A 230,686-nucleotide genomic window follows, 5' to 3' on the forward strand; every position below is an offset into this window, starting at 1 on the left:
GTACCGTTCCAAGGAGGCTCGTCATGAAATTCGTCGTGCAGTTTGGCATCGTCCAGATCGGGAAGGGTGAGCGGGCATGATTGAGGTTGCATTGTTGGTGACGCTGAAAGCCAAGGCCGGCAAGGAAAAGGAAGTCGCGGAATTTCTTCGCAGCGCCCGCTCGATCGTTGAGCAGGAGGAAGGAACGCGCGCCTGGTTCGCACTGCAATTCGACGAGTCGACCTTTGGAGTCTTCGACGTCTTCCCTGATGACGAAGCCCGCCAGACCCACCTCCAAGGGGGTGTCGGGCAAGCTCTCGCGGCTCAAGGAGCAGAGCTGTTCAGCGTAGAACCAAACATTCAGAACGTCGACGTACTCGCCTACAAGCTGCCCGGTGAAGGCGCGTAGCCTACCGTTCCGGCTCGTGCCATGCCGCAAGACCCAACCGGGCACCTGAAGCCATGAGACCTTCTTCCTGCCAGGCATCTGCCAGCAAGGTTCTGCCATTTGCGGTGACCAGAATCTTGCTGCCGAGGTAGGCCACGTCGGTCAATATCTGGTCCCAATGCCGGTACTGAACGTCGTGCCCTTCTCCGCTGTACATCCGCACCGTGGTTTTGGGTTCCCGACCTTCCGACTGCAGCGACCTTTTCCACCGATCGATATGCTGCCCGGGGACGAGGGTGTCTTCGCTGCCCCAATACATGAATGCACGTCCCGTGACACGGGCAAGGTCCGGCAGGGGCGTTCTTGCGTACAGATCGAACGCTTGCCGTAAGCCTTCCGGTTCGGCATCCCTGCCGCGGGCAAACATTGCGTGCGTGGCCTCTTCAACGGCTGAATCAACAAAGCCTGGGACTCGATGGACCGGACTCTCCGGAGGGAACGTCCACCATGCAACCGGATCTGCCGCCACCTGCCTGGGGTCAAAGTCCAACTGTGCACCAGGGATGGGTTCCGAATACGCGCATGCCAGATGCATTGAGCGCACGCATGCGGGGCGGGCGGCCGCGACCTGCGCCGCGTAGGGTCCCCCGCCGGAGATAGCTACAAGCGATGCCTCCCGGATGCCAAGATGATCCAGGAGCGACCAGACGTCCTCGGCGTGTTCCGTGACGCCGGCGTCCGGATCGAAGCTGGTCCGGCCAAGTCCGTTGCGCTCTACCGAAACAACGCGTACGCCAAGAGACAGCCTTAAGGGACGCGCGAATTCCAGGAGCCTGAAGGCTCGAACCGAAGTCCCAGCGCCGCCAAAGAAGACCACGGGAACCCCTGAACGCGGACCTTCATCGATGAACCGGACCCTTCGCCCTGATCCCGCTTCATGGCTGTGAACCGTCGGGCCCAACGCCTCGAATCCGATTTGCGGGAGCTCGATGTCACTACCGTTTTTTCCTGGACTCCTCATAAATGCTCCCTTCAATAGCCGGATTGCGGACGGGCGCACGGGACCACTCAGGAGACCGTGCGCCGCGTCACATTTTCGCAAGTTTTGCTGAGTTTGAATTAAACCATTGCCATAATCGCAAGTCACCCCTAATGTCATTGGCATGGCAACATCCACCCCAGAAAATGCTCAACTGGCCGAGCGGGCCCGTCTTTCCATCCAAAATTCGGGCCTGGTCCAGCGCGAAGTGGCACGCCACATCGGTCTTGATGAAACGAAGCTTTCCAAGTCCCTGGCAGGGACCCGCCGGTTCCGTCCCACGGAGCTGACGGACCTGGCGGACGTGACAGGCGTGACAGTGAACTGGCTCATGTCCGGGTCGGACCAGACTCGAGGGGTCTCCGTACCTCCGCCCGCGATGATCCTGCCTACCCGGCACGCCGAGAACAGCGATCAAGCCCAGAAGCGGCGGGCAATCATCGAGTCAGCATGGTGGCTCCTGGCACGGCGTGGCTATTCGTCTGTCCGCATTGCCGATATTGCTGCCGTTTGCGGCGTGAGCACTGCCAGTGTGCACTACTACTTCTCCACAAAGAGGGAGATCTTCGCAGAGGTCCTCCGCTACTCGGTGAAGCTCGCCTTTGACCGCCAGATCGCAGAACTGCATGCCATCACGGAACCAGTGAGCCGACTCAAGCGGCTCATCGAGCTTCAGCTGCCCGCAGGAGACCGTGGTCGGGCCGAATTCTCCATCTGGCTGCAGACCTGGTCCTACGTCGCGGTGGACGAGTCCGGAAAGGAAAACCACGCCCAGGGTTACCGCCGCTGGATACAGACCGTGGAGGACGCCATTGCTTTTGGCCAGGAGGAAGGTGTTTTTGTCGAGGTGCCATCGGCTGACCTCGCGATCGAACTCACCGGCCTCGTGGATGGCCTGGGTATCAAAGTGCTGACCGGGATGCTGACTTCCGATCAGATGTTCCGCCATATCGAAAACTTCATCGACCGCACCATCGTCAAAGCAAAAGGGAGTAATAAATGAACCGCAAGGTCGTCGTGACCTGCGCTCTCACCGGCGCAGGGGACACCACCGGCAGGAGCGAACACGTTCCAGTCACACCCGAGGAAATCGCGCAGGACGCCATCGCAGCCGCCCGCGCCGGTGCCTCAGTAGTCCACATCCACGTCCGGGACATCGAAACGAAACAAGGCTCACGCGATGTTGCCCTGTACCGTGAGGTCGTCCGCCTCGTCCGGGACAGCGACGTCGATCCCGTCATCAATCTGACCGCCGGGATGGGCGGAGACCTGTTTCTGGATCCCGGTGAACCGACCAAGCAATTGCCGGGAACAGACCTGGTGAGCGGCCTGGAACGCCTGGCCCACGTCGAGGAACTGCGCCCGGAAATCTGCACCATCGACTGCGGATCCCTGAACTTCGGAGAGGGCAGCCAGCTTTACATCAGCACCCCTGACATGCTGCGGGAAGGTGCGGCACGCATCAAGGAACTCGGAGTGAAACCCGAGATGGAAATCTTCGATACGGGCAACCTCTGGTTCGCCAACATCATGGTCGAAGAAGGCCTCATTGCCCCGCCACCGCTGTACCAGCTCTGCATGGGCATCCCTTACGGCGCGCCTGTGAACGCTGGTCTTCTCCAAGCCATGGTGCACATGCTGCCACCCGGTGCGCAGTGGACCTCCTTTGCCATCGGTCGGGACCAACTGCCCTGGGTTGCCCAATCCGTGCTCCTCGGAGGGCACGTGCGGGTGGGGTTGGAGGACAACCTCTACCTCAGCAAGGGCGTCAAAGCAACGAACGCCCAATTGACCGAACGCGCCATCGCGATCGTCCATGACCTCGGCGCGTCCGTGGCCACACCAGATGAAGCGCGCGAAATACTCCAGCTCGAGAAGAAGGCTTGATCCATGTCAACCATTGATTTCACCCCCTTGAACATGAACGACGTCGATACCGTCGCCTGCGTCGGAATCGGCACCATCGGCGGCGGATGGGCAGCGTACTTCCTGGCCCAGGGCTACCGGGTCAAAGCATGGGACCCCTCCCCGGACGCCGAATCCAAACTGCGCCGCCTCATTGACGCCGCATGGCCTGCGCTGACCAAGCTGGGACTGGCGCCGCACGCTTCAAAGGACAACTTCACCGTTCACTCCGACCTCGCTGAGGCTGTCGACGGAGTCGGCTTCGTGCAGGAGAGTGCCCCCGAGGTCCTTGACCTGAAGCGCTCCCTGCTGGCAAGGATTGATTCCGTAACGGCGCAGGATGTCGTCATCGCCTCCTCCACGTCGGGGTACGGCATGACGGAAATGGCCACCGAAGCCGCAAACCCGGCCCGGCTCGTCGTCGGGCATCCTTTCAACCCGCCCTACCTCATCCCCCTCGTAGAGGTTGTCGGGGGCGAAAACAGCTCCGCAGAAGCAGTGAAATGGGCAGCGGCCTGGTACGAGCACATTGGTAAGTCGGTCATCAGCATGGACCGGGAGGTACCCGGTTTCATCGCCAACCGTCTCCAGGAAGCGCTGTGGAGGGAAGCGCTTCACATGGTCGATAACGGCGAGGCCACAGTCGAGCAAATAGATTTGGCGATTACCGACGGCCCAGGCCTTCGGTGGCCTATCCAGGGTCCCATGCTTACCTTCCATCTGGCCGGCGGTGAGGGTGGCATGGCCCACATGCTCGATCACTTCGGTCCGTCGCTGAAATCCCCGTGGACGCGGTTGGATGCGCCGGAATTGACGCCCCAGCTGAGGGACGCAGTCATCGCGGGTTGCGACGAGGAGCTGGCAGGGAGGTCATTCCTGGAGCTGGTAGCCGAACGCGACGAAGCAATCATTGCCATCCGCAATGCGGTCGCCGCCGTGAAAGCGGCGCAGAAATGACAGACCTCGCCGCGGCGAAGCTACCAACCTACCGATGCACCGTGGTCCCTGAATGGATCGACTACAACGGCCACATGTCCGAGGCCTTCTACGTCCTGGTCTTTGGTTTCGCCACGGACCAGGTCATGGATGAGCTGGGAATGGACCAGCTCTACCGGCAGGAAACACAATGCTCGCTCTACACGGTTGAAGCCCACATCCGATATCTGTTGGAAACCGGGCTCGGCGCCGAACTGACTGTAACAACAGTGATCGCCGGCGCGGGTCCCAAGAAGCTTCACTTGGCCCACGAAATGCACGCCGGAGGCCAACTCATCGCTACAGAAGAGATCCTGGCCCTGCACGTCAACACCCGCACGCAACGCACAGAACACTTCCCTCCAGCAGTTAGCGACAACATCACCAGTTTCCGGCTCACGAGCGGACAGCAGACGCCGGAGTGGGTCGGACGGAAGTTGACTGCATAGACGTATAGATCCTCAGAAAGAAGGATTAGTGAAACCACGATCATCACCATCCGGGCTGACTGGGGGAACAGCCGCCCACATGAGCCGGCGCCTCCTGCTTGGTACCGGCATGGCACTGGGGCTCGGCGGTCTAATGACCGCCTGTCGCAGCGGCCAACCCAGCGTCCTCGCCAGCGTGTCGGGGCCGCCCCGCGCAGGAGGCCGGCTGCGGGTGGGACTGTCAGGGGGCGGCGCGGCAGACAGCCTGGACGCGCATTCCCCGGTCAGCACCACTGACATTGCCCGGGTATTGAACCTGTACGAAGGCCTTCTCTACCGGGACGAAAACTACGAGCTCCGCCCATTGCTGGCCACCAGTGCCACCGCCTCGGAAGATGCCAAAGTCTGGACGGTCGGTCTTCGCAACGACGTCCGGTTCCATGACGGGCGGCCCATGACCAGCCGGGACGTAGCTGCAACATTCAAGCGCATCACCGATCCCAAGAAACCAAAAACCGGCGCATCGTCGCTGACTGTTCTGGACGAAGTTGTGGTCGTTGACGACTTCACGGTCGAGTTCCGGCTGAACACCCCCACCGCGACCTTCGACGACTCCCTGGGCCAGTACTCACTGGGCATCGTTCCCGCAGACTACGACCCGACCCACCCCATCGGTACCGGACCGTTCAAGTACAAATCCTTCTCTCCGGGCCGCAGCAGCCTCTTTGTTCGCAACGAAAAGTACTGGCAAAACAACGAGCCGTACCTCGACGAACTGGAAATCCTCAACTTCAACGACAACGACGCGCTGCTCAACGCGTTGCTCTCCACCCAAGTAGATGCCATCGGACAGATCCCGCTGGCGCTGCTGGAAGTCATCGACGCCGACCCCCGCATCAGCATTTTGAACTCGGAAACGGGAATGTGGCTGCCGTTCAGCATGCGGGTAGACAAAGCTCCTTTCAATGACAATCGCGTCCGGCAAGCCTTCCGCCTGGCAGTGGACAGGGAACAGATGGTCGAACAGGTTCTCAGCGGCAACGGGCGGGTGGGCAACGACCTGTACTCCCCCTTCGACCCCGGCTACCCCAAACACCTACCCCAACGAACACAGGACATCGGCAAGGCAAAGGCGCTTCTTGCCGAAGCAGGATACCCGAACGGGCTCACCGTTGAGCTCGTCACCGCTCCCATCCAAGCCGGCGCCGTCGAAGCAGCGCAGGTATTCGCCCAACAAGCCGCCGCAGCAGGCATCACGGTCAATCTGCGCCGGGTCGATACGACGACGTTCTTCGGCGACGGCTACCTGACCTGGGACTTCGCCCAGTCCTTCTGGTACACCCGCAACTTCCTCCCCCAGGTCAACAACAGTTCCCTGCCCACCTCGCCTTTCAACGAAACCCACTGGAACCACGCCGAGTTCGCCCGGCTCGTGGCCGAAGCCAACGCAACCGTCAACGCCGACAAACGCAACAGCCTGATCTCGCAAGCCCAGGAGATCGAATACAACGAAGGTGGATACATCATCTGGGGCCACCCGAATCAAGCCGATGCCTATCAGAGATACGTGGCCGGGCTCGTGCCCAGCCGTACGGGACTGGCACTTTCAGGCTTTCAATTCCGCCGCGTTTGGTTGGGAGAAGTCCAATGACCCAGGTAGTCCTCCGACGGCTGGCGACCAGCCTGTTGATCCTGTTCGCCGTGTCGCTCCTCGTATTCATCGCAACACTCCTCCTGCCGGGCGATCCAGCCCAAGCAATCCTGGGTCAGCAAGCAACACCTGAGCGCCTGGCCGCGCTTCGGGAGCAAATGCACCTGAACGATCCCGTGTGGCAGCGCTACCTCTCATGGCTCGGAGGCCTCAGTGTTGGAGACTTCGGAATTTCGGCCGCTTCCGGGGGCCCTGTCACGGCACTCCTGGCCGAACGCATCGGTGCGTCCTTGGTGCTCTTGGGAGCCGCTGCCCTGATCAGCATTCCTGCGGGCCTGCTGTTGGGAACCTACAGCGCACTGCGTAAAGGCCGTACCGGTGACCACGTCACCACCGGAATCAGCCTGGTGCTGGCCGCCCTTCCCGAGTTCGTCATCGGCGTCGGCCTCATTACGCTGCTCTCAACCACGGTCTTCCCCATCCTGCCGTCGGTGACCATGGCCCCACCGGGGGAAGCCGTGTGGAATTACCCGGCCCAACTGGTCCTGCCAACCCTGACCTTGGTGCTCGTCGTCACGCCCTACATTACGCGGATGGTGAGAGCCACCATGCTGGAAGTGCTGGATTCGGGCTACGTGGAAATGGCGCGGCTCAAAGGACTACCCGAACGTCAGGTCATACTGCGCCACGCTCTGCCTCACGCACTCTCTCCCGTCGCCCAGGTTATTGCCATCCAACTTGCTTGGATGGCTGGCGGAGTGGTTGTCATTGAGTTCCTCTTCCGCTATCCCGGCATCGGCCAGGCTCTGGTGGACGCCGTCGCCAACCGCGATGTCCAGGTAGTGCAAACACTTTCGATCCTGATCGCAGCGGTATACATCCTGGTCAATCTCCTTGCCGACGTGGTCGGCATCGTGACCAATCCCAAACTACGCACGGGAGGAGCCCGATGAGCGTCCTCACTTCAGCCCCGCCAGTCACGCAAAACGCAGTTGCGCCGCAGGGTTTGCTGCGCCGACTTTTCCGCCAGCGCCAAGCGAAAGTCGGCTTGGCCCTGACAGGAATCATCGTCTGTATCGCCCTGTTCGGACCGATGATCCTTCCCTGGGTAACCGGATACACCAGCACGGAATTTGTGGGCCGGCCGTTCAAACCGGACGGGCTGTTCGGCACCGACAACCTTGGACGCGACGTGCTCACCCGATTCCTCGACGGCGGGCTGCGCCTGCTGCTCTTTGCCAGCCTCGCTACATTGCTGGGCATGGTGATCGGCGGCATGCTCGGGATGTTGGCGGCCTACCGTGGCGGATGGGTGGACAGCCTCATCATGCGTACGAACGACATATTCCTGGCTCTGCCTCAACTGGTCTTCGCACTCTTGGCCATCACGGTTCTGGGGCCGCAGAACTGGGTCCTTGTGACCGTTATCGGGGTAACCCACGCACCGCGCATCGCCCGGGTAGCCCGTGCAGCGACGGCGGCCGTCGTCACCGAAGACTACATCCGGGCCTCGGAAATGTACGCCGTTCCCAAATGGAAAATCGTAGTGCAGGATGTCCTGCCCAACATTACCGGCCCCCTCATGGTGGAACTGGGACTTCGCCTCACCTACTCAATCGGCGCCCTGGCATCCCTGTCCTTTCTGGGCCTGGGCATGCAACCTCCAACTGCCGACTGGGGGCTGATGATCAACGAGAACCGCATTGCCCTGGCTGTACAACCTTGGGGAGTCATACTGCCTGTCCTGGCCATCGCAGTCCTCACCGTCGGCACTAATCTCATCACCGATTCATTGGCCCGCGCCTCGGCCAACCTCAATGAGGGAGAAAGCAAATGAGCACAACCGTTGCGGAGCCGGCAACTGCCACCAAACCCGTGCTGAGCGCAAGCGATCTTCGCGTAGCCACCACCTCAGGACACCAGATTCTCCACGGCGTATCCTTCAGCCTCCTGCCGGGGAAAATCCTGGCTCTGGTGGGTGAATCCGGCTCGGGTAAAACTACTGCCGGGTTGGCATGTTTGGGGCATCTCCGCCGTGGCCTCAAACATGTAGGCGGCGGCGTGCATCTTGCCGGTGCACACGACAGCATCCTCGACCTGCCGGAACCGGAACGACGGAAGCTCCGAGGCGGCACCATATCGTACGTGCCGCAGGATCCCGCGCTGTCACTGAACCCAGCCATGACGATCGGCCGCCAGATCATGGAGGTCCTGAACGCACACCACTACGGGGCCACGGAAGAAGACCGAAGGAAGCGAACCGCTGAGGTTCTCGCCGAAGTCGGCTTGCAAAACACCCAGTCATACCAGCGTCGGTATCCGCACCAGCTATCCGGTGGGCAGCAGCAACGCGTGGGCATCGCCATGGCCTTTGCCTGCAGGCCAGCAGTCATCGTCCTCGACGAGCCCACCACGGGACTGGACGTCACCACGCAGGCCCTGGTGCTCAAGACCATAGCCGAGCTGGCTGAGCGCCACGGCGTGGCCGGCCTCTACATCACCCACGACCTGGCCGTTGTGGCAAAAATCGCCGACGAAGTCGTTGTCATGCTCTCCGGGGAGGTGGTGGAAAAAGGCCCTACAGCCCAGGTGCTCTATCGACCCCAACACGAATACACGCGTAAGCTGCTGAGCGCCGTCCCGGATCTCGCCGGCAAACGAAGGGTAGGCCACGTCTCAGTCATCACCAGGGAACTCCCTGCCGATATCGCAGCTTCCGCCCCGGTGGCGACCAGCAAGGAGCCTCCGGCAGTGCCTTCGCCCGATTCCGACATCCTCTTGGAGGTCAGCGGGCTGAAATTATCCTATGGAGGGATCCCCATCCTCGACGGCATCGACCTCAAGCTCGCCCGCGGTGAGTCGATGATGCTCCTCGGGGAGTCAGGTTCGGGCAAGACCACTCTTTCACGCTGCGTTGCAGGACTCAACGAGGACTACAACGGTACGGTCCAGTTCAATGGACACGACCTCGCCCCCGGCACGCGTTCCCGGACAGCACAGCAACGCCAGCAGGTCCAGTACGTGTTTCAGAGCCCGTTCTCGTCACTGAACCCCCGCCGAACAGTCCGGGAATCTGTCGAAGTCCCGCTTCAAATGTCTGGCTACATGAACCGGAAACAGCGACTGATGCGTGTGCGCGAAGCACTCGACCAGGTCCGTCTGGGCGAGGCCTACCTGGACCGCCGGCCAGGAGACCTTAGCGGAGGCCAACGACAGCGAGTGGCCATCGCCCGGGCGCTCGTCAACGCACCCTCGCTTCTGGTTTGCGACGAAATTACTTCGGCGCTTGACGTCTCCGTCCAGGCATCCATCATCGACTTGCTACGCAACCTCCAAGCCGAAACGGACATGTCCATGCTGTTCGTTACACACAACATCTGCCTCGCCCGACACATTTCACAACGCATGGCCGTCCTGCAACAGGGGCAAATCGTCGATTACGGCAGTACCGATGAAGTCCTGCAAAACCCCCGCCACGAATACACGAAGGAACTGTTGGCCCACGTACCTACGCTGTAGACCCCTGATCTTCCACTATCAGACCGGGTTCAAGGCTCAAAAGAGCCTGTGAGACGGAGCCGTGCGTTTCGTCCCTGGGGTAGCTCAGGTTTCTACCCCACGGACACGGCCGGACCCCGCACACCAAGCAACTGCTACCAAAGGACGGCTCTCTGTGAGCACACAAATCGGCTGGTCCGGGGATACACCAGAACATGACGAACGTACGCCGGAAGCCAACGTTGATGTCCTCCGGCGATGGCTCGCCATCAACCGAGGCAAGGAGTTCGACGACTACGCCAGCCTTCAACGCTGGTCAGCCAGCGACATCAAAGGGTTCTGGGCAGCTGTGTGGGCCTTCTTCGACATCGACGCCTATTCCCGATACGAGTGCGTCCTCATCGAAGAGACGATGCCAGGCACCCAATGGTTCCCGGGCGCAACGCTGAACTACGTTGACCAGGTATTCCGGCACAGGCAGGGGGATCAAACCGCCGTCATCGAAGAGGGGGAGCCGGGCGGGACCAGCCAGCGTACCCTGACGTGGGATCAGCTGAAAAATCAGGTCGCCGCCGTCGCCGATACCTTGCGCCGAAGCGGCGTAGGACCTGGAGATTGCGTTGTCGCGTATTTGCCCAACGTCAGCGAGACCGTCATTTCGTTTTTGGCGGCCGCCAGCGTCGGCGCAATCTGGGGCCTGTGCGGACAGGATTACCCGGCACCGGCAGCCCTCAACCGCCTCGGCCAGCTCAAGCCCAAGGTGCTCATTGCAGCAGACGGATATCGATACGGCGGCAAGTCCCACGACCGACGGGAAGCGATCGCGCACCTTCAAGCCAACATCAGTTCCTTGGAGACCACCATCCTGGTCTCCCGCCTGGGGCTGCCGCCGGACCACCTCGAACCGGCCATCCCGTGGGCGCAGGCCAGTGCCGGGAATGCTGCACTGCAGACCACTCCCCTGCCATTCGAGCATCCCCTGTGGGTGGTCTTCTCCTCCGGCACCACCGGCCGCCCAAAGGGCATCGTTCACTCACACGGCGGTGTCCTGCTTGAACACCTTAAATCCATGTCGTTCCACCTCGACCTATGCCCTGGGGATGTGTACTTCTGGTACACCTCACCGAGTTGGATGATGTGGAACTTCCAGGTTGCTGGCCTGCTGGTCGGCGCAACGATCATCTGCTACGACGGAAGCCCGACCTACCCGGATGCAGGAGCGCTGTGGCGGATAGCGGAAAACAACAAGGTCACTTTCCTGGGAACCAGCCCCGGTTACCTGCAGGCCTGCGAAAAGGAAGGGCTGTCCCCTGCCCACGCCTACACCCTCAGCGCGCTGAAAACCTTAGGGGTAACGGGCTCCATCCTGCCCGCTGCATCGAACGCCTGGGTCGCCGGCCATGTCGGATCCAACATCCGTGTCGCGTCCATGTCGGGAGGAACCGACGTCGTCACTGCGTTCGCAACGTCCGTTCCTACCGTCCCGGTCCACCCAGGAGAAATCTCCGCCGTCGCCCTTGGAGCAGCCCTCGAATCCATAGACAAGAACGGCACAAGCCTCATTGGCACCGCAGGTCAGCTGGTCCTGACCAAGCCCATGCCATCGATGCCACTCTTCTTTTGGGATGACCCTCACGGACACAGGTACCGCCGTGCCTACTTCGAGGGCAACCCAGGCACATGGCAGCACGGTGACGCGGCCACAATCAGCGCCCATGGAACCGTCACTATCCACGGACGCTCTGACGCCACGCTGAACCGCAATGGCGTCCGGATGGGCAGCTCGGACATTTACCAGGCAGTCGAGAAGCTACCGCAGATACGAGAGTCGCTAGTCATAGGAGTCGAATACCCCGATGGAAGATACTGGATGCCGCTGTTCGTAGCTCTCAGCGACAATAGCGCCCTGAACGACGATCTCATCGGCTCAATCAAAGACATAATCCGCCAAGAAGCATCACCGCGACACGTCCCTGACGAAATTATCGTTGCGCCGGCAATCCCCCATACCCGCACGGGCAAGAAGATGGAAATTCCCGTCAAGAACATATTTCAGGGTGCCGACTTCGAGAAGATACTTGACCCACAAACCATTGACGATGTGAGCGTTCTCCAGTGGTATGTGAACCTCGCCAACCGGCTTGGCGTCCGGCGGTAACAGCTTCGCGAAGCTACAGCATCCGTGATCCATTCTCGAATGGATCACCCCGTCTCTGATGTTAGCTGACGAGCCTCCGCACGTTGTCCATGATGGTTTCGCGGCGGCGCTTAGGGCTGGGGAGTTTTGACCGTGCCATCTCCGGAGTGAGGGTGTGCCAGGTCATGGCCAGGGCGCGCACGCTGGCCAACACCTCGAGGGGTGTGAGGTCGGCCCGCAGGTGACCGGCATCCTGGGCGCTTTGGATAGCTGAGAGTTTTGCTTTGTGCGAGGCCACCAAAGCCTCGAGGTCGGCCGCCTCGCCCCGCTCAAGGATGTACCAGTTGGTGAGCCTGAGGACGTTGGGGTCCTTCTCGTAGAGGTCGAAAGCCCTGGCCGCATAGCCGGGCAGGTCCAACGCATCGAACTCAGTCTCCTCCACCACCGCGACCACGCGCTGGGAAAAGACCTCGTCGAACAGCTGCTCCTTGCTGCCGAAATACCGGTACAGCATGGCTTTATTGGCCGTTGCTTCCTCGGCAATGCGATCCACCCGCGCCCCTGCTATTCCGTAGCGGGCAAACTCCTCCTCTGCCGCCTTCAGGATCCGCTGCCTGGTTGCTTCCGCATCTCTTGCCACGCCTCCAGCATAGCAAGTAACTGGTTAGTTGACAGCGACGCCCATCGCGCGCATTGTTAAAACGAACCAGTTAGTTACTTAGTGAGGAAGCACCATGTCCACAACCCATGCAAAGGCGACCACCACCGGCCGGGCACCCACGCAGCCGTCCACATCAATAACCTTGGCCGTCATCATGGGCTGCCAATTGATGATGGTGCTGGATACCTCCATCGTCACCACAGCCCTGCCGCACCTTGAACGCGAGCTCGGCTTCACCAGCACCACCCTGTCGTGGGTCCAGAACAGCTACGCACTGGCTTTCGGAGGGCTCCTCCTGTTGGGCGCCCGCATCGGCGACCTCCTGGGCAGGCGGCGGGTCTTCATGGCCGGCGTCGCGGTCTTCACCGCAGCATCCCTGCTGGCCGGGCTCGCGTTCGGCCCCGAGATCATGATCACTGCCCGCGTACTGCAGGGTGCGGCGTCAGCCTTCGCCATCCCCGCGACGCTGGCGTTGCTTGTACAGACCTTTCCCAAGCCTGAGGAACGGTCCCATGCGATCAGCATCTACAGTGCCGTGATCGGGGCCGGGGGCAGCGTGGGAATCATCGTCGGAGGCATTTTCACGGACTTGTTGTCGTGGCGTTGGGGCCTGCTGATCAACGTACCGATCGGTGTTGCCGTGCTGCTGCTCGGCCCACGGTTCCTGCCGGAAACCGCCAGGGTCCGGGGCAGCGTGGATGTTGCGGGCGCGTTGACAGTCACGGTCGGGATGTCTGCCCTCGTCCATGGATTGGTGAATGCCGGCGCCGCCGGCTGGGGCAACCCGGCCACCATCGTTTCCCTCGCCGCAGCACTGGTCTTGCTCCTGGCGTTCGTCCTCATCGAGCGCCGGGCCGGGCAACCCATCACTCCCCTGCGCCTTTTCCGGGACACCACCCGCTCCGGCGCCTACATCATCCGCATACTGATCGTCGGCGCCATGTTTTCGACGTTCTATTTCCTCAGCCAATACCTCCAGAATGTCCTTGGCTTCAGTGCTTTCGAGGCGGGAATCGCCTACATCCCACTGACGTTCCTCTTCTTCCTCATGGTGTACGTGATCAAACCCCTTAGTTCATTGCTGGGCAAACCTGCGCTGCTGTTGGCTGCACTGGTCATTGCCGGCCTGGGGATGGTGTGGCTCAGCACCATAGGACCGGGCACCGCGTATTTCCCGGGTGTCCTGCTTCCGTTGATCGTCCTGGGAGTCGGCCAGGGGATCGCGATCATCCTGCTGACCGAGTTCGGCATGTCCGCAGTGGAACCTGCCGATAACGGAGCCGCCTCCGGATTGGTCAACACGGCACACCAACTGGGCGGCTCCATTGGTTTGGCACTCTTGACGGTGGTATTCGCGAGCACCCGCTCCGGCTCCGCGGGGCTGGCGGAGGCCCACGCCTATGGGGCAGTCTTCACCGCAGCAACGTGGTTCTACGTCGTTGCCCTCCCTGCGCTGTGCTCATCTATATGGCTCAACGCAGGGCAGCGCGCAGGGCGCCGGCCGTCCCACAGTAAGCTGCGTACTGCTGGCCCGAGCTGGTTATCGTGGGTCCGCCACTGGAATTTCCGTGAGCGACCCGTCGTGGTCGAGCCGCAGCACCCGGTCCAGATCGAGGCGACCCAGGAACGCGTCGTCGTGACTGACCAAAATGACGGCCCCTCGGTAGGCGTTCAACGCTTCCACGAGCTGGTCCACGCTCTGGAGGTCGAGGTTGTTGGTCGGCTCGTCAAGAATCAGTACCTGCGGCGGCGGGGCGGCAAACAGAAGCCTGGCAAGCGAAACCCTGAACCGTTCGCCACCGGACAGAGTATGAACGGGTCGGTAGACGCTGTCGCCCCTCAAGAGGAACTGCGCCAACTGGGTGCGGATTTCACCTGCCGGGACTTCCGGCGCGGCCGCCTGGACGTTTTCCAATGTGGTCGCAGAGTCATCAAGCCCGTCGAGCCGCTGCCGCAGATAGCCGGCCCGCTCGGTGAGGAGCCGCCCACCTGCCGCACCGCATACGACGTCGTCACTTGCCTCGTCGCCGCCGGTCAACGAACCGCCGACAACCCGCTCGAGGAGCGTGGTCTTACCTACGCCGTTGGCACCAACAATGGCTACCCGTTCCGGACCTTCCACCACGAAAGCGCGATTCGTTCCCCGCAATTCGGCGATCCGCCGACTGCGGGGAACGTCCGGATCCGGAAGATTCACACTAATTCGCTCCTCCTCCCTGATTCTGGAGGACGCCGCGTCGAGGGCAGCCTGGGCAGCATTCACCTTGTCGTCCGATCCCGAGCGCAGCTTCCCCGCTGACACCTGCGCGTCGGAGGCCCGTTGATTCATGAGGATCTTGGAGCCCGTCTTGTTGTCATAGCTGCTTTGGCCTGTGCGGGCCCGTTTGGCCAGCTTCGCTTCAGCTTCCTGGCGTTGGCGCTTCTCTACCTTCACGGTCTGCTTCGCAGCTTGGGCGGCTTGAACCGCCGCAGCTTGCTGCTCATCCACGTGCGACCGCCACGCACTATAGGGGCCTCCGAACATGGACAGTTTCCCGCCATGGAGTTCCGCCGTGTTGTCCATCAACTCCAGCAGGGCGAGGTCGTGGCTGACCACCACCAGTGTTCCTGGCCAAGTGGACAGGAGGCCTGACAGTTTGGCCCGCGCATCCCTGTCCAGGTTGTTCGTCGGCTCGTCCAGGAGGGTGATCGCCGTCCTCTGGAGCCGCAGCCCTGTGATGGCAACCAGCATGGCTTCGCCTCCGGAGATTTCGCCAACGTTTCGTTCCAGGTCCGCGGCTGAAAGACCGATGTGGCGCAGGGACTCGTCCGCACGGGTTTCGATGTCCCAGTCATCGCCCACAATCTCGAAATTCTCCACGGAGGCGTCTCCGGATTCGATGGCCCGCAGGGCCCTCACCTTGTGGCCGATACCGAGCAAGTCCGCCACGGTGGAGTCCGTGATGAGGGTCAGTGTTTGCGGAAGGTAGCCGACGTCGCCATTGGTGGTGATTCGACCACTCGTCGGGGTGAGAATCCCGGCAATAAGGCGCAGCAGTGTTGATTTTCCGGCGCCATTGGATCCCACCAGCCCTGTGCGGCCGGTTCCGAACGTTCCGGAAATCCCGGCAAGGGCAGGGGTGCCGTCAGGCCACCTAAGAGTGACGTCGGCAAGGGTAATGGAAGGGCTTTTTGTTACAGGCATGATGTTTTAAGGACTCCAGTGATTTCAGCGAATGCGCTGCAACCACCGGCCCGGGGGACATCAGGGGTATGTCAGCGCTTGGTTTGCGTCGCGAAACCTTGAATGCCCGTCAAAACATCGGCCTAACACTGGGGAATAGAGAACATCAGTTTTGCAAAAGCACCCAGCAAAGGCAACTTCGCGGGGAATGAGTCAGTCGAGTAGCGCCACTCCGAACTCAGCGACGACCGCCCGCAATTCCTTGAGGTAGCGCTGCGCTTGGTCCGTGAGTGGAATCGCGGCGTGGCCGATCCACCCGATCTCAATGCGTTCGTCAACGTCGAGCGGGATGGCGACGATCTCAGGGTCGAGCTCCCCGCTGATAATGCCCGTGGAAATCGTGTAGCCGTGGAGCCCGATCATGAGGTTGAAGATCGTGGCACGGTCAGAGACCCGGATCTCCTGCTTACTGGACAAGGTAGAGAGAATTTCCTCGGCGAAGTAGAAAGAGTTGTTCGCTCCTTGATCGAAGGTAAGCCGCGGCAAACCGGCGAGATCGTCGAGAGTCGCGCGCTCTTTTGAGGCAATCGGGTTCTTCCGTGAAACGAAAATGTGCGGATCGGCGAGGAAAAGAGGAGCGAACGCGAGCCCGGATTCCCGGAGCAGCTTGTCGATGACCTTCCGGTTGAAATCGTTCCGGTAGAGGATGCCTATCTCGCTGCGGAGCGTCCGGACGTCCTCGATGATGTCCCACGTGCGGGACTCACGCAGCGAGAACTCGTATTCGGCCACCTCAGTGGCCTTGACCATCCGAACGAAAGCGTCCACCGCGAACGAGTAGTGCTGTGTTGAAACCCCGAGCAGACGTCGCGTCGGTGGCCTGCCAAGGTAGCGCTGCTCAAGGAGAGCGAACTGCTCGACGACCTGCCTCGCATAACCGAGGAACTCGGCCCCGTCGGCGGTGAGGGTGACCCCGCGGGTGGAGCGAACCAGGAGCGCGCGTCCCACCCGTGCCTCAAGGTCTTTCATGGCTGCGGACATGGTCGGTTGCGCTACGTAGAGGAGATCAGCAGCCGCGGAGATCGACCCTTCAGCTGCGACTTCTATGAAGTAGCGGAGCTGCTGCAGTGTCAGTCCGCTTGAAAGCTGTGCCATAGGAAAAGTCTATATGAATGCATAGTAACGCCTAGTTACCCGATAGCCACGGGATGGTTGCACCATGGATACATCACCTTCTGAAGGCCGTCTCCGGCCATCAACAACGGATTGGCACCATGGCAGACGATTTTACCTTCAGCATTACCACCACCCCCTTCGATGAGGACTACTCGCCGTCGGAAGGCTCCCGGATCACGACGAACTTCGCCAACCTGGCACGCGGCGAGCACCGCCAGGAGAACCTCCGCAACGCCTTGACCATGATTCGGCGCCGCTTCAACGATCTCGCAGACTGGGACAACCCGGACCGGGACCGTTACACGCTCGAGCTCGAGATTGTCTCCGTACAGATAGAGTTCACTGCTGAAGGCACGGACCGGCAGTTCCCGCTGTTCGAGGTTCTCGACATCCAGATCGTCGACCAGCTGAACGGGGTCCGCCACCAAGGCATCGTCGGCAACAACTTCTCCTCCTACGTCCGTGACTTCGACTTCAGCGTCGTACTGCCGGCGGCAGCAGCGGAGTCTGGCAAGCCCACCGTTCCCGAAGACTTCGGCGATCTACACGGCAAGCTGTTCCAGCAATTCCTCGAGTCCCCCGAATGCCAGGAACGCTTCCCGCAGCCGCCAGTGGTGTGCATCAGCGTCTCCACGACCAAGACGTACCGACGAACAGATAACCGTCATCCGGTCCTCGGTGTCGAGTACCAGCAGGACGAGTTCTCGCTGACAGACGCGTATTTCGCAAAGATGGGGATGCAGGTCCGCTACTTCATGCCACGCGGCAGTGTCGCGCCGCTCGCCTTCTATTTCCGGGGCGACCTGCTCAACGACTACTCCAACCTGCAGCTCATCGGCACGATCAGCACCATGGAGACGTTCCAGAAGATCTACCGCCCGGAGATCTACAACGCGAACTCCGCCGCCGCCGCCATCTACCAGCCGAGCCTGGGAGAGCAGGACTACTCGCGGACCCGGATCGACTATGACCGCGTCGAGCGCAGTCAACTCGCGGTCACGCAGGCCAAGTACACGGAGGAGCACTTCATCGCCCCCCATAAGGACCTGCTGGACCGGTGGACCGCCAACTACCCCGCTCTCGTCAACTGACCCACGGAGAATCGTCAATCATGAACGCACTTTTGCCCACCACCCTTGTCGGAAGCCTGCCGAAACCATCGTGGCTCGCACAGCCGGAGACTCTTTGGTCCCCGTGGAAGCTGGAGGGAGATGCGCTGATCGAGGGCAAGCAGGATGCGCTGCGCATCGCCATCCATGAGCAGAGCCGGCGCGGCATCGACATCGTCAGCGACGGCGAGCAAACCCGCCAGCACTTCGTCACGACCTTCATCGAGCATCTCAGCGGGGTCGACTTTGAACAGCGCAAGACCGTACGCATCCGCGACCGCTACGACGCGAGCGTGCCGACCGTCGTCGGAGCCGTACGCCGCGAGCGGCCGGTATTCGTCGACGACGCGAAGTTCCTCCGCGCAACCACCGACAAGCCGATTAAGTGGACTCTTCCCGGTCCGATGACGATGGTGGACACGCTCTACGATGACCACTACAAGAGCCGCGAGAAGCTGGCCTGGGAGTTCGCCGCGATTTTGAACGAGGAGGCGAAGGCACTGGAGGCGGCCGGCGTCGACATCATCCAGTTCGACGAGCCCGCGTTCAATGTCTTCCTCGACGAGGTCAAGGACTGGGGCGTGGCGGCGCTCGAGCGAGCGGCAGAAGGACTGCGTGCGGAGACCGCCGTGCACATCTGCTACGGCTACGGAATCAAGGCGAACAATGACTGGAAGGCGACGCTCGGCTCACAGTGGCGGCAGTACGAGGAAACGTTCCCGCTGCTGCAGAGCTCCAGCATCGACATCATCTCGCTCGAGTCCCAGAACTCCCACGTGCCTATGGACCTCATCGAACTCCTCCGCGGCAAGAAAGTCATGCTCGGGGCAATCGACGTCGCAAGCGAGACCGTCGAGACCCCGGAAGAGGTCGCCGACACCCTCCGCAAGGCCCTGCAGTTCGTCGATGCGGACAAGCTCATCCCCAGCACCAACTGCGGCATGGCACCTTTCCCCCGCGATGTCTCTCTGGCCAAGTTGAGTGCTCTCAGCGCAGGGACGAACATCGTTCGCGAGGAACTCGCCCGCTCCGCCCCCAGGGTGTCATAACGATGTTTCACGCCTACCCCACAGGCACGTGGCTCGAGGCTCCGAAGCAAAACTTTCCGTCTTCCCTTTCGGCCGACGAATTCAAAGCACTGTTCCGTGGCCACCCGGGAGGAGTCGCCGTCATCACGGCGGATGCCGGCGAAGGACCAGTGGCACTGACCGTCTCGTCCGTGGTGTCAGTGAGTGCGGAACCTCCGTTGCTGATCTTCTCGGTCTCGGCACTCTCCTCTGCGTCCAAAGTGCTTGCCCGCGCCGAAACCGTCGTCGTGCACCTGCTGGACGCGCACGACGTCGACTTGGCGAAGTTTGGAGCGACCCCCGGCGCCGACCGCTTTGACCAGACGCACCGCTGGTCGAACCTTGAAACCGGCGAAGCGGTGTATGACGACGTCCGCGCCTGGGTGCGCTGCGCCGTCATCGATCGCATGGAGGTGGGGACCTCCACGATCATTGCGGTTCACGCCCTGGAGTCCCGCGTGATGCGTGACGTGCAAGCGGGCGAGCCGGGCGACGCCTTGGTCTACCACAACCGTTCATGGCACCGCCTGGGAGAGCACTCCAGGCTCGAAGGCTGAGCGCCGCACGGCTAACGGCCCACGACGGCGGGAGGATAACTCCCGCCGTCGTGGTCGTTAAAGGACCGCGCCATGCCGCCAGACCCAAGTGGTCGCCTGAAGCGACTAGGCGTTCGCGACAAAGCCTCTGCCTACGAAACCAACCTCGGCATACCCTGACACACTGGGTTTAGTGCCTCATTTGCTTCAGTATTTGATCGGTTCCATACGGCCCGAACGCAGGGAAAGCACGGCGGCTTCGGCAATGGCCTGGGCTTTCAAACCGTCCTCCAGCGAAGGAATGGAAGCCACGCCGCCTTCCAGCGAGGACACGAAAGCGGCCAGGGCTGCGGCATATGTTGGCTGCACGCGCTCGAACCAGCCCGGGTGCAGCCCGTCGTCCACCACGGACGTGCCCGTGTACCGTGATACCGCTCCGTTCCGGTGCCGGCGGGCTTCCACCATCCCCTTGGATCCCATGATCTCGATGCGTTCGTCGTAGCCGTAGCCGGTGCGGCGCGCGGAATCGATCTGGACCAACGCCCCGCCGGGGAGCCGCAACGTGACCGCGGAGGTGTCGACGTCGTCGTACGCAGCGATGCCCGGTTGCGCGAGGGCCGAACCGGTGGCGAAAACCTCTACCGGGTCCAGGCCGGAGAGCCAGCGTGCGAGGTCGAAGAAGTGGACTGTCTGGTCGCGCATTTGGCCGCCGGACACGGCGAGGTAGGACAACGGCGGCATGGAGGGGCCGCGGGAGGTGAGTTGGATGAGCTCCACTGCACCGATCTCCCCCGAGTCCACCACGCGCTTGAGTTCGGCGTAGTCGCGGTCGAAGCGGCGGTTGAAGTCCACCATCACCGGGACACCGGCTTCCTGCGCGAAGGCGGCGGTCTCGCGGGCGCGATCCAGGTCAAGGTCGATCGGCTTCTCGCATAAGGCAGCAATTCCGACGGCGGTGGCCCGGCGGAGGTGCCCGGCATGCGTATCGGTGGAGGAGGCGATGAAGACGGCGTCGATCACCTGCGGGTCGAAGACCTCCTCCAGCGATGCGGCGACCGAGGCCCCGTGCGCGGCGGAGAGGGTCTGTGCCCGCTGATGGTCGAGGTCGTACACCAGGCGGAAGTCGATCCCGGGGTGGGCGGCGAGGTTGGCTGCGTGGACGGAACCGATGAAACCGGCTCCGAGAAGGGCAAAACGGAGCATGTCAGAGTGCTGCTTTCTCAAGGTCAAATTTCTTCAGGGCATTGGCGGGGATTTTCCAGGCGTTGTCATCGTGGTGCGAGGCGGCGACGGCTTCGACGAACTGGACGCCGATCAGGCCGTCAACTCCCGTGGGGAAGGACAGTTCCCGCTCCGGGAGTGGCGTGCCGTCGCGGCGGGCGCGCAGCACCTCGGCCAGGTCCGAGTAGAAGTTGGCGAAGGCTTCGACGAAGCCCTCCGGGTGGCCCAGGCCAACGCGGGTGAGCCGGGACGCGTCCTCGTGCAGGGTGCTGAGCCCTTGCGTGAGGATGGTGGTGGCGCCGGTGAGGTCCTGGACCTTGAGGTGGTGCGGGTCCTCATGCTGCCATTCCAGGCTGCCTTTCTCGCCGTAAACGCGGATGCGAAGCCCGTGGTTATGGCCGGTGGCCGCCATGCTGGCCCACAGCCGCGCCGGAACTGAGCCGGTCAGTTCGAGTTCAACGGTGGCGTTATCGAAAACGCGCCGCCCAGGAACGAACGTCTGCAGGCGCCCGGTCAGGCGTTCGGCTTCGAGTCCGGTGATGTAGCGCAGCAGGTGGAAGGCATGGGTGCCGAGGTCGCCCACGACGCTCGGGAACCCTGCAATGTCAGGGTTGGTACGCCAGCTGGCCTGCTTGTGGCCTTCGTTTTCGAGGGGCGTTGCTGCCCAGCCGGAAGCATGTTCGACGTCGACAAAACGGATGGCGCCCAGCTCACCGTCGCGGACCATCCGCGCAGCTTGCCGCACCATGGCGTAGGCCGAATAGCAATGCGGGACCGCAAGGATGGCGTTGTTCTCCGCAGCAACCCGGACCAGCTCGGCCGCAGTTGCGGAGTCCCGGGTCAGGGGCTTTTCGCACACCACGGAAATGCCCTTTCGGAGGAACGTCCGGGCGATCTCGAAGTGGCTGTCATTGGGCGTGGCCACCACCACCACGTCCACACCGTCCTCCCGGATGGCTTCGGCCTCAACCATGGCGTGGATGTCGCGGTAGTTGCGGTCCGGCTCAACGCCGAGTTCGACGGCGGTGGCGCGGGAACTGCTCTCATCCCGCCCGAAGATTCCGGCCCGGAGATCGTAGTGGCCATCCAGCCGCATGGCGTAGCGGTGGGTCTTGCCGATGTCGGCCCCCGGGCCGCCACCAACCATTCCGGCGACCAATTGCCGCGAATTAGGTGCACTCATTTGAGGAATCCTCTTTGACTCTTTGGAATTTACTTGGACCGGTCCATAATGGAGGTGTCGGGCACGACCCGTCAAGCCCCTAAGCTTGATGGAAGCTGCGAGAGGAGAGACTGCATGCCGGCCACCAAGCCCACCATCCGCGATGTCGCCAGCGCCGCGGGGGTCTCCAAATCCTTGGTCTCACTGGTCCTGCAGGGGTCGGCCAACGTCAGTGAGGGCCGCCGTCGTGCCGTCCTGGACGCCATGGAGCAACTGGGTTACCGGCCCAACAGACTGGCCCAACGCCTCTCCGGCCCACGGAGCGGAACCATCGGCGTGATGCTCAACGACATCCGCAACCCCTGGTTCGTGGAACTGTTGGAAGGGCTTACGGCCTCGCTGCACGCAGCGGGAGTTTCCCCCGTCCTCGCCGACTCCTACACCGACACCCGCGTTGGCCGCAGTTCCGTTGAGACCCTCCTGGAGCAAAGGATTGACGGCCTGGTGGTGGTCGGCACCACTACGGAATCCGCCGCGATCGAGAAGGCAGCGCAGACTATCCCTGTGGTGCTTGCCGGGACCCGCGAACCGGTGCTGCCGGGCGTCGACATCGTGGTCAATGACGACGACGCCGGTGCTCGCCAGGCGACTGAACACCTACTGGCGCTCGGGCACCGCAGGATCGCACACCTACAGGGGCCTGCCGAAGTAGGCCGAATCCGGCGGGAATCGTTCGAGCGGACCATGCGCGACGCCGGGCTCGAGCCGGTGGTTCTCGCCGGCGGGCTGAGCGAGGAAAGCGCGTACGCCGCGGCCAGCCGGTTATTGTCCGGCCCCCGGCGACCAAGCGCGATCTTCGCCTACAACGACATCGCCTGCATCGGGGCCCTTTCCGCGGCCGACGACCTTGGCCTGTCCGTACCCGAAGACCTGTCCTTGGTGGGCTATGACAACACGTACCTGGCCAAAATCCGTCACCTCTCCCTGACCTCCGTCGACAACGGCAACCTGGCAGTCGGCGTCGAGGCCGGAAAGTTCATCCTGCAGCGCCTTGCTACTCCGGAACTACCCGCCCGGGTCCACCAAGTACCCTCGCAGCTTCAGGTACGCGGGTCAACAGGAGACGCACCCGGTTAGCCACTGACGAATCGTGTTTCCTCCCTGATCTGTCGCTGGTTGAACTTGGCAAGTCGGGGTGGGTAGACGGCTCGTGCCCCTTATCGGTCCACTGCCTCGCTGAGGTACATGGGGTGGGCTATCTGCTCGGTCAGGCTGATGCCGAGGTCCCTGGCAGACTGAATCACCACGCAGGCATCACTACATGGCCGCGCGCCTTTTCATAGAATGCACGAGCTTCGACCCCTTCAGCTGCGATCCAAAGGCCGTCCCCGCCGACAGTTACCGCATCGACGAAGCCGGTCCGAACGACTTGGCCGTCTTTGAGGACATGTACTTCGTGGCCGGACAATTCCTCCCAGGCCACGGTCCCCCACTCGCAGGAATTGGGGGCTTCCGGGACGCCGTCCTCCTGGCTGGCTGGACTGATCCTAGCGCCCACCAGCGTCCGCTTTCGCCTCAGTGACGTTCAGTGCCGTCTCCTGGATTCCGTCGATGATGACCTGCAGGCCGTCCCGGAATAGGGTGGGCTCGATCACGATAGGGGGAAGCAACCGGATGACGTTTTCATGAACGCCGTTCGTCAAGGCCAGCACTCCATTTGAGTGGCAATACGCTGAGACCGCCTTGGCACGCTGGGACGCAGGCTCCAGCGTGTCCTCGTCGCCGAATTCGATCCCGATCATCGCCCCACGGACGCGCACATCGATGACGCCCTGACCTGCACCCACGAGCGGGAGCAGCATGTCGACGGCGATTCGGCCCAGTTCCGTTGCTTTGTCGAGAACTCCTTCGGCGTCGAGTTGCTCGAAGACAGCGAGCGCTGCCTCGCACGAGAGCGGGTTGCCGGCATAGGTTCCGCCAAGGCCTGCCGGATGCACGGCGTTCATGACGTCCGCCCGTCCAGTCACGGAACTGAGGGGCATACCGTTGGCGAGGGCCTTCGCCGCGACCAGGAGATCGGGAACCACGTCTTCGTGCTCGATGGCCCAGATGCGTCCGGTGCGGCCCATGCCGCTCTGGACCTCGTCGGCAATCAGGAGCATGCCGTGCTCGTCGGCAATCTCCCGCAGACCGGCAAGAAAGCCCTCCTGCGGTATCAGGCAGCCGGCTTCGCCGAGGATCGGTTCGATGATCATGGCCGCGAAGGTGGCCGGGTCGTTTTCCCACAAAGCTGCCCGCACACGGTCCAGTGAACGTTCGAGGGTATCGGCTGCACCGCGGGGCGACGTCGGTACCGGCACATGGACGACGTCTTTCGAGAAAGGCCCGAATCCGGTCTTGTAGGGGTGTGCTTTGGAGGTCAAGGACATCGTCATGTGGGTTCGGCCGTGGTAGGCGCCGTCAAAGGCAAGAATCTTGGACCTTCCAGTGAAGTAGCGTGCGATCTTCACGGCGTTCTCGTTCGCTTCGGCTCCGGTGGAGAACAGGGCGGTACGCTTTTCCGCACTGCCAGGAGCGTGTTGGTTCAGCCAGCGACAAACTTCCACGTAGCTCTGGTACTCGGTGGTCATGAAGCAGGTGTGCGTGAAGCGATCCAGTTGGGCCTGCAAACGTTCCCGCACGCGTCCATTCGAGGCCCCGAGCGCGGTAGGTCCCAAACCTGAGGCAAGGTCGATGATGCGGTTCCCGTCGACATCAAGCAGGATGCCGCCGTCGGCCCGGTCGATGAAAACCGGCAGTTGCGCGCCGAAACCGTTGGATACCTGGGCACGTCGCTCAACCATCATTGCCTGCGAGCGCGGGCCGGGAATCTGTGTAGCCAGATGCCTTGACTGCGGCAATGCCGGGAGCGGCGGCAGCGTCCGGCCCGCATCCGGCACGACGACGAGCTGGTTAGTGGTGCTCATGAACGACGGTCCTCCATGTATTCGGCAATGAAGCCTGTGTTGAATGTGCCGCTCCTGAACGTCTCTGTGTTCAGGACTTCGCGGTGAAAGGCAGCGGTGGTCACCACGCCCTCGATCGTGAACTCATCCAAGGCCCGCAGCGTCCGCGCAATCGCTTCATCCCGGTCCTGCCCCCAGCAGATGAGCTTGCCGATCATGGAATCGTAGAAGGGAGGGATGGTCGATCCGCTCTCGATGTGCGTATCCAGCCGGACGCCGAATCCTCCAGGTGCCCGGAGCTCGCGGATGGTTCCGGGGCTGGGCGCGAAATTGCGCCCAGCGTCTTCTGCGTTGATGCGGCATTCGATGGCATGGCCCCGTATCCGGACGTCCTCTTGTTTGACGCCGATTTTTCCGCCACCGGCAATTTGCAGCTGCAGCTTGATCAGGTCCATCCCGGTCACCATTTCGGTCACAGGATGCTCAACCTGGATGCGGGTATTCATTTCGATGAAGTAGTACTCGCCAGTGGCGTTGTCGAAGACGAACTCCACTGTTCCGGCGTTCGTATAGCCAACTTCTTCGCAGAGTGCCACGGCCGCCTTCGCTAGTCCCTGCCTTGTTTCGTGGTCGATGACAGGGGAAGGCGCTTCCTCGACGAGTTTCTGGTTGCGTCGTTGGGCCGTGCAGTCCCGTTCACCCAGGTGCAGGGTTGTTGTGCCGTCCGAGACCACCTGGATCTCGATGTGGCGGATGTCGGTGAGGTAGCGCTCGATGTACACGGAGGGGTCGCCGAAGGCCACCTCGGCTTCGGCCATGATCTCTGCGAGATCAGCGGCAAGCGTTTCGGCTTCCTGCACAACGCGAAGCCCGCGGCCCCCGCCGCCGGCCGCCGCCTTGATGAGGAGCGGGAAGCCGACTTCTTCTGCCACGCGGAACGCCTCATCATGATCGGCAATCGCTCCGTCGGAACCGGGGACGGTGGGCACCCCGGCACGCCTGGCGATCTTCTTCGCCTCGATCTTGTCGCCCATGCGGCGGATGACTTCTGCCGACGGTCCCACGAATCCGACACCCTCGGCCTCGCACAGCGCCACGAAGTCGGCGTTCTCCGACAGGAACCCGTACCCCGGATGGATCGCGTCCGCACCGCTCCCCTGTGCCGCGGCAATGACGGCGTGGGCGTGACGGTAGCTGAGCTTGGCCGGGGCTGGACCAATGCAGAGAGCCTGGTCGGCAAGCCTGACAGGAAGGGAGTCGCGGTCGGCTTCCGAATGCGCAATGATGCTGCGGATTCCAAGTTCCCTGCACGCGCGGATGACCCGCAAGGCAATTTCTCCGCGGTTGGCGATCAGCACACTGGAGAGCGTCATGCTGTTTTCCGGATCACGATCAGGGGCTGGCCGTATTCGACCATCGATTCGTTCTCCACCAGCACCCGCGCCACGGTCCCCTCAACGCCTGCTTCGATGTTGTTCATGAGCTTCATGACCTCGACAATGCCCAGGACGGTGTTGGGAACCACGCTGTCACCAACCGCGACGAAGGCCGGAGCCCCCGGCTGGGGGGAAGCATAGAAAGTGCCAAGCATCGGCGCCGAAATCAGTACCTCATCGTCGGCGAGACGGCCGGCGTCGTTCGCTGCTGTCGGCTCCCCCACAACAGGTGCCGGAGCAGGCGCCGCATCCTTGGATGGGGTTGACGGCGCTGCGGCCGCGGGAGCGGGTGCTGCTGGGGCGCCAGAGTGACCATTGACTGTGCCAGGTGCACCGCCAGCGACGCCGGCCGGTTCGTGGTTGCGCGATACGTACAGTTCGACGTCGCCGAACTTGAGCGACAGTTCCCGGACGTCTTCGGCGAGGTTAACCCAGTCGACAATCGCTTTGAGTTCTTTCATGTCTGGCAGGCTGTTGGCCATGTTAGTTGTCTCCTTTTTCCAGGGTGATCAGCAGATCGCCGCTTTTGAGTGCCTGTCGGCCGGTCCGGGTGCTGTTGTAAAGGGTCGTGATGAGGTCAAGCGTTGGCGTCGGATGACCCGCGGTGGCGCTACCCTCTGACACGACCTTCTTCATCTCGTCCACCTGTGTTCCGGCGAACTGTGCCCGGAGCAGCCACAAGTCCATGTCCTCCTCCGGGTACCTCTCCCGGAGGGACGGAAGCATGGGTGCCAGCGGTTCGGGTTGTTCGGCGATGTTGGAGGATCCGTTGGCAAGGATCTTCTCCAGCGCGGCAGGTTCGAGGGGCGCCAGAGGCTTGCCGTAGTAGCCCAAGGCATATTTCTTGACCTCGTTGGGGACCACCCGGTAGCGCTCCCCGTTCATGACGTTCATGACCGCCTGTGTTCCCACGTGTTGGGCGAAGGGGGTGATCATGATCGGATAGGCCAGTTCGGCCCGCACCCGGGCTACTTCTTGCATGAGTTCATCGAAGCGATCGGAGAGGCCGGCTGCCTCGAGCTGTGACTGGAAGTTGGACAGCATCCCGCCCGGTGTTTGATGCATGTAGTGCATGCCGGTGTATTCGTGCGGAACGCCGACGGGTTTGCCTTCGTCTTCGGCGATGAAGGTGAGTTTCCGGCTGATCGCGGCGACGCGTTCGTCGTCGACGTTCACTGTGTAGCCAAGCGCCCGCAGATCCCTCACGGTGCCTTGGGTGGAGGGCTGACCGTTGCCCGAGGCGAGCGGTGCGATGGAGGTGTGGACGGAGTCGGCTCCGAGTTCCACTGCTTCCAGGCAGACCAGGGGGGCCAGGCCCGTCAGGCTGTGGGTATGCACTTCCAGCGGCCTGTCCCCTATGACAGCCCGCAACGCCGGAACCAGGGTGCGCACCCGGTCCGGAGTCAGGAGTCCGCCGGCGTCCTTGAGCATGATCCGGTCCACGCCGGCTTTTTCGATCAGTTCCTGTGCCTTGGCGACAAACAGCTCGTCCGTGTGCACCGGTGATTCACAGAAGGACACCGCGCCGAAGGTCTCCGCGCCCAGCTGTTTGGCCCGGAGCAGGGCGGCGGAGATGTTGTCGACGTCGTTGAGCCCGTCGAAGGCGCCGATCTCCCTGAACCCGTTGGCTACGAGACGATCAACCCACGCCTCAATGACGTCGTCGGGCAGGAAATCGAAGCTCGCCAGGTTCTTGGAGCGGATCAGTGCCCTGAAGGTGGTGTTGGGCGCGTGCCGGTGCATCAGCCGAACCCGCTCCCATGGGTCTTCCTTCAAGTACCGGACGGCTACATCGAATTGGATGGGCGCCATCAGGTCCACGTGCTCGAAGCCGGCGGCATCGAATTCCTCGATCATGTCGATCATGTGGGACGTGCGCATGCGCGTCGCCCACAGGCTTTGGTGGCCGTCGCGCAGGGTGGTGTCGATGATTTTCACTTCACGGCGACTGTGTGGGGGTCGTCCGCCGCGGCTCATGACTTCCGCGATGTTGACGGAGGAGTTCTCCGGCATGTGCCTCAGCTCCTTTGCTGGTTGGTGTTCGTCAGATTCGGTGTCAATGCGCGGCCAGATGCGGAACAATCGCCGTCGGCGTGAAACTCTTCGGCGGTAGGTCCGCCATGGTCAGCAGTCCAGGTGCAGCGCCCGGAATCGATGGGATCACGTTCGCGGCCACAGCCACGGTGGAGGCATAGCTGTCGACGCGGGTGCTCGAGAACTGCAGGGTTTGGAATCCGCTCTCGATCCTCCAGTTGTCACCCTCGGGGAAGCCGTCCGCGGTCTCGAAGATCCCGAAGTCGATGGCCGCATCAATCACCACCTGGCCACCGACGAGTCCCCTTGCGGAGTGCCGGAGCACCGCGATCGTTCCCTCTTCAAGCGTGAGGTGAGGCGTTGCGCGCGGATGTTCGGTAAAGAGGACAGGTTCGGGCTCATCGACGACGATCTCCTCGAGGCCCCAGCCCAGGCCCTCCCCCAGCGCGGCGACTGATTCGCGGAACCCTACGTGGCCGATCACCCCGCCGGCCTCCCGCTGGGCAGCGAACTGCGCGGCCGTGAGTCCGAAACCGAATTTCGACAGGATGCCTCCATACCCGGACATCTCAGCCGTCCTGCGTATCGTCACGCCGGTCACGTCCGTGGTGAGGCTGCTGAGCAGCATGGGAAGGGTGTCCAGGAGGATTCCGGGGTTGCAACCGGTGCCCAGGACGGTGCGGCCAGCGGCCCGGGCCCGCGCGTCGATGCGCCGGGCAACGGGACCGTGGTCGAAGAAGCCGAAACCCAGTTGTTCGCAGATGGTGACCACGTCCAGGCCGCGGTCCAGGAGTGCGTTGATGATCGGCTCGACTTCTGAGACGAATGACGTGGTGGCCACGAAGGCGACGTCAGCGTCCGGCGCTTCTGCCAGGGCAGGCACAATGCGGGCTGCCGGGTCGGCACCGTGGACGACGGCGGCGAGGTCGCCTGCGCCTGCTGCAGGGTCTACGGCGCCGACCACCCGGCAGTGCGATACAGCGACCAGCCGCGTTCCCACCGCACGGCCTATGGCACCCAGACCTATCAGCAGCACGCGCGGTTGGTCAGTGGAGTTCATGATTGTCCTTCGGGGTGGGCGGGGTGTTTGAGGTGGCGTGGCATCAGCGGTCAGCCGACGCCGTCGAGCATGTCGGTCTCGGTCCTGCCGATCCGCTCCATGACGTCGGGGTGCTTCTTCCGGACGTAGGCAAGCCAGCCGATCTCCACCACCATGGTGGCCACGAAGAAGTACGGAATGAGGTTCAGGGGGAACGCCGGGACGGGCCATACATTGGCAAAGAAGATGTAGATCATGGCCAGGACCGCCACGGTGCCGCAGACGGTCACCACAGTGCTTGGCAATCCCTCGCGCCGGACGTAGAGTATGCAGGCAAACGAGACCAGGGCGTAGGCCACCATGTATCCGTAGACGCCGTAGGTATCGAGCCACACAACAATCTCCATCGGATGTGCCCCTGCCAGGAGCAGGGCAACATCGACGACGATGACGCTGATGCCGGCGAGGATGAGCACCCGGTGCGGCGTCAGGTGCTTCTCATGGGTACGTCCGAACCGTTCGGGCACCACGCCTTCCTTGCCCATGACATACACAATGCGGCCCAACACATTCAGCGGAGCGACAACGACGGCAAAGAACGACGCCGCGACACCGAACACCAGCAGAGGGGCATACCAGCCGGGCATGCCAATCTTCTCTGCGATGGCCGGCAGCGGATTACCCACCGTGCCGAGTTCTTCGCCCAGGACAGCGATCTGGGTGTAGGCGCCGAAAATGTACAGGGCGCCTACCGCGACGGCACTCCACATGATGGCCCGGGGAATGGCGGTGTAGGGGTTGCGTGCCTCACGTCCGAGCGCGTCGGCTGAGCTGAACCCCGCGAAGCCCAGCACGCCGATGACCATGCCGGCGGCGATCCCCTGGGGTGGTGCGCCATTCAGGCCGAACTGCCCTGGATCCCACGCGGCAGGTCCCAAGGCGATGAGGGAGGTGACCAGAAGCACCATGATGATCGCTACGGAGAGCAGTTCCAGGACGAGGGAAACCCTGGCTGAGAGCCGGATGCCTTGGATGGTGAAAAAGGTACCAACCCCGCCAATGACGACGGTGAGCGCAATGACTGCCAGGATCCCTTCGACTGGCACCCCGAGGAGGCCCAGCAAATCGACGGTGTTGGAGACAGCACCCCCAAGGGATCCTGCGGTCACGCCCCAGCAGCCGATGATCAGGGCGGCTCCGGCGATGTAGGCGCCGGTGGGGCCGAGGCCCTTGGCGACGTAGGTGTACAGCGAGCCGGCAGAGGCGTTCCTCTTCGCGAACGTGGCAACACACCAACCGACGCAAAGCACGACGACCATGGCGAGGAACAAAGACAACATGGTGCCGTTGCCGGCGCTGACGAAGATGACTGCCGCCGTGAAAGCGAGGACGGCGCTCGGTGCGATGTTAGCGATGGCCTGGGCTGCGAGTTCGCTGCCCGACATGACGCCTTGGCGTAGCCCGGCATCGCCGGCGGGCGCCTGTTTGACTGTGGACATAGGTGCTCCTTTGAGCGGGTGTTCTTGTTGGGGTTTCCCGGTGTGGGGTCCGGGTCAGGGGATCAGCAGCGTCCGCAGCACGCCGCCAGATTCGAGGTCGTCCAGCGCTTCTGCCGCTTCCGCCAAAGGACGACGGCCCGAAATGAGCGGGTCCAGCTTGAGTCGACCCTCCATGTACTGGTCCACCAGGGCGGGAATGTCGATCGAGGGGCGGACCGAGCCGTAGTTCGAGCCGAGGATCCGCTGGTCAGCTTCGGCCAGTACCAGCGGTTCGAAGGAAGCCTTGGCGCCGGTTGGTGGCAGGCCAACGATCACAGCGGCCCCGCCCAGGGCCAGCATCGCAATAGCCTGCTCGGTGGTCACTGTTCGGCCGATCGCGTCGAAGGCGTAGTCGACGCCGTCGGGAATCAACGCACGGAGCTGTTCGACAGCGTCGCCGCTGGAGGCGTCGATGCGGTCCGTGGCGCCGAACTCCAGGGCCGCCGCAGTTTTTTCGGGCATGACGTCGATCGCGATAATCCGCTCCGCTCCCGCTATTTTGGCCCCCTGGACTACGTTGAGTCCCACCCCACCGCAGCCGATCACGGCAACTGTCGAGCCGGGTTCCACGGCCGCGGTGTTCGTGACGGCGCCAACGCCCGTGGCCACTGCACAGCCGACCACTGAAACCACGTCAAGCGGGGCGTCCTTGCGGACTTTGATGGCACCGGACGCCGGCACCACTACCTCCTCCGCAAAGGAGGAAACGCCCAAGTAGTGGAAGAGGGTTTCTTCGCTGCCGTCGTCGGTGGTTTTGCTCATGCGGGGGGTGCCGTCGAAGAGCACACCCTTGGGCGCCACGAGGGTGGCAACCTTGTGGCAGCGCGCCTCGCGCCCCTGCGTGCAATTGCGGCACTCGCCGCACGGTGGCACCCAGCTGAGGACCACATGGTCTCCCACGGCGAGGGACGTGACGCCCTCGCCAAGTTCGACGACGACTCCGGAACCTTCGTGGCCCATCACCATCGGAACGGCGGCGTCCCAGTCACCCTGGCGGACATGCAAATCGGAATGGCAGACGCCGGCGGCAGCGATTTTGACGCGCACTTCACCTGCTTTGGGGGCGGCAAGATCGACGTCGGTCACGGCAACTCGGGTATCGGAATCGCGGAAGACTACTGCCTTCATGGTTCCTTCTCCTTCACTTTTGGGCATGCGAAATCAGCGCCTCGCATATAGGGGGTGTGGGGGGTGGCAGCGTGGCGGTACTGCCTGGGGATCCGGTTTGCCGGATGGGGTACTGCTTTACTCAGCGACGAAGAAGAGACGCTTGTTCGCGAACTCGCCGATGCCGAGGGGGCCCATTTCGCGCCCGAAACCGGATCGCTTCACGCCGCCGAACGGGATGTCCGCTCCTTCCGCGGCAATGATGTTTACGTGGGCCATGCCGACCTCAAGCTGTGAGGCCACCCGTGCAGCGCGTGCTGTGTCGGTGGAGAACACGGAGCCGCCAAGTCCCAGCGGGCAGTCATTGGCCAACTCCAGGGCTTCTTCGTCGCTGTGCACGCGGTACACGATCGCCACTGGCCCGAAGATCTCCTCACGGTACGATTCGGAGTCGCGGGGTACGTCGACCAGCACCGCGGGCGAGTAGTAAGCGCCGGGCCCATCGGACAGCACGCCGCCTGCCAGGAGCCGGCCGCCGTCGGAGACTGCCTTTCGGACCTGGGCGTCAACTGTTTCCGCCGCGGCGCGGGTGGAGAGCGGGGTGTACTCCTCCGCCTGGAGGTTCAATTGGTCACCGGGTTTGAGGCCCTCAGCCAGGGAAACCAGTTCGGCAACGAACTCGTCGTAAATGTCGTCCATGACGATCAGGCGCTTGTTGGAGTTGCACACCTGCCCGCCGTTGTAGATCCGGTTCTCCCAGGCGGCCTGGGCAATGCCGGCGACGTCGTCGGAGTCGAGCACCACCATTGCGTCGATGCCGCCCAGTTCCAGGACGCACTTCTTGAGTGCTGCGCCTGCCTGGGCGCCGATGATGGCGCCGGCAGCTTCGGAGCCTGTCAGTGAGATTCCCTGTACCCGCGGATCGGCGATGATCGTGGCGATCTGTTCATGCGAGGTGAACAACGCTTGGTAGCCCCCGGCCGGAACCCCGGCCTCCTCCAGGATCTCCTGCATGGCGAGGTTCGAACGTGGACAGATATCGGCGTGCTTGAGCAGGATCGTGTTCCCCAGCACCAGATTCGGGGCTGCGAAGCGGGCCACCTGGTAGTAAGGGAAGTTCCACGGCATGATCCCGAGCAGGACACCCAACGGCAGCTGCTCGATCACGGCCTTGCCCGGCACGGAGCTTGGAATCCCGTAGCTGGTGATCATGCCTGGCCCGTGGACGCCGTAGTAGTCGAAGATCGAGGCCGTGAAATCGACTTCTTCGAGGGCAGCTTCAATGGACTTGCCCATCTCCGTAGAGATGATTTCCGCGAGCCCGTCACGACGTTCCGTGAGGAGCCCCGCGGCGCGGCGCACGACGGCGGCGCGATGCTGCACGCTGTGGTCCTTCCATTTGCGGTAGGCAGCGTCGGCAGCAACCAGGTACTGCTGGACCTGATCGTCGGTAGCTGATTCGAAGGTTGCCGTGATCTCACCCGTTGCCGGGTTCTGGACTCGGTACTTGGCCATGATGGTTCCTGTCTGTTGTCTGTAGATGAGCGCGCCGCGCCCTTTATCGGGTGGCCAGGCGTGCCCGACGTCGGCTGCCGTTGAACAGGTCGCTGACCCGGTCAAAGAGCCAAACTGCGCGCAGGACGAAGGGATTTATTGCCGGGGACGGCGCATAACCTGTCTTCTCTTCCCAGACCGATTCGAGGTCTGCCGACCGCTTTCCGTCGACGATGTCATCGGCGATGAGCGACCCCAGGTACGGGGCCTGCGCCAGCCCGTGGCCGTTGCATGAGGCCGAGTAGTAGACGTTGTCTCCCACCCGCCCCGCCACAGTGGTCCATGAGGCGGAGAACGAGATCCATCCTCCCCAAGTGCGTGCGATCGGCACATCGGACAGCGACGGGAAACGCCTGTAGAAGCTTTCCGCCAGTTCCCTCATCATTCCCGGGTCCGGGTTCCTCGGCTGGAGTGGATAGTTCGCCCCTGATTCCAGGCGCCGGACGCCGAACACGATGGTGTTCCGTGCAGTGAGCCGGTAGTTCTCCATGATCTGATGCTGGGTGACTACGCCTGAGCGGGAAGTCCATCCCAGTGCGGCGATCCGTTCCGGAGCGATGGGTTCGGTTTCGACCTCGATGATCCAGGCCGGAGTGGATAGGTTCTTGGGGATGATGTCCCACTCGCCGGAGTATGCGTTCGTAGACAGCACTACCTTGTTGGCGATGAGCTCCCCACCGGGGGTGGTCAACTTGACCTTGCCGCCCCGCCGCTGCACGTCGATAACCCTGGACTTCTCGAACACCCGTGCCGATGAGTCGAGCAGGGCCTGCCTCACGCCGCGGCTCAGCTTGCCGGGGTTAAGCATTCCGCCGCGGCGTTCGCGCATGCCGCCAACGAAAGCCCCGGGGATGCCAATCTCCTTCGCAGTGCCCACCTGGCCATCGACTCCGACCTTCCTGAGGATCGCCGCGAGGGTCTTCACCCGGAACATCTGGACCGGGGAAACAGCAGCCCACACCATGCCGTTGGCCTCATAGTCGCAATCGATCTTGTAGTCCTGGATGAGTCCTTCCACATGGCCCGCCGCGTTGTCGGCAAACCTCACCATGCCAGGCAGCTTCTTCGGGGAAAGGACACTCAGCATCCGCAGGTCACCGCCGGGAGCCGAGGCGATCTGCCCACCATTGCGGGAGCTGGCACCATAGCCGCAGAACTCGGATTCCAGGAGCACCACGTCCACTCCCCGCGCGGCCAGCCTCAGGGCCGTCGCCATGCCGCCCATGCCGCCGCCGACGACGGCGACATCACACTCGAGACTTCCCTGCAGTGAGGGAGCAAGGTCCGTTGGCGGCTCGATCCATCCCGTGAACGTCGTGTACTCCACGTTCTTGAATTGGGAATTCATGACGGCACTTCCTGTTTGTTCGCGGCGGCAGCAGCATCCACCCGCGCATTATGGTCGTAGAGCGCCTTGTAGCCCTTGAAGTAGATGAAGCCCTGGGTTCCCCACGTCGCGAGCGCTGCGGTGTAGAAGTAAGAGCGGTAGGCGTCATCGAAGGGCCAGGGGAAGAAGTCGTAAGTAATGGCGATGACCATCGCCACCAGCGTGATGAGCGTGACCGCCACGGACCAGCTCCGCGCTCCGGCGCGCCAGACCCGGCCCGCGAAGTAGAACAGGAAGACCGACGCGATCAGGTTCATGACGAGGAAGAACGTCGCAGGACCGACGTCGTACTTGCCGCCCTGATGGAGCGTGACCAGATAGGCCCCGCCGGTGGCCGCGAGGGCGAAGGCGCCGATCTCATGCCAGAGGGCGGGCCTGTAGCGATGCGAGACCATCATCAGGCCGAGGATGAGGACCAGGGTGAACCCGAACGAGCGGGAGAACGCGTCGAGGAAGTACGCGATCGTGTACATGGGGTTGGTCGGGTCACCGCTGAGCATCGACCAGAGCAGGAAGTTGGTCGCCGAGGTGCCGACCACCAGGCTTTCGATGCCGAGGAAATAGTTGTGGTGGTTCCGGATGAACTTCCATCCATAAACGAAGCCGACGAAAATCAACCACACGTCTGCGACGATGAAGAGCGTTTCGGCCACGGTGCTACTCCTTTCCGATGCGCTGGGCGACCCGCTCAGCGGCCTGCTGGCCGGTGAGAACGGCTCCGTTCATGCAGCCGGACGACTCTCCGGCCGTCTCGGTGCCCGCCCACTCGACCCGCCCGTGCGGCTCGGTGAGCGCGGTGGCGTAACTCGTCAAGGCGAAGGGCGGGAGTGCCGGGTTCGGACCGCCGGCTCCGAACTCCTCCTCGAGCCAGCAGTGGTCGACGTAGTCGATCGGATTCCCCGCTTGGGGGCCGTACAGATCAACCATCTGCTGGATGACCCGCCGGCGCCGGTTCTCCGGATCGAACCCGTCGAACATCACGGGATCGCAGAATCCGAGCAGGATGCCGGGGCCGTCCTCGGGACCCACATCGAAGGTGGCGAACACCGCACCCGTGTCGGAGACCCCCTCGCCGGACATGCCGTCGTTCCTCCAGAACGGAGTCTCGTAGGCGACGTACGCCTTGCTCAGGCCGCCCAGTTTCCACACTTTGGACAGGCTCGTCGTCTTCTCGGGCAGCGCCGGGGAGAAGTCGATGCCTTTGCGATGCATGGTCGCTGCGCTGACGATGACGTACTTGGCCGTCACGTCCCCCGCATCGGTATGGACCGTAACACCGTCCCCGTCCTGCTCGATGCGGCGCGCTGGGGTGTTGAGCCGGACCCGGTCGCCGAGCTTCGCCGCCACCCGCTTCGCGATCTCCTGTGTCGTCTCGGTGATGCGGTCCTGCTGCATGCCGTTCTCGACGTCGAGCATGTGGTCGAAGCCGCCCGCGCCGCGGATGTACGCCAGCACAGCGAGCATCGAGATGTCGTCGGGGCTGGCCCCCCACTGCACCCTGCTGACCACGTTCATCAGGCTGCGGGTCACCGCGCCGGCTCGCTGCTGGCCGAGCCAGTAGCCGAAGGAGATGGAGTCGAGCTCGACGGCGCTCTGAGACTCCCAGGCGGCCTCGGCGTCGATCGACCTCACGAGCTTCTCGAGAGCCATCTGCACGCGAGCCATGTTCAGCATGGCGAGCGGCGAGACCGGTGGGATGGTGCCCTGGTAGCTGCGACGGCGGCCGTCCATCCACAGAGAGTTGCGACCCACGGCGAACTGCGGCGTGATCGTACAGCCGTAGCGCTGGGCGAGATCGCGGATCGCCGTGTGCCTCGGCGAGACCCAGGTTCCCCCGAAGTCCACGGGAACACCTGCGACCTCACCGGTCAGCACACGGCCCCCGACACGGTCCCGTCCTTCCAGGACCATGACCGAGAGGCCCAGGCTGACCAGCCGCTCCGCCGCGCTCAGGCCGGAGAAGCCAGCCCCGACGACCACGACGTCGACGGTTTCCCTGCGGGTGCGTGTTTCAACTGATCTGGACATGGCTTCCTCCTGTACCAACACGTTCGGCGTGCTGGAAGATGTATTGGGTGATGGGGTCCACCAACGCTTGGGGCATGTGGTGCCCCATGCCGGGGATGACCACGTGCTGTGCCTTGCGGATGGCGCTGACAGTGGCTTCACCCCCGGTGTGGGCCACCATGAGGTCGCGGTCACCGTTGATGACCAGGGTTGGAGCTGTGATCCTGGCGAGCTCGGCGGTCCTGTCGCCGGCGAGCTGGATTGCCTGGATCTGACGCGCCGAGCCGGCTGCGAGGTCCCCGGCACTGCGGTCCCAGCCCCGGGCCGCGATGGCAGCTTCGGCGGCATCATCGATCGGGTATTCCTTGCCGGCGATGTGACGGGTGATCCGTAAATGGGCGCGCACGGCCTCGGTACGGTTCCGGGCATCGGGACCCATCAGGAGCCGGATGGTCGACCTCGCCGGCTGGCCTACATTTCGTGCGCCGGTGGTGGAATAGATCGATGTCAGGGACAAGACACGGCCCGGTTCGGTCGCGGCGATGGTCTGGGCGATCATTCCGCCGAGCGAACGGCCGACTACATGCGCCCGCTCGATTCCCAGGTGGTCAAGAACACCCACCGCGTCCCGGGCCATGTCAGCCAGCGTGTAACCGTCGCGGCGCGGGCGCGCCAGGACCTGGCGCCACAGCGCAGGAGCCGGCGTCGTCATGAAAGTGGACCTGCCGACGTCGCGGTTGTCCACGGAGACCACCCGGAAACCGTGGGCGACCAGGGCATCAACCACCGGTTCGGTCCAGAAGGTGAGATCCTCGCCAAGTCCGGCGATGAGGAGGATCACGGGGTCGGCTTTGCTGCCGGCGTCGCGGAAGCAGATAGTCACCCCGGAACGGAGTGTGGCGAACTGGTCGATGTCCGCTGCCGGGGAGTCAGACATGAGCGGCCTGTTCCTTGCCAGCGGGGCGTACGGCGGCCCTGGTTCCGAACTGGAGGTTCCCGTCCGCGACGGGACCGCGGAGCGCCTTGGCATCTTCCGGGTAGGACATCATGGTCCGCCAGGGCTTCTCCGATCCCTGCCTTGGAAGCACTCCCTCTCCGCGCTTGGCGTATCCGGACTGAAGATCCATAACCGGCCTGGTGGTCATTCCCGGGGCCGCGACGGGCACCACGGTGTCGTATCCGTGCTGGTCCATGTGCTTCACCAGGTCGATGAAGTACCGGCACAGCAGGCTGACCTTGAGCGTCCATGAGGACGTCGTGTAGCCGATGGCCATGGCCCAGTTCGGGATGCCGCTGAGGAGGGTCCCTCGGTACGCGATGGTTTCCGCGACGTCTATCCGGCGCCCGTCTACCTCGATCGGCATGCCGCTGAAGAGCTGCAGGCTCAGTCCGGTGGCCGTCACAATGATGTCGGCGGCAAGTTCCTCGCCCGATTCCAGGACGACACCGCGCTTGCTGAAGCGCGCAACGCTCCCCGTGACGACGGACGCATCGCCGGACTTGATGGCGTCGAAGAAGTCGCCGTCAGGCGCCGCGCACAGGCGCTGGTCCCATGGTGCGTACGGCGGATTGAAGTGCTTGTCGACGTCGAAGCCCTTCCCGAGCCGCTTGATGTTTTCGCGTCGCACCATGGCGCGTCCGGCTTTGGGGAACCGGCGCAGGCCTTCGACAACGAAGTGCTCGGTCCAGATGTTCTTGAACCTCGTGGCTGCGTATCCCAGGCGCTCGCCAAGGAGCTTCGTCAGGGCCAACGCCACACGGTCCACCCGCGGCAACGGCATGATGTAGGTCGGGGTCCTTTGCAGCATGGTGACATGGCCTGCTGCCCCAGGCCCCTTTGCCATTGCCGGCACCATGGTCACGGCAGTGGCACCGCTGCCGATGATCACAACCTTCTTACCGCTGTAGTCCAGGTTCTCCGGCCAGTGCTGCGGATGCACCAGGACGCCCTCGAAGTCCGCGCTCCCGGCGAACGATGGTGAGTAGCCTTCGTCGTATTTGTAGTACCCGGTGGCGGCGAATACCCATCCGGCCTTGACGGTCTTCGTGATGGGGGCGCCGGTGTCATGATCCGTGGTTTCGACCGTGAGGCTCCACCTTGACTCGGCGGAGGACCATTTGGCCCGCTGCACACGGTGGCCAGTCCTGATCAGGCCCGCAAGTGCGTTTTCTTCGACTGTTTCACGGAGGTAGTCCAGGATCAACGGAGCGTCGGCGATCGCATTCTCGTGGCGCCACGGCTTGAACTCGTAGCCGAAGGTATGCAAATCGGAATCCGAGCGGATGCCCGGGTACCGGAAGAGATCCCACGTACCGCCGATGTTGTCCCGCCCTTCGAGCACGGTCAGGGATTTCCCGGGCAGTTCGCGCCTGAAGTACGTCGCCGCGCCGATCCCGGAGATTCCTGCTCCAATCACGACGATGTCGAATTCCTCGACCCCGCCTGATGCTCCACTGGTCATCGTTGGCTCCTTGCTGTTTTAAAAGCTGTTGATCCAGTGTCGCCAGTCACACCGTGCGGCCTCTACGACAATGCGCACCGGCTTTAACCGGCCGGGGTGCACCGTGCACATGATGGGTTCCGTCCGGCTGAATCCGCAGTGACTCACCCGCCGCCGCAAGGCAAACTGTCAACATGGAAGAACTTTGGCCACCGCCCAGCCCGGCGGCCGCTGACATGATCCGCTCCATCTGCGAACGGCTCCTGAACGTGGCGGACACCTTCGCGGGTGCGATCTCGGAACCGGCCGTCATCGCACTCAACGCCCCCGCCCTCCTGGCAGATGCGTCTTTGTTGGCCGAAGACCGCGAACTCAACCGCTCCGATCTTGTCCAATGGCTGACGTCGAACATCCAACATCCGGGTATGCGCGTGGATCCATATGTGGGGCCGAGGGCCGCCGCCTACATCGGCGACCTCGTGTCCCGCGGTATCGCCCCGGATTTCGCATCCGGATGGCGGGCTGCGCTCGCCGTGGGGTGGCGGGGATGGCTCGTGGAGTGCGTCGCGCACTGCTCCGACCCTGATGTCCTTGTGGAAGTACTGGATAAGTCAGCGCATTCGATGATGCAGTACGCCCTCGACTCCGTCTCTGTCCTGCGCGAGGCTACCCTGGCTGCCTCGATGGGCAATGCCAATGCCGAGGCTGTTGCCATGATTCAACTGATAGCCGGCGGGGCACCCCTGACGCAGGACCTTGCAGAGGAACGCCTGAGCTACCGCATGGCACGCCAGCACGTCGCCCTGGTGCTCTGGACCGACGATCCGCGCAGCGGAAGCTCACTGGACAAGGCAGTTGCGGCCCTGCGGGCGTCTGCATCGGGACGGGCCCTGCTGGTGGCAAGGGCCAGTGCCGCATCACGATGGATCTGGCTCTCCGGACCCGAGCAGCCTGACCTCCACCATCTGGAAAAGATCGTGGTGACTGCCAACCAAGTAAGGGGCGCCGTGGGCAGGCCCGCCCATGGACTGGACGGGTTCCGGTCCAGCCACCAGGACGCACTGGCGGCCCAGGCCATGCTGACCCGGCTGGGATCGGACCGGCAATTCACGGTCTATGCCGACGTCGAACTTGTCGACAGCCTCACCAAGGACCGTCCCAGCGCGCAGCGCTTTGTAGCCAGGACGCTCGGCCCCTTGGCGGAAGCGGACGTGACATTGCAGCAGGCGCTGCTGACGTACGTGCAATGTGGCTTTAACACCACTCGGGCAGCGTCCCGGCTATACCTGCACAGGAATACCGTGGAGCGTCGCGTGTCCAGGGCCAACGAACTCTCCGTGGTCAAGGTCGAGGACAACCCTGCCCACGTCGCCGCCGCCTTGTTGGTGCTGGATCTCGTTCCGGGGATCGTGGTGCCATAGTCGGCTCGCCGCCGAGGTAGCTGAGATTGGGACTAAAGTCCGGGCCGTGCGTCCCTGGCAAAGAACCATGCTTTGGCACCTTCGACCAACACCATGTACACGGCGGTCATGGCCAGCAAGGCAAGGAAGAACGGCATCGGAAGCGGGTCGAAGCCCAGAACGCCCTGCAGGGGCGACAGCGGCAGGATGATGCCGAGGGTAACTACACCCAGTGTCGCCGCTGCCAGTCCCCGGGAAGGCCGGCCGCGCAGGAACGGTACCCGGCGGGTCCGGATGGTCTAAGCAGCAGACTGGAGCCGAGCAAGATCATTGTCGGCGTGGACGGGTCGGCGGCGTCCAAGGACGCCCTTCGCGAGGGTCAGCGCCTGGCGCTTGCTTTGAATGCACCCCTTGAAGCCTGGGGCTGCTGGGAGCTGCCCTTGGGCTACGAAGGTTATCTGGCGTTGGGGATCGACGGCTTCGCCCACGACGCCGAAGAGAATGTCCGGTTGTCGCTGGAGGACGTCTTTGGTCCTGAATTGCCGCGGAATGTCAGCACGCGCCTGGTTCAAGGTTCCGCGCGTGCCGCCCTTGTTGAGGGCAGCAAACACGCGGCCCTCGTGGTCGTGGGGCGCCGGGGCCACGGCGGCTTCGGCGGTCTTCTTTTGGGGTCGGTCAGTTCGGCGGTAGTAGCGCACGCCCACTGTCCAGTGGTTGTTGTCCACACGCCGCAAACGCCTCGCGGGCATGAAACAAACGCCTGAAACAGGAGCGGACCTCACGAGGGTCGAGTACCCGCCATTCCACCTGCGCTGGCTGCCTACCAGGCCCCACCGGGCAGGCCCGGCGGAGAACGCGTCGAAAGGGTCGACGGTGGCGGACAGCAGAGCTGACCCGCGGCCGGCGCGGGCCGAGGACTTGGCACGACGGCGAGTGGCCGCCGTCGTGTGCACAACCCCGCCGGGGCACAGTTGGGGAAACCAGGGCGAGCTGATTGACGACGAGCACTCATCCCGAGATTGGACTTCCATCCAGTTTTGCAACATCGATCCGCCGCCGGCTCCTAGGATGAGTGGGTGGACCTTTCGCAGCTAGGCGCGCCGATCGGGCCGATGATTCGCGTCCCTGGCGGGTTCGCTAACCGTTTGTACCGGCTCGACACCGACCAGGGGTCCTTTTCCGTGAAAGAGCTGAACCTCGACGGTCGCCGCTGGACCTCTCCCGCTGAGGACGTCTTCAGGTTTGAGCGCGCAGCCTTCACTGCCGGCATTCCGATGCCGGAACCGATCTCGGCCAGTCACCACACGCTCGTGCACCGCTGGGTCGAAGGTGAGCAATTGCCCGAGGCGCCGGTGTCGCCGGCGTACGCGTTTGAGATCGGAGAGATCCTCGCGCGCATCCACGCGCTCGACGTCGACTGGACCCATGTGTCGATCGCGGACCGGATGACGCGGGATTGGTCCGAGCTTGCTGCACGGGCGATCGCGACCAGACAGCCGTGGGCCGATGAACTCGCCGCGGGCGTCGAGACGTTCCTCGCGATTGCCGATTTCGTCAACACCTGCGAGCGGCCAGGCCCTGTCGTGCTGACTCACAGGGACATACATCCGTGGAACCTGCTCGTCCGAGAGGCCCGACCGGTGGTGCTCGACTGGGAGCTCTCGGGAAGGCTCGACCTGTCCGGTGAGCTCGGCTCAACCGCCCTCTCCCTCGCAAAAGGACCAGACTTCGACGACATCAAGCCCACCATTTTCCGCTCCGTTCTCGACGGGTACGTGGCCGGCGGCGGAGCGCTGCCCCCTCCAGGACCAAGTTGGTTTGTTTTCATGGTCGGCGCCTGGCTGGGGCACATGAGGTGGAACCTCCCCCGGTGTCTCGCTGGTGTGGAGGCGAACACCGGCCCCGATCTCGCACTGTCGCACGAGTCCGTGCGCAATGGGCTACGCGGCCTGCCCGAACTGTTCGGGCGACTTCCCGAGCTTGAGGCGCAGCTCCTCGGAAAGTGATGTGCAGTCCGATTCCGCTCGCCCCATCGAGCACCTTTAGAAGAAGAGCCCGAATATAGACCAGATGTAAATCAGCAGCGATACGTAGCCCGCAGCGAAGGCTGTTTGATAGGGCCAGCGCGTCCGAGTCAGGGACTCAGCTCTAACGGACCGCCGCCCGCTGGTACTGGCTCTAACAGGTCTGACGGCGGGCAGTTTCAACGGGAAGAGGAATAACGCTGTCACAAGAAGTGCTGCCGCCAAGAAGCCGAACGCCCAGAGCCCCTGAAAGGCTGTCAGGAATGGCAGCATGGCTGCAGCCACGAGGGCCACACCATTACCGCCCAGCTGCAACCGCACGAAGAATCGATCCATCGCGAAACTCGGTCTGAGCGGGTATCTGAACCGCCCGGCAACTGCCAGAGACAAGGCAACCACGACCAGCGCCAGTATGATGAAGGATCTTGCCACGAGGACTACTTTCCGTCAGAGGCTCAAGTGAAGCAATGCCTCGGGGCGCTGGATGCCTTCCGGTGTTGGGTTGAGCCCCAGTACTTCAAGATTCCGGGTCAGCGAGTGTCGCATCGATTACTCACGGAGCCCACCTGCCGGACCTGCTGCTTCAAAAGAAGGATGGGTACTAGGTTGGCCAGCATCAATAAGAGTATGCCAATGATGCCCGGCGCGGTGGGCTTGCTGATGGACATCACCACGTAGGTCGCTGCCCCGATCAGGACAATTCCAAAAACCGCCCATCTCCATACCTCGCCGCTAAAAACTGCGCCTTCCCGTCTGCGACTTCCTATGCGCCAGGCCCGAATAAGCGTGACGACCGTGACGGTCGCCATGCCAACAACCAAGAACGACACAGGTCCTGCGTCTGGCTGCACGGCTGCGTGACAATTAGGGCCATGCCGCCCAAGGCCGCCAAGGCCATCAGAACTGCTGCTGCCCCAGTCTTTGTGGCTGCCATATTCATATGTTCGGCCCTCCCTGCAGAGATCAGACACATCGGAAGTTGCGCGTACCAGTTCGACGGTTTTGGTCGTTCCGGACGGTAAGCCTAAGTGATGATCCTGCAGCGGAAGCCAAATCACTACTCTTCGCCGTCTTGTCGATACTGCTCTTGTTCGCGCTCAAGAGGTAGTCCAGCTGCAATGCGGCGGCGGTCTTCCCTGCTCGAGGCATTCACCTTCCTGAGCCCAAGTGCCCCCTTAAAGATGAAGATGCCCGCAGCTAACATCACCAAACGGATTAATCCGATGGACCAGTACGTACCAGAGTCGTCAACCTCTGGCCCGAAGATCAGGAACAGAACCAGAGCCAAGAGCATCAAACCGTTGGCGATGGTGTAAGGGCCAAACGTGGCGAACACCGCATTCCAGGTAGTTGCGCTTGAACGGTTTTTCAAGGGAGCTCCTTCCCTGTCGCTGGACTCAGGATGCAGGATAGCCAAGTTTCTCCGCGACCTCGAGGACGGCTTTGGGTGTTCGGATTAGGAAGGTCCACGGCATGTTTTCCTCGGCAAGGAAGTTCACCTGCGCGGGCGTCAAGACGTTCAGCCGGCCTAGGGACACCTCACGTATCGCGGATCGCTCTGCCCGCCACGGCCCGGCAAGTCGCCCTCGTCAGTGAAACCTCATGCGGAATTCGATATGCGAGTCATCCAGGACCCGTACTACCCAGGGCCCGAGGATCCTTGTCATTTTCCCCGGTCGTTCCAGACCGCCCTTGAATACGCAGATCATCCAAACCACCTAAATGGATTGAAACTGAACCAGGTCTGCGTCCATGCCGTCCCCAATTTTTCGGTGCCCCCATTCGGCACATTGGCCGCTCAACTCCGAGCTAAGGAAGATCGCTTTCGCCGCACGGCCCGGCATGGACCCCGGATGTGTACAGGTACTTACCGTTTTGTACCTGCCGGGCCGCCGGCCCTGAATAGGCGCACAGTAGCCTGTCGCTGGTGGTGAGACGATGGCCGGTGTTGCGTATGGTCTCGACCCAGTGCCTGCTGTTGGCCGGGATGGTGAGTTTCCGTCGGGGGCGTCGCACGTGGGCCTGGACGGCAGGGCTTGGCTCTGGTGCCGCATCCGTTTTGGCGTTAGTGTGATTAACATGAAATCTGGGTCACCTTCGCGGGGCTATGTGATGACGAAGCGGGCCGAGTCCGCGGCCGCCACCAAAGCCAAGGTCCTCGATGCTGCGGCAGCGGAATTCGTGCACGGCACGCCCGTTGCGGGCATCACGCTCGACGCCGTCGCCGCCCGCGCGGGGGTCAGCGTGCAAACTGTGCTTCGCCACTTCGGCGACAAGGACAGGCTCTTCACCGCAACAGCCGAGCGCCAAGCGGCAAGAGTCGCCGCGGAGCGGGATGCAGCTGTGCCGGGAGACCTCGCGGGCGCCGCAGTCAACCTCGCAGAGCACTATGAACGGGACGGAAACCTCGCCCTGCGGCTCCTCGCTGAAGAGACGTCCTCGCCGTTCATGGCAGCAGTGACGGCCAACGGCCGCGCCTATCACCGGTCCTGGTGCGCCCAAGTGTTCGGGCCATTCCTTGCCGGGCTCGACGGCGATGAACGCACCCGCCGTTTAGCCCAGTTCGTCGCCGTGTGCGACGTCTACGTCTGGAAGCTGCTCCGGCAAGATGCCGGGCTGGGCCGGGAGGCGTATATCCAAGCAGTTCTCGAACTCCTCGAACCCCTCACCCGGAGGACATGATGTCCCGAATCCTTGCCTACACCTCCCCTGCCATCGGACACCTCTTCCCGATGACTCCGCTGCTTCTCGAGCTCACCCGGCGCGGACACCAGGTGCATGTTCGTACCCTCGCGGACCAAGTGGAGCTTCTACGCGGCCTCGGACTGGCAGCGGAGCCCATCGACGAACGTATCGCCGCGATACAGCACCGCGACTTCGGCGCCAAGAACACCCTGGAAGCACTTTCGGCGTCCGTTGAGGTGTTCGTTGAACGGGCCGGGCTGGACAGCGACGACCTCGCCGCCGCAATCAGCTCTGTGCGGCCAGACGCCGTGATCGTCGATTTCAACTCGTGGGGCGCACGCGCGGCCGCCCAAGCCTGGGGCGGCCCATGGGCCGCCTTCTGTCCCTACACCCCGCCGATCAGTTCCCGAGGCGCACCTCCATTCGGTCCCGGGCTCGCGCCCCTGACGGGTCCCCTCGGCCGACTCCGCGACAGCCTCCTGCGTCCCCTCATCATGGGCCAGCTCGAAAAACGATACCTTCCGGGCATCAACGCGATACTCACCACCAACGGGGTACCGGCCGTCACGACTACCGACGGGTTCTTCCGGTCCGCTCCCCTGACCCTTGTGGCGACCTCCGAGCCGTTCGAGTACCCGCACCCCGGCTGGGCACCGGACCTCCGCATGATCGGCGCCCTTCCTTGGGAACCGCCTCAGGAGGTCCCGGCATGGGTCGAGGAACCGGGGGACCCGTTCGTTCTGGTCACCACGTCCTCTGAGTACCAGGCCGATGAGGCGCTGGCGCGGGCCGCCGTCCAGGGCCTGGCCGGGGAGCCCTACCGGGTTGTCATCACGATGCCGGCCGGTGTCGCGGACCTGGGCCGGTTGCCGGCCAATGTGCGGGTGGAGCGGTTCGTCCAACACGGGCCCATCCTTGCCCGCGCAGCCGTGGCCGTGACCCACGGAGGGATGGGAGCGACGCAAAAAGCGCTCAGCGCCGGTGTGCCCTGCGTCGTTGTACCCTTCGGACGGGACCAACTCGAGGTAGCCGCCCGGGTGAAACACGCAAACGCAGGGGTACGTGTGCCCAAGCGGAAGCTAAGCCCCGAACGCTTACGGGAGGCCGTGCGACGGGCAGCAACAATGGCGGACGGGGCATGCCGGATCGCTTCTGGTTACCGCCGCGCTGGCGGAACCGCGGCCGCGGCCGAAGCAATCGAGGCACTCCCGGACCAGAAACCGCAGCCCGAAGCAGCTTAGGCCGCTGACGCTCACGTGGTGGCTGGTGCGCCCCGAAGCCATCCGACGCGATGCTACACCGGGAATTTATGGGGTTGTTGTGGGTGGTGTGGAGGGAACGGCGCTTGGTGAGGCGCCGTTCGTGGGGGCCCCGCTCTGGCGGTTTCGGCCCTGCCCGCCGTTGAAATTCTGGAACTGGCCGCGGCCTTGACGGCCCTGGTTCGCGTCCATGGCCTTGGTGACGCCGACACCGGCGAAGAAGCCTACGGCCACCAGGAGGACTGCGAGGAGGATTTGCGTCACCCGTCCCATCTTGAACCGTTTTTTGGGCACGAACGGGTCCGGGGCCTGAGCGTCGGGCGCCTCGGCAGGTTCTGGTTCGGTCTCTTGCAGGAGCCCGCTTGTTTGTGTTTCGTAGTATCCCTCACCGTGGGGCGCGAGGGGTTCGGGCTGGTTTGGGTCGGATGTGGGTGTTTGGTGGGACATTTGAGGGACTCCTGAGTGGCTGTTTCTGCGTGTTTACGTGCTTGGCGTGGACGGCGGCTTGGTCATTCGTACCGCAGGGCATCGATCGGCCGGAGCTTTGCGGCTTTGTTGGCCGGATAAATTCCGAAAACAAGGCCGATGGCTGCGGAAACCAGGAATGACAGCCACACGGTCCACCACTGGACCTCAGGCTGGGTTCCGAATAAGGGGAAGGCGCTGCCGATATAGCCGGCGGCAATGCCCAGTACCCCGCCGATCAGTGAAATGATGAGCGACTCGATCAGGAACTGGCTCACGATGCCGCCTCGTGAGGCTCCGATGGCCTTCCGGATGCCGATTTCGCGGGTACGTTCGGTGACGGTGACGAGCATGATATTCATGACGCCGATCCCGCCGACCAGAAGTGAAATACCGGCTACGGCGCCCAGGAGGATGGTGAGCGTAGCAGTGGTCGAGGTGGCCGTTGTGAGGATTTGAGCTTGGTTCCGCACTTGGTAGTCGCGGTTGGTTGCGGTGACGTTGTGTCTGGCGTCGAGGATCATCTGGACCTCGTTCTGGGCTTGGTTCATCACCTCCGCTGACTGTGCCTGGACGCTGATGGAGGCCAGCGAGGGCGAATATCCGGTGAATTTGTCCTGGGCGGCGCCGTAGGGGATCACAACGATGTCGTCAGGATCATTCAGGCCCGAGGACCCTTTCTGTGCCAAGACCCCGGAGACCACGAAGTTCTGGCCGTTCAGGGCGATTGTCTGCCCAACGGCAGAAGCTACGGAGCTGCCCACGAGGTCCTGTGCCACGGTGTTGCCGATCACGGCCACCGCTGTGCCGTTGTTGGCGTCACCGTCGGTGAAGTAGGAGCCCGTCGCCAGTGTGTCGTTCGAAATTGCAAAGTACGACGGCGTGGTGCCCACGAACGTCGCGACAGCGTGGCTCGCGTCCTGATATGTACCCGTGACGTTCTGTGCCGTGACTACCGGCGCGGTTGCGGCGATGTCGGGGGCCATGACCGGATCAGTCAGCGCGGCCATGTCCTGAAGGGTCAGATTAGTGCCGCGCGACCGCGGGCCGCTGACTGTCTGTCCCCCGCTGGCGGCCCTGCCACCAGCCGATGTTTGCCGGCTCACGGTGAGCACATTGGTTCCCAGTTTGCCGATCTGGGCTTTGATGGCATTCGAGGTCCCGGCGCCAACGGCGAGCAGGATGATGACCGACGCGATGCCGATCAGGATACCCAGCGTGGTCAGTACAGAGCGCATCTTATTGGCCATGACTCCCGACAGGGCAAAGCGTACGGATTCGGCGACCATCATGCCGTTACCGCCGTCGCCTCCGGGCGTCCGTGGACGCTGCGCAACCTGTAGTCCTCAATGATGTGGCCGTCTTGAAACCGCACCACACGGTTGGCGCGTGCGGCTACATCGGCCTCATGTGTGATCATCACGACGGTCCTGCCGCTGGCATGCAAGGACTCGAACAGGTCAAGGATCTCGTGTGAGGACCTGGTATCCAATGCACCTGTTGGTTCATCAGCCAGCAACAGCACCGGGTTGGTCACGAGCGCCCGGGCGATGGCCACACGCTGCTGCTGGCCTCCGGAGAGCTGTGAAGGCTTGTGGTCGGCCCTTTCAGCAAGACCCACCGACTTGAGTACGTCCAGCGCCCGCTCACGGCGTTCCTTGCGGTGGACTTTTGCGTAGGCCAGGGGCAAGGAGACGTTGTCCACGGCGCGTGTGCGGGGAATTAGATTGAAGTTCTGAAAGACGAAGCCGATTTTCCGGTTGCGGATCTGCGCCAGTTGGTATTCGTCCAGCGTTCCGGTGTCGATGCCGTCCAAGTGGTAGGTGCCTCTTGTAGGACCGTCGAGGCAGCCGATGATGTTCATCATGGTGGACTTCCCGGATCCCGACGCGCCGATGATTGCCACGAAGTCGCCGCGGTCAATGGAAATGCTGACCGAATCCAGTGCCCGTACTTCTGCTTCGCCTTTGCCGTAGATCTTGCTCACGGCCTCCAGTTCGATAACCGCGTCCTTCACGGCTACCCGCCGCTTCCGCGGGCGCCACCGGAGCCACCAGCGCCTCCGAACCCGCCGAAGCCGCCTGTCCCGGAGCGTCCTGTGGTTCCGGTGGTGTCCAAGGTGGACGAAATTGCCGGCAGTTCGATTTGGTCACCCGCGCTGAGGCCGGTGAGTACCTGGGTTCGCCCGTTGTCCGTGATCCCCGTAGTTATGGTCACCGGCGTCGAAGCGCCGTCCTTGATGACGTTGACGGTTTGCTTCGTTCCGGTGCTGGCGATTGCCAGGGACGGCACCGACAGGGCGTTCTTTGCGGTCCCGGTGGTCACGGAGATGTTGGCGCTTTGCCCCAGGCGCAGGCCCGCGGGCGGATTGCTGATCGAGATGGTCACCGGGTAGCTGACAACGTTGTTGGTGGTGGTAGCGTTCTGGGCGATCGCGGTGATGGTCCCCGTAACAGGTGCCGCTGAGGGGTCCGTTTTCAGTGCCGGGAACGTGAAGGTCGCAGAGTCTCCGGCCTTCATGGCGGCAATGTCAGCCTCGGCGAAGTTTGCGATGACCTGCAAATGTGCCGTGTCGCTGATCGTGATGAGCCCGGTGGACGAGGTGCTCGCTGAGGAGGTGCTCGTGGTGTCCTTGGAACCCCCGGTCGCCGTTGTGGATGCTCCTGACGAGCCGGAGCCGCCCGAACTGCCGCCGGCAGTGCCACCCACTACAGCGTTAACGGCGGTGACAGTACCTGACACCGGGGCCGCAAGGGAGCAGGACGCCAGGTTCTTGGTTGCGGTGTCGACAGCGACCTGCGCCGCGGTGGTGTTCGACGTCGCACCTCCGCTGCTCTGCGCGGAGTTCAGCGACGTAGCCGCCGAGGCCAGCTGCTCTTTGTCCTTCAGCGCTGAGCTGGCTTGCTGGTTGACTGCCTGCGTCAAGGATTGGTCGTCCTTTGCAAGCTGGGCTTGAGCCGCGGCGAGGGCCGTCTGGGCCTGCTGACTGGCGGGTTGGGCGCTGGCACTGCTTTGAGCAGAAACGACCGTGGCCTTGTCGTTGTTCACTGCGGTCTTCGCCGCGGCCACGGCACTGTCCTGCTGGATGGCATCCAAGTTGGCCGTTTGCTGGGCATTGGCCAGGTTTTGCTTTGCCGTAGCTACCTGGTTGTCGGCTGAGGCCTGCTGCTGATTGGCCTGCGCGACGGCGGAATCCAGCTGGGCCTGGGCCACGTCAAGGGCGTTTTGGGCATTGGTGGGGTCAATCGTGACCAACACCTGCCCTGCATTCACTTGCTGGCCCGTCACTGCGGAGACCGTGGCGATTGGTCCGGAGCAGTTCTGTGCGTTGATGACCGTGGTGCTGGCCGGGGCAACGTTGCCGGTGGCGGTGGAAACAGCAGTGAGGTCCGCGGCGCTGACGGCGACGGTACGGGGCGCGGTGTCAGACACCGTTCGCGGCGTTCCGTTCATCACGAAGACAGCGGCGGCCACAACGCCGACCACGGCCACCCCGATCCCGGTGTTGAGGAGTTGAGGCTTTGAGAGCATGCCCGAACCGTACGGTTACAGGCTGAGAGCATTCCGGGTGCAAGCTGTGGTTTGACTATGTGACGTTCAAACTCTTCACACTGGATCATCTCAAAGACCTTGAGAACCTGAATACCAGCAGAGATTCACCGGCACGGCAGAACTATTGCCCAAGGGCTCTTTGATGCCGCCAGGCAGCCGCTGTACGCGGCTACTCGCTCCCATGGCAGACCCAAAAAGGGCGCCCACATCCACACTTTTGGAGGACGTACCCAGCCTTCCGTTACCGATGGTCAGATAACAGTCAAATCAAAGCACCTGCATAGGTTTACCGTTTAGCGTTGCCGACTGTGGACGAACACAGACCCCAGTCTCCAGACGAACAGGCATGCACGACCGGGCCCGTCCGATCGCCGGCGTTTCACCGCCGACGCGCACTCGTAACAGGAGCCTGTGCCGTCGTGCTGGCCATAGCGTTGCCGGTCAGTGTTCACGCAGCGTCGCGGGCCCGTCCCCCATCCTCGGTCCTTTCGAACAGCACGCTGAAAACAGGTTCGGGGCTACAGCCACCTCCACCTGCGGCTCTTTCACTACCGACAGCCAGTTCCCCAGCAACAGGGGTGACCGGACCCGCCGTCGTCGTAGACCCTGCCCTGGACAGCAAAATCAACGGCGTTATCGACGCTTACCCCGAGTATCAAATCGGAGTCGCGCTCCTGAATGTGTCCGCCGGGGCCGAGAGTGGAAAAGTCCACCAGTACGGTGTCGAGGAACCCTTTGAAGCTGCCAGCACCGCCAAAGTCTTGGCCGCGGAAGCCTATTACCACCTTGTTGAGACCGGCGCGGCATCACTGGACGAACCGTTGGGAGCCTACCCCGCATCGTTTCAACTGCAGGCAATGATCCAGCAGAGTGACAATGACTCGTGGTCCCTGATCATGGACGCGATCGGCTACCAGGAGCTGAGCGACTACGCCAGTTCATTGGGCGTGCAGTACGACCCAGAAACGAACACCCTGACCCCCGCGGACATGGCCCACATCCTCGGCCGGCTCTACTCCGGCAGCCTGCTCAGTGCTGTGGACACAACGCAGTTACTGGCCACCATGCAGAATACGAACGACGAAACGCTCATCCCGGCCGCCGTTCCCGCAGGCGTCAAGGTCTACCACAAGTACGGTGAGCTTGACGGGGAACTTCACGACGCCGCGATACTGGACAAAGCCGGTACAGCCTACGCCCTGGTTGTCTACACCAAGGGCGATGACCTGGGCAGCACGCCGGAACGCACCACCATCATTCACCAAGTGACAAAGGTCGTGGCGGACGCTCTCTTCAAGTAGGAGTGCCAGAGTCGAACCAACGCCACTGGCCCGCGCGCCTCTTCATCCGCCGTACTAGGCCTTAGTGCAGCGGATGAAGGTCCCGTCTCGGCGTGCTCCCTTAGAAAAGGTTTCATGTGGTGGAGACAACAGGGCCGGGCTTCTGAAGTACACCCTAACCTGACGTCATCGTCGCCTTTCGTGCGAGAACTTGGGCGTGAGGATGGGAGCTATTACTCATTTCTTCGCGTCATGTTCCGCCCGCAGCCCAGTAAGCCCCCTTTGGGTGCAGATTCATGGGCTGTAGTGGCTGGTTTTGGGCTTTTCTGGCCCGTTTTGTTCTTTCTAGCTGTCAGATTGGGATCTGGGAACACTGAGGGCCACGCCACTGTCAGGGAATCCGAATTTCTCTTCACTCTGACGCCAGCACGAGGGGCTCCGGTAGCTTGCGATTGCTGACTTGTGGCGCCACCGGCGCGCCAGCGGCCTCATCATCACGGGCTCCGGCCAGAACGATCGGCGCGCTGGCCCGACAGGACGTCTAGCATCGCCTTCGTTTGTGGGGCCATGATGACGGGAACGAACAAAACGATAAATTCGCAGGAAACGTAAGCGAGTCATCTTGGCAACGAGTACTGCGATCAAGGAATCCTTCCTCGCACCCGAGGCGCCCGGAACAGGGAAGCTCTACAACTTCATGGAAGCCCATGCCGAGAAGAACGGTACTCAACCGGCTCCTCATCCGGCAGCGCAACGGATGACACGATAGGAACCATTTTCACTGCCCTTCTCGACAGCTGGTCTTGATGCCGTTCGGGCCATGGCTGACCGGTAAGGTCAGAAAGGAACGGCCGTGTCTCCTGAAGATATTCTGGACATTCTAAACAAGCTCCTGCAGGCCGTGCTGCCAAAGCACGAGGGACCGACGGCCGTCGTGCCCGCTGACCTAGGAGATGCCGGGCTGATCAAGCGCGACGGCGTGGGAAGCAAAAACCGCACTTCTCACCTGACCGGTAGTGGTGGCTTTGTGCTGAGCTGCCGACGGGCTGCTCTGCGAAGGTGTTTTTGCTTGTCTTTGGTGCGTGCCAGGAGTACAACGGCGCTTAAGGCGTTCGGTAGGCCGGACGGTCCGGTTTTGTTCGTGGCTTCCTGTTGGCTGGGGCACGGGAGTCGGATAGTGAAGCGCTCGAGAATTCGTAGCGCGGGTTCCTGGTGGACGGATTCATGCTGCTGGGCGGAGGTGGCGACCATGACTTCCATACCGGCGCATAGTGTTAGAACACGACGGCCAGCCACATGGGCCGTTGAGGCCGTGGTCCTTCTGTTGTTGATTCTGGCGGCCGTTAACAGCGCGCCTTCGGATCTCTTCGCGCGTCCAGCGCCTATACCAGCGGTGGGACCTGTCGTGGGGCAACCGCCGGACGCGGTCACCCGGTTGTTGGACGGCCCCCGTGAGCTGTGGCGCTTCCGGCCACGCAGCGCCATGGGCTGGCGATAACACGCTCATAAGCCATACGGAGGCAGCGATGATCCAGGCCCTTTTATGCAAATTGAACATCCGGCACGAATGGCACGTCGAACACACTGATGACGGGTCCACGTACCGACGTTGCCGTCGTTGCGGCAGGGACGACGACGAGCGCGGCAAAGGCATCCACGGCGACTTCGGTGCGTGGGCAGGACCCGGCGGCGGAGGGTGAGGTTGCTTCCATGTCCGGTCGCCACTGCTTGCCGGCGGTGTCCTCGGGTCAGGCGATGGCCGTCATGACGTACCATCCGGCACCGACGCGCGCCCGCGGATGGTAGCCACCGGAGTCCGTCCCGGGATACAGCCACAGCGTACCGGCGCTGTCACGGGCAAGAAGGTCAGGCCGGTCATCACCGTCAACGTCGCCTGGCGTGAGCATGGCTGTCATGCCGTTCCAGTCGATGCCGACCAGTTGCCGGTCCAGCCAGGCCCCTTCCGGGGTTCGTTGGTAGAGCCATAGGTTACCTGTACGGTCCCGGGCGAGGAGGTCGTTTCCAGGCTGGGAAGTGTTTCCCGGGCCCAGGATTGCGGTCATCTCGTTCCATTCGGTTCCGATCCTGGTGCGGGGCAGCCAGTCGGAGGCGCCGTTGCCGGAGTAGAGCCACAGATCACCGGCACCGTCGCGGGCCAGGACATCCGGGTGGTGGTCACCGTTGAAATCACCGGGGGTAGCGATCAGGCTCATGACGTTCCAGCCGGACCCCACTTGCTTGCGCGGCAGCCAGTCGGAGGACCCGTTGCCGGGGTAGAGCCATAACGCCCCGTTCGCGTCTCTGGCCAGCACATCGGTGGCGCCGTCGGAGTTGTAACCCTTGGGGACCTGCTCGATTATCGGGGTGTCGAGCACCGTCACTGTGGTGCCGTTAATGTAGGTCCCGTAGCCTTACTGCAGTCAGGCTCCAGGGTAAAGGGTGTACGGGGCCTCACCGGGGTACTTGGTGGCCAGGATCTTGTTTGAGGGCAGCGTCTGGACAAGCGCGAAACTTCCGACGATGTAGAGCCGCTTACCATCGGCGCTGACCTGGACGACGGGCTTGGACCGCCCCGAGTATCCATTCGGCCGGGGCGTGAAGGTGTTGTTGACCAGGTCAAGTTTGGCGACGAAATAGGCCCCGGCTTGGTATCGGCCGTTGACGTACCGGGGTGGATACTGATCGATCGCGTAACCAGTTCTCCCATCGGGACTGAAGACCGGCGTCGACGGCACACTCATGTACACACCCACTTTGGCCCGACAAAGCGACTCTTCGGTGCCTTGAGGGGAGGAAGATCCGATGGCTGAAACCGACGAAACAGAAATCTCCCGAAGTCATGTCGTACCTCATCCCCTGGCCCATGAAGATGTGTAGGCCAGTCCAGACCTACCGGACAGAACCGAAAGAAGAGACCCAATGACCCCAGTTCAAAGCCGGCGGAGCGCCCACCTGCCACGGCGCTGAGCCCGCTCCCCCGTCCAAACCGAACAGGCCGCACCCGGCGGCCTGGCACCATCCGGGACGATGAGGCAGAGGCACTTGTCAACATTTGTCCACACTTAAAAGCAAAAACCCCTCTGACGAGGGGTTATGCCGTGCCCGAGTTGGGACTCGAACGCGATTCCCACCCTTGCCATTGCTGGGAACCCGTGGAAACATGCGGAATCCGGGCCAGTCCGGCAGGTGTACGGGGCAGTCCGGGGCGGAAGGTGTGGACACTGTCCACACCTCTCTTTTTGCCATGCACCCAGTGTCACGAGGGACGTCCGGGCCGACGCCGCGGCGAACCGCGAATCCTAGGAATTGAGTCCCGGCAGCAACGTATCTCCGGGTAGGGCAAGATGCCTTCATCGTTTCGCCTCCTTTCACACTTCCATGGTTAGCCCGAACCCCGACCACATGACTTGGCTCCGGTGTGTCTTGAGTGTTCGCGCAGGTAAGACATACTCCACAGATGGTCCTAGACTGCCTTTCGGAGCTGTAAGCACATGGTCTGTCCTAGTCAACAAACGAGGAATCAGCGGAAATCACCGCATCCCAAATTGCTTGAGCCGAGCGAACATACCGGAGTCCGAACGGCCGTGGACACTGACCTCCGGGAAACGTTGTGTCTGCGCCGGCCGCGCCGCCATCGTCGGTCTCGCTGGCGAAGCTTGGCGCCCACGGAATGAATTCTCCGACCCCACTAAACGCCGCTACCCCGCGGACGTTCGCTCGGCTCCCAAGGACAATTGAAGCAGGGGAACACCACGTGCGGGTGGCAGCTCCACTCAGCCACCACCCGCTCGGTACTACTTGTCCCTGCAGTGCTTACACAACGGGTAGTTGTTAGTTCCCGAGCGCTTGTTGTGTGCCGGAATCTGCTTCCCGCTCGGGCAATCACTGTGCTTGTGATAGACATCCGGATCACTTGGGTTAATCGAGTAGTACGGGCTGACTAGCATGAGACCTCCTGATGCTGGACCCGCGACTTGCGGGCTGCCATCAGGCTAAGTTGCACCTACGACAATATCTTCTGACAGCCGAAGCCACCGCCGTAAGGAGAGCAGATGTGCTGACAACGACCCACCCCTGACGGTTAACAACACCCTCAGGCCTCGCTGCTGCAAACGGAGTTAACGGCTGAGGGCCCCGCAGCACCTGGCCGGGGGACCCCCAGTAATCCATAACAGGGAACCTGTCCCTGTCTTCATCTACAGTTTAGTCCTATGGCCGCAACGCACCAAACACCGATCGAACTGATCCTTCGGCAAAGGATCAGTCCGGAGCGACTTGCACCCTACATTCGAGAAACACCAACTCTGCATGAAGCTATCCGGCTGTACCGCTGGAACATTGACCTCTCGGGCGCCGTCTACGAAGCGCTGCACGTTTTCGAAGTCGTCTTGCGCAACGCATTGGACCACCAGCTCTGCAGGTGGAACGCATCCCAGCCGAACCCCGAAACCAGTCGACTGCATTCATCAGACTGGCTCATCGACCCAAGTGCCCTGCTGCTCCGCATTGCCGGCCGCGACATCCCCGATGCCAAGCGCCGCGCACTGAAATCAACCAAGCGCAGACCAGAAGGCCACCGAGAACCCCTACACGAAGACATCCTCGCAGCGATGTCCCTCGGAACCTGGCGCTTCATCCTGCCAGGACGCCGTGACGCCGGCAAGCAACGGCTCTGGGACGAAGCTCTCTGCAAAGCATTTCCCCATCTACGCCGGACTCCCCGAGAGCTCGAACGCGCCGTCGAAGGCGTCTATCACCTGTGGAATCGGATAGCCCACCTCGAACCCGTCATCAACAGCAACGTCCCAGCCCAACTGGTCAACATGCGAACCGTCATCGGCGCCATCGACCCACAACTGCTCTCTTGGTTCACCAGCACCGAACGCATCAGCACCGCACTCACCACAAGGCCCTCCGCAGCACCACGCGGACAAGAAAGGGGCCCTTCGGGCCCTTGAACAACATGCCTGCCGCTACCATCTGGGAAGGGTTGTATGTAGTTCACCTTGTCCAGCAGCTCCGCGGACTGCGCGATGAAATCGTCATGAAATACCGGAGTTTGTCAGCACTTCAGAACGTGCAGGAATTTACGCAGCACCTCTCCCGCGTTCAAGAGGAAATGAATGGGCAGGAAATGCGAGTTATCTTTAGTGATTTCTACGGTCCTGAGCTGCCCGGCCCAACCCCTCACATCCTGCCAGGGGCGGCGGTGAATCTCCTGCAGGTGAGCTAAACCGAAACTCCCCGCACAGGATCCAGTTCAAGTTCACGAGAGCGCAACAGGGAGAAACTCGCGCTCGATTTGCTGAGGGCTTCGGAGATCCCGCTAGTTTTCCGCACCTCGGTGCCCGGATAACAGTACGGGTCAACGATTTTAATTATTCGGCGGTATGAGTCTCTTCCGACCGGAACTGCTCAGCGCGTTCGCTGACTTTAAGAAGCGCCAGGGGGAAATCCAGCCACCCAGCGACGTACTCACGCACTACTTTCAGGCCGGTAACATCGGGCATTGCACCGTCAAGGTCCCAACTCGCCAGAATCTCAGTCATGGCTTCCCGGCGCTTTGCCACGGGGTCCACGTAGGGCAAATCCATCGCCTCGAATGACATCTCAGTCTCCTTCTACTTTCTCAGGAATTTCAGTTGCGGTGTAAATCGACCGCAACTGGGCGGAGACCCTAACTCCTATTGCATAAGGGACCCTCGTGCGCCTTCCACAAGTCACCACGTGGTTCTCCGCATTCGATGGTGAATACCCTGCTGACAAGTGCGTGGCTGGAGAGCCATGTTGCGCGTAACCGTCGAAACCTCCGTCCTTCGCAAAGGACAGCTCCGAGTCGGTTGGGAGGATACGCCGCTACAGTCATGTCTAATTTTGTCGTACTGGTCATCGTAGCGGAGCACACCGTCGGATGGCGATCCATGCTCATGCTGTTCGGAACTACACCCTTAGCGGTGTTTCGCCCGCCCGAGGGCGCGGTCGACTCCATAGACGCCAAGTTCGACGATGCGATCGAGAATGTCGAGCTCTGCAAAGATGCGCTTCCAATCGAGCTCCTGTGCCTGCCCCGGAACCACGAGATGCGATGTCGTGTGAGTCGCCAGCTGCCCCGGGGCCCCAAAGTACTACGCCGCGAAAAGCGGAGTTTGTCGTTGCAGCCGCTTGCATGGCCAGGCCAGCAAACAGTGACGGGTCCTCTCATGACGCGGTACTTGAGCAAACTGACGGAACACACAGGGAAGCACAAGCTCGGGAGTCAAATGTCCCGCTTCCGGGACGAGGCAATATCAGGCGCCATCCCGGGTACGGTTTTTCGTACCATGAGGTTATGGCTATGAATCTTCGTATTCCCTGGGACCTTGACCAGCGTTTGGATGAGCTGGCTGCCGAGGAACACACATCCAAGTCTGCGCTTTTGTTGCAAGGTGCCGAGCTGGTCCTTGAGCGGCATGCGCGTCGTCGTGACATCAGCGAGGGCCTCGACTTCGTCAAGAGCCATGACGCTAACCTGCTGAGCCGCCTTGGGGACGTGTGACCGCCAAGCAAAACCCGCACGAGCTCGCCGACTTCGAAACGTTCATTAGAACTACGTGCAGAGGCGTTGTCATCGCTCTCAATGACGCAGTGTATGCAGCGGAACTGCACCAGTACGCTTCCAAGGGCCTCAACCCTGCGGCGATGCTTATCGAAGAAGTGGACTTTTCAGCCATAGGCCGGGCCCTCGGCGCGGTCGCCAACAAAGTCCGGACTCTGGCCGATCGACTCTGGCCGATCTGCAGCAGCTCCGGCATTGGCTCGCCGAAGACAAAGATGGAGTATACGTCCTTGACGTTGCCATCTCTCAAGGAATCATCATTGAATGGATGCCCGCTTCACTAAGTGCTGAAAGTACCAAACGGGTCGCGAACTGACCTGACGAGGATCTGGCGCCGTGAGCACCCCTCCGAGCCACCGTTCACCTTTCCAGGCAACCGGGGACATTCAACAGATGGCCAAAGGCCGGAAGTGTGGTTCCTTGGGATCGGGTCCTCTCCCACCTGTCGGATTGAGCTGATGCGCCGTCCGGCCTTGATGGGCCGCGATATGTAACAAACCCCGAGTTGAGCTCTTGCAACAGGAACATCGCGGCCGTTGCTTGAACGAGCTGATCGCCGCGGCCGCTGCCCGCGCTTCCATCCGGCGCACTGTGTTGACGCGATGGTGGTTGGGATACACGACGAGCAGGTGCGCAACACCCCGTTCTCCGTAATCATTGCAGCCACCGTGAACGGGGACGGGGCATGCCGGGAACGGACACGCAAGCCCGGGCCTTGCAGACGGCAACTCAAATTTCCTTGACAGGGACATTCTTCGGCCCTAAGTTTATTGCAACCGATCTCAGCAACCGATCTCAATGCTGATTTCGTAAATGCAACCGATCTCAACGGCGAGACTCGACGGTCATCCGGCTACTTCTGCCTTCGGTGGCTCACATCAAGTAGTCGTCCTTTGAGCCCGGTTCACTCTCGCATCAGCAATCCAGTCCAGGAGAAGATTCATGATCAAAAAGCGATGGGGCTTGGCGCTCGTCACAGCTGTCGTAGCCGGCCTCGCCCTCAGCGGCTGCTCCCCCTCGGCTTCGGAACCTCAGGGCCCGGTGACGCTCAATTACTGGGACTTCCTCGATCCCAGCCAAAACAACCCGCGTTCCAAGGCCCTGAAGGAGAACGTCGCCAAATTCGAGGCGGCCAATCCAGACATCAAGGTCAATCTTTCCGTTGTTTCACTTGGCGATATGTTGAACAGGCTGCCGCAAGCTGCAGCAGCTGGCCAGGCTCCTGACGTCTTCAAGATGTACACGCCAGTCGTTCCACAGATGGCATCGGCCGGCGTCTACTCCCCGCTGCCTGAGGCAGCCTCCAAGGTCACTGACTGGCTCCGGCCAACCGACACTCTCGTCGGCCCTGATGGCAAACAGGTCGCCGTGCCCTACGAATACCGGACCTGTGCCCTCTACTACAACCAGAAGATCCTTTCCCAGATCGGCGCGACGGTTCCTACCACCTACGATCAAGTCGTCGACGTCGCACGCAAAGCTGCCGCGGCAGGATTCACCGGCTTCGGCACCGGGTTCTCGGACACCGACAACTCAGCGATCATAAGTACCTTCTTTAACTGCTTCATGTCGCAGGTCGATCAGGAAATCTGGAACAAGGACGGGCAGGCAGACTTCGCGACATCCAAGGGCGAGGAGTTCGGTAACTTCCTTGCAAAGCTCAGGGACGCCAAAGCCCTGGGTAGCAACGTTGTCTCGGACACGTACGGCACCGTAGCTGACGGGATGGCAAGCGGCACGGTCGCGATGGCAATCATGGGCACGGAACGAGCAGTTTCGTATGCCTCTCAGAACCCCGACCTTAAGTGGACCGCCTTGCCAAAGGCAAGCACCGGTAACACCACCGGCACCACCATTGGGTGGACCCTCGGGATAGGCAATGGCAGCAAACACACTGAGGCCGCCTGGAAGTTCATCGAATACATGACCGGCCCGGAAGCCGGCGCTTTGATGGCAACCGGAGGCGAGGTACCCACGCGGGCCGCTACCTACCAGCAGCCCTTCTTCTCCTCCCCCGAGGCAAAAACCGTCAACGACATTGCAGCCTACGTCAAGAGCAATAGTGAACCGCGCACTTACTCCAACACGTGGACAGCGCTTGCCACTGGGCTCTCCCAAGCCGGGCAAAAACTAACCTTGAACGGTTCATCAGGCAGCGACTTTATCCGTTCCGCCCAGGACGCAGCCAACAAGAAGTAGCCGTTGGGGAGCCTGGGAGATCAGGCTCCCCCCGGAAGGAACAGATAATGTCAACAAAAAGCCCCGCACGCGTCTCACGCCAGACCATCGCTTCCCCGCAAGGCACGGTAGCTGTTCGTCGGGCCCGCAAAGACCGAATGGTCTGGCTCTACGTCATCCCCGTGAGCGCCGTCTTTCTCTTCGTGTTTGTAGGACCGCTCATCTATACAGCCTGGACGGCTCTCCATGAGACTTCCTACTACCAGATAGGGAAGTTCTCAGGTCTAAATTCCTTTGAACGTCTGTTCTCGGACTCCGATCTGCCCAGCCGCATTTGGACCACCTTGGTCTTCTCCCTCGGCGCCTTGGTCATCGCCTTGCCAGAGGGACTTCTCTCCGCGATCGTGTTGAACAACCTCCACCGATTCAAACGCTCCGTCCGCAGCCTCTTCCTCCTGCCCTGGCTGATGTCACAGGCCACAGCAGGAACGATCTGGCTGTGGTTCCTCAATCCCAACTACGGTCCGGCCTCTGCGATCACCAAGTCCCTGGGCTTCGGTCCCACCGATGTCTTCTCCTCACCAACCAGCGCCCTTGTTGCTGTGACCCTGATGACGGCGTGGTGGTCCTACCCGCAAGCCATGCTCCTCTTCCTGGGTGCCCTGCAGACGATTCCCGAGGAGCTGCGTGAAAGCCTCAAGGTCGACGGCGGAGGGATCTGGCATGGATTCATGAACATCACACTCCCCTACCTGCGCAACACCATCGTCTCCGTAGTAGTCGTCCTCCTGATGCTTTATGTCCAGATGGTCACGATCATCCTGGTCACCACACGAGGAGGCCCGATCGGTTCCACGGAAACGCTGTCCATGCGTGTCTATAACCAGATGTTCGACAAGTTCGATCTCTCCGGAGCCTCGGCGACAGCGATCCTGCTTTTTGCCGTCAACATCGTCCTGACTCTTGTCGCCATCCGCTTCCGACGGAAGGAAAGCCTGTGAGCATCACAACCCCGCGCCGCCAGCGTCGTGTCGGCAATGTCATTCGGGCGGTTCCGGCCTGGGCTTACATCTTCCTTTCCGCGGCGGTCGTGCTCCCGCCCGTCGCGTGGATCGTGTCTACTTCGCTGAAAACCGCCTCGGACACCCTCGAGTTCCCGCCACGATGGATACCAGACCCGGTCTCTTCCGAGGGGTTTGTTGGCCTGCTGACCTCGACCAACATCCGCTTCTTCGCGAACTCCCTCATCTATGCCGGCGGCTCCATCGTCCTTGCCTTGGCCATTTGCATCCCGGCCGCCTACGTCGCCACCCGGTACCGGAGCAGGCGGATGGAAGCACTGATGACCGGAATACTGGTGCTCTCCATGGTCCCCGCGATCGTGGTCTTCATCGCGCTGTACTCCATGTTCGTCAAGACCGCTCTCATCAACACCTACCCGATGCTGATCGTCGTCTACACGGCCATCATTTGCGGACAGACAATCCTGTTCCTGCGCAACTTCATCGAGAACATCCCCGTAGAGATCGAAGAAGCAGCCGCCATCGATGGATGCTCCCGGATCCAGATCCTGTGGCGGATCATCCTCCCCCTCATCCGGCCCGGAATCGCTGCGGTAGCGATCTTCATCTTCGTGTTCGTTTGGAACGACTTCCTTGTAGGTACCGTTCTCGCAACTACCGAAGACATGAAGACCGTCCAGAACGGCATCGTCCGTTACATCACCACCGGCTTCGGCAGTTTCTGGGGGCTCTTCGCGGCCTTCATCGTCGTCGCTTTCGTCCCGGTTCTATCGATCTTCCTTGCGTTCCAGCGCTGGTTTGTCGCCGGCATGACATCCGGCGGGGTGAAGGGGTAGGTCAAGCAGCCGTTCAGACGCACCGTCGGCCAACCCAGTACGCAAGCCCCGTGACCGTTTCCAACGGTCACGGGGCTGCAGCGTTGCTGCTGATGTCTTGTGACGGTATTCAAAGGGATGGGCTGGGTTCCGATTAACCCCTGCAGGTCCCTTGGCTAACAAGGGACTCCGGCCCCCGAGGTCCCTTCCGCGTTCTGCAAAGGAACGAGGAACCTGGCATCTGCTGGCGGGCGTCTTTTTCCAGCTGTGAACGCAGAAAGGGTGGGCAGAAGACAATCTGCCCACCCACGCGCCTTCGAGGCGACCCTGCGTGCCGAGTGTGTAACTCCGAAGCCCGGGACTTACGAGTCCGAGGCCGGGCGCCACTCTGGCGGCTGAATGAGCTCCACGCGATTTCCGTCAGGATCGAGGAGGTAAACCAGCCACCCGCCTGCGATGGGACCTGAGGTCGGGGCAACGGGTTCAGACACCGCACTGTAACCGAGCGCCGTCATCCTGGTGTATACCTCTCGCACGTCAATATCTGTAAAGGCAAGGTGCGCTGTGCCCGGTTGCGCCTTGGATGGATCGACGGCCGGCAGTAACGGCTCGGCATGGGCGAGCTCCAGCCGAAAGGAACCGTCACTGGTAGCGAGCAGCATGGCTCGGACCTCAACGCCGGGACGGCCGTAGAGTTCGCTGACGTAGGGTCCCGACGTCCATGCATCCAAGCGTGTTAGTCCGAGCCCATCCACATAGAATCGCTCGCTTCGTTCCATGTCCGTAACGTGAAGGGCAGTGTGGTGGTGTCGCATCAAGTGTCTCCTTGGTAAATCCAGGACGCGTCCCTGATTGCTGAACTGACTGTCAGCATGAGCGCAGCCCTAAACGGTTGATGTTGAGTGAGGTGAGGGATCGGTGGCCCAGACCGGCCCACAAGGAGCCCTGTGGGGTAGTTCAGGTTCCGATTCCCAGGTGCGCGCCGCCGGCCACGTCGAGAGACACTCCCGTGATGTAGCGGTTGTCGGGGTCAGAAAGGAACAGGATGGCCCGGGCAACTTCATCGGGTTCGGCGAACCGGCGCATGGGCAGTTGTGCTGCCCTCTTCGCCCGGTTGGCTGCCGCATCCGGGCCGGAGTCTCGGGCAAACTGCGCCCACATGGGCGTGTTCACCGGCCCCGGTGCGATCGCGTTCACGGAGATGCCGTTGGGTCCGAGCAGTTCGGCAAACGACCACATGATGTGGAGGACGGCGAGCTTGCTTGCGTTGTAGGGCAGATAGTTGAGTCGTGATTCTTTGGCCGCCACTGATGACAGGACCACGATTGCGCCGGCTGTGCCGGTCTCAAGCATGGATTTTGCGGTCTCCCTGACCATGGTGAAGGTCGAGGTTGCGTTGATCCTGAGGATGGAGTCGAACTCTTCGGTGGTTGTTTCCATGATGTCCGGGGTGGGGCCGAGCACTCCGGCCGCGTGCACGAGAACATCGACCCGGCCGTGCTTGGCTTGAATGTCCTGTATTACCTTGGCGCATTGTTGCTCCGAAGTGATGTCGAGGGTATGAAATGACTCCAAGGACTGGTCTTCCTTGGGGGCACGGTCGGCTCCGATGACGACGGCTCCGGCGGCAATGAGTGCCGTGACGGCGGCGTCGCCGATTCCTCCGCTTGATCCGGTGACCAGAACCACCTGCTCTTGGAGGCTCATCGGTTCTCTCCCGTGTGGGCATGGCTTGGCTGCATGGCGTGCGGTACGTGCTTCATGTTCGTTTCCTTCCTTGGTACTGCTCGGTCCAGACGGTCGTCGTTTGTCAGGGGTTTCGGTGGGGATCACGGGCTGGCACCTCCGGGGTGCCCGAAGCCGCCGCTGTCCGGACTCCATCGGCGATTTCCGTGGCGCGGAGTGCCTGCGCGAAAGTAACGGCAGGCTTGTGGCCCGCGCAGAACCTCAGAGCCGCTTCTGCCTGACGGAGGAAGAGATCGGAGGGCTCAAAGTCTTGGACGTGTTGTCCGCCGTCACGGTCCCACCTGCGAAGAGAGTCGTTTGACAGCACCATCCGGCCCTTCGCGGCCAGAACATCGATGGTGAGGCTCCAATCCCCTTGGTTAAGCCCTTGGGGTTCATTCCAGGGAGACCAGTAGCTCTGCAAAGTGAACACCGCGCCGGAGGGGAATTCGAGGGTGGCAAGAACGTGTTCCGGTACTGGAGACCCGTACAAGCTGCTGTTGGCGCTGGTGGCCGAGACGTGTGGTTCACCTTCGAACCACGAAGAGACCAGTTCGATGGCATGAATGCCATTCACCACCGCTACTCCGCCCTCTTTCGGATCAGCACGCCATGAGTCGATGGTCCGCTTATGGGCGACCGAACGCACGTTTACAGCGATGACGTCGTTGTTGTGCACCCACTGGGAAAGAAATTCGACGGCGGGATGTTGGTGGAGCGTGTACCCCACCATGAGTCGGTCATGCACTCCCAAAGCAACGGCCATGATGGCAGCACCTTCGGTATCTGCCGCCACCGGCTTTTCGGTCAGCACCCGAAGCCCTCTGTTCAACAGATCGGCGCAAATGGGCGGTTGCAATGTGGTGGGCAGCGCGACGACGACCAGGTCCAGTTGATCAGCAGGAAGCTCCTGGACGTCGGGGACCACCTGGGCTGCCAGTTCCTGGGCCAAGGGGATCGCCCGTTCGTCTTGATACACGAGGTGGGTGACGGTGGCGCCGGCCTTGGCGAATGCTCTGGCGTGTCGGGATCCTGCCCATCCGGCGGCTCCGACCACTGCCACGCGCAGGGGCCGTTCCGACGTCGTCATGACGCGTGCCCTGCGAAGATCAGGGCGAGGATGTGGGGGGTGTTGGTGGTCATGGGTCTCTCCTTTGAGTTAATTCGACAAGTCGATGAGATTGGGTGCGGAAATCCGCGGCATCGTACTCTGGTGTCGTTTAGCTGGCGTTAGGGACAATGTGTCTTCAGTGCTTGCCGCGGGGCCGGCCTGTGATCTTCAAGCACGCGCGCCGTGTTGACCATGATGGCCCCCGTCACGAGCACCATGAGCCAGGCTCCGAGCATGGCGAACGAGGGCAGCCAGCCGTCCCCTGGGTGGTGCAGGAGCGCGAACAGGAATGGTCCGGTGCTTGCCAGGGCGTAGCCGGTGCCCTGGGCAAACGCGGATAAGCTGCCTGAGCCGGACTGCGTTCGGGTTCGCTTATTGATCATGGCGAACGCAAAGGAATAGGCACCTTGGCCGAGCCCGGCAATGACGACCCAGAGCGCTGCCGAAGCTGGTGGAGCGAAGATGATGCCCCCGTAACCGATGGCGAACGCGGCGACAAACAGGACCGCCACTGGCAGCGGGCGGGACATTCTTTGAACCACCAAGGGCACGACCAGAGCGAACGGCAACGCAAGGATTGAATAGACCGCCAGCATCGACCCGGCAGTTTCCTGTCTCATTCCTCTATCGACGAGGACAGCCGGGAGCCACGTCAGCGCAGCGAAGGTATTGCTGGAAAACCCGGCGAAGATCAAAGCCATGCCCCAACCGATGGATGATTTCCAAGGCCTAACAGCATTCGCTCGGGACGGCGGCCCTTCCTTGGCTGGAGAAGTCGTGGAGCGGGCACCCGCTCGTTTCCAGTTGAGGAGGGTCAGCCATGGGATCGCCGCGACCGCGCTGAGGGCAGCCCAAATACCGATGGAGAACCGCCAGCCATAAAGAGTGCCCAGGGGAACGGCCAATTGGGCGGCAACTGCCGTGCTGACGCCCAGGAGGGTGACATGGCACGCCGCGACGACCCCGAGCCTGTCGGGGAAATATTTCAACAAGAGAGGCGGAGCGACGACATTGACCAGGCCTATCCCGAGCATGGCGATAGTGGTGAATGCCAAAAATGCCATGATGTTCGGCGCCTCTGCACGGCCGAGCTGACCCAATGTTGTTAGCAGGAGCGCTACCAGCAGGAGGTGTTCGAGCTGGATGAGCCGCAAAAGTGGCAACGCGAGGAAACCCATCACCGCGAAGCTGGCGGTCGGCAGCATCCCAAGCATTCCTGTGGTCAGGGCGTCAAGGGGAAGGTCCACGCCTATGTGACCCAGGAGCGGGGACGCCGCCGAGACCGCCTCTCGCGCGCTGAAGGCAACCAAAAGGATGCCTGCAAGCGCGGTAAGACGCCCGCGAAGCGGCCGCTTCCCCGCTCCCGCTTCTACCGGATTCTTGCGCGGGCGAAAGAGAGCGATGCCGGCACCTCCTGCGTCCGTCGGGATTCAGCTTGCGTTGACTGCGTGGCTGGCCCATTCGCGCCCGGTTTGCTCCTTTGTGGGCAGACCAGCCGCCGCGAGGATCTGGTCTAGCAGGCGCTGGGTGCGGACAGCTTCGCGGCCTGACGTAAGTGGCTGGGCCCTGTCGGCGACCCGGTCCAGGAAATGGTGGACGGCGGCTGAGAATCCGAGGGTGTCCGTCGCAGTAGCCCAGCCGTAGGCTTCGGCGCTCAATTCCCGTGAGGTGGTGACGCCGTTGATGGTGGTGGAAACCGTCTCGGGTGCCCTGACTTCGACAGTCTTCCCGTTACCGTAGGCGTCCAGTTTCTCATTCCATGCTCCGGCTGTGCGGGCTGCCATCAGGACGCCGGTGTTCCCGGTGCTGAAGCGGATGGTGGCTGCAAGTCCGTCCTCCTCCCAAGGGTCATCGCCTGCGGCGTGCGCGGCCACATGCTCGGGTTCACCTCCGCAGTACCAGCGGAGGAGATCGACCATGTGGATGGCGTTTTCGAACGTTGCACGGTATTCCGATCCGGGCCGGTTCTTCTGGGCGACGCAGAAGGTTGCGCCGTTATCGCCGAAAGCGTCCCGTCCGGCCGTGTAGACCGGCGCGTAACGGCGGTTGAAGTCAACCATCAGAATTCGTCCCCGCTCGTCGGCGAGGTCGGCCAGGCGTTCTGCCTCGTCGGTAGCTGGGGCCAGCGGCTTCTCGCAGAAGACGTCCACATCACGGCTGAGACAGAGCTGGACGGCGTGGGCGTGCTCGGAACGCGGGGTCAGCACGAAGACGGCATCCAGTTCCTGCGCGGCCAGCATTTCCTCAACGGTCTTGTACGCAGCGTTGAATCCCCAGCGCCGGACCAGGCTGCTTGGATCTTCCCGTCGGGATACCAAGGCTGCCAACTCGACGTCGTCCCGCTGCACGAGGGTGGGCAGTTGCGCAATGGTGGCGATGTTGCCGGCGCCGATAACTCCGACGCGGAGGCGGTTGGTGTTCATCGGGCGTTCCTTACTTCGGCCAAATCAGTGAGCATTGAGCGCAGGACGGTGGCGGATTCGCGGAAGCCGTCCTCGGGTGCGGGGAGGTCTTGGGGGTGCCAACGGTATTCGAGTTCGATGCTCAGCACATCGTCGTAGTCATGCTGCTGCAGGGCAGCGAGGATGCCTGACCAGGGAACGACGCCGTTTCCGACGACTCGGGATCGGACCGCACGTTCGGAAGCGTTGACCCGGGCTGTCTCGGTGGCGCGGAAAGCTGCGTTGGGATCGGTGAAGATGAGGTCTTTGACGTGGACGTGACCGATCAGGTCGCCTTGGATGGCGAAGGCTTGTTCGTAGTTCTCGTCGTGTGTGAAGGTCAGGTTCGCCTGGTCATAGAGGACACGGACGGCCGGGTGGGCAATTTCGCGGACCAGGGCGGCGGTGTCGGCAGCGGTCTGGGTCATGGTGCCGAAGTGGTTTTCCACGCACAGGGCAACACCCGCCTGGGCTGCTTCGGGCGCGAGGTTCTCCAAGGCTTTACGAAGTTTCGCCCAACGCTCTGCGTGGTCGGTATCCCCGGGGTGCCACGAGCCGGCGTAGACACGGACCCGGTCAGCACCGAGAAGGTGTGCGGTGTCGATTGCGCCACGGAATTCATCAACGGCTTTGTGCCATTCGGCATCGTCCAGTGAGTTGATGGCCGTGGTGTAGGGGGTGAGACCCACGATGGGGATTCCTGCGTTTTCTGCCGCTTTCAGGGCCTCCATCGCCGCACGGCGGTCGCCTAAAGGCAATCCCGATTTGTAGTCATTCTGGTAGATGACTTCGGCCGCATCGAGCCCTGCGGCCCGGAATAGTTCAAGTGCTTGGGGAACCGTGTGGTCCGGGGTGCCTAATGTGTGACCGGCAAGCCGCATTTGTTTATGTCCTATCTGGTGTATTTGGAGGTGCTGTCCAGTCCGCAGGACCGACCAGCCGGGGAGGAGCTGCGACGCGGGATCGATCCACGATTTCCATCAGCAAACCCCAAGGGGTGATGAAGTAGGTCCAGCGGTTGCCGGCTACTCGTGGGCTGTCGCCAGCGACTTCCTTGCGCTCACCCAGGACGCGTACTCCAGGCGTTTCCTTCAGTACGGCGATGGCGTCGTCGACGTCGTCCACGACGAAGCACAAATGGTGGCCGCCGGCATCGCAATGCCTCGGCGGCGTTTCGCGCCGCTCAGCGCTGCTCCATTCGAAAAGTTCGATGTTGAGGTTCGGGGGCAGACGGAGCATGGCAAGTGTGAGCTTCGCATCCGCCGGGACGTCGAAGTTCGTTGGCATGAATTCTTCGTCTGGTCCCCGTTCAGAGCGGTACAGCTCGTCGGCGCCGAGGACGTCGACGAAGAAGCGGACGCCCTCATCAAGGTTTGGTACCGTCAAGCCGACGTGGTCTGTGTGTTGGAGCCCGGGCAAACGCCGAAGCGCCGAGTCCTGTCCCCCGCTCACTTGCGCGGTCCTGAGGTGGAGCCGCGGACCAAGAGCTCAGGTTCGAGAACGAGATGGTCCACAGAACCGGCAACGTTCTGCTTTTCTGCCAGTTCGATGGCCAGGTGGCCCATGTCGGCGATCGGCTGCCGAATCGTGGTCAGCGGAGGATTGAACCGGGCCCCCAACGCGAGTCCATCGAACCCAATGACGGAGACGTCGTCTGGCACGCGCACACCGCGCTGACCAAGCGCCGACATCACTGCAAAAGCCACCATGTCGTTGGCTGCGATGATGGCAGTTGGAGGATTATCCATTTCCAGGAAATGCTCGGCGGCACGCGTACCCGCATCCAGGTCCGAACCGCTGTCCAGGACCAGGGGTGTGTCCCCATGCTTGGCCGTAAGTTCGAGGTAGGCGTCCATCCGGTCCTGGGCGGTGTGTGTACCTGCGATGCCGGATACGTAGCCGATGGACGTGTGCCCCAGGCCGTGCAAGTGTTCCAGGGCGACCTGGATTCCTTGCCTGCTGTCGACCGTGACCGTAGGGACGGAATCGTCGCCCTCGACTCTGTCGATCACGACGACCTTGTGTCCGAAGTCGAAGCGTTTAAGGGCTTCGGTGTCTACCTTCGTTGAGGGTGCCACGATCCCGAAGGGCGCGTACATGGCCTGCATGGCTGTGAAATATCCGTCCGTCTTGGCCGGGTCCCCGTTGGTGACGCAGAGCATCAGCTGGTAGCCGCGCTCGTCAGCTGCCTGGGTCATCGCTTTGGCAAGTTCGGCAAAGAACGGATTCGTGATGTCCGGGACGATCAGGGGAATGATGTTGCTGGTTTTTCGACGAAGCGCCTGGGCCAGTGGACTCATGGTGTAGCCGAGCCCCTCTGCGACCCGGAGGATGTGCTCGCGCGTTTCACTCTTGACCGCCTCGGGGCGTGAAAACGCCCGAGAGACCGTTGACCGGTGGACCCCCGCAGCTTTCGCGACGACGTCGATACTCAAGTCAGGCATGATCTTTTCCTCCGTGCTGGTCGTCATAGGCCCTCCAGATGGGGCGCATGACCTCTTCGAGCTGGGCCAGTGTAGTCAGGCCCCGGAATCCATCATCCAGCGTCCGGGCGACGTTCCGAACGAAGGGGTCGTAGAGCGGGTCGCTATCGACGTTGAGCTTGTCGACTTCCGTGGTTCCATCCAGTGCCGTGAAAGTTGCCGTGCCGTCCGAGTCGACCGTGGCGAATCCTGAGTCACCCACCGAGGTGAAGCTGCAGTAGCGCTTGAGCGGCGACCCGGGGAAGGCGTAACCCACCTCAACGATGGCTTCACGCCCTTCCGGTGTCGTGATGATGAGGCTTGCATGGTCCTCAACCGCTTGGTGGTGAAGGACCGATGAGAGCCGGGACTCCACATGGGCTGCTGACTCACCGGTGCCCCGAAGGAACAGGTCGACAAAATGAGGAGCCAGGTTGGCCAGGCAACCCCCACCCGCTTTCACCGGGTCAAGCATCCACGGATTGGCGTTTTCCAGATACCGGGACGGTGGGCCGGCAATGAACGAAGCCCTCTGGTACGTGGGCCGGCCTGCTTTGGCAAGCCATTGATCCGTGGGGCCGCCACGCTGGACCAGGGGTACCGTTGCGGGCACGCCGGCTGCCTCGGCTGCCTGCCGCACGGTGGAGAGCTCCTCGAGTGAAACGCCCACGGGCTTTTCGACGACGAACGGGATACCCCGCTCGATCAGGGCAAGACACTTTTCGGCCATTCCCTCATGGGGACCAAAAACATAGGCAAGTCCGACATCGGGAAGATCAACCAGCTTCCGCCAATCGGCGTCGACCGGCGCGCCCCAGATTTCGGCCAGCCGCTGTACCTGCACGCGGGATACGTCGTCGTCACCGACGCCGACCACGTCATGCTCTTCAGCCATGGCCTGCGCGCAGAGCGGAACGTGCCAATGGGAAGCGCCCAGAATGATTGTTCGTACGTGCGTCAACCGCAATACCCCCTTGTATGAGATCGGTTGCTGAGATCGGTTGCAATAACACTATGGATGGTGGGAGAGTTTGTCAACGACACCGTAAACACCAACCAGGTCGGACGCTTCGGGAAACCCCGCAGTGCCGGCCGGACAGAGGTCAAACATGAACAAGAAACTTCGCACCTTGCAAACCATCGACGAGTCCGGGGCCGTCCTCATCGTTCGCCTGGAGAGCGCAGAGCTTGCCGAGCGTGTTGCTGAAGCAGCCATCGAAGGAGGGTTTCGGGCACTTGAGATTACTCTTTCCATTCCCGGCGCCGTGGACGTCATCCGCCGGCTCGCCGCCAAGCACGCGCCAGACCGCGTCGCCGTTGGCGCTGGAACCGTGCTGGATGAACACTCCGCATACGAGTGCATCCGCGCCGGCGCCCAGTTCCTCGTCAGTCCCCAGCTCAACCCCGCGATGATCCGCACCGCCAACAGATACCAAGTACCAACCATCAGCGGCGCCTATACGCCAACCGAGCTCGTCGAGTCCGCCGAAGCTGGCGCCGACATCCTCAAGCTCTTTCCAACCGAAGCCGGCGGCGTAGCCTACGCAAAGTCCGTACTGGCTCCGCTTGCACACCTGCCGATCCTGCCCGCCGGTGGCGTAACCCTGGAGAACGTCGGCGAATGGTTCGCCGCCGGCGTGGCCGGCGTCGGCGTTGGCAGCTACGTGACCAAGGCATGGCAGCCCGACGGCGACTTCAACCGCGTCAGCGAGGCAGCCCGGGCGTTTCTCTCAGCCGTAGCAGAGGCGCGCAAGTAATGCCCCCGCGCGTCTTCATCGTCATCGGACCGGCAGGGTCAGGGAAAACAACCGTTGCGCAGCGAACAGCCCAAGAGCATGCTGCTGCATACCTGGACAAGGACAGGGTCAGCGGCCGCTTCATCGAATTCACACTGGCGGCCACCGGGCACGATCCCACCGACCGGGAGTCCAACGACTATTACCGCGAGAACCTGCTGCCCCTTGAGTACGAAACCCTCATGGACGTGGCGGGGATGAATCTGCGCCTGGGCCGGTCAGTGGTCCTTGACGCCCCGTTTGGAGCCTATTTCGGGGTACCGGACTACTTGACCCGCGCGGCAGAAGAATTCCAGTGGCCCTCGCCCGAGATCACCGTAATACGGGTCCGGGTCCCCCAAGATGTTCTGCGCACCCGCCTCATTCGCCGCGGTCTGGAACGGGACCAGTGGAAGCTGGCGCACTGGGAGGAGTACTGGTCCGCCTACGGCAGCCTGGAATGCGCCTGGTCCGGAGTGGCTTATCAGGACTTCAACAACGAGGCCCCTTCCCCACTCCTTGAGAGCTGACCTCAGGCCCGGCGCAAGCCGTCCACGAATGGTCCGCGGGGCCGCCTTGGCACCCCTCAAAGCCCGTATATTCGCCCTACGTCACGGCCAATCGTGAAAATCTGAGCGAGACCAGCCTACTGACGTTGACAAGGATCACATTTCATCCGTATTGTTGCTTGCAACCGATCTCAGCAACCGATCTCATTATGAATTTGGGAGGCTGGATAAGCTCCTTTCCGACTTCACGTCAGGCGGCGCCCTCAGCGTTGGTCCGACTGCAGGTCCTGGCAGTCGGTTTCCCCGCTCGCCGGCTCGTAAAGCCCGGGCGTGACCCGCACACTGAAGTGTCCGGGACTCATATACCCCTCCGCAACAAACCTGGAATTATGGAGAGTTCAATGAAGACCTCAAAAGAAGCCGACGGCGGTCTGGCCGCTTCGGAGCTTCCCGAAGCGACGGAACCCCCTCGCCGCACCCTCAACATGGTGGCGGGCACGATAGGCCATTTCGTTGAGTGGTACGACTGGTACATCTATGGGCTGCTTGCGGCCGTGTTCTCGTCGCAGATTTTCCCCAGCGATTCCCCCTTCGCATCCCTCATTGCGGCCTTGCTTACCTATGCGGTCGGCTTTGTGGTGCGCCCACTCAGTGGAATCATCATCTCTCCCCTGGCCGACCGCTTTGGTCGACGTGTCATTCTGACGCTGTCCATCTCCGGAATGGCTTTGGGTTCGCTGATCATCGGCCTCACGCCTTCGTTTGCAACCATCGGCTACGCAGCCCCCGTTCTGTTCCTGGTTGCACGTATTCTTCAGGGCATTTCGGCCGGCAGCGAGGGGCAAAGCGCCATCGCGTTCATGGTGGAACACGCTCCCTCAAAGCGGCGTGGCCTGTTCGGCTCGTTCACCAACATGGCGAGCGGCCTGGCGACCCTCGCGGCAACCGGCGCGGCAGCCATGGTTACCTCATCCTTCGCCCCGGCTGACCTCGCCGCTTGGGGATGGCGCATCCCCTTCGTTGTGGGAGGCGTCCTCGGAGTCGTCGGTCTTATCCTGCGTGCCCGGGCCGAAGAAACCCCCGAGTTTGAGGCAGGAGCCCTCGTGGATCAGAAGTCCGCAGCTGCACGCCTGATGGACCTGCTTCGCGAACACCCGAAGGCGCTGCTTCAGGCCGCCGCCCTCTCTGCCCCGGCAGTGGCCTACTACACCTGGGCGACGTTCCTGCCCACGTACGCGAAACTGACCAGCGGCCGCGACCTGGCCTCGACCCTGGCCGGAAGCGTTATCGGCCTGGCCCTGCTGGTTGTCATCGTGCCTGTCTGCGGTGCGCTCTCCGATCGGATCGGCCGCCGCAAGATCTTCCCGATCATCGGCGCCATCGGCATGATCGTGCTGTTCTACCCCTTGCTCCTGCTCCTGAACCAGCCCGGCTTCGGCGTGTATGTTCTGGTCTCGGCGTCAGGATGGGTCGTCCTTGGTATCTGGCAGTCGGTCTATCCCACCATTCAAGCTGAACTGTTCCCGGCCTCCGTCCGCGTTTCGGGCATCGGCTTCGCGCACCAGATTGTCATTGCCGTCTTCGGCGGTACCGCACCGCTGATCGCCGCAGCGTTCGTCGGCGCCGGGCAGCCGATGCTCGTCGCGGTGTACATGATCGTCGTCGTCGCCCTCTGCCTCCTGGTCTACTTCACCCTGCCGGAGACCGGCAACCGCGGTGACCGTGCCACCGTGGCACTGGCTGATCCGGAGGTACTCGAAGGCGAACACCTTGTCTCAAGTACCCCGCAAGCCACCACCGATGCGAAGCGTTTCCACTAGGCACGCTTTCCCCGGACGCCAGACGGCCCGATCAGTCAGCAACCGGCCGCCGACCCCGCGTCCTGGTCGGACCGCCTCGGCATCTGGGAACAAGTCCCTTAACGGAGTCAAGACTCACAGTGCGCGGTGAACGAAAGACTTTTCCAATATTGGTGCAGAACCGAGAGGATCTCCAATTGAACCAAATGATTATTAATACGTTTTCCTACCTATGGTCAGCCACAGCAATTGACGCGATCGCGGAGTTGGTCGAGAACGGCCACAAAACCTTCGAAGTTCCAGTCAGCTCTCCACATTGCTGGCCGGATGAAATCTCCGGCCCCGAACGCACCGCAATCCACGCCCGCCTCAATGAATACGGCGCCGATATCAGGTCCTTGAACGCCGGCGGCTATGACATCAACCTGGCCAGTCCCGGCGCCAGCATGCGCCGTAAGAGCATCGAGCACATCGCATCAGTGATCGACTTGGCCGAAGCCTGGGGTGTCTCCGAGGTCGTGATCTCCCCCGGCACACGACGCCCGATGATCTCGCCTTCTCTCGACAAAGTCCACAGGTGGATGTACGAGAGCATGGAGAGTCTGATTCCGCTGGCTAAACAGGCCGGGACACGGTTGCTCTTCGAAAACACCCCCTACTGCTTCACCCCAACGATCCAGGACCTGGCAGGTGTCGTCAAAACGATCAACGACGACTCAGTCAAGATCGTGTACGACGTCGCGAACGCAGCCTACATCGGCGAGGATCCCGTCGAAGCCCTGCTCTCCCACCGCGAATCCATTGGGTTGGTACACATTTCAGACACAGGCACTGACACCTGGGGCCATGACCCCATCGGCACCGGAGTAATCGACTGGAACGGGCTCGGAAAAGCGGTCAAGGAAACGTGCGGGGTGAACAATGTTGTCCTCGAGATCATCCGCGAACAGAACCCCGTCCAGGAATTCAAGAAAGCCATGCACGACCTCAAAGACAAGGGCTGGGACCTGGAAAACTAAGCCCGACAACCAGAAACCCGGCACGGCGGCCGAAGTCCTGCAGGAAAAAGACATAATATTCCACATTGCGAAACGAGCTACACCAATGCAAATGGCATTCACCGACCCATATGGGCCTTTGCACAAGAAATCTTCCGCATGTGAACCACTGATAAAGGAGTATGTACAATGAGAGCTTTGGTTAGCGGCGGAAGCAGCGGCATCGGAGCAGCGACCTGCCTCAGAATCGCAGAGGCGGCTCTGGCTCGCGGCGTGCACCCGATGATCGCAGTGGCAGGGCACGATTCGAACGGCAACCAGGAACAAGTCGTTCGTGCAATCCAGTCGATGGGCGGTACCGCCATCGCGTTGACGGGCACCATCGGTGACCCGGAGGTGCCAGCTAAACTCGTCGACGCTGCCGTGGCCGAATTTGGCGGGTTGGACGCCCTCGTCGCCAACGCGGGGATCGCAAACCCCGGCGCCATCTGCGACGTGAGCCTCGAAGACTGGGACGAGATGTTCTCCGTCAACCTTCGCGGCGCGTGGCTCCTGGCCAAAGCAAGCCACCCGCACCTTAGCCAGAGCCGCGGCTCAGCCTGCTTCACCTCCTCCATGTCCGGTCAGGTACCTCACGCAGGATCAGGTGCCTACAGCCCCAGCAAAGCCGCGGTGACAATGCTGGCCCAAACACTCGCTTTGGAATGGGCACCCGAAGGGATCCGCGTCAACGTGGTCTCCCCCGGTATGACCCACACACCGATGACCGAAAAAATGTACGCCGATCCCCACATCAAAAAGGCAAGGGAAGACATCATCCCCTTGGCACGAATTGGCGAGCCCATCGACATTGCGAACGTAATCGAGTTCCTCATCAGCCCCCTGGCGGGCTACGTGACCGGCCAGGACATCTGCGTTGATGGCGGCTTCTCCAAATCGATCCTCAGCCACATTCCCGGACGACCCAGCTCCAAGTCCTGAACCCCTGCCGTAACGGCGCGCCGTCAGGGCAGCACTTCTGCCACCCTGACGGCGCGTGCCCGGCAACGCCAAGACCAGGCAAAACGATTCGACGTCATCGTGCACCATGTTCGCGACGACAAACCGGCCCGCCCAAGCACCGCCAGGCAGATATCGACCATCGACAGCTTTCGCCCGTCGTCACCGCGCAACACGGACATGAGAAGGCGTGCCCAATGCACAAAGAGGAGGCCCCGTGTACATGGCAAAGAACATCCTGGATGGCACAGAATGGACCGCCACGGACTTCGCCCAGCTACCCCCGGATGAACAGAAAGAAACCCGGCAGGAACTAGCTTGTCTTTCCTGTGGCGGCCCGGCCATATTTCGAGCGGGACCGAAACGTCGACCATCATTCGCCGCCCGACACCAGGACGGCTGCCACTTGGTAGCGCCGGCATGGAGTGCCTTCAAATACTTGGTGGGTCTGGAATGCGCGACGGCCCTGCCGGCCATAACCTACAAACGGTGACCTCCAGCCAGAACATGCGACTGGGTAACTATTGACGCCAAACCTGCGACAGAACCCCCGTCGTCGAGCTTGCCGGCCACTTCCTTCGTCACTGGCAGTCAGGATAGCATTTAAGACCGTGAGAGCGGATGTACCGGGAATCCGGGTTTCGCTGTTCTGACGCCAGCGCTCATCTTGCAGATCATCTATTCAAGGGTGATGGCGGAGCCGAAATGGAATTCGCAACTCGTCTCACCAGAGCGGACCGTCGCAGGTTACCGCGGACAACGGCATCCGAGGCCTGTTGAACGATTTAGCGGCGCCGTTCTCCAGCGCGCCAACCATGAAGCAGCGCAGACGCAGAAAGACTGGTCCGGTCCCCTGGTTATCCATCACAAGATGCGCCGCCACGTCGCCGGCGAAATGCTTCCGCACCACTTCGTTGGAACTTTTCCGTGCAGGGCGCTGTCCGTTTCGACCGCAACAATGGCCTAGTTTCCGCCATTCTGGACTCGTCGCTCAGACAGCCGTCATTTGAATTGCGGTTCAGTGTCCGTAGCTTCCCCGCAAGTTGCTCGCAGAGATGTCCGATGACGGGGGAAAGGATAGTCAACCCATCCCTGACTCCCTTCGTCGATCCGGGCAGGTTGACGATGAATGTCTCCCCTGCGGCTCCGGCATGGCCGTGGCTCAGCATAGCCATACGTGTCTCCATTGTTCCCGCCCGCCGAGTACCTTCCATGGTTCCCGGAATTTCGCGAGACAGGAGTGTGAGGGTCATTTCGTGGGTGCGGTCATCGGGGCTAAGTCCTGTTCCGCCGCTGGTGGTGATGGCAGGGTCGTGGCTAAGGAGCACACTGCGGGCAACACCGACCGGTTCACCGTCGGGGGCGATCACAGAGGGGAACGTCTCAAATGCCTGTTTGGTCATCCATGCAGCGATGGGTCCCGTCTCATCTGCGTAGATTCCTTGTTCTGCCCGTGTCGAGGCGATGACGACGCCGACTGTCCGTTGCGCGCTCGGCTCATAGGCGTTCACGTGTCGGGTCCGCTCGTGGCCAGAACTGACCAGCTGATTTTGCAGCTGCCGGCTAGCACTGCATAATTATTCGCTTCCCCAATCGTATAGGGGATGCTCAGGGCAGAAATAGATGCTGCAGTTAGAACCTCGGCTGTCCTGAATACGGCAACCATAGCCTCGTCGCCTTCAGCCAGTTCAGTTACTTCGCTGGGGTGTGAACGAGAGCTTTAGCATGGGCCATCGCATGGACCAGGTGGGATCCGGAGCCACCTTCCATCCGGACTGTGGTGCCGCCTGTGTCGACCGACCCCGGCGAACTTCGTGTTTTCCGCTGGTGAGTCCACGGCTTCAGCCAGACGAACCCGGTGAACAGGACGCGGGCCGGGAGTTCCAAGGATTCCTGACAACGCAGGCCGTAGGAAGACTTCGAAGAAGACAAAACAGCTGACGGGATTTCCAGGAAAGCGGAGGAAGGGAATCCCGTCGACTCTGCCAAGGCCTTGTGGATCGCCTGGCTGCATGGCAACGGACAGGAATTCGACCGGTTGACCGCCATCGCTTGGCGGACGACCTCGTAGGCGCCTTGCTCACTCCTCCGGTGGTGACTGTGAGATCGGGGGCGCTGTCCTTTTGTCGGGTGTAGTCGTCGCGCTATGTCAAGAGGTTGGCAGCGGAGTCTTGAGAGACGTCCCCCACTGCTGGATCCGGAAAGGAGTTTGGCTTTGCCTTCTTTACGGGTATTACAGCGTCGGCACATTCGGGGAGCATGGCCCCGATCATGATGGGAGCAGCAAAACCGGGTTCTAATGCTGCGGGCACGGCGCCTGCTGGCAGGGACGCAGTTACGCGGAGCTCCGCGCCGCCGACTGGAATGTCTGTTGAGCGGACGGCGAAGCCGTCCATTTGAGAGTTCTCAAAAGGGGCAGCGGAATGGGCACGTAGATGTTGACGGCGAGTGACCTGCCCAGCGCCTCGAGCAACGAGACTTGGTGAAAGACTCTCGGGGAAGTGAGGCCTGTCAACAGTTCTTCCCCGGCTTCACGATGGGTAGCAAACAGCTCTGGTCACGGAAATCCTCTTGGGGGAACGGGGTGGGGGCTTGAGGCCATAATCCTTCTTGCCGCTGGCAGAATTGTCGAAATCGTGCCTATAGGTGGGCTCAGTGTCTTCCAAGGTCGGGAAACTGCTCGCGGTTCACCATTGCAACGCACGGTTTCGTGTTTTTGCGATGTGCTTGCGCATTGCTTCCGCTGCTTCAGCGATGTCTCTTCGCTGAAAGGCCACCAAAATTTCCTCGTGCTCAGCGAGGACAACGGAGGAGTCGCTTAGTCCGTGGCTCAAGTTGTGTCTGACGCGGTGGGTGTGGGTGATCGTCAAGTCGGCCATCTCCAGTAGGTATAGATTTCCGCAGTTCCTGAGAATGGTTTCGTGGAAATTCCAGTCGGCTTCGAAATATTTGCGATATCTGGTCGGTTGTTCCGCCTGGTTCACGCTGGCGAAATGCTCCGCGGCTGTGCGGTGGTTGTCGTGTGCTTTCGCCAGCGCCGGAACTAGTGTTTGCAGGTGGGCAGATGCGCGGTTAATGGCTGCGATTTCCACGACTTCTCTTGCGTCGAAAAGTTCTTCCATCTGACGTGGACTCAGGGGCGGTGCCACGGTGTAGCCCCTTAACGCCATGCGTCGCAGCAGGCCCGTATGCTCGAGTTGTGCTAGTGCCTCACGAATGGGGGTCGGTGATACACCTAGTTCGCGGGAAAGTGCGTCAATGTGCAGAGGGGATCCTAGCTCCAGTTCTCCCCGAAGTAGGAGGTCGACGACGTAGTCGGAAACCTCGTCGCGCAAGACGCGGCGCGATATCGCTTTAACCCTGGTTGCCATCGTGATCAATGGGCCCTGTCGCTGGGAAGCCAGCGCGGGATCAGGGTTGTCGCGAAGATGGCTAGCATTAGGACACTGCTGGAGACCAGTAGTACGGTCAAGTTCGTCAGCGCGAGGAGAACTCCACCGATAGCCGATCCTGCGGCGATCCCGACGTTGAACGAGGCGTTATTGACTGGCGCTCCCGCGGAAGGCAGGGCTCCCGCTCCCCGAAGCCCAAGGACTTGGACCAGAAGTGGAAGCGCGCCGAACGTCAGCCCCCATATCAGGACAAAGACTGCTGTCCATACCGCTGACTCCCGGGAGAGGAGAACACCAACTATAGACAACGCTACGAGTCCGACCGCGAATCGGAAGGCTGCGGAGGGACTGCGATCAGAAAGACGGAGAACAGTCAACAGACCCATCACTCCGGCAAAACCATATCCAAGCAAGACGATGCTGACGTTTTCTTCCGTCACGCCCCTCTCCCGCAACAGCGGCTCGACATAGGTATAGCTCGTGAATTGAGCCGTCATCGTAATGATCGTCGTGACCCCGACCTTCAGCCAGGCCGGTTGCCGCATCGCCTGCATCCGGGCCAGTCCGCGGCAGTACGGGCCAGTCCGGGGCGAAGAGTGTGGACAATGTCCACACTCTTTTTTCCATGTGGGGTCGCCGGGGCGACGTCCTCGGGCCCGGCAGAAAATAAGGCTACGTCGGCGGCGGCGGGTTCATGCTGGTAGTCGGATTTGCGGACCGGCAGCGAGCGAGACACTTCCATCAGATTCCCTCCTTTCACGCATTCATGGCGGTTCGATCAGGAGGCGGCATGACTTCACAGAACTCTGAGGGGACTGCCGCCACAGATGCCGGGAGGCCGTACTTCCGCAGTTTGGGGGTCACACCTCGCCGCCAGCACAGACTTTGAGCGATCGGGTCGTTTGTGGACGGCGGTCAGGTCACGTCGGCGAGTTCGAAGGAGCAAAACTCCTGCCCTACAAGGTCGGCAAGGTCGCGGAGGGACAGCGCTAGCGGCGACAAGACCGCTGGCCATAATTCTCGTGACTGGTTGCGCGTAGCAGACCGCGACTTCATGGCTCAGGTAGCCGAGCACTTGCCCATTCCAGCGCACACAGACCGCATTCGAGCCATAGGGGTTTGTCCGGCCCCCGCCACCAAGTTCAACCTGAAGACTTTCAACTTCACCATCGCTCCTTTGAGCGGTGAGGTCCCCACCGGTACGCGAGGCAGACCGTATGCCTTCACCGTCTGCGTGCTCGCCCACAACTTCGACATTCGGCCACTCAGAGCGACCAGGCGACATACAATATGAGTCTCCCTTAGGGGCGTAGCGGGATTCCGCTGTGAGGCCAGCGTGGCGCTTCCGGATGAGGCGGAGTGGCATTAACGGAACCTTCAACTCCGCGCGGACATCCAGGGTCGGGAGGGGATATCAGAGCAGCCAGACCAGAGCCGATGTTGAAGGCAGGCTAAGGAACGTCCACCTCGAGTTGTCAGGGCCGATTACAAGGTCGGCCATTTTGGCTCATTATCAGCCCGCCCCTTCCTGGCAACTGGCGTTCTTAGCAACGGGAAACGGTCGTGGGTCCTTGAAAGGACGCGCGGCTGGAAACGAGGCACCTACCACCGCTTAGCTTTCTCATGCCCCACCCCTGCCAGGTATGAAGCGCCGCTAACAACGTCATGTCAGCTGACATGGTTACTTTTTTACCCCGGATATACCCTTCTCCGGAGACTCCACGCCTCATGACTTCTGGCTGATGAGCCTGCGGGAACAGGTCTGAAAAATTCTCTCCTGCTTTGCGATGTACTCCGAGTCCTCGCTGTTTAAGTCGAGTGAAACACAAACACCACATCTCCCAATTGCCTCCACACTGTCACGATTCACATAATGAGCGGCTTTAATAGCTGCGAGACATCTTTCCGACTGCAACAGCCATTTCTCTGTTGGCAAACTTGCATGGATCATGTGGGCAGCACTTTCCAGCCCCAACGACGAACAGAGTTCAGTAACGGCCGCGAGGACAGCAGGAGCGGAAGTGCGTGGCATCAAAGCCAACATGCCGTCATTCCCCAACGAACCGTCGCTGGTAGCAGGAACAACGACCCCGCCGCGATCGGCCACTATTGCGCGGGCCCCATCTTCGAAGTCATCAACTGGGCGTTGCAGTTGTGTTCTATATTTAAATAGCGGGGCTATTAAGGAAGAATTTGTAAATGAATCAAAATGTAAGCTTTTTGCAAATTCTTCCATTTTGTCGCTCACGCCATACCCGATGTAACCCTTTGAGCTTTTCACTGCGCGATTGTAGGCAATAAAATCCATGCTGAGAGCCGCTTGATCAGCGTTATTAGCCAAGTGATTCTCGATCACCCGTACTGGGTAAATGACTCTGTCTAACTGCAATCCAGCAGTCAGCCGTTTCCAGGGAGGGGTGCCTAAGGTAGCTAAACGCTGGCGACTAGAGTGACCGCGCCTCCAAATACGTGCGACAGACTCTGCTGCCTCTACTCTTCCGGGTGTCCATCGGTCTAGACGACTTGAGGCGGCCAACACCCAAGCGGTTTCAGCCTGCGTAAAGGAACTGAGTCCGTTTCCTATCGTTGCCAGGCCAAGTTCCTGATGCTTCAGGTCCAGGCAACGGGCTAGACCTTCCGCCACAGATTCTAGATCCTGCGCACGCGTAACGTATACGAACTGACGATGCGATGCGACCGGTGCAGTACGTCCCACTGTTTCGACTGCGTGAGCAATTGCATTGGACGCGGCATAAACAGAACCGTATCGCGCCAGCAGTACTGAGAAATCTATTCCAGCGACACCCTCAAGTTGACCATTTATGGAAATCAAAGCGCCACGTCCCATAGCGATCTTGCGTAGCTAAGTGTTTCTGCCCAGGCTTGCGCAAGAGACATATTCGTATCCTGCATGCGCTTAAGATCTCTCCAGACCGGCAACCACTCGCGCGGGTAGGCCATCTCGGCGGACGGCGGTCCGGGAAGCATTGAGGTTGCCAGGTAGGAGACATCCCGCGAAGGGGGCAAAGCGCCGGCTTCGAGCATAAGTGCCATATCAAAAAGGTCACGACATCTGCTGCTGACTGTGCCGTTAATTCTATGCTTGAAAACTGCGTCGACTTTAGCCGCAGTGAGCGACGCTAGGGTTTCAATGCATAACTCCTGCTGGCCTATAGTGATAGGCTCTACGACAACAGCGCTATTGTCATCGAGTACCAGTTGGCATGCGACACGATCTAAGGCCTGACCCGACGCATCGCGGCAGAGAAGGCTCAACTCTGTGCCGACGACCTTTCCGTCGAAGAGGGTAATATCTTCAGGAATGACCGCGGAATCGAAGTGACTAAGCAGATATTCTCTGGCCGACGTTAGTGCTAGAAGGTTGTCGAAACCGAGATCTAGATCTCCGGGAACGCGGAACTTACTTTTCCTGTGTAACATAAGTGCAACGCTCCCCGAAATACGCGGAAAGGCTCCACCTTTAGAAAGGTGCAGGGCAACATTAAGTAGACTTTCCACTCGTAGAGTGTCACGCACGGTTAAAGTCTTGGTGAGGTCATTCAGCAGCATATTCACCTTATCCGGTTCTTCAAACCGATCGCTTGTGCGGCAATCGAGCGTAGTCCTGGAATGACAAGCGAAAGCATCAGGGATGCGCCAGCAGCACTGGCGATAGCTGTCCAGAGTCCCTCTATCGTGCGATCCTCGATTCCCGCCCAGATGGCGAAGGCGCTGGAGAATGGAAAGCCCAGTATTGCCAGGACTCCCAGAGCTGCGTTTCGCGACGCAGCACTTTGCGCCTCAAGCTCGGTGATAGCCTCCCTGACGTCCTCGCGTAGTTCTGTCAGACGGTCTGGGATCCCCTTGACGGAGCGCAAGCTTAAGAATAGATCGTTCGTGTAACCACGCTCGGTTATTCTGTCACCCCAGTTCATTAGTCTGTATGCGGCAAGCGGGGACGACATGCCCGCCACGGATTGAGATGAATGATGTCCACCCTTCCTAGCTTGGAAGAGTGCGTCACCAATTCTGTTAATAAGCACGTCCTGTGCTTCTGCCAGCAGGAAAGCGTCTAACTCAATCGTGTGGAACCGGAGCTTCCTCTGCCTAAGCGCATCTGCCTGGGCAAGCCCGGCTGGAGGCAAACGATCCGCGACATAAGAGACGCCTTCGCTGGCGACAAACCCTGACCACTCATCGGTTACACGGATAGAGCGTGAGCGAACCTGGTCATGTGAGTCGCGACTGACGGTTATGGTGCCCGGCATGTGAGCTGTGGCCAAGTACCAGAGCCACTGGTCCTTGGCGCTCCACTCCGGCTCGAGGTTTGAAGCGATGGTAGGCAAGCCTGCATCATCAGGGCAGACAAGGCTCATAAGACGCGCGCGTCGCACTCCGGATCCAAGCGACGCGGTTCCTAGCTGGCTCTCCAGTGCCGATCTAATTGATGCCCCATGTTTGGGGTCAAGATTTGAGAGCTCAACGAGAGTGCGTAAACACTGCTCTGCAGTACCGTTTACCCGTCCATGAACAACAAGAAGGGCGTTATGCGGAGTCCGATCGTGGATCCAAAACAGTTCGCGACCGGTGAATACAAAGTCAACGTCGTGGCCGCGTTCGCTGCGAAAATTGAAGGTCTCCTCGTTGGACTGGTGCCACCGGCGTTCATCTTTCGTATCGCCATAGAGAAGAAACGGAACATGGCTTCCTGGAACGTACCGGGCCCGTCCACTCGTGTCCGAAACAATTTCATGAGGAGTACCCGGTAGATTGACGAGCTTTAGCGGCCCCTTCGTCCACTTCGGTTTTTGAGCGAGATCTACAGGTACGACGAGGACAAACTCGGCTGCAAGAAGACTCAATCCTACAGTCCTCGCAAAAGCAGTGACTTGAACCGCGCGAGGTCTTCAAGCATCGTTTTGTCAGAAGGACGCTTCACCGGAATCTGGGTCTCCTCGCCAGGACGGTCATCTCGAAAAACCCTAGTGATCGGATTGACTACCGGACCTTGCAGCACCAGCGTAACGGTGGAGGCTTCAACTGGGCGGGCACGATGAATTTTTCCATGATGCTGAAAGTAGACTGCGTCCGCTGCTAATAGTGTTGTCTCGACTACAGCCAGCTTCGCCTCTCCAACGGGCAGGAGGCCGAACGATGCGCCTCCGTCTGGGGACAAGTAGCCGAACTCCAATTTGCTTATATCGCCGTTGGATTGAACTTGCAGTGTCTGTGCCTCGATACTTCCCTTGAGGACAGCTGAGACAAAGTTCCAGCGGTGATTATGAATTTCTGCTTCACTGAAAGGAATTCCCGAGTGCCACGAGTGAAGGACTAGCTTGGAACCTGTGGCGGAGTGTACGGCGAGGACATATTTGTTGAAAGAGTTCGGATGCTCTTGATCGAACTGGCTTAGCTCCCGCGTGTCCTCGACTCCCGCCATCCACTCTTGAATCCCTTGGCCAGCAACGAGTTCCTTGAACTGAGCTAGGGATGATTCAACACATCCTCCTTCAAAAAGTTGCTCACCTATACGCCCGACCGCATCAGTTATTGGCTCCACAATCCTCCTGCTTTTAGGTGCATCATATGGTCTTGCGGACGCTTGGCCTGGATATTCCGGTCGTGTCGAGATAGTTGAAGTTGCCTTTGGTAATGCACTGGAGCGGCCGACCGGGGCCCCTGCTGGCCGCTTGACGGAGCAGGGCTGGGATGACCTCGCGGAGAAACCTAACTGCGGTTGAACATGGGCGACAACGGAAATGTGTGTCGGCAACGACAACGACCCTTTGACGCGGCCCGACGCGCCGGGTTCCCCGTCTCGACGCCACCCCTATTTTGATGCCCCTCGGGCCCAACACTCTGGCAATGCGCGGCCGGCCTCCGGAAGCTCAGTCAACAGTCCCCGTCGTCGGCGATATCGGTTTGTACTTCAACAGAACCCAGTAGCCCAAGCCCAAAGGTAGATCAACTACCGGCCGTTTAGCGGCTTGTCAGCAATGGCGAGCGACTGCAGGCCACCACCTCACGGTGGACACCTGAGGCCAGAACGACGGATTTTCCCATTGATCTGCACGTGAGCGTGCTCGCGTGCAGCAATCACCGCCGCAAAGATTTAGGCATGGAGATCTTTTATCTGCCCCACGTTGGGTTGCAATGTGCCGCAAAGGACGCCTAGGTACTCACCACCGACGCGCCCGAATAGATACCGCACGGAACAATGCGGCCCCGGCGCCCCTGTATCTAGGCAAACTTGTTCATTGCCTTGGGAGTGTCATGTGTAGCGCCCTACAAACGGGCTGAACGTCTTCCTCCAATGACGGCATGGACCATGCGGACTTGGACGATGCCGTTCAGGCCGCCTTCGAGTGTTCCAACTAGCTGGAGCCGATTGCTCAAATGCTAGCGCTGAACCAAAAGGTCCATGTGCTAGGAACTGATGACGAGGCCCAGGAGCCGGGTTTAGAACACTCGACTTCAGCCAGTACAACCTGGAGCCGGATGTCAAACCTGCGCCCGCGCCGCAGAAGATGCCCGCTCCTAACGTAGATCGGGCCTTGTTGGTTGTTAGTGCTGACGTACTCGATCAGTGTCAGCCACAGTCAGTAGGCTTGTAGACACTGAGCTAAAGGGGAACTATGTCGATCAAAGACCTAATGGAGTCCAACGTCAACTCTATGATGGTGAACAGCTGGAACGTTCGTGACGGGCGCGACGTGCCGGACACTGAAGCCCTTGGTCTGGGCACGAACGTCGGCGTCCAACTACAGGCAACCTACCTCTATGCCGATCTCGCCAAGTCATCGGACTTCGGCCAGCTACTTGACCCGGTCGATGCTGCGAAGATCATCAAGTCATTCCTGTTTTGCGCCAGCGCCCTCATCAAGGAACATGGCGGACACATCAAGAGCTTTGACGGCGACCGGGTGATGGCCATATATCACGGTACTGAAAAGGAAAATCGAGCGGCCAGGACAGCGCTCAAGTTGAATTGGGTAGTTCAAGAAATCATCGACGACAAGGCGGGGCGCTGGGTCGATTGGCCCGAGGGTGCTATGACGGTCAAACACGCCACAGGCATTGCGACCGGCGAGGCATTGCTAATTCGCGGCGGGGTTCGCAATGACAACGACATCGCTTCCATCGGCTCAGCCCCCAACCTGGCGGCCAAGTTGAGCGACCTTCGTACCGACGACGGCAGGACGTTTGCCTGCTACAGGACATGGTTGGGAATCACTGGTGACATGGCCAGAAACTTCTACGACAGGGACCGATGGTCGGAGCTGAAGCACATCACCGTCGGCAATAAGCTCCAGATCTATAAGGCGACCAATGAGCGCATGATCCCATAAACCGGAGCTCATGGTTCGAACGTATGTTCTAAGTTCGTTTCCCGATCAAGGGGGAAGCCAGAAGACATCGAGCGCATAGCGGCGCACGGCTGCTGAGGAACGCGGCCCGCTTGATGAACCAACGCCTGGTCGCGACTTCCCGAAGTATGGCCAGCCGCTGGCCCCGTCCCATGCCCCCGTCCACGGCATAGGCAGCATGTTGTTGTTGTGAGGTGGTCCGGCGCTCCACATCTTCACTATCTCGGACGAAGACCGCTTGACTAATGCGTGCGCAATGTTCTCGCCATAGGACATGCCCTCGTACCGCCTCGATAGAGCAAGTTCGGAACAGCTCACATTAGGGGCCACATGGCCATACTGGCCGTTTTCAACCATGTGGAGGGCGTCCGATTTGGCGGAGCGGCGGAGAGCATCATTCAGAACCAAGCGAGTACGACTGCGAAGTAAATGGGAGCATTGACATCCCTAGGCAGCTCTTCCATCTGCCGTTGCATGTCGCCCAAACGTCGGGTTCTACGGAGTGGCCGGCTTCTGAATGAAGAGTCCTGTTGGGAAGCGTTTAGGCCGGGGCCCCGTGCCAACCGGTAAGATTGCCCGGTTGGAATAATCAAACTTGGGGGAAGTATGACCGTCCTGTCGGACAAGATCGCCACGAACGCGAAGACGCTGTGGACTGTGGCGTGGAATGAGCGCACCGGTCAGGTTGTGCCAAGCACGGATGAGATCGCTCACTCAAACGGCGCAGTGAAGGTAGAGGCAACCTACCTTTATGCCGATTTGGCAGATTCAACGGAGATGCAGAAGCTCTATGGCTCTGACTTCGCCGCGCGCGTTCACCGGATGTATCTGGGCGGTGCCTGCGAGGTTATCCGAGCGCAGGGCGGTGAGATCAGAAGCTTCGACGGAGACCGGGTGATGGGCATCTTCATGGGCAAGCGCATGCGCAATGATGCGACGAGCGCTGCATTGAAGATCAATTGGGTGGTCTGCGAAGTCATCAACAAGCTCACTATCAACCGAAAGCGTTCAAATGGTGATTGGTGGAAAGTCTCACACGGTGTCGGTATTGACAGCGGCGAGGCCCTCATCGTTCGAGCAGGCGTCAGAAATAGGCCCGGTGGATCTAACCACAATGACCTTATTTCTATCGGTGCGGCCCCTGCTATCGCCGCCAAGCTCAGCGGCCTTCGAAACGTCGGCGGCGCTACCATCGTGACGGACAACGTCTACCGCTACCTTCAGGACTCAACAAAGTTGAGCACAAAAGATAAGACCAACATGTTCAAGGGGCCGCAGACAAGGGACGTCGACCCCTACAAGGTCACGACCTACACGAGCTCCTGGTGGACACGCCCATGACCTGGTTGAAGAAACGAACGCCTAATCCCCCAGCTAAAGAAGATGACAAGGCAGCACTTGAAACTGCATGGAAGATCCACGCAGCCCTGGTGGATTGGACAGGCAAGGTAGATACCAAAGCAGCCTTCGCCTTTGCCTTGGAGTCAGCCGGCATCGGCTTAGTCATCAACCTTTCTGCAAAGGATCGCATTTTCGGCACGCTGACCGGGCCGTGGCAGAACTTCTCCTACTACCTCGGAGGCATTGCCCTCGTACTCGCTGCAGCTTGTGCCATGTGGGTAGTTATCCCGCGGCTTCGAATGTGGCATGTCGGCAAAGAGTGGCCGGATAATTTCATCTACTTCGGTCACGTGAAGTTTTGGGAACCTCCTGCCCTTGTGCAGAAGATAAAGGAGACGGACCTACTACCGGTGCTCTCTAAGCAACTCGTAGGCATGAGCAAGATCGCCTGGCGGAAACACTTGCTTGTCAAGCTATCGATGATCTTCGCTTCAATTGGTGGCATTGCCTACGTCGGGTGTGCCATGTTGGTACGGATAGGAGCAATGCCGTGAGCGAAGAGACGACAGAGAAAGCAACGAAGCCCTGGCAATGGCCGAAATGGGCAAGGTTTGAAAAGTTCTCGCGAGATGGAGCCACCAGAACAGCGTCCTGGCGCTGGCGCTGTTCCTCGCGTGCAACTTTGCAGTCACAGCCCGTTATCTGAAGCAACCCGCATGGCTTAGCTCAATTGCTGCCGTCGTCAGCGTTGTCTTCTTCCTGAGGCTCAAGGGTTTATTGTGCAGGAATAAAAGAGGCTGGAGGCCGAACGGTCAGCCACCCCACCGATTAAGCCGCGAAGGCGGCCATCGCAAAATACTCTTTGGGCCGATTTTCTCTGTCTGGGTGACCATCATGACGGTTTGTGAAGTACTCGCCTACACCTGGTTGGGTAGCGGAAAACCCTTTGCGGCTCCTTTACGCATAGAGGAGCCCTCCCCTACTTCGAATGAGCTGTACCAATCAAAAAAGTCAACCGTTGTTCAGGGCGGAACACATTCTGCAGCCGGACTTGTTACTCTTCGTGACTTCGTAGGTTGGCGCCCCCTCATTGCTGCAGCTGATGCACCGGCATTCCCATGCCTCACGGGGTCCGGGGAAATCAGTTGATGGCATCCACCCGGCTGCGATCATTACCGCTCGGGCGCTCTCCGGTGTGATTCGTTGCCGACCAGAGCAGGTCCGGTACCCCTTGAATTCGCCGATGTTATGGAAGCTGGGAGTGCTTTCGATACCGCAGTCGATGCAGCGGCAGCGCCACTGCTGATGCGATCCCGTGTACGGTTCCAGGGGTTCCCAACCGGCAGCGCGCATGCCTTGAGTTGCCACTACCGCGTTGTTCGCCATCCTGGATGCAGTGATCCGCTGAACCCGAAGCGCCTGGGTCTCCTCATCGCAGGCACACGACGGCCGACCTGCACCCCTGGCCCGGTTCAACGTCAGATTCAGCTCGCCACCACATTTGATGCGCTTGGCCCTCCACACGTTGTCGGACCCGGGATACTGTTCAAGCGCCTCGTACCCAAGGGCCAGAAGCCGCGCAGCTGCTTCGTCATTCGTGAAGCGTCTAAGTATGTAGGATGCTCCTTCAATAGGGGTGTGAAAGCCACTTTAGAGCGCCAATCAAGTCGGATTCATGTTCGTGTCGTCCCAGCTGCGACGTTGAAGTGACTAGGCCTCCAAGATTTCAAACAACCCCGAGAATAAACGTTCCAAACGCCGTTGGAGGCGAGCACGGCGGCTCATTCGCTGTTGACGATGAGGCCTGGTGACTGCCCCGGTTCGAACAGCGGCCTTGTCCGGCATACTGTCAGCAGTCGACCACCTGGCTCTCATGGCAGACCTCCAGAGTGATGATGGGGTGAACATGCGTCCATCTCGCCCTGCACCCCGGTCCGTGCTGCACTTCTGGGAGGTGCCGTCAGGATGTGACTGCCTAGCTTTCCATATACCGTCCCAAGCAACAGCGATGCTTGTCTTTCTCATACCCGGTCTTCGCTGGCCTGGCCATCCGCGCAACTGCAACCAAGGTTCATACGTGTGGAAACGGTCAGGAAACTGCACTCGGCGCTCTCACGCCGCTCCCAACCTGACGAAATTTCCGACACGGTCGCAATCCCCCACGTTGCTTGGCGCCCCCTGTCCCCGCGTCCACGCCGCGCTGTGAAATGGTACACAGACCACCACCCACAGGCACTACACATAAGGGCATCAACGATGTTCGAGTTTGAGTCCGTCTGGTTTCCCTTCAAGACACATCAGCCGATTTGGTGCGTCCGAAAGCACGACGCTAACGGACGCCCAGCTCGCCGAGACCCATCGTTACGCCAATATTCCGATAGAGGTGGACGTAAGGCTAGGCCACTGAGACAGGGTCGAAGTCACGGCTGGACTTCGGGAGCCGCCAATTGCGACTTTCAAGTGCCTTCAACGTCAACCTATGAATCGCCGAACGACCCAAGAGTCGTTTGACATCCTGTTGACTCGCCTCCGCGGCGACCATACCGAGAGCCAAAGCTCTCTGAATGTGCGGGTCAGATTCTGTGTTGGAGCGCTTGGCCAAAATCGCCCGAGCTGAGGGGGGGTCACTAGCACTCAGTCGCTGTGCGGCGAGGCTCACTTTCTGGAGACTTTGGCTCTGCGCCAACCAAACGTGAAGTATCTTGGTCATGCTCGGTGGCAGATTGTCTGATGAGAATGCCATTGCGTACTGTGGTGCCACCCAATCCACTGAGGACCACTCCGAGTCCTCAAATTTTACGAACCACTTTTCTAGGGCTGATTTTGCCCTACGGTTCTCTCGTATTGCTACGGCAAAGTAGCGGCCCAGGGTGTCTGCAATGTGAGGCAACTGGTGCGCAATGTTCCGCCACTCCAGATACCGATCGGTCATGTTGTGTGAGCGTAGCGCCTTAAGAATCATTGCACCCTCACCCCTGCCAATTCCTTTGGGGTTCTTTAGGAGCCGCTGTTCTGCTTGCTCGAGGGGTTTGAGGTCCAGTCGGGGTTCATCCTCAAAATCGGCCTCGACCGAGTAGTCCGGCAAAAGGAGGTTCTTTAGCTCCAGTTGATCGGGAGATTCGGTTTTGAGAAGGGCATGCGACTTCTTCCCATCAGTCAAGTGCGTTTTGGCAGTGTTGATCTCTAGGCCCGCTCGGCGCATCGCTGCCTGTATGTCGATAATGAGCCTGTAGACGTCCTGGAGCTTCTCCGACTCGAGGCTGATGTCGTCCATCCAGCGCCGGACTGAGGACACTCGACCCTCAGATAGCGCAGCCATAATCGCGTCGTCCACATGGCTGACTGCTAGATTCGCAAGATAGGAGGACGCATAGCAGCGCTGCGGCAGCCCCCTCCGCTCAGAAAGCTGTCTGTGAGCATCTAGAATCTGCTCGACAGCATCTGTTGCCGCCGTGCGCCCCACCTTTGATCGAATGTCGCCCATCAAAGTGTCGATATCAGTTGAAGCAAAGAATGATGTGATGTCAGTCTGCAGCGCCCAACGGGCTTTTCTAACCACGCTTACAGATTCATCGTAAAGTAGCCGCTCCTCGGTCGTATTGGAGGGCTCGCCATTCCTCAGCCTCCAGCCATACACCCAATCCGGTAGATCGCCATGCAAACGTTTGGCAAGTTGGGATGCGGCAGCCGTATAAACAAGTTTGCTTGCTGGGTCTATAACCACTCCGGGACGGACTCCTGTAAAGGATTTAGGGACAGTAAGCAAGTGGAAAGCCGGTGTGACCTTAAATGAGAAACGTCCCGATGATAATTTGTCAAATCCTAAATCAGTAGCTACATCGATTTCACTCATTAATGCTGGATCATGCTCAGGCCATCCCCACGGATCCCTGTACCAGTCACCGTACGCTTCAAGCACGAGGAGGCGTGCAGCTCCTTGAAGATCAAAGATTCCAGAGACAGTCTTTCCCTTCCCTTTCACGACTTTCCCTTCCCACTTCTCTGAGTTGGCTCCGTATCGGGAAGTACGGGTCCTCCAAGCCCATTAACCGGAATGGCACTTGACATCATTGGTTTCTCGGAGCCCCGTCCAAACATGAAACAGAGACCATGGGATTCTTTTGCCATCAAACTCACTCCAGCTCTCTTGAAGGACCGAGGTTACCGTACACCAGGTGGTTGGCGCACTGCTGCATTTGTAAAGGAGTCGAGTGCCCAAACGCCCCGGCGATGGTCAACATAACTGGATTCGAGACATAGGGCCTGAGTGGCGCTCTCGATTTTTCGTAAGCTCCACATTCCGCAACTCTGCTGACGAACATAGCGAACTCAACAGGCTGAGCACCCGATCGCTGGTCTGCTGCTCGGTGTACTACCGCACGGCACCATACCGAACGCGCGAGGCAGCCGACACTATTATGTCCGCCGAGCGTACCGTGTGGTCCAGAGCGCTTCTGACAACAATTTAGCGAGCTTCAAGAAGCGGTGAGCAATGCACGTTCTGACCCGAGTTGCACAGGCTTCACGAGCATTACGTCGAGCGACGATGCCGGAGAATCGTTCCCCCGTTCGCGTCGATTTGGAGAAAGGCCGCTCGCCGTGTGCGACCATGGAAGTCCGTTGCCGGATCCAAGCTGGCCCGAACGTCAGTAAGTGCGCAATGTCAAGTCGCGACGATTTCTCCCAATCAATGCGCATGCCCTCGCGGCGTTGGACACGAGGCCGCTAAGTTCAAGAACCGAGTCGCTCTCGACAGAGAAAATACTCAAAACGCAGTTTCGACGGCGCCTGTGGGCAGCGTCATCCTCAGGATTAGGAACATGACAGCCTTTCCCACGGCCAGGGTTCACTCGCCAGCGGCATTCCGGGACACAGCGTAGGAGACGCCTTGGCGCCCGTTGGTAGGCATCGCGGCCAGCAACGCGCTGCTCCATCTGACGAGCTGAACCAGACAGCCGCTCACAAGCGGAGCCCGGTTGCTGATCTTGTATCCATCGCACTACGAGTATCGACCAAGAGCACAATCAGGGATCCTGCCCCCCCGTCTGCGCCCTGTTAGTGATGGCGACTCATTGCAGCCACCTGATACGAGCTAACGTAATTGGGGTCCTTCCGCACATACAGTGGCCCTTGAAATTGACGAAAGGAGACAAAGCATGAGATACCGAACGAAAAGACCAAAGTCAGTGAGGATATCGTTGCTTTCATCGCTAGCTACCTCTGCCCAGGAGGTTTTGGGACGTGATGTCGCACTGGAATCGCTGAAAATAGATATCCAGTCGAACGAATACACAAAGTAATCGAAAAGCTCGCGTACTCGATCGTGGGGCTGCGTGCCGAAATCGCTGAGCTATGCGGCGAGGCAGGAACTAGGTAAGTGCAGGTCCTGTCTTTACTGCGATTCAACCCACTTGTGCCCTGACGAGTCGTCGTACCAATGAGAAGAGCAACTTTGAACCAGTGGTGGGAAGTCGGATTTACTGTGCCGTCCGGCCCATCCCCCATCGCCAGGCCCTATCATCCGATCGCGGAAAGGTTCGCGCCTGTGGCAGAACTTTGAATGTCGCCGCGCATTAGCCGGACCGCTTTTCTGTCGGACCGCGGCTGGGGGTCTACGCCCCTTCTGAAGTGGACTGCCAGCACGACGAGCCTCGAAAGGACCGTAGCGTTGGCCTTCTCCACAGATGATGAACTGTCGTGTGCGGAGACGGCGAGGTGACACCGAGGGCAGATGCTCCGTGGGAGTATCGGAAACTCCCGGTGCAGCCGTAACGCCGGAACAGGGGACGCTGTTGACTTGCGAAATTCCGAGCGGGCTGTATGACACGTCAGCGACACGTTCGTGTTCCGTTGAAGGATCAATACACGCTGCTGCAAGAATGTCTCTCATTGATTCGATTGACTGCCGGCTGAATGCCGGGTGTGGGGGTAATGGTGGGGTTTTACGTTCGGAAGAGCCTGAAGGCAGGTCCGTTCAGGTTTAATCTGAGCAAGTCCGGGCTCGGCGTTAGCGCCGGTGTTCCAGGTTTTCGGGTTGGCTCCGGTCCTCGTGGCAACTACGTACGCATGGGTGCCGGTGGTGTTTACTATCAGGCCTCGGTCGGTGGTACGAAGCAGCCCGGGCAATCTTCCGGTCACTCCTTTCTTCCAGTTTCGGCATCGTCGGATGTGGTCTTTGAGGACCAGCGGGGTGCCAGCGTCCAAGAGCTTGCCCCTACATCCTCGGATGACCTCGTACAGCAGCTGAACGAGGCCGGTAAACGTAAACCACTGACTCGCTGGGTCGTCATCGCGGTCGTGTTCCTGGGCTTGATCACGATGCCTTTTGGCTTACTTGTGTGGCTGCTCGGTATTCCTGCCATCTGGTGGGTTGTTCAGCGGGACCGCGCCAAACGGTCGGTCGTGATCTTCTATGACGTCAATGACGGGCATGCCCGCCAATTTCAGGCGCTCGTTGACGCTGGAAGTATCTTGGGTCAATCCCAGAAGATCTGGCGCATCAATGAGGCCGGGGCGTTGCAATCCGGGCACCAACAAAAGGTCAACGCAGGCGCATCATCTTTGGTTGGACGGTCCATCGCTGGCTTCGACCTCAACGGGCCACGGGAACTGGTGACGAACATTGCCGTACCCGGCGTAACTGCCGATAAGACGTCAATGTATTTCCTCCCGGACCGGATCCTTCTCTCGCATAACGGCGCATTTGCGGACGTCACTTATGACTCGCTGCGGATTCGTCGGCGCTCGACAAACTTCATCGAATCCCCCGGCGCGACTCCTTCGGACGCGGTCCAGGTTGGATCTACGTGGCAGTACGTCAACAAGAAGGGCGGTCCGGACCGTCGGTTCAAGAGCAATCCGGTGTTGCCCATCATGAAGTACACGGAGCTGGAGCTCGAAAACGCAAACGGCTTCAGGTGGGCCCTGCAAATATCCAGCGCCGAGGCAGCATCCCGATTCGTCAGCGAATTGGAATCAGCTGCAGACAACGAAGTCTCCATCCCAGGCCATGCCCTCGCCGCTCCGCCGGCGCCTCTGCCCGATATCACGCCTCCACCCGCGGTACACGCACTCACCCCAGCACCTCAGGTTCAACCCAAGCCCGCTAATCACCCTGCACCGGCCGTGGCGGTTCAGCGCAAGGCACGGTGGTATGGGCCGGAAGAGTCCTTGGATCTCGGCAATGGCGTCCGCATCCCTGGCATGATCTACGCCGGTCAGGAACTCACGTCCCCGCGAGGAGGCACGGAGCCGTCCTTGATCAACCCCATGCTACGGGTCGACTCCCGCAACCCGGACTGGGCAGGCCAATGCCTGAACTACTGGCCCTCCTATGCCGACATCACGCCCGCCGGGCGAGCCGCATACCTCTCATGGTTGGCCCAAGGTCGCCGTCTTCCAAACACACCGATCGGTTACGTTTTTCTCTTCATGTACGGGCTTGAACGCCGCGTCCTCGTGGACATCGCCAAGCAACCAGAGCTGGAATCGGAACTGAGCGGCATCAGGGCGGAGATGTTGGCGCTGCTCGATGTATACGAGGACTCAAGTGGGTCCTTCCGATCCTACGCATCCCGCTTCGTCGACGTCATCGACTTCATGATGCTGCAGGCCGAAGACGACTCCCCCAAGGTCCCGGCCCTGACAGAATCAAGGTGGGACGTACCCTTAGCTCTCCGAGCCCACCTTGGTTCCTTCGCCGCTGACGGCAAGGCCATCCCCGCAGACTGGGCGATGGCATGGGGATGGTTCCACCCTGAAGTCGCCGTTCGCACACCGGCAACCCGCTGCACCGAAGAATTCACACAGCTATTCCGCCTCCGCTACCAGCAACGATTCGGCGAAGGATTCACCGTCCGGCCCGGCGCATCGAAAGTGCAGCTCAACTACACGACAGCCAATTCCCAAATCGGCGGCGCCACCATGACCATGGGAGAAGTCACCGACGTCTTCCACCAGCGTGCACCACAAAAGAAGCTCGCCGCCTTGTTCGATGACGTCACCGCAGAACTGGACCCCTACAGCCGCTGGCTCGGCCGCAACCCCGACAAAGCAGGAACCCTTACAGCAGCAGCACTCCTGCCGAAGGACCTACTCGTCGACGCGGAAGGTCCGGTAGGTGCCTTCCGAACCTGGGTGACACAACGATTCGCAGAACACCGACGGCTGGAACTGACCGGTCAGGACCTATTCGAACACTGGTCCCCCAACAACGGGCAGAAACTCTCCAAGCCCGAAGCGGTCAACCTGGCGACACTTCTCGACGGCTTCGCCATCGGACTCGAACCCGACATACGTTTCGGCGGCACTCCCATTACTCCCGAACTACCTGTCGTCCTCTTTCATACGGAGCCCGGGAGCCCTCACTCGCCGACGCCTTCGTACAGCACTGCCCTGACCATGACGCACCTCGCCGCCGCAGTAATTGCGGCCGACGGCGACATCTCACCCGCCGAACTGGACCACCTGACTGCCCACATCGAATCCTCCTTGCAACTGACTTCGGCCGAACGCACTCGGCTCCACGCACATCTTCAGTGGCTCGGGGCATCAGAGGTGAAGCTCACCGGCCTGACAAAACGGCTCAGCACACTCACCACAACGCAGAAAGCAGCCTTGGGAGACATGCTGGTGACCGTCGCAGCCGCTGATGGACAGATCGCGCCGAGCGAAGTGAGTACCCTCCAGAAGATCTACAAGCTTCTCGACTTGGACACCGCCGTCGTCACCAGCCGCCTCCACGCAGCCATGTCCGCGCCGACTCCAGCTGCAGCGGGACCTGTCACAGTGCGACAGGCAGGAAATCCCGACCTAGGAGTTCCCATCCCCGCGCCCCTACCGCCGGCAACGCAGGATGCGCCGGCGGCCAGCAGTTACCTCCTCGACTCATCAACGATCCAAGCAAAGATGGCCGAGACAGCGGAAGTCTCTGCGCTTCTTGGTGACATCTTCAGCGAGGACGACCCAACCTCTCACGAACCAAAGGCCCATCTACCCGCCGTGCCCAGGCCATACGTCTCGGCGCCGAGCAACCAGCCCAGCTCAACAATCGGGGACCTGGATGCATCCCACTCCAACCTCGTCCGCGCACTATCCGGAGTCACGCAACTCTCCTGGGCTGACTTCGAAGTCCTCTCTGCACGGCATGGCTTACTACCGCAGGGCGCCATGGATGCCGTCAACGAAGCCGCGTTGGACGCCGCCGACGAGCCGCTGCTTGAAGGCGACGAAACCCTCACCATCAACCCGACCGCACTGCAGGAGCTCCTGGCATGAACGTTTCGCCTCAAACCCCTATCCGACCACGCGAACGTGATGCGCTCCTGCAATCTCTGCGCGCCGGCGTCGTTCCCAGAATGGGCCAACAACACGTACAGGTTGGCCGGGTCAACGAAGTCAAAGCACTCCTGTCCGATATCAGCAGGATCAACGACGGCGGCTCGGGCAGCCGTTTCATCATCGGAGATTACGGCTCAGGCAAGACGTTCTTCCTACACGTCGTGCGATCCATCGCGCTTCAGCAGAAGCTCGTCACCGTCCACGCTGACCTCTCCCCCGACCGGCGCCTTCACGCAACCGGCGGGCAAGCCCGCAGTCTCTACGCCGAACTCATGCGAAACATGGCCACACGAGCCAAACCCGACGGCGGCGCCATGTCCAGCGTCGTGGAGCGATTCGTTTCACAGGCCCTGACGGAATCCCGGGACACCGGCGCACCTGTCGAGAGCATCATCCGCAGAAGCCTGTCTGAACTCTCCGAACTCACCGGCGGCTACGACTTCGCCGAAGTCATCGCCAAATACTGGCAAGGACACGACACCGGCAACGAACAACTCAAGTCAGATGCTGTTCGGTGGCTACGAGGAGAATTCGCCACCCGTACCGACGCAAGAGCAGCCCTCGGCGTCCGAACAATCATCGATGACTCCAACTTCTACGACCAACTCAAGCTTCTCGCACGCTTTGTACGGCTGGCTGGCTTCGGGGGGATCCTCGTCTGCCTCGACGAGATGGTCAACCTTTACAAGCTGGCCAACACACAAGCTCGAAACTCCAACTACGAACAAATCCTCCGGATACTCAACGACTCCACCCAAGGCAGCGCAGCGAACCTTGGTTTCATGTTCGGAGGAACACCAGACTTCCTGCTCGATCCCCGCCGCGGCCTCTACTCTTACTCCGCGTTGCAATCACGCCTGGAAGAAAACAGCTACGCCATCGACGGACTCGTGGACTACTCCGGACCAGTCCTGCGCCTGGCCAGCCTGACGCCGGAAGACTTTTACGTCCTGCTGACCAAGCTGCGGCACGTCCAGGCCGCCGGAGACGAATCGGCCTACCTGATCAGCAACGACGGCATCACCCAGTACATGAACCACTGCTCTCAGCGAATCGGGGACGCGTACTTCCGAACCCCCCGAAACACCATCAAAGGCTTCCTCGACCTGCTCGCAGTGCTAGAACAAAACCCAGACCGCGCTTGGGAGGACCTCGTGACGGGCATCAACATCGAACGGGAGTCCAACCCGGACCTAGCTCCGTTGGCCCCCACCACGGACCCTTCGTCCACGCCCACCCGAACCCGCGGTTTACTCACTGACCAGGACCCCGCTGTAGACCGCCACACAACGAACGACACCGATGACGACCTTTCAGTCTTCAAGCTCTAGGGCGTCAGAAACCCACACAGCGTTTAATCGGCTCCACCGTAGCGTTCAGTCGTGGATTTGGGAACAGAAATGGGAGCATCTGCGCCCTGCCCAGGCCCAAGCCATCGACCCCATCCTCCGCGGTAATACCGACGTCATCATCAGTGCAGCTACCGCCTCAGGCAAAACAGAAGCGGCCTGGCTACCAATCCTGTCGTCCCTAGCCGCGGCTCGGGACAACGAAGTGCTGCCCACTGGGGTGAAGGCACTCTACATTTCCCCCTTGAAGGCTCTGATCAACGATCAATACAGCCGGCTCGAATCCTTGGCCCAAAAAGTGGACATGCCGATTCACCGCCGACACGGAGACGTAGGCGACGGCGCCCGCCGTGCCCTCAAAGAATCACCCGACGGGCTCCTGCTCATTACCCCGGAATCCTTGGAAGCGATGTTTGTCATCCAAGGGACTCGCCTCCCGGCCATGCTCAGCGGGCTGCAGTACATTGTGATCGACGAACTGCACTCCTTCATCGGCACTGAACGCGGAGCACAGCTCCAATCTCTGCTGCACCGGATCGAACTGGCCATCCGCCGACGAGTCCCCCGCATCGGGCTCTCCGCCACACTCTCCGACGCCTCCATCGCCGCGCGCTTCCTCCGACCGGTCAACGAAGAAAACGTCCACGTGATCGGAGGCCACGACGATGACGCCGCTGAGCTCCGCATGCAGCTGCGCGGGTACATCACCAGCGGCGGCGGTGTGTACGACGGCGATCATCCCACGGAGGTCGAACCCGACAAGCTGGCGATCGCTGACCACCTTTTCCGAAACCTGCGCGGACAGGACAACCTGGTCTTCGCCAATTCGCGTGCCAGCGTCGAAACCTACGCCGACCTCCTCAAAAGTATCAGCGACCGTGCGCGCGTCGTGAACGAGTTCTTCCCCCACCACGGCAACCTATCCAAGGACTTCCGCGAAAACGTTGAGTCCCGGCTCCGGTCTCCCGGGACACCAACAACGGCCGTCTGCACCTCCACACTCGAGATGGGCATCGATATAGGTTCCGCCGACGCCGTGGCCCAAGTCGGCGCACCGGGTAGTGTTTCCGCGCTGCGCCAACGTTTGGGAAGGTCAGGCCGGCGGGGCAAACCGGCAACTCTTCGCATCTACGTCTCGGAACCGCCAGTCGATCATCGGACGCCTCCCGTCGACCAGCTCCGTGCCGAGCTGTTCGAAACCGTCGCCACCGTCGAGCTGCTGCTCGAGAAGTGGTACGAGCCACCCAATACAGATGGTCTTCATCTCTCGACGCTGATTCAACAGATCCTTTCAGTGATCGCCCAACATGGAGGCGCGACGGCGGCCGAGCTCTACAGTGCCCTCTGCAAAGAGGGCCCCTTCAGCCATGTTGGTCAATCCATGTTCATCCAGTTGCTGCGCAGCTTGGGGAACGAAGACATCATCTTGCAGTCATCTGATGGCACCCTCCTGGCTGGAACCAAGGGGGAACAGCTCATCAACCACTACAGCTTCTACAGTGCCTTCCACACGGCCGAAGAGTATCGCCTCGTCTCCTCAGGCCGCACACTAGGATCAATCCCTGTTGACCAACCGCTTGTGGAAGGCGGCCTACTAATCTTCGCCGGGCGTCGATGGCGCATCCTTGACGTCGACACCGCTGGAAAAGTCATCAACCTGACCAAGGCCGGAGGCGGCCGACCCCCGTCCTTCTCAGGTACCGGCATCCTGCTAGCCGACGGCATACGTCAACGGATGAAACAGCTCTACGAAAACCGGGACGTACCCATTTACCTCGACGAAGCAGCGCGAGCGCTCTTCCAAGAAGGCCGAGCTGCCTACGACAGGCTTGGCCTCCGAGTGAGCCCTCTCATCACATGGGGCGATGACACCATTCTGTTCCCTTGGGCCGGTGACCGGACAATGAACACACTCCATGTCCTTTTCAGCAGCAGAAACTACGAGTCAACCCTCGACGGTGTAGGAATGACGCTCCATAAGACAACACGCGCGCAAGCAGCTACCGACCTCAACTATCTGGCTGCCCTCCCCTCACCCGATCCCTCTGACCTAGCGAGCAACGTCATGGTCAAAGAGCGCGACAAGCATGATCTTTACCTTGATGACCAATTACTCACGCACTCCTACGCGGCCGCAGCGCTCGACGTCGAGACAGCATGGCCACTCATCAAACGATTGGCAGCGGCAACCTCCCAATTTGCGGAAGACCTGACAAACTACCAACCCAAATCAATCGTCACGACAGACACCGAGCCCGTGCTTGAACTAGCTGACGCCGGACCTTATGCCGTCATCGACGTCGAAACAACCGGATTCTCGCCGCAACGAGACCGCATCGTCGAAATTGCTATCGTGCAAGTCAACGAACAAGGCACCATTCAGGACACGTGGTCAACCCTCGTCGACCCCGAGCGAGCAACCGGCCCTAGTCACGTCCACGGAATCACTGATCACGACGTCCGCAATGCCCCACGGTTCACTGACGTCCTCCCTCTCATTCAGCAACAGCTGGCCGGACGTACTGTGGTCGCACACAACGCGGCCTTCGACCTCGGATTCCTCAGGACGGAGTTCCAGCGAGCGGGAGTGATAGTCCCAAACTGGCCTCATATCTGCACCATGCAACTGACGAAGAGCTACTACCCCGGTGAGAGCGCCTCCCTGGCCGACACCTGCAAACGGCTCGGTGTCGAAACCGGTAAAGCGCACACAGCAGCCGCCGACGCCCTCGCAGCGGCTCAAGTACTTTCCTCGTACATTGCCAGAGACATAAACGTCTCGGCTCGGCCTACCCCACCAATGTCATCTACCGCTAAAATCCCTTAGCAATGCCGATAACGGCGCATATGTTCGAATTCTCCGCGCTCCGATCCCGGCTGCCGGTTTCGCCCGAGGGCAGAGCAGGCGGGTTCGCTAACAACCCAGTGGGCACTTTCGTGCAAGCGACCGCATCGAGGTGACCAAATGGCTGCGCGGCAGCTCCAATGGGTCGCGGCGTCTCGACGCTGGCACAACAGGCGTCTCACGCGCTCGATCCCCAAGGCCGGCGCGATCCAGTCATGGTGAAGGGTATGGCAAGCGTCCATGGATGTCTGGGGCCTCAGCAGAATGGGCCCCGTCAACAACGGTCAAGGACGCAAGAGGAGACAGGACAATGAACGCGCTCACCATCAAGGACCCTGCCGATCTGCTCAGTTTCATCGGCCACACCCTGGGCTTCTGGCCACAAGAAAGCCTTGTCTGCATCACCCTGAACAAAGACAAAGTCGGTGCCACCCTGCGCATCGACCTCCCCAAGCAACCCGGTTTGGAGATCCACTTCGCGCAAACCGTCGCCGCCTACTTGACGTCCGACGAACGAGCCAACGGCATCGTCTTCGCTCTCTACACCACCGACACTCCGGAACCAGGAGAAGCGAGACCGCACCGGGCCACCATCGCAGCCCTCACCGGCGTCCTCGCCGACGAAGGCATCACCATCCGCGACGGCATCTACGTCACCAACACCACCTACTCCCCCTACGACACACACCCCGGCGAGAACATCGCCATCCCCCTCACCACCACCGAATACTCCCAGATCAACGCCGAATTCATCTACCGCGGCAGCACCATCGAACCCACCAACCACGTCACCCTCCCGGCGGCGACCGACCAGCGGAAGCACGCGACCGCCGTCGAACACCACATGGAAAGCATCCTCAGCGGACATCCAGCGGCAGCCACCAAGGACGGCCACAAGCTTTGGACCACCATGCTCGAGACCAAGGACTACCCCAGCGACCAGTCCGTTTTGAGGCTCATCGCGTACTTCCAGTTCCCGCACATCCGCGACCGGCTCATGGCAGACATCCCTGGCATCAACGAACCACCCGAACACATCCTCTTCGCCCAAACCACCCAAGCACCCAACTGGTCACGCATCGAATGGGCCAAACAACTCCTCACCCACGCCTACACCCTCACCGCCCCCGAACACGCAGCACCCATCCTCACCACCATCGGCTACATCAACTGGTGGGAAGGCAGAGGATCAAAAGCCCACCAATACCTCCAACTCGCCCTCGACACCGACCCCGGCTACCGCTTCGCACGCCTCACCGACCACATGCTCGGAGCCGGCATCATCGCAGGCTGGAACACCAACAAAAACACCGCCTACCGAAACCAGCTCGACATGCCATGAGCTCCTCTAGCCCCTACAAACCAGGAAACCGCCCATAAATCCAACTGCGACCTGCCCTAAAGTAGCTGTTCTTCGAGGCAGCCCATACGTTGATCCGACCAAGATAAGCGTGGGAGCGGAGTGACCTCCGTTTGTGCGAATCGCTACGCCAAGGTAGACCGGGATTGTCGTGGGGTCTGCTGGACCGGCTCATACCGATCCATATCGGTCGCGGACCTGTTAGAAGCTTTGCTCTGCGCTCGGGAAAGTACCCTTACGGACGTCTTCGCCGAAAAGTCGGGCCGCGTTGAGGAGCTCGTTCCGAAGGTCGGCGTATTGCTTCACGAACTTGGCTACATGCTGGCCTTGTCCGCCCCTCAAACCGGCCATGTCTTGCCATACGAGGACTTGCCCGGTTGTGCTAGGTCCGGCCCCTATACCGATAGTCGGAACCTTCACAGCAGCGTCGACGGCGGCGGCCGTCTCCGCAGGCACCATTTCCATGAGGACGCAGAAGGCACCCCCTTCCTCCAACGCCTTTGCGTCCTCGATCAGGCGGGTGGCGTCTTCGCCCCGGCCCTGAACCCGGTACCCGCTTAGGACATGTTCACTTTGAGGAGTGAACCCGATGTGCGCCATGACGGGAATTCCGGCGTTCACCACAGCGTGCACGTGGTCGGCGTAGTAGGCGCCGCCCTCTATTTTTACTGCGTGCGCCAGGCCTTCCTTGAGGACCCTGACACTCGACTGAACTGCCATTGCAGGCGACGCTTCGTAGCTTCCAAAAGGCAGGTCCACTACCACCAGAGGCCGACGAACGGATTTTACGACTGCCCTTGACAGGGGGAGGAGTTCATCCAGAGTGACTGGCAGGCTGTTGTCGTGTCCGTATACGTTATTCGCTGCCGAGTCCCCTACCAACAACACATCAATCCCGGCCTCATCGAAGATCTGGGCGGCGTACTGTTCATAGGCTGTTAGCATGGCGAACCGTTCGCCCCGCTGCTTGGCGGAAGCAAGATCAGCTATTCGGATGCGTTCGCGCTCTGACAAGGACATTGTGGTTTATCTCTTTTCATAGGTGGATTAGGGGGTTCTATGGTCTCCGCACATCTCGGAGCTGCAGTTGCTCGTAGGCGTGCGCCACTTGGAACAGGGTTGCCTCATGGCCAACTCTTGCCGACAGGGAGACTCCTACGGGCATTCCAGCGCTGTCAAAGCCTGCTGGGACACTGAGGGTGGGTCCCAGGTGTAGTGCCCAAGGGTGTACCAGTGCACCCACTGCTGCCTGCTGTTCCGGTGATGAATCGCGGCGCGGGGCTGTGACAGGGGTCGTAGGTGTAAGGATCACATCGAAGTTAACGAACCTGGCGTTCATTCTTGCCTGGAAAGCCGCACGGTCTTCTAGAGCGCTGCTGTATTCGGCTGACGTAATCTCGGCCCCTTGCCGCAGCCGTCGAAGGACATCCGGAGTGAAGTCGTCGGGAGAACTCTGCAGGCGGTCGGTGTAGATCTTTGCCGCTTCATAAGGTGCTATTTTCGACCAAATGGGGGCAGCAGCCTCCCAGTCTTCAATGCCGACGTCCCGAATGACCGCGCCGAGGAGGCCCAGTTGCTTCGCGAACGCTTCCACCGCTGACTGTATGTCGCTGTCGATGTGCGTGGATCCGAACTGTTGGACTACTCCTACAACCATCCCGGTCAGTGGCTCTCCTATTCGGGCTGTCGCCTGCCCGGCAACGCTCCTTTCTGCTTTGCCGTCTGTAAGGATGTCTGTGAGTGTTGCGACGTGGAAAGCGGTGCGTCCCATTGGGCCTACGACATCTTGTGAAGGTGAAAGTGGGACCACTCCCTGGGTGCTGATGCGCCCGAAACTGGGCCGGAGACCAAGTACCCCGTTGAGAGACGCGGGGATCCGGACCGAACCTCCTGTATCAGTGCCCAAAGCTAGTTGGCAGTAGTCGGCCGCCAGGGCAGCTGCTGATCCACCGCTTGAACCGCCGGATATGCGAGCGGTATCCCAGGCGTTCAGGCAATCTCCATAGGCCGCGTTGCTGTTGGTTGCACCTAGTGCGACTTCAGACATATTGGTTTTTGCTGCGATGACGATGCCGGAAGCCCGCAGTCTCCGCACAACTTCGGCGTCCTGTTGCGGTACGCGATTGCTCCAGAAACTCGCCCCTGCTGTTGTTCTGAGGCCGGCCGTATCGATGTTGTCCTTGATCATGATCAGATGTCCGTGCAGCGGGCCGCGGTTTATGCCCGCGGCCGCTTCGGCGTCGGCCTGAGCGGCATCCTGGTCGACGCGGCTGTTCCAGGATATTACCGCCCTCAAAGGGTCTTCGTGGCCATTGGAACGCTGCCTGCATTGCTTGAGTTGGTAGGCTGCAGAGTTAGCGGGCACAGGGTACGTTTGGACTGGAGCGATCATCGTTTTCCTTCGGGGATGAGGCGGATCAAGTATTTCGGGGCTTATCCGAGAAAGTCGATGAGGACCGATGCCAGTTCCGCTGGTTTTTCCTCTGGGATCCAGTGTCCGCAGTCGTTAAGGACGCTTCCGGTGACGTCGGAAGCCATCATCCGCAATGAGTCCTCCACAAGGTATCCGCGCCCCATGCCGGTTCCTCCCCCAACTGCCAGACAGGGAATGGTCAGCTTTTGCTGATTGGCATTATCTTCGACGTCCTGATGGATGGCACGGTAGTAAGCGAAGCCGGCTCGCAGTGCGCCGGGCTTGGTATAGCTGCGGAGAAATTCCTGAATCGTTTCCTCTCGAAGGACCGCCGGATGGCTGCCATAGTTCTCATAGAACCACCGGCAAAAGATTTCCTCCTTGCCGAAAACGAGTGCTTCCGGGAGGTCTGGCGTTTGCAGGAAGGTGTGGTGCCATCGTCGCCCGCCCTGGCCCAAGTCAGGCTGCCCATCGCCGGGAATGGTGACATCCAGTACGGCAAGGTGAGAGACGCCGGATTCATAGTGGGACGCCAGTGCGTACGCGACTGTCCCTCCCCAGTCATGTCCGACGACTGCATACTCGCCGATGCCCAGGTGAACGTTCATGAGTTCGTGGAGGTCTCCCGCGACTGTCTTTTTGTCGTAGCCGGAGTGAGGTCGGCTACTGTCCCCGAGACCGCGCAAGTCCGGGGCAATGCATTGGAATCCACGCTCAACCAGCAGCGGGATGACTTTGTGCCAGGAATACCAGGTCTCCGGAAAGCCATGCAGGAGCAATAAGGGGCGGCCGGTACCCGCCACGGCGTAGTGGAGGGTGACGTCCTTCAACCGGACGAATTCATGGCTAATAATGGGCGTCAGCAATACCAAGTTCTCCTCCAAAGTAGCTTTCTCGGCACGCTCTGCGCTGGCCGGAGAGGTGAAACGAAAATATGAGACGGGGCCGGCAGGAGCTTCTTCTGGCCGGTCCGGCCCCGTCTTCAGGTACAGGCGAAATAGTGCTCCCTGTTAAGCGGATGCCTTGGTGGTCGAGGCGAGAGCAGCGGTGACCGCTGTTGTCACTTCGGCTGTGGAGTTGGTGCCCCCCAGGTCGGGAGTGCGGGGCCCCGACTCAAGGACACGCGCCACAGCGCTGCGAATTGCACCAGCTGCGTGTTGGCAGCGTTCATCGTCATGGCGCTCAGCCAACCAGTCGAGAAGCATGGCCCCTGAGAGGATGGTCGCGATCGGGTTGGCCGTGCCGAGGCCGGCGATGTCCGGGGCGCTTCCGTGGGAGGGCTGGAAAACGCCGTGTTCAAGGCTCACGTCGCCGGACGGCGCAACACCGAGGCCTCCGACGACGCCAGCTGCAATTTCGGACGTGATGTCGCCGAAGACGTTTTCGGTTACGACGACATCGAAGCGTTCCGGGTTTGTGACCAGCATCATAGAGCCGGCGTCGATGTAGAGCCGGTCGGTGCCAACGTCCGGGTAGCGAGCTGCAACTTCGTTAAAGATTTTGCGCATGAATGCGTTGGACCGCAAGACGTTTGACTTGTCGAGAAGCGTCACGTGTCCCGGAGTTCCATTGATGCGGCGACGGGTGATTGCCTGTTCGAAAGCGATGGTAAACAAACGTTCGGATGTTTCGCGGGTGATGGTCAGCCGGTCGCTGACTGCCTCATCGCTGTCCTGGATTTCGTCGTGCCGTCCGGCGAAAAGTCCTTCAGTTGTCTCCCGGATGACCAGCATGTCGACGGATTCGGCTTTGACCTTCGTGGGCACGCCTGGGAAGAGGCGGGCGGGTCGGAGGCTTGCGAAGAGTCCGTAGCGCTCACGGATATCGATCTGGGGCGTGATTTCTGTGCCGTCGGCACGACGGACATCGGGAAGCCCAGCCGCTCCGAGAAGGACAGCGTCCGCCAAACCAACGGCCTCCATTGCCTGTTCCGAAATTGATTCGCCGGTGCGGCGGTAGTACTCGGCCCCAGCTTGGTACGAGGCGTAGTTGAGATTGAGGCCGAAGCTCTCTGCCGCGGCATTCAGAACGAGCAGAGTCGCCTCAACGACCTCTGGACCAATGCCGTCACCGGGCAGGAGTGCAATTTCATACTGGTTCTTCACAGTTTTCTCGATTCTAGGGATACGCGCCAGGCCGGAGGACTGCCTTGTCCAGGGTTACCCTTCCAGCCTTGCGGCGCGGATGCGGCGGAATTCTTGGGGACCCTGCACTAAAATTAGCATACCACGTGGCATACCAGAAGTAATAAGCAGCAGCGTCTTTAAGATGCACCATGCACGAAGAAACTCTTCCTGCATTCCACCTAGTATGCAAGGATGTGTCGGTCGCCACAGTCTGGATGCGACCTCTTCTTCCGCCTCGGCGGATCGTCCCTAATCAGTAGAAAGAGGGCTTTTATGACAATCAATGCAGCAAGAACCGGCAATGGGGCCGGGACATCTATCGGGGCGCGGTTGGACACCCTGCCGGTGGGCAGGATGCACGTGAAGATCATCGTTGCCGTCGGTCTTGGTCTTTTTTTCGAGATGTATGAGATCTTTCTTTCCAGCACCATGAGTGTTGCCTTGAAGACGGAGTGGGGGCTCCAGGGCCTGGAGCTGCAGTTGCTGCTAGCCTCCTCTTTTGTTGGCATGTTTTTGGGTGCGGCGCTTCTTAGCGGCATGGCAGATAAGCTTGGCCGCCGCCGGGCATTCATGTTGAACCTGATTTGGTTTTCGGTCTGGTCGCTGATTGCAGCCTTCGCCCAGGAACCCTGGTTCTTGGTTATGGCCAGGTTTTTCGCAGGAGTCGGATTGGGCGCGGAATACCCTGTTGCCGACGCCTACCTCTCGGACATCCTGCCCAAGAAAAACCGTGGCAAACTAGCTTCCTACGCCTACACCTGCTCCTACCTCGCCGTCCCTGCCTTGGGCTTCCTCTCCCTGTGGATTGCAGGACGCACCATTTTCGAAGTCGACGGTTGGCGTTGCCTGCTCGCGCTTGGTGCCATCGGAGCCGTACTCGTCATGTTCCTACGCAGAGGAATTCCGGAATCACCCCGCTGGCTCGCCGAACAAGGCCGCCACGATGAGGCCGAACAAGCACTCGCCATGTTCACCAGCGGAACGTCCTCCACGAACCCTGCACAGCAGGCCTCGGAGGAAGTCGCCTCTGTCAAAAACCCAACGGAGCCGGACATGGAAGTGACCGATCCCCCGGCTCCCCACAGCCGGCGGCGTCTTTTCCAGCGCCCCTACTCCAAGCGCTTGACGATGCTCACGATCTTCCATCTCTTCCAGACCTTCGGATACTACGGCTTCGGCACCATGGCGGCCCTGGTCCTGGTCTCCCGCGGATATGACGTCACCACTTCGCTGCTGTTTGTGGCTTTGAGTTTCATCGGCTATCCGGTCGGATCCCTAATCTCCACCCCGCTACTGGCTCGTTTTGAACGAAAATACCTGCTGGCCGGCTCGATCATCGCCCTCGCGGCTTTCGGACTAGGCTTCGCCAACGCCTCAGACCCCACGCTTATCGTGGTCTTCGGATTCCTCACCACGGTAACCGGGCAGATTTACTCAAACACCTTCCACATCTACCAAGCCGAAATCTTCCCGACCTCCCTACGCGTCACCGCAGTGGGCTGGACGTACTCCCTTTCTAGACTCTCCAGCGCCGCCATGCCGTTTATGCTCATCCCTGTCCTGAACCAGCACGGTGCAGGAGCAATGTTCACCATCATCATGGTCGCCCTGGCCATCGTTACCGCGAGCATCCTCACTATGGGACCACGCACCTCCAACCGCAGCCTCGAAGACATCAACCCCCGTTAAACCGCCACCCCTCCATCCCGGCCGGCACCTCGGCAGAGCAATGTCACGGTGCCGGCCGGGACCGTCCACTGCCCGCCCGAACGGCAGCTCTTCAGCGGCGGAAACCCCCAACGAAAAGGAGACAAATGAATCCCAACCATCTGAAGGCAATCGATCATGTCGCCATCGCAGTGAAAGATGCCGACCAAGCACTCGGCTATTACGTCGACAGACTCGGACTGAAGGTCGTGGGAGATGAAATCGCTGACGACCCCGGAGTGCGGCTCGTCTATCTCTCCGTCGGAGCCGACCGCATTCAGCTGGTGCAGCCGCTTCGTCCTGGCCCGGTGGCTGACTGGATACATGAACGCGGTGAAGGTCTGCACCACATCTGTTTTGAAGTCGAGGACATCGAGTCCGTGCTTTTCGACATGCCGCAAGAAGTTCACCGGTCCATATTTCGCGGGGGTCGGAAGCGTAGGGCGTGTTTCTTGGGCGATACCCCGGAGGGCGTGAACTTGGAGCTTACCGAGTCCCAACCAAAACCCTGACGGGCAAAGGCTAGGTCAGTAGCCTTCCCAGACGCAGACTTGCGGCGGCCGCCATGCCGCAGCTCAAGGCTGAACACTTCCCCTTTGCATGGTGCCACGTCTTTTCATGCTCGGTTTGCCGGTCAAGCAATCTCTAAATACGTCATCCCCGCCCCACAGCAATTCCGACTACGAGCACGAATGAGGTAAGTATGACAACCAATGTCGCACAAAGAAACGCAAGTCCCAGCCTTCAATGGATCACTAACGCGCTAAGCAACTTCTCTGAGCAGTTTGTGCCTGCCCCGTGGGTAATTGTTGTGGCTCTCACGCTTCCGGCCGTCCCGGCCTCCCTTCTAATAGATACCGGAGAAGAGGTGCTTCCAAAGGTCCAAACCGTGCTGCAGGGATGGGGAGACGGGTTCTGGAACCTCTTGCCGTTCTCCATGCAAATGATCTCTATGCTCGTCAATGGTTACGCGGTCGCCTCCTAATTCCCCAGTTCGCCGTTGGCTTCTATGGCTGCCGACCGGAAAATCCCGCCCAGACTTACCAATGCGATGGTCGCACAGACGAGCCAACTCGTCCTTTGGTTGCAGTGGGGTCTGGGAATCATCGCGGCGGGCATGTTGGAGCGATACATGGGCGTCCGCGGGACCAAGGCAGACTGCCGCCTACTCATGGAGGCCGCGTACCTTGGTATGTGCGCTACAGTCAGGTCAGGTCTAGGTTCCTCCACCGGGCTCCTGCTGGCAGCACCTGGGCAATTAGCATAAGACCTCTTCGGGTCATCCACATGATGCAGGCGATCTGCACTCCGTTCGACCTCATTCTGACTGCCGTCACGATCGTGGCCTGGACCGCGACGGCGGTATGCTTGCATCCGGACCAGCGGAACACGGTACGTACATCGGAAGAACTCAAGACCAAACTGCCGAGAGATCGACAAGGGAAACGCCGCAGCGCGGGATTACTGCGGCGAGTACGCCGTCGACCTTTGCGCAAAGAGTTGAGATCTCGCGACTCATCAACTGGTCCATCGGACTTGCAGGAATGGTCTATACCGTCCTCCACTTTTCGCAAGTCGACGGTAGCTTTCTCAACGGTCTAACCTTAAGTTACTTCAGATTCCCGTTCCTGGGTGTCCTAATGCATGGCACTCCGCGGTCCCTGCTGACAGCAGCGCAGACAGGCGGAACTTTCGTGTGGGGAGTAGTTGTCCAGTTCCCGTTCTATGCCGGAATCATTGGAATACTTCTCTCGGGTGGCTCAGTGAGAAGATCTCAGAAGGGTTGCAGGCAATTTCAAATGAAGCCACACTCCCTCTTTTTATTTACTGGTACTCCTCAATTCTGAACTTCTTCGTCCCGTCCGGAGGTGCCTTGTTTGGAATTGAGGCGCCGTACCTCGCCGAAGCCGCCAAAGAGCCTCGATTTCTTACTGGATCTAGCAGCGATTGCCTACATGTGGGGTGACATCTCAACAAAAACGCTCCAACCCTTCTGGGTGCTGCCCCTGCTTGCCATATGCGGTATGTCGTACCGCCAGATCATGGGTTTCCTCATCGTGTTTGGGTTAACTTCGCTCGTGATTACATCGGTCGCCTTACTGGCCGCACCGGCCTTTTTTCAGGGATGAGCTGAGTAGCCGTTGTCGTATTTCCATCGCGGTTGCCTGATCGATGTTCGCGCGCAGGCAGGTTGAGCAGCAAGACTTGGAACGAGGCCGTCTTTGGCGATAGGAAGGCCGGTGTGGAGGTTCTAGCCTACTGACTTCGGGGAACTGCAACGCACACCCCATTGTGGCGATTCCCCGGAGTCAATGGCAGAGTGATGCGTTGGCCGGAGGAATATCGCTAGCATGGCGGCGATGTCAGCCGGTGTCGGCACGGTACTACTCCGGCCAGGACTGGCTTGGTAAGCCGGAACGGAGCCACATAGACAGCTGGACACCGCTGCCCCGCGACGCAAGGAACGCATCGGACAATAAGCCAGTTTGAAGGCATTTTCAAAGAGCCGGGGAGGGCCTGGGCAACTATGGAGTGCCGGCAAAGCGCGTCTGTGTGACAACGCGCCCCATCAACTTAGAACGGTTGCGGGCGCTGCTTATTGCATCACATCTCCGCTGTTAGGGCCGAGAGTCTGGCCGGTATAAAGGTTGCCTCCAGGTTCGCTGGCAAGCAAGAGTGCGGAAGGTGCAACTTCAGCAGGCTTGCCGAACCTTCCGATGGGGAGTTCGGATATCTTTTTTGCTCGCCATTCCGGGTCCAAGTCCGAGCTTAACTGCGTGTCTATTGGGCCAGGAGCGATAGCGTTGACGAGTACGCCCCGTCCCGAGACTTCCAATGCAAGGGATTTGGTGAAGGCGATGACGCCGGCCTTTGCTGCAGCGTAGTGCGTCATCATAGGGGCACCCTTAATGCCCAGTTGTGAGGCAATATTGATGATCCTCCCCCATCCCTGCGCTGCCATGGGGCCAACAACTTCACGGCTGACAAGAAAGACGCCGGTGAGGTCCACGTCGATCGTTCGGCGCCATTCCTCTAGGGTCATCTCTTCTGCGTAGCACTGTGAAAGGATCCCGGCACTATTAACCAGGATCTCGATATCACCGCCCAGAATCTCCCTGGCTTCCGCTATGGCCCGGCGAACACTCGCTTCGTCAGTCACGTCAATGCCGACGTGCTTATGAGAGCCATCAGGCGCTGCCGCGCGGTCAGCTACAACGACGGATGCTCCTGACTGGGCGAATAGGTCTGCGATTTCACGACCAATTCCTCCGCTTCCGCCGACGACAAGGGCACGTCTGTTATCAATTTGCACGAGAACCTTCTTTCAGATACGAACCAGGTATTTTGCGGGGTCCGAATAAAGCCTGCCTATTCGTACACCGCGCCTGAAACAAAACAAGCCTCACCGCGTGGTATCCGAGGTAAGTTACCAGCCCTCTTAATGACGAGAGCAGGCGCCACCATGATATGGATCCACTTACACTCTTGTTGACATGCAAGGTGGTATGCCACCATGGTAGTACGTGAGCCGGATCACCACCACCCCCAGCCGCCAGGCTACCCCCAGTAACAATAAGGAGCAGATATGTCTGATTCCCAGCCCTTGTCGGTACAGACCGGCGCCAGGCGCCAGCAAGACCACGTCCCACCTGTGCCCCCGCCTTCATCGTCCGGGCGCACACTGGCCAAGATCACCCTGGTGTGCTTCCTTGCTTGGGTGTTCTCCGTCTATGACTTCACTCTGTTCGGCACCCTACTGCCGGTTCTGTCGGAAGAGTTTGGGTGGACACTGACAGAATCCACAACGATCGTCACTTGGGTCACCCTGGGGACGCTTGTCGTTTCGCTTGCTGTTGGGCCTCTTCTTGACCGCTTTGGTCGTAAGCCGGCTCTGATCATCACCGTCATGGGCGCCGCCCTTTGTTCCGGAGCGACAGGCTTGGTTGTCGGTCCGCTCTCCCTTATCCTCGTTCGTGCTTTCTCAGGCCTTGGCTATTCGGAAGAAGTTGTCAACTCTGTCTACCTCAATGAGATGTATGGCAAGTCGAAGCGCCGGGGATTCCTCTACGGTCTCGTCCAGAGCGGCTGGCCCGTTGGTGCCATGCTGGCAGCAGGCCTGACAGCGTGGCTACTGCCTATCGTCGGGTGGCGCTGGTGCTTTGTCCTGGCTATGGTCCCATCCGTTATTGTTGCTCTGGCCGCCACACGGCTCCCCGAATCGCCTGTTTTCCGTGCACTGAAGCGGGTCCGGCACCTTCGTCACGAAGGCCACAACGAGCAAGCCGACGCCCTTGAAGCTGCCTACGAACTGCCGATCGGCTCACATAAACCGCATATCCGTGAACTGTTCGTCCCCGGCCTGCGTAGGCACACTATCTGCATGCTCCTGATTTGGCTGTTCTTTTGGATGCCAGTGCAGGTCTTCGCAGTTCTCGGCACGACAGTCCTCACTGCAGCCAAAGGCGTCTCCTTCGACAACGCCCTGCTGATTCTCCTGATTGCCAACGCGGCAGGTTTTGCCGGATACATCTTCCACGGCTGGCTGGGTGACCACTTCAACCGACGCAGGACCGTGATCTTGGGCTGGTCCATCGCAACCATACTGACCGTCATTCTGCTGCTGGGACCTTCAAGCCCCGAGTTCGTCATCGCGTTGTACGCACTGGTCCTCTTCTTCTTCATCGGTCCGGTTTCCGCACTCATGTTCTACATGGGTGAAGCAACCCCCGCTCACGTACGCGGCATGAGCATGAATCTGGCCCACATTATGGGCCCCATAGGTGCAATGCTCGGTTCTGCCTTGCTCACCCTTGCACTATCGTTGGGCTACTCCATGACCGCCGCGGCACTCTTCGCCGGTTCTCTGTTCCTTGGCCTGTCAGTCCTGCTCCTGTTCGGTACCAAGCGCGTCGTGCAGCACCACAACTAATCACACAAAGATCCTCAACCCTTAAGGAAAATCGATGATCGAAAACCAGTCTCAATCAGCAGTCCGAAGCCGCCGCGATGACGGTCTAGATGGAAAGGTCGCGGTGATCACTGGTGCCGCGAGTGGCATCGGTCGCGCGTTGGCTTCCGCGTACGCCCGGGCCGGGACCAAAGTCGTGCTGGGCTACTTTGCACGTGATCCCCATGATGTGCGCAAAGTGTTAGCGGAGGTCGAAGCTGAAGGTGGAGAAGCAATTGCAGTCGACGTTGACGTCAGGGATAGCGACTCTGTCGACGCCCTGATTCACGCAGCAGTTACGCGTTTCGGACGACTGGACATTGCTGTAGCAGGTGCTGCGAACATTCACCGGTCCGCGATCGGCGACATGACCGATGACATGTGGAACGGCCTACTTGAAATCGACCTCACGGGCGTCATGCGGACGTTCCGCGCCGCTTCTCAGGCCATGGACGGGCCGGGATCATTAGTTGCTGTCTCGTCCTTCCTGGGGCCAATCTTCGGTTGGAAGGAGAACAGCCACTACGGAGCCGCCAAAGCCGGAGTGATCGGCATGGTGAAGTCCCTCGCGGTTGAACTTGCGCCCCGCGGCATCCGTGTTAACGCCATGATTCCCGGCCTGATTCGTACGCCTCAGACCCTCGATGAGGTGAATTCCCTCGGCGCCCAAGGCCTCGACCAGGCTGCCAGCATCATTCCCTGGGGCCGTGTCGGGGATCCCGACGAAGTGGCACGTGGTATCCGGTTCCTAACGAGTGACGACGCATCATTCATTACCGGACAGCAACTCGTCGTTGACGGTGGCATGACAGTGCGCTGGCCGATGTAACGGCGCCAACAGGCGGAAAACTTCGGACGCACGTCGCGAAAACACTACAAGCGCATTAGAACCTTCAATCGGGGCCTTTTCAACGAAACCCCCGGGCCATACATTGGCAAGTCACAGAATCAGGAACTGCATTGACAAAGGACATGTACCCAGAAACTTCACCCCAACAGATCAAGGCCTTGACCTTTGACGTGTTTGGGACAGTCGTTGATTACCGCCGTTCGATAACAACTCTGGGTGCTGATATCACCCAACGGACCGGGGTCCAGGTGGACTGGGCTACGTTCGCCGATGAATGGCGGGACGCTTACCGTCCCGGCATGGATGCCGCCATGGAAGCGAACGACGCGTGGGTCAATGTTGATGACATCTACCGGCAGGCGCTGTACACGCTTACTCCCAAATTTGGCCTCAACGAACTTCCGGCAGATGCCTATGAAGAGCTGGCTGGAGTCTGGACGAAGCTGATCCCGTGGGGCGACAGTGTTCCCGGCCTAACCCGCCTCCGGAGCCGATTTATCATCGGAACGATGTCAAACGGAAATGTGAGGATGCTCACCGACATGGCCCGTCACGCAGGCCTGCCATGGGATGTCATCTTGTCCGCCGAACTGTGCGGCGCTTATAAGCCCGACCCCCGCCCCTACCAGATGGCGCTCGAGCTGCTTCGCCTTAAGCCGGAAGAGTTGCTCATGGTCGCGGCACATGCCGACGAACTGCGTGCCGTGCGAGGGCTAGGGATCAAAACAGCCTTCATCCTGCGGCCGCTCGAGCACGGTCCCGGAGTGGAGCTGGACGTGGAGGGCATGGAATCGTTTGACTATGTAGCCAATGACCTGACCGACCTCGCCACCCAGCTCGGTACATGAGCACACACCAATTGAACTGCAGAATACAATCACTCCCGCTCCGGTGGATCGCAGCAGGATTTCCACTGATAAGCCTGTATTAGCGCCCATAGAAAGGGTTTCGTCTCATGAGTAAGACGCAGACATCACATTACGACTACGAGCCGATCGTGCATCGTGCACCGCTTCAGATGCCTGATGACGCACAGATTGCCGTAGTCCCGTACATCAACATCGAGCACTTTCCTTATGACGTGGCCGGCACGGCACTCGTGCCCGGAACCACCGGATTTAGCCCGGACCCGCTTAATTACGGCTGGCGCGACTACGGCAACCGCGTTGGGCTATGGCGAATCGCTGCAGCCTTGGAGGAGGTGGGCGCTCCCGCATCGATCTGCCTCAACGCCGATATTGTGGACGAATACCCGCAGATCATTGAAGAAGGGCTAAAACGGGGCTGGTGCTGGATTGGCCACAGCATTAATAACACCAAGGATGGCTTCCTCTCGGGTCTAAGTGAAGACAGTGAGCGGAAGCTCATATCCCTTACACTTGAGCGGATTCGCCAGGCCACGGGTACACCTGTCAGGGGTTGGCTGGGGCCCTTCCTCACGGAAACTTTCAACACACCAAATGTCCTCGCAGAGCTGGGCGTGGAGTATCTGTGTGACTTCACATCCGACGACCTTCCCTTCCGGTTTAACACGCGCACAGGCTCGCTGATCTCTGTTCCATACACACTGGAAATCAATGACATCCCAGCTGTCCTGAACATCGGGCTGTCCGCGGAGGAATTCGGCGACATGATCATCGATCAATTTGATGTCCTCTACGAAGAAGGCACAAGAGCCCCCCGGGTCATGCCAATCGCACTTCATCCCTTTGTTGCCGGACAGGCTTTCCGTTCCAAGCACCTGAGGAGAGCGTTGTCGCACATTGCCAGTCACGAGAATGTCTGGTTCGCCAGCAGCGACCAGGTTAACGACTGGTTCCGCAGCTCGTACCTAAAGAGTGAATAACGCCAGGCGGGGAGTGCGTTCCCAGCACGACCGGGCAAAGAGGGCAGCGTTGGCCGGCGAAGACCGGTCGGCCAACGGAAGTGATGACTGGAAAAAGGATGGTGAACTCGGGTGATCTGGACGCAAGAGTCAGTTGCCGCGGTGGCTGACTTCCATGGCCTTTCGCGGGATGGACGCCTACAGGTGTGGCTGGAGCAACTTGAACGCGACCGTATGCGCAGCGTCCAGCTTCGTGATGCGCCTCTACCTCTCGAGACCGCCGCCGACACTCTTGGCGAGCTCCCAGGCGGATCAGAGCAGAAGTCAAGTGGAATGGGAAACGATATTTCCACCACCGACGACAAGCCGCGTGCGATGGAAGCAGTCGAATCGGCGCTCGAACGGGCCGCTGCCCACAGCGACCTGAACGCATTCACAGCCCTTCTTCCCGATCGAGCACATCGAGATGCAGCTGTGGCCGACCGCCGGCGAGGCGCTGGAGAGAACCTTGCCCTCGCCGGCGAGACGTTTGCCGTCAAAGACATTATCGCTGTTGCAGGACACGCCATGACGGCGGGTACAAAGGCTTTCCGGAAGCCACCTAGCTCGTCTGACGCACCGGCTGTGGCGAGACTGATTGAGCAGGGCGCCACAGTCATAGGGATGGCAAATCTGCAACTACTGGCCTTTGGAGCATCAGGAGCAGGCAGCCTGAACGGGCCTGTCGTCAATCCCTTGGCCAGAGACCAGATAGTAGGCGGCTCCAGCGGGGGCTCTGCCGCTGCAGTTGCTGCCGGAATTGTGGACTTCTCCCTAGGAACGGATACCGGGGGGTCGATCCGGATCCCCTCGTCACTGTGCGGGGTTGTGGGCCTAAAACCTACGTTCGGAAGGATCTCCACGGTTGGGGTTCATCCTGTCTCACCAACATTGGATCACGTGGGGCCCATCGGCCGTACTGTAGATCAAGTGGCGCGCATCTTCCGGGTCCTAACCGGGGAAACCTCCCCTGCCCTGCCCTGGAGGGCGACGGATTTGCAGGGGACAAGAATTGGTGTTCCGCGATCCTGGTTGACGCCGCTCCTGGACCAACAAATCGCTTCAGCCTGGGAGTCTTTCGAGGGCTTGGTCAAGCAGTTAGGCGGAAGAGTCGTAGACGTTAAAATGCCATCCCTGGAGTTTGCGGCTCTTAGCCAGGGGGCAACCATTGCTCCCGATGCATTCGTCTCCAACCACGACTTGCTGCGCGAAAGCGCGGCAGCGCTTCCCGACGATGTGCGGTTGCGGCTCGAAATGGGTATGTTCCGATCGGCGACGGACTACGTCCGAGCGCAACAAATCCGGCGATGGATTGCCAAAGACATGCATGTAGCGCTGGAAACTTGCGACGTGCTTGCATGGCCGACGATCCCCGTCGCAGCTCCTCGGGTCGGGTCAACCACGGCAACTCTTGGCACCGCCACGGTCGATGTGGCATCCGCGCTTACGGCTCTCACCTGTCCATATAACCTTTCCGGGTTCCCTGTCATCACAATCCCTTGGGGCAGAGACGTCGCGGGGGCGGGCATCGGAATGCAAATCGGCGCCAAGCCAATGAATGAATCGACAATGTTCGTCGTTGCCCGGACTATGGAAACGAGCTCTGAGGGACTTCAGTAAAGGACAGGTCCGACACTGGGACCAATTTGGTATTCCAGCTGGAATACCAAGGTCTTATTCGGTAGAGAACATTGAGGAATTCCAGTTGGCATCCTAAGCTTGTAACACCCCAATCCATTCTCTGCGCGTGTGAGCGGCCCCTAGAGTCGTTCACACCCACAGGGTGCTCATAGGAGGAACGTTGGCAGGACCAGATAGTGCACTTGGGGCCCTCCCGGTCGCCACGACAGCAGAGGATCAAGAACTGCCATCCGAGTCGAACGCAGAGCGCGCCTATCGGGTCATCAAAAACGCTGTCATTCGCGGGCAGCTCCGGCCCGGATCTACAGTGTCAGAAGCTCAGTTGGCCCGTAAGCTGGGAATGAGCCGCACGCCGGTTCACCAAGCGGTGGCACGTCTTGAGGTGGACGGCTGGGTAATCATTACTCCCCGCAGCGGTGTGGTCATCGCCGCGATAGACCCCAAAGACATCGAGAAGGTGTACGAGACATTACTAGCACTCGAAGGCGCCGCCGTGGTCCGCCTGGCCAGTCGCGAGCGAGGCCGGGACAGCATTGACGAGGAGCTCTTAGAGGCATGTGCGGTCTGTGAGAGTGCATTGGAAAATGGCGATCTGCACATGTGGGCTGATAGCGACAACGCACTTCATTCGAGTTTTCTCATCTCCTGTGGGAACCACCACCTTTGGAGAGCCGCCGCGACGGTGATGGAGCAATCGCACAGAGCGAGACTGCTGACTGTCGAGCTGCGGCCCTGGCCAGCCCGCTCTAACGAGGATCATAGGAAGATTGTTGACGCGATTATTAGCCGTAAGCCCGAAGCGGCCTACCGGGCCTTGGAGGAGCACAGGCGACGTGGCATGGACACCTTGATCCCCATCATTCGCGCGATTAGCTGGGGATCGTCCGAGCTGACGGTCTAGATCAAACGCAGCTCGCCAAACCCGCCCATCCGTTAGATGAACGACGCCGCGCCTCAGATCCAGGCTTCATCCCACGTTCCCTATGAGGCAAGCGCGGCCGCGGCGTTGTCCAGGTGCTCATGGAACGTAATGCGTGCAAAGCCGGCACCGCCATTTGTACTAGCAATAACCATGTCCAGATCTCTGGCGATGCCCATGCTCCTCAATGCCTTTCCTCGGCCCGCGTACATGATGCACACCCGAACGCAGCCCTCCGAAGACTCCTAAGAGTGCAGGAGCGCCGTGTTTCCCGGAGGCTGGAGAGTATCCGGTGCAAGTTCAGATCCGCAAACTGAGCGTCCAAGCCGACAGAGGCGGCCGTGTTGTATGAATTTATGCATTGATGCGGAGATTTGACGACGTGTTACCGACCCGGCAACGGGCGATTCCTGGGCTTCGGGCTTTCCGTAGATGTCGACGATTCCTCCTTTATCTAGGTGTCGGACAACAGCCTCCCACGCCATCCGGCAGATAATAGGGCCTCGCCCCGATTGACGGAGGAATCACGACGGTGCCAATGATATCCGGCAGCACCCCAGTCAATTCCGCTTGACCAGATGGCGTCAAAGCTCCAGTTCGCCGCAGGTGATTGCAGTTCTTAGTGCCGAGAAAGTTTGCTCATAGAGGCTCTTCTTTCACAACCCTCTAGTGGGTGGTCAGCCCGGCCACAGCTTTAGGTGCTTAGCAGTTTGTCGGTCGTTGGAGCCATTCACCAAACCTGTGTCCGTGGTGCGCGCCGCTGTCAGGGCTGGCGGTCAAGGACCCGCTCTCGCGCCTAAGCGCGCGATCTGACGACTACCTGATCGATATCTATTTGGCTAAATGAGCCACTGCTAAAATTTCGGCGACATAACCTTCGGCGCCACGCGGGGCCTAACGGCTGTTGCAGTGAGTCGCGGGGTATGAATCGGTGGATCGGACTCATAGGCGATTTCCAGTATTACCAAACGAGAGCTCCGAACGACCGCCGTTTAGTGGGGCGGGTCATCGAAGGAACCGTCTCTGAGGTCCTGAACAACCACCGAGCTCTCCGCCAACTGAATCCTCCGCTACTGATATGCACGACTCCTGCCAGTCAGCCAATAAGGCCGGAAGTTAGGCTTTGAACATTCCGCCAGACGACAAGCCCCTGGCCCGAGTACTGAAGCTCAGAACAGATGGATGGAGTGAAATTCACCCAGACATAGCTTAATAGTTGCACGGGCAAGCTTTATCCCGAGGTCACATCGACGCGTGAGTCCGGACGATGCACCGCTGCTGAACGAGTCCTGAGATTTGGATTCCGACTGCACGGTAGCAACCATCCGATGGGCTATAGCTGTCCAACCTGGGCCAATGACAATTGAATCACGAACACTTGGCTACTTCGAGGAAACCCCCTTTAAATTATAGGTCAGAATACGGCTCGAGAATCGACGTAACAACACTTCAGATTTGAGACGTTCACAACAATTGTTAAGGAGTGAAGGCAAATTCTACAGGTCTCTTGTTTCGTTAGATAACGCCCAAGATCAACGGAGTTGTGCAAAAAACGTAGTTCCCATACGTTCAGCTAATCGTCAAATCTGCAGTCGCAGGTCCACCAGAGCCTTCTTGGTCTTACAGGCTCGGAAATGGATGTACCTCATCAGGACTCGCTTGGGCCAACCATACGTGGGCTCAGGTTGGTGTCTCATTTTCTGAAGTGGAGATTACACATGAAAGCAGCACAACCCCTTGTACGCCCCAGTCTCGAGCGAATATGAGCCTATTTGCACCTATTACTCTCGGACGTCAGACCTTCCGGAACAGATTATGGCTTTCTCCTATGTGCCAGTACTCCGCCGAAGACGGCGTGCCCGGGCAGTGGCACTTGGTCCACGTCGGCGCAAGGGCATCGGGCGGGTTCGGACTGATCTTTGCAGAGGCCACAGCAATCTGCCCTCAAGCGCGGATTTCCTTGGCAGACACCGGCCTTTGGAATGACCGTCAGGAGCAGGCTTGGCAGGGCATCGTCGATTTCGTTCATGAGCGCGGCGCCCGGATCGGTATCCAACTGTCCCATGCTGGCCGGAAGGCATCCCTGCGCACGCCGTGGGACGCCGAGGCGGGCGCCTTGCCGATCGAGGATGGCGGCTGGACGCCGGTCTCGGCCTCGCGAACGGCCTTCCCGGGATCACCCGAACCAACGGAAGCCACCGAAGCGGAGCTTCAAGGGATCGTCGCGGATTTCGCTGCCAGTGCCGTACGCGCCCGGGGTGCCGGGTTCGACGTCGTCGAAATCCAGGCAGGGCACGGCTTTCTCCTGCATTCCTTCCTCTCGCCGCTTTCCAACGATCGCACCGACCAGTACGGCGGCTCGCTCCGGAACAGGGCTCGGCTTCTGCTGCAGGTAGTGGACGCGATCCGTGAGGTTCTGGGTAACACAGGTCCGTCTTTGTTTGTCCGTCTTTCGGCAACGGATTGGCTGGACAACGGGCTCACCATCCACGACACCGCGGAGGTCAGTGGCTGGCTCAGGGAGCACGGAGTCGATCTGGTGGACGTCTCCAGCGGCGGTCTCCTCCCCGCCGATATTCCGTTGGGCCCGGGCTATCAAGTGCCGCTCGCCCAGCACATCGGCGCAAAAGCTGACGTTCCGGTTGCCGCCGTCGGACTTATCACCTCACCGCAGGAAGCGGAAGGGATCGTAGCCTCCGGAACTGCCGACGCGGTGTTCGTCGGGCGGGCGGGGTTGGCGGACCCCAACTTTGGTTTGCGTGCCGCGAATGAACTTGGGCACGAGCCGGCGGAACAGTTGTGGCAGAAGCAGTACGTTCGCGCGATGTGGAAGTAGGGGATTCTCATGGGCAAGTTTGCACTCGGCATCGAGCTCGACGGCGACGGCGCGCATCCCGCCGCCTGGCGCTACGCCAACCACCCACCGGGGGAGCTCCTGACACCAAAGCGGTACGCCGCAGTGGCCGCGAAAGCGGAGGCTGCGGGTTTCACCTTCGCCACTTTCCAGGACGCCGGCCCCGGGGAAACCCCGAACGTGACCGGCCGCCTGGACACTGTGGAAGTCGCCGCGTTCGTGGCGGCAGCGACGGACAGGCTGGGTTTGGTCCCGGCCGTCAACACCATCCACGCCGAACCGTTCCACCTGGCCAATCAGCTCAGCAGCCTCGATTGGGCGTCGAGGGGTCGTTCGGGTTGGCTGGCGGAGGTGCGGGAGACCCCGGCGATTGCGGCCAGTTACGGTGCCAGGTCTGTCGCCGACCCCGACGCGGTCCAGCGCGAAGGCGCCGAAGTAGTGGCTGCGACGCGACGGCTTTGGGACACGTGGGAGGACGGAGTGTTCATCGCCGACGCCGCCAACAACCGCTTCCTGGACCTGGACAAATTCCATTACGCCGACTTCAGAGGTGAATTCTTTTCCATCAAGGGCCCGTCCATCACGCCCCGTCCACCGCAGGGCCAGCCGGTGGTGTTCGGCCGCCCGGGCGGGTTGTCGGCGGAACTTCCTGACGCCGTCGTCATCAGTGCCGCTACCGTCACGGGCGTCGCTGCTGCCGCGGAAGAACAACGACGGCGGGGCGTCCTTCGCGTTGTCGCGGACCTGGATATAGTGCTCGACGCCGGTGACTCGCCCGCGCAGGAACGCCTCCAAGCGTTGGACTCTGCCTCGCCCTGGACGGCATCGCCGGACGTGTTGCGGTTTGTGGGGAACGCGGCAGGGCTGCGAGCGCTGCTTACTGAACTTTCCGGCGTCGTGGATGCTGTGAGGCTGCTGCCGGCGGTGCTGGACACCGACCTTGAGGTTCTTGCCTCCGCGGTGATCCCGGGCCTCATCGCCGAAGGGGTGTTCATCCCGCCAACGTCCGGGAGCACGCTCCGCGAATCCCTGGGCCTGCCCAAGCCCGTGAACTCAATCGCCACCAGCAAGGAGCCAGCATGAGCAGCATCGATTACGCACGCCCCGACGCCCGCATCCACCTGGCACTCTTCCAGCCCTTCAGCCCCAACTACGACTGGAGCAAGACAGATCGCTTGGAAGACTACTACGACTTCGACAAGTACGCCGAGCTTGTCCAGAGCGCTGAGCGCGGCCTCTTCTCCACAGTGTTCCTCGGCGAAAGCCTGCGGCTGCGCGAGCACCTCGGGAAACTGAACGATATCGCCATCACCGGCAGGCCTGACGCTTTGGTGTTGTTCTCCTACCTGGCCGCGAAGACCAAGCACATTGGCCTCGTGGCAACATTGAACACCACCTATTCGGATCCCGTGGACCTGGCGCGGCGACTTGCTTCGGTTGATGTGCTGACCGCCGGCAGGGCCGGGTGGAACATCGTGACCACGGACAACGCCTGGACCGGCGAGAACTTCCGGCGCGGCGGATTCCTGCACAACTCCGAGCGTTACACGCATGCCGAGGATTATGTGGCAGCCGTCCAGGACCTGTGGGACGGGTTCGCTCCCGGTTCCATCGCCGGTTCCCGCGAGGCAGGGGCTTGGTCCGCGGCACCCCAGCAGGTTCGCCGCCAGGGGAAGTTCTTTAACATCGATGCCACCCCCCAGGTACCCGGGAGCCTGCAGGGCCAGCCTGTGTACTTCCAGGCTGGCGACTCCGATGAAGGACGTGACTTCGCGGGGCGAAGGGCCGAAGGCGTCTTCACCCAAAGAATCGAATTCGATGACGCCGTTGCCTTCACCGCGGACATCCGCCGCCGTGCCCGTTCCTACGGCAGACCGGGGAACGACATCGTCATTCTCTCCGAAGCAGACATCGTGGTGGCGGAATCGGATGCAGAGGCCATTGACAAAGCACACCACTATAAAGGTCTGGCGCTGAATGACCGGGCAATCCGGCAAACACTGGAAAGTGTGTGGGGGACGAGCCTCACAGACCTGGACCTGGACCATCAGTTGCCTAAATTCGATCCTGTTGTCACGAAGCAAAGTAGCAGCCATGGCATAGTGAATTCTGGGCACTCCCCCATAGTGAAGGCAAGACAGTGGCGTCTGTTGGCCGCTGAGCGTGACTATACCTCTCGCCAATTGGTGGAGCACCTCAATCAGCGCCGGGCTTTCGTGGGATCGCCAAGCACCGTAGCAGACCAGTTAGCGCATTGCGTACGTTCCGATGCCTTTGACGGGCTAAACCTAATACCCCATGCCTTTCCGGATGGAGTCGATGACGTCGTGGATCTTCTGGTGCCGGCCCTGCAGGAGCGCGGAATCTATCCACACGAGTACCCGGCCGCCACATTGCGAGAAAACCTCTGTCTCCCCGAGAGTGTTGGACGACGTGTCAAGCACAAAACAAAGCTGCCCTCTGCTGAACGAACCTGAATACTCACGCAGATCCGTAAAGGCATTGGAAGATCCTTTTCATGGCTCCGCACAGTGGTGCCATTCCATCCGTTGCAGGACGGTGACCGAAATTACCTCCACGGACATCGAGGCGGAGTTGACGTGCATGATCATGTTGACCCGGTACAGGTCCCCCGGCATTGCGCCGTTCGATCGAGCACTAGCCAAGCGTAGTTGGTTCGCAGTCGGCGCTCCTGCCATGTCTGACTCGACCGCACCGGCACGGACGTGCGCCTGAAGCACTTGTGCTCGACCGGCAGCAGCGGTCTGGGCAGGGACAGGCTTTCGAAGTCCCCTCCACCGGCGGAAGTTGGCGGTAAAAATTCCAAGCTGCAGCGCCGGATGCATGGTGGTGGGCGACTTGCCGCGGCGCAGCGGGCAAGCGGGATCAACGCGGCGCGCTCGAGAGCACGCAGTGTCATGCGGCATCGCCTGACCTGTGCGCACGGCCCTGCTGGACCACCGGTCGAGGCAAGCGGAGCCGGGCCGGCTGTCCGGTGTGCGCGAATGTCAGGTCGAAGAAGTCGCCGCGGCTGCGAGGGACGCCGGAAAAACGATCTGTCAAGGCTGGGCGGCGCCGACCTGGACGTTGCCGGCCACCACCTTTGTGTCTGGACCACGGTGAGTAATGAACGGGATGCCTCGCCGTTCCAGAGGCTGGGCCGGGAACTGAGTCAGCAAGGTGCTGTCCAGCGTCCCGGCGGTGATGCATGTGCTGTCCAAACGGAGAACATCATGGGCGACCGTGCCTCCCCTCCCCCGAGGCGTCCGCCACGAGGAGCCGGGGCGTTGACCGAAGAGTGGGCGCCGGAACCGGGATGGTGTTCAGGCGGTTTCCTGCAGCGTGTACTGAGGCAGCCCCCAAATCGACAAACCGGCCTCGCCCTCGGCCCAGGCGACGGCGACTGGGCTGCCATCGCCAAGAACAAGCAGCTCTGCCGGTGTCGACATCGGCGGGGATCCCGAGTCCGCGAGCCATAATGGCGGCATGGGAGTGGAGTCCGCCTCGGTCGTAACGGAGCAGCGGCAACCCCTTGTGCGACGTCGAATGAAGTCGAAGCAAATTCGTAAGCGGTGGCATATCGCCAAGCGCTTTGTCTTCCGACCCGCGCCCTGCGGTCATTGGATAGGGTTGCCATGCAAATCAGCGATACACGCTGCAGACCCGCATGTCGCTTCTTAGCGCACCGTGACACTACGTACGAAGTCCGGGGACGCCGTGGCACACACGGTATGGGTGGTTCTTAAATCACGAAGCCTCTGTTCCTGTAACGAGGGGCAACACAGTTTTCGGCCCTCAGCATCCATCATTAGCGTTAGATTCAGCATCCACGCGAAGGCTTCTGGGAATGGGGACAAGGCTGACTTTCGTTGAACGTTTCTTGTTGATCCTGGGAGCCTCTGATGTGACGGACTTTGCCATGCAGAACGCATCCCTGGACGAACTCGCCAAACCGAACCAAGCGTGCTACGAGCTCATGAAAAGGCTGGACGCGCCCACCCATTGAGAGAGATATGCGCTCTGACAACGCACCGAATGTTCAACGGCTGGAAACTGAGGAGATCCTCGATCTGCTCGAATCGCAAGTCCGAGAACCTAAGCGACGCAACCTGCAAAACCTGCTGGTTCAACTCATCGATTCGGGCGAATTGGTACCCGGCACGCGATTACCCACCGCTCGGGAGGTCGCTCAGACGCTGGGCGTCAGTATTGCGTCCGTGGGGCAGGTTTGGGCTGAGCTCGGTTCTGCGGGTTTCACGGAAGCGAAGACTCGCAAGGGAACAATCGTACTTGGCCCTGCTCGTAGACCATTCACGCTCAGACACCGAGACGCTGCTGGCAGCTTCGGGGCGAATCATTTGCCCTTGTACGACGAATCGCTACTACCGGCCCCGCTTGAACCGGCAGCACCACGGCACCTCGGACTTAAGTCCCGGGCGTACTACCAGGTCCACCTTCATCCCTCGCTTGAGGAGGTGCACGCGACCCACGCAGACCGTTCTCATGTTGGCGTCCTCGCTACCTTAGGCTGGTTGGATGCTGTGGAGCTTCTCGTGCGTTCGACCACGACGCGAGGTGATTACGTGGCCGTCGAATCACCCACAGCTCCGCGCCTGCTCGACATTCTCGAAACCGCGGGAGTGCGAGCTATTCCTGTGCCGTGGGAGGGCTCGGGTCCAAGCATTGAACGGTTGGGTACCGCTGTCCGACGCGGAGCCAAGCTATTCATTTATCAACCAACTCTTCAGGTCCCTACCGGACGGACAGTCTCTGAGGAATGGGTCGCCAATGCCGCGGCGGTTCTAACTACCAACAACGTGCTAGCAGTCGAAGTTGAAGCATCGTTGTTCGCAAGTGCAAGAGCCAGCACCCTCGTAGATATCGCAGGTTTCCGTGAGTCAGTGGTGCATATTGAGGACCACTCGCTTGCCTACGGCAACGACTTGCGGATCGCGACACTGACAGCGAGTAACCGTGTAGCGAAACTCGTGGCGAAGGGGCTCACTCTTTCAGAGCGATGGGTCCCCCCAACAATGCAGCTTCAGCTTGCAAATCACCTCACCGACAGTCGTTCCCTGTACTCTGTCGAGCTCGCGGCAAGGGAGTATGAGCGGCGCAATACCGCCGTCGTAGAAACCTTGCGCGCAGGAGGCGTTACGGTAGAATCGTCCGGCGGCATGAAGGCCTGGCTCGCGGTTCACGACGAAGACCAAAGTATTAAGGCCATCGAGCTTAGCCGATTGGGTTTGGCCCACTTTCATCGTGGGAGCGCATTCAAACTTCTCCAGGGGCGACAACAACATCTCTCCCTGCACACTGCCGACCTTCTTAAGCACACGGAAGCTCTCGCAGATGTGCTACGCGAGACAAATGACGCTGGAATCGCGCGTAGTTCCGCAATGCGCAACTCCCAGACGGCAAATTCGCGTGGAGAACGGCAAGCGGGCGAGCTCCGAGTCAATGAACGATTGGCGTAGGTAAAAGCGAGACCAGCCGTTTCGTGTACTCGGTTTCCGGATCATTGAAGAGTTCATCGGTCGGACGCAACTCAATGATTCGTCCATCTTTCATTACCGCGACGCGGTCGCTGACGTGTTTCACAACATTGAGCGCATGCGAGATGAAGAGCAAAGTCAAATCGGGGTTCTGAGCCTTCAGCTCAAGGAGGAGATTCAGGATCTGGGCTTGGATTGACACGTCAAGCGCCGACACAGCTTCATCACAAACGATGAACTCTGGCTGGGTTGCCAGCGCGCGCGCGATGGCAACTCGTTGGCGTTGCCCACCCGAAAATTCGTGAGGGTATCTGTGTTTCGTTCGAGGGTCTATGCCTACGGATTCGAAGAGGCGGTCCGTCTGGCTCGACGCCGCCGCCGTTGACAATCCCTCGACGTGCCGAAGGACTTCAAATACCGCAGAGCCGACTGTTTTTCGCGGATTCAACGACGAGTATGGATCCTGGAAAACAATCTGAAACCTTCGCCTCAATGCTGCCGTGTCTGCGCGCCCCAACGAAAGAATATCGTGCCCTTCGAACATAACCCGACCACGGTGCGCTTCCCGAAGGCCCAGAAGCGTTCGCCCAAGCGTTGACTTCCCCGAACCCGACTCCCCGACGAGTCCGAGCACCTCTCCCTTATAGATCTCACAGCTCACGCCGTCTACAGCGACGCGTGCGCGTTGCCGGAAGAGCCGACCTCGCTCAGGAAAGCGAACTTCGAGATCTTCTATTTCGAGTAGCAGTTCACGATTCACGCGGCGCTTCCCTTCCCGGCGTTGAAACACGCAACTTGGTGGTCATCGGTGCCGCTCAGCGAGGGTGCACTCGTGTAACACGGTTCGGCTACGAGCGGGCATCGATCTGAAAAGTGGCACCCCGTAGGCCGCTTATCGGGCCTCGGAACTCGGCCTGGTATCGCAGGGAGCAATGCTCCGCGCTGCGTACTATTTCCAGGAATCGACGCGATCAGCATCTGTGTGTATGGATGAGCAGGATGTTTAAGGACGTCCGCCGTTCTTCCAGTTTCAACAATCTTGCCCGAGTACATTACTGCAACGCGATCGGCCACGTCTGCCACAGCGCTGAAGTCGTGCGTGATGAGGAGCATTGCCATCTGCTGTTCCCTCTGGAGCCACTTCAGGAGCCCCAGTATCTGGTGATGAATCGATGCATCTAAGGCAGTCGTCGGTTCATCTGCAATCACAACACGAGGGGACGAAGCGAGCGCAAGCGCAATCATCACCCGCTGCCGGAGCCCACCCGAGAGTTGATGCGGATACGCACGCAAGCGATCTTCAGGATCGGAAATCCCGACTTCTCGCAAAGCTTTAACGATTTCTTCTCCCAAGCGCCGGCCTCGCAACGTTGGGCGCGCCTGCTTGAGAACCGCGGCCAGTTGACTCCGCACTGTGAAGACCGGGTTCAATGCGGTCATCGGATCTTGAAAGATCAGAGAGACGCAGCGGGAACGTATAGCCCGGAGATCCGCCGGATTCGCCCTCAAGACCTCCTGACCCACCACGCGGAGTTTATCCGCCGACACTTCGACGTCCTTGGGCAAAAGTCGAGCAAGCGACTGCCCGGTGAGTGTCTTACCGCTTCCGGATTCCCCGACGAGGGCTAGCGTCTCAGAAGTGCCTATCTCGAGAGTCACGCCGTCCACAGGATAAACACGGTGAGCGCGGTCCCCAAAACCGACCCGCAAGTTTTCAATCGACACCGCTGGACTATCTGAAGTGCTCTGCATGATTTTTCACACTTTCGGATCGAGGATGTCCCGGAGGCCATCCGCCATCAAGTTGAGGGATAGGACCGTGAACGAAATCGCGATGCCTGGGACGAGGGTCAAATACAGCCCATCGCGAAGATACGTCTTTCCTTGACTGAGCATCAAGCCCCAGTCGGGAGCCGCCGCGTCAACACCCAGGCCAAGGTAACTGAGACTCGCAGCGGCCAGAATTGTCGAACCGATGGTGAGCGCCACTTGCACGATGAGGGGCGGAAAGGCGTTCGGAAAGACATGGCTAAAGATGATGCGTCTTCGATCGAGACCGGAGGCTTGCGCGGCTTCAACATAGTCAAGGCTTTTAACCTGCAGCACTTGGCCGCGCATCAGTCGCGCAAATTTTGGCCAGATCGTGATGGCAAGGGCGATCACGATGTTCTGAGCACTCGACCCCAGCGCGGCCATGAGCGCTATGGCGATTATCAAGAACGGAAATGCCAGCGCGATGTCCGTCATTCGCATGAGTAAGGCATCAATTCTGCCGCCGAAGAACCCACTGTACAGGCCGACAAGGGTGCCGATGACCACGGCAAAGAGTGTACTCAGGACACCCACTGCGATTGAAGATCTGCCTCCGTACAGGAGTCGACTGAAAACGTCACGTCCGACGTCGTCGGTGCCGAGCAAATGCCCGGGTGTTCCTGGCGGCATCAGCATCCCGTTCAAGTCCATATCTTTCACCGGATCATATGGACTGAGGAGTGGCGCACAAAGACAGGCAGCTACTATCCCCACGAAGATCGCCAAACCCATCGCCGCTGTCCGACGTTGCCAAATAAACCCCGTGAATTTCGTCGATGCACGTCGACTTTTTATACCTATTGAATTCATGAATTATCCACCCTGATTCTCGGATCCACTTTTGCATATGCGATGTCCACCAACAGGTTTACGATCAAGTACACGACGCAAATGATCAGCGTGACACCTTGAATCATTGGATAGTCACGCTTTCCAATTGAAGTCAGCATGAGGCGTCCCACGCCCGGCCAGGAGAAGATCGACTCAATTACAACGGAACCCGCAAGAAGCCCGCCAATCTCAGTCCCCATAGTGGTCACAAGTGGGATCAACGCGTTACGAAGACTATGTCCGACGATCAATCGTATTTCCGAGAAGCCCTTACTTCTCGCGAATCTCACGTAGTCCTGTCCCAAGACATCCAACATACTTCCGCGCAGCACTCGCATTTGGGTCGCCGCCATGCCCAAGGCCAGTGTCAGGGCGGGCAGAACCGCGCGTTGCACGTAACCGTCCAGTCCTGCATCCCGAATATTGATTGACCCCGTGCTGGGAAACCAGCCGAGCTGCAACGAAAATGTGTACATGAGTATGAGACCGACCCAAAACGCGGGCATGGAAATTCCGACTGTAGCAATCACCGAGGCAGCACGATCCCAGATCGAGTTCGGTCGAACCGCGGAAAGCACACCCAATGGCACCGAGATTAGGAGCGACAAGAGCAAGGCGAGAAAAGTCAGCTGGATCGTGGCGGGCAAATAGGCGATAACGGTCGAGCCGACGTCCTGGCCGGTTGCGTATGACTGACCCAAATCACCTTGAATCGCGCCGGACAGGAAATTCCAGAACCGAAGCAGGAAGGACTGATCAAGACCCCATTCTTGCTCGATCTTGAGGCGTTGCTCCTCAGAGATTCCTTCGCTACTCGATCCCGCGATTAACAGCACAGGATCACCGGGCGTGATGTACAACAGGGAAAATACGATGAAGACGATGACAAGTAGTGTGGGAACCGATTGTGCGATGCGTTTGAAGACGTAGATCAACATCTTGGGCCTCCAGACTCGAGCCTGAAGGAACAGCCCTCGCCTGGACAGTACATTACCGAACCGTCACGTTGCGCGATGAGCTGGAGAGTGCGAATTCCAGAGTCGGATATTCATCGAAGTCTTCGACTCGTTCGCTCACTCCAACCTGCGAATAGACGTAATAGGCGAAAAGATACGGCACGTCAGAGGCAAACTTGACTGTTGCTTCGCGAATTTGGTCTGACCTCTTCCTCTCATCAAGCGTGACGGTCCAGGCCTCATCGAGCAGAGCGTCAACGTCAGGGTTGGAATATCCGTTGTTGGGGTTGTGCTTGTCCTGGGTGTGCATCACTTGGGTCGATGCGGCGGGGCCGTCGTAACCACTGAAGATCGAGAGCTGAGTATCCCCCGCTTCGGAATCTGCGATGAAGGTTCCGTTCTCGACAGTTGTCACTTTGGCATCAACACCGAAAGCCTGAAGCTGCGTCGCCGTAACCACCGCGACTTTTTCCTTGTTCGCATCGCTATTGGAGACTTTGATCTCGAATGCGAGCGTGTCGCCGCCTTTGGCATAGAAGCCCGCTTCGTTCTTTTTCCAACCAAGATCCTCCAGTGACCGCGCTGCGGCTTGCGGATCGAACTGGGGCGTCACTGCTGAAGTGGCCACAGCGTCGTATCCGGCCCGCTCTGGGGGCAGAGGAGAGAAGCCTCGTTTCGCGACCTCGATGCCAGCGTTGTTCTTATAGGCTGCAGTGATAATTGCGTCCGCGTCCACGGCTTGCGCGAGGGCTGTGCGTACCTTGACATCTGAGAGCAGAGGATCGTCGAAGTTAAACGTGAAGAGATTAGGGTTTCCCAGCCCAGCGCTGACCAGTTCCAGGCCGTTCGCCTCCGTGATCTGGGCGGCATCGGTTGGGTTAACGTTCAGAGCAACATCCACTTCTCCGTTCTGGAGCGCAATCGCAGCCACCGATTGATCCGCGATGAAGCGGAATTCAACCTCCTTGACCCCTGGTTTCAGCCAGTAATCTTCGTTTCGCTCAAGGGTGAGGTGGTCATCTTTCACGTGCTCTTTGAATTTGTAAGCAGCAGATCCGACCGGATACGCCTTGAAGTCCCAGTTCTTCTTTATGCCTCGTTCGGGGAAAATACGAACTTTGCTCAACCGGAATAGTAACAGTGAACCGACCTTCTTCAGATTGAAAGTCACAGTATGGTCGTCGACGACTTCGACGCTATCGATGAGTTTCACCAAATTGTCGTAATGGCGTGCCTGATTCGCTGGGTCGAGGATAAAGTCATAGCTGAACTTCACGTCCTGTGCCGTCACAGGCACCTTTTCGTCGCCAAAGAGGTCGTTGCCGGTCTGCCAATATACATCGTCACGAAGGTTGAATGTCCAGCTCAGACCGTCGGTGGACTGACTCCAGTCCGTGGCGAGGTAAGGAGTGAACTCTCCAGCAGGAGTCATGTCCACCAGTGAGTGGTAAACCTGCTGCGCGATGTTGATCGACGCGGTGGAAGAGATCTGCCATGGGACGAGGGAGTCGGGAGCCGCAGCCTGTGCGATTCTCAACGTCCCCTCGCCTGGCGCCGCCGAAGATGATTCGGCTTGCTCTCCCGGATTACTACATCCAGCCAAGCCCACTGCTAACACGGCTGCCGCCGCAACCGCCTTCCATGTCTTGCGCATCATTGCTCCTCATAATTTCGATACTGTCAGCAAACGCTCCGGACAACTCCAGCGCGCATAGCCATTCTGGATTGTTCGATATCTCCGGTTTGTCCATGGGGAAATACGCGTTCACACGCCTCTCGTATGCCGCCATTGAAGCGCCATAGTGGGTACTTGCCGCGCACTTCCCATGCTCGTGATTTGACACGAACAGGGTGCCGGCATCGAGCTGCTGATAGGGGCAACTGAATGAGCACGAATGATGTAAGACACAACCGAAAGGTTGAGCTGGCGGGGGCCTTGCGGCTATTTGGCGAGCTTGGCTACGAAACCGGGCGGTGGGGCCACGCCACCGTGAGGGATCCAGGGCCTGAAGAACGATACTGGATCAATCCTCTCGGCATCCCCTTCGGAGAGATGCGCGCCAAGGATCTGCTGTTGCTCGATGCCGACGCCGTTCCAGTTGATCCGGCAAAAAAGGACGTTCTGTTTCGTGGGTTCCGTGGTCAGCAGGAGATCCATCAGGCGCGGGCCGATGCTGTGGCCGTCCTGCATGTCCACTCACCGTCGGCTGTCACGTGGTCTTCGGTCCCGGAATTTTTCACTCCATTCACGGTCGAGTCTGCTTCGCTCTACGGCCTCCAAGCAATCACCGATGATGACGGAACGGGCACTCATTCTCCGCGAGGTACCCGCACAGCCGCTATTGGCAAGCAGGCAAAGCTTTTGATTCAACGCGGGCATGGCGTGGTCACCTGGGGCGGGAGCGTAGGTGAAGCGGCATTCCTGACAATCTTGGCCGAACGCGCTGCGACATCCGAACTCATTGCTCGCGCCGCTGGACGTGTTAGGCCGCTTGAAGATCATGTTGTCGAAAGTTGGCCGATTTCGCCGTCAGCCGCAGAGACTCACTTTAAAGCTCATTTCGCGGGAATTCTCGCCAAGTTCCCGGAAATAGAGGACGACGAGTAGTTTCACGAGCTCACATACGCAAGCATTTGCGCCCTGCGTGAGCGGATCCAACCCCAGCCGTTGATCCGCTCACGCTAAGTGGCCTGCTAGCGGGGAGCATACGCGGGCAGTGGTTTTCGCATTCGCCGACCACGAAAAGGATCTAACGGGCGTGTCCCCCGGAAAGCTGCCGTGCGTCTAGGTGCGCTGTTTTCACAAATGCGCCGCCATACCACCGTCGACTCGCAGCATCGTGCCAGTGATATACGATGCCGGTTCGCTCGCCAGAAATAGCGCAGCACCCGCATACTCAGAAACACTGCCGTACCGCTGGGCCGGAATGCCTTGTACTGATCTCGTTTCCACTTCGCGCACTGATAATCGGTTCTGATGCGCACGCGCCGTGTCAATGCTTCGGGTTCGCTCAGTCGCTATGCGTCCTGGGACAAGGACGTTTACCGTAATGCCCTCGGCAGCGACTTCAGTTGCGAGGGTCTTCGCCCACGAATGCATTCCCGATCGAAGCGTATTTGACACAACCAGATCAGGAATCGGAGTGACTGCGCCAGAACTCGTGGTAGTAATGATTCGCCCCCATTTCTGCGCTTGCATTGCCGGCAGAACGAGCTGAGTCAAGGTCACGACTGACAGAAACATAGAGCGGAAATTCTGCTCCCACTCTTGGGGCCTCACTGAGCTCGCCGCCGCACGCGTCGGTCCGCCGGAGTTATTGAACAGGATGTCCGCATGCCCGAAGCACCTCTCAACTGAACTGAGCAGACCGTGTGCATCTTCGACAGCATTCATGTCCCAGACAAAGTCGCAAGCAGTTCCGCCCGTTTGCCGGATCCGCGCAACCGTTTCTTCGACATTCGCAGCAGTTCTACTCACGCAGGCTACCCGAACTCCCTCGGCAGCGAGAGCCAAGGCGACGCCACGCCCGATTCCGCTGCCCGCGCCAAGGACAATTGCGGTGCGACCGCCGATTCCCAGTTCCATATCTCCTAATTCTACTTCAGAAGCAACTCCCCTCCTCATCCTGCGGTCCCAGCTGGCTTCATGCGCATAACGAGTTCAACCATTCGGTTGGCCTTGCCAACCCGGACCGCACCGCTCGTTTGCCCTGGAGTGCAACGGCCGCGCTAGTCAATTGGAGACTGCTCCTCCATCGAAGGTTCCTCGCTGGAAAGGCCGACCAGACTTTCTCTACCGAGGTCTACAGGTCACTCAGATTCAGAGCCGTGTTGTGGGCTCCGCGCCAAAACTCAGATGGAGACGCCCACCCGGCAGTTAGCCAGAACCGGGAATGTCCTGGCGTGCCCTATTCACCACCCCTACATCAACGGTTAGGTCCAGGCGGCCGATCCTTTTCGAGTTCTTGCAGGACCACACCCATGTGGCAAGACCAACAGGCTATGTCCCACACCGAATTGAGGTCCGGCCGGTGGAAGCGTCCGCCTCTTTGCAAGCGACAACGCAGGTGGTTGATTCGATAGAGCGAGCCTAGCTAAGCAGACGCCACGCTCCCCGGTGCCCTAGTGGGCTGTGACGATGATGACTTGGGCGCCCCAGTCAGCTGGCTGGCGGTTTTGGGATGGATATGGAGTTTCGCAACACATCGTCAGGTCAGCCCACAAGCCACTATTATCGGATTTCTACGCGTCCTCGCGGCAGCGGCAGCTACGAATCGGGATGCAGGCCATCAGCAGGGAGCCACCGGACACAGGAAGCTCCGGCCCAGCACCAAACCATCTTGAACAGCCCGAGCGGGACGAGCCTGAAGGCCACCTGTGCAGCCATCGACTCGCACCTGGAAGGTACTCGACGAGCGACCATCGGGTAGTGAGATCGGGTAGTGAGACGGGCAATAGAACCGCCCCGAAGAACTCTCAGCCAGGGGGCTATCGTAAGGTAGCCTCGCGGGTCTCCAACTCAAGTTTCCAGCTGACGATGCTCCCCCGGAGCCCTGGCATGACGGCACCCTTCTTCACGTAGCGGAACGGAACTGTTTCACCGTCGGGCCGCCACCACCCGCTGACAGGAGCGTGATGCCCCGTCAGGACGAGGGCGGGTACGGTGGCGGCTCTCGGATAGCGCGACGTCATGGCGTACTGTTTCCCGCTGATGCCCGGCCCTGATCAATCGCCGGACGATTCGCCAGCACAGGCACGCTCCCGGTGTAACCTTGGCGTTCTTTGGCTGCGGCTGCTATTCCCTCCCGAGCAGCAAACCACCCGCCAATCAACAGCGGAATCAGCACCAGCAGCGAGGCGAGGATCCAGCGTCCCGTCTCGGAAAAGCCCATAGAGACCAGAACGAAGACCAAGAACGCCAAGGTCAGGTAAGACGTATACGGTGCCCCGAACAAGCGGAAGGCTGGGCGCGTAATCTGACCGGACCGCGAGAGTTTGTGAAGCTTCATCTGGCACAGGATGATGGTTGCCCAGCACCCGATGATCCCCAGAGCGGATACTTCCAAAACGATTTCGAATGCCTGGGTGGGGACCAGGGCATTAAGTCCGATGCCGAGCAGTGCCACGACGGTTGTGAAGAGAATGCCACCGTACGGGACGCCTTTGCGGTTCATGCGGCCGGAGAATCGGGGAGCTGATCCGTTGATGGACATGGACCGAAGGATTCTCCCGGTGGAGTACAGCCCGGCGTTCAGGCTGGACAGCGCCGAGGTCAGGACCACGAAGTTCATGATGGATGCCGCTGTTGCTCCTGCCTGCGGGTCGCCAAGGTGAGAAAAGAAAGTGACAAAAGGTGATTCGCCACCCTTGTAAGCGGTAAACGGCAGCAGGAGCGAAAGCAGGAGCACCGATCCGACGTAAAAGACCGCGATCCTGAAGACCACACTGTTGATCGCCTTGGGCATGACTTTGGCCGGCTCCTTGGTTTCCCCGGCGGCTGTCCCGATGAGTTCAATGCCCGCGTAGGCGAAGATTACTCCGCTGGCGGCCAGGAGTGGGGCAATCCCGCCGTTCGGGAAGAATCCCCCGTTGTCCGTAAACAAGACCAGCCCGGTAGGTCCGACGTCAGTGGCTGCACCGCTGAGCAGGAAGATGACACCGACCACCAGGAAGGTGACCAGGGCGATGACTTTGACCAGGGCGAACCAGAACTCCATCTCGCCGAAGAGCTTCACCGAGACCAGGTTCAGCGACAGCACGACCACCAGGGCGATGAGTGCCAATAGCCACTGCGGGGTTTCCTGCAGCGGGGGCCAGTAGGGCGCCCAGAACTTCAGATACAGGGCGGCTGCGGTGACGTCGACGATTGATGTCATGGCCCAGTTAAGGAAGTAGAGCCATCCGGCGGCATAGGCCATTTTTTCGCCATAGAATTCGCGGGCGTAGGAGACGAAGGATCCAGACGAGGGTCGGTGCAGGACCAGTTCTCCGAGGGCACGGAGGATCAGGAAGCCGAAAAAGCCACAGACGGCGTAGACCAGTACCAGAGCCGGGCCGCTTCCGTTCAGTCGGGCCCCTGCCCCCATGAACAGGCCAGTGCCGATGGCACCGCCAATGGCGATCATCTGGATCTGACGGGGTTTCAGCGATTTGTGGTAGCCGTGCTCTTCGCTGGAAAAGTCGCGAACGGCCGTGGCGACGTCACCTGTGCGCTCTCGCTCGTTCTCAAGTTCGTCCGCGCGATCGCGGGAGGGTGTTTTCATGTTTTCTCCGTGGGGACGAGCCGCACATCGTCGTGCGGCTGGAATAGAGCGACTCCGTCCCGGCAGGCCGGGACGGAGTCGTGTCAGATACGTGCTGCCGCTGGGGTGGTGCGGAACTGCAGGTCTCTGGGGCTGATCCAGATCTCGTATCCTTCATTCCGGACGAAGGCCTGGCGGGGTTGTACGCCGTTGCTTCGTAGCCAGAGGGTTGATGAGTCGGCCATCGCGTGATCAACGATGCCGCTCTGCACGGGAACGCCGTGACGCCTGACCTGGACGTGGCCACCAATCAGCACGGTCCAGTCGTCCTGACGGACGAACCGGTGGGCAGTGTTGTCCCGTCGCTTCATGCCTGTTCGCTCCGGGAGACGAAGGCTGTGAGTCGTGACCACATTTCAGGGGCATTCGAGTACATGGGGAAGTGTCCGCTTTGGGAGATCTCGGCCAGTTCCACTCCCTTGTCCTTGAGCAGGGGCAGGTAGGACAGGGTGTTGTTCTGTATCCCGTACATGTACATCCGGGGGAAAGGCAGCGCCAGGAAGCGCTCCAACAGATTTGCGTTGTCGGAGAGCTCCACCATGGATTCAAAGATAGGCCTGACCGCCCCTGCCCTGACCTTGTGGGGAAGGCTGGCGGCATAGAGCGCGCTGGAGTAGTACCGCGAGCTCCACACCCGCTCCTGGAAGTCATGGAAGAAGCCGTCGGGATCGGGGTGGGCGTGGCTGATGATCTGCCGGCTGAGGAAGCAGTCTTCCGGCGCGACGTTGCCTTCGATGTCGATGAAACTGACCACCCTGGACGGTTCCTGGTCAGCAAGCAGCAAAGCGGTGAGACCACCCATCGAATGGCCCACCAGATGGAACCGGTCGATTCCTTTGGCGGAGAGGACTTCCTTCGCTACGGAGACAAGGAACGGAACCGAGATGGCGTCCAGGCCCGAGCAGGTGGTTGCCCCGCAGCCGGGCGCATCGTAGGCAAGGACCGTGCGGCCGGCGAGTTCCGGTTGTTGGATGACGTCGGCGTAGTCCTCTTTGGTTGACCCGAATCCGTGGAGAAAGACCAACGGCAATCCGTTGCCTTGGCGGAACATGCCGGCAACGTCGACGTGGGTATTCCCGATGGTGAGAGGGAGGGTGAACGCTTCAAGCTTGGTCAGCCCGGTCAAGTCTTTCTCCTAAGGTGGTGGCGGGGGACACCGACGAGAGCACCCACGCGTGATGGTTGGCGATATGCCGCTGGTTGGTGCTGACCCTGGCGAGCTGGTAGGGCTTTCCAGGGTCGGCGACGGCCAGCTGTCGTCCGGTTGTCCTGACGGCCGCTTCAATGAGGTCCACGGAACTGCTGCCAAGCCCGATGATTTGTCCCTGTAATTCAGCCCGGGACCACGTCGCGAGGACCTCCACGGTTCTAATGCCGTGTCGAGCCAAGGCGTTCGTGGCCCGTGAGGGCAAACCGAGGCTGATAATCGGGGTACCAGCTGCCGGGCCTCCGGTCACGGAAGCCCGTTCACGCACGTGACGAACCGACGCAAGCCTTCCTCCAGGCTTGCCGTATCGGTGGCGAAGGAAATCCGGATATGGCCCTCGCCCGAGGGGCCGAACTCACTGCCGGAGCGGACCAGTACCCCCGCCTCGGCAAAACGGTCCACCATTTCATCTGAGGCCAGGGCCGAATCAATCCGGGGGAAGGCGTAGAACGCCCCTTGGGGGGACAAAAGTTCGATGCGGGGAACATTCTTGAGCGCCTCCAGCACCATGTCACGGCGCTGCTGGTAGGAAGCTGTCAACGCTGCAAGCTCCTGGTCCGGGGTCTCCAGCGCAGTGAGTGCGGCGTCCTGGACGAAAGTATTCAGCGGACCGTTGAACGCGCGGTGGACCAGGTTGATCTTGTCGGCCAAGGCACTGTCGGCAACGGCATACCCCAAACGCCAGCCAGTCATGGCATAGGTCTTCGACAGGGTGCTGCAATAGACCACCTGCGACGAAACGCCGGCTAGTGACAGAGCAGAGGTGAAAGCGAGGCCGTCGAAGACGATGCTTCCGTAGGCTTCGTCAGAGAGCAGCAGCAGGTCCGGGTTGGCTGTGAGGATTTCACCGATCCCGCAGATGTCGGCGGCCGAATAGACGCGGCCGGTGGGGTTGCCCGGATTGCACAAGATGATCATGCGTGCCGTGCCAGCCTCTGCGCGCAGGGCCTGAAGGTCCAGGGAGCCGTCCGGCCTTGCGGGAACCCAGGTAACTTCCGCCCCGACCATGGCTGCGTGGTCGGCGTAGAGGGAGTACGTCGGTTCCGGGAGCAGCACTCGTTCGCCGGGTTTGACCAAGGCCATCATGGTCGCGGCAAGCCCTGCGCTGCCCCCATGGGTCAGGACGATTTCGCGGGCCGTGGTGGGGCGCGGGGTTTCGGCCGAGATCTTCGCTGCCAGGGCGGCACGTAAAGCCGGGGCACCGGTCATGGGTGAATACCGGGTCCGTCCCTGTGCCAGGGAACGAACGGCCGCGTCCGTAATCGCTTTCGGAGTTCCGGCGTCGGGCTCGCCCATGGCGAGTGAGATCGCTCCGGGAGCCGCCGCGCCCAAGGTGGCGGGGCGGCGGCTGGAGGCTGCGATCCGTTCCGCAACGCCTAAGTGCTGGATGGTGTTCGTGGTCATGTTGTGATCCAGTCAGAGGGAGTAGAGCTCGAGGGTGGACTTGCCGGCGCGGATTTCGGCGAGGATGCGGTGTTCGTCGGCGACGCGCGCGTCTGCCTTGTCAAGCACGGCGTCGACGGCGTCATGCGGCAGGACGACGACGCCGTCGGCGTCACCGACCACCAGGTCCCCGGCACGAACGGTCAGTCCCCCGACCCGCACCGGGGAGGTGAAGTCGCCGGTGTAGTCCTTGGCGGTACCGACGACGGTGACGCTGCGCGAGAAGACGGGGAACTCCATCTCCGCCATCTCGTCGGTGTCGCGCACTCCCCCGTCGATGACGAGTCCTGCGATCCCCCGGTGCTGTGCTGCTGCGGCGAGGATCTCACCCCAGTGCCCGTGTTCGGCGCCTTGCATGTCGACCACCAGGACACTACCGGAGGGCGCGTTCAGGACGGCGTGGTGGAGAGCCAGGTTGTCTCCGCCGACGCCGCGGACGGTGAAGGCCGGTCCGGCGACTTTGGCGCCTTGCCACACGGGTTTGATGCCCGGATCGCATGCACAGGGCATTTTGGAGGCTTCGTAGAGGGTGGCGGAGGAGTGTCCGCGGGCTGCGTTGCTCATTTCTTTCCCCACTGAAGGTCGTGGTAGCCAAGGTCCTTGCGGGCCTGAACCAGGGTGGATCCGGCTTTGACGGAGGCGACAATCCGGGCTTCGGTGTCTTCGATGCCTTCGGCAAGGGTGGCGACGCGTTCGGCTTCGGCAGCGGGGACTGCGAGGGCGCCGTCGGCGTCAGCGCAGATGATGTCCCCGGGCGTGACGGTGACGTCGTTGATGGTGATGTCGGTTTGCACGGCGACCAGTTGGACGCGGTCCTTGCCGGTGCGCATGAACTTTCCGCGGCTGAAGAGCGGGTAGTTCTGCTGCAGGGAGGTGGAGATGTCCCGGCAGACGCCATTGATGACGGTACCGCCGATGCCGCGTTCTGCGGCGACTTCGGTCATGATGCCGCCCCAGACGGTGACATCGGTGCGTGCCTGGTTGTCGATGACGATCACTGCCCCGGCCGGGACGTCGTCAAGGAAGTCACCGACGCTGCCGCGGGTCTCACCGGCGGCAGCGTACTGGACGGTGAAGGCTGGGCCGGTGGCGCGGAAGTCGTAGGTCAGTCCAGCCAGTCCGTGCAGCGTACCGTGGAGACCGAGAGAGTCCATGGCGTCTGAGACGGAGGCCGTGGGCAGTGCCGCCAACCGCTCGACGACGCTGGTTTGGGTAGTGGTGTTCATTAGTGTTCCTCTGTGATTCCTGCCAGGCGCGCGTCGCGCATGGCTTCGTGAAGTGCGACGCCGGCCCGCAGGTCGGCGGCGATGGCTTGTTCACGTGCGGCGACCCCTTGGGCGTGGTCGAGCACGGTTTGGAGATGGGCGACGGGTACGACGACGACGCCGGTTTCATCCGCCAGGACCAGGTCACCGGGGGTGACGGTCACCTCGCCCAGTCGTACCGGTTCACCGGTGGAGCGCTGCTGCAGGCGGCCACGGGCGGTAGCGGGTATGCGTCCCTTGGCGAAGACAGGGAAGCCAATTTCGCAGGCTTCGTGGACGTCGCGGCACGCACCGTCGGCCACAACCCCGCGCACACCGTTAAGGGAGGCCCCCAGACTGAGCAGCCCACCCCAGCAGGAGACATCGGTGCGGCCGTCATTGGCCACCACGATCACATTGCTTTCGTTCGCATCGGCCACCGCAGTGGCGCCGATGTGGGCGCCGGAGGGGCCCGGCTGGTAGGGCTCGAGCTGGACCGTCACGGCGAATCCAACAATCTTTGGGGTCCCCCACACTGGAAGGAACCCGGCTTGGCCCGGCGTCAGGTCCAGAGCGTCGAGGGCATCGGAGACAGCTGCGGAATCCAGCGCCGCGTACTGCTCCAGAAGGGTTGATTGGGAAGTCATGCTTCCAGTAGACCCCCCCCGATCGATATAGTGAAGGTCTGGTTACCTATAACTGAAAGAGGTATTACGTCTCAATGATCGAGGTACGCCAAGCCCGGTACTTTGTTGCCGTGGCGGAGGAGCTGCACTTCGGGCGGGCAGCCGAGCGGCTCACCATGTCCCAGCCCCCTCTTAGCCAAGCCATCCTGCAGTTGGAACGGCAGCTCGGGACCAGTTTGCTGACCCGGTCCAGCCGCTCCGTGCTGCTGACCGACGCTGGCAAACTCTTTCTGGACGAGTGCCGTTTATTGGTGCAGGCTTCCGAGAGGGCGGAAGAAGTAGCTGCCCGCGCGAAGTCCGGAATGGCCGGGACCCTGCGCCTCGGTTCCGTCACGTCGGCTTTTGACGGCCTGCTCCCCGGCGTTTTGGCAACCTTCAGGACCAAGTGGCGGGACGTGGAACTGGAAGTCTCGGAAATCGACACGCATCACGGCAGCGCCCGGTTGCTCCGCCGGGAACTCGACGTCGCCATCATCAGGCAACCCGGTTTCGATAAGGGGCTGCGGTCAGTTCCGCTGCGCCGGGACCGCTTCGTCCTGGCGCTCCCGGCAACCCATGCCGAGGCCGCCAAGGAGGGGCCGGTGGACCTGGCCCGGTTCAGGGATGACAGCTGGGTGTGGCTGCCGCGCGCCATCTCCCCGGATTATCACGACGAGATGGTGGCGGCCTGCCGTCGGGCAGGGTTCAGCCCCCGGGCGAGGCACTTCGCGAACTCCATCCAATCCCAGTTGGCCATGGTCGGCTGCGGGTTGGGCGTCACGCTGGTGCCACTCTCGTCTTTGGGTGACCGGCGCGGCGTAGTGGCGCGGGAGCTCTCGCAGCGCATGGATCTCGTGGAACTGTCGATCGTCAGCCGGGCGGGGACCTCAGAGACTATTGCGGACAACTTCATCGAGTGCGCGAGGTCAGTCGCGGTCGGCGATTAAACGCAAAGCGAGCGTACGACGGCGGGCGGTCGCCGCCGTCGTACGCTCTGCTTTGTTGTTGCCCGGCTGGGCTATTCGACAGTGAACCTGCCGAGCTTCTCCCCTGCCTTGACGCTGGCACCTGTTTCAGCAAGGACCTCCCCAAGTACGCCGGACCTCGGGGCGGGAACAACGCTCTCCATTTTCATGGCTTCCAGGACAACCAGCGGCGCACCTTCCGTGACTGCCGTTCCGGCCTCGACCAGCCATTTGACCACTTTGCCGGACATGGGTGATGTGACCAGTCCTGTGTCCGCTGCCTCGTCATGTGCTGTTGGATCGGTGTCGTTGGACAGCCCAATGCCAGAGGAGCCAAGCAAGCGTGCCAGGTTTCCAGGGAAGCCGACCATCACCCGTTTGCCGTCGATGTCCAGGGGTACGGTCACCCTCTCGGTAGCTCCGGAGTGGTTTGGGTCAAAGGCCGGATCAGAGGTGATGCCATGGTTGAACTCCGTCTCGATCCACCGGGTGTGAATGGCGAAAGAGTCTGTGAAGTCCGGAGACTCCAGCACTGCCCGGTGGAAGGGTAGGAGTGTGGGCAATCCTTCGATAGTGAAACCCTTTAGCGCCCGGCGTGCCCGCCGGATGGCCTGCTGTCGGTCCGCTCCTGTGACGATCAGTTTGGCCATGAGGGAATCAAAGTCCCCCGAAATCTCCGATCCGGCCGCGATCCCTGAATCCAAACGAATGCCGGGCCCTGTGGGGACTGTGATGGAGTCTACGGTCCCGGGAGTGGGGAGGTACCCGCGGCCCACGTCTTCGGCGTTGATCCGGAATTCGAAGGAGTGGCCCCGGGGTTCCGGGTCCGCCGTGAGGGTCAGCGGAAGGCCTTGGGCGATCTTGAATTGTTCCTGGACCAGGTCAACGCCGGAGGTTTCCTCGGTGATGGGGTGTTCCACTTGGAGCCGGGTGTTGACCTCCAGGAACGCGATGGCACCGGACTCAGCCACGAGGAATTCCACGGTGCCTGCCCCGGCGTAAGTGGCTTCCCGGCAGATGGCGCGGGCGGCCTCGTAAATGGTTCTGCATTGCTCCTCCGTAAGGAATGGTGCTGGCGCTTCTTCGACGAGTTTCTGGTGGCGGCGCTGCAGGGAACAGTCACGGGTTCCGACGATCACTACGTTGCCGAAATTGTCGGCGAGTATCTGGGCCTCCACGTGGCGCGGCCTGTCCAGATACTGTTCCACGAAGCATTCCCCGCGCCCGAAGGCGGTGACGGCTTCCCGGACCGCGGAGTCGAAGGCTTCCTCCACGGCATCCAAATCGCGGACCACTTTAAGGCCTCGCCCGCCCCCGCCGAAGGCAGCTTTGATGGCGATGGGAAGGCCGTGGGTTTCGGCGAAGGACCGGGCCTCGGCAGCGTTGGCGACGGGACCGTCGCTGCCGGCAACCAGTGGCGCCCCTGTGCGCACTGCAAGTTGCCGGGCGGTGACCTTGTTGCCGAGCGCCCGGATGGCGTCTGGAGCAGGTCCGATCCATGTCAGTCCGGCGTCGAGGACTGCCTGGGCGAAATCGGCGTTCTCGGAGAGGAATCCGTAGCCGGGGTGGATAGCATCGGCACCGGAGCGCTTGGCGATGTGAAGGATCTTGTCGACGTCGAGGTAGGTTTCGGCCGGGGTCCGACCATCGAGACTATAGGCCTCATCCACGGCCGAAACATGGAGGGCGTCGGCGTCTGCGTCGGCGTAGACGCCCACGGAAGCCAGTCCCGCATCGGCGCAGGCAGAGGCAACGCGCACAGCGATTTCTCCGCGGTTGGCGATCAGGATCTTATGCATCAGGAAGTACTTTCTGTCATCGATGGTGAGGGGGTGAAACGGACTTTTCCGCCGGCAGGGATTTGGGCTGCTTTGTCCAGGTCTTTCGGTGCAACCACCGCGATGACGGGGTATCCGCCAGTGACTGGATGGTCGGAGAGGAACACCACTGGCTGGCCCGTGGGTGGAACCTGTATGACACCGCAGATGGTTCCTTCGCTTGGAAGTTCGTCATCCCGGATACGTTCCAGGGGTTCCCCTGACAGGCGCATTCCGATCCGGTTGGATTCGTTGGTCACGGTCCATTCCTGGGACAGCAACGACCGCAGGGCTTCCGGGGAGAACCAGTCGGCCCGGGGCCCGGGCCCGAGCTCCAACTCAACAGCCGCGTGGTCCGGGAAGTCCGGCTGGGTTTCCGGAAGTCCAACAGCAGTGCCTGGATCCGCACCCACCCCAAGGAAGTCACCGGCAGCCAGCGGCGAGGAACCCAACGCCGCCAGCGTGTCGGTAGAGCTGCTTCCAAGGACTTGCTCCGCCTCAAAGGAGCCACGGATCGCCAGGTAACTGCGCACGCCATGCTGCGGTGGCGAGAGCGCGAGTGTTTCACCGTCAAGAACCGCAAACGCTGTGGCGGCATCCGCGGTGCGGGCCGCGGTCTCCGAGGTGATCCGGATTCCTGCCGGGGCACCGGTAAGTGCCACGATCTGGTCACCGACGGCCCTCACCACCAGGCCGCCGTCGACGATTTCCAGGGCGGCCGCGCCCTCAGGGTTCCCGACGAGCCTGTTGGCCCGCCGCAGGGACCCTTGGTCCAGGGCTCCGGACCGTGACACACCGATGGCCGCATAGCCGGGCCGGCCAAGGTCCTGGACCAGGGTGAGCGGCATGCTCATCTGGACTTCCAAACCGGAATTCTGAGTACTGGCCGCTCGGCGCGCCGGGTCCGGTTGGCTGACGGACACCAATTCCCGGACCGCTTTGTAGCGGACGCTGGTGCCCGGGCTGACCAGTGCCGGTTCGGGGCGGTTGCTGTCCCACATCGGGCAGTTGGTGTGGCCGATGATCTGCCAGCCGCCGGGTGAGCGACGTGGATAGACACCGGAGTAGGCGCCTCCCAGTGCAACCGATCCGGCGTCGACCGCCGTACGGGGCGTGGCCCGGCGCGGAACATTCAGACAGCCATTCTCACCCACCATGTAGCCGAATCCAGGGACGAAACCCGTAAACGCAACGGTCCACAGCTGGCCGGTATGTGCTGCAACCACCGCCTCCGGGCTGATGCCGGCCAGCTCGGCCACGACCGCGAGGTCCTGGCCGTCATAGACCGTGTCGATTTCAACCAGCTTTCCGGCTGAATGCTGATAAGGCGGGATGGTCCGTGTTGCCAGGGCAGTCTTGATGCGTTCGGCAGCTGCGGGGCTTTCCGCGGTGACCAAGACCGTTTCGGCTGCGGGGACTACCTCGCGCTGTCCGGGGAATGGCTCGTGGTTAAGCATCTCGGTCAGGGCGAGCACATCGTCAGGGTTTGCAAGTTCGGCCAACACTCCCCGTTCGCCGACGGTACGGACGGACTTCACGTGTGAGCTATGCGGACCGGTTCCTGGGAGCAACGTTTCAGGCATTACTGTCATGGAGGAGCCTCAGGTCTTCTTCGGGCTGGGGGTCGCGGCCAACGGCTACACCAACGATGGTCACGACTGCGCAGACGGCCAGGTAGACGGCGATCAAGTGCCAGGTTCCGGTGGCGGCAAAGAGTGCAGTGAAGATCAGCGGGGCGATGGCTCCGCCGATGACACCGGCCAGGGTGTAGGCCAGGGAGCTTCCCGCGTAGCGGAGCCGGGCAGGGAACTGCTCGGTGATGAAGGCAGCCTGTGGACCGTACATGAGGCCGTTGAAGATCAGGCCGCCGATGACGCCCAGGGTGAGGGTGACGACGGAGCGGTCCTGGATCATGATGAAGAACAGCGGGATGTAGATGGCGCTTCCGGCGGCCGCGATGCCGTAGACGAGCCGGCGGTTGAAGCGGTCGGTGAGGGCTCCCGCCGTCGGAATGATGAAGATCTGCACTCCGGAGCCGATCAGGATGGCGGTCAGGACGTTTCCGGTGCTCATGCCGAGGACCTTGGTGGCGTAGACCGCGACGTAGACGGTGAACATTGAGTAGATGACGTCCGGGCTGATCCGGGAAAGGGCCGCGGCGATCAAGCCTCGGGGTTGGGTGGTGAACACCTCGCGCAGCGGAGCTTCAGAACGTTCCTGGTTCTCGACGAGCGCCTTGAACACGGGGGTTTCTTCGAGCTTGAGACGGATGACCAGGCCAAAGACCACCAGCAGCGACGAGGCGAGGAAGGCAACGCGCCAGCCCCAGCCAAGGAATGCGTCGTTGGGGAGAGCTGCGGCGAGGATGGCGAGGACGCCGTTGGCCATCAGGTTGCCGGCGGGTGGGCCAATTTGCGCTGCCGAGGACCAGAAACCGCGTTTGTTGGGGTCACCGAACTCGCTTGAGAGGAGGACCGCACCACCCCATTCGCCGCCGACGCCGATGCCTTGGGCCAGGCGGAGGAGTACGAGGATGGTTGGAGCTGCTGCCCCGATGGCGTTGTAGTCGGGCAAGACGCCGATAAGAATGGTTGCCGCGCCGATCAGCAGCAGGGTGACGACGAGGACGTGTTTGCGCCCGAGCTTGTCTCCCAGCCGGCCAAAGATCACGCCGCCGATGGGCCGGGCCAGGTATCCGATAGCGAAGGTGGAGAAGGACAGCAGGAGGCCGACGAACTCGTCATTGCCGGGGAAGAAAATCTTGGGGAAGACCAGGGCCGAGGCTACGGAGTAGATGGCGAAGTCGTAGTACTCCAGGGAGGTGCCGCTCAGGCTCGCGATGTAGGCCTTGATCGCGCTGCGCTTGCGAAGGCGGCTTGTTTCGGAGGGTGAAGTGGACATGGCCTGCTCCAAAGGGCTGGGGGTCTGGTTCTGCGTCATTGGACGAAGCTCCTTACAGCGATTCCGGCAGATTCCAGGGCCTCGCGGACGGCCGAAGTGATCTGGACAGCACCGGCCGTGTCGCCGTGAACGCAGATACTTTCAGCATGGACGTTGATGTGTGCACCGTCGACGGTTTCGATCCTGCCTTCGGAGACAAGCCGCACAACGCGCTCTGTGATGGCCTGCGGATCGTGGAGTACAGCACCTTCCAGACTGCGTGGAGCGAGGGCACCGTCACGGGTGTAGGCGCGGTCGGCGAACGCTTCGGGAATGGGTCGCAGGCCCGCCTTTTCGGCCCGCGTCAATACTTCGGAGCCAGCCAGCGCCAGGATCGGCAGGGACGGATCTACGGAGCGGATGGCGTCGACCACGGCCTGGGCCTGCGCCGAATGGTGGACGATCGCATTCCCCAACGCCCCGTGGGGCTTGACGTACTTGACCGTGGTTCCTGCGATGGCAGCCATCGCTTGCAATGCGCCGATCTGGTAGGCGACATCATCGGCCAACTCTTTAGGGGCAATGTCCATGAACCGCCTGCCGAAACCGGCGAGGTCCCGGTAACCGGGGTGGGCGCCCACGGTGACTCCACGCCGCGCGGCAAGTTCGCAGGTTGCCCGCATGACAGTGGGGTCACCGGCATGGAACCCGCAGGCAACGTTGGCGCTGGACACTGAACGGAATACAGCATCGTCATCGCCCAGGACCCATCGCCCGAACGACTCACCGACGTCGCTGTTCAAATCGATCTGTCTCATTGTGATCCTCATCTCAAGAAGAAGTGGTGGAACCATCATTGCTTAAGTTTGGGAATCGTTCAACGATTCTGTCTGTGACAGATCGTGGAAGTCCTGTAGATTTGTGTCATGACGACTTCGGGCGACCTCCTTGACGCTGGGCAACACGAGCTTGGTCCTGCCGCCCGGCTGCGCGTAGCGGTCCCGGCCGTGGCCTCCCGGGTCGCGGCAGAACTTCGCCGGCAACTCATTACCGGCAAATGGACGCCTGGCATGCGCCTGAACGAGCCGACAATCGCCGAGGAACTGGGAATATCCCGTAACACACTCCGCGAGGCCTTCGCCGAACTCAACGCCGAGCGCCTTGTGGTCCGGCTGCCGAACCGCGGGGTGTTTGTTGCTGCGCCAGGCGCCGACGACCTCCGCGACTTCTACGCAGTCCGGCGCATTATCGAAATCGGGGTCGTTCGCCACGGCGGCACGCCTGAGCGGATCGCAGCTGTTCAGGGCGCCGTTGCTGCAGGAAAGCTGGCCGCCAAAGACGAAGACAAGGACCGCCTGGCCGATGCGAATCTGCAGTTCCATCGCGCCGTCGTCGAAATGGCGGAGAGCGACCGACTCAATACACTCATGAACCAGGTGCTGGCAGAAATGAGGCTGTTCTTCTTCAAAGAGCCGGTGAATGTCGACTTCTACTCACGGTACGTCGAGGACAACGCAAAGATCGCTCAGGCCCTCGAGGACGCGCATTTCGATGAAGCTGCGGACTTGCTGGCTGCCTACCTCGACCGATCCGAGCAACACCTTTTCGAGATTTACGACGCCTCCTAACGGACTTCAATCAACGCCGGCGGCCCCCGTCGCACGACACATCAACGGATAATGGAGAGCCAATGACCTCGGCCGAAATGGGAGAATCAAGAAGCTCCGAGAATGCGCGCAACTTCTTCACGAAGGACCGTCGAAACGGCCGCCGCTGCTACTGATGGTGAGCCGTTTCCCGCCCAGGCCATCACCACTTCCCGGTTCAAGCCAGGACTTTCCACACGCGCTGTTTCGAGGACTCCAGCCTCGACTTCCGATCGGACCGCAGATAGTGGGAGCACGGTCAGGCAAAGACCCTGCACCGCCAGATCCACAAGGATTCTGAACGAGTCGGCCTCCAAGGCGACTTTCACGGGCCGATGAACCTCAAGCGCGGCGTCTTCAATGATGCGCCTGAGCCCGTGCGACTCACTCGGCAATGCCAAAGGGTGGGCGAGTAACCACTCCAGCGTCACATGTGACCGGTCGCTAAGCACTCCGCCGGCGGCTGCGACGGCCACAAGATCCTCTTTTCCCAACGATTCGCTCGGGAGGTGGAGACCAGCGCTGGGGCCATACAGGATGGCGACATCCAATTGGCCGCGGTGCAGCCATTCCACCAAATGGCCCGTGTAGCTCTCGGACATCCGGAGCTGCACCCCAGGCAAGTCCAGCAAAACCCGGCGCGCTACTGAGGCTGCCACCAGCGTACTGACTGTGGGCATCATACCCAGATGAACGTGGCCTGTGGGTTCCGAAGAGAACGACCGAAGGTCGTCACGCAGACGGTCCACATCGCGAATCAATCCAGCAGTTCGCTCGAAGAGTAGCTCACCGGCAGGAGTAAGGCGCATGCCCCTGCCATCGCGGGTAAAAAGTGCGGTCCGAAGTTCCTTCTCAAGCAGCTTGACCTGGCGGCTCAACGCGGGTTGTGCGACATGAAGGTAATCCGACGCCTTTGTCAGACTCCCCATCTCCGCGACAACACGAAATGTCTGCAGTTCCCTTAAATCCAAACTTTCCACCGCCTCTTTTCCCACCCTACATCGATGGTTCCCGACCACTCCTGCTGCCGGATTCCTGCGATATAAGCATCCGGCATATCTGCTACCACGGACGGGCATGGCAAAACTATGGTGACCCATGTCACCAGCTCTCTAGGCTGAAAAGGAAACAACAACCCGGTTCACCGCCGTCCTTCGGAGCGGGAGCGACTTGACATTGGCAATGACGCCAGAGCCGTCCGTTTGCTCGCACATCCTCAACTGCGGCCCATGATCCATCCCTGTTAGATCAAGTAGCAAGGCAAATAGTTTGAACAATTCCTACGCGTCCCCCTCCGGTCAGAGCACCGTTGCCCGCGAGACAGCGCGGCCCATGGTCGCTCTTCACGGAGTGAACAAGCACTTTGGGCCACTCCATGTCCTCAAGAATGTCGATCTGGAGGTCCACCAGGGGCAAGTGGTGGTACTCATCGGCCCCTCCGGGTCCGGCAAATCAACCCTCTGCCGGACGATCAACCGTCTCGAAGCAGTGGACTCCGGAGTCATCGAAGTGGACGGAAAGGAACTTCCACGCGAGGGACGGGGACTTGCTGCGCTGCGATCCCACGTTGGCATGGTTTTCCAGTCCTTCAACCTCTTCGCCCACATGAGCGTGCTGGACAATGTGACTGTCGGCCCGATCCGGCTAAAGAAAATGGGCAAAAAGGCCGCTGAAATCAAAGCGCTCCAGTTACTGGAACGAGTCGGTGTGGGCCACCAAGCCTCAAAGCTCCCCGCCCAGCTCTCAGGTGGCCAACAACAACGAGTTGCCATTGCACGGGCACTGGCCATGGACCCCAAGGTGATGCTCTTTGATGAACCAACCTCGGCGCTTGACCCCGAGATGATCAACGAAGTCCTGGACGTCATGGTGGAGCTCGCCGCCGAGGGAATGACCATGATCGTGGTCACTCATGAAATGGGTTTCGCCCGAAAGGCAGCAGACAGGGTGGTCTTCATGGCCGATGGCGAGATTCTTGAAGACCAAGCACCCGAAGACTTTTTCACCACCCCCAAAACGGACCGGGCCAGGGACTTCCTTTCGAAGCTGATCACTCACTAGGCCACTCGACTTCCTTTCACTCGGGGAGTAATCCCCGGAACACCCCCACGCCAAGGTGATCCTGCGCGCCCTCCGTGCGGTCACAAACACCCCTCTATTAAGGAGCAACACCATGTTCAAGGCCTCTGTCACGCTAGCGGTCGGCGCCGCAGCACTTCTCGCCCTGTCCGGCTGCGCAGGCGCAGCGAACAGTTCCCCTGACGCCGCCGGTTCCGCCGCACCGTCGTATGCCGTCGCCTCATCGGTGACGCCCCAGGACAGCCCGACTCTCAAGCGCGCGGCAGACCGGGGAAACATCATCATCGGTGTGAAAGAGGACCAGCCCGGTTTTGGGTATTTGGACGTTGTCACCGGTGAGCGAAGCGGTTTCGATATCGAAATTGCACGATGGACCGCCGCGACTCTCGGGTTCGGTCAGGACAAGATTTCTTACAAGGCAGTTCCCTCAGTGGCCCGTGAGCAAGCGCTTGCCAACGGGGACGTTGACATCTACGTCGGTTCGTACTCCATAACGGACAAGCGCAAGCTCGCTGTGGACTTCGCTGGGCCCTACTTCAGGACGGGCCAAGGCATTCTGGTCCAGAAGCAGAACGACAAAATCAAGGCCAAGGAGGACTTTAAACCTGGTGTGAACGTTTGCTCCATCACGGGCGGTACTCCGATCCAGAACATCAGGGCAAACTTCCCCGGGGTTAAGACAACAGAATTCGATACCTATTCCCAATGTGTTGAATCCCTGAAAGCTGGCCAAGTAGACGCGATGACGGCTGATGAAGCCCAACTACTGGGGTTCGCTTCCCAGGATCCAGAGAAATTGAAGGTGGTTGGCGAGACCTTCAGTACGGAACTCTACGGCGTGGGACTGCCAAAGGGGGACATAAGCTTGCGCAAGGAAATCAACGCGATGTTCTCCAACGGTCAGGGTACGTGGTCATCGATCTACGAAGCCACGCTCGGAAAAACCGGCAAGACCGGCGAGCAACCGCAAGTCAACAACTACTAGGCCACCGCTCCAATGACCATCATCACTGAGAACTTCGATCTCTGGGGTCAGGCACTCTGGAACACGGTCCTGCTGTTCGTTGGAGGCGCCGGAATAGCTTTGGTCCTAGGCACGGTCTTGGGTGTCATGCGGGTGTCTTCCGTTCCGGCTGCGCGGGCTATTGGCACAGCCTACGTAAACATCGTGCGCAATACGCCGCTGACTCTCGTCTTCTTCCTCTTTGTGTTCGGTTATCCCTCGTTGGGTCTGCCACGCATGGACTACACAGCACTGGCCATAGCTGCCATTGGGCTCTACGCAGCAACGTACGTCACGGAGGTACTGAGGTCCGGGTTCAACACCATCCCGGCGGGCCAAGCAGAAGCAGCCCGCGCACTTGGCATGACGTTCGGCCAGGTAATGGGAACTGTGGTGCTCCCGCAAGCGTTCCGGTCAGTTGTTCCACCTTTGATCAGTGCCCTCATTGCAATTCTGAAGATGACAACCATTGCTGCCGGCTTCTCTGTCCTGGAGTTGGGTGCAGTCAGGGCAAACCTCAGTGAACGGGGCGAAAATGCCATGGGTGTCCTCCTATGGGTCGCACTCATCTTTGTTCTGATGGTCACTGTCTTGTCACTTGTACAGCGGGTTCTCGAGAAGAAATGGAGGATCATTCGATGAGCAGTGTGTTTTCCGACGTCCCGGGTCCCAAGGCCATCGTTCGCAACCGCTTGCTGGCGGCGGTCGCCGTGCTCGTGGTGGCAGGAGTGCTCACATTCGTTGCTTGCCGCCTTGGGGCAACCGGCCAATTCAGTGAGCAAAAGTGGCGCGTCTTCTCCTACCCGCAGGTGTGGGACCAAATCGGAGGTGCCACTTTACGAACACTGATGGCGTTTGGGCTGGGAGCAATCATCAGCCTCGTGATTGGATTTGGGCTGGCTCTCGGCCGGATGTCCGACCACCGTTGGTTAAGCCGAACGTTCGCGTTCGTCACCGAAATCCTCCGGGCGATTCCCGTACTCGTCCTGATGATGATCATGTACTACGGGTTGCCTGTCATCGGCCAAACATGGGTGACACCATTCACAGCGGTGGTGACCGCAGTTTCGGTCTACAGCGGTGCTGTGCTGGCGGAGGTTTTCCGGACTGGCGTCGAGGCCGTAGCGCGAGGCCAATCCGAAGCGGCTTATGCACTCGGCTTCCGGAAAACTGCCGTCATGCGGCTGGTTTTGCTTCCACAAGCTGTCCGGGCCATGCTCCCCGTCATCGTTGCCCAAATGGTGGTGGTGCTCAAGGACACGGCCTTGGGCTTTGTGATCACATACCAAGAACTGCTGTATTTGGGAAAGCTCGTGGGAAGCTCCGCCAGCTACTCTTCACCGATCATCCCTGCCGCAATAGTGGTGGGTAGTATCTACATCAGCCTGTGCCTGGTGCTGGCGGGCATCGCCAAGCTGTTGGAAGTGCGGCTGCGGTCGGCACTAAAGTCCAGCGGCGGGGTCAAGCCAGCAGATCACCCTGGCGGCAGGGACGTGCCTGACACACGGCAAGTGCTTGCAGCAAGAGGGGTCTAGGCGAGGCGAGGGTTGGTCGGGCTTCCCGCTTTCCCTCGGTTGATCGATGAACTTGACTATACTGCGGCGAACAACGCCGAGGCCGTCCGGGCATAGCCCGGACGGCCTCCGTCCCCGTACGGATCCACTAGCGAGTGTTCGCGGACATCCCCAGTTCAGCCAGGACTTTTCCGGTGTGTTCCCCCAAAGCCGGAACGGCCGCCATGCGAAAGCCCAGTTCCCGCGAGGTCACGGGCGGGATGAGGCTACGGACTGGGCCAATCGGTGACTCCACGTCCCGCCAACGGTTACGCTCCAGGAGTTGCGGGTGCTGGGAAAATCCGTGCATATCCCTGAGCTGGGCGTTCGCAATCCCGGCGTGGTCCAGGCCAGCAGTGACGGCTTCTGCACTCATTCCACTGAGAACCGCATTAATGGCTTCATGCAGCTCTCCACGGTTCTCCACCCGGAGGCTGTTGCTGGAGAAACGGGGATGCTCGGCCAAATCCGGGCGGTCTAGGACCTTGGCACAGAAAACGGCCCACTCCCTCTCATTCTGGATCCCGAGAAAAACTGTCCCGTCGCTGGCTTCGAAGGGACCATAAGGGGCGATGCTTGCATGCTGCGCACCACTCCGGGCGGGCGGAGCGCCCCCATATTCAGCGTAGAAGTAGGGTTGGCTCATCCATTCACCCAAGGCCTCAAGCATCGAAACCTCAAGCACATCGCCCCGGCCCGTGACACTGCGGCTCAGCAGGGATGTCAAGATACCGGTGTAGGCGTACATACCAGCGCAAATATCGGCAATGGAAACTCCGACCTTCGCCGGACTGTCAGGAGCGCCTGTGACACTCAGCATCCCGGATTCGCACTGGATCAGCAGGTCGTACGCCTTCTTCTGTTCATGGGAACCTCCCCTGCCGTAGCCGGAGATGGATACATGGATCAGCTTGGGGTTGAGCGCCAATGCCTCATCAGGTCCGAATCCCAGTCTTTCGACTGCGCCCGGGGCAAGGTTTTGGACCAACACATCTGCCCTGGAAACCAGTTCCTTCAACGCGGACAGTCCATCAGCGGACTTAAGGTCCAGAACCACGCTCTCTTTGCCTCGGTTCAGCCACACGAAGTAACTGGACATGCCATCAACCTTGGTGTCATAGCCCCTGGCGAAGTCGCCGGCGTCACGTTCGATTTTTATGACCCGTGCCCCGAGATCAGCGAGTTGCCGCGTTGCAAAGGGAGCGGCTACGGCTTGTTCCAGAGAAACGACGGTGATGCCTTCCAAAGGTAAGCGTCCCATCAGAGTCCCTTTCCGGCTTTCGCCAGGATCCGCTTTGCCCGGTCAGTGACCGGGCGATCGATCATTTGCCCGCCCACCTGTACGGCCGATCCTTCTGCCCCTACGACGGATAACGCCCATGCAACCTCAGTTTCAGAGGGCTCGAATGCACTCGAGACGAAGCCCACTTGACGTGGGTGGATGCATAGCTTTCCCCCAAAGCCGAACTTTCGCGCAAGGCTGGCGGACTCCCCTATGGTGTGCTGATCGTGAATCTCGACACACGGCGAGTCCAGCGGAGCCGCGATGCCCGCCGCACGCGAGGCCAGGACAAGCTGTGAACGGGCATGGTCCAGGAATCGGTCCTCCCCCGATGCGTCAATGTCCAGGGCGAAATCGATGGCTCCGAAAGCCAATCGGGTGATTCCAGGGACCCTTGCCAACTCCAGCGCGTGAACAACTCCCGCGGCGGATTCGATCAACGGCATCAGGGCCAGCTCCTCCGGGAGCCGTTGTCTCAACAACGAGAGCCGGGCCGGATCGTCCGCCTTCGGCAGGACAAGTCCCAGCAATCCGTGATCCGGGCGGCTGGTGAGGTCCAGCAGCGCGGCGATCTCGGCGTCGTGGGTCAGCTCATCGGCTCCGTTCACGCGCACCAAGGCGCGGAGCCCGCCGTCTGCCAGGGCATCAACGACGGCGGCAAGCGCCTTTGCTTTGTCCGCTGCGGAAACTGCGTCCTCAAGATCGATGATCACGACGTCGGCACCCGCTGCGGCTGCCTTCGCAAAGCGCTCCGGTCGGTTTCCTGGCACGAACAACGCTGTTACTGCCGCAGCGACGACGTCGCTGCCCGCCACCGCGGTGGTACCGCCGCTCACTGGAAGTCTCCGTGGTCGGGAAGTGTCGATTCATCGGGCCGTGCTGATTCCACACTGGGCAGGTGCCCTTGCCGGTAAACCATAAAGGTGCGGCGGTACGTGATGACGATCCTTCCGTCCTGGTTGAAACCCTCCGTAGCAACCGTGACCAAACCCAGATTGGGACGCGACTTCGATTCCCTTACGGACAGGACCTTGGAACGGGAGTAAATGGTGTCGCCCTCATAGACAGGATTCGGCATCCGGACTTCGTCCCAACCCATGTTGGCGAAGACGTTCATTGAGAGGTCGATCGTTGACTGACCTGTCACCAGCGCCAAGGTGAAGGTTGAGTTGACCAACGGCAGGCCGAACTCTGTGGCAGCTGCGAAGTTGCGATCGATGTGCGTCTTGGCCACATTCTGCGTCATGAGCGTAAACGACTGGTTATCGGCCTCCGTCACGGTCTTGCCAAACGGATGGTAGTAGATGTCTCCGGCCGAGAAGTCTTCGAACAGCCTGCCCGTCCATCCAGGGACAACCCGGGTGGATGTCGTTGTTGCAGACGCTGCTTCTTCGGTCATGTTTAGTCTCCTTCGACTTCTTGGGGGTCAGGCTTTTTCCAGGGCACACAGACTTCAATATATTCCGTGCCTAGATCAAGAATCGCTGCTTGAGTCCCGAAAAGTCAATGTTTTTACCGTTCGACAGCGCCCAGTGTTTTCATACATACCCCTTGTGTTTCTCTGAATATATTCTGTATTCTGTGTTTCAGGCTGCAACGACGCACTAGCCGGAAAACCTTAAGGAGCATCACATGACCGTCCAAACCACAGTTGACGAGCTGCGCGCCAAAACCCGCTCACTCTGCGCCCTGTTCCCGGACGAGTACTGGCGGGAAACGGATCGTAACCGCAGGTATCCTCAGGAATTCGTGGATCGACTGACCAAGGAAGGACTGCTGGCAGCCCTTATCCCCACCGAGTACGGGGGACTCGGAGTTGGCCTGACGGAAGCCAGCGTCATCATGGAGGAAATCAACAAGTCCGGAGGGCACTCGGCGGCTTGCCACGCCCAGATGTACACAATGGGCGCGCTTCTTCGACACGGAAACGAAGCCCAGAAGAACGCATATCTTCCGGCCATCGCTTCCGGTGACCTGCGGCTTCAGGCCTTCTCCATCACTGAGGACGCCGCAGGCTCAGACACCACGAGCATCGAAACGGCTGCCGTCAAAGACGGCGACGACTACGTCATTACTGGTCACAAGAGCTGGACCAGCCGGATAGACGAATCAGATCTGGCGTTCGTCCTTGCCCGGACCTCGGAGAAACCGCAGGGCAAGGGTGCTGACCGGACGCATGGATTGACTTTGTTCCTGGTAGATCTTCGTCAGGTCCGCGCGGAACAGCCCGAAACGCTTGAAGTGGTCAAGGTCCGCACCATGTTCAACTACGCAACCAACCAGATCTTCTACAAGGGGATGCGTGTCCCGGCGTCCGCCGTCATCGGTGAGGTCGGCAAGGGCTTCCGATACGTCATTGATGGCTGGAATGCTGAGCGTATCCTGCTGGCTTCCGAAGCCATAGGCGATGGTTACTGGTTCACCACACGGGCTGTCGAGTACGCCAACAAGCGGACAGTGTTTGGCCGCAAGGTGGGCGAAAACCAGGGCGTGCAATTCCCGATCACGGACGCCTACATGAAGGTCCGGGCCGCAGACATGATGCGCTACGAAGCAGCACGCCTCTTCGATGCCGGCGAACCCTGCGGCGCCGAAGCCAACATGGCGAAGCATCTGGCTTCGGAAGCCAGTTGGGCGGCCGCCAATGCATGCCTGGACACCCATGGCGGGTACGGCTTCGTGGATGAATACGACGTCGAACGCAAGTTCCGGGAAACCCGCATGTTCCAGGTGGCACCGGTCAACAACAACATGATCAAGTCCTTCGTGGCCACGAAGGTCCTTGGCCTGCCACGCTCTTACTAGGCCGGGCTGCTGGCAGTGGACAACTCCAGATGCTGGAGCCGGCTAGTGGGTGCCACGGTGGAAATCCGGCAGGGTCAGCACGTAGTGCGCATCGGCGTCGTGGAGAAGGCGATGTCCGAGCCGTCCGCAGTGTGGCTGGCCGCCGATGGCACACACCAACGTGAATTGTTTTCCGCGGCAGACAGGTTCGAAGTCTGGATTACACCGCGGCAACTAGGGCGAGCTGTGAGGTTTGGCTGATCGAAGCGTCATCCGATCAAGCGGGCCGAGGGCCACTTGCCTGCTGAAATGAGGTCCAACACGGTCTCCTGGAGCAGTTCGGCAACCATGCGGACGGCAGCAGTCGACCGCATACTGGAGGGCCGCGCAAGGACGATTTTTCGGGGAATACCGGGCTCAACAATGGGCGCTGAGTTAAGGACACCGCCTTCGGCGTCCTCTGCGACCATAATCCCCGGCAAGACCGTCCAACCGATTCCACTTTGGACAAGTTGCTTCTGGACGCCCGCATCGTTGGTTTCCACGGCAATGTCCAGGGAGCCCCCGATGCGGGCAGCGGCCGTTTCCACCAACGACCGTATGGCATGCGGAGCGCTGGGCATCACCAGCGCCCGCCGCAGGAGATCGCGGAGTTCCACTCCCGCCTCGGGGACGTGGGCTATCCCCGGAGGAGCGACGGCCCAAAGGTCTTCTTCCAGGATTGGGGTCACCTCCAGCGGAGCCGCCGACGATTGGCTGTAAGTAAGAGCGACGTCGACATCGCCTGCCTCAAGCCACCTGCTGAGATGGCCACCGTAACCGGTCACTACGCGCAGGCGTACAGCGGGGTGCCGTTCAGCAACCGCAGCAACAAAGGGAACCGCGAGCAAAGTGGCGGTACTGGCAAGGAGGCCTACGGTGACAATACCGTGCAACCCGGCCGCCGAGGACCGGGCTTCCTCCCTTGCCCGGTCAAGCTCTGACAACGCCCGACGCGCCCGGTCCACCACCTGGATGCCCACGTCGGTGAGGCGCATTCCAGTCCGGCTCCGGTCAAACAGGGTGGCGTTCAGCTCAGCTTCGAGATTGTGGATCTGCCGCGTCACCGCCGGTTGCACGACGTGTAGCAGTTCCGCAGCCCGGGTAACACTTCCCGTATCTGCCACGGCCAACAGCGCCTGAAGCTGCCGCATCTCCATTTGATCTCCGTTCTTTCAGAACTTCGGACGAGCAATAACAGCATGGCATGGAACCATCACGCAAAAGTATTGGTGGCATTCTTCCATAACAAGGACGATGGAATACAACCCTAAGCCTGCCTGATCGAATTCCCGGCATCAGGCTCTCGATCCGCACCACGAAAGACGACCACATGCTTCAGAACCTGAGCCCCGAATCCAGCCCGGCAGACCCCAGTTCGGGGACTCCAGCTGACACCCGCAAAGTCCTACGCGGCCGAGGCGCCGCCCTTGCCCGCAACATGGAAGCCAGCCTTGGCATCCCCACTGCTTCCACGATCAGGACGTTCGAGGTTTCGGCGCTCATGAAGTGGCGCGAACGGCTTCGGAGCCAAGGCTTCAATGTCCCCATTGCGGCCGTACTGGCCACGGCCATGGCACGTGCTGCCCAGCAGGACGTGCCCGCCGTGCGGCAACGCATCGAACAGGACGGAACCGACCTCGTCCTGGTCCAGGAGGGCACTGTGAACCTGGGCGTTGCCGTGGACATCGAAACGGCCGCCGGGCACTCAATCATGGTTCCCGTCATCCGCAATGCAGGAGCTCTGACCTTTCCGGACCTCGTCCAGGAGCTGGGCCAGTTGTCGCAGGAATGCCGCGACGGCTCCATTGCCGTCAATAAACTTCGGGGCGCGTCCCTGATACTCACCAGCACCGGGAGGTTCGGTTCCACCACGGGCGTCCCGCTGCTTCCGGCCGGCCCCGGCATCATCGTAGCTGCCGGGGCCATTGCGATTCCCGCCGGACTTGAGACGCTCGCCGCCACCCACCCCGTGGATCCCGTGCTGACGTTGTCCTCCAGTTACGATCACCGCGCAATTCAAGGTGCCGACTCCGGGAGCTTCCTCGGGACGGTTGAAAACTACCTTCGTTCACAAGAGTTCCTTGCACAGCTTGAGGGGGAACTGCTCCACAATGAGTCCGACCCGCTGCTGGAATTGCCCACCGACACCTCTACAGACGACCACGTGCGCCTGGCGGAGTTCAACACCACCGGCGGGGCCGGCGTTGCGCGGCTCGAGCCCGTACGTGCACGCGACGAGGGCTCCTGGCTGCCCGACGGCGTCGAGATCGAATTCTCAGATCTTTCCGATCCGGAAGCCCGCGACTGGATCGCTGACCTGCTGAGGAACGGCACGCCGCAGCCCGCGGCTGAACGACGCGTCCAAGCGTTGAAACTTGCCACCGAACTGGATGTCTTCGAAAGCTACCTGCAGACACAGTTCCTTGGGCAAAAGACCCTCTCTGTCCAGGGTCTTGAATCCACAGTCGTCGCCCTCGCCGAGATGGCAGGCGAGGCGGCAGGCAAGGGATATAGCGAAACCGTACTGGGTATGGCGCACAGGGGCAGGCTCAGCATCATGGCCCACGTCCTTAAGTGGCCAATGGAGCGCATACTTGCCGAATTCCTTCCCACGGCACACTCCACCGGCTTCGCACGCTCCGGTGACGTCCGCCAGCACCTCGGAGGGACCGGCACCTTCACGGACATCAATGGTTCATCCATTGGAGTCACGTTGGAGCAGAATCCCAGCCACCTCGAGTTCGTTTCCCCCGTGGCACTTGGAGCCGTCAAGGCGAAACAGGACCATTTGGTCGCTGGCGGCCTGACTCCGAAGGAAGCGCATCGCAAGGTATTGCCAATCCTGCTCCACGGCGACGCAGCTTTCACCGGGCAGGGCGTTGTCTACGAGACCTTCAACCTTCAGCGTCTTGATCCATACAACGTGGGCGGGTCCATCCACATCGTTCAGGACAACCGTCTGGGCTTCACGGCTACTCCGTTCCAGCTACGATCCACAGCCTGGCCGTCCGACGTGATCAGAGGATTCGACGTTCCCGTCATCCACACAGACGCTGACGACGTAGACGCCAACCTCGTAGCCGCCCGCATCGCTTTCGAATACCGCGAACGATTTGGGACGGACATTGTCCTGCACGTCCAGGGATACCGCCGGCACGGACACAACGAGACCGACGAGCCCCGCTACACCCAACCCGTCTACTACAACGACATCGATCAGCACTCACCGGTTCACGAGATCTACGCCGGGACGTTGACCAAAGCGGGGTTGGTTCAGGAGGGGTACGTCGACGGAACACGGGCATCGGCAAAAGAGCACCTGGTGAACGCTCTGGAAAAGGCCCGGGCCTTCGATCTCAACACGGTAGTCAACCAGGAATTCGCGCCGCGTCAGTCGACCCTGGAAAAGTTGAAGGCCATCACTGCTTCCTGGGTCACCGATGTTCTGGACGCCTCCGAGGAAGCCCGCGACGATGTAGCGATACACCCCAAGCTGAAACGCCAGTTCGACAAGAAGTTGGCCCTGCGCCAGGAGGACTTCCGTGTCGACTGGGGCCAAGCAGAGTTGCTCGCCCTAAAGTTCATCAACAGTGCCGGTGTACCGTTGCGTCTCACCGGTGAAGACGTCGAGCGTGGAACCTTCAGCCACCGCCACATCGTCGTCCACGATGCCAAGACCGGCGAAAAGACCGAACGCCTCACCTTCAACGACGCGCCCTTCCTGGTGGCGAACACGCCTCTGACTGAGGTGGCGACCGTTGGCTTTGAGTACGGCTATGGCCGAACCAACACAGACTCCCTGCAGCTCTGGGAAGCACAGTTCGGTGATTTTGTGAACGTGGCCCAAGTAATCTTCGACCAGTTCATCATGGCCGGCCGCGACAAATGGGGACGCGACAGCCGCTTCGTTGCCCTGCTCCCCCACGGCTGGGAAGGCGCAGGTCCGGAACACTCCTCGGCACGCCTCGAGCGGTTCCTCCAACTCGCCGCCAGGGACAACGCCCGTATCCTCATTCCGACAACAGCCGCCCAATACTTCCACGCGCTGGTGGCCGCGGCAGCGATGGACGAACCCCGACCACACATCATCTTTACTCCCAAGTCGCTCTTGCGGGCCGAGTCTGCCAAATCTGCTGTCGAAGATTTTACGAACGCCGCATTTCGTCCGGTACTGGCCAGCGGCGCACCGAGCAGCGAAGCTACCCGGCTTCTCCTGTGCACAGGAAAGGTTGGCGTTGAAGTCAAAGAACGCCTGGACAGCGGCGTACGGCTTCTCCGCCTGGAGCAGCTGTACCCCTTCCCCCACGAGGAAATCATGCGGGAAGTGGCGGCCGCCGGCAGCCTGGAAGAAATCGTATGGGTCCAGGAGGAACCCGAAAACATGGGTGCCTGGACCTATGTCCTGCCCAAACTTCTCAAGATGGGTCTCAGCCGGTTCCGTCTGGGCTACGTCGGCAGACCTGAGGCCGCCTCGCCAGCCGAAGGCTACTCCGCTGAGCACAAAGCAGCCCAGGACCGTCTGCTGACCGCGGCAGCCCAGCCCGGCGTCGTCGATTTCCGGATCCGCTAGCAATCCTGCCTCGTCCTGACCGAGCGGGGCGCCTAGAGTAACAAAGAGAAGAAGGTGGGGCGGTGCGGGAAAATCCTGCACCGCCCGAACCAGCGAAAGGAACCCGATACATGCGGATAGGCGTTGTCGAAGACGACGACGGCGTTGCCAGCGCGCTTGTGGACGCGCTGAAAGCTAACCGGATCACGGCCCACCGCATGGCCCGGGGCACCGAGCTGTTGACCCGCCACCCGGACTTCGACCTTGTCCTGCTGGACCTCGGCCTCCCCGACATGGACGGAATCGAAGTTCTCAGGCGCCTACGTCAGGTATCAGCGGTACCCGTCATCGTGTTGACTGCGCGGGACGATGAACGGTCGGTGGTACGGGGTTTGCGGAACGGGGCCGACGACTACCTGGTTAAACCGGCCCGTGTCGCTGAGCTGTTGGCCCGGATTGAGGCTATCCGACGCCGGGCACAGAGGGCTTCCGTTACATCGACTCATCTTCGCGAGTTTGGCGATGTCACAATCGACCTTTCGGGGCGAACGATGGAAGTGGGCGAAGAGCAGATCCAGTTGACAACCAAGGAGTTCCAGCTGCTGGCAATGCTGGTGGAGAGCCCGGGAACCGCCGTCAGTCGACAGCACATGATGGACCACATCTGGGGCGACGCGTTTGTCACTGTCTCGCGTTCACTGGATGTCCATATGACTGCCCTTCGGTCCAAGATCGGGCGCCCGGGGTTAATTGAGACCATCCGCGGGTATGGGTATCGCTGGACCGGCGAACAGTGAGAACCAGGCTGCTGTTGGTCCTCGCCATCCTCGGAGCAATCGTGGTGGCAGGATTCGCAGTTCCCTTGGCACTGTCGTCCGCGGACCTTCGCACGCGACAGTTTGTCCTCAGCCGGGACGGCGATCTTCAGCGATTCGCAGACCTAGCCGACAACTATGTTCGAAATGCCGGTTCCGGATTGGTCCTGGAAGAGATTGAGGCCTACAACAGCCTCTATGGTGATGCTGTCGCTGTAGTTTCCACCAGGGGTGCTTCCCCCCAGGTAGTGGGAACCACACTGGAAGATCCGGAGGTTTCTGCAGCCGTCGGCCGAGCGCTGCGCAACGAACGCTCGTCCGGCCTAGAACTTCTCACTCCTTGGAGCTCCAGGTCAACCGTCTTCGCCAAGCCGATTGGTTCCGGCGCTCAAGTCAACGGGGCAGTGGTCATTGTTGCTTCCACAGACGGCCCCCGGGGCGAGATCCTGCGGATGTGGCTGCTCATCGTCGCAGGGTCCATTACGGCGGTGGCAGTGTTCAGCCTCCTGGCTTTGGCTGTCAGCCGGTGGATCCTTCGGCCCTTGGACAAAGTCAGCCAGCGCATGCAGGAACTGACGGAAAGCCTTCCTGTCGCCAAGCCCGCCAGCAGTGACGCCGCGCCGCCGCCCCAGCACGCCGCCGGTGGGCCTCCCGAGTTTCGATTGCTCTCAAAAGCTTTCGAAAAAATGGCCACGACTGTTCACGCCTCGGCGGACGCCCAAAGCCGGCTGGTGGCCGATACAGCCCACCAATTGCGAAATCCTCTCACGGCTCTCCAAATGCGCCTCGACCTCTTGGAGCCTCAGGTCCGTAGGGATGGCACGAAGAGCTACCGGCGGGCTCTCGGTGAAACTCTCCGCTTGGAGGAAATCCTTGACGATCTTTTGGCCTTGTCCGTGGCAGAGACGCCGCGCGCCCGGCAACAGGTTCAAGAAGTTTGTGTGCCCTCGGCTGTGGCTCAGGAGCGGACAGATTATTGGGCGGAAAGTGCAGCTGTCGCAGGGGTCACTCTGGAAGTTCAAGACTCCCCTGCCGCGATCGCGGCCGGTATCAGTACTGGCGACCTCGAACAAAGCCTCGACGTGCTGCTGGATAATGCCTGCAAGTACGCCGGCAAAGGCGCCACTGTCAACGTTTCAGTGAGGCCCGCAGATGACGGTTGGGTCATGGTCGCGGTTGCTGACGATGGCATCGGTGTACCGCCGAGCGAACTGAAGTTAATCACCAGGCGGTTCTTCCGCGGAACTTCCAATCAGCCGGACAGGCCCGGCGGTACCGGCTTGGGCCTATCCATTGTGGAGGCCCTGATCGAGCGGAATGGCGGCCGCGTCACGACGCATGAAACTTCCGGAGGCGGTCTCACCGTCGTGCTGACGCTTGCTTCTGCGAACGAGCAGACAAGCCCATGAATCTCATTCATAGTTCCGGCAAACAACTATCAAGACGGCGGCTTCTCACGGCCACTGCTGCCGCTACCGCGGGCGGTCTACTGGGAAGCTGCAGCGCACCAACACGTCAGTTTACATTCGGCACGGCAGAGAACCGGGGTTTCTTCTACGATTTTGGCCAATCTCTGACTGCGGCCGTAGCTCGCGCGGGCGTTGGGTTCACGTTGGAACCCAAAATCACTGATGGCTCGGTGGAGAACCTGGACAGCGTTCTTGCAGGCAGGCTCGATTTCGCTTTGGTCCTGGCCGACGTCGCACTGCCTGAACGCGAGAATTTAAAGGCCGTGGGTCGGTTGTACCTGAACTACCTACAGTTCGCGGTCGCCGGCAATTCGTCCGTGCGCAGCGTCTCCCAGCTGAGAGGAAAGGTCATCAGCTTGGGCGCGAGCTCCGCCACTATCCGGGCCGGCCGTCTCCTCCTGGAGGTGGCAGGCATCAAAGAATCCGAGGTGACTATCCGCCAAGTGCCGATCACAGGGGTGCTCGATGCCCTTGCCACTCGTGACGTCGAGGCCGCGCTATTCGCGGGAGGAGTGCCCCATCCCCAAATGGAAGCCAGTACCGGCCGTGGTCCTTCGTCAGGGATCCGCCTGCTCGACCTCAGCGCTGAACAGCGGGCGCTCCAAGCGCAGTACGGTCCCGTGTACCAGCCGGTGACACTTCCGAAAAGCCTCTACGCCTCAGGAACAGAAATCGCCTCGGTGGGAATCTCAACCATCCTCCTGGCCAGACCAAACCTTCCCAACGACGTCGTCAACAGGATTGTCGACGTCCTGGTTACGAGATCCGCGGAACTGGTACCCCCGGGAGCTGTCGGCATTCAGTTCCTGGACACCCGTTCGCTGATCTACACCTCCGGGATCCCCCTGCATCCAGGAGCGGCCGAGGCGTACAAGCGCAACCATGCCTAGCGTCCGACGCGCCATAACCTGTACGAAAGCTGCGACAATACTTCCTGGGAAATGCCGTAGTTTTGGATGTAGTAAGCAGAAAGTGACATAACTATGAATGAGCGCAAACGTGTTCGTCCGCAACTGAGCGACGAGGCTTCCTCCTACGTCCGCGCCCTCATCATGTCTGGCAGCCTCCGGCCTGGAACCCAAGTCCGGCCAGAGGTCCTGGCCGAGTCCCTCCAAATCTCCACCACCCCGGTCCGGGAGGCGCTTCAATCCCTACGGGTCGAGGGATTTCTGGAGCTGGTACCCCGGAAGGGCTTCCAAGTGGCGCCGCTGACCGGTGAGGACATCCGGGATATCTTTCGGGTGCAGGCTCTCATCGGTGGGGAACTGGCGGCACGTGCTACGCACAACGCAACTGAAAAGGATTTGGCTGAGCTGGAAGCGTTGCATCATGAACTTATCGCTGCCGCGGCACGCAACGACGACGCGTTGTTGGAAGAGAAGAACCATGCCTTCCACCGGGAGATCAACCTCCTCGCTGACTCGCGGAAGATCATTTGGGCCATGGGCCTCGTTTCCCGCTATGTTCCCCGCAGGTTCTACTCGAGCATTGAAGGGTGGCCCAAGGCCACTGTGGACGACCATTCTAAGCTCTTGGAAGCCATCCGGTCGAAGGATGCTAAAACGGCGCGAACAGAGATGGAGGCGCACCTGATGCACTCAGGCGAGCTTCTGGCAGCCCACTTTGACGAGCGCGTCGCCGCTGAAGGAACCCGCGACGAGTCGCCGGGCCTGGCCCGCGTATAACCTCCTGAGACCTTCAGGTCATGCCGGGTCCGCACCTTCTGCGGGCCCGGCATTTTCGTATGCATGCCCATCCAGGATGAACCGTCTTAAGGGACCGCTAAGAAAACACAGATTCGCTGTTCACACAGGGTGACCTGAGACACATTGGAGGTAGTTCCAGGGCGAGAGCCCCGAACCGGCGGCTGCGGCACCAGAAGCCAAGCGCCGCCGACTAGAACGAAGGAGTTCAAGTGAACACTCAAAACACGCAGACCGCACCGGCCAAATCACGAGTAGTGAGCAACGTGGTGAAGGGATGCCTCGGCAACCTGATCGAGTGGTACGACTGGTTTGTCTACGCCTCATTCAGCATCTACTTCGCTGCCGAGTTTTTCCCCAGCGGGAACGCCACTGCCCAGTTGCTGTCCACCGCAGCCGTTTTCGCCGTCGGCTTCCTGATGCGCCCCCTCGGCGGCTGGTTGCTTGGCATGTACGCAGACCGGCATGGACGCCGGAACGCCCTCGCAGCTTCCGTCCTGCTAATGAGCGGCGGCTCGCTAATGATCGGCCTTACTCCGTCCTTCGAAACCATCGGCATTTGGGCACCTATCATCCTGGTGTTGGCACGGCTTATCCAGGGCCTAAGTGTTGGCGGGGAATTCGGTTCGAGTGCGACATACCTCTCTGAGGTGGCGACCCCGGGACGCCGGGGCTTCTTCTCAAGCTTCCAGTACGTTTCGATCATCGTAGGCCAGCTATCCGCCCTGTTGGTCATGATCATGCTGCAGCGCATTCTGACTCCCGAACAGATGGGCGAATGGGGCTGGCGTATTCCGTTCATCATCGGCGCCGTCGCCGGTCTGGTGGTCATGGTCCTCCGCCGCTCCATGGATGAATCCGAGCACTACAAGCTGGAGAAGGCCCGCAGCGATGCCGAAACCGAGTCCACCGGAAAGAAGCCTGTCGGCTCCCTTCGGGCTCTCCTGCAGTACCCGAAGCAACTCATCGCCGTCTTTTGCCTGGCCATTGGAGGGACAGTCAGCTTCTACGTCTACACCACGTACATGCAGAAATACATGGTCAACACCTCCGGCATCGCCAAGGAAGACGCCAGCGTCATCAGCTTCGTGGCACTGTTCATCTTCATGTTCTTGCAGCCGATCGCTGGCGGCTTGTCGGACCTCTACGGACGCCGTAAGGTCATGTTGTTCTTCTCCATCGGCGGCACGATCGTCACCGTACCTGTCCTTACAATCCTTGCAGACACCACGAACGTGTTCGCCGCCTTCGGTTTGATGATGCTCTGCCTGATCTTCGTCTCCGGCTACACCGCCTGCGCTTCAATCGTTAAAGCTGAAATGTTCCCCACTAGAGTCCGTGCACTAGGCGTCGGACTACCGCACGCACTCGTTGCCGCCTCCTTCGGCGGAACCGTTGAGCCGATCGGGCTGGCACTGAAGCAGTCCGGGATGGAAACCACATTCTTCTGGTACGTCACAGGCTGCATCGCTCTGACTCTAATTGCTTCATTCATGGTCAAGGAACCGTCAAGGAACTCCAGCCTTGAGGCAGATCTAGAACCGGCCGATCCGGGCACAGGTTATGTCCCTTCGGTCAGCGGTGGTCACAGCACCGAAACCTCCGTCCTCAGCCCGGTCGCTTCCGGAAAATCGCGATAGTAGAGCATCACTGCATAAGTGGCTGGTCTCCCGCCGGGGGCCGGCCACTTCTATGCGCACCACGTGGTTGCCCTCAGATAGCGCCAACGCAACGAGTTGCCTCAGCAAGAGCCTCCCCCAATTTCACTGCCTCATGCACGTGTCTCTACATCAGAGCCGGCGTCACACGCGTGACGCCAGCTCTTACCAAGCTGTTGTCATGTCACTCAGACTTCCCGCGCGCAATGGCTGCAGATGGGACGAAGCGCGCCAAAGAAGCTTCGAGCAGGCCAGGATCAAAGCCCCGGGTAATGAAGACCATGCTTGTCGAGCCGTTGGCTGTACGAGGAATGTCCGGAGCGGAGATCGGTTGCTGAATGACTGCCCCGACCGATTGCAGGACAATCGGTCCGCGCGGCGTCATGATGGTGCCCTTCGTCCTCAGAATTTGCTCAGACCTCGAGCTCAGGAGCATCTCCAACCAAAGAGCATATTCTTCCCAGATGACTCCGGGTGAGAGAAACAGGACTGTTGCAGTCGGTGTTTCCCACCCTCGCGGATTGCTGTCCTGGACCAGCTGGGGCACGGGATCATGCTCCTGCGCAACGGGTAATGGGTGCCGACGTCCGTAGCTTGATCCGTGCACGTCCGCGGCAGGAGCAGCGCTCGCGGCCAGAGCCTGCAGTTGCAACAAATTCCGCGGATCGGCGACGTCCGCCTTTGTGATGACTATCTTGTCGGCAGTGGAGAGCTGGTCCGCTTGGATGCGCCCCTGAAGCAGTTGCGCCCTCCCCGTGGCGCCATCCAGCACACAGACGAACTCATCAACAATCATGTTGTGCCGGAGAACGGGGTGAGTTGCGATGTGCTGAACTACGGCCACAGGATCGGCCACACCTGAAGTCTCAATGAATATTCTGGCGAGGCCGCTTTCCCCCTTGCGGTGTCCTACTTCGGTGAGCGCAATTAAGGAATGCAACAGCTCCTCCCTGGCATCACAGCAGATGCAGCCACCCGTTATGGAAAGTACCTCAGGCATTACATGGGGACTTTCGGCGGCAAGGAGCCAGTTATCAACTCCTTCTGCTGCAAAGTCGTTGGAAACGACGCTGCAGTTGGCTAACAAGTCCCCTTCATCGAGGAGGCGTTGCGACAACCAGGTGGTCTTCCCGGCTCCGAGGAAACCACCAACGACGGTGACGTGAATCATCTTTCATGCCCACCGTCTCCCCCGCCAATGGCCTCGTCCACGGCAAGAGGGTCAAATGGGCCACCCAGGAGCACGCTGGCACTGCGGCAGAGGTCCGACGGGTTGTTTACGACAGCAGTACGGCCGCTGCTGGTTGACAGTGAAACCGACCTGGAACTCTGATCAGCGGTAGATCGCAGTCCCCTCGAACCCAGGATGAGGTTGGCTGCCGATGCCAGTCTGGCGAGGGATTGAAGTTTGGCAGCCGGCGTCAATGGCACCCCTGCGCTAAACCAGTCCACTTTCTGCGGACCTGCCCCACACCCGCCGCACATCAGGAACGCCCCGTCTTCAACTGCAGTCGGTTTGTAGCTCCAATGGTCGACTGCCGTGGTACGAGCACTGGCTTGAGGAGCAATGGTTCCACAGACCCGCCTCCGATCAAATCAATTAGCATTCGCGCGCCGAGCCGCCCCATCTCAAACATCGGCGATCTGACCGTCGTTAAGGAAACGGGCAAGAACTGCCCTAACGCGACGTCGTTAAAGCCTACAACCGCGATGTCCTCACCCGGTTTGGCACCGTGATCCCGGATTGCCCCCATCACGCCTATGGCTGCGAAGTCATTTATGGCGAAGATTGCAGTCGTCTCGGGGTGACGGTCGAGGATGGCTGCCGCGGCTTCATATCCGCCGGATACATCGGCGCCAGAGTGGACGATCGAGCTATCCGCCACCAGCTTTCCACGCTCAAGATACCTTTGTACAAATCCGTGCGTACGCTCGGTGCACGTGCTGACAAAACTGGGCCCGGCCACGATCGCCACACGTTCATGGCCTAGCTCCAGAAGGTGCTCTGCTGCCAGCGAACCACCAAGGATGTCGTCCGTGGTCACGGAAGGATGGCCCCGCAAACGGCGGTTCACCAAGACATAGGGAAGCCTGCGCCGCTTGAGGGTTTCAACCAGTTCATCCCCATCAAGCCTCGCGTCTCCGAGAATTATGCCCTCGACCCGCCGCGCCAGAAACTCCTCGAGCTTACTACGGCGAAGTTCGATGCCATCCTGAGTGTTCGAAACAAAGGTGCTGTACGCCTTCTCATGGGCTCCCGCATCTACGCCAGCGTAGATTTCGGAAAGAACCATGTCCCTCAAGTCCGGCACAAGCACTCCCAGCAATCCACTTTTTCCGGTTCTCAGCTCAGCCGCTGCCGGATGCGGTTGGTAGCCCATCTCGGCCGCAATTGCTCGGATGCGGTCCGCAGTCTTGCTTCCAACCCCGGTCTTGTCGGTACCGAGGGCCCGCGAAACAGTAGAAACGTGAACCCCGGCACGCTGGGCAATCTCCTCCATTGTCGCCTTCGACGTCATGGCCGCCCTCTCGTTGGATTTGCTTGGGTCGACCTTATCGGATCCTCAAGCTGCCTTCATCTAGGCTCTCACGCAATGGTTTGCAGGACAATACACCCCGGGGACTTCCGCCTAATAAAAAACCCCTTTGAGAAGCCTCTTGACGCCTGTGACTCAAGACACCTAGTATCAACGCAATGGATTGCGTGGTTCACATCACGCAGCCTGGAGCACCCAGGGCCAACACCCCTAGGTACAAAATCGAGGCCGCTCGGCACGCAAGCAGCAGTACGGTGGGCCGCCGTCACAGAAGAGCCCCAGCGCGCGCTGGTAGGCGAGACACACTAAGGAAATGTCATGACGAAAGAGATCAAGGTCTGCATCGGGGCCGACATCGATGCCGTAGCCGGCTGGCTCGGTTCTTACGGCGGGGAGGACTCCCCGGCAGACATTCAACGCGGCATGTTTGCCGGCGAGGTCGGGATTCCAAGGTTGCTAAATCTCTATAAGAAGTACGACCTCAAGACCACCTGGTTTGCCCCTGGGCACTCGATTGAGACGTTCCCTCACCGCATTGAGCAAATTGTTGACGCTGGACACGAACTGGCAGCCCACGGCTACTCTCACGAAAACCCCATCCTGATGAGCCCTCAGCAGGAAGAAGACGTCCTGAATAAGTCGATTGAGTTGATCAAGGGCTTCTCAGGGCAGGCACCCCGAGGTTACATCGCCCCCTGGTGCGAATTGTCCTCAGTCACCACAGACCTACTCTTGAAGAACGGCTTCCGGTACGACCACAGTCAGGCGTTCCACGACTTTCAGCCTTTCTACGCCCGTACGGGTGACTCTTGGACGAAGATTGATTTGACCAAACCGGCAGACCACTGGATGAAGCCGCTCGTGCGCGGCAAGGAAATTGATCTGGTCGAAATCAACTTCAACTGGTACGTGGACGACCTTCCTCCCATGATGTTTATCAAGGGAAGCCCCAACAGCCACGGCTTCGTCAACCCTCGCGACATTGAGCAGATGTGGAAAGACCAGTTCGACTGGGTGTACCGCGAATACGACTACGCCATCTTCCCCATCACGATTCACCCGGACGTCTCGGGCCGTCCTCAGGTTCTGCTCATGCTGGAACGCCTGCTTGAACACATCCTGAAGCACGACGGAGTCAGTTTCGAACCCTTTGAGGACGTTGCCGAAGATTTCCGCCGCCGCTTCCCGTTCGACTCCAATGCCCGATACCCGTTCGATCGCGACCTTCCCTAGACGGTTTGGCCAGGGCGGCGGCTCATATTCCGCCACCCTGGCAACCCTCAACCCAATTCACTACACCATCAATCCGTGCGAAGCCAGGAGATCACGATGCCTACAGGAGCAACCGCACTCTCTCCCCTCTTTGAACCGTACGAACTAGGTCCAGTTCGGTTAGCTAATCGGCTTGCTGTAGCACCCATGACCCGTGTCAGCGCTGCCGAGAGCGGCGAAGCGACGCCCGTCATGGCCTCGTATTACGAGGGGTACGCGGCCGGTGGGTTCGGGCTCATCATCACAGAGGGACTCTACACCGATACCAATTACAGCCAAGGCTACCTTTACCAGCCGGGAATGGCTCTTCCGGAACATGCCAACTCTTGGAAAGAGGTGCTGCGCAAGATCCACAAGCAAGGGACACGTGTATTCGCACAGATCATGCACGCCGGCAGCCAATCGCAGGGAAACAGATATGTCGAAGCTACGATTGGCCCATCCGCTGTAGCACCCAAAGGCACCCAGTTGAGCATGTACCGCGGTGAAGGTCCGTATCGACAGCCGCTCGAAATCACTCGCGAACAACTGAAAGAGGCGAAACAGGGCTTCGTCTCCGCAGCCCTCCTTGCCCGGGATGCAGGTTTCGACGGCATAGAAATCCACGGTGCCAACGGATACCTGATCGATCAGTTCCTCACGGACTACCTCAACCAACGCACGGACGAATACGGTGGCTCGCCCACGGCACGGATACGGTTCGCCGCCGAGGTTTGCCACGAGGTCGTTGAAGCCGTCGGCGGAGACATGGCTGTAGGCATCCGCATTTCACAGGGGAAAGTCAGCGACAACGAACACCGGTGGAGTGGTGGTCCGGGCGAAGCCGAGGCCATCTTCAGCGCCCTTGGAAAAACTGGGGTCAACTTCATACATACCACTGAATACAGGGCCACTGATCCCGCATTCCACGGCCATCAGCAGACACTCGCCGAACTAGCTGCACACCACAGCGGTGTGGCAATTATCGCCAACGGCAACCTGGACCACCCAAGTGACTGCGCCGACCTGATCCGGAGTGGTCAGGCAGAGCTTGTCGCACTTGGGAAACCCGCCCTCGCAAACCGTGATTGGCCACAACGTGTCCTCACAGGTAGGGAACTGTCCGCAGACTTGGATGCCTCTCTGTTCGGGCCCTTAGCCAACATCAAGGACTGGGAACTGGAACTGTAGACCACGACCTGCGCCCGGCCCATTTGACCCCTAATCCACTACCACCCAGGGCGTTATGCCTACCAACAAGGACTTCTCGTGCAATCTCAACTCCCGAAAATCGCGTTCTTTACTCTCGGCGGGACCATCGCGTCCGTTCCCAACGCTGACGGACGAGATGCCATCCCTCGACTGTCGGGCTCTGATCTATTCGCCTCCGTGCCGCAGGTTGCTGAATTGGCCGAACTCGTTCCCACCTCGTTCCGCCGCTACCCGTCAGGGGATCTCACAATCACCGACATCCTGGAACTCGGCGAACTCATCGAGAAGAAGGCAGTTGACGGATTCGACGGCGTAGTCGTAACCCAAGGCACGGACACCTTGGAAGAAACCTCCTTCTTGTTGGATCTGGTGCTCCACACGGACATTCCCGTCGTACTGACCGGGGCTATGCGCAATGCCGGCCTCCCGGGGGCGGACGGTCCCGCCAACGTCCTGGCGGCTGTCCGGACAGCGGCAAGCCCTCTGGCTCATGGCCTTGGCCCGCTGGTAGTTTTCAATGACGAGATTCACCTTGCCCGGTATGTCCGGAAAACCCACACGTCCAGCACGGCGGCGTTCCGTTCTCCAAACGCGGGTCCCATCGGTTGGGTGAACGAAGACAGAGTCCACATTCCCCTCGTGCCGCGCCATAAGACCGAGGCCGTAAATCTTGGGGCCGATCAAGCCCCTCTGCCGAGGGTCGCTTTGCTCAAGCTCGGTCTGGATGCGGACGCAGACCTGCTGGAAAGTGCAGTTGATCTTGGATATTCCGGCATCATCGTCGAAGTTTTTGGAGGCGGCCACGTCCCCGCCAAAATCGTAGAGGCACTCAAGAGGACCGCTGTAAACGTACCTGTTATTTTCGCCTCCCGCACTGGAGCGGGCGAACTCTACCGGACAACCTACGCATTCCCGGGGTCCGAGAGAGATCTTCTCGCCTCCGGCCTCATGAGTGCCGGAGTGTTTGACGGTTGCAAGGCAAGGCTCCTCCTAACACTGCTCATAGCGGCCGGCGCAAGCCGCGAGCTGATCCAGCAACGCTTCTACTCCAACTAGCTGATTCCCGACCCCAACGGCATGGCTCACACGAGCTGATGCATACCTTCCTCGCGATCCCTACCCTCCCCCATCACCTTCCAAGGATCACCCATGAAAACAACAGACCCAACTACGGTCGAAGTGCAAAAAGTCACGCTACGTGACGTCAAAATCGCAACATGGATCTGCTTTTTCGCCTGGACCTTCGCGGTCTACGATTTCGTCCTGTTCGGAAACCTCCTCCCCGTTCTGGCTGCCGAGCTGGGCTGGGCACCGGCCGACGCTACGAACATCAACACCTGGATCACCGTCGGCACTGCACTGGTCGCCTTCGGCATCGGCCCGATCGTCGATAAAATCGGCCGCCGCAAAGGAATTGTCTTGGCTGTCATTGGCGCAGCAGTGGCCTCACTTCTCACGGCAGCAGCGGGCTGGGTTGCAGGCGTAGTCGGAGGCGTCGGCATCGTACTGCTGATCCTGATCCGTTCCATCGCCGGTCTGGGCTACTCGGAACAAGCCCTCAATGCCACATACTTGAGCGAAATGTTCGCCCACGCCTACAACGACCCTGCCAAGGCGCGCCGCCGGGGCCTCATATACTCCCTCGTGCAGTCCGGCTGGCCCATCGGATCAGTAATCGCGGCACTGTCCATCTACCTGCTGATGCCAATCGGCGGATGGGCTTTGTGCTTTATCGTTGCGTTCTTCCCGGCTATTTTCATCGGATTCGCTGCCCGATACCTGAAAGAAAGCCCCCAGTTCGTCAACCGCCGCAATGCACACAAACTCTTGGCGGAAGGACGCGTTGAAGAGGCCGAGGCCTTGGCCAAGGCAGCAGGAGTTGAAATCCGGGACGAGCACGCCCCACTGGTCTCAGCTTTCAAAGGCGAATCACTCCGGGCAACCCTCGTCATCGGTGGAGCCTTCCTCCTCAGCTGGCTGGGTATTTTGGTCTTCGCGATCCTCGGAACCTCGATCCTGACAGCGGAGTCCGGCAAGGGCATTGAGTTCAGCAACGCCCTGCTCATCCTGGTTATCTCCAACGCGACAGCCTTCGGCGGTTACGTTTTCCACGGCTGGCTAGGCGATAAAATCGGACGACGGAACACCATCGCAATCGGTTGGTTCTTCTCCTCAATCAGCTTCGCCGCGATGCTTCTGGTTCCATCGGCCTCCGAAGTGCTAGTTATTGCCTTCTACAGCCTTGGTCTCTTTTTCCTGATCGGCCCGTTCGCAGCACTCTTGTTCTTCAACGGCGAAAGCTTCCCAGTCCACACCAGGGCTACGGGCGGCTCGATCATCAACGCGGCAGGGCAGCTGGGCGCAATTCTTGGAGGCGTGTTCCTCACCGCGGCCCTGGCATCCGGTCAATCCTGGATCGATGCCGCCTTGATTTGGGGATGCGTACCGATTCTCCTGGCTGCGGTTCTCATCCTCTTCGCGCGCAATGTAGACCCGCGCACTGTTCGCGCGGACTGAGCTGGGCAACCAATAGATTTGGCCGGGTACTTGCCCGGCCTAATCTTTTGCCTAGCAGTGTCCCTGAATTTCAGGTCCGACGGACCGCACGAAAACAGTATCGGACACTCGCCGCTACGAGATGTATTGCCGATAGCTCTCGATGGTTGGCATACAAAGTAGTTCTGTATAAGTGAACCGGCAGAACAGTTTGTTGAATCCCTGCGTTGAACCCCATATATTCTATATGGTGGTCGTTTCCAAGCAGCACCCTTGAACGATGAACTGATCGATCCTTCATGCCACCCACGTAAAGGGGCCACTCCTCTTAGCCGATCGGGAACGGACAAGACCGCGCCGGCAAGTCCAACTCGCAACAGGCAACCCGAAGGTCGGGTGCCGGCGCGCGTCTTCCGTAAAACCAAAGAACAACTACTCCGCCTGGAGGAAGGACCATCAGTGCCTTTTCACCCTCATAGTACTTGGATCCCACTCGTCGGCGAATGGGTAGAGGTACGCCAAAACGGCGAATTCATCGACGCCGGCACCGTGGACGCTGTCACTCCCGACGATCAGGCTTTATGGCTCCAAGCCATGGGGCTCGAAGCCCGGCGCATAGTGATTCGGGAAGCTGGGGTCGAAGTCTGGGTCGACTATAAATGGGAGATAAGGCGAGAACCACTCTAGTTTTTGCCATGCTCCCCGGGTACCTCGGCCTGTCCCCATCGTCGACTGCTTTTCGTGACAAACACAACCAGGTGTCGGCCGGTCATGGCCCAATTTTGTTTCAACGCTGTCGCGAGGGGACTCGAACATTCAATATTGGCGGACTCCGGGCAAGCTGGATGGTCCCGACCAATTGGTCGGGCTGCTTAAGACTGCTGGCTCTGGCGCCGGGACACTAAGGCCGCGGAGAACCTTACCTCGCTTTGGAATCGCACGGGGCCGAGTCTTGGGTTTGCGGGGAAGGCCTGGAATTGGCAAACCAGTCAGCGAAGGTAACCTCGAACAGCTGTTCAAGCGCGAGTTCTATTCCGCCCCTAACCCCTGCCTGTGGTTCGAAAGCTGAAAGACCAATTGTCAGGTCGCGAGTCGCAAGAGGTGATGCGAGCTCGTATATTCTCTGCCGGACCTCCGAGAGAAACAGTTCTCCAGTAGAGGCGACGGCTCCTGTAAGGATCACGGCATCGGGGTTGAACATACTAACGAGGCGGCTCAGCGCTTCACCCGTCGTCCGGGCCGAGGCTTGGACGAGACTCACGGACAAGGCGTCGCCGTCTCTGGCCGCTTGAGTAAGGTCCTCCAAAGACAGGGCCCTCCGCATAAGGATCCTCAGGAGCGACGTCGAGGCGCCTTCCCCCATGGCTGAACCGGCACTACGCAACAAGGCCCAGCCTCCAGCGATTGCCTCCAAACAGCCCAAATCGCCGCAGCGACACACATCAGCGGAACCGGCCACCTTGACATGACCCAATTCTCCGGCCGCCCCATTGGCTCCTCGATGGACACGTCCCTGAGTGAGCAAGGCGGAGCTGACCCCCGCATCCACCTTGCAATAAATGAGGTCAGGGTTGGTTGTTGCCAGTCCTGTCCTCTCGCCGATAGCAAGTAGATTGATCTCACTGTCTACCCAAACCGGCGCCCTGTATCGTTCCTCGAAATAGTCTCTGACTTTAATACCGCCCCAGCCTGACGACATGCCGGGGGCAGCAACGACACGCCCTTCCGAGAAGTTCACCTGGCACGGAAGACCTATGACGACACCCCATACGGGTAAGAACGCTTCCTTGGCCAGCAACTTATCAATGACGTGGCGCGTGGCTTCGAAAGTCTCCATCGGTCCTCGTGACATGTCCCAAGCCTTATTGCAATGGCCGAGAACATTACCGTCCAGCATCGCCACGCCAACCTCAATTTGTTCCGCTGTGACTACGCAGCTCACGATCATGCCCTGGTTTGCCAAAAACTGGAGTTTTTTCGGTGCTCTTCCTCCAGACGACGGGGCCAAGACGCCCTCCCCTAGAAATCCCAAGGCAAATGCCCGTTCCAGCCGTTGAGTAACAACGCCGCGTCCCAGCCCCGTGACCCTGCCTAGGTCCGATCGCGTCATCGCCCTTCCTGTGCGCACGAGGTTGATGATTCCGAGAAGGCCGACAGTCTCGTCCGTGGGCATCCCGTGACGGCCTTCATCCTTTGCCACCATGCTGGCGATTATCCTCTCGCATCAGGGCTGTATTTCAAGCTTTCGAAAACTATGAGATTTCAGACGTGCCGAAAACCCTCGATTCAACTTGGTCACAGACACCCTACGTTATCGAAAACCGGCCCGTAACCAGGACTGCCTCGGCGCGCGCCGATCCGGAGCCAGGGGGCGAAATCACTGAAGCTACGCACGACCGCAACCCACCACGCCGCCGCGCTTACCACGGGTATCCATTTCACGAATGTGTTCTATCAACAATCCGTTCTTCCCCAAGCACGGGATCTGAACCATCGTTATTACAGGACCTGTAAACAACTGTCCGCAGCAACCAGCACTCAGAAGGAATTCATCGTGGAAACTCCCCTCTCCCATCTTGCCCACCTTGAGATCACCGCCCCGGACGTTGAAGCCTCCGCGAAATTTTACGAGGAAAAGTTCGGCATGCGCATCATCGACCGTATGGGTGGCAACGTCTACCTGCGCTGCTGGGGCGACTACTACCGCTATAGCCTGGTCATCACCGAGGGCCCCGAAGCGTCCTTGGGTCGGATGGCTTGGCGCACCAACTCCCAGGCCGCCCTCGAAGCAGCAGCAGCCCGCGTTGAAGCAACCGGTGTACAAGGAACGTGGACTGCCGGCGGCCACGGTTTCGGCAAAGCCTATGAATTCACCGGCCCCTACGGACACCACATGCGCCTCTTCTACGAAGTAGAGAAATTCGTGGCAGAGCCCGGCTTCGAATCCACCTACCCGGACCGTCCCGAGCGCCGCAGCAGCCACGCTGCTGCCCCGCGATTCCTTGACCACGTAACGGTTGCGTGCTCGGATGTCCGCGGATTTGCCAAGTGGTACAACGAGGCCCTGGGCTTCCGCGTCATGGCGTTCGTGGACCTGGACGAAGCCCCCATCACCGTTTTCTCCGTGCTCACCACCAATGAGAAGTCCCACGACCTCGGCGTCGTGGCCGACACCTCCGGCCGCCCGGGCCGCGTCAACCACATCGCTTTCTGGGTGGACGCCACGGAAGACCTGCTCCGCACCGCGGACGTCATGATGGAAAACGGCACCGCCATGGAATACGGGCCCTCCATCCACGGCGTTGGTGAGCAAAACTTCCTCTACTTCCGTGACCCGTCCGGCATGCGCGTGGAGCTCAACTCAGGCGGCTACCGCAACTATGTTCCGGACTGGGAAGCCAACACGTGGAAGCCCTCCGAGGGCTCCAACAACTTCTACAAGAACGGTGCCATGCCGCACTCCATGACCGAGTCCTTCCCGCCCGCTGAAGGTTTCACGGCCACTGAAGAGGGCGCGTCCCCTGAAATGAAGGAAGCCCTGCTCAACCCCTACGCCAAGCAGGGCCGGGGCTGATGACTGAGGCTGCATACTCGCTGGTCCGCTTCCTCGAATCGGGCTCGGACAAAGCCCGCACCGGCCTTCTCGTGGGGGAACGCGTCCTGCCGCTGGATTCGGACATCAATTCCCTGATCCAGCACTGGGACAGCTTGGAAGCAGAACTGGACACCTTGGCGGCCTCAGCCGGTGAGGATACCGGCGTGGACCGCGCCGCCGTCGAAATTCTTGCGCCCGTTGAACCGGCGCAGGTCCTGCAAACCGGCGCAAACTACCGCAAGCACGTGGTTGACCTGGCGGTGGCACACCGCGAGGCCGGCCAGGACGCGGAGGAAGTCCGGGCCAAGACTGCCGCGATGATGGATCAGCGCGCCGGCCAGGGAACGCCGTACTTCTTCATCGGACTCCCGACGGCGATCGCTTCCGCCACGGACCCGCTCACCTTGCCGTCTTACAGCAAGTCGCACGACTGGGAACTGGAACTGGCAGCGGTGATCGGCAAAGAGGCGTTCCGGGTTACCCCCGAGGAAGCCCTCGATCACGTTTTCGGGTACACCATGGTCAATGACATCACCACGCGGGAGTTCGTCTTCCGCAAGGACATGCCGGCCATTGGTTCTGACTGGTACCGGGCCAAGAATGCGCCGGGCTTCCTGCCCACGGGTCCTTTGCTGGTTCCCGCCAAGTTCTTCGGCGATCCGCAGGATGTTCAGGTGACGCTGAAGCTCAACGGCAAGGCAATGCAGGACGAGTCCACCCAGGACATGATCTTTGGTGTTGCCAAGCTGGTCAGCGAAGCCTCCCAGACCATGCCGCTGCGCCCGGGCGACCTTGTCCTGACCGGAAGCCCCGCAGGCAACGGTCAGCACTGGGGCCGCCTGCTCCAGGACGGCGATGTCATGGAAGGCACCATCACGGGCCTCGGTACCCAACTTATCCACTGCAAGGACGAACGGTGACGGCCGAGGCGCTCAACAGTGGACTTATCGTGCGCAAGGATCCGCTGGGCAGTATCCAGGCCGCAGCGGAGCGGTACAACAACTGGGGCCGTTGGGGCGACGATGACGTGTTGGGCACGCTTAACTTCATCGATGCGGCGAAACGCGTTGAAGCCGCAGCCCTGGTCACTACGGGCGAGGCGTTCTCCCTTTCGCAGCCGTTCGACACGAACGGTCCGCAGAAGGGCTGGCGGCGCCGCACCAATCCTGTGCACACCATGACCGACACCGGAGTCGACGCCGAGCGCGGAAACCAAGGTTTCCCGCATGGTTTCGGCGGTGCAGACGACGTCATCGCCATGCCGTTGCAGTGTTCCACGCAGTGGGACGGACTGGGCCATATCTTCGATCGCGGCAAGGCCTGGAACGGTAGGGCCGCCGGTGACGTGGTCACCTCCGAAGGCGACCTTGTCACGGGGATCGAGACCGCTGCGGCCAAGATCGTCACCCGTGGCGTGCTGCTCGATGTTGGGCGCGCGCTTGGTCCGCTACTGGGGCGAACCGATGGCGAGCTGCCGGATGGTTTTGCCATCACCCCGGAACACCTGGAGCGCACTGTCGAAGTGCAAGGGGCCAGCTCATCAGTGCGCCGCGGCGACATCGTTGTGATCCGAACCGGTCAGTACACGCGGGTCCGTCGCGACGGCTGGGGTGATTACGCCGGCGGTTCCGCTCCAGGGTTGTCCTTTAGCACCGCGGCGTGGTTGCATGCCTCCGAGATTGCCGGAATCGCAACGGACACGTGGGGCTTTGAAGTGCGTCCCAACGAGTTCGACGGCGCTTTCCAGCCACTTCACCAGATCGCCATTCCCAACCTCGGGTTGTTCCTTGGGGAAATGTGGGATCCGGATGCGCTGGCCGAGGCCTGTGCCGCCGACGGAAGGTATGACTTCATGCTCACCGCCGCTCCGCTGCCCGTCACCGGTGCTGTCGGGTCGCCTGTCAACCCCATCGCGCTTCGTTAGGACTGCCCACTACATCCCTCAGCGCATTTGTTGGTAACGCCGTCTCACAAGGGAGTCAAGGATGGCGGCAGTAGAGAAGGCCGGAATCGTCGCTGGGAGCGTCCGGACTTACTGCCGCCATCCTCCTGGCCGACGCCGACGTGGAGGTGAGGTTCTCGAAAAAGCCGGTGCGATTATCCAGCGGGGCAAAACGTCACCGGTATAGCGGACGACTTCGGATCCGTTACCGGTCCGCACGGCGGCGGGTGGCGGCACCGAGTACTGGGGCCTCCTTATCGGTGCTGACCGACTACTGCCCACCGGACAGAACACCATCTATACCTACCTTGTGGAAGAAAACAGGAACGCAACCAAGCGGACGGCTCACGGGTTAGGGCAGAACTCGATGCCGCCTACGGCGGCCCTTGGAAGGAAAACCGCGGCAGCCTCATCCACAGAACTCGTTTTTCCAATCTCCTTAAGGAACCCATGAACCACAATGCCCTCAGCCCCCAGCCCACAGTCGATGTCCACGCGCACATCCTGATCCCGGCTCTTCAACAAACCGTTGCAACAGCGGATCCCGATGGATTTGCAGCCCTCCAAGCACTGGAGGTGCGGCGCAACGGGCCTGAGTCCATGTCCAACTCAGGACTCATGATCAAGGAGCGTTGGCCGCAGTTGACCGACCTCGACAGGCGGTTGTCAGACATGGATGCCCAAGGAGTGGACGTCCAACTGGTTTCGCCGTCACCGTCGCACTTCTACTACTTCGCCGGCGAAGAACTCGCCCTGACGCTTGCCAGGCAGGCCAACAGAGCCATATGTGAATTCGTGCAGAAAGCGCCCAAACGGCTCAACGGCCTCGGCATCGTCCCATTCCAACACCCTCACCTGATGGTCGAAGCGCTAGAGCACGCCGTCATTGAATGCGGCTTGGCGGGGGTGGAAATCGGCTCCTTCGCCAGCACACCCGGCGACGCAGAACGCTCCACCGTGGAGCTTTCCGATGCCCGGCTGGAGCCCTTCTGGCTCCGGGCCGAAGAACTCGGCGCTGTGGTCTTCCTGCACCCCTTCGGCTGCTCGTTGGACGAACGCTTGGACCGCTTCTACCTGGCCAACACCGTTTCGCAGCCCACCGAAAATGCCGTGGCCCTGTCCCACCTTATTTTCAGTGGGGTCCTGGACCGGTATCCGAACCTCAAAGTGATCGCCGCGCACGGCGGTGGCTACCTTCCGACCACCATCGGCCGTTCGGACCACGCCTGGAAAGTCCGCCCCGAAGCACAACGGTGCGCCGAACCGCCATCGTCGTATCTGCAACGGATCTATTTCGATTCACTGGTCCACAATTCCCGCGAACTGCGCGCACTCGTCGAGGCAGCCGGTCCTGGGCAGGTACTGCTCGGCTCGGATTACCCGTTCGACATGGGCTCAGAGCAACCCGTTGCGGAGGTCCTGGCGGCAGGGCTTGCCGGTGCCGACGGCGCGGGGATTCTCGGCGGCAACGCCGCCCGGCTCGGCATCACCGCTGCGGCAACACACACCACCAACCGAGCCACAGCCTAAGGACACCGCCATGGTCAAGATCGCCCGCTGGAATCACGACGGCGGAACCTGGGCAGGGTTCGTTCAGGACGGCTACTGCTTCGCGCTGGCCGACGGACAGGACGTACAGACTTTGCTGGACGCCGGGCTCGAAGAGACACTGGACATCGCCCGGCGCACCATCGGTGCCCGCCCGTCGGTTCCCCTGGCCAACGTGCGGCTGCTCGCTCCACTGGCACCGGCCACCATCCGCGATTTCGTTGCCTTCGAGGAACACGTTGAGGGCGTAAGAAAAAGCATCGATGGCGTGGCAGGCGTGGTACCCGAGTGGTATGAGGCCCCGACGTTCTATTTCACCAACCCGCACACAGTCACGGGCACCGGCGAGGTCATCGGCATTCCCGCGGGCTGCAATGACCTCGACTTCGAGACCGAAGTCGCCGCCGTCGTCGGCCATGTTCCGGGCAGTGATGGCCGAAACCTGACCTCCGAAGACGCGCACCGCCACATTTTGGGGTACACCGTGCTCAACGACTGGTCAGCACGCGACCTGCAGCGGCGTGAGATGAAGGTCAGCCTCGGCCCCTGCAAAGGCAAAGACTTCTCCAACACGCTCGGTCCATGGATCGTCACTGCAGACGAGTTCGAAGATTTGCATGACGACGAGGGGTTTCTGCAGATCCGCATGGCCGTGGAAGTCAATGGTCAAGCGATCGGCCAGGATCTGCTCTCCAACATGGGCTGGCCGTTCGCGGAACTCGTCGCGTACGCGTCCCAGGACTCGGTGGTTAGGCCTGGCGACGTCCTCGGCTCAGGCACCTGCGGCAGCGGATGCCTCGCAGAACTCTGGGGGCGAAACGGCGCCCAAACCCCTCCCCCACTGAAAACCGGCGACTTTGTCCGAATGATAGTCGAACGTATCGGAACCATCGAGAATACCGTAGGCGAGCGCCGCGAAGCCCTCACCCGCGTCCCGGCCCGACACCGGCCACGTAACCGGGCCGTTCAGGCAGATCTGGGAGCCAGTCGCTGACGATTCGGCTGCCGCCGAACACCAAGCGGGTAGCCGAGGCAGGGATTTCATGAATTCCTGCCTCGGCTACCCGATTGTTTTACGTTGTTGGGCTGGCCACGTCAGGCAAGCACGTCAAGCCCGCACCTGGCCGTCCCCTCGAGGCCACCACCAACATGGATTTCGAAGGCACCTGGTTCAACGAGGTAGCGGCCATTGTTGTCCGAGAAACCCAGATCTTTCCAGCCAAGCTCAAAGGACGATGTCTTGGTTTCACCTGCCCCCAAGCTGTTGCGGGTGAAAGCCCGCAGTCGTCGCACCGGTTGGGCAAGGGAGGCAACGAGGTCGCGTATGAACAGCATGGTGACTTCGTCTCCCGTCAGGTCTCCGGTGTTGGTCACAGTGACGGCTACCTTTACTGTCCTACCCGCCTGGAGCTCAGCCAGGGTGATCGTCGTCGGCGAGACGTCCACCTCGGCGTACCCGAAGGTTGTGTAGCTCAGGCCGTGCCCGAAAGGGAACTGGGGACCAAGATCGAGGTCCTTGTACTTCGACGTGTAGTGGTCGTCCGTGTTGCCGGGCCCCATGAGCCCGACATCAACCACGCCGCCGGCGAGACTGCCGGACACTTTTGCGGGCCGCCCCGTGTTCTCGTGGTCATAGTAGATGGGAACCTGGCTGGAAGACCTGGGGAACGTCATGGGCAGCCGGCCACCCGGGTTCACTGCGCCGCTCAGTGCACGGGCCACAGCGCGTGGCCCTTCCAGTCCTGAGTGCCAGGCCTCAAGGAGTGCCGGCACCGCGTCAATCCAGTCTGAGGTGACCAACGGACGTCCGTTGAACATGACAACTGCCGATGGCCTGCCGGTAGCAGCGACAGCCCGGATCAGCTGTTCCTGGGCACCAGGAAGCCGGAGATCGCTGCGGGAACTGGCTTCACCCGTCAGTGCCGAAGGCTCACCGACAGCAACAACGATTGCATCGAAGTCGGCTGCGTCGGCCACTGCTTGTCCGATCAGGTCCAAGTCGCCACCAAAGAAACCCGTGCCTTCCCGAACCGTCACATCCCATTCCGGGCACTCTTCCCGGATCGCTTCGGCCAAGGAACCGGCAGGTTCTGCAAAGGACTGCACCCATGCCCCGAGGTGATCGGTGCTGTTGGCGTACGGCCCCACCAGAAGTACCCGCTGGCGTGCCGTTCCAAGGGGAAGAACGGAATGGTTCTTGAGCAGGACCAAGCCTTTTTCCGCGGTTGTCAACGCAGCACGGCGGCTTTCGGAAGACGGCACCACCACCTCATCCCCGGGTGACCTGTATGGGTCGGCGAACAAGCCCAACGCAAGTTTCAGGCGGAGAACCCGGCGCACGGCGTCGTCCACACGCGCCGACGGCACGTCTCCAGGACCAAGGCGGGTGCCGCCGTCGGACGTTGTGACGTTACCGCCCATTTCAATATCCAGGCCCGCCGCGAACGACTGCCTCAGTGCGTCATCCAGGTCCTCGGCGATTCCGTGGTCCAGCAGGTTGACGACGCCATCGGCGTCGCCCACCACCACGCCTTCGAACCCAAACTCATCCTTCAGGATGGAGGTCAGCAGGTGATGGTTGGCGTGCGCCGGCCGCCCGGAAACCGTGTTGAAGGCCGCCATGACAGTTGCCACGCCGGCGTCAACCGCGGCCCTGAACGGATCCAGATACACATTGCGGAGCCGCTGGCCGGAAACGTCAACGGTGTTGTAGTCCCGCCCGCCCTCCGCCTGGCCGTAAGCCACAAAGTGTTTCGCGCAGGCAAGGATGGAATCCGGATCGCCCAGCGAGTCGCCCTGGTAGCCGCGCACCTTGGCGGCTCCGAACACACTGTTGACGTACGTGTCTTCTCCGAAGCCTTCAACAACACGGCCCCAGCGGGGATCCCTGGATACGTCGATCATGGGCGAGAACGTCCAGTTGACTCCCCCGGACGCCGCTTCCTGCGCTGTGACGCGGGCGTCAGTTTCAGAAACTGCAGGATCAAAACTGGCCGCCTGGGCCAAAGGGACAGGAAAGGTTGTCCGCTGCCCGTGGATGACATCCAATCCCACCAGGAGCGGAATGCCATGAGCAGTTTCTTCGCGGGCTATCCTTTGCAGTTCATTGGTGGCCGCGGCACTGCGCGGCCAGAAGATTGCGCCGATCCCGCCGCGGACCAGATCCGCGGCATCCTGCAGACGGGGGCGGAAGGCTATCTGGAGCTGGCCCAGCTTTTCCTCCCACGTCATGGCCTCCAGGAGGTTTTCGACAAGTTGGTCCTGTACCGGCGCTGATGTCACCGTTGGTCCTTTCTTTGATGGTGGGACATCGCGCCGGCTCCGGCGATCAGTCCCGGAGTGTCAGTACCTTTTGGTCGGCGCCGCCGCCCGGGACGGGCATGTACGAGATCCGCAACCTCTCACGCACGGCCACGGAGTGCTCGCCCCGGCCCAGTCCGCCCGGCTTGTCCACCGCCACAGTTGCGACCTCCCCCATTTCCCAGCGGTCGTCAAAGATGCCGGGAAGGTCGGTGAGTTTGTAGGTGTTTCCGTGGACGGTGAGGGACACCGCAGAGACCGGGGCCGTTTCGCCGTCCACAGTGACTTGCACGTCCTCCACCATGGAAAGTCCCAAACCGCGGTAGTAGGGAAGCCGTACGCCCAGCTCGAAGCCCGTGACGCGATCATCTTCAACCGTGTTGCGGAGAGTGTCCTCAACAATCATGTACTTATCGAACACTGTGGCCTCCCTGGGCAGGGGCGCCTGCAGCAACCCCGTCGTCTTCACCGAGCAAACGCTCAAACATCCTGTGCTGGCGGCCGACCTGCTCCACGCTGTCAACCTCGAAAATGTCCTGGATGTGCCTGTTGCCCTCGTATTCGCTGGAGAGGTAGCCGTTGTAACCGCCCTCGATCAGCACCGGGATGATCTTGTCGTACGGGATGCTGTATTCGGTGCCCTCATCGGTCATCTCGTAGAACTTCGCCTGGATGTGGTGGATCAGCGGCATGTGCTCCAACATCACCCGCGGATCATTCCAGGTGAGGAAAGTGGAAAGCCTGGCGATGCCCTGCTCCACCGGGTTGGCGCCCATGTAATTGAAGGTATCCATGAGCCCGTGAACGTCCCCGCGGCTGTTGTACGTTTCCACCGCGAGCTCCACAAACCGGGGCCTGGCTCCATCGCGCAGCGCCCGGTCGGACATGACCCGCGGGAAACGTTCAACGAACGTACCCATGTCAGGCATGAAACCCAGGGCAGGAGACTGCAAGCGATGCATGACCTCCAAATGCCGGATCACCCAGGGGTGTTCGTAATGGAAGGGCGCATGCACTTCCAGGAGCAGCCTCAGGCCCAGCTTCTCAGCGTAGGAGGCGCACGCTTCCATGACCTCCGGCGGCGTGTTGATGATGGCCCGGACGTGCTTGGCGCCCATTCTCTTGGCGATATCCAGGTCCTTGCGAACGGACTCCGTCATCTCGTCCAGGGTCATGACCCGGCCGGGATAGCGCTTGGTATCCAGGAAAAGGTCCGTGGCCACCGTGGTGGTTCCGTACTTTTCCATCCAACCATCCCACGTGCGGTAGAAGGCTTCGCCAGGATCCGGATACCCGGTCATGGATTGTTCGGGAATGATCTCGATCCCCAAGGCCCCTATGGTGGCAGCCTCGCTGACGCAGTCCTCCAAGGACATCTTCTTCAGGAAACACTCTTCCTGGTAACTGTAGAAACTGACTCCACGCTTGATCTGATGGGCGGTACTCAACACCCAGCTCCTCGTGTTTGGCGCGCACTGGACGCGACATTTCGCACCGACCTACGACGGGCGTAGTCCAACGCTACTGGGGGCTTCCGGCAAATGGCAGTGGCCCCAGGATCAGGAACGCCTATGCCGCGCATCCACAGATTGAATGACTGCCGGAGGTGCTCCAAGGACCTTTCACCAGTTAGCGTTTTACCAGGTGCCTGCATCGACCACCGCGCGCACTGCGCGCTGATGCTCCCGGGCACCGTGCCGCAGGTTCACAGGCCGGGCACTGAGTGATCCGTGAAGGATTCCCGTGAAAACCCATGAGTACGACGTCGTCATTGTTGGCAGCGGTCCCGCAGGCGCCGCCTATGCCCGAACCCTCCATGAGGAGGCTCCGCAACTGCGGGTCCTGATGGTGGAAGCCGGCCCGTCGTTGTCCAAACCACCAGGTTTGCACGTCAAGAACCTGCCGGATCCGCAAGCTCGGGCGGCGGCCCAACTGGCATCGCAAGGACCGGTCACTTCGCTTAGCCCCGAGTCCCCTGTCCCCGGCCCCGGTCGTCCGGGGACTTTCCTGTTGCGGCCGGACGAACTGGCTCCCCTGGCCGGAATGCCGGCGGCCGCCATGTCCAGCAACGTCGGCGGCATGGGCGCCCACTGGACCTGCGCTTGCCCAAGGCCCGGAGCATCCGAGCGGATCTCCTTCCTGGACGACGGAACCCTTGATGCGGCGCTCGGGGAGGCCGAACGGCTTTTGTCCGTCACTTCGGAGGCATTCGCTGACGCTCCCTTCTCCGGTGACGTCCGCGAGCGGCTCGAACACGCTTTTCACCGCACCGGCGCTGCCGCCATCCAGCCCATGCCACTTGCCGTGCGAAAGCATCCTGACGGCACCATCACGTGGTCGGGGACCGACGTCGTCATGGGTCCGCTGGCTGAACCGACAACGCGCGGTGACTTCTTTGAGCTCCGTGACCAGACGCTGTGCCAACGGGTGATGCTCGACGCCGGACACGTCACCGGAGTCGAGTTGAAGGACCTCGCCACCGGTACGGTGACCCACGTCCATGCCCCTGCAGTGGTGGTGGCGGCCGATGCCCTCCGCACACCGCAGCTCCTGTTCGCCTCGGGCGTGCGGCCGCGGGCTCTGGGCCGGTACCTGAACGACCAGCCGCAAGTCATCAGTGCTGTGCGTTTACCGGCCGATGTTGTTCAATCAGGTGCCGGAGAGGCCGTTACCGGCGCCGCGGTGCACAGCGGCGTTTCCTGGGTTCCCTACACGGACGAGGAACCGTTCCACGGCCAGGTGATGCAGCTTGATGCTTCCCCGGTGCCCCTCGCCGAAGACGACCCCGTAGTGCCGGGGTCTGTCATTGGCCTCGGCTGGTTTTGCGCGACTGAGACCGTGGAAGAAAACAGGGTGGAGTTCGATGACACCAGCCTGGACCACTACGGGATGCCCCGCATGACCATCAATTACAACCTCACGTGGAAGGACCTCCGGGTCATCGAGCAGGCCAAGGACGCAGTGACCCGCGCTGGCAAGGTCCTGGGTACCTTCCTGGATGACAGGCCGCCTTTCCTGCTCCCCGCGGGTTCGTCGCTCCACTACCAGGGGTCGGTCCGGATGGGACAGTACGACGACGGCCGCTCGGTATGCGGTCCGGACAGTCAGGTGTGGGGTACTGAGGGGCTTTACGTGGCCGGCAATGGAGTGATCCCCACGCCCACCGCCTGCAACCCGACCCTGACGTCCGTAGCCCTCGCGGTCCTCGGAGCCCGGTCGCTGGCCCGGGGTATGAGTGCAGCCTTAGCCAGCCCCTATTTGCCGGACGGCGACCGCACAGCGCGAGATCTGGGCACTTGATCACCATTGTTGGGTGCCTACACCACGTGTTGACACCCAACACTCGGTCACTGGCTATTTATGCAGATACAGGTGTGGAGCCGTTCTGATCACGGAGTTGCCCACGAATGGCGTCCATTGTTTGGTAGATCGCTGCTACGTCGGCGTGAGTGTGAAGCGGGTGCTCGAGCTTGCCGTTCAGAATTGCTCGGGAGACTTCCCGGAGCATCGGAACGTAGCCGAAACCCTCCCGTTCCACCTGAACAATTTCATCATCACGCTGCCCTCGTTCGCGGGGGTGATGAAGCGTCAGCGCCGATGCGTACCAGAATCCTTTGTCAATGGTTAGCCAGGCGTCCGAGCCGCCGATCATGGCGCTGGAATCGAGCCAGTCCACCATCGAAAAACCCAACTGCGCCACGCGATCACCTCCGTAACCAAGCATCGCGTGGCCCCGAAGATCCACGCCGTCGGCCCGCACCGTTCCCACAGCCTGAAGGGAGGTGGGAGCACCGAACAACATATGGGCCAGGGTAACGGGATAGATACCCTGATCCAAAAGAGTGCTGCCACCGGGCCGCCACCGACTTGACTGGTCCCGTGGGAAGGCCGCCCCAAAACTGGCTTGCAAGCTGCGCACATCCCCTAAGGCTCCATCATTGACGATCTCGGTGATCTTCCTATACAGTGGTGCGAATTTCATCCACATGGCCTCCATGAGAAAGACTCCAGCTGCTGAAGCCAACTCGGAAAGCGTCCTAACCTCACTGGAGTTCAGTCCCAAAGGTTTCTCGCACAGGACGTGCTTTCCAGCGCGGAGAGCCTCCGAAGCCAGCTCAAAGTGGGTCACGTGCGGTGTTCCGATATACACGGCATCGATATCTGAGCCAAGCATCTCAGACATGTTGGTAAACCTCAGTGGTATCCCATATCTGCGTGCGAACAGGTCAGCGGATGTCTGCTGCCGGGAACAGACAGCGGTTACATGCCCTTCCTCGACGAAGGAAAAGTCGGAGTTAACTTGGTGGCTGATGCCTCCGGTCCCGACAACACCCCATCGGACAGTGTCTTTCTGCATTGCGCTCCTTGGAAACATTTGGAAGGGCACCAGGCAATCCACAGCGACAGCGGCACCCTGCCGAGCCCCGTCAGTGGTGGCTGATGTTCAGCAACCGGATACGTGCAGCACTGATGCGGTCGCTCTGGAGGACCTGAAGCCGCTCATCACCGTTCAGGAGCCGACCCTCCTCCCAGCCTTCAGAAGTCAGCCGGAGTTCCCGAACCGAATCCACCTCCAGCGCAGAGTCGGCGCGGTGGAAGTCGAGCAGTGCACCTTGTCCCACTACGAGGAACTCCAGGGGGTTCAGCTGGATCAACAGACCAAAGGGACGGTTATCGCCAGGAGTGTGACCGTGGGCTGCTCCTTCAGTCTCACCCGGCAGTTCCGGAGGAGGCGGGAGGACCACCCCTGCGTCAAGGAGCATCGCCGTATAGAGCTTTGCTGCATTACGGATGCTCACGGTGATGCCGCCGAAATCAGTCTCCACTCCGTCATCGTCCTGTTCCAGGGCGAAGCCGAAGATCCGTCCATCGCGCTGGGCAGCAACGATGTCCTTGGTCAGGGAAACGATCGCACGGCAGGCTTCGCTGTACTGATTTTCCGGCCTGGCATCTTCCAGCCCAAAAACGTGATAGCCAAAGCCACGGAACCGTCCCACTGAAAGGAAGGCGTCTCCGGCCCTGAACCGGGCTTCCGGGATGAACAGCGGATTCTCCGGAGAGGCGTACTGTCCCATGACCTCAGCTGAATTGGGTACGTAGATGTCAGGAGCCAGGAAGTCCAGGATTGGCGCCATGGCCTGCCACACCGGCAACATCATCGCCGTCGGACCGCCGCTGGGGTAGTTACCCGGCAATTCCTGTCCAGGCTGCGGCCCTATCCACGCATTGGCGTAGGCCGGAATTCCCAGGATCTCCTTGCCTGCCGCGGCCAAGCCCCCAACGTAGCCCGCAAAGGCGCACGCCATGAAGGCCTCATCGGCTGCCGGATTTCCGTCGCCAAAATGTGCTTTCCAGCTGGCGTCCGTAGAAATGATGGGCCTTAGAGCCTCAACCAACGACGGATCAAAGGCGCCCTCATCATTGGCCAGGGCTTTCCGGAGAGCTTCCGGCACCGGGGAATTCCAGGCTGCAAGCGCAGCGGCCGATCGGTCCCGCCCAGCGCCCAGCAGTCCGACTTCATTTTCCACTTGGACCATGATCACGGTATGCTGCGTGTCGGTTCCGGCCAGGTGGTCCATGAACCGGCTGTACGCGGCCTTGTCGGCGTCGAACAGTTCTTTGGAAAAGACCGACAAGGTGGGACGCGGCGTCGAGCCTTTGTAGGAGAACGGAGTTTGCATGGGTTCCGCTCCGCGATCAGCACGCGGGAAACGCGCGGTATCGCGTCGGACCCACGACGGCGCGTACGTGGAAGAAGCGTTCTTGAAGGCACCAAACCAGATGAGCACGAGCTTCAACCCCGCAGTCTGGGCGTCTTCCAAGAGCCCGTCCACAATGGAGAAGTCAAAAAAGCCTTCCTCTGGCTCCACCTGGTCCCACGCCACCGTTGCGATGACGGAGTTGGCGTTGGAGGCCTCGATCTTCTCCCACAGGGGAGTCATGTACCGGCGATCTGAAGAGCTGGAATTATGGAGCTCGCCGCCTATGCAGAGGAACGGCTCGCCATCAACCATCAGCCGCGTATGGTCTCCGGATCGTTCCAGTCTGGGGAGGGTTCGGTTATCCATTAATCCTCAATTACGCGGTATTGGAAGTTCCTGAAGCGCACCTGGCCGGACCCTGTGGCAAACAGTGCGGGCCGCAGGCTCAGGAGTTCGCCGGCCGTGTTGGTGTTGTAGCCTGACATTTCGTACCGCAGCCCGTGGCGCGTCCAGTTGATCCCATCGGTGCTGTAGTACTGCGTGACGATGTGGGCGTCATTGACCATCCTGAAGTGGATTGTTGACGCCGCAGGGGCCGGCTCCCGCCAGTAAGGAATGTTCTTTCCGGCGCGGTAGCTCCACAGCCGGTCCCCGTCATGGCCCATCCCGCAGAACAGCCGATCACTGTAGTAGAGCAGCAGCCCGCCTTGGGCGCCGCCGGAAATCTCCGCTTCGACGGTGACCTCGTAGCGTTGGTCTCCCACGATGCAGGTCAGCGGCGAACTGTCTGAAGGATCACTGCCCCTTGCTGCGAGAACCAGGCCGTCGTCGATCGAAACCCGCGAGTATTCATCCTTGGCAGGGGCGTGGAATGACCATTGGATGCCAAAGCGGGCTTCCGCGAAGTCGTCCGAAAGCTGTATTCCGTGACGCGTTTCTCCGGCTGCGGAAGCACCCGGCACAGGTGCAGGCAGGGGCTTGGAGAGATCACCTCCGGTTGCGCGGGGCCAGCCGTTTTCGTCCCATTCGATGGGTTCCAACAAGGTCTGGCGTCCCAGAGTGGTGAACCCATTTTCATAGGCGTGATAGATGCTCCACCATTGACCGCCCGGGCCTTCAAAAAGCGTGGCGTGTCCCTTGCTCCACCACGGCTCGGCCGCATCCCAGGTACGGATGATGGGGTTCGCGGGGCAGTCTTCCCAAGGCCCGTGAACCGAGCGCGAGCGGGCCACCGTAACCATGTGCCCGGTGGGCGGACCGGAAGTGCCGCCTACCGCCGTCGTCAAATAAAACCACTCGCCGCGCTTGGTGAGTTTCGGTCCTTCCAAGGCGTACGCCTCGGTCACCCAATCGTCCGGGTAACGCCAGCCGTCATAGACATGCTCCAAAGGGCCGTCGGTGGATAACCCGTCTGCGCTTAAGCGGACTCGGCTGACACCGCTCAGGAACAGGTAGCGGCTGCCGTCCTCGCCCACCACATGCCCGGGATCGATGTGGCCGTTGATTCCAAGATTGATCGGCTCGCTCCAAGGGCCGGCCATGAAGTCGGCATGAATGACATAAATCTGGGGCGGGGCACCGGGATCAGGCGAGACGGAGGTTGAAATGATGGGGACGTAAATGAAGTAGCGGCCATCCACCTTGCACATGTCCACTGCAAAGACGTTGCCAATGGGTGTGGGCAACGCAGGACCCAGGGGACGCCAATTGAGGAGATCCGTGGAGTGCCAGATGATCAGGCCGGGAGTGGACTCGAAGGAAGAGAACGTGAGGTAGTAGTCGTCCCCGTCCCGCAGGATGGCCGGGTCCGGATGGTCGCCGGCAAAGACCGGGTTCACATAGCTGCCGTCGCCAAGATCGGCGCGCCGTTGGCCCTCAGCAAGGACTTCTGCCGTACTCAAGACTTAACCCCTCCGGTAAAGCCTTGGATGAACTTCTTCTGTGCCACCAGGAAGAACGCAAGGATGGGGATCATCGAAATAATGATGGCTGCGAAAATCACGTTCCATTGCGAGACGCTCTCCCCCACGAAGTTGTAGATCACCACCGGCAACGTCACGGCGTCCGAGCCGTTCAGGAAGATCAAGCCGGTAAAGAAGTCGTTCCAGACAATCAGGCCGGTGAATATCGCCACGGTTCCCGTTGCGGGCGAGAGAAGCGGAAAGATGATTTTGCGGAACACGGTGAACCGGGACGCCCCGTCAATTTGTGCGGCTTCTTCATAGTCCCGGGCGATGCCGTTGGTGAACCCCATGTACAAAAAGATGGATATGGGCAGAAGTGCGCCCGCATACATGATGATGGTTCCGGCGTGGGTACCCACCAAGCCGACGTTCCTCATACCCACGTAGATGGGGATGATGGCGGCCTGGGCCGGCAGGACCATGGTGACCAGGATGAGGCCCATGGCTGCCTTGCTTAGCTTTCCTGTCCGGCGGCTCAGCGTATACGCCGAGACGGAGCCCACAGCTACCAGCACCAGCACGCTGCCGGCGGTGATGATGATGCTGTTGAGCATCCCATCCATCAAGGTTGCCTGGCGTCCGCCGCGGATGGCTTGTCCAAAGGCATCCAAAGTGGGGTTGGTGACCAGCTGCATCGCGGAAGTCGTGAGTGCGTCGTTGCCGTTCTTCAAGGCCAGGTTGATCAGGAAGTAGAACGGAAGCAGGAAGATCAGGGCAACCAGGATCAGCAATGCCTCGCGAAGCAAGGTCTTCTTCGTGTAACGGAACATGATCGGTTAACCTTTGGAACTCGTGCGGAGGAGGAGGCGCTGGGCCACCGTGAGGATGATGATGATCAAGGACATGACCAAGGCGAGCGCGGCACCGAATCCGAAACGGCCCATGACGAACGTTTCCTTGTAAATGGTGACGGCGAGTGTTTCCGACGCGCCGTAGGGTCCGCCGCCCGTCAATGCCTGGATTTGGTCGAACACCCGCAGGCCATTGATCAGCATGAGCGTCATGGCAATCACCACCGAGGGCATGATGGCCGGAAGCACCACGTAGTTGAATCTCTGCCACAGGCTCGCTCCGTCCAGGGAAGCTGCCTCTTCGAGTTCCGGGGACACCGTGGCCAGCCCGGCAAGGTACATGACCATCACCAGTCCAACGTTCTGCCAGACCATGACGATGATGATGGCCGGCAGGACGGTGGACGGGTCACCGAGCCACGTCCGTTGCAGTGATTCCAATCCGACGGAACGCAGGAATTCGTTCAGCGGGCCGTCCTGTTCAAAGATGAACTTCCAAATGTAGGACGTAGCCAGCGAGCTGAGCACCACGGGGGCGAAGATCAGGGTTCGGATGACGTTGCGGGATTTCACGGTCCGGTTGAGGCCCAGTGCAAGCAACAAGCCGAGGACGTTCGTCAGCACCACAAAGGAAATCCCGATGATGAAGGTGTTGATCAGCGCTGCGGTGGTGGGACCCCCCTCGGCTATCGCTGCGAAGTTTTCCCAGCCGACAAACTGCCACTTTCCCAGGCCTTTCCAGTTGGTGAAGGCGAAGAATGCTCCAATGGCGCTCGGTGCGTAGTGGATGAGCACAAGGGCAAGGAGTGCGGGGGTGAACCACCACCACGTGGCGAAGCGACGCTCGGTGCGGCGGTGGTCTTTGCTGCCGTTCGGCTTGGTGGAGCGGGGCTGGCGCCCGGAGACCCGGGCGCCCTCCGACTTCTGCTCAAGTTGTGCGGTCATGGGATGTTCTTCCAATCAGGGTTGCGTGCCGTGGTCTAGGCGCCGCGGTCGTACTGCTCGTCCATGGTCTTCAGGACCTGGTCGGGCGTGGCCTGCCCCGTCAAAAGTCCCTGGATGCCGGTGCCGAGAGAATCGTAGACACCGCTGTTAGGCCAAAGGTAGTTGGGCTGGGTGACAATCTTCTTTTCAGGCTCGGAGAAGAACGGCTCCAAGGTAGGGAACTGGGAGGGCACCTTGCCCGCTACAGCTGCTGCGATGGAGACATTACCATTGGACTTTGCCAAGGCATCTTGGTTCGCCGGTTCGGCCAGGAACGCGAGGAACTTCATGCTCGAACCCTTATGTTTTCCTGCCGCATTCACAGCCAAAGCATTACCTGGGCTCGCTATCAGACGGGTGTCCCCAGCCGTTTCGCCAGGAATTACGTTGACGTCAAACGAACCATCCTTGACTTGGCCACGAAGAGCAGCGACGGCTCCGGCGGGCGCAAAAACAGCAGCCACTTTGCCCTGGGCTACCGCGGGGAACAGCTGGTCAAACCCTGCACCGGCGGCCCCGTCTTGGTAACACCCTGCATCCTTAAACTTAAGGATTTGTTCAAGGACCTTTTTCCAATCCGAGTTTGCGAAGGAGGTCTCCTTCTTTTCACGCTTGGCATCCCAGTCGGGGTCCTTTGCGTAAACGATGGACGCCGCCAATTGCATGGCGTGGAGACCGGTGTTCGGCCCCGAAGTTCCCGCCAGTGCGAAAAGCGATTTTCCGGCAGCCCTGGCCGTTTTGCACTGGTCGATAACTTCGTTGAGCGTAGTTGCCTGCTTTAAGCCCAATTCCTTCAAGACGCCCGTGTTTTCGAGCTCAGTGAGCGGAGCGAGATCCGCGGGAACTGCGAAAACCTTGCCATCGTCGTAATAGAGATTTTTCGCAGATGCCGGAATCGCGTCCGTAGCCCACTTCTGGTCAGTCAGGTCTTGTAGATATCCAGCATCGGCGAGTGCGGTGAAGGACTGATTGTTTCCACGTCCCGCAGTTACATAGAAGATGTCAGGTGCATTGCCGGCTTGAAGTTGGGTCCGCATCGTTTGCCCATGCTGGTCCTGGGGGGACTCCACCAATTTGACGGTGATGTTGGGGTTCTTTGCTTTGAAAGCGTCAATCAAAGCCAGATACGGGTTGCCTGCGCCGCCACCCGTGAAGGCGGGCGTGGCGAGGGTAATTTCTACCGGCCCAGTTTCCTCCGTTATGGGAGCGCTAGCACTGTTTCCGCTGCCACTACATGCACCTAAGGCCAAGGCAGTCACAGACGCGAGAGCCGCAGCGGAGAGGAATCTCCGGCCGGCCGAACTTGTTGCTTTCTTCATGGTGTGGCCTTTCATGACGTCGTTGTCCTGATCACCCAAGCGATCAGTGGATTCGAGCCTTGCGTCAGTTTGTGTTTCCTGGATCACAAGCTGGCTCCTGTCATTCAAGGTAGGTCAGGTCAAGGCGGCCATGGAAATAGTTATCGTCTATGCTCACCATCTTCTCTCCGCATGCCTGTTTTCCCCCATAGCCGTATGCGCTGGTTCTAGGCTGAATTCAGTTGTCGCGGGCCGAGCCCGCCTCCCCCACCGAAGGATGTTCCCGTGCCCGAACATGCCCAGCCCATCGCCTCCGTTAATGCAGACACCCTTTTCCCAGGGTTTCTGGATCCACCGCTTTGCTCGCGTGCCCGGGTCTGGTGGCATTGGATGGATGGGAACGTGGACGAGGCGGGGATCGTCAAGGACCTCGAATGGTTAGCAGCATCGGGTGCAGGTGGCGTTCAAGCGTTCACGGGTTCAATGGGTATCCCCCAGTACACCCAGGAGCCGGTCACTTTTCGGTCCCAAGCTTGGCAGTCGGCCATTCGGTGCGCGGCAACCACTGCCAAAAATCTTGGACTTGAAATGGCTGTGGCGACGTCGGCCGGTTGGAGCGCTACGGGCGGCCCCTGGGTGCCGCCGGCCGCTGGCATGAAAAAGCTTGTGTGGAGTACCGCCCGGGTGACCGCTGGTCAGAGCGGCCGGACGCACGTGGCCGCCCCGCCGTCGTCATCGGGGCCATACCAGGACGTGCCCTTCGCAGCCGTCAGGAAGGATCCCATCGGCGTTCCGGACTTCTACCGGGACGTGGCCGTGGTGGCGTTTCCCCGCCGGGACGGCCACTTTCCTTTGGAAGCCGCCCGCCACACTGCCAGCGGTACCATATCCGGTGGCCGGCCCCTTGAATCGTTGGAAGACGGCCGGTTCTGGCCGGCGGTGAGGCTTGAGGCCGACGCCCACCCCGCGTGGATCGCCGCCGAATTCGACGAGCCAACGTCAGTGTCGTCGGTGTGTGTCGGTCTTCCGGTATCCCGGGGGTTTGGAGCGCCGCCCGCACCGAAAGCACGGCTTGAAGCCAGCTCTGACGGCGTGACCTTCAGCGTGCTGGTCGAGCTCCCAGCGTCAGGGTCGCCGGTCCGTTCCGCCAGTTTTCCCACAGTGACCGCCCGATGCTTCCGGCTGGTCCTTGAGAGGGGAAAGAGCCACGCCTTTCCGCTTGCACCGGGCATCAAGCCGCTGCCATTCGAGGTCGCCCCTGTCAGCGAAACCTTTGCCGTGTCGGCCCTCCAGCTCTACTCCGGTGCACGGGTAACCCGCGCGGAGGAAAAGGCCGGGTACGCCCCCGTGCCCGACTATTACGCGCTCGACGGCGGGCCCAGCCAAGCGTCCGATGCCATTCGACCGGAGGACGTCATTGATGTCACTGAACATCTGGGTCCGGACGGAACGTTGGACTGGTTACCCGCGAGCGGCGAATGGACTGTTCTGCAGTTCGGTTGCTCGTTGACCGGGCACCTCAACGCCCCGGCCCCCGTTGACGCTACCGGTTTGGAAGTGGACAAACTGGACGCAGCTTTGGTCGGCGACTACTTCCAGGAGTACCTGGGATTCTTCGAGGAGGCGCTCGGCAGGGATCTCGCAGGTGTTTCAGCCCTGCTCAGTGACAGCATCGAATCAGGCCCGCAGAACTGGACGACCGCCATGCGCCAAGAGTTCCAAAAGCGCCGCGGCTACGACCTGCTCCCCTGGCTGCCCACCATCACTGGGGTCATCGTGGGCAGTACACAGCAGAGTGATTCCTTTCTCTGGGACCTCAGGAAAACCATCTCCGAACTTCTGGCTGAGAACCATTATGGAACCATCGCCCGGATTGCCCACGGGCGGGGCCTGACCTATTACGCCGAAGCTTTGGAAGACCACCGTCCACAGCTCGGCGATGACCAACAGATGCGCTCGCACGCTGACGTTCCCATGGGCGCCATGTGGTGCTATGAGCCCGATCAAGGACCCGGGGCCACCTATGTTGCGGACCTCCGAGGCGCCGGCTCCGTCGCCCATGTGTACGGCAAGGCAGTTACCGGCGCGGAGTCCATGAGTGCTTTCGGGAATCCGTTTGCTTACACGCCCCGAAAGCTCAAGCCAATCGTGGACATGGAGTTCGCCTTGGGGGTCAACCTCCTGAACATCCACACCTCGCCACACCAGCCGGAAGCAGTGCCAAAACCCGGAGTCACGCTGTCTCCCTACCTGGGACAGTCATTCTCACGGAACGAAACCTGGGCGCACGCGGCGAAGCCATGGCTCGAGTACATTGGCCGGTGCAGTTACCTTCTGCAACAGGGCACTTATCAGGCCGACGTCGCCTACTTCTACGGCGAAGAAGCCCCCGTTACCGGCGTCTTTGGCGACTCCGCCGCCGAAGTTCCGGAGGGGTACGGTTTCGATTTCATCAACCTTGACGGCCTGCTGAACCACCTGACTGTGACGCCCGACGGCGGTCTGCTCACCACAGGCGGCACCACCTACCGCCTGCTGTACCTCGGTGGTTCGAGCCACCGGATGACCCTGGCGGCCGTCAGGCGCATCACGGAATTGATCGACACCGGAGCAACAGTTGCCGGGTGGCGTCCCGAAAGTTCCCCCAGTCAAAGTGACGATGCTGCCCAGTGGGCTGCCGCCGTCGCGAATCTGTGGGACGGAAAAGCCGGCTTGGTGGACCTCACCGGCGCGCCACGGGAAGACGGCGTTTCGGTTGCCCTTGCCCGGCTGGGGGTTGATCCGGATTGGAACCTGCGGGCATCAGAAGCCGCCCTGCTGCCGGTCATCCACCGCCAGCTCGGCGACGCGGAACTGTACTTCATCAGCAACCAACGAGACAGACCGGAGGAGGTCAGTGCCTCCCTCAGGGGCGAGAGTACCTCAGCGGAAGTGTGGGACGCCGTTACCGCTTCCCGGACCCCCGTCAGCATGCGTGCAGAAGCCGGGCGGACCGCCGTCGACCTCTCCCTGGAGCCCTTCGGCTCGGCCTTCCTTGTTCTCCGACAGACCGGCGGGGCCGCGCCTGTAGAACGTTCGCAGGAGAGCATCACCACGATTCACACGCTGGAGGGCCCGTGGGAGGTAACTTTCGACGGCGATGCCCAGTCACCAGCCCCACTTTCCTTGGAAGCCGTGGCGCCCTGGAGCGGGCCCGGAGCGGGCCATCATGAGGCTGATGTCAGGTTCTTTTCGGGGACCGGGACGTATCGCCAGGTGTTTTCTGTCGATGAGATGCTTTCACAACCCGCGCGGAGTTTCATTCTGGACCTGGGCGAGGTCAGTGACCTTGCTGAAGTACGCCTCAATGACGAACTTCTGGGCATCCTCTGGACGCGGCCCTTCCGTATCGAAGCCACTACAGCTATTAGAACCGGCCGGAATGTGCTGGAGATCGCCGTAACGAACGCGTGGCGGAACCGGTTGGCAGGCGATGCCACGGAGGGTAATCTCCAACGTCCGGGAGCTTCCATTTTTGAAGCGAATGCCGCGACCTTGCCGGCCGGCCTTCACGGTCCCGTCCGGTTGCTGGCCACGGGTGACTAGAAGTGGGGGCGGTAAGTTAGTCGTTGGACAGCAGGTACGCTCCTACCATTGCTGAAAGATTTAGGAGCATTTCGTCCCAGTCACCATTTTCGGTGGGCGGGGATGAATGTCCCAGCCCCAAGTGACGCGCCAAAACGTCGTAGGTAAAGGTGAAGGCCCAATACCGTTTGCGCGCTGGCGTTTCCGCGAGCGCTGGGATGAGGCGCTGCAGGGCCTCATCGAACAATTCGCCCAGCTGCGAATGGGCTGCCGCGCCGCGCTCCGAGATGGACTTGTCCTCCACGGCATGGAACATCAGGGCCCTGAGGACACTTGCCTCTGATTTCAATACGGTCGCAAGGAGTGACACGATATCGCCGAGATGCTGCTCGGGCGGATTTTTGAGGGGACTTTCGTTCGGGCCTAACAGTCTGTCAGCATGACCGCCCATGCGGTCCATAACTCTTTCATGGACCGCATGGACGAGTTCGCGCTTGCCTTTGAACCTGGAATAAATGGTGCCGGTCGTTACTCCAGCGCGCGAAGCAACCTCCGCCAGGCTGAAGTCTCCTGCGCCGCGGCCGGAGAGGACGTCTTCTGCAGCATCCAGCAGCCTGGCTTCGGACTGCCTGCTGCGTTCCTGCTGCGGGACTTTCCTGCCCGCTCCGACGACATCCATGGGACTCCTTGCCTCGTATGACCTAGCTCAAGAGCTCCGCTGGCGTCTGCCACTCAGCCGGGGGCTTCCAGCCTCCCAGCGGCGGCGTGGGAACCGGATCACCGGCATCGTTGCGTGACGGCTGTGTGGGATCGCAGAATTCGCGGAACTCCTTGATCTTCCCATCCTCTAATCGAAAAGCCATGATGTAGTGATTTGCGGCGTTGACGGGGTCGTGGCCTTCTATCCGGATAACGCCGCGGCCGTCGCACTCCGCCCAGAACCGGTCGTCGTATTGTGTGTCGAAGATTTCCACACCGCTCCAGGTCCAGTCCGTGAAGATCTGCCGATTACGTGTGAAGTTGTAGCTGATCTCCCTGATGCCTTCCATGTCGATGGGATGGCCCATAGAGGTCCATGGGAGCTCCTTCCGGCCATCCACAGCAAAAAGGGCAGCCCGCTCGAGCCCTGAGGTCACAAAGAATCGTTCCACAGTGCGCCGGTTTACATCCTTGATGTCACCGCTGTTCATACCATACCTCCGCATTTAATCTTGTATAACCATAACCGTAATTACGGTTATGGTTAATCTAGCTGCCAAGACTACGAGCGTCAACAACTGCTTTAGGCACGTTCCCTGTTTTCTGCCAGGCGCTGCTCAGGCATGAAGATAGACAGCAAGACACCGACGGCAAAGATGCATGCCAGCAGTCCGAAGATCGGGAGGAACGCATCGGCGTAAATGGTAGCCACCCCGGACTGAAGCGCTGAAGGCAACTGTTGAACGGCGTGCGGATCGGTGATTGTCGACGGCCGCAGCATCAGTTCGTTTTCCGCCGAGCCCTGCGTTAGCATCGCCGCAAAGAGCCCACCAAAGACCGCAGTGCCTACCGTGACCCCAAGTTCACGAAGATAGCCAAGGGAGGCGGTCACGCTGCCTACCAGCGAATGAGGCATGGCGTTCTGCGCTGCAACCACCGTGATCTGCATGAAACTGCCGACGGCAAATCCCAGGAGTGCCAGAAGAATCCCGACAACCGGCAGCGGGGTGCCGGGCTGCAGGAGCCTGAGGCCAATGGCTGCTGCAACAGCCAGCGCCGACCCGGCCAGCGGAAAGATCTTGTACCTGCCGGTTCGACTCACAATCCAACCAGTGAGATTCGTCGACACCATCATCCCCAGAACCATGGGCAGGAGAATCATTCCGGCCACGGAAGCCGAGGTGGAGTAGACCATCTGGACGTAGCTGGGGAGGTAGGCCACCACGCTGAACAGACCGGCCCCAATAACCAGGCCCAGGCCGGCCGCGTTGACGACGGGCCAGCTCTTGAACATTTTCATCGGGATCAGCGGGTGCTTGGATCTGATCTCCACCACCACAAAGAGCACGCCGGAAACGGCTGCCAGCGCACCGATTGCCCAGAGAATCCCCGCAGCGATATCCGGCTCCGTACCCAGCGAAATCACCGCTACCAATGAACAGGTGAAGACCACCATCAAGAGGGTGCCGGGCCAATCGACCCCGCCCGATCCCCGGACAGTCTTCAGGCGCCGGAGCGAAAACGCCATGGCCAGGGCCAACAAGCCAACAGGGAGGTTGATCCAGAACACCCAGCGCCACCCAACAGTGTCAGTAACGGCGCCGCCTACCAGCGGGCTGATGACCGTGGCAATACCAAAAACCGATCCCAGGGGCCCGAGGTATTTTGCCCTTTGCCGTGGCGGAACCAAGTCGGCGATAATCGCGGGCGGAAGTACAGCCAGACCGGCCCCGCCGAGCCCTTGAATGCCGCGGAAAAGCGAGAGCTGGAACATATTCTGGGCAAAGCCGCACAGTACGGACGCCCCCAGGAAAATAGTGAGGGCGACCATGAGAAGCGCCGGCCGGCCGAACCGGTCTCCCAGACGGCCATAGACAGGCATGCCGATAGTCATCGCCAAGGTGTAGGCCGTGATGATCCAGGCCATGTGGCGGGCCCCATCAAGCTCACCCACCACCGTGGGCAGCGCAGTGGCGACGATTGTGTGATCCAGGGCACCGAGCAGAACAATGATCAACAAAGCCACGTAGATCGGCCCCACGCGCACCTTGGGTCCCGGCTTTACGTTCTGATTCGGCTCCCCGTTTTGGGTAGACCCTGGGTATTTGTCAGGGGGAGCCTCACTCCCCAAGGATTCGGAACTGGTCAAAGGGGACAAGTTTGAACGGCGCACCGCAACCTCGTTCTGGGAGAGTCAAACACTGTTGACTCGATACCGGCCAGATGCGCGTCCAGAGGAACTTTCACCCCGGCCGACGGGCCGTGGGGCCCCAGTACCTCAACGAACGTATCATCGGCGTACGCTCTGGCACCTCGAGCTATAGCATCCGAATTCGCGATAGCGCGCATACTTTGGAACTATTTCCGCACACGCCGCTTCCCGCGTTTACTGGAGGAAATCTCAACGAAGAGGAGAGCACAACGATGACCCAAAGCATCCGAGCTTCCACTGCCGAAACGCAGGAAACCAGCCCCGATAACGCTGCCTGGTTCCGCTATGTCCTCGGCCAGTACCCCACTGGCGTCACCCTGATCACCGCGGCCGGCAGCGACGACGAACCAGCAGGAATGGTGGTGGGAACGTTCAGTTCCGTCTCACTGGATCCACCCCTGGTGGCGTTCATGCCCGATGTCCGTTCCACGAGTTGGCCCAAGATCCGGGAAGCCGGTTCATTCTGCGCGAACGTCCTCACTGCTGGGCAGCAAAACGTTTGCCGCGCTTTCTCTCGAAAAGCCGAGGACCGCTTCAGCGCCAACCAATGGGGTGACACCCCGTCCGGGAGCCCGCGGCTCGAAGGTGCGGCTGCGTGGATCGACTGCGATATCGAAGACGTCATCCGTGCCGGCGACCACGACATCGTCATTGGTCGCGTCAAAGCCCTCGGCGTGGGGTCTTCCAAGGAATTGCCTTTGCTGTTCCTCCGGGGTGGATACGGCTCATTCACCATTCCTTCCATTGTTTCCCCAGCGACAGCCTTGACCAGGCACGTCAAGGCAGCGGACGCCGCCCGCCCGGTCATTGAGTCCCTCGCGGATAAACTGCAGCTCGAAGTCCTGGTGAGTGGCGTCGTCGACGATTCCGTTGTCGTCCTCACGGCGGCCGGCGTGGACAGCTCACCGGGCGGTTCACCATCACGCGTCGGTGTCTCCTTTGGCCTAGCCGCCCCGTTGGCGCCTCTTTACGTGGCTTGGGCCGGCGAAGCCGCTGAGAAGCGATGGATAGCCAACGCCCGTGAAATTGTTGGCGAAGTGGACGCCAAACTGGTGCACGCCGAACTCGAGCACGTCCGAACCGCTGGCTACGCCGTATCCGTAGACTTGGGCGCAGCAGCTGAATTCGAACGAATCATATACGTCCCCAGCGACACAGCAGCACCCGATCTCAGTGGCGTACTCCCCCTCCTCATTGAGAGAGCGGCGTCGTCCGGTCCGGCATCGCTCAACGATCCCGAAGCAGTGACTTCCTTGCATGCCCCGGTCTTCGATTCCGAGGGACAGGTGGCTGTGACCCTAACGCTCAACGGGTTTTCAGGCAATGATTCCGTCGCGCGCCTGGAGGACTGCCGGGACGAGTTGTTGGCTTCCGCAAAGGCAGTTTCAGAAACGATCGGAGGGATCCCGCCGAACCCGAGAGCTTAGCTCGAAGCAGCCTATTGACCCAGAGTGTGACATACCTCATAATTAGTATCAGTATTCTAATTCGAATTTGGAGAATCACATGGTCAACCTCCTGACTGCGGACCTCAACCTGCTGGTTGCTTTGGACGCTTTACTAATAGAACGAAACGTCACACGGGCAGGCGCCAGGATCGGCATCAGTCAACCGGCCATGAGCTCGTCCTTACAGCGACTGCGCCGACAATTCGATGATCAGCTGCTGACCCGCGTCGGGTCCGCCTATGAGCTCACTCCCCTGGCTCAAGTCCTCAAGGAAGGCGTCTCCGAGATCCTGCGCATGGTAGAACGGACCTTCGATGCGCAGGCGGTCTTTGACCCGGCCTTATCGACCCGCAGCTTCCGGATCGTCACTTCGGACTATTGCCTCACAGCATTGTCCGGGAAGTTAATGAGCATGCTCCAAGAGGAAGCCCCCGGCGTGCAGGTCCACTTTGATGCCGTGACCCCACAAGCCGTGGAACGCATCAAGGAGACGCTTCAGTCCGCTGACCTCGTGCTCATCCCCAAGGGTCATTTTTCCGGTTTCCCGCACACCGAGTTGTTTACCGATAACTGGGTATGCGTCACGGGAGCCACGTCCACGGAAAGAACGCTGACAGTCGAAGAGATGCGCGATGCCCGCTGGGCCCGGCTTTTCGGTGCCGAGGTTGATTCAACTTTGGCCGACCGACGGGTCCATGACCTTCAACTCGGTGAGAAGACAGACATTATTGTTGACAGCTTCCTAATGCTGCCCTTCGCCGTGGCGGGGACAGCCCGGCTGGCCCTCGTCCAGGAGAGGCTCGCTCGAATGCTCGCCTCCGTGGCCGGAGTCAGGATCATGCAGCTCCCCATCAGCCTTCCCACCTTGGTGGAGTGCGCCTGGTGGCATCCTTCCAAAACCGCAGATCCAGGGCATCAGTGGTTCCGTCGGCTGGTTGCGCGCGCCGCAGCCCAGCTGGACGCCGAACCAATGGACCTCCCGGTCACCCAAACCACAGAAATACCAGAGGCAGAACACCGGATCGAGCCGCAAACGGCTCAACCCGTGCACGCCTGACACAACCAACAACTTCAGGAGATTCCATGCATTATTCACTGTTCCTCACTTCCCGCTCGCGGGGCCCCGAAGAAGACCGTCCCGTCATGCAGGCGATGGTAGAACACGCAGTCGACGCCGAACAAAAAGGCTTCGACGCCGTCTTCCTCCCCGACCACCACTTCACCGGATACGCTCCCCCCGCCAGCGACCCCTTCATCTTCGCGGCCTACCTCGCCGGCAAACTCGAGCGAATGCACTTCGGATTCTCCGTGCAAACGCTGGCCCTCCACCACCCGGTCCGCTTCGCAGAGCGCCTGGCACTGCTGGACCAGCTGACCGAGGGCAAACTCCTGGTGGGGGTCGGCAGCGGCACTACACCAGAAGAGATGATTGGCTTCGGAGTGAACTACCAGGACAGCTCCCGCCTGGCCAACGAGAACCTGGAGATTGCAGAGAAGCTCTGGGCCAAGAAGCCAGGCGACGAGCCGGTTGTCTTCGACAACGGCCACTACCGCGGCGCTGTGGTTTCACGCATCGTCCCGGCACCATATACCAAGCCCGAACCACGGGTCATGTCCGTTGCTGCCCGGCCTTCCAGCGTTGAGCGTGCCGCCAAAAACGCCCAGCCTGCTTTCATCCTTGCCTTCACGCCGCCGGTGATTGACAGCGGAAACGCCTATGAAGAGGTGAAAAAGAACTTCACCGTCTACCGCAAAGCCCTTGAAGCAGCCGGCCACTCCGATGACGCCGTCAAGGCCGCACTGGAGTGGACCACACACTCCTACCAGCACGTGCACATCGCTGAGACCGACGAGCAGGCAGCTGCGGAAATGGACATCATCCTGGAGCAGTACCAGGAAACCGTAGAACGTGAACACGCTGCCAACAAGGCTGCAGAAGAGATCAGCGGAGTGGACCTGCGCCCGACCCCGGATGCACGGACCGAGGGCTACAAGGGAACATGGTGCCTCTACGGCAGCCCGGAGACCGTCGCCGCCGAACTCCAAAAATATGCTGACCTTGGTATAGGCAACGTCCTCATGGCGATCATGGGCGGCCCCCTCACCGAAGAACGCCGCCGCTTCACGGCTCAAACGATGCGACTCTTTTCTGAGCGTGTTCAGCCGCTGCTCCAGGCTTCCGCTCTCGAGGAAAAGGTTGCAGCACTGTGACAGCAGGTCCCGCTACGCGTGACCAGGCACATGAGGCGTCCGCCGCTCCGGACCTCTCCGGGACAGAACTCACCGGCGGCTTCAACGGCTGGAGCACGTCAGCCAGCCCAACACTCGGTGTGGATCAGATGGTCCTATTGGATGGTCCGCTCGGCATTGTCAGCAAAGCGATGGACGAACGGGATACCTCGTTGGTCATGCCCTCAGGGACAGCCCTTGGTGCTACGTGGAACCCTGAACTGGTCTCGGAGATAGGGCAGGTGATCGGTCAGCAAAGCGTAGAACGTGGAGTCTCCGCCATCCTGGGACCCAATCTGAACATGCCGCGCTCACCCCTCACGGGCCGTGGGTTCGAGATGTTCTCTGAAGACCCCTTCCTGACCGGGGTGTTGGGGGCGGCCTGGGTGGTAGGTGTCCAATCGCAAGGCGTGGGCTCCTGCACCAAACATGTGGTCGCCAACGACACAGAAACGGAACGACGCCGGATGAACTCCCGCGTGGACCAGGCCACCTTGCGTGAGACGTACTTGAGGCCGTTCGAAACTGCTGTCCGTTCGGCAAATCCCTGGATGCTCATGATGGCCTACAACCGCGTCAACGGCACCCACTGCTCCCAGAATGCGGCACTCATCAACGTCCTCAAGGACGAATGGCAGTACGACGGCGTTGTGGTTTCCGACTGGTACGGCGTGGACGACACCATCGCCGCAGCCAACGCCGGCCTGGACCTGGAAATGCCAGGACCCGCCACCTATCTGGGCGCCCGCTTCGGGGAAGCCGTTGCCGCCGGTAACGTTGAGCCACCGCGGCTGCGTGACGCCGTCGAACGTGTCACAAGGCTCGCCGATCGAACCGGGCGCCGATCCGGCGCTGTCCTGCCCACCCCGGCCCACCTTCGCAGCCAGGAAGAGCAACGGAACGTCCTCCGCAGGGCGGCCACCGAATCGTTCGTGCTGCTCGAGAACCGGGACCACATCCTGCCACTCGACATGACGCGAATCAAGACACTTGCAGTCCTGGGACCCAACGCGGACAAGCCGTGCTTCCAAGGCGGAACGTTTGCCACCGTCCGGCCCGAGGGCGAGGTGGTAACGCCTCTGGACGCCATCCGTGAAGCAGCTGGCCCCGGCGTTGAGGTCCTCTACGAACCCGGCGCAGCGCCGTCGTCGGCCTTGTCTCTGACGGAGCTTGGCAGCACGGCTCCCGACGGTACGCCCGGAGTTCTACTGGAAGTCCTTTCAGCCGATGAATCCGAAGACGTTGTTTATTGCGAAGTCCGCAAGGCATCAGCATTTGTCTGGTTCGGTCCCGTTCCAGGCCTTGGGGTCGGCGTGCCCGGCCGCGCCCGCATCACCGCATACTTCAACCTTGCTGCCCCGACCCGCTGGACCTTAGGTGCGGGCGGTACGGGCGTCAGCTCTTTGCGGGTTGATGGCAACGAGGTGTTGATGGTTCCTCCGCCCGCACCCGATGACGTCATGGGTGTGGTGGCGCGTGCAGATACACAGCAGCTCGCCGTGGACCTGCCCGCTGGGAAAATCGAGGTGGTCGTCGACATGGCCTTCCAGCCCGGACGAGTCCAAGCTATCACCGCGGTCGCAACACCTGAACGGACCGGCGACCCCCTGGCTGCCGCGGTGGAGGTTGCGGCCCGTGCCGACGCAGTGGTCATCGTCATTGGTGACCAGCAGGGGTCATCTCGTGAAAGCGCTGACCGCCTGACGGCGGCACTGGACCCCGCGAGCGACAACCTGGTTGAAGCGGTGGCTGAAGTCACGGCGGAAACTGTCGTGGTCGTTAATGCCTCCCGGGCCGTGCTCCTGCCATGGGCTGACAAGGTCAAAGCCGTCGTTATGGCGTGGTTCCCTGGGCAGGAATTCGGCCCCGCACTGGCTGGGCTCCTGAGCGGAACCACGTCCCCGTCCGGACGGCTGCCGGTTTCTTTCCCCGTGCACGACGCAGACATTCCTGGCTGGGGTACCGGGCTCGATGCCGAACTCACCTTGGACTACGCGGCCAGCGAGCCGATGGGATACCGGCATTTCCAGGCTCCACACCGCAAGCCCCGCTATCCCTTCGGGTTTGGCCTTGCCTACACCTCGTTTGAGCTGGTGGATGCTGTTGCTTCCGTTGATCTTGCGGAGCGGGGGTCTGCCGGTGACGGAGTGGCCGGCGTCTCCGTCCAGGCGACTGTCAGCAACACGGGTAGCTCGGAGGGGCGGGACGTGCTGCAGGCTTACGCCAAGGCACCAGGTGAGACGGACTTCAGGCTTGCCGGCTTCATCGCCCTCAGTGCGGACGCAGGCGAGACCAAACAGGCGGCGATGGCATTGGACCCTTTGGGGTTCAGGCGTTGGAAGTCCGCGGAATCACGGTGGGTGGTCCCGTCTGGTGAATGGGAGATTCGTGTTGCCCGCAGTGCTGCCGACGAGGGAATCCTCTGTAGGATCGCGTTGTGAACCTTCCGGAGACCAAGTCCCGCGAACCCAAGCAGGCCAGGAGCCGCCAGTCGTTTGAGAAAACGATCGAGGCGGCCCTGGCCCTGCTGGAAGAGCGGGGCAACGACGAATTCACCCTTGCCGACGTCAGTGCCCGCTCCGGTGTGTCCATAGGGTCCATCTATGCACGGTTCGAAGGCAAGGACGACCTTGTCAGCGTTGCACATGGCCGGAAGATGGACGATATTGACGCCGTCTCCAACCATCTTTTTGAACCTCTGCCGACGCATCCAGAGGCTGGTTTGGAGGCCGTGGTCCGCGAGGCCATGGATAAGACCATCGAGATCCTCAGGCGGTACGCCAACATTCTTCGCCCCTTCATGCTCCGGGCCACAAACGATGCGACAATTTCCCAGCGCGGTGCAGATTCACATGCAGTGCTAGCAGCCAACTTCGCTGCCGTGCTAAATAAGTGGCCTGGCGGATACCTGGGCCAGGATGAAATCGACTGGTGCTTCAACGTCGCTTACAGCGTTATTGCGCGACGGCTGGGCTTGGGCAGCACCATGGAAGGCAGCGGCCAACTGGACTGGCCGCAAATTTCGGACAAGCTGGCCGGCATGGTCTCCTCCTACCTGATGGCCGGCGTGAAGGATCCACCGGGGAAGGCATAACCTCCGGCAATACCGGCTATCCAAAAGCTCGTCTTCCTGACGCTTCCCTCCCTTGGGCATAGTGGAAATAAGCACAAAGCCACTGCCGAAAGAGGAACCCGCCGTGCATGTTCGCATCAGCCCCGGATCCGTAGCCCTGGATGAACCCGACGACTGCACCAGCTTCAAGGTGCTGTTGTCAGAGATAGCTCGTGACAACCTTTCAACCTTGCTCAACCGGGCGTCCGCCGGGCAACTCGACGACGAAGACGTACTGGTATCTGTCGACTGGATCCGAAAGGAATGCGCGGGACGGATCGGAATGGGCTGGAACTACCGATTTGCCAACATGCTGGTCTACGCAGCCGGCAAAGGCTGGCTGAGCGACGACGGCAGCCACGTTCGAGCCCACATTGAAGCCTACTAAGCATTCCTATGGGCGAGTCATTCTGGCAACCTTTTGTTGTCATGGACGATTACTTAGCCGATGAAGACGAACCGTCTACAAGCGATCGGTCATCCTCGGTCCCCTTATATTTCCTGACGGTCCAGTCGTCCGCACGGGAAGTGAATCTTGCGCTGCTGCCAGAAGGTCGCGGTCCTGATTGATCAAGGCCTCCCCTCGGATGGACGCCCACACAAGTGGGCGTCCATCCGTCATTGCGTGACTGAATCAATTCAGGGCATCGTTCGGTCAGCTATTTACGTCGCTACCTTGCAAGGCCGCCTGGTCGAGAGCGTCGCGCCTAGCGAGATCCGCTTCGAAATCGTCGTCGGACATCTCCTTCCTCCGCCCCCAGCCGGTGATGATAGCGACTGCGAAGACCACTAGTAGGAACAGGCTGGGAAGGACATAGGGTAAGTAGTCCAAGGCGGTGAAGCCCTTAGGCACCCAAGCGGATTGGGCGACGATTCCCATCGCTATAACAGTGACGGCGCTGTGGGGCATGACTCCGTGGAGTCCACTAACAATGCAGTCTATAATGTTGGCCGCACGAGCTCGGTCGACGTTGAACCTGCACATTATCGACCGGACGATTGGTCCACTAACTACAACACTCACTGAGTGCACTGTGGTTACCATGTAAGTCGCCGAAGCAACTAGAGCGCTCATTCCCTCGGCCGTGCGGGGGGTCTTGCTAATCTTCAACGCCTGCATTCCGATCCATTCAATGGCGCCGGCGAAGCGCAAAGCCTCTATGAGGACGAATAGGAACAGGAAGAATGGAAAAATTCCCATCATGCCAGTAAAGCCGGTGACTATAACCCCTTTAGAGGCAACGATTTGAGCCGGCTGGATGAGTCCAGTGCCGAGGGCCAGAGCCAGAGAAAAGAAGGTAGCAATCGATAAGGCGAAAATGATGTCCTTGCCTCTGAGCATAAGGAAGATGATGATCGCGGGAGCAGATAGGAGGATCAGGGCCATCGGGTTGCCATCCTGGGCAGCAACTTCCGCACCGCCGCCGCTCACAGGTGGCAATACTATGCCAAGTACCACGTAGCCTACGATAGCCATCGCTCCGGCGACTCCCGCGTACTTCAGCCGGGACTTGACTACCCGGGAAACGCTCGTTTCTTGGGTAGCAGCCGACACAATGGTCGTGTCAGAGATTGGCGCCACGTTATCGCCCCACATGGCACCGCCCACGATTGCACCAACGACAAGCCCAGGGTTAACGTCCAAGGAGATCCCAAGGGGCAACAATATGGGCAGAGTCGTAACAATCGTTCCAGCATTCGTTCCGGTCGCCAAGCCGATCAGAGTGACGATAAGGAAAAGGATGACCGGTACCATCCATGCCTGTATGTTGAGGGCAGTGGCTCCCCACACGAGAGCACTAATCAATCCGCCCATTTCCAGGGTTTTTGCCATAACGCCCGCAAGCAGGAACGACACAAGCAGCATCACAAGCATGTCATTTTTGAGACCACGGAACACGATGCCGGTAAATTCCGCTTTATTTCTCATGAGTAGAAACACGAAAAGGAAGCTTACAAAGGCGATCGCTCCGCCCGTTGCGGATGAGAGATCGCCCGTTGTGGTCAGATAGACAATCCCGGAAACGAAGACGATAAACGGTAAGAGCGCCCCCAAGGCACCACCGTGAAAGTGCCGTGTACCTTCCCGAGCCAGATTTTCATTGCTCACGATTACTACTCCTTACTAAAGACCGGTGATTGTCGCTGTGTTTGAAGTCAGAGAAGGGATGCAGAACTTCTCTGCGAGAGTCATGGGACAGGCATCGCTGTCCGGATGATGCGAAGTCGAAGCTGAACGGCAAGGGGCAGAGATTCCTTCATTGCCTTCGGCGCTGAAGCAATAAGTAGAACCTTGGTTAGGTGCACGTCGTGGCGGGAGACATCGCGAGTCTCCAGCTCGGGATCCGAGGTAAAGATGCATCTCAGTTCGGGCACGCACTCAAGCTGGCCCGTCGCCGGATATCAGCTGCCGTTTTCCATTCGTTGAGGCCGTTGACATACAAAGGCTAGCGAGCGGGATTCCCGGTAATCCCGCCGGCTCGCCTGTGATTCAGCCTGCCTTGCCCGCCAAAAGTTCATGACGGCTAATGGAAGGCTGCTTGAGAATGTCGGCATACATTCCGGCATCGACGTTTCCGCCCGATGCGACTACAACAACAGTCCTTCCGTGGAAATCTGCCTTCCTCTCCATGACTGCTGCCAGGGCAGCAGCCGCACCAGGCTCGAGAACTAGCTTCAATGCCCGGAAGGCCAGTTGAACAGCAGTGGTAGCTTCCTTTTCAGTTACGGTCAAGCCCTTGATGTCGTAACGACCCAGTACTTCGCGTGGACGATCGCCCGGCCTCGGACCTCCTATTGCGCCCATGTAACCACTTGAAGCGTCAGGGTTGGTGCAGAGTAGGCCGCTTGCGAGTGAGCGCGCCATTTTGTCAAAGCCTGAGCGTTCAACGATGTAACTTTGAATTTTCGGGTAAGCCGTATTCATGGCCTCAATGACGCCGGAGGACAGTCCCCCACCGCTGCAGGGAACGACGATGGCATCCGGCTCGATTCCTTTGCGGGAGACGTCCTCGCTGACCTCAAGTCCCACCGTGCCCTGCCCTGCCATGACCACGTAGTCATCGAAGGGAGGTACTAGCGTTAGGCCTCGCGCTTCGACTATTTTTCGACTAACCTCCACCCGATCTTCGACGTTGGGATCATAGAAAACCGTTTCGGCACCCCACCACTCAACCCCGTCAATTTTGACCTGGGGAGCATCATAAGGCATGACAATAACAGCCGGGCAACCAGTAATTTTGGCAGCAGCCGAAATGGCTTGTCCGTGGTTTCCGGAGGAAAACGCGACGACACCGTTTGAGCGCAATCTCTCCTCCATTGACAACAGCTTGTTTAAGGCGCCCCGGATCTTGAACGCGCCAGTTAGTTGGAGGGCCTCGGCCTTCACGAGCACCCGCGCTCCGGTGAGTTCGTCGAGCAGCGGGGACGCAATTATTGGAGTACGTCGCACGTGTTTCCCGATGCGAACCGCAGCTTCCTGGATGTCCTCAATGCCAAATGGTCTTGCCGGATTCATTGCTTTGTCCTTCCGCGGCGCACTTTTCCTGAAAGCGTTTTGTCTTCTGCCGGGTATGCCAGCAATGTGGCGGAATTGGCGCCGCCCTTCCGCGGCTCATCTTCTCCTACGGGTGGGATGCAATTAACGCGCATGGTCTTGGCCTCTCTTAATGTAGATCTCTGGTCGCACGCTCTTGGCGTCACTTCGACAACGGCTTTGTTCGCACCCTTGATCAAGTACGCACCCTTAGGCCACCCTCGTAGGCAGCATCCGGGACCTCGGGCCTGGATAGTTGCACCCTCAGCTGTGTTGCACATCACGCTACCGAACTTACAACACAAGTCGCAAGTGTGAGACTCATCACTTTTTTGGCCAACTCAACAAGGCTAAATGAACGGCCGCAAGCATGAAGTGGGCCTTTTGAGGCGAGTTGGGATCTGGCGAACTATACCCCTCAGCACCTGGCGCCCGCCGCGAGCACACGTACTTACAACTCAAGTCTGAGTTTGGTTATGATGTGAAATAACCTCACAGCCTCTGTACACCTCTCCCGATTCAGGGCGCTGAGCCTCAAGGAGATATCAGTGACCGGAATAGATGATGTTCGTATGGAGGGTAGTTCGTCTGCACAAAGGGCTTGCGGTATCGGGAGCCAATTTGGCAGAAGTTACGGGAATCGACCTATACGTGGTTGGCGCTTAGACGACGGTCACTTTGAGGATGTTGGCATTGGTGGAAGGGGGCCGTCCAGTGCCGACGAAGGCGAAGAATTCGCCCTCAGGGCCGCAAGCCGCCTGGGCTCGTCACAGTTCAGGCTATCCCTTTCGCCATGCCGGTGAGCCCAGGCCTGCTCTCGTCAGACACGGCGCCAGTCCACAACGCGCGAACGACCGCCGTCGGGAGCAACGGGGATGAGGACTCGCCCGCGTTCTGGGAAGTGTCGCCAACCACGTTGGCCATAACCTCGCCGCCCGACATTTACGTAGTCAACATGGAACGAACCACGGAGCCACGAGTCTTGCCTCGTCTAAAAGACCGCGACCAATCCAATAGAAATATATTCCACAGCAGAAAGTGAATTGATAATGACTAGTAATAACGCAACGATTCACGAGCGTTTGGCAAATGCGGGCCTTAATATACCCAAGTCTCCTAAACCAGCCGGAACGTATGTCCCCTATATCAAGTCCGGGTCTCAGATACTGGTCGCTGGCCAAACTTGCCTTATCGACGGCGTCTTACAGTACGAAGGGGTCGTCGGTCGGGAGCTTTCGCTGGAAGACGCTCGGGCTGCTGCCCGTATCTGCGCCCTCAACGTCCTCGCCATACTTAGCCATGCATGTAGCGGCGACTTTTCCCGACTACGTATGCTCAAAATGACCGGCTACGTTCGTTGCAGTCCGGAGTTTGGCGATCAGACTCGGGTCATAGACGGCGCGTCAGATTTATTCATGCTGGCATTGGGAGGAAACGGGAGACATGTCCGCGCTGCGCTCGGAACAAGCGCTTTACCGCGAAGGGCACCCGTCGAAATCGAGACGCTCTTCGAACTCCTTCCTGAATCAAGCTGAGACAGCCCTGCCCCTCCGTAGCGCGGTTCCGGGCGGTCGCCAGCTCCACCTGCACGACCGGCTTATGGCAAGAATGGGTCCTGCGAATAGCGTGCAACCACCTGCGTTGACAAAGATCCCCTGGCCCATCCTTGCACCGCTCCGTAGAAAGACTCTGCCAGAAGGTTCGCTATCTCATCAGCCGAGAAACCCTCAGTCTCATGTAAATCAATGACCTCACGAGAGTGAAAAAGCGAGTTGAACAGCAAGAGGGCGTGACGGAAGTGCCGCTCGGATACCCCAATCTCACGCAGTGCTTCCCTAATGGGACGTTCCCAAGTCTCAAAAACGACGACAGCTGTGATATCGCCTCTGTCCAAGCGGTCTAGAAATCCTTGAGGTGAACGAATCTGACTAAGCGCCTTCCCATAGATTGCTAGGATTTGCACCCACTTCGTGGTGGTGTCGAGGAAGAGTTCCTTCCCGTTAAGCTGGCACGCCAGGCTGTAATCACGGGCGTTGACCAGGACACTGTAAAGAAACTCAGTGTGCAACTGTTGAAGGGTGGGAAAATACCGGTAAGCCGTGGCCACGGAAACGTTGGCTCGTTCAGCGATGGCCTGCATGGTAGCTCCAGCCGGATCGAGCCTGAGTAATGCACCCGTGGCATTGAGCAGCTGTCCGACGCTCCGAAGTGCATCCCTGCGCAGGCCGGATTTGTCGATCAGCCCTACAGGTTCAGGCATGGGAACTCTCACCCTCCGAAGTTGTTTCAGGACCTGAATCCGCTCAAGCCCTTCGTGGCGGGGCCAGGGCGCCCGACTCTAGCAATGCTACAGGCGAGGATCTGAAACCACGGCTCTGTGTGGTTGCGGGAGGTGAATGTGCTGCCGGCCTCAGGGATTGTCGACGACCTGCATCTGACTTTTCCGTAGATACTCGAAGCGAATTTCGGTGGTGTCATCCTTGTCAGAACCATGTCCACGGATGAGGCTTCGGCTTCCGATCTGGTACCAGACACAGAGGCGTGGGAAAGGCAGTCATGAGGGTCGCAACCTCCGAAGATTCCCAGAACCGGTGAAGACCCGAGAACAACCGACCGCTGATGAGCAAATGTCCCTGGTAGCCCGATCCCAATCTGCCACCCAGTTCCGTGAATCAATTTTGGAACCTCGGTTACAGACTCCACCGCTCGGCCTCATGATCTTCTTCCGGATGCCCTGCCCGCCAGGAGGGCACGCAGCCCTACAGTTCGCGCCTCAGTAGAAGGCGTTCGCTCAGTCACACCGCGTCTTTCCCTGTCCAAGAAGTCAAACGACGAGCAAAATTGTCCATGCTGTCCCTGGCTGGTTTGAATCCGACATTGTTCAGATGACCATGAAGGACTCCGTTCGTCATGGCTACCTCGACATCAACCCCTGACTCCTCGAGTTGCCGAGCAAACGCCTCCCCGCTGATGCGGATCTCGTCAAATTCGCAGTTGTCGATGTAAGTCGAAGGGAAGCGAGACAGGTCCCTAGACACACCCACATAGGCATATTCGCTTGCACTTTCCACTGCACCACCGAGATAGTTTTCATTCAAACTTATCCAGGATTCGGCAGTTAATCTAAGTGCTGGTGGTATCCGCTGTATTGCGTCCTCCAGATCCTCTGACATGGTAGGCATTGTGGGATGGACCAGGGGGTAGGCCAGAAGTGCTTGCCAAGGAGGCGCGCCGTCATGGGCAAGACGTAGAGCCGCCCCTGCCGCCAGGTTAGCCCCAGCGCTGGCACCGCCGACGGCAATCTTTGAGGGGTCCATACCGAGCTCGTCGGCCATTTTTACGGCCCAACGATATGCCTCCACCGCTTCGTCATGAGGAATAGGAAACCTTACATCGCCGGTTGTCGCCGGTTGGCCAGGCGACGGACAAAGCCGATAGTCAACAGAGATCACCGTCATCTTTGCTCGGCCTGAAATCCCTAGGGATGTTTCATGTGCCTCTGGCATATCAAGGGCACCGCCTACGAATGCACCGCCATGGAACCAAACGAGTCCTGGGTGTCCGTCCTTGGAGTCGTTCGATCGGTAGATCCTGACTGGAATTGGCCCGTGAGGCCCATCAATGGTTCGGTGCTGAATTTTTACACTCCACAGCTCGGGGCTCCCGTAGGGCGCCGACCAAACCCCTAGGACCTCAGGCGAAAAGTCAGCCCATCCATTGACATTTTTGAGGACACTAACTCGCGACTCGATCTCAGGCAGCAGGCCCCGAGCTGCGTCAATGGAGAACTGCTCATGCTCTGTGTGGGACGTTGGAGTCATTTCGTTTTCCTTCAGGAGTCTAATTACATATCAAAGGTGACTGAGAGGGGCGCTGCCCGTTTAGCTGGATTTCGAGACAGTAACTCAACCGTACCGCCGCTGTCCCCACTACCTGAAGTCAAAACACATTGACATAGCGAATGAGTACTGTCGTGGATTCCAATGACTTCGTAAGAACATGAGAAACCATTTGGAGAATGCCCTGCAATATCTCTATCGAACTTGTTACGCGCATTTCGAGTTCGGCTATTAGACGGAGCTGTTTGCGTGGATCGCCGGCTCGCGAGGCGTCGGCAGGAGCATGACTCGTTGGTTTGGCGCTAGGCGTCGCCAGCAGAAGCGACGGCCTATAGACGCGTCGCTGAATTGGCGGCCTGCGCTTTGATTTCTTTTGAGTGGGCAGCGTTTCCGTCGACAAAGCGGGTCTAGGCCCTACGGATGCGGACGGGAAGCGACTCCCACGCGCGCAGGGTGTTGTTAAGGTGCCGACGGGTTGGTCCGGCGATTTCGATGCTGGTTATTCGTTTCGCCATCGCGGTCAGGATGATCGATGCTTCCAGCCGTGCAATGTGTTGGCCGACGCATTGGTGGATCCCGAAGCCGAACCCCACATGGCCCGAAGGGTCCCGGGTGAGGTCAAATTGATCGGGGTTTTCCCAGCGCCGTGGGTCTCGATTCGCGGAACCGAGGAACATCAGGATTTTGTGGCCTTCGGGGATGAGGGTTCCGCCGACCTCGATGTCCCGTGTCGTGGTGCGGAAGAACGTCTGGACCGGCGACTCGAACCGCACGGCTTCGTCGAAGGCCGTTCGTGCCAGTGCAGGATTTTCCCGTAGCCGCGACCATTGGGCGGGATTGACGGCGAAGGCATACAGCACCGCAGCCAGGCCGTTGACGGTGGTATCGACCCCGGCGGTCAGCAAGGACCGGACGATCAGCGGGGCTTGGGCCGGTGTGATGTCTCCCCGGTCAGCGGCTTCCCAGATCTGCGCGCCGAACCCTCCCGGGGTCAACACGTTCCTGTCGCACATGGCTGCCATCGAGGCAGACAGCTCAGCCACGCGCTGTGCCCCTTTGGCCACGAGTTCATTGGCTGGTCCGAACGCGTTAAACACGTGGTCACCGTAGGGCAGCAGAGCATCGCGCCCGTTTCCTGGAATCCCGACTGCATTTGGAAATACCCGTAGGGGGAAGGCCGATGCTAGATTCGTGACCGCTTCAAATTCGGTGCCCTTGGCTAGCAACTGGTCGAGCAGGTCTTCCGCGTCTGCAGTCCAGGCTTCGCTCAAGCGCCGGATTTCCCGCGGGCCGAGAAGTTTTGCCAAAACCGCCCGTGGCGCGTCGTGATGGGGCGGGTCAGCTTCAAGGAGCAGGCTTGGGGGCCGCCAAGGCTTCTCCTTGCGAAAATTGCTCAGCCCAACGCCGGCCGCGGACTGGAATGACTGCCAGTCCGTCAGAGCCGCTTGGACTTCCTCGAAGCGTCCCATGGCGAAGACGTCGTACTTGTTCAGGTAGACGACGGGGCCTGTGGCGCGAAGCTCGGCTTGGAACGGCAAAGGATCTTCCAGGACGTCGTCGCAAAACGGATCGGCGTCGCTGACGGGAGTTCCGAGAGTGGGGACCGCGGAGGTCATTTCAGGTCCTTTCGAAGGAGTAAGTTCTAAAGGTCAAGTACGAGGCGGTCGCTGCACGACCGCGACACGCAGGGAAACATGCAGTGGCCGGCTACCCGGTCGTCATCGTTCAAGATGGAATCACGGTGGTCGGGTTCTCCGGACAGCACCGACACCTCACAGGTCCCGCAGGTGCCCTCTCTGCACGACGTCAAAAGATGGACACCGGCGTTGTGTATCGCGTCAAGGACGCTGACGTTTGGGGTGACGGTGACCGAAAAGCCGGCCCGTGCCAGCTCGACTTCAAAGGCATCAGACCTCGACGGAGCACTTTGAGCCTTGGCAGAAAAATGTTCCAAGCGCAGCAGACCGGCCGGCCAGCCAGCGCAATGGTGTTCCACCGCATCCAGGAGCCGCTGCGGCCCGCACACATAGACCTTTGTGTCTGTCGACGCTTCGCCGATCAAATCCTCCAGCACGCACGGGCCCGGCCCGTCCTTCGCAAGAACGGAAACCCTATCCTCATAACGGGCCAACTCGTCAAGGAAAGCCATGGTCCGCCGTGAACGTCCTAGATACAACAGCTTCCAGTCCGCACCCATCAGATCCGCCTGCTGCATCATTGGCAGCATTGGTGTAATCCCAATGCCACCAGCAATGAACATGTATTTCTGGGACGGAACAAGGCGAAAGTTGTTGCGTGGTCCGCCGACCGCGACAGTGGTTCCAACCCTCACTTCTTTATGGATGTAGGCAGAACCTCCACGACCGTCGGGCTCGTGCAGCACTGCGATGCGGTAACTGTAGGCATCCCAGCGGTCCCCGCAAAGAGAGTATTGCCGATTCAGGCCAGAGGGCAGCACGACGTCGATGTGCGAACCCGGCGTCCAATCGGGAAGTCTGCGCCCATCGGGATGGGTCAACGTCAGCGCGACCACACCCTCGGCAACCTGGACTCGTGCCGCCACGATCAGTGCAACCTGTGATGTCTCAGCAGCGGAATTCATTTCGGTGAACATCTCGGCTCCTTTGCTCGCTGTTCTCTCTCAAGAATCTGCTGAGCATGACACAGGTCACCATATGACTCTCAATGATTGAGAATAACTTTTGCCGATCCCGCAAGCTAGCGAAGGGGCGGGGCAAGGTATTCCATGGCGCGCGAAACGGCCGCGGACGCCGCTTGGAGCACAGCGATGCGAGAACGTGCCGCGTCATCGTTGGGCAGCACAATGGCCAGTGCGGCAACTACGTTCCCGCCCGGGTCCCGGACCGGAACCGCTATACCTGTGGCATCGGGATGGATGTGCCCGGCGAGGAAGGCATAACCCTGCCGGCGAACCTCAGCCAAAGCCGCCCTAAGTTCGGACGGCGTGCTAATGGTTCGGGCAGTAAATACCTTCAACTGCCCAGCGATGGTACGTTCCTGTTGCGCGGACGGGGCATGGGCGAGTAACAACAACCCTGACGAGGAAGCGTGCAGCGGTAAACGGCCGGCGACACGGGTGTAATTGATGACGGCCCCGGGGGCAGTGAGACGTTCAATAAAAAGCACCTCGTCACCCTCAAGCACACCGAGCTGAATATGCTGGCCCACGATCCCATGAAGGTCTTCCATTATCGGCATCGCCGCATCCCTCAGCCCCAGCGTTGGCGAGGCCCTGGAAACCACCTCCCACATCTTCACCCCGATCCTGACTCTCCTGTCAGCATCACGTTCGAGCCAACCTAAGCCGCTCAGTTCCTCGACCAACCGCGACGCCGTCGCAAGATGCAAACCGGCTCGCCGAGTTATCTCAGTGACAGTCAAGGACGTATCGCCAGGTCCGAACGCCTCGACAATACGAACAGCACGGGAGAGCACCGACTCTCCCCCTTGAGTACGGGGCATGTCCACCAGCTTCGTTGATTCCTCAAGCCATGTCGAGCAGGCACGCAACCCTATTTGAGTCACGGATGGGCTTCAGATGCATATCCAATGACTCGAGTTCATCCACTTCCAGCGACCGCTCGCCCTGAGAGGCCAGTGACAGAATCAGCCTGCGGTATTAGCGATTTGTTGGGGTGCGACGGCGTAGTACACGCGGCGACCGGCCTGGCTACTCCCCACGAGGTGGTGGCTCTTTAGCAACGCGAGTTGATTGGAGACATGACTCTGAGACAAACCAAGAGCCCTCGCCAGATCACCAGGGCAAGCCGGGCCCGCTTCCAAGAACGCCATAATGCGCCGCCTGGTCTCACCTGCAAGTACGGGGGCAACTGACTGCTTCACGATGATCCTGTAGTTTGTAGGGCTGCCTCGAGAGGGCCTCAGGGAGGCTAACCCCTCCGAGAACGGTTTGAAAATATTATGCAGGCAAGAGGCGTCGCCATCAAGAGTGCCTGAAACTGGGCGCTCAGGCCCTAATTGCATCGAGAGCATTCCAGAACTTTGTCTTTACATACGGACAAATATACTTTATCGTCGAAACGTGCCCTGCGCCACACTGCTGGGCCTTAGCAATGCGGCTAGACGGCTGATTGGGAGCTGGAACATCGTTGTTCCGTCCGGAACCACCTCCCAAATCAAGCCCTATTGAATTGAGGACCCCTTGACTATCCCTACGACGACCTCAGACGTCATCCCAGCTACTTCAGGCAGTCGGCAAGACCCAAGGCTACGCCGACTGCTCATTTCCATCCTTCCGGCGACAACCGCGATGTACGCCCTCTATCAAGGCATCCAGCAGGTTCTGATTCCGCTGCAGGTGCAGCACATTGATCCTGATAAGAAGGTTGCGAACCTCGCGATCCTGACGGTTGTTGCTGCAGTAACTTCGCTTTTGGCCCTGCCGATCGGCGGCGCCGTCTCTGATAGAACTACTGGGCGATTCGGCCGTCGAACACCTTGGCTCGTCGTAACATCGGTCGCGTCTGCTGCCCTGGTGGTCGTCATGGGTTATCAAACGTCCCTCGTCCCCTTGGCGATCACTTACGCCGCGCTCTGGTTCACTGCCAACTTCTACCAAGGAGCTTGGGCGCCTATCCTCCCCGACCGCGTACCTCCAGCCCGTCGTGGTATTGCCTCTTCCGTCATCGGATTTGGTACCCCGCTTGGCATTGTGGCGGGGGTCAATTACGCTGCCAATGTCCCACAAACCGTGGCCTACTGGACCATCGGCCTGTTCTTGGTTGGTGCGACTCTTATCCTTGTCTTCGGAGCGCCAGAGGGACCATTTGCGGGTCACGGCTCGGTGGACGTTGCCGTGCGTGAAAGAACTCCTGTTACTCGGCGGATTTCCGATTTTTTCAGCGGCTTCAGGTCCAAGAACTTCACGCTTGCGTTCACCAGTCGATTCATGTTCTATTTGGCATACTTCGTCGTCTTTGGATACTTGCTCTATACGCTGCAAGACCGAATTGGTGTCGAGAATCTGCCTGGTAACAACGCAGCAATGAGCATCGGTATCTTGACGACGATCAACACCACGACATGGATCGTTGTTGCAGCCTGCATCGGGTGGATTTCCGACAGAATCGGCCGTCGTAAAATTTTCGTGGGTATAGCGGCTGCTGGCATGGGATTGGCGATGCTTGTTCCCCTGATCTCCCCAACGTGGACCGGCATGGTTGTGTTCTCCATTCTCGTGGGTGGATTCAAGGGTGCGTACCTGGCCGTCGACATGGCCCTTATGTCTCTCGTCCTGCCCAACAAGACGAGCGAAGGCCGCGACTTTGGCCTCCTTTCGGTTGCAACAGGAGCCCCGCAGTTGATGTCGGGTGCCATCGCTGGCGCACTCATAACTTTTGCCGGCGGGTACGATGCTCTATTCATCTTTGGTGCCGCCGCTGCAGTCGTTGGCGGCCTCGTGGTCGGTCCCATCAAGGGCATTCGTTAGAATTTCGAGGAGAAAACCGTTGACTACCACCACCACCGCAAGCGGAGTCCGCATTGCCTACGAACTCACGGGCGACCCTACTGGCGATCCGCTCCTGTTGATCAACGGCACTGGGGCACAACTAATCGGCTGGCGCAGTTCATTCAGGAACCGCCTAGCCGACCTCGGGTACGCGGTCTATGCCGTGGACAATCGGGACGTTGGAGAATCCCAGAGGTTTCCTGGCACGAGTTACACATTGTCAGATATGGCCAAGGATTGTGTGGACTTTCTTGAGTCTCTTGGAATTGAAGGCGCACATATCGTCGGCCAGTCCATGGGGGGAATGATTGCTCAGGAGATCGCCATAGACCATCAGCCCATGGTGCTCAGTCTAGCCCTGCTCTACACGTCCCCTGAATTTGGAACCTACAACACTGGCGCGGCATTTCGGAAGCGTCGGGATTCGTTGCCAACGCCTCGCACGCGCGACGAAGCCATCGAGAACATGGTGATCAATGAGCAAGCCTGCGCTTCGACCGCGTTCCAACAGGATGTCGAATGGATTCGCGAGGTCGGAGGAAAAGCCTACGATCGTGGCTTGGATGCTGAGGGCGTCGCTCGTCAGCGCACCGCCATCAGTTCATCCCGGAGCCGAACAAATCTTCTTCAGACGATCACGGCACCGACCTTGGTGATACACGGCAAGAGCGACAACCTATTGGACTACCACGGAAGCATGGTCATCTCTGAGCAGATCCCAGAATCTGACTTGTACTTGGTTGCAGGCCTTGGCCATGAAGTTCATTCAGACCTCGAAGAGCATTTTGTCCGGTTGATACACCGGAATGGGCTTCGCGCTCATCATGCTAAGCGGGGAAACCGGTAGGGAATCCTTTTCAGCCATTATGCGAAAGGGCGGTGTGTACCAGACTCGGTGCCACCGTTCTTTTCGCTTAAGAGACCCGAGACTGCAGTAGTTTCCTGCGTGGTGGGCGTTCGCTCGATTTGGACAGGACTGTCGGTATGACACGTCATCGAGTAGTGCACAGGCTGCGCATGGTGGGCCAATCAACCAGGATCGCTAACTGGACTCTGGGCATCACCCCAAGCGACCAAACAGACATCACGAGCACCCTAGCGCTTTTGGCATTTCACGCTTGAGCACGGCTCAACTGTCATGGGGCAACGCGGAAAGGGTAAAACCCGGGCTCCGCCGCAGGGCTGTAACTACCGCTTATCGACGATCAGGCGGCAGGGAACTTCTGAGTCGCAAAATATATCATGCACGGGACACTGGCGACGCGGCCTCCGCGCATCGCGGTGCAATGAACGGCCCATGTGCATCCACGCCAGCGCTCACAGTAGCGGCACTTGGCACCCCGCAGAGTATGGCTTGATGCCTGCTGGTGCGCCAGGGCGAGAGGCAGGTGTCTCTTCTGACTCCCGACGGTTTCCTTTGCGAGGCGAAACGGTGTCCCGCTGTGACGCGCACGAGCGTCCGAACACACCTCAAATGTTAGGACAAAAACTTGTCCGAATGTCTGGACATATAATATTTTCAAGCCTTACTCTTTACTTAAGTGGCCTACGCCACACAGGTGCAGCAAAGCACCCTACCCAGCCAATGAAGACTGAGGAGCTAAAGATGTACAGAAGGCTTTTGCGGACCAGCCGCAAGGCGATTGTTGTTGTTGCAGTAGTGACTGCCGCTTCTGCCGGGCTGGTTGCCTGCAATGGGGGCGAAGCGTCGCAGTCAGGTGGAGAAAAGGTCCTGCGACTTGCCCTCCCAAGCGCTCCCTCTTCAGTAAATCCTGCTTTGATCGGAACGGGAATCCCAGATCAGTACTATGTGGAACCCGCATATGACCCGCTGATCTTCCGCGCCGGCGACGGAAGCTTGCAACCTGGCCTGGCAACTAAGTGGGGCTTTGTCGACGACGCCAACAAGGTCTTCCAGATATCACTGCGCGAGGGCGTCAAGTTCGCGGACGGCGCTGAACTCAGCGCCGATGGTGTAAAGAAGTGGTTTGAATACTGGGCAAAATCCGGCGGGCTGTTCGCCCAACGCTTCCAGCAGTTCGAACAAATTGAAGTCGTGGACAAGCAGACTATCAAACTGCACCTAAAGGCGTCCGACCCGTTGTGGCCCACGTATCTGACTCAGAACCGATACGGCTACGTTGGTAGCCCTAACGCGGTGGACAACCCCCAGGCGCTCGGTACCAGCACGGACGGAGCTGGACCTTATGCTCTCGTGCCGGAAGAAACGAACCCGGGCAACCACTACGTCTATAAGGCCCGCAGCGACTACTGGAACAAGGACCGAAAGTTGTGGGATCGCGTTGAAATTACAGTCATCAGCGACGCAAATGCAGCAGTCAGTGCGATGCAGAGCGGTCAGGTCGATTTTGTTGTCGGTCAGGCCCGCGACGCTGAATCGGCAAAGAGCGCGGGCCTGGCTGTTACCCACGTTCCTTATCTGTGGGACGGCCTGATACTGATGGATCGGGCCGGTCAGAAAACTCCGGCGCTCGGAAGCCTTCAGGTTCGTCAGGCCCTGAACTACGCCGTCGACCGGAAGGCCGTAGCCAACACAGTATTTGGTGAGTACGGTAAGGCCAACGCTTCCATGGTTGTAAACGGCTATAAGTCATACGCCGACGACACCGAAAACCTGTATAGCTATGATCCTGCGAAGGCTAAGCAGCTACTCGCCCAGGCCGGCTACAAAGACGGCTTTGATCTGACAGTTTGCGTCTGGAATCGAAATGGTACGGAAACGACCTTCCTGCAGTCACTTCTCGGCTACTTGCAGGACGTCGGAGTCCGCGTGCACATCAAGGATCTCGTCGACAGCGCCACCGCGGTGGCTGCCCGACGTGCATTGGAGTGCCCATCCCTTGCCTTCTACGGACAGATTTCGGAGTCAAACCAGCTCGCTGTAGAACAACTCTTGCCCAACGCAGGCCTTCTGAATCCGTTCAAAACCGATGACCCGGAGCTAGCCAAGTTGCTCGCAACAGCCCAATCAGCCGACGCGCAAAGCATCGAGCAGGCTCAGAAGAACCTCCAGAAGTACATCGTCGAAAATGCGTTCTACTCCAATTACTCCGTCTCGGATGCAGTTTTCTTCACATCCTCGACCGTTACGGCGCCCAACGTTTCCGACGCCCAACCCATTCCTACTCTCATCGATCTTCAACCGAAGCAGTAAGAAACTCGGCTGGTAGTGGCGACCAAAGGTGGGTGCCACTACCAGAGATTCACCCACGAAAGGTAAAGCGATGATCCGCTTGATCCTCAGGCGGCTGATGATGTCAGCGCCTCTTGTCTTCGTCGTAACAGGACTCAGTTTCGTGCTGCTGGGTTTGCTGCCAGGTAATGCAGCACAGAGCATCCTCGGACAAAACGCGACCCCTGAGTCCATCGCGGCCCTTGAACGCGAGATGGGTCTCGACCAACCCCTTTTGGTCCAATACTGGAATTGGGTCAGTGGTGTCCTGCGCGGAGACCTGGGTAACTCGCTTCTTAATCACCAAGAAGTATTTCCGGCGCTGATGGGTCGACTCGGAGTCACCTTGTCTCTGCTGATCGGCGCCCTGACGTTCGCCGTGGTTTTTGGTGTGCTTATCGGCGTGCTCACTGCGCGGAGCAGGGGCTTCTGGAGCCGCGCCGTCGATGTTTTGGCCGTCGGGGGACTCGCCATCCCAAGCTTCTGGCTGGCCCTCCTACTCATCTTGTTCTTCGCAGTCCAGCTAAGAATATTTCCAGCGACGGGCTATGTCCGGCCTGAGCAATCGATCACTTCCTGGATGTGGTTCCTTGCCCTTCCGGTCGTGTCCCTGGGCGTGCACATGGTCACCTCGATCGCGAAACAAACGAGGGACGCCATGCGGGATTCCCTGTCCAGCCCGTACGTTCTGGGGCTTCGCGCCAACGGCATTTCTGAGAAGAAGATCGTATTCCGCCACGCTCTGCGAAACGCAGCCATACCAATCGTGACGATCGTTGGTCTGCTCTTCGTCGGCTCATTGACCGGGGCAGTCGTGGCCGAGTCCATCTTCGTCCTCCCTGGTCTCGGAACCGCCGTTGTAGCAGCTACCAGCCACCGTGACATACCGATGATCCAGGGAGCTGCATTACTTCTCACTCTGATCGTTGTTTTCGTAAATGTCGTCGTCGATCTGGCCTACGGCTGGCTGAACCCCAAGGTCAGGACACGATGAAGACTGGAAGGAGCAACAGCCGTGAGCGCTGAGGCAAAAGACATCACTTCGGAAATAGTCGCGACGACTCCTGAGGCCGCCGCTATACCGGTGCCAACCCAGCGGCCGCAACGCTCCGGCTTACCTCTGGCACTACAGATCATTCGGACCCCAGCCGGAGCATTTTCGGTAGGGTACCTTGTCTTGGTTATCGCATCGTGCTTCATGGCACCGGTTTTGAGTCCCTACAACCCAACCACAAACAGTCTGACGTCCCTCCTGCAGCTGCCCAGCGGACAACACCTGCTCGGCACTGACCAATTGGGCCGAGATGTACTCACCCGGCTGCTCTACGGCGGGCAACTGACGTTTATCGGTGTAGCCCAAGCAGTCCTTACAGCTCTCGTCATCGGTTTGCCCTTAGGCATACTCAGCGGCTACCACGGCAAGTTCCTTGATGCTGCGGTCAGCCGGATCGTTGATGTCATGCTGTCCATCCCCCATATCGTCATTCTCCTTATGGTCTTCGCCATCTACGGATCCAACCAGACTGCAGCTATGCTCGCTCTCGGCGTGCTCTACTCCCCCAAGATCATCCGCATCGCCCGCGCAACTACCTTCTCCACACGAGAAGAACTTTTTGTAGCCGCAGCACGCGTTTCAGGGCTGAAGCCCTCCCAGATCATGGTCCGTCACATCCTGCCCCGGATTTCCGGGCCGGTAATTGTGATCATGTCTGTCATTACTGCGTCGGCACTACTGGTGCAGACCGGCCTGAGTTTCCTCGGTCTCGGCGTTGAACTGCCAAATCCCAGCTGGGGTGGCATGGTCGCCGAAGGTGCTGTTGTTCTGCGCCAGCAGCCTTGGCTCATACTCCCTTCCGGCATCGCCATTACCCTGACCGTCCTTGCTTTTGTTCTTCTCGGCGATTCGATCCGTGATGTGTCCCAGGACTCCCGCTCTTCGACAGTCCTGAAGCTCTCGACAGACCGTAGGTCCACACAGCACCTTGCGCCTGCCGCCCGTGACGCCACAACGCCTCCCTCCACGGATGCCACTCTGATTTTGACCGAGGTTTCCATCGACCTGCCGCTTCGCACAGGCTGGACAACGGTTGTAGACAAGGTCAGCTTCCATGTGGCCCCCGGTGAAACGCTGGGACTCGTTGGCGAGTCCGGTTGCGGCAAATCGGTGACCGCGCTGGGTCTGCTGGGACTAGTCCCCGGTGGCGGACGTGTCTCTGGAGGAACTATCACCTTTGAGGGGCACGATCTTGGCTCACTTGCAGAACGAGAACTGAAAAAGATCCGCGGACGAGGAATTGGTTTCGTTTCCCAGGAACCGATGGTGAGCCTTGATCCGTCGTACACCGTCGGAAAACAACTGGCAGAGGCCGTACACCAGCATGAGGGCGGCACGAAGCAGGCAATTAGTAAGCGAGTGCTTCAGTTACTGGAACAAACAGGAATCCCTTCCCCCGAAGTAGTATCCAGGAAGTATCCGCACCAAATTTCCGGTGGAATGGCACAGCGGGTTGTCATCGCCAGGGCTCTGGCGGGTCGCCCCAAACTCCTGATCGCTGATGAACCCACCACGGCTCTAGATTCCACCGTACAGCGGGAGATCATGGGACTCCTGCGCCGGATCCAGCTAGAAACCGGCATGGCCATGATCCTGGTTACCCACGATTGGGGCGTTGTTGCGGAAACCTGCGACCGTGCCGTCGTCATGTACGCAGGACAGGTAATCGAGCAAGGCCACGTGCGCGACCTATTCAAGGACGTAGCCCACCCGTATACCTATGCCTTACTCAAAGCCAATCCACATCTGGCCGAAGAAGGCCAAAGGCTCACCACGATCGAGGGCACCGTTCCGCGTCCGGACAACTGGCCGCTCGGTTGCCGTTTCGCAGACCGGTGCGCCTTCAAGACCGAATCCTGTACAGCTGCCCCAGTCCCTTTGTTGTTGGCTGAGCCAGATCACCTGAGCAGGTGCATCCACATCGATGAGCTAAGGACAGAGACGAAATGACGCTACTGGAAGTGTCAGGCCTTCGGGTTACCTACCCCCAAGGATTCCGCCGGCCAGACTTCAATGCTGTCAACGGAGTCGACTTGGAAATCGGCGAGGGCGAAACCATCGGATTAGTTGGAGAATCCGGATCTGGTAAATCCACCATTGGTAATGCAGTCTTGGGGCTTGCGCCGGTCAGCGGTGGATCCATCCGGTTCGACGGGAAAGACATCAGCAAAGCCAAGCCACGCCAGCGCCGCCTCCTGAGCGAACACATGCAAGTCGTCTTCCAAGACCCGTACGGTTCGCTTAATCCCAGCCGAACCATCGGGCAAACACTCGCTGAGCCCCTAAGGGTGCATCGAGACCTGAGTCCAACCGCCACCCGAAGCGAGGTCTCGGCGATGCTCGAACGTGTCGGGCTCCGAGACAGCGACGCCCAACGATACCCTGCGGCCTTTTCGGGTGGCCAACGTCAGCGGATTGCCGTCGCTAGGGCGCTTATGGTCAGGCCTAAGCTGGTTGTATGTGATGAAGCCGTCAGCGCCCTCGATCTCTCCACTCAA

General features: G+C 60.3%; 191 protein-coding genes and 10 pseudogenes (1 of these 201 only partly in view). 97 read left to right on the top strand and 104 right to left on the bottom strand.

Going from position 1 to position 230,686, the window contains the following annotated elements; translation table 11 throughout:
• The first annotated feature begins 76 nt into the window (after positions 1-76).
• Entirely contained in the window at positions 77-388 is a 312-nt protein-coding gene (locus tag ACIPY2_RS05415; RefSeq protein WP_400265350.1) for a putative quinol monooxygenase, read from the top strand.
• A gap of 1 nt (position 389) precedes the next feature.
• Here ACIPY2_RS05415 and ACIPY2_RS05420 read toward each other — a convergent pair whose 3' ends face one another.
• Positions 390-1,388, bottom strand: coding sequence for an alpha/beta fold hydrolase (locus ACIPY2_RS05420; RefSeq protein ID WP_400265351.1), 999 nt, complete (start codon positions 1,386-1,388; stop codon positions 390-392).
• Positions 1,389-1,530: 142 nt separating this feature from the next.
• Here ACIPY2_RS05420 and ACIPY2_RS05425 point away from each other — a divergent pair, with 142 nt between their 5' ends.
• From ACIPY2_RS05425 to ACIPY2_RS05465, 9 genes are all read left to right on the top strand, one after another.
• Positions 1,531-2,409, top strand: coding sequence for a TetR family transcriptional regulator C-terminal domain-containing protein (locus ACIPY2_RS05425; protein ID WP_400265352.1), 879 nt, complete (start codon positions 1,531-1,533; stop codon positions 2,407-2,409).
• The gene (locus ACIPY2_RS05430; protein ID WP_400265353.1) at positions 2,406-3,293 is read left to right on the top strand and encodes a 3-keto-5-aminohexanoate cleavage protein; all 888 of its coding nucleotides are present in this window, start codon (positions 2,406-2,408) and stop codon (positions 3,291-3,293) included. Before ACIPY2_RS05425 ends, ACIPY2_RS05430 begins: the two co-directional genes overlap by 4 nt.
• A 3-nt stretch (positions 3,294-3,296) precedes the next feature.
• Positions 3,297-4,268 (top strand): 3-hydroxyacyl-CoA dehydrogenase NAD-binding domain-containing protein, encoded by a 972-nt coding sequence (locus tag ACIPY2_RS05435; RefSeq protein ID WP_400265354.1) that lies wholly within the window; start codon positions 3,297-3,299, stop codon positions 4,266-4,268.
• Positions 4,265-4,735: a thioesterase family protein gene (locus ACIPY2_RS05440; protein ID WP_400265355.1), complete on the top strand. Its 471-nt coding sequence runs from the start codon at positions 4,265-4,267 to the stop codon at positions 4,733-4,735. Before ACIPY2_RS05435 ends, ACIPY2_RS05440 begins: the two co-directional genes overlap by 4 nt.
• 79 nt (positions 4,736-4,814) lie before the next feature.
• Positions 4,815-6,365: an ABC transporter substrate-binding protein gene (locus ACIPY2_RS05445; RefSeq protein ID WP_400265356.1), complete on the top strand. Its 1,551-nt coding sequence runs from the start codon at positions 4,815-4,817 to the stop codon at positions 6,363-6,365.
• The gene (locus tag ACIPY2_RS05450) at positions 6,362-7,318 is read left to right on the top strand and encodes an ABC transporter permease (protein WP_400265357.1); all 957 of its coding nucleotides are present in this window, start codon (positions 6,362-6,364) and stop codon (positions 7,316-7,318) included. Before ACIPY2_RS05445 ends, ACIPY2_RS05450 begins: the two co-directional genes overlap by 4 nt.
• Positions 7,315-8,202, top strand: coding sequence for an ABC transporter permease (locus ACIPY2_RS05455; RefSeq protein WP_400265358.1), 888 nt, complete (start codon positions 7,315-7,317; stop codon positions 8,200-8,202). Before ACIPY2_RS05450 ends, ACIPY2_RS05455 begins: the two co-directional genes overlap by 4 nt.
• Positions 8,199-9,884, top strand: a complete 1,686-nt coding sequence (locus ACIPY2_RS05460; protein WP_400265359.1) for a dipeptide ABC transporter ATP-binding protein — start codon at positions 8,199-8,201, stop codon at positions 9,882-9,884. Before ACIPY2_RS05455 ends, ACIPY2_RS05460 begins: the two co-directional genes overlap by 4 nt.
• Positions 9,885-10,038: 154 nt before the next feature.
• Complete coding sequence (locus ACIPY2_RS05465) at positions 10,039-12,021, top strand: acetoacetate--CoA ligase (RefSeq protein WP_400265360.1); 1,983 nt, start codon at positions 10,039-10,041, stop codon at positions 12,019-12,021.
• Positions 12,022-12,082: 61 nt separating this feature from the next.
• On the opposite strand, the gene ACIPY2_RS05470 is transcribed toward ACIPY2_RS05465, so the two are convergent.
• Positions 12,083-12,640: a TetR family transcriptional regulator gene (locus ACIPY2_RS05470; RefSeq protein ID WP_400265361.1), complete on the bottom strand. Its 558-nt coding sequence runs from the start codon at positions 12,638-12,640 to the stop codon at positions 12,083-12,085.
• Between the two features lie 193 nt (positions 12,641-12,833).
• On the opposite strand from ACIPY2_RS05470, the pseudogene ACIPY2_RS05475 reads away from it, so the two are divergent.
• Positions 12,834-13,958: pseudogene (locus ACIPY2_RS05475) on the top strand (MFS transporter); the annotation flags it as partial.
• Between the two features lie 243 nt (positions 13,959-14,201).
• On the opposite strand, the gene ACIPY2_RS05480 reads toward ACIPY2_RS05475, so the two are convergent.
• Both ACIPY2_RS05480 and ACIPY2_RS05485 read right to left on the bottom strand, forming a co-directional pair.
• Positions 14,202-15,845 (bottom strand): ABC-F family ATP-binding cassette domain-containing protein, encoded by a 1,644-nt coding sequence (locus ACIPY2_RS05480; RefSeq protein WP_400265744.1) that lies wholly within the window; start codon positions 15,843-15,845, stop codon positions 14,202-14,204.
• A 192-nt stretch (positions 15,846-16,037) separates the two neighbouring features.
• Positions 16,038-16,979, bottom strand: coding sequence for a LysR family transcriptional regulator (locus ACIPY2_RS05485; RefSeq protein ID WP_400265362.1), 942 nt, complete (start codon positions 16,977-16,979; stop codon positions 16,038-16,040).
• A 119-nt stretch (positions 16,980-17,098) separates the two neighbouring features.
• Here ACIPY2_RS05485 and ACIPY2_RS05490 point away from each other — a divergent pair, with 119 nt between their 5' ends.
• Genes ACIPY2_RS05490 through ACIPY2_RS05500 form a run of 3 tightly spaced genes read left to right on the top strand, consistent with a single transcriptional unit; the run spans position 17,099 to position 19,733 of the window.
• Positions 17,099-18,091: a DUF1852 domain-containing protein gene (locus ACIPY2_RS05490; RefSeq protein WP_400265363.1), complete on the top strand. Its 993-nt coding sequence runs from the start codon at positions 17,099-17,101 to the stop codon at positions 18,089-18,091.
• Between the two features lie 20 nt (positions 18,092-18,111).
• Positions 18,112-19,158, top strand: coding sequence for a methionine synthase (locus ACIPY2_RS05495; RefSeq protein WP_400265364.1), 1,047 nt, complete (start codon positions 18,112-18,114; stop codon positions 19,156-19,158).
• Between the two features lie 2 nt (positions 19,159-19,160).
• On the top strand, positions 19,161-19,733 hold the full coding sequence (locus ACIPY2_RS05500) for a flavin reductase family protein (RefSeq protein WP_400265365.1): 573 nt from the start codon (positions 19,161-19,163) through the stop codon (positions 19,731-19,733).
• A 186-nt stretch (positions 19,734-19,919) separates the two neighbouring features.
• Here the strand turns inward: ACIPY2_RS05500 and ACIPY2_RS05505 are convergent, their stop codons facing one another.
• Positions 19,920-20,915, bottom strand: a complete 996-nt coding sequence (locus ACIPY2_RS05505; protein WP_400265366.1) for a Gfo/Idh/MocA family oxidoreductase — start codon at positions 20,913-20,915, stop codon at positions 19,920-19,922.
• A gap of 1 nt (position 20,916) precedes the next feature.
• Complete coding sequence (locus tag ACIPY2_RS05510) at positions 20,917-22,116, bottom strand: Gfo/Idh/MocA family protein (protein ID WP_400265367.1); 1,200 nt, start codon at positions 22,114-22,116, stop codon at positions 20,917-20,919.
• Between the two features lie 114 nt (positions 22,117-22,230).
• On the opposite strand from ACIPY2_RS05510, the gene ACIPY2_RS05515 reads away from it, so the two are divergent.
• Positions 22,231-23,232, top strand: coding sequence for a LacI family DNA-binding transcriptional regulator (locus ACIPY2_RS05515; protein ID WP_400265368.1), 1,002 nt, complete (start codon positions 22,231-22,233; stop codon positions 23,230-23,232).
• A 410-nt stretch (positions 23,233-23,642) separates the two neighbouring features.
• Here ACIPY2_RS05515 and ACIPY2_RS05520 read toward each other — a convergent pair whose 3' ends face one another.
• The 13 genes from ACIPY2_RS05520 to ACIPY2_RS05580 form a co-directional block, all read right to left on the bottom strand.
• Entirely contained in the window at positions 23,643-25,061 is a 1,419-nt protein-coding gene (locus ACIPY2_RS05520) for an aminotransferase class III-fold pyridoxal phosphate-dependent enzyme (protein ID WP_400265369.1), read from the bottom strand.
• Positions 25,058-26,413: an acetyl-CoA carboxylase biotin carboxylase subunit gene (accC, locus tag ACIPY2_RS05525; RefSeq protein ID WP_400265370.1), complete on the bottom strand. Its 1,356-nt coding sequence runs from the start codon at positions 26,411-26,413 to the stop codon at positions 25,058-25,060. The genes ACIPY2_RS05520 and accC overlap by 4 nt, the downstream gene beginning before the upstream one ends.
• Complete coding sequence (gene accB / locus ACIPY2_RS05530; protein ID WP_400265371.1) at positions 26,410-26,937, bottom strand: acetyl-CoA carboxylase biotin carboxyl carrier protein; 528 nt, start codon at positions 26,935-26,937, stop codon at positions 26,410-26,412. Before accB ends, accC begins: the two co-directional genes overlap by 4 nt.
• 22 nt (positions 26,938-26,959) lie before the next feature.
• The gene (locus ACIPY2_RS05535; RefSeq protein ID WP_400265372.1) at positions 26,960-28,489 is read right to left on the bottom strand and encodes a pyruvate carboxylase subunit B; all 1,530 of its coding nucleotides are present in this window, start codon (positions 28,487-28,489) and stop codon (positions 26,960-26,962) included.
• Positions 28,490-28,532: 43 nt separating this feature from the next.
• A complete protein-coding gene (locus ACIPY2_RS05540) occupies positions 28,533-29,570 on the bottom strand; it encodes a hypothetical protein (protein ID WP_400265373.1) in 1,038 nt (345 codons plus the stop codon).
• 50 nt (positions 29,571-29,620) lie between these two features.
• Complete coding sequence (locus ACIPY2_RS05545; protein ID WP_400265374.1) at positions 29,621-31,048, bottom strand: APC family permease; 1,428 nt, start codon at positions 31,046-31,048, stop codon at positions 29,621-29,623.
• 54 nt (positions 31,049-31,102) lie between these two features.
• On the bottom strand, positions 31,103-32,215 hold the full coding sequence (locus tag ACIPY2_RS05550) for an alcohol dehydrogenase catalytic domain-containing protein (RefSeq protein ID WP_400265375.1): 1,113 nt from the start codon (positions 32,213-32,215) through the stop codon (positions 31,103-31,105).
• Positions 32,216-32,332: 117 nt separating this feature from the next.
• Entirely contained in the window at positions 32,333-33,709 is a 1,377-nt protein-coding gene (locus tag ACIPY2_RS05555) for an aldehyde dehydrogenase family protein (protein ID WP_400265376.1), read from the bottom strand.
• Between the two features lie 43 nt (positions 33,710-33,752).
• A complete protein-coding gene (locus ACIPY2_RS05560) occupies positions 33,753-35,096 on the bottom strand; it encodes an NAD(P)/FAD-dependent oxidoreductase (RefSeq protein ID WP_400265377.1) in 1,344 nt (447 codons plus the stop codon).
• On the bottom strand, positions 35,093-35,788 hold the full coding sequence (locus ACIPY2_RS05565; protein WP_400265378.1) for a hypothetical protein: 696 nt from the start codon (positions 35,786-35,788) through the stop codon (positions 35,093-35,095). The genes ACIPY2_RS05560 and ACIPY2_RS05565 overlap by 4 nt, the downstream gene beginning before the upstream one ends.
• Positions 35,789-35,792: 4 nt before the next feature.
• The gene (locus ACIPY2_RS05570) at positions 35,793-37,163 is read right to left on the bottom strand and encodes a flavin monoamine oxidase family protein (protein ID WP_400265379.1); all 1,371 of its coding nucleotides are present in this window, start codon (positions 37,161-37,163) and stop codon (positions 35,793-35,795) included.
• The gene (locus tag ACIPY2_RS05575; RefSeq protein WP_400265380.1) at positions 37,147-38,079 is read right to left on the bottom strand and encodes an alpha/beta fold hydrolase; all 933 of its coding nucleotides are present in this window, start codon (positions 38,077-38,079) and stop codon (positions 37,147-37,149) included. Before ACIPY2_RS05575 ends, ACIPY2_RS05570 begins: the two co-directional genes overlap by 17 nt.
• Complete coding sequence (locus ACIPY2_RS05580) at positions 38,072-39,604, bottom strand: flavin-containing monooxygenase (RefSeq protein ID WP_400265381.1); 1,533 nt, start codon at positions 39,602-39,604, stop codon at positions 38,072-38,074. Before ACIPY2_RS05580 ends, ACIPY2_RS05575 begins: the two co-directional genes overlap by 8 nt.
• A gap of 173 nt (positions 39,605-39,777) precedes the next feature.
• On the opposite strand from ACIPY2_RS05580, the gene ACIPY2_RS05585 reads away from it, so the two are divergent.
• The 3 genes from ACIPY2_RS05585 to ACIPY2_RS05595 all read left to right on the top strand — a co-directional run bounded on the left by ACIPY2_RS05585 (position 39,778) and on the right by ACIPY2_RS05595 (position 42,989).
• Complete coding sequence (locus tag ACIPY2_RS05585; protein WP_400265382.1) at positions 39,778-41,004, top strand: PucR family transcriptional regulator; 1,227 nt, start codon at positions 39,778-39,780, stop codon at positions 41,002-41,004.
• A gap of 317 nt (positions 41,005-41,321) precedes the next feature.
• Positions 41,322-41,747 (top strand): universal stress protein, encoded by a 426-nt coding sequence (locus tag ACIPY2_RS05590; RefSeq protein WP_400265383.1) that lies wholly within the window; start codon positions 41,322-41,324, stop codon positions 41,745-41,747.
• 312 nt (positions 41,748-42,059) lie between these two features.
• On the top strand, positions 42,060-42,989 hold the full coding sequence (locus ACIPY2_RS05595) for a phosphotransferase family protein (RefSeq protein WP_400265384.1): 930 nt from the start codon (positions 42,060-42,062) through the stop codon (positions 42,987-42,989).
• A 36-nt stretch (positions 42,990-43,025) separates the two neighbouring features.
• Here the strand turns inward: ACIPY2_RS05595 and ACIPY2_RS05600 are convergent, their stop codons facing one another.
• Together ACIPY2_RS05600 and ACIPY2_RS05605 are read right to left on the bottom strand one after the other, a co-directional pair.
• Positions 43,026-43,439 carry a hypothetical protein gene (locus tag ACIPY2_RS05600; RefSeq protein ID WP_400265385.1) on the bottom strand — a complete coding sequence of 138 codons (414 nt, stop codon included), beginning with the start codon at positions 43,437-43,439 and terminating at the stop codon, positions 43,026-43,028.
• Positions 43,440-44,064: 625 nt separating this feature from the next.
• Complete coding sequence (locus ACIPY2_RS05605; RefSeq protein WP_400265386.1) at positions 44,065-44,379, bottom strand: hypothetical protein; 315 nt, start codon at positions 44,377-44,379, stop codon at positions 44,065-44,067.
• A 707-nt stretch (positions 44,380-45,086) separates the two neighbouring features.
• Here ACIPY2_RS05605 and ACIPY2_RS05610 point away from each other — a divergent pair.
• Both ACIPY2_RS05610 and ACIPY2_RS05615 read left to right on the top strand, forming a co-directional pair.
• Positions 45,087-45,689: a TetR/AcrR family transcriptional regulator gene (locus tag ACIPY2_RS05610; RefSeq protein ID WP_400265387.1), complete on the top strand. Its 603-nt coding sequence runs from the start codon at positions 45,087-45,089 to the stop codon at positions 45,687-45,689.
• On the top strand, positions 45,686-46,933 hold the full coding sequence (locus tag ACIPY2_RS05615; protein WP_400265388.1) for a glycosyltransferase: 1,248 nt from the start codon (positions 45,686-45,688) through the stop codon (positions 46,931-46,933). Before ACIPY2_RS05610 ends, ACIPY2_RS05615 begins: the two co-directional genes overlap by 4 nt.
• Before the next feature lie 66 nt (positions 46,934-46,999).
• On the opposite strand, the gene ACIPY2_RS05620 is transcribed toward ACIPY2_RS05615, so the two are convergent.
• From ACIPY2_RS05620 to ACIPY2_RS05635, 4 genes are all read right to left on the bottom strand, one after another.
• A complete protein-coding gene (locus tag ACIPY2_RS05620; RefSeq protein WP_400265389.1) occupies positions 47,000-47,398 on the bottom strand; it encodes a hypothetical protein in 399 nt (132 codons plus the stop codon).
• Between the two features lie 62 nt (positions 47,399-47,460).
• Entirely contained in the window at positions 47,461-48,708 is a 1,248-nt protein-coding gene (locus ACIPY2_RS05625; RefSeq protein ID WP_400265390.1) for an ABC transporter permease, read from the bottom strand.
• Complete coding sequence (locus ACIPY2_RS05630; RefSeq protein ID WP_400265391.1) at positions 48,705-49,433, bottom strand: ABC transporter ATP-binding protein; 729 nt, start codon at positions 49,431-49,433, stop codon at positions 48,705-48,707. Before ACIPY2_RS05630 ends, ACIPY2_RS05625 begins: the two co-directional genes overlap by 4 nt.
• A gap of 2 nt (positions 49,434-49,435) precedes the next feature.
• Positions 49,436-50,947 (bottom strand): efflux RND transporter periplasmic adaptor subunit, encoded by a 1,512-nt coding sequence (locus tag ACIPY2_RS05635; RefSeq protein ID WP_400265392.1) that lies wholly within the window; start codon positions 50,945-50,947, stop codon positions 49,436-49,438.
• Between the two features lie 599 nt (positions 50,948-51,546).
• Between ACIPY2_RS05635 and ACIPY2_RS05640 the strand changes: the two genes are divergently transcribed.
• Together ACIPY2_RS05640 and ACIPY2_RS05645 are read left to right on the top strand one after the other, a co-directional pair.
• Positions 51,547-52,269 (top strand): serine hydrolase, encoded by a 723-nt coding sequence (locus ACIPY2_RS05640; protein ID WP_400265393.1) that lies wholly within the window; start codon positions 51,547-51,549, stop codon positions 52,267-52,269.
• Between the two features lie 601 nt (positions 52,270-52,870).
• Complete coding sequence (locus tag ACIPY2_RS05645) at positions 52,871-53,017, top strand: hypothetical protein (protein WP_400265394.1); 147 nt, start codon at positions 52,871-52,873, stop codon at positions 53,015-53,017.
• Between the two features lie 772 nt (positions 53,018-53,789).
• Here the strand turns inward: ACIPY2_RS05645 and ACIPY2_RS05650 are convergent.
• From ACIPY2_RS05650 to ACIPY2_RS05660, 3 genes are read right to left on the bottom strand one after another with little or no spacing between them, the layout of a single operon-like run.
• The gene (locus ACIPY2_RS05650; RefSeq protein ID WP_400265395.1) at positions 53,790-53,960 is read right to left on the bottom strand and encodes a hypothetical protein; all 171 of its coding nucleotides are present in this window, start codon (positions 53,958-53,960) and stop codon (positions 53,790-53,792) included.
• 36 nt (positions 53,961-53,996) lie between these two features.
• Complete coding sequence (locus tag ACIPY2_RS05655; RefSeq protein WP_400265396.1) at positions 53,997-54,629, bottom strand: FG-GAP repeat domain-containing protein; 633 nt, start codon at positions 54,627-54,629, stop codon at positions 53,997-53,999.
• 39 nt (positions 54,630-54,668) lie between these two features.
• The gene (locus tag ACIPY2_RS05660) at positions 54,669-54,989 is read right to left on the bottom strand and encodes a hypothetical protein (protein ID WP_400265397.1); all 321 of its coding nucleotides are present in this window, start codon (positions 54,987-54,989) and stop codon (positions 54,669-54,671) included.
• 1,470 nt (positions 54,990-56,459) lie between these two features.
• On the opposite strand from ACIPY2_RS05660, the gene ACIPY2_RS05665 reads away from it, so the two are divergent.
• Together ACIPY2_RS05665 and ACIPY2_RS05670 are read left to right on the top strand one after the other, a co-directional pair.
• Entirely contained in the window at positions 56,460-57,206 is a 747-nt protein-coding gene (locus ACIPY2_RS05665) for a hypothetical protein (RefSeq protein ID WP_400265398.1), read from the top strand.
• Entirely contained in the window at positions 57,203-57,481 is a 279-nt protein-coding gene (locus ACIPY2_RS05670; RefSeq protein ID WP_400265399.1) for a hypothetical protein, read from the top strand. Before ACIPY2_RS05665 ends, ACIPY2_RS05670 begins: the two co-directional genes overlap by 4 nt.
• Before the next feature lie 145 nt (positions 57,482-57,626).
• Here the strand turns inward: ACIPY2_RS05670 and ACIPY2_RS05675 are convergent, their stop codons facing one another.
• Positions 57,627-57,857 carry a hypothetical protein gene (locus ACIPY2_RS05675; protein WP_400265400.1) on the bottom strand — a complete coding sequence of 77 codons (231 nt, stop codon included), beginning with the start codon at positions 57,855-57,857 and terminating at the stop codon, positions 57,627-57,629.
• A 719-nt stretch (positions 57,858-58,576) separates the two neighbouring features.
• On the opposite strand from ACIPY2_RS05675, the gene ACIPY2_RS05680 reads away from it, so the two are divergent.
• The 4 genes from ACIPY2_RS05680 to ACIPY2_RS05695 all read left to right on the top strand — a co-directional run bounded on the left by ACIPY2_RS05680 (position 58,577) and on the right by ACIPY2_RS05695 (position 62,879).
• The gene (locus ACIPY2_RS05680; protein ID WP_400265401.1) at positions 58,577-58,783 is read left to right on the top strand and encodes a hypothetical protein; all 207 of its coding nucleotides are present in this window, start codon (positions 58,577-58,579) and stop codon (positions 58,781-58,783) included.
• 1,002 nt (positions 58,784-59,785) lie between these two features.
• Positions 59,786-61,042, top strand: a complete 1,257-nt coding sequence (locus tag ACIPY2_RS05685) for an ABC transporter substrate-binding protein (RefSeq protein WP_400265402.1) — start codon at positions 59,786-59,788, stop codon at positions 61,040-61,042.
• A 47-nt stretch (positions 61,043-61,089) separates the two neighbouring features.
• Positions 61,090-62,022 (top strand): carbohydrate ABC transporter permease, encoded by a 933-nt coding sequence (locus tag ACIPY2_RS05690; protein ID WP_400265403.1) that lies wholly within the window; start codon positions 61,090-61,092, stop codon positions 62,020-62,022.
• Complete coding sequence (locus tag ACIPY2_RS05695) at positions 62,019-62,879, top strand: carbohydrate ABC transporter permease (protein ID WP_400265404.1); 861 nt, start codon at positions 62,019-62,021, stop codon at positions 62,877-62,879. Before ACIPY2_RS05690 ends, ACIPY2_RS05695 begins: the two co-directional genes overlap by 4 nt.
• 341 nt (positions 62,880-63,220) lie before the next feature.
• On the opposite strand, the gene ACIPY2_RS05700 is transcribed toward ACIPY2_RS05695, so the two are convergent.
• The 9 genes from ACIPY2_RS05700 to ACIPY2_RS05740 all read right to left on the bottom strand — a co-directional run bounded on the left by ACIPY2_RS05700 (position 63,221) and on the right by ACIPY2_RS05740 (position 71,558).
• Positions 63,221-63,673: a VOC family protein gene (locus tag ACIPY2_RS05700; RefSeq protein ID WP_400265405.1), complete on the bottom strand. Its 453-nt coding sequence runs from the start codon at positions 63,671-63,673 to the stop codon at positions 63,221-63,223.
• A 142-nt stretch (positions 63,674-63,815) separates the two neighbouring features.
• The gene (locus tag ACIPY2_RS05705) at positions 63,816-64,565 is read right to left on the bottom strand and encodes an SDR family NAD(P)-dependent oxidoreductase (protein ID WP_400265406.1); all 750 of its coding nucleotides are present in this window, start codon (positions 64,563-64,565) and stop codon (positions 63,816-63,818) included.
• Between the two features lie 103 nt (positions 64,566-64,668).
• Positions 64,669-65,673, bottom strand: coding sequence for a Gfo/Idh/MocA family protein (locus ACIPY2_RS05710; RefSeq protein ID WP_400265407.1), 1,005 nt, complete (start codon positions 65,671-65,673; stop codon positions 64,669-64,671).
• Positions 65,674-65,813: 140 nt separating this feature from the next.
• The gene (locus ACIPY2_RS05715) at positions 65,814-67,004 is read right to left on the bottom strand and encodes a CynX/NimT family MFS transporter (protein WP_400265408.1); all 1,191 of its coding nucleotides are present in this window, start codon (positions 67,002-67,004) and stop codon (positions 65,814-65,816) included.
• Positions 67,005-67,124: 120 nt separating this feature from the next.
• Entirely contained in the window at positions 67,125-68,117 is a 993-nt protein-coding gene (locus ACIPY2_RS05720; protein WP_400265409.1) for a Gfo/Idh/MocA family protein, read from the bottom strand.
• Positions 68,114-69,016 carry a sugar phosphate isomerase/epimerase family protein gene (locus tag ACIPY2_RS05725; protein ID WP_400265410.1) on the bottom strand — a complete coding sequence of 301 codons (903 nt, stop codon included), beginning with the start codon at positions 69,014-69,016 and terminating at the stop codon, positions 68,114-68,116. The genes ACIPY2_RS05720 and ACIPY2_RS05725 overlap by 4 nt, the downstream gene beginning before the upstream one ends.
• Positions 69,017-69,020: 4 nt before the next feature.
• Positions 69,021-69,587, bottom strand: coding sequence for a VOC family protein (locus tag ACIPY2_RS05730; RefSeq protein ID WP_400265411.1), 567 nt, complete (start codon positions 69,585-69,587; stop codon positions 69,021-69,023).
• On the bottom strand, positions 69,584-70,579 hold the full coding sequence (locus ACIPY2_RS05735; protein ID WP_400265412.1) for a LacI family DNA-binding transcriptional regulator: 996 nt from the start codon (positions 70,577-70,579) through the stop codon (positions 69,584-69,586). Before ACIPY2_RS05735 ends, ACIPY2_RS05730 begins: the two co-directional genes overlap by 4 nt.
• Positions 70,572-71,558 (bottom strand): Gfo/Idh/MocA family protein, encoded by a 987-nt coding sequence (locus ACIPY2_RS05740; protein WP_400265413.1) that lies wholly within the window; start codon positions 71,556-71,558, stop codon positions 70,572-70,574. The genes ACIPY2_RS05735 and ACIPY2_RS05740 overlap by 8 nt, the downstream gene beginning before the upstream one ends.
• Before the next feature lie 148 nt (positions 71,559-71,706).
• On the opposite strand from ACIPY2_RS05740, the gene ACIPY2_RS05745 reads away from it, so the two are divergent.
• From ACIPY2_RS05745 to ACIPY2_RS05765, 5 genes are all read left to right on the top strand, one after another.
• Positions 71,707-72,354 carry a bifunctional 4-hydroxy-2-oxoglutarate aldolase/2-dehydro-3-deoxy-phosphogluconate aldolase gene (locus ACIPY2_RS05745; protein WP_400265414.1) on the top strand — a complete coding sequence of 216 codons (648 nt, stop codon included), beginning with the start codon at positions 71,707-71,709 and terminating at the stop codon, positions 72,352-72,354.
• A complete protein-coding gene (locus ACIPY2_RS05750) occupies positions 72,354-72,902 on the top strand; it encodes an AAA family ATPase (protein WP_400265415.1) in 549 nt (182 codons plus the stop codon). The genes ACIPY2_RS05745 and ACIPY2_RS05750 overlap by 1 nt, the downstream gene beginning before the upstream one ends.
• A gap of 380 nt (positions 72,903-73,282) precedes the next feature.
• On the top strand, positions 73,283-74,701 hold the full coding sequence (locus tag ACIPY2_RS05755; protein ID WP_400265416.1) for an MFS transporter: 1,419 nt from the start codon (positions 73,283-73,285) through the stop codon (positions 74,699-74,701).
• 185 nt (positions 74,702-74,886) lie between these two features.
• Positions 74,887-75,699 (top strand): sugar phosphate isomerase/epimerase family protein, encoded by an 813-nt coding sequence (locus ACIPY2_RS05760; protein ID WP_400265745.1) that lies wholly within the window; start codon positions 74,887-74,889, stop codon positions 75,697-75,699.
• A gap of 168 nt (positions 75,700-75,867) precedes the next feature.
• Entirely contained in the window at positions 75,868-76,659 is a 792-nt protein-coding gene (locus ACIPY2_RS05765; protein ID WP_400265417.1) for an SDR family NAD(P)-dependent oxidoreductase, read from the top strand.
• An 875-nt stretch (positions 76,660-77,534) separates the two neighbouring features.
• On the opposite strand, the gene ACIPY2_RS05770 is transcribed toward ACIPY2_RS05765, so the two are convergent.
• The 9 genes and pseudogenes from ACIPY2_RS05770 to ACIPY2_RS05810 all read right to left on the bottom strand — a co-directional run bounded on the left by ACIPY2_RS05770 (position 77,535) and on the right by ACIPY2_RS05810 (position 85,629).
• Positions 77,535-78,188 (bottom strand): MogA/MoaB family molybdenum cofactor biosynthesis protein, encoded by a 654-nt coding sequence (locus tag ACIPY2_RS05770; protein ID WP_400265418.1) that lies wholly within the window; start codon positions 78,186-78,188, stop codon positions 77,535-77,537.
• Positions 78,189-78,821: 633 nt separating this feature from the next.
• A pseudogene (locus ACIPY2_RS05775) lies at positions 78,822-79,079 on the bottom strand (hypothetical protein); the annotation flags it as partial.
• Between the two features lie 285 nt (positions 79,080-79,364).
• Positions 79,365-79,826, bottom strand: a complete 462-nt coding sequence (locus ACIPY2_RS05780) for a GntR family transcriptional regulator (RefSeq protein ID WP_400265746.1) — start codon at positions 79,824-79,826, stop codon at positions 79,365-79,367.
• Positions 79,827-79,835: 9 nt separating this feature from the next.
• A pseudogene (locus ACIPY2_RS05785) lies at positions 79,836-80,048 on the bottom strand (GntR family transcriptional regulator); the annotation flags it as partial.
• 5 nt (positions 80,049-80,053) lie between these two features.
• Complete coding sequence (locus ACIPY2_RS05790) at positions 80,054-80,566, bottom strand: hypothetical protein (RefSeq protein ID WP_400265419.1); 513 nt, start codon at positions 80,564-80,566, stop codon at positions 80,054-80,056.
• A 1,229-nt stretch (positions 80,567-81,795) separates the two neighbouring features.
• Entirely contained in the window at positions 81,796-82,425 is a 630-nt protein-coding gene (locus tag ACIPY2_RS05795; RefSeq protein WP_400265420.1) for a hypothetical protein, read from the bottom strand.
• 473 nt (positions 82,426-82,898) lie between these two features.
• Positions 82,899-83,639, bottom strand: a complete 741-nt coding sequence (locus ACIPY2_RS05800; RefSeq protein WP_400265421.1) for a hypothetical protein — start codon at positions 83,637-83,639, stop codon at positions 82,899-82,901.
• Positions 83,640-83,641: 2 nt separating this feature from the next.
• Positions 83,642-84,931, bottom strand: coding sequence for a hypothetical protein (locus ACIPY2_RS05805; RefSeq protein ID WP_400265422.1), 1,290 nt, complete (start codon positions 84,929-84,931; stop codon positions 83,642-83,644).
• Between the two features lie 2 nt (positions 84,932-84,933).
• Entirely contained in the window at positions 84,934-85,629 is a 696-nt protein-coding gene (locus tag ACIPY2_RS05810) for a hypothetical protein (RefSeq protein ID WP_400265423.1), read from the bottom strand.
• Between the two features lie 1,075 nt (positions 85,630-86,704).
• Here ACIPY2_RS05810 and ACIPY2_RS05815 point away from each other — a divergent pair.
• The 3 genes from ACIPY2_RS05815 to ACIPY2_RS05825 all read left to right on the top strand — a co-directional run bounded on the left by ACIPY2_RS05815 (position 86,705) and on the right by ACIPY2_RS05825 (position 89,331).
• Complete coding sequence (locus tag ACIPY2_RS05815; RefSeq protein WP_400265424.1) at positions 86,705-87,418, top strand: adenylate/guanylate cyclase domain-containing protein; 714 nt, start codon at positions 86,705-86,707, stop codon at positions 87,416-87,418.
• Positions 87,419-88,042: 624 nt separating this feature from the next.
• A complete protein-coding gene (locus ACIPY2_RS05820; protein WP_400265425.1) occupies positions 88,043-88,777 on the top strand; it encodes an adenylate/guanylate cyclase domain-containing protein in 735 nt (244 codons plus the stop codon).
• A complete protein-coding gene (locus ACIPY2_RS05825) occupies positions 88,774-89,331 on the top strand; it encodes a Pycsar system effector family protein (protein WP_400265426.1) in 558 nt (185 codons plus the stop codon). Before ACIPY2_RS05820 ends, ACIPY2_RS05825 begins: the two co-directional genes overlap by 4 nt.
• Positions 89,332-91,172: 1,841 nt before the next feature.
• Here the strand turns inward: ACIPY2_RS05825 and ACIPY2_RS05830 are convergent.
• Positions 91,173-92,759, bottom strand: a complete 1,587-nt coding sequence (locus ACIPY2_RS05830) for an RNA-directed DNA polymerase (protein ID WP_400265427.1) — start codon at positions 92,757-92,759, stop codon at positions 91,173-91,175.
• 1,949 nt (positions 92,760-94,708) lie between these two features.
• Here ACIPY2_RS05830 and ACIPY2_RS05835 point away from each other — a divergent pair.
• From ACIPY2_RS05835 to ACIPY2_RS05855, 5 genes and pseudogenes are all read left to right on the top strand, one after another.
• Positions 94,709-94,855: pseudogene (locus ACIPY2_RS05835) on the top strand (DUF4236 domain-containing protein); the annotation flags it as partial.
• Between the two features lie 90 nt (positions 94,856-94,945).
• The gene (locus ACIPY2_RS05840; RefSeq protein WP_400265747.1) at positions 94,946-98,053 is read left to right on the top strand and encodes a TerB N-terminal domain-containing protein; all 3,108 of its coding nucleotides are present in this window, start codon (positions 94,946-94,948) and stop codon (positions 98,051-98,053) included.
• Positions 98,050-99,447 (top strand): ATP-binding protein, encoded by a 1,398-nt coding sequence (locus ACIPY2_RS05845; RefSeq protein WP_400265428.1) that lies wholly within the window; start codon positions 98,050-98,052, stop codon positions 99,445-99,447. The genes ACIPY2_RS05840 and ACIPY2_RS05845 overlap by 4 nt, the downstream gene beginning before the upstream one ends.
• Complete coding sequence (locus ACIPY2_RS05850) at positions 99,419-102,292, top strand: exonuclease domain-containing protein (protein ID WP_400265429.1); 2,874 nt, start codon at positions 99,419-99,421, stop codon at positions 102,290-102,292. The genes ACIPY2_RS05845 and ACIPY2_RS05850 overlap by 29 nt, the downstream gene beginning before the upstream one ends.
• A 328-nt stretch (positions 102,293-102,620) precedes the next feature.
• Entirely contained in the window at positions 102,621-103,652 is a 1,032-nt protein-coding gene (locus ACIPY2_RS05855) for a DUF4192 domain-containing protein (protein ID WP_400265430.1), read from the top strand.
• Between the two features lie 219 nt (positions 103,653-103,871).
• Here the strand turns inward: ACIPY2_RS05855 and panB are convergent, their stop codons facing one another.
• The 4 genes from panB to ACIPY2_RS05875 all read right to left on the bottom strand — a co-directional run bounded on the left by panB (position 103,872) and on the right by ACIPY2_RS05875 (position 108,188).
• Entirely contained in the window at positions 103,872-104,690 is an 819-nt protein-coding gene (panB, locus tag ACIPY2_RS05860; protein ID WP_400265431.1) for a 3-methyl-2-oxobutanoate hydroxymethyltransferase, read from the bottom strand.
• A gap of 37 nt (positions 104,691-104,727) precedes the next feature.
• On the bottom strand, positions 104,728-106,062 hold the full coding sequence (locus ACIPY2_RS05865; RefSeq protein WP_400265432.1) for an amidase: 1,335 nt from the start codon (positions 106,060-106,062) through the stop codon (positions 104,728-104,730).
• A 41-nt stretch (positions 106,063-106,103) separates the two neighbouring features.
• Positions 106,104-106,967 (bottom strand): alpha/beta fold hydrolase, encoded by an 864-nt coding sequence (locus ACIPY2_RS05870; RefSeq protein ID WP_400265433.1) that lies wholly within the window; start codon positions 106,965-106,967, stop codon positions 106,104-106,106.
• Positions 106,968-107,093: 126 nt separating this feature from the next.
• Positions 107,094-108,188: an isocitrate/isopropylmalate dehydrogenase family protein gene (locus ACIPY2_RS05875; RefSeq protein ID WP_400265434.1), complete on the bottom strand. Its 1,095-nt coding sequence runs from the start codon at positions 108,186-108,188 to the stop codon at positions 107,094-107,096.
• A 294-nt stretch (positions 108,189-108,482) separates the two neighbouring features.
• Between ACIPY2_RS05875 and ACIPY2_RS05880 the strand changes: the two genes are divergently transcribed.
• The 6 genes and pseudogenes from ACIPY2_RS05880 to ACIPY2_RS05905 all read left to right on the top strand — a co-directional run bounded on the left by ACIPY2_RS05880 (position 108,483) and on the right by ACIPY2_RS05905 (position 112,045).
• The gene (locus ACIPY2_RS05880; protein WP_400265435.1) at positions 108,483-109,898 is read left to right on the top strand and encodes an MFS transporter; all 1,416 of its coding nucleotides are present in this window, start codon (positions 108,483-108,485) and stop codon (positions 109,896-109,898) included.
• Positions 109,899-110,023: 125 nt separating this feature from the next.
• On the top strand, positions 110,024-110,428 hold the full coding sequence (locus ACIPY2_RS05885; RefSeq protein ID WP_400265436.1) for a VOC family protein: 405 nt from the start codon (positions 110,024-110,026) through the stop codon (positions 110,426-110,428).
• A 191-nt stretch (positions 110,429-110,619) separates the two neighbouring features.
• Positions 110,620-111,183, top strand: a pseudogene (locus tag ACIPY2_RS05890) (TIGR00366 family protein).
• Positions 111,184-111,280: 97 nt separating this feature from the next.
• Positions 111,281-111,658 (top strand): annotated as a pseudogene (locus ACIPY2_RS05895) (TIGR00366 family protein); the annotation flags it as partial.
• A complete protein-coding gene (locus ACIPY2_RS05900; RefSeq protein ID WP_400265748.1) occupies positions 111,613-111,882 on the top strand; it encodes a TIGR00366 family protein in 270 nt (89 codons plus the stop codon). The pseudogene ACIPY2_RS05895 and the gene ACIPY2_RS05900, both read left to right, overlap by 46 nt.
• The gene (locus tag ACIPY2_RS05905; protein ID WP_400265437.1) at positions 111,785-112,045 is read left to right on the top strand and encodes a TIGR00366 family protein; all 261 of its coding nucleotides are present in this window, start codon (positions 111,785-111,787) and stop codon (positions 112,043-112,045) included. Before ACIPY2_RS05900 ends, ACIPY2_RS05905 begins: the two co-directional genes overlap by 98 nt.
• Before the next feature lie 467 nt (positions 112,046-112,512).
• Here ACIPY2_RS05905 and ACIPY2_RS05910 read toward each other — a convergent pair whose 3' ends face one another.
• On the bottom strand, positions 112,513-113,229 hold the full coding sequence (locus ACIPY2_RS05910; RefSeq protein WP_400265438.1) for an SDR family NAD(P)-dependent oxidoreductase: 717 nt from the start codon (positions 113,227-113,229) through the stop codon (positions 112,513-112,515).
• 273 nt (positions 113,230-113,502) lie between these two features.
• Between ACIPY2_RS05910 and ACIPY2_RS05915 the strand changes: the two genes are divergently transcribed.
• The 9 genes from ACIPY2_RS05915 (at position 113,503) to ACIPY2_RS05955 (ending at position 125,469) form a co-directional block, all read left to right on the top strand.
• Positions 113,503-114,846 (top strand): MFS transporter, encoded by a 1,344-nt coding sequence (locus ACIPY2_RS05915; RefSeq protein WP_400265439.1) that lies wholly within the window; start codon positions 113,503-113,505, stop codon positions 114,844-114,846.
• Between the two features lie 103 nt (positions 114,847-114,949).
• Positions 114,950-115,693 (top strand): SDR family NAD(P)-dependent oxidoreductase, encoded by a 744-nt coding sequence (locus ACIPY2_RS05920; RefSeq protein WP_400265440.1) that lies wholly within the window; start codon positions 114,950-114,952, stop codon positions 115,691-115,693.
• 131 nt (positions 115,694-115,824) lie between these two features.
• Positions 115,825-116,562 carry a haloacid dehalogenase type II gene (locus tag ACIPY2_RS05925; protein WP_400265441.1) on the top strand — a complete coding sequence of 246 codons (738 nt, stop codon included), beginning with the start codon at positions 115,825-115,827 and terminating at the stop codon, positions 116,560-116,562.
• Positions 116,563-116,669: 107 nt separating this feature from the next.
• Positions 116,670-117,560 carry a polysaccharide deacetylase family protein gene (locus tag ACIPY2_RS05930; RefSeq protein WP_400265442.1) on the top strand — a complete coding sequence of 297 codons (891 nt, stop codon included), beginning with the start codon at positions 116,670-116,672 and terminating at the stop codon, positions 117,558-117,560.
• Between the two features lie 111 nt (positions 117,561-117,671).
• Complete coding sequence (locus ACIPY2_RS05935; RefSeq protein WP_400265443.1) at positions 117,672-119,198, top strand: amidase; 1,527 nt, start codon at positions 117,672-117,674, stop codon at positions 119,196-119,198.
• Positions 119,199-119,361: 163 nt separating this feature from the next.
• Complete coding sequence (locus ACIPY2_RS05940; RefSeq protein ID WP_400265444.1) at positions 119,362-120,120, top strand: GntR family transcriptional regulator; 759 nt, start codon at positions 119,362-119,364, stop codon at positions 120,118-120,120.
• A gap of 1,780 nt (positions 120,121-121,900) precedes the next feature.
• Positions 121,901-122,974: an NADH:flavin oxidoreductase/NADH oxidase gene (locus ACIPY2_RS05945; RefSeq protein WP_400265445.1), complete on the top strand. Its 1,074-nt coding sequence runs from the start codon at positions 121,901-121,903 to the stop codon at positions 122,972-122,974.
• A gap of 9 nt (positions 122,975-122,983) precedes the next feature.
• Positions 122,984-124,075: an LLM class flavin-dependent oxidoreductase gene (locus ACIPY2_RS05950; RefSeq protein ID WP_400265446.1), complete on the top strand. Its 1,092-nt coding sequence runs from the start codon at positions 122,984-122,986 to the stop codon at positions 124,073-124,075.
• Entirely contained in the window at positions 124,072-125,469 is a 1,398-nt protein-coding gene (locus ACIPY2_RS05955) for an NtaA/DmoA family FMN-dependent monooxygenase (RefSeq protein ID WP_400265447.1), read from the top strand. The genes ACIPY2_RS05950 and ACIPY2_RS05955 overlap by 4 nt, the downstream gene beginning before the upstream one ends.
• 846 nt (positions 125,470-126,315) lie before the next feature.
• On the opposite strand, the gene ACIPY2_RS05960 is transcribed toward ACIPY2_RS05955, so the two are convergent.
• Together ACIPY2_RS05960 and ACIPY2_RS05965 are read right to left on the bottom strand one after the other, a co-directional pair.
• A complete protein-coding gene (locus tag ACIPY2_RS05960; RefSeq protein ID WP_400265764.1) occupies positions 126,316-126,441 on the bottom strand; it encodes a hypothetical protein in 126 nt (41 codons plus the stop codon).
• A gap of 16 nt (positions 126,442-126,457) precedes the next feature.
• A pseudogene (locus ACIPY2_RS05965) lies at positions 126,458-126,613 on the bottom strand (hypothetical protein); the annotation flags it as partial.
• 226 nt (positions 126,614-126,839) lie between these two features.
• On the opposite strand from ACIPY2_RS05965, the gene ACIPY2_RS05970 reads away from it, so the two are divergent.
• The 3 genes and pseudogenes from ACIPY2_RS05970 (at position 126,840) to ACIPY2_RS05980 (ending at position 128,469) form a co-directional block, all read left to right on the top strand.
• Positions 126,840-126,998, top strand: a complete 159-nt coding sequence (locus tag ACIPY2_RS05970; protein ID WP_400265448.1) for a hypothetical protein — start codon at positions 126,840-126,842, stop codon at positions 126,996-126,998.
• A gap of 7 nt (positions 126,999-127,005) precedes the next feature.
• Positions 127,006-127,269 (top strand): annotated as a pseudogene (locus ACIPY2_RS05975) (GntR family transcriptional regulator); the annotation flags it as partial.
• A gap of 306 nt (positions 127,270-127,575) precedes the next feature.
• Positions 127,576-128,469 carry a hypothetical protein gene (locus ACIPY2_RS05980; protein ID WP_400265765.1) on the top strand — a complete coding sequence of 298 codons (894 nt, stop codon included), beginning with the start codon at positions 127,576-127,578 and terminating at the stop codon, positions 128,467-128,469.
• Here the strand turns inward: ACIPY2_RS05980 and ACIPY2_RS05985 are convergent.
• The 6 genes and pseudogenes from ACIPY2_RS05985 to ACIPY2_RS06010 all read right to left on the bottom strand — a co-directional run bounded on the left by ACIPY2_RS05985 (position 128,450) and on the right by ACIPY2_RS06010 (position 133,743).
• Entirely contained in the window at positions 128,450-129,247 is a 798-nt protein-coding gene (locus ACIPY2_RS05985) for an ATP-binding cassette domain-containing protein (protein ID WP_400265449.1), read from the bottom strand. The two genes, ACIPY2_RS05980 and ACIPY2_RS05985, sit on opposite strands and share 20 nt — an antisense overlap.
• Entirely contained in the window at positions 129,244-130,239 is a 996-nt protein-coding gene (locus ACIPY2_RS05990; protein ID WP_400265450.1) for an ABC transporter ATP-binding protein, read from the bottom strand. The genes ACIPY2_RS05985 and ACIPY2_RS05990 overlap by 4 nt, the downstream gene beginning before the upstream one ends.
• Before the next feature lie 6 nt (positions 130,240-130,245).
• The gene (locus tag ACIPY2_RS05995) at positions 130,246-130,806 is read right to left on the bottom strand and encodes an ABC transporter permease (protein WP_400265749.1); all 561 of its coding nucleotides are present in this window, start codon (positions 130,804-130,806) and stop codon (positions 130,246-130,248) included.
• Positions 130,807-130,932: 126 nt separating this feature from the next.
• A pseudogene (locus tag ACIPY2_RS06000) lies at positions 130,933-131,109 on the bottom strand (hypothetical protein); the annotation flags it as partial.
• Positions 131,106-132,068, bottom strand: a complete 963-nt coding sequence (locus tag ACIPY2_RS06005; protein ID WP_400265451.1) for an ABC transporter permease — start codon at positions 132,066-132,068, stop codon at positions 131,106-131,108. The pseudogene ACIPY2_RS06000 and the gene ACIPY2_RS06005, both read right to left, overlap by 4 nt.
• 52 nt (positions 132,069-132,120) lie before the next feature.
• On the bottom strand, positions 132,121-133,743 hold the full coding sequence (locus ACIPY2_RS06010; RefSeq protein ID WP_400265452.1) for an ABC transporter substrate-binding protein: 1,623 nt from the start codon (positions 133,741-133,743) through the stop codon (positions 132,121-132,123).
• A 228-nt stretch (positions 133,744-133,971) separates the two neighbouring features.
• Between ACIPY2_RS06010 and ACIPY2_RS06015 the strand changes: the two genes are divergently transcribed.
• A complete protein-coding gene (locus ACIPY2_RS06015; protein WP_400265453.1) occupies positions 133,972-134,694 on the top strand; it encodes a class II aldolase/adducin family protein in 723 nt (240 codons plus the stop codon).
• A 192-nt stretch (positions 134,695-134,886) separates the two neighbouring features.
• On the opposite strand, the gene ACIPY2_RS06020 is transcribed toward ACIPY2_RS06015, so the two are convergent.
• From ACIPY2_RS06020 to ACIPY2_RS06065, 10 genes are all read right to left on the bottom strand, one after another.
• Entirely contained in the window at positions 134,887-135,672 is a 786-nt protein-coding gene (locus ACIPY2_RS06020; RefSeq protein ID WP_400265454.1) for an SDR family oxidoreductase, read from the bottom strand.
• A 902-nt stretch (positions 135,673-136,574) separates the two neighbouring features.
• Positions 136,575-136,778, bottom strand: a complete 204-nt coding sequence (locus tag ACIPY2_RS06025; RefSeq protein ID WP_400265455.1) for a hypothetical protein — start codon at positions 136,776-136,778, stop codon at positions 136,575-136,577.
• The gene (locus ACIPY2_RS06030; protein WP_400265456.1) at positions 136,775-138,349 is read right to left on the bottom strand and encodes an amino acid permease; all 1,575 of its coding nucleotides are present in this window, start codon (positions 138,347-138,349) and stop codon (positions 136,775-136,777) included. The genes ACIPY2_RS06025 and ACIPY2_RS06030 overlap by 4 nt, the downstream gene beginning before the upstream one ends.
• An 83-nt stretch (positions 138,350-138,432) precedes the next feature.
• Entirely contained in the window at positions 138,433-138,699 is a 267-nt protein-coding gene (locus ACIPY2_RS06035) for a hypothetical protein (RefSeq protein WP_400265457.1), read from the bottom strand.
• On the bottom strand, positions 138,696-139,514 hold the full coding sequence (locus tag ACIPY2_RS06040) for an alpha/beta fold hydrolase (RefSeq protein ID WP_400265458.1): 819 nt from the start codon (positions 139,512-139,514) through the stop codon (positions 138,696-138,698). Before ACIPY2_RS06040 ends, ACIPY2_RS06035 begins: the two co-directional genes overlap by 4 nt.
• Positions 139,492-139,863 carry a DNA-directed RNA polymerase subunit alpha C-terminal domain-containing protein gene (locus ACIPY2_RS06045; RefSeq protein WP_400265459.1) on the bottom strand — a complete coding sequence of 124 codons (372 nt, stop codon included), beginning with the start codon at positions 139,861-139,863 and terminating at the stop codon, positions 139,492-139,494. Before ACIPY2_RS06045 ends, ACIPY2_RS06040 begins: the two co-directional genes overlap by 23 nt.
• On the bottom strand, positions 139,842-140,999 hold the full coding sequence (locus ACIPY2_RS06050) for a pyridoxal phosphate-dependent aminotransferase (RefSeq protein ID WP_400265460.1): 1,158 nt from the start codon (positions 140,997-140,999) through the stop codon (positions 139,842-139,844). Before ACIPY2_RS06050 ends, ACIPY2_RS06045 begins: the two co-directional genes overlap by 22 nt.
• Positions 141,000-141,011: 12 nt before the next feature.
• Entirely contained in the window at positions 141,012-141,602 is a 591-nt protein-coding gene (locus tag ACIPY2_RS06055) for an RraA family protein (protein WP_400265461.1), read from the bottom strand.
• The gene (locus ACIPY2_RS06060; RefSeq protein WP_400265462.1) at positions 141,599-142,264 is read right to left on the bottom strand and encodes an RraA family protein; all 666 of its coding nucleotides are present in this window, start codon (positions 142,262-142,264) and stop codon (positions 141,599-141,601) included. Before ACIPY2_RS06060 ends, ACIPY2_RS06055 begins: the two co-directional genes overlap by 4 nt.
• Positions 142,264-142,929 (bottom strand): RraA family protein, encoded by a 666-nt coding sequence (locus tag ACIPY2_RS06065; protein WP_400265463.1) that lies wholly within the window; start codon positions 142,927-142,929, stop codon positions 142,264-142,266. The genes ACIPY2_RS06060 and ACIPY2_RS06065 overlap by 1 nt, the downstream gene beginning before the upstream one ends.
• A 74-nt stretch (positions 142,930-143,003) precedes the next feature.
• On the opposite strand from ACIPY2_RS06065, the gene ACIPY2_RS06070 reads away from it, so the two are divergent.
• On the top strand, positions 143,004-143,894 hold the full coding sequence (locus ACIPY2_RS06070) for a LysR substrate-binding domain-containing protein (protein ID WP_400265464.1): 891 nt from the start codon (positions 143,004-143,006) through the stop codon (positions 143,892-143,894).
• A 71-nt stretch (positions 143,895-143,965) separates the two neighbouring features.
• Here ACIPY2_RS06070 and ACIPY2_RS06075 read toward each other — a convergent pair whose 3' ends face one another.
• Genes ACIPY2_RS06075 through ACIPY2_RS06090 form a run of 4 tightly spaced genes read right to left on the bottom strand, consistent with a single transcriptional unit; the run spans position 143,966 to position 149,427 of the window.
• A complete protein-coding gene (locus ACIPY2_RS06075) occupies positions 143,966-145,711 on the bottom strand; it encodes an acetyl/propionyl/methylcrotonyl-CoA carboxylase subunit alpha (RefSeq protein ID WP_400265465.1) in 1,746 nt (581 codons plus the stop codon).
• On the bottom strand, positions 145,711-147,267 hold the full coding sequence (locus ACIPY2_RS06080) for a 5-oxoprolinase/urea amidolyase family protein (protein ID WP_400265466.1): 1,557 nt from the start codon (positions 147,265-147,267) through the stop codon (positions 145,711-145,713). Before ACIPY2_RS06080 ends, ACIPY2_RS06075 begins: the two co-directional genes overlap by 1 nt.
• 37 nt (positions 147,268-147,304) lie before the next feature.
• Positions 147,305-148,630 (bottom strand): MFS transporter, encoded by a 1,326-nt coding sequence (locus ACIPY2_RS06085; protein WP_400265750.1) that lies wholly within the window; start codon positions 148,628-148,630, stop codon positions 147,305-147,307.
• Between the two features lie 35 nt (positions 148,631-148,665).
• Positions 148,666-149,427, bottom strand: coding sequence for a LamB/YcsF family protein (locus tag ACIPY2_RS06090; RefSeq protein WP_400265467.1), 762 nt, complete (start codon positions 149,425-149,427; stop codon positions 148,666-148,668).
• A 108-nt stretch (positions 149,428-149,535) separates the two neighbouring features.
• On the opposite strand from ACIPY2_RS06090, the gene ACIPY2_RS06095 reads away from it, so the two are divergent.
• Positions 149,536-150,237, top strand: coding sequence for a GntR family transcriptional regulator (locus ACIPY2_RS06095; RefSeq protein ID WP_400265468.1), 702 nt, complete (start codon positions 149,536-149,538; stop codon positions 150,235-150,237).
• A gap of 86 nt (positions 150,238-150,323) precedes the next feature.
• Here the strand turns inward: ACIPY2_RS06095 and ACIPY2_RS06100 are convergent, their stop codons facing one another.
• Complete coding sequence (locus tag ACIPY2_RS06100) at positions 150,324-151,355, bottom strand: LysR family transcriptional regulator (RefSeq protein ID WP_400265469.1); 1,032 nt, start codon at positions 151,353-151,355, stop codon at positions 150,324-150,326.
• A 232-nt stretch (positions 151,356-151,587) separates the two neighbouring features.
• Here ACIPY2_RS06100 and ACIPY2_RS06105 point away from each other — a divergent pair, with 232 nt between their 5' ends.
• From ACIPY2_RS06105 to ACIPY2_RS06120, 4 genes are all read left to right on the top strand, one after another.
• A complete protein-coding gene (locus ACIPY2_RS06105; protein WP_400265751.1) occupies positions 151,588-152,316 on the top strand; it encodes an amino acid ABC transporter ATP-binding protein in 729 nt (242 codons plus the stop codon).
• A 112-nt stretch (positions 152,317-152,428) separates the two neighbouring features.
• Positions 152,429-153,319 carry a glutamate ABC transporter substrate-binding protein gene (locus tag ACIPY2_RS06110; RefSeq protein WP_400265470.1) on the top strand — a complete coding sequence of 297 codons (891 nt, stop codon included), beginning with the start codon at positions 152,429-152,431 and terminating at the stop codon, positions 153,317-153,319.
• Positions 153,320-153,331: 12 nt separating this feature from the next.
• Positions 153,332-153,979, top strand: coding sequence for an amino acid ABC transporter permease (locus ACIPY2_RS06115; protein WP_400265471.1), 648 nt, complete (start codon positions 153,332-153,334; stop codon positions 153,977-153,979).
• Positions 153,976-154,872, top strand: a complete 897-nt coding sequence (locus ACIPY2_RS06120; protein ID WP_400265472.1) for an amino acid ABC transporter permease — start codon at positions 153,976-153,978, stop codon at positions 154,870-154,872. The genes ACIPY2_RS06115 and ACIPY2_RS06120 overlap by 4 nt, the downstream gene beginning before the upstream one ends.
• 127 nt (positions 154,873-154,999) lie before the next feature.
• Here ACIPY2_RS06120 and ACIPY2_RS06125 read toward each other — a convergent pair whose 3' ends face one another.
• From ACIPY2_RS06125 to ACIPY2_RS06135, 3 genes are read right to left on the bottom strand one after another with little or no spacing between them, the layout of a single operon-like run.
• Positions 155,000-156,151 (bottom strand): CaiB/BaiF CoA transferase family protein, encoded by a 1,152-nt coding sequence (locus ACIPY2_RS06125; protein WP_400265473.1) that lies wholly within the window; start codon positions 156,149-156,151, stop codon positions 155,000-155,002.
• Positions 156,151-157,008: an HpcH/HpaI aldolase/citrate lyase family protein gene (locus ACIPY2_RS06130; protein ID WP_400265474.1), complete on the bottom strand. Its 858-nt coding sequence runs from the start codon at positions 157,006-157,008 to the stop codon at positions 156,151-156,153. The genes ACIPY2_RS06125 and ACIPY2_RS06130 overlap by 1 nt, the downstream gene beginning before the upstream one ends.
• Entirely contained in the window at positions 157,005-157,571 is a 567-nt protein-coding gene (locus ACIPY2_RS06135) for a MaoC family dehydratase (RefSeq protein WP_400265475.1), read from the bottom strand. The genes ACIPY2_RS06130 and ACIPY2_RS06135 overlap by 4 nt, the downstream gene beginning before the upstream one ends.
• Before the next feature lie 233 nt (positions 157,572-157,804).
• On the opposite strand from ACIPY2_RS06135, the gene ACIPY2_RS06140 reads away from it, so the two are divergent.
• On the top strand, positions 157,805-158,977 hold the full coding sequence (locus ACIPY2_RS06140) for an acyl-CoA dehydrogenase family protein (RefSeq protein ID WP_400265476.1): 1,173 nt from the start codon (positions 157,805-157,807) through the stop codon (positions 158,975-158,977).
• Between the two features lie 248 nt (positions 158,978-159,225).
• On the opposite strand, the gene ACIPY2_RS06145 is transcribed toward ACIPY2_RS06140, so the two are convergent.
• Complete coding sequence (locus ACIPY2_RS06145) at positions 159,226-160,155, bottom strand: LysR substrate-binding domain-containing protein (RefSeq protein ID WP_400265477.1); 930 nt, start codon at positions 160,153-160,155, stop codon at positions 159,226-159,228.
• A 173-nt stretch (positions 160,156-160,328) separates the two neighbouring features.
• Here ACIPY2_RS06145 and ACIPY2_RS06150 point away from each other — a divergent pair, with 173 nt between their 5' ends.
• From ACIPY2_RS06150 to ACIPY2_RS06175, 6 genes are all read left to right on the top strand, one after another.
• Positions 160,329-163,568 carry a 2-oxoglutarate dehydrogenase E1 component gene (locus tag ACIPY2_RS06150; protein WP_400265478.1) on the top strand — a complete coding sequence of 1,080 codons (3,240 nt, stop codon included), beginning with the start codon at positions 160,329-160,331 and terminating at the stop codon, positions 163,566-163,568.
• Between the two features lie 110 nt (positions 163,569-163,678).
• Positions 163,679-164,344, top strand: a complete 666-nt coding sequence (locus tag ACIPY2_RS06155; RefSeq protein WP_400265479.1) for a response regulator transcription factor — start codon at positions 163,679-163,681, stop codon at positions 164,342-164,344.
• The gene (locus tag ACIPY2_RS06160; protein ID WP_400265480.1) at positions 164,341-165,771 is read left to right on the top strand and encodes a sensor histidine kinase; all 1,431 of its coding nucleotides are present in this window, start codon (positions 164,341-164,343) and stop codon (positions 165,769-165,771) included. The genes ACIPY2_RS06155 and ACIPY2_RS06160 overlap by 4 nt, the downstream gene beginning before the upstream one ends.
• Positions 165,768-166,721 (top strand): TAXI family TRAP transporter solute-binding subunit, encoded by a 954-nt coding sequence (locus ACIPY2_RS06165; protein ID WP_400265481.1) that lies wholly within the window; start codon positions 165,768-165,770, stop codon positions 166,719-166,721. The genes ACIPY2_RS06160 and ACIPY2_RS06165 overlap by 4 nt, the downstream gene beginning before the upstream one ends.
• Positions 166,722-166,814: 93 nt before the next feature.
• Complete coding sequence (locus ACIPY2_RS06170; protein WP_400265482.1) at positions 166,815-167,516, top strand: GntR family transcriptional regulator; 702 nt, start codon at positions 166,815-166,817, stop codon at positions 167,514-167,516.
• 230 nt (positions 167,517-167,746) lie between these two features.
• Complete coding sequence (locus ACIPY2_RS06175) at positions 167,747-169,174, top strand: MFS transporter (RefSeq protein ID WP_400265483.1); 1,428 nt, start codon at positions 167,747-167,749, stop codon at positions 169,172-169,174.
• Between the two features lie 202 nt (positions 169,175-169,376).
• Here ACIPY2_RS06175 and ACIPY2_RS06180 read toward each other — a convergent pair whose 3' ends face one another.
• Positions 169,377-170,363, bottom strand: coding sequence for a CobW family GTP-binding protein (locus tag ACIPY2_RS06180; RefSeq protein WP_400265484.1), 987 nt, complete (start codon positions 170,361-170,363; stop codon positions 169,377-169,379).
• Positions 170,364-170,676: 313 nt separating this feature from the next.
• The gene (locus tag ACIPY2_RS06185; protein ID WP_400265485.1) at positions 170,677-171,693 is read right to left on the bottom strand and encodes a LacI family DNA-binding transcriptional regulator; all 1,017 of its coding nucleotides are present in this window, start codon (positions 171,691-171,693) and stop codon (positions 170,677-170,679) included.
• Positions 171,694-172,047: 354 nt separating this feature from the next.
• Between ACIPY2_RS06185 and ACIPY2_RS06190 the strand changes: the two genes are divergently transcribed.
• The 4 genes from ACIPY2_RS06190 to ACIPY2_RS06205 all read left to right on the top strand — a co-directional run bounded on the left by ACIPY2_RS06190 (position 172,048) and on the right by ACIPY2_RS06205 (position 176,709).
• The gene (locus ACIPY2_RS06190; RefSeq protein WP_400265486.1) at positions 172,048-172,962 is read left to right on the top strand and encodes a polysaccharide deacetylase; all 915 of its coding nucleotides are present in this window, start codon (positions 172,048-172,050) and stop codon (positions 172,960-172,962) included.
• 96 nt (positions 172,963-173,058) lie between these two features.
• Positions 173,059-174,171, top strand: coding sequence for an NADH:flavin oxidoreductase (locus tag ACIPY2_RS06195; RefSeq protein WP_400265487.1), 1,113 nt, complete (start codon positions 173,059-173,061; stop codon positions 174,169-174,171).
• A gap of 78 nt (positions 174,172-174,249) precedes the next feature.
• Positions 174,250-175,248 carry an asparaginase gene (locus ACIPY2_RS06200; RefSeq protein WP_400265488.1) on the top strand — a complete coding sequence of 333 codons (999 nt, stop codon included), beginning with the start codon at positions 174,250-174,252 and terminating at the stop codon, positions 175,246-175,248.
• A 93-nt stretch (positions 175,249-175,341) separates the two neighbouring features.
• Positions 175,342-176,709 (top strand): MFS transporter, encoded by a 1,368-nt coding sequence (locus tag ACIPY2_RS06205; protein ID WP_400265489.1) that lies wholly within the window; start codon positions 175,342-175,344, stop codon positions 176,707-176,709.
• A gap of 898 nt (positions 176,710-177,607) precedes the next feature.
• On the opposite strand, the gene ACIPY2_RS06210 is transcribed toward ACIPY2_RS06205, so the two are convergent.
• Positions 177,608-178,891: an ROK family protein gene (locus ACIPY2_RS06210; RefSeq protein ID WP_400265490.1), complete on the bottom strand. Its 1,284-nt coding sequence runs from the start codon at positions 178,889-178,891 to the stop codon at positions 177,608-177,610.
• A gap of 351 nt (positions 178,892-179,242) precedes the next feature.
• Between ACIPY2_RS06210 and ACIPY2_RS06215 the strand changes: the two genes are divergently transcribed.
• The 5 genes from ACIPY2_RS06215 to ACIPY2_RS06235 all read left to right on the top strand — a co-directional run bounded on the left by ACIPY2_RS06215 (position 179,243) and on the right by ACIPY2_RS06235 (position 184,767).
• Entirely contained in the window at positions 179,243-180,262 is a 1,020-nt protein-coding gene (locus ACIPY2_RS06215; RefSeq protein WP_400265491.1) for a VOC family protein, read from the top strand.
• Positions 180,262-181,203 (top strand): fumarylacetoacetate hydrolase family protein, encoded by a 942-nt coding sequence (locus ACIPY2_RS06220; protein ID WP_400265492.1) that lies wholly within the window; start codon positions 180,262-180,264, stop codon positions 181,201-181,203. Before ACIPY2_RS06215 ends, ACIPY2_RS06220 begins: the two co-directional genes overlap by 1 nt.
• A complete protein-coding gene (locus ACIPY2_RS06225) occupies positions 181,200-182,207 on the top strand; it encodes a cyclase family protein (RefSeq protein WP_400265493.1) in 1,008 nt (335 codons plus the stop codon). The genes ACIPY2_RS06220 and ACIPY2_RS06225 overlap by 4 nt, the downstream gene beginning before the upstream one ends.
• Positions 182,208-182,675: 468 nt before the next feature.
• Positions 182,676-183,755: an amidohydrolase family protein gene (locus ACIPY2_RS06230; protein WP_400265494.1), complete on the top strand. Its 1,080-nt coding sequence runs from the start codon at positions 182,676-182,678 to the stop codon at positions 183,753-183,755.
• A gap of 10 nt (positions 183,756-183,765) precedes the next feature.
• Positions 183,766-184,767 carry a fumarylacetoacetate hydrolase family protein gene (locus ACIPY2_RS06235; protein WP_400265495.1) on the top strand — a complete coding sequence of 334 codons (1,002 nt, stop codon included), beginning with the start codon at positions 183,766-183,768 and terminating at the stop codon, positions 184,765-184,767.
• Positions 184,768-184,868: 101 nt separating this feature from the next.
• Here ACIPY2_RS06235 and ACIPY2_RS06240 read toward each other — a convergent pair whose 3' ends face one another.
• From ACIPY2_RS06240 to ACIPY2_RS06250, 3 genes are read right to left on the bottom strand one after another with little or no spacing between them, the layout of a single operon-like run.
• Positions 184,869-187,055: a glycoside hydrolase family 3 N-terminal domain-containing protein gene (locus ACIPY2_RS06240; protein ID WP_400265496.1), complete on the bottom strand. Its 2,187-nt coding sequence runs from the start codon at positions 187,053-187,055 to the stop codon at positions 184,869-184,871.
• Between the two features lie 46 nt (positions 187,056-187,101).
• Positions 187,102-187,494 carry a DUF6379 domain-containing protein gene (locus ACIPY2_RS06245; protein ID WP_400265497.1) on the bottom strand — a complete coding sequence of 131 codons (393 nt, stop codon included), beginning with the start codon at positions 187,492-187,494 and terminating at the stop codon, positions 187,102-187,104.
• Positions 187,484-188,524, bottom strand: coding sequence for a sugar phosphate isomerase/epimerase family protein (locus tag ACIPY2_RS06250; RefSeq protein ID WP_400265498.1), 1,041 nt, complete (start codon positions 188,522-188,524; stop codon positions 187,484-187,486). Before ACIPY2_RS06250 ends, ACIPY2_RS06245 begins: the two co-directional genes overlap by 11 nt.
• A gap of 292 nt (positions 188,525-188,816) precedes the next feature.
• Here ACIPY2_RS06250 and ACIPY2_RS06255 point away from each other — a divergent pair, with 292 nt between their 5' ends.
• Positions 188,817-190,373 carry a GMC oxidoreductase gene (locus tag ACIPY2_RS06255; RefSeq protein ID WP_400265499.1) on the top strand — a complete coding sequence of 519 codons (1,557 nt, stop codon included), beginning with the start codon at positions 188,817-188,819 and terminating at the stop codon, positions 190,371-190,373.
• 58 nt (positions 190,374-190,431) lie between these two features.
• Here ACIPY2_RS06255 and ACIPY2_RS06260 read toward each other — a convergent pair whose 3' ends face one another.
• The 6 genes from ACIPY2_RS06260 to ACIPY2_RS06285 all read right to left on the bottom strand — a co-directional run bounded on the left by ACIPY2_RS06260 (position 190,432) and on the right by ACIPY2_RS06285 (position 197,920).
• Positions 190,432-191,430 (bottom strand): Gfo/Idh/MocA family protein, encoded by a 999-nt coding sequence (locus ACIPY2_RS06260; protein ID WP_400265500.1) that lies wholly within the window; start codon positions 191,428-191,430, stop codon positions 190,432-190,434.
• Positions 191,431-191,500: 70 nt separating this feature from the next.
• Entirely contained in the window at positions 191,501-193,015 is a 1,515-nt protein-coding gene (locus ACIPY2_RS06265; RefSeq protein ID WP_400265501.1) for a DUF5597 domain-containing protein, read from the bottom strand.
• A gap of 125 nt (positions 193,016-193,140) precedes the next feature.
• Positions 193,141-194,676, bottom strand: coding sequence for a family 43 glycosylhydrolase (locus ACIPY2_RS06270; protein ID WP_400265502.1), 1,536 nt, complete (start codon positions 194,674-194,676; stop codon positions 193,141-193,143).
• A complete protein-coding gene (locus ACIPY2_RS06275) occupies positions 194,673-195,509 on the bottom strand; it encodes a carbohydrate ABC transporter permease (protein ID WP_400265503.1) in 837 nt (278 codons plus the stop codon). The genes ACIPY2_RS06270 and ACIPY2_RS06275 overlap by 4 nt, the downstream gene beginning before the upstream one ends.
• Before the next feature lie 6 nt (positions 195,510-195,515).
• Positions 195,516-196,475 carry a carbohydrate ABC transporter permease gene (locus ACIPY2_RS06280; RefSeq protein ID WP_400265504.1) on the bottom strand — a complete coding sequence of 320 codons (960 nt, stop codon included), beginning with the start codon at positions 196,473-196,475 and terminating at the stop codon, positions 195,516-195,518.
• A gap of 35 nt (positions 196,476-196,510) precedes the next feature.
• Complete coding sequence (locus ACIPY2_RS06285) at positions 196,511-197,920, bottom strand: ABC transporter substrate-binding protein (protein WP_400265505.1); 1,410 nt, start codon at positions 197,918-197,920, stop codon at positions 196,511-196,513.
• Between the two features lie 177 nt (positions 197,921-198,097).
• On the opposite strand from ACIPY2_RS06285, the gene ACIPY2_RS06290 reads away from it, so the two are divergent.
• Positions 198,098-201,397, top strand: coding sequence for a glycosyl hydrolase (locus ACIPY2_RS06290; protein ID WP_400265506.1), 3,300 nt, complete (start codon positions 198,098-198,100; stop codon positions 201,395-201,397).
• A gap of 16 nt (positions 201,398-201,413) precedes the next feature.
• Here the strand turns inward: ACIPY2_RS06290 and ACIPY2_RS06295 are convergent, their stop codons facing one another.
• The 3 genes from ACIPY2_RS06295 to ACIPY2_RS06305 all read right to left on the bottom strand — a co-directional run bounded on the left by ACIPY2_RS06295 (position 201,414) and on the right by ACIPY2_RS06305 (position 204,116).
• Positions 201,414-202,055: a TetR/AcrR family transcriptional regulator gene (locus ACIPY2_RS06295; RefSeq protein WP_400265507.1), complete on the bottom strand. Its 642-nt coding sequence runs from the start codon at positions 202,053-202,055 to the stop codon at positions 201,414-201,416.
• A gap of 22 nt (positions 202,056-202,077) precedes the next feature.
• Positions 202,078-202,566: a PhzA/PhzB family protein gene (locus ACIPY2_RS06300; protein WP_400265508.1), complete on the bottom strand. Its 489-nt coding sequence runs from the start codon at positions 202,564-202,566 to the stop codon at positions 202,078-202,080.
• Between the two features lie 92 nt (positions 202,567-202,658).
• Positions 202,659-204,116 (bottom strand): MDR family MFS transporter, encoded by a 1,458-nt coding sequence (locus ACIPY2_RS06305; RefSeq protein WP_400265509.1) that lies wholly within the window; start codon positions 204,114-204,116, stop codon positions 202,659-202,661.
• A gap of 383 nt (positions 204,117-204,499) precedes the next feature.
• On the opposite strand from ACIPY2_RS06305, the gene ACIPY2_RS06310 reads away from it, so the two are divergent.
• The 6 genes from ACIPY2_RS06310 to ACIPY2_RS06335 all read left to right on the top strand — a co-directional run bounded on the left by ACIPY2_RS06310 (position 204,500) and on the right by ACIPY2_RS06335 (position 211,464).
• Entirely contained in the window at positions 204,500-205,714 is a 1,215-nt protein-coding gene (locus ACIPY2_RS06310) for a flavin reductase (RefSeq protein ID WP_400265510.1), read from the top strand.
• Positions 205,715-205,793: 79 nt separating this feature from the next.
• A complete protein-coding gene (locus ACIPY2_RS06315; protein ID WP_400265511.1) occupies positions 205,794-206,792 on the top strand; it encodes a LysR family transcriptional regulator in 999 nt (332 codons plus the stop codon).
• Positions 206,793-206,818: 26 nt separating this feature from the next.
• Positions 206,819-207,946, top strand: a complete 1,128-nt coding sequence (locus tag ACIPY2_RS06320; RefSeq protein ID WP_400265512.1) for an LLM class flavin-dependent oxidoreductase — start codon at positions 206,819-206,821, stop codon at positions 207,944-207,946.
• Positions 207,943-210,405: a beta-glucosidase gene (locus tag ACIPY2_RS06325; RefSeq protein WP_400265513.1), complete on the top strand. Its 2,463-nt coding sequence runs from the start codon at positions 207,943-207,945 to the stop codon at positions 210,403-210,405. The genes ACIPY2_RS06320 and ACIPY2_RS06325 overlap by 4 nt, the downstream gene beginning before the upstream one ends.
• Positions 210,402-211,058 (top strand): TetR/AcrR family transcriptional regulator, encoded by a 657-nt coding sequence (locus tag ACIPY2_RS06330; protein WP_400265514.1) that lies wholly within the window; start codon positions 210,402-210,404, stop codon positions 211,056-211,058. Before ACIPY2_RS06325 ends, ACIPY2_RS06330 begins: the two co-directional genes overlap by 4 nt.
• A gap of 103 nt (positions 211,059-211,161) precedes the next feature.
• Positions 211,162-211,464 carry a hypothetical protein gene (locus ACIPY2_RS06335; protein WP_400265515.1) on the top strand — a complete coding sequence of 101 codons (303 nt, stop codon included), beginning with the start codon at positions 211,162-211,164 and terminating at the stop codon, positions 211,462-211,464.
• A gap of 267 nt (positions 211,465-211,731) precedes the next feature.
• Here the strand turns inward: ACIPY2_RS06335 and ACIPY2_RS06340 are convergent, their stop codons facing one another.
• Both ACIPY2_RS06340 and ACIPY2_RS06345 read right to left on the bottom strand, forming a co-directional pair.
• A complete protein-coding gene (locus ACIPY2_RS06340; RefSeq protein WP_400265516.1) occupies positions 211,732-213,186 on the bottom strand; it encodes a Na+/H+ antiporter NhaC family protein in 1,455 nt (484 codons plus the stop codon).
• Positions 213,187-213,567: 381 nt separating this feature from the next.
• Positions 213,568-214,593 (bottom strand): threonine/serine dehydratase, encoded by a 1,026-nt coding sequence (locus ACIPY2_RS06345; RefSeq protein ID WP_400265517.1) that lies wholly within the window; start codon positions 214,591-214,593, stop codon positions 213,568-213,570.
• Positions 214,594-215,660: 1,067 nt separating this feature from the next.
• Here ACIPY2_RS06345 and ACIPY2_RS06350 point away from each other — a divergent pair.
• Positions 215,661-216,146 (top strand): RidA family protein, encoded by a 486-nt coding sequence (locus ACIPY2_RS06350; protein ID WP_400265518.1) that lies wholly within the window; start codon positions 215,661-215,663, stop codon positions 216,144-216,146.
• A 62-nt stretch (positions 216,147-216,208) separates the two neighbouring features.
• Here ACIPY2_RS06350 and ACIPY2_RS06355 read toward each other — a convergent pair whose 3' ends face one another.
• The 7 genes and pseudogenes from ACIPY2_RS06355 to ACIPY2_RS06385 all read right to left on the bottom strand — a co-directional run bounded on the left by ACIPY2_RS06355 (position 216,209) and on the right by ACIPY2_RS06385 (position 222,464).
• Complete coding sequence (locus ACIPY2_RS06355) at positions 216,209-216,871, bottom strand: TetR/AcrR family transcriptional regulator (RefSeq protein WP_400265519.1); 663 nt, start codon at positions 216,869-216,871, stop codon at positions 216,209-216,211.
• 535 nt (positions 216,872-217,406) lie between these two features.
• Positions 217,407-218,432 (bottom strand): alpha/beta hydrolase, encoded by a 1,026-nt coding sequence (locus ACIPY2_RS06360; RefSeq protein WP_400265520.1) that lies wholly within the window; start codon positions 218,430-218,432, stop codon positions 217,407-217,409.
• Positions 218,433-218,857: 425 nt separating this feature from the next.
• A complete protein-coding gene (locus tag ACIPY2_RS06365) occupies positions 218,858-220,066 on the bottom strand; it encodes a cytochrome P450 (protein WP_400265521.1) in 1,209 nt (402 codons plus the stop codon).
• A 26-nt stretch (positions 220,067-220,092) separates the two neighbouring features.
• Positions 220,093-221,064 (bottom strand): PDR/VanB family oxidoreductase, encoded by a 972-nt coding sequence (locus ACIPY2_RS06370; protein WP_400265522.1) that lies wholly within the window; start codon positions 221,062-221,064, stop codon positions 220,093-220,095.
• Between the two features lie 104 nt (positions 221,065-221,168).
• Positions 221,169-221,723, bottom strand: a complete 555-nt coding sequence (locus ACIPY2_RS06375; protein ID WP_400265752.1) for an IclR family transcriptional regulator — start codon at positions 221,721-221,723, stop codon at positions 221,169-221,171.
• Positions 221,724-221,765: 42 nt separating this feature from the next.
• A pseudogene (locus tag ACIPY2_RS06380) lies at positions 221,766-221,933 on the bottom strand (helix-turn-helix domain-containing protein); the annotation flags it as partial.
• A 144-nt stretch (positions 221,934-222,077) separates the two neighbouring features.
• Positions 222,078-222,464: an ArsR/SmtB family transcription factor gene (locus tag ACIPY2_RS06385; protein WP_400265523.1), complete on the bottom strand. Its 387-nt coding sequence runs from the start codon at positions 222,462-222,464 to the stop codon at positions 222,078-222,080.
• A gap of 277 nt (positions 222,465-222,741) precedes the next feature.
• On the opposite strand from ACIPY2_RS06385, the gene ACIPY2_RS06390 reads away from it, so the two are divergent.
• The 6 genes from ACIPY2_RS06390 to ACIPY2_RS06415 all read left to right on the top strand — a co-directional run.
• The gene (locus tag ACIPY2_RS06390) at positions 222,742-223,920 is read left to right on the top strand and encodes an MFS transporter (protein WP_400265524.1); all 1,179 of its coding nucleotides are present in this window, start codon (positions 222,742-222,744) and stop codon (positions 223,918-223,920) included.
• 19 nt (positions 223,921-223,939) lie between these two features.
• The gene (locus ACIPY2_RS06395; RefSeq protein ID WP_400265525.1) at positions 223,940-224,788 is read left to right on the top strand and encodes an alpha/beta fold hydrolase; all 849 of its coding nucleotides are present in this window, start codon (positions 223,940-223,942) and stop codon (positions 224,786-224,788) included.
• A gap of 759 nt (positions 224,789-225,547) precedes the next feature.
• Positions 225,548-227,116 (top strand): ABC transporter substrate-binding protein, encoded by a 1,569-nt coding sequence (locus ACIPY2_RS06400; protein WP_400265526.1) that lies wholly within the window; start codon positions 225,548-225,550, stop codon positions 227,114-227,116.
• A 70-nt stretch (positions 227,117-227,186) separates the two neighbouring features.
• Complete coding sequence (locus ACIPY2_RS06405) at positions 227,187-228,128, top strand: ABC transporter permease (RefSeq protein ID WP_400265527.1); 942 nt, start codon at positions 227,187-227,189, stop codon at positions 228,126-228,128.
• A 216-nt stretch (positions 228,129-228,344) separates the two neighbouring features.
• Complete coding sequence (locus ACIPY2_RS06410; protein WP_400265528.1) at positions 228,345-230,138, top strand: dipeptide/oligopeptide/nickel ABC transporter permease/ATP-binding protein; 1,794 nt, start codon at positions 228,345-228,347, stop codon at positions 230,136-230,138.
• A protein-coding gene (locus ACIPY2_RS06415; protein WP_400265529.1) for an ATP-binding cassette domain-containing protein crosses the window boundary here: on the top strand, positions 230,135-230,686 show its 5' portion. Its footprint extends 243 nt past the window's final position; only the first 552 of its 795 coding nucleotides appear in the window; the start codon lies at positions 230,135-230,137; its stop codon lies beyond the right edge, outside the window. The genes ACIPY2_RS06410 and ACIPY2_RS06415 overlap by 4 nt, the downstream gene beginning before the upstream one ends.

Source organism: Paenarthrobacter sp. NPDC089675 (genome assembly GCF_044749185.1).
Lineage (GTDB): Bacteria > Actinomycetota > Actinomycetes > Actinomycetales > Micrococcaceae > Arthrobacter.

What these genes read in the sequence shown, in the direction of transcription:
- ACIPY2_RS06125 (WP_400265473.1), bottom strand. Translation starts at nt 156,151, where the DNA reads ATGGGACGCTTACCTTTGGAAGGCATCACCGTCGTTTCTCTGGAACAA.
- ACIPY2_RS05550 (WP_400265375.1), bottom strand. Translation starts at nt 32,215, where the DNA reads ATGAAGGCAGTAGTCTTCCGCGATTCCGATACCCGAGTTGCCGTGACC.
- ACIPY2_RS05585 (WP_400265382.1), top strand. Translation starts at nt 39,778, where the DNA reads ATGGAAGAACTTTGGCCACCGCCCAGCCCGGCGGCCGCTGACATGATC.
- ACIPY2_RS05570 (WP_400265379.1), bottom strand. Translation starts at nt 37,163, where the DNA reads ATGTCCAGATCAGTTGAAACACGCACCCGCAGGGAAACCGTCGACGTC.
- ACIPY2_RS05705 (WP_400265406.1), bottom strand. Translation starts at nt 64,565, where the DNA reads ATGAGCCTCCAAGAGCAGGTGGTTCTGGTCACCGGATCAAGCGGAGGA.
- ACIPY2_RS06300 (WP_400265508.1), bottom strand. Translation starts at nt 202,566, where the DNA reads ATGAACAGCGGTGACATCAAGGATGTAAACCGGCGCACTGTGGAACGA.
- ACIPY2_RS06220 (WP_400265492.1), top strand. Translation starts at nt 180,262, where the DNA reads ATGACTGAGGCTGCATACTCGCTGGTCCGCTTCCTCGAATCGGGCTCG.
- ACIPY2_RS06020 (WP_400265454.1), bottom strand. Translation starts at nt 135,672, where the DNA reads ATGGAACTGGGAATCGGCGGTCGCACCGCAATTGTCCTTGGCGCGGGC.
- ACIPY2_RS05610 (WP_400265387.1), top strand. Translation starts at nt 45,087, where the DNA reads ATGAAATCTGGGTCACCTTCGCGGGGCTATGTGATGACGAAGCGGGCC.
- ACIPY2_RS06205 (WP_400265489.1), top strand. Translation starts at nt 175,342, where the DNA reads ATGAAAACAACAGACCCAACTACGGTCGAAGTGCAAAAAGTCACGCTA.
- ACIPY2_RS05430 (WP_400265353.1), top strand. Translation starts at nt 2,406, where the DNA reads ATGAACCGCAAGGTCGTCGTGACCTGCGCTCTCACCGGCGCAGGGGAC.
- ACIPY2_RS05855 (WP_400265430.1), top strand. Translation starts at nt 102,621, where the DNA reads ATGAACGCGCTCACCATCAAGGACCCTGCCGATCTGCTCAGTTTCATC.
- ACIPY2_RS06210 (WP_400265490.1), bottom strand. Translation starts at nt 178,891, where the DNA reads ATGGTGGCAAAGGATGAAGGCCGTCACGGGATGCCCACGGACGAGACT.
- ACIPY2_RS06390 (WP_400265524.1), top strand. Translation starts at nt 222,742, where the DNA reads ATGTACGCCCTCTATCAAGGCATCCAGCAGGTTCTGATTCCGCTGCAG.
- ACIPY2_RS05575 (WP_400265380.1), bottom strand. Translation starts at nt 38,079, where the DNA reads ATGTCTGACTCCCCGGCAGCGGACATCGACCAGTTCGCCACACTCCGT.
- ACIPY2_RS05820 (WP_400265425.1), top strand. Translation starts at nt 88,043, where the DNA reads ATGACCGTCCTGTCGGACAAGATCGCCACGAACGCGAAGACGCTGTGG.
- ACIPY2_RS06005 (WP_400265451.1), bottom strand. Translation starts at nt 132,068, where the DNA reads ATGTTGATCTACGTCTTCAAACGCATCGCACAATCGGTTCCCACACTA.
- ACIPY2_RS06350 (WP_400265518.1), top strand. Translation starts at nt 215,661, where the DNA reads ATGACTAGTAATAACGCAACGATTCACGAGCGTTTGGCAAATGCGGGC.
- ACIPY2_RS06050 (WP_400265460.1), bottom strand. Translation starts at nt 140,999, where the DNA reads ATGACCACGAACACCATCCAGCACTTAGGCGTTGCGGAACGGATCGCA.
- ACIPY2_RS05505 (WP_400265366.1), bottom strand. Translation starts at nt 20,915, where the DNA reads ATGCTCCGTTTTGCCCTTCTCGGAGCCGGTTTCATCGGTTCCGTCCAC.
- ACIPY2_RS05825 (WP_400265426.1), top strand. Translation starts at nt 88,774, where the DNA reads ATGACCTGGTTGAAGAAACGAACGCCTAATCCCCCAGCTAAAGAAGAT.
- ACIPY2_RS05545 (WP_400265374.1), bottom strand. Translation starts at nt 31,048, where the DNA reads ATGTCCACAGTCAAACAGGCGCCCGCCGGCGATGCCGGGCTACGCCAA.
- ACIPY2_RS05970 (WP_400265448.1), top strand. Translation starts at nt 126,840, where the DNA reads ATGGGGACAAGGCTGACTTTCGTTGAACGTTTCTTGTTGATCCTGGGA.
- ACIPY2_RS06315 (WP_400265511.1), top strand. Translation starts at nt 205,794, where the DNA reads ATGGTCAACCTCCTGACTGCGGACCTCAACCTGCTGGTTGCTTTGGAC.
- ACIPY2_RS05955 (WP_400265447.1), top strand. Translation starts at nt 124,072, where the DNA reads ATGAGCAGCATCGATTACGCACGCCCCGACGCCCGCATCCACCTGGCA.
- ACIPY2_RS05535 (WP_400265372.1), bottom strand. Translation starts at nt 28,489, where the DNA reads ATGCCGGAGAACTCCTCCGTCAACATCGCGGAAGTCATGAGCCGCGGC.
- ACIPY2_RS05930 (WP_400265442.1), top strand. Translation starts at nt 116,670, where the DNA reads ATGAGTAAGACGCAGACATCACATTACGACTACGAGCCGATCGTGCAT.
- ACIPY2_RS05990 (WP_400265450.1), bottom strand. Translation starts at nt 130,239, where the DNA reads ATGCAGAGCACTTCAGATAGTCCAGCGGTGTCGATTGAAAACTTGCGG.
- ACIPY2_RS06165 (WP_400265481.1), top strand. Translation starts at nt 165,768, where the DNA reads ATGAATCTCATTCATAGTTCCGGCAAACAACTATCAAGACGGCGGCTT.
- ACIPY2_RS06360 (WP_400265520.1), bottom strand. Translation starts at nt 218,432, where the DNA reads ATGACTCCAACGTCCCACACAGAGCATGAGCAGTTCTCCATTGACGCA.
- ACIPY2_RS05915 (WP_400265439.1), top strand. Translation starts at nt 113,503, where the DNA reads ATGTCTGATTCCCAGCCCTTGTCGGTACAGACCGGCGCCAGGCGCCAG.
- ACIPY2_RS05495 (WP_400265364.1), top strand. Translation starts at nt 18,112, where the DNA reads ATGAACGCACTTTTGCCCACCACCCTTGTCGGAAGCCTGCCGAAACCA.
- ACIPY2_RS05425 (WP_400265352.1), top strand. Translation starts at nt 1,531, where the DNA reads ATGGCAACATCCACCCCAGAAAATGCTCAACTGGCCGAGCGGGCCCGT.
- ACIPY2_RS06070 (WP_400265464.1), top strand. Translation starts at nt 143,004, where the DNA reads ATGATCGAGGTACGCCAAGCCCGGTACTTTGTTGCCGTGGCGGAGGAG.
- ACIPY2_RS06260 (WP_400265500.1), bottom strand. Translation starts at nt 191,430, where the DNA reads ATGCAGAAAGACACTGTCCGATGGGGTGTTGTCGGGACCGGAGGCATC.
- ACIPY2_RS06035 (WP_400265457.1), bottom strand. Translation starts at nt 138,699, where the DNA reads ATGAAGCGACGGGACAACACTGCCCACCGGTTCGTCCGTCAGGACGAC.
- ACIPY2_RS05845 (WP_400265428.1), top strand. Translation starts at nt 98,050, where the DNA reads ATGAACGTTTCGCCTCAAACCCCTATCCGACCACGCGAACGTGATGCG.
- accC (WP_400265370.1), bottom strand. Translation starts at nt 26,413, where the DNA reads ATGACGCTCTCCAGTGTGCTGATCGCCAACCGCGGAGAAATTGCCTTG.
- ACIPY2_RS05480 (WP_400265744.1), bottom strand. Translation starts at nt 15,845, where the DNA reads ATGCCTGTAACAAAAAGCCCTTCCATTACCCTTGCCGACGTCACTCTT.
- ACIPY2_RS05720 (WP_400265409.1), bottom strand. Translation starts at nt 68,117, where the DNA reads ATGAACACCAACCGCCTCCGCGTCGGAGTTATCGGCGCCGGCAACATC.
- ACIPY2_RS06105 (WP_400265751.1), top strand. Translation starts at nt 151,588, where the DNA reads ATGGTCGCTCTTCACGGAGTGAACAAGCACTTTGGGCCACTCCATGTC.
- ACIPY2_RS06265 (WP_400265501.1), bottom strand. Translation starts at nt 193,015, where the DNA reads ATGACTCCCCTGTGGGAGAAGATCGAGGCCTCCAACGCCAACTCCGTC.
- ACIPY2_RS06100 (WP_400265469.1), bottom strand. Translation starts at nt 151,355, where the DNA reads ATGGGTCACCATAGTTTTGCCATGCCCGTCCGTGGTAGCAGATATGCC.
- ACIPY2_RS06140 (WP_400265476.1), top strand. Translation starts at nt 157,805, where the DNA reads ATGACCGTCCAAACCACAGTTGACGAGCTGCGCGCCAAAACCCGCTCA.
- ACIPY2_RS05790 (WP_400265419.1), bottom strand. Translation starts at nt 80,566, where the DNA reads ATGACGGCTCAATTCACGAGCTATACCTATGTCGAGCCGCTGTTGCGG.
- ACIPY2_RS06145 (WP_400265477.1), bottom strand. Translation starts at nt 160,155, where the DNA reads ATGGAGATGCGGCAGCTTCAGGCGCTGTTGGCCGTGGCAGATACGGGA.
- panB (WP_400265431.1), bottom strand. Translation starts at nt 104,690, where the DNA reads ATGTCCTTGTCAGAGCGCGAACGCATCCGAATAGCTGATCTTGCTTCC.
- ACIPY2_RS05650 (WP_400265395.1), bottom strand. Translation starts at nt 53,960, where the DNA reads ATGGAAGCAACCTCACCCTCCGCCGCCGGGTCCTGCCCACGCACCGAA.
- ACIPY2_RS05735 (WP_400265412.1), bottom strand. Translation starts at nt 70,579, where the DNA reads ATGCCTGACTTGAGTATCGACGTCGTCGCGAAAGCTGCGGGGGTCCAC.
- ACIPY2_RS06015 (WP_400265453.1), top strand. Translation starts at nt 133,972, where the DNA reads ATGAGCACGAATGATGTAAGACACAACCGAAAGGTTGAGCTGGCGGGG.
- ACIPY2_RS05960 (WP_400265764.1), bottom strand. Translation starts at nt 126,441, where the DNA reads ATGTCGACACCGGCAGAGCTGCTTGTTCTTGGCGATGGCAGCCCAGTC.
- ACIPY2_RS06090 (WP_400265467.1), bottom strand. Translation starts at nt 149,427, where the DNA reads ATGAGACAGATCGATTTGAACAGCGACGTCGGTGAGTCGTTCGGGCGA.
- ACIPY2_RS05690 (WP_400265403.1), top strand. Translation starts at nt 61,090, where the DNA reads ATGTCAACAAAAAGCCCCGCACGCGTCTCACGCCAGACCATCGCTTCC.
- ACIPY2_RS06365 (WP_400265521.1), bottom strand. Translation starts at nt 220,066, where the DNA reads ATGACCTCCGCGGTCCCCACTCTCGGAACTCCCGTCAGCGACGCCGAT.
- ACIPY2_RS05675 (WP_400265400.1), bottom strand. Translation starts at nt 57,857, where the DNA reads ATGTCATTCGAGGCGATGGATTTGCCCTACGTGGACCCCGTGGCAAAG.
- ACIPY2_RS06310 (WP_400265510.1), top strand. Translation starts at nt 204,500, where the DNA reads ATGACCCAAAGCATCCGAGCTTCCACTGCCGAAACGCAGGAAACCAGC.
- ACIPY2_RS06155 (WP_400265479.1), top strand. Translation starts at nt 163,679, where the DNA reads ATGCGGATAGGCGTTGTCGAAGACGACGACGGCGTTGCCAGCGCGCTT.
- ACIPY2_RS05450 (WP_400265357.1), top strand. Translation starts at nt 6,362, where the DNA reads ATGACCCAGGTAGTCCTCCGACGGCTGGCGACCAGCCTGTTGATCCTG.
- ACIPY2_RS06375 (WP_400265752.1), bottom strand. Translation starts at nt 221,723, where the DNA reads ATGTGGGAGGTGGTTTCCAGGGCCTCGCCAACGCTGGGGCTGAGGGAT.
- ACIPY2_RS06075 (WP_400265465.1), bottom strand. Translation starts at nt 145,711, where the DNA reads ATGCATAAGATCCTGATCGCCAACCGCGGAGAAATCGCTGTGCGCGTT.
- ACIPY2_RS05885 (WP_400265436.1), top strand. Translation starts at nt 110,024, where the DNA reads ATGAATCCCAACCATCTGAAGGCAATCGATCATGTCGCCATCGCAGTG.
- ACIPY2_RS06150 (WP_400265478.1), top strand. Translation starts at nt 160,329, where the DNA reads ATGCTTCAGAACCTGAGCCCCGAATCCAGCCCGGCAGACCCCAGTTCG.
- ACIPY2_RS06110 (WP_400265470.1), top strand. Translation starts at nt 152,429, where the DNA reads ATGTTCAAGGCCTCTGTCACGCTAGCGGTCGGCGCCGCAGCACTTCTC.
- ACIPY2_RS05680 (WP_400265401.1), top strand. Translation starts at nt 58,577, where the DNA reads ATGGCTATGAATCTTCGTATTCCCTGGGACCTTGACCAGCGTTTGGAT.
- ACIPY2_RS05510 (WP_400265367.1), bottom strand. Translation starts at nt 22,116, where the DNA reads ATGAGTGCACCTAATTCGCGGCAATTGGTCGCCGGAATGGTTGGTGGC.
- ACIPY2_RS06185 (WP_400265485.1), bottom strand. Translation starts at nt 171,693, where the DNA reads ATGGAGGAGATTGCCCAGCGTGCCGGGGTTCACGTTTCTACTGTTTCG.
- ACIPY2_RS05485 (WP_400265362.1), bottom strand. Translation starts at nt 16,979, where the DNA reads ATGGCACAGCTTTCAAGCGGACTGACACTGCAGCAGCTCCGCTACTTC.
- ACIPY2_RS05555 (WP_400265376.1), bottom strand. Translation starts at nt 33,709, where the DNA reads ATGGCCAAGTACCGAGTCCAGAACCCGGCAACGGGTGAGATCACGGCA.
- ACIPY2_RS05460 (WP_400265359.1), top strand. Translation starts at nt 8,199, where the DNA reads ATGAGCACAACCGTTGCGGAGCCGGCAACTGCCACCAAACCCGTGCTG.
- ACIPY2_RS05435 (WP_400265354.1), top strand. Translation starts at nt 3,297, where the DNA reads ATGTCAACCATTGATTTCACCCCCTTGAACATGAACGACGTCGATACC.
- ACIPY2_RS05625 (WP_400265390.1), bottom strand. Translation starts at nt 48,708, where the DNA reads ATGATGGTCGCCGAATCCGTACGCTTTGCCCTGTCGGGAGTCATGGCC.
- ACIPY2_RS06060 (WP_400265462.1), bottom strand. Translation starts at nt 142,264, where the DNA reads ATGAACACCACTACCCAAACCAGCGTCGTCGAGCGGTTGGCGGCACTG.
- ACIPY2_RS06010 (WP_400265452.1), bottom strand. Translation starts at nt 133,743, where the DNA reads ATGATGCGCAAGACATGGAAGGCGGTTGCGGCGGCAGCCGTGTTAGCA.
- ACIPY2_RS06280 (WP_400265504.1), bottom strand. Translation starts at nt 196,475, where the DNA reads ATGACCGCACAACTTGAGCAGAAGTCGGAGGGCGCCCGGGTCTCCGGG.
- ACIPY2_RS05945 (WP_400265445.1), top strand. Translation starts at nt 121,901, where the DNA reads ATGAGCCTATTTGCACCTATTACTCTCGGACGTCAGACCTTCCGGAAC.
- ACIPY2_RS05665 (WP_400265398.1), top strand. Translation starts at nt 56,460, where the DNA reads ATGGCCGCAACGCACCAAACACCGATCGAACTGATCCTTCGGCAAAGG.
- ACIPY2_RS05950 (WP_400265446.1), top strand. Translation starts at nt 122,984, where the DNA reads ATGGGCAAGTTTGCACTCGGCATCGAGCTCGACGGCGACGGCGCGCAT.
- ACIPY2_RS06030 (WP_400265456.1), bottom strand. Translation starts at nt 138,349, where the DNA reads ATGAAAACACCCTCCCGCGATCGCGCGGACGAACTTGAGAACGAGCGA.
- ACIPY2_RS05455 (WP_400265358.1), top strand. Translation starts at nt 7,315, where the DNA reads ATGAGCGTCCTCACTTCAGCCCCGCCAGTCACGCAAAACGCAGTTGCG.
- ACIPY2_RS05635 (WP_400265392.1), bottom strand. Translation starts at nt 50,947, where the DNA reads ATGCTCTCAAAGCCTCAACTCCTCAACACCGGGATCGGGGTGGCCGTG.
- ACIPY2_RS06400 (WP_400265526.1), top strand. Translation starts at nt 225,548, where the DNA reads ATGTACAGAAGGCTTTTGCGGACCAGCCGCAAGGCGATTGTTGTTGTT.
- ACIPY2_RS06355 (WP_400265519.1), bottom strand. Translation starts at nt 216,871, where the DNA reads ATGCCTGAACCTGTAGGGCTGATCGACAAATCCGGCCTGCGCAGGGAT.
- ACIPY2_RS05415 (WP_400265350.1), top strand. Translation starts at nt 77, where the DNA reads ATGATTGAGGTTGCATTGTTGGTGACGCTGAAAGCCAAGGCCGGCAAG.
- ACIPY2_RS06190 (WP_400265486.1), top strand. Translation starts at nt 172,048, where the DNA reads ATGACGAAAGAGATCAAGGTCTGCATCGGGGCCGACATCGATGCCGTA.
- ACIPY2_RS05560 (WP_400265377.1), bottom strand. Translation starts at nt 35,096, where the DNA reads ATGAATTCCCAATTCAAGAACGTGGAGTACACGACGTTCACGGGATGG.
- ACIPY2_RS05620 (WP_400265389.1), bottom strand. Translation starts at nt 47,398, where the DNA reads ATGTCCCACCAAACACCCACATCCGACCCAAACCAGCCCGAACCCCTC.
- ACIPY2_RS05750 (WP_400265415.1), top strand. Translation starts at nt 72,354, where the DNA reads ATGCCCCCGCGCGTCTTCATCGTCATCGGACCGGCAGGGTCAGGGAAA.
- ACIPY2_RS05580 (WP_400265381.1), bottom strand. Translation starts at nt 39,604, where the DNA reads ATGACCAGTGGAGCATCAGGCGGGGTCGAGGAATTCGACATCGTCGTG.
- ACIPY2_RS05700 (WP_400265405.1), bottom strand. Translation starts at nt 63,673, where the DNA reads ATGCGACACCACCACACTGCCCTTCACGTTACGGACATGGAACGAAGC.
- ACIPY2_RS06295 (WP_400265507.1), bottom strand. Translation starts at nt 202,055, where the DNA reads ATGGATGTCGTCGGAGCGGGCAGGAAAGTCCCGCAGCAGGAACGCAGC.
- ACIPY2_RS05540 (WP_400265373.1), bottom strand. Translation starts at nt 29,570, where the DNA reads ATGAACTCCACTGACCAACCGCGCGTGCTGCTGATAGGTCTGGGTGCC.
- ACIPY2_RS05710 (WP_400265407.1), bottom strand. Translation starts at nt 65,673, where the DNA reads ATGACGACGTCGGAACGGCCCCTGCGCGTGGCAGTGGTCGGAGCCGCC.
- ACIPY2_RS05865 (WP_400265432.1), bottom strand. Translation starts at nt 106,062, where the DNA reads ATGATCGCTCCAGTCCAAACGTACCCTGTGCCCGCTAACTCTGCAGCC.
- ACIPY2_RS06025 (WP_400265455.1), bottom strand. Translation starts at nt 136,778, where the DNA reads ATGACGTCGCGCTATCCGAGAGCCGCCACCGTACCCGCCCTCGTCCTG.
- ACIPY2_RS05685 (WP_400265402.1), top strand. Translation starts at nt 59,786, where the DNA reads ATGATCAAAAAGCGATGGGGCTTGGCGCTCGTCACAGCTGTCGTAGCC.
- ACIPY2_RS06170 (WP_400265482.1), top strand. Translation starts at nt 166,815, where the DNA reads ATGAATGAGCGCAAACGTGTTCGTCCGCAACTGAGCGACGAGGCTTCC.
- ACIPY2_RS05615 (WP_400265388.1), top strand. Translation starts at nt 45,686, where the DNA reads ATGATGTCCCGAATCCTTGCCTACACCTCCCCTGCCATCGGACACCTC.
- ACIPY2_RS06405 (WP_400265527.1), top strand. Translation starts at nt 227,187, where the DNA reads ATGATCCGCTTGATCCTCAGGCGGCTGATGATGTCAGCGCCTCTTGTC.
- ACIPY2_RS06085 (WP_400265750.1), bottom strand. Translation starts at nt 148,630, where the DNA reads ATGTCCACTTCACCCTCCGAAACAAGCCGCCTTCGCAAGCGCAGCGCG.
- ACIPY2_RS06385 (WP_400265523.1), bottom strand. Translation starts at nt 222,464, where the DNA reads ATGCTCTCGATGCAATTAGGGCCTGAGCGCCCAGTTTCAGGCACTCTT.
- ACIPY2_RS06055 (WP_400265461.1), bottom strand. Translation starts at nt 141,602, where the DNA reads ATGAGCAACGCAGCCCGCGGACACTCCTCCGCCACCCTCTACGAAGCC.
- ACIPY2_RS06065 (WP_400265463.1), bottom strand. Translation starts at nt 142,929, where the DNA reads ATGACTTCCCAATCAACCCTTCTGGAGCAGTACGCGGCGCTGGATTCC.
- ACIPY2_RS06370 (WP_400265522.1), bottom strand. Translation starts at nt 221,064, where the DNA reads ATGTTCACCGAAATGAATTCCGCTGCTGAGACATCACAGGTTGCACTG.
- ACIPY2_RS06275 (WP_400265503.1), bottom strand. Translation starts at nt 195,509, where the DNA reads ATGTTCCGTTACACGAAGAAGACCTTGCTTCGCGAGGCATTGCTGATC.
- ACIPY2_RS05850 (WP_400265429.1), top strand. Translation starts at nt 99,419, where the DNA reads ATGACGACCTTTCAGTCTTCAAGCTCTAGGGCGTCAGAAACCCACACA.
- ACIPY2_RS05420 (WP_400265351.1), bottom strand. Translation starts at nt 1,388, where the DNA reads ATGAGGAGTCCAGGAAAAAACGGTAGTGACATCGAGCTCCCGCAAATC.
- accB (WP_400265371.1), bottom strand. Translation starts at nt 26,937, where the DNA reads ATGAAAGAACTCAAAGCGATTGTCGACTGGGTTAACCTCGCCGAAGAC.
- ACIPY2_RS06195 (WP_400265487.1), top strand. Translation starts at nt 173,059, where the DNA reads ATGCCTACAGGAGCAACCGCACTCTCTCCCCTCTTTGAACCGTACGAA.
- ACIPY2_RS05660 (WP_400265397.1), bottom strand. Translation starts at nt 54,989, where the DNA reads ATGAGTGTGCCGTCGACGCCGGTCTTCAGTCCCGATGGGAGAACTGGT.
- ACIPY2_RS06180 (WP_400265484.1), bottom strand. Translation starts at nt 170,363, where the DNA reads ATGATTCACGTCACCGTCGTTGGTGGTTTCCTCGGAGCCGGGAAGACC.
- ACIPY2_RS05765 (WP_400265417.1), top strand. Translation starts at nt 75,868, where the DNA reads ATGAGAGCTTTGGTTAGCGGCGGAAGCAGCGGCATCGGAGCAGCGACC.
- ACIPY2_RS05490 (WP_400265363.1), top strand. Translation starts at nt 17,099, where the DNA reads ATGGCAGACGATTTTACCTTCAGCATTACCACCACCCCCTTCGATGAG.
- ACIPY2_RS05745 (WP_400265414.1), top strand. Translation starts at nt 71,707, where the DNA reads ATGAACAAGAAACTTCGCACCTTGCAAACCATCGACGAGTCCGGGGCC.
- ACIPY2_RS05520 (WP_400265369.1), bottom strand. Translation starts at nt 25,061, where the DNA reads ATGAGCACCACTAACCAGCTCGTCGTCGTGCCGGATGCGGGCCGGACG.
- ACIPY2_RS06120 (WP_400265472.1), top strand. Translation starts at nt 153,976, where the DNA reads ATGAGCAGTGTGTTTTCCGACGTCCCGGGTCCCAAGGCCATCGTTCGC.
- ACIPY2_RS06135 (WP_400265475.1), bottom strand. Translation starts at nt 157,571, where the DNA reads ATGACCGAAGAAGCAGCGTCTGCAACAACGACATCCACCCGGGTTGTC.
- ACIPY2_RS05725 (WP_400265410.1), bottom strand. Translation starts at nt 69,016, where the DNA reads ATGCGGCTTGCCGGTCACACATTAGGCACCCCGGACCACACGGTTCCC.
- ACIPY2_RS05800 (WP_400265421.1), bottom strand. Translation starts at nt 83,639, where the DNA reads ATGCTGCTGAATGACCTCACCAAGACTTTAACCGTGCGTGACACTCTA.
- ACIPY2_RS06320 (WP_400265512.1), top strand. Translation starts at nt 206,819, where the DNA reads ATGCATTATTCACTGTTCCTCACTTCCCGCTCGCGGGGCCCCGAAGAA.
- ACIPY2_RS05755 (WP_400265416.1), top strand. Translation starts at nt 73,283, where the DNA reads ATGAAGACCTCAAAAGAAGCCGACGGCGGTCTGGCCGCTTCGGAGCTT.
- ACIPY2_RS05445 (WP_400265356.1), top strand. Translation starts at nt 4,815, where the DNA reads ATGAGCCGGCGCCTCCTGCTTGGTACCGGCATGGCACTGGGGCTCGGC.
- ACIPY2_RS06230 (WP_400265494.1), top strand. Translation starts at nt 182,676, where the DNA reads ATGAACCACAATGCCCTCAGCCCCCAGCCCACAGTCGATGTCCACGCG.
- ACIPY2_RS06095 (WP_400265468.1), top strand. Translation starts at nt 149,536, where the DNA reads ATGACGACTTCGGGCGACCTCCTTGACGCTGGGCAACACGAGCTTGGT.
- ACIPY2_RS05500 (WP_400265365.1), top strand. Translation starts at nt 19,161, where the DNA reads ATGTTTCACGCCTACCCCACAGGCACGTGGCTCGAGGCTCCGAAGCAA.
- ACIPY2_RS05760 (WP_400265745.1), top strand. Translation starts at nt 74,887, where the DNA reads ATGATTATTAATACGTTTTCCTACCTATGGTCAGCCACAGCAATTGAC.
- ACIPY2_RS05440 (WP_400265355.1), top strand. Translation starts at nt 4,265, where the DNA reads ATGACAGACCTCGCCGCGGCGAAGCTACCAACCTACCGATGCACCGTG.
- ACIPY2_RS06115 (WP_400265471.1), top strand. Translation starts at nt 153,332, where the DNA reads ATGACCATCATCACTGAGAACTTCGATCTCTGGGGTCAGGCACTCTGG.
- ACIPY2_RS05880 (WP_400265435.1), top strand. Translation starts at nt 108,483, where the DNA reads ATGACAATCAATGCAGCAAGAACCGGCAATGGGGCCGGGACATCTATC.
- ACIPY2_RS06345 (WP_400265517.1), bottom strand. Translation starts at nt 214,593, where the DNA reads ATGAATCCGGCAAGACCATTTGGCATTGAGGACATCCAGGAAGCTGCG.
- ACIPY2_RS05515 (WP_400265368.1), top strand. Translation starts at nt 22,231, where the DNA reads ATGCCGGCCACCAAGCCCACCATCCGCGATGTCGCCAGCGCCGCGGGG.
- ACIPY2_RS06235 (WP_400265495.1), top strand. Translation starts at nt 183,766, where the DNA reads ATGGTCAAGATCGCCCGCTGGAATCACGACGGCGGAACCTGGGCAGGG.
- ACIPY2_RS05815 (WP_400265424.1), top strand. Translation starts at nt 86,705, where the DNA reads ATGTCGATCAAAGACCTAATGGAGTCCAACGTCAACTCTATGATGGTG.